This window comes from Amycolatopsis acididurans, assembly GCF_012328925.1.
Lineage (GTDB): Bacteria > Actinomycetota > Actinomycetes > Mycobacteriales > Pseudonocardiaceae > Amycolatopsis_E > Amycolatopsis_E acididurans.
On sequence record NZ_JAAXLS010000011.1, the window covers coordinates 1 to 183179 of the forward strand.

The following is a 183179-nucleotide window of genomic DNA, read 5'->3' on the forward strand; positions in this document are numbered from 1 at the left end:
ACCCTCGTCCGGGCGCCCGGACGAGGGTCCCCCGGTCCGGGACTACGGGCGGCCCACGATGTGGATCGCCGAGGCGCGGGTGCCCTTGCCGTTGTGGTGCTCCAGCGCGAGCAGGCCCAGCGACTTCTCCGCCGACGCGGGATCGCGGTTGACCACCAGCGCCGTGCCCGGCTTCGCCGCGTACACCAGCGCCGGGTCGCCACCGCCCTGCGTGAAGTAGCCGGGCGCGAGCGCGTCGAACGTCAGGGGCGTGCTGACGCTGTCGATCAAGCCGTCCTCGCTGCTCGGCGCGGTGTAGTAGCCGGCGACGCCGACCATGTAGCTGATCTTGTGCGACGCGGCCGCCGGGTCGATGCCCAGCGCCTTGATGCTCACCGGCAGCAGGATGACGTCGGTGTCGAAGACGTTCGTGTCCACGTCGCCGAGCTGCCCGTTCACGGCTTGCACGTCGACCGCCGGCAACGAGGCGTCGCGCAGGTCGACCGTGTTCACCAGCAGCACGTCGGTGCCCGTCGCCTTGGTCACGTAGGACTCGAAGTCCGGTGTGCCGTCGCCGGTGGTGTCGATGTCGACGAACGGGATCGTGTTGCTGCCGATGTCGGCCCAGTCGCCCCAGGTGGACAGCCCGAACGCGAGCAGCGCGTCCTGCGCGTGCCCCTGCTGCCTGGCCAGCGGCGCCGTCGAGGCCGCACCCACGTAGTGCAGGTCTCCGCCCTTCGCGGTGTCGTTGATCGCGCATCCGCCGGTCAGCCTGCCCCGGCACGCCGGCAGCCGCGGCGAGGTGGCCTGCAGTTCCAGGACGCTGAGGAAGGACTGGTACCGCTGACTGCCGCTGCCCTGGTCCACGCCGCGGCCGCCGAAGTTCAGCACGGCCTGGTTCCCGCGGAAGGACAGCGTGTTCGGGGTGGTGATCGCCGAAACGGGCTTCGGCGCCGCGTAGACCGGCACCCGCAGCGCGACGCCGCCACCCGAGGGCGCGAACACCACGCGGCCGGACGCGTCGGCGAGGAACTGCCGCGCGAGCCCCGCCTGGGTGGCCGCCACCGTCGGGTCCGCGATCTTGCGCAGCGCGGCCGGGTCGGGGATCTTCAGGGTCACCCGCACGTCGGCCGCCCCGCGCGGCGGCACCCGCACCGAGTTCGACGACACCTCGTAGGCCACGCCGGGCAGCGATGTGACCGCCTCGTAGGCGACGTTGTACCGGGCCGGTTCGCCGCCCTTGTTCTCGACCTTGATGGTCTTGGACAGCGTCACCGGGCCACCGGCCTCGACGGTGCCGAAGCTGACGCTCACCGCGCCGCGGTCGTCCTGCACGTAGGCGAGCACCGCGTTGTCCAGCGCCGCCTTCGCGTCGACCCGCCCGGCGCCGACCCGTTGCGGCGCATAGGTTCTGCCGTCCGCGACGACGTCGTGGCCCGCGCTGTTCACGACCGCGGCCTTGATCTGCTCGACCGTCCAATCCGGATGCGCCTGGCGGACCAGCGCGGTGATGCCCGAGGTGTGCGGGGCCGCCATGGACGTACCCGAAAGGACGGTCCTGCCGTCGCCGCTGCCGCGGAACGCCGAGGAGATCGTGTCACCGGGCGCGGCCACGTCCGGTTTCACCGCGGGAGCGCGCACACCGCGCGAGGTGAACGAGCTCGGTGTATCCACAATGGACGAATCGAAGGTCGGCAGCGCGGCCCGGCCGGCGCCGTAGAGCCGCACGGACAGGGTGCCCGCGTCCAGCGCCGGGCGCAGCCGCGCGGTGGCCGACGCGGTGAGCTGGAACATCGGCACGGCCGCGTTGCCCGCGATGCCCGCCGCGAAATGCTCCAGCGCCGAGGACAGCAGCACGCCCTTCGCCCCGGCCGCCTGGGCGTTGTCGGCCCTGGCGACCGAACCGCAGGCGCGGGTGGAGTCGTTGTCGTCCCATTCGAGCCACACGTACCTGCCCGCCGCGAGCGCCTTGTCGGCGGCGCCGTAGGCCGCGCAGCCGTCGGCGTTGGCGGCGGACGGCTTCACGACCGGGTTCGTCGCGTCGAGCGTGTCGTAGCCGGTGTAGTTCTGGCTGTACTGGCCGCCCTGGCGGCCCGCGCTGTCCGAGGGAGCGGTCACATCCGCCGCGTCGCGCAGCACCGACGCGTCGCGGATGCTGGCGACGGTCAGCGCCTCCGGGGTGTTGCCGGGCGAGCCGCCCACGTCGTAGAGGTCCCCGCCGTTGCCCTCGGAGATCACCGAGAGCACGCCGTTGTCGGCGAGCTTGCGCACGAACAGCGAGTCCGGGTCGTCGGGCGCGCCGTAGTCGCTGCCCAGCGACATGTTGACGATGTCGAGGTGGTCGGTGAAGTCGCCGTCACCGTTGGGGTCCAGGGCCCAGTCCATGGCCTGCGCGGTGGCGTTCGTCGAACCCGTGCAGCCGAAGACCTTGATCGCGTACAGCGAGGCCTTCGGAGCGGTGCCGGGACCGATGCGCATCGCGTTGAGCGCGTCGGCGCTGAGCGTCGAGTAGTCGCCGGTGAAGGTGCCGCCGTCGGCGTCGAGCCCGTAGCCGCCGATGGTGCCTGCGACGTGCGTGCCGTGCTCACCGCACGCGAGCGGGTTGGGGTCCGGCACGGGTTGCGGGTCGCCGCTGGTGCCCGCGGAGTCGTAGTCGTCGCCGACGAGGTCGGTGCCGCCGACGACCTTGGCGGTCGGGAACAGCGGTGTGGCCTTCGACCGGTCGATCGCTTCGTAGGCCGCCTTGGTGCCGGGGCCGCCGAAATCGGCGTGCGTGTAGTCGATGCCGTCGTCGATGACGCCGACCTTGACGCCGTCGCCGTAGCGGCCGGTCTGCTGCCACGCGGCGAGCGTGCTGGTCAGCTGCGCGGCGCTCGAATTGCCGCGGGTCTTGGGCACGACGGTGCGGATCGCCACGACGTCCGGCCGCTGGGCCAGTTCGCGGATCTTCGCCGCGTCGGCCGTGACCACGATGCCGGAAACGGCGTTGGCGGTCTGGTACAGCACCTTGGTGCCCGCGTCGAGCGAGCGGAGCTGGCCGAGCACCGAGCCGGCCAGGTTGGCCACGTTCGCCTTCGCGGCGTTGGCCGCGTCCCTCGCCCTCGCCGGGCCGGCCCCCTTGGCCTGTTCGGCGTTGTAGGCGTCCACGGCGGGCTGCTGCGCCAGTTCGACGAACGCGGTGATCCTGCCCGCGGACGCACCGAGCCGCGGCGAAAGCTTGCCGGCGAGGCCGGTCACCTTCGCGGTGGGCACGCCCTCGGCGAGCGGATCGGGTTCGGCGGCGCTGGAGGTGCCGGGGAAGGTTGTCGTCACGGCGACGGCGAAGACGGCCGCGAAGGACCGCCGGGCCCAAGGTCTCATCGAGTCCACTCCTGATCAAGGCGAGGATGTGAACCTAACCGACCATCCGGCGACAGCCCAGGGCAAACCGGAGTAACCCGACTTTCGTCGGGAATGGACACGAAAAAGGCCCCGGGCGGGCCCGGGGCCATCTTCCGTTGAACGACCTATTCGAACGTGATGGCGCGGATCGTGCGCGCCCCCACGGTCGCCGCGATCGGGTCCAGCAGGTGCGCGTCGACCTCGCGGTCCACGCGCAGCAGCATGATCGCGTCGGCGCCGTCGGTGGTCTGGCTGATCTGCGCCGCCTCGATGTTCACCGACGCCTCGCCGAGCACCGTGCCGACGCGGCCCATCACACCCGGCCGGTCCGGGTACTCGAGCAGCAGCACGTGCCCCTCGGCGCGGATGTCGAAGTGCCGGCCGTTGACCTCGACGACCTTCTGCACCTCGTCCTTGCCGGTGACCGCACCGGAGACCGTGACCGTGCTGCCGTCGGGGTGCACCGCGCGAACGGTGACCAGGCTGCGCCAGTTCGGGCTTTCCGACTCGGTGACCAGCTCGACCCGCACGCCCAGCTCCTCGGCGAGCCGCGGCGCGTTCACGAACGTCACCTGGTCCTCGACGACGCTGGAGAACACTCCGCGCAGCGCCGCGAGTTGCAGCACCTTGACGTCCTCGCTGGAGAGCTCACCGCTGACCGTTACGGTGACCGACGAGGGCGCCTGCTGGCTCAGCGCCGACACGACCGTGCCGAGCTTCTGCGTGAGCGGCAGGTACGGGCGCACCTCCTCGCCGACGACGCCACCACCGGCGACGTTCACCGCGTCCGGCACGAAGTCACCGCGCAGCGCGAGCAGCACCGAGTGCGCCACGTCGGTGCCCGCCCGGTCCTGCGCCTCGTTGGTGGAGGCGCCGAGGTGCGGGGTGACCACGACGTTGGGCAGCTCGAACAGCGGGCTGGCGGTGGTGGGCTCCTTGACGAACACGTCGATGCCCGCGCCGCCGACGTGGCCGCTGCGCAGGGCATCGGCGAGCGCGCCCTCGTCGATGAGGCCACCGCGCGCGGCGTTGACGATGATCACGCCCTGCTTGGTCTTCTTGAGCGCCTCGGCGTCGATCAGGCCGACGGTCTCCGGCGTCTTGGGCAGGTGGATGGAGATCGCGTCGGCGCGCGAGAGCAGCTCGTCGAGGCTGACCAGCTCGGCGCCCAGCTGCGCGGCACGCGCGGCCGAGACGTACGGGTCGTAGGCGACGATCGTGGTGTCGAACGCGGCGAGCCGCTGCGCGAACAGCTGGCCGATCTTGCCGAAGCCCACCACGCCGACGGTCTTGCCGCTCAGCTCGACGCCGGTGTAGGAGCTGCGTTTCCACTCGCCGCCGCGCAGGCTCTGGTCGGCGGCGGGCACGCGGCGGGCCACGGCCAGCAGCAGCGCGATGGCGTGCTCGCAGGCGGAGACGATGTTCGAGGTCGGCGCGTTGACGACCAGCACGCCGCGCTCCGTGGCGGCGGGCACCTCCACGTTGTCCAGGCCGACGCCGGCGCGCGCCACGACCTTCAGCCGCGTGGTGGCGCTGAGCACCTCGGAATCGACCTTCGTGGCGGACCGGACAAGCAGCGCGTCGGCCCCCTTCACCGCCTCGATCAGCGCGGGACGGTCGGTGCCGTCCACATGCTGGACCTCCACCTCGTCGCCGAAGACGCTCAGCACGGAAGGTGCGAGCTTCTCGGCGATGAGGACTACGGGCTTGCTGGGGTTCGTCACGATCAGGCTCCCGGTAATGCAGCTCGCGGTCGGATGCTCAGGAGTCTAGTCGCGCAGTTCAGCGCACTGTTAACGGGAGCGCAACCCCGGCGCGAACAAGATCTGCCGAACCGCTCACCGTGAGATGCGTGCCTCGATCCCGTCGAGGAGGCAGTCGAGGCCGGTCCGGAAGGTCTCGTCGGCGTCCAGGTGGGCGGCGTCGCGGACGACGGTGGCGAGCGCGGGAAACCGTCCGGTCGCGAAGGTCCGCTCCAGATAGGGGCCGAAGGCGTGCTGCCACTGCTTGGTGTCCATTCCGGTGGCCCGCTCGGCGCGCCGCTCGGCGATTTCCCGGCGCACCGTGCCGATCACGTACGCGTCGACCGCGGCGACCACCGGCATGACGAGGTCGACGCCGACGCCGCCCAGCGCGGAGACCACCGCCTCTCCCCTGGCCAGCGCGTGCGGCCCGAGCTGGGGCCGCCCGCCGATCAGGTCGGCGAGCCATTCGTGCTCGTGGACCGCCTGCCGGGTGGTTTCGGCCAGGGAGCGCAGCACCGCCCGCCAACCGTCTCCGGCCGGCCGGATCTCGGCGTAGACCGCGTCGATCATCAGGTCGAGCAGCTCGTCCTTGGTGGCGATGTAGCCGTACAGCCGCATCGGCCCGGCCTTCAGCGCGGCGGCGACCTTGCGCAGGGACACCGCTTCCAGGCCGTCGGCATCGGCCAGCCGGATCGCCGCTCGCACGATCCGCTCCCGGCTCAGCTGGGCCGGCGCCGGTCGTCGCGGCGGTTCCGGCCGTTCCCACACCACCATGCCTCGTGACGATACAGTGTATTGAGAAATACAGCGTATCGGAGGGGGAGCCATGACCATCGCGATCGTCGGAGCCGGGCTGGGTGGCCTGGCCCTCGCGCGGGTGCTGCACGTCAACGGCATCGACAGCGTCGTGTACGAGCGTGAAACCTCGCGGGACGCGCGCGGTCAGGGCGGCATGCTCGACATCCACTCCGGTCAGCGGGCGCTGCGGGAGGCCGGTCTGATCGAGCGGTTCTTCGAGATCGCCCGCGGTGAAGGCCAGGACATGCGTCTTCTCCAGCCGGACGGCACCCTGCTGCTCCAGGAGGACACGCCCGAGGACGCCCCGCTCGACCGGCCCGAGGTCGACCGCGCCGATCTGCGGAACCTGCTGCTGGATTCCCTTCCCGCGGGCGTGGTGCGCTGGGGCCGGGCGTTCGAATCCGCCGGCGACGGCGTGCTGCGCCTGGCCGACGGCAGCAGTGCGCCGTATGACCTGCTGGTCGGCGCGGACGGCGCGCATTCCCGGGTGCGCGCGCTGCTGACCGACGCCCGCCCGGAGCACATCGGCCAGAACGTCGTCGAGGTCGGCATTCCCGATGTCGACCGCACGCACCCCGGCCTCGCGACGATGGTCGGGCGCGGCAACTACTGGGTGCTCGGCGACGGGATGTCCCTGGCGGCGCAGCGCAACGGCGACGGCCGCATGCGCATCGGCGTCAGCTTCTACCACACCGGCGAGGACTGGTTCGCCACCAGCGCGATCCCGTTCGACGACCCGGCGGCCGCCCGGGCGCGGCTGATCGAGCTGCTGTCCGGCTGGGACTCGCGGTTCACCGCGCTGATCGAGGCCTGCGACGACACGGTCGTGCCGCGCTCGATCTTCACCCTCCCGATCGGCCTGACCTGGGCGTCCAAGCCGGACGTCACGCTGGTCGGGGATGCCGCGCACCTGATGCCGCCGGTCGGCGAGGGCGCCAACATGGCGCTGCTCGACGGAGCGCTACTCGGCCTCGCACTGGCCGCCCGCCCTGGCGACTTTCCCGCCGCCATCGAGGAATACGAACGCGAGATGTTCGACCGCACCGGTGCCGCCGCCCGGATGTCGGCGGACATGCAGGAATTGCTGATGTCGCCGGACGCCGCCCAGAAATTGCTCGCGTTCTTCCAGCCGGGCTGAACCCGAGCAGATCGCCGCTAGGCGACGGGGAGATCGAACTCGCCGTCGCGGGCGCCCGCGACGAAGGCGTCCCATTCGGACGGAGTGAACACGAGCACGGTGCCCTCGGGTTCGGTGGACTGACGCAACACCGTGTAGGTCACGCCGTCGCTGTGCGGGACGAAAGCGAACTCGATCGCGTCCTCAATGGTCTCGCCGGGCGGCTCTGCTCGTTGCCACTGTGCGGTTTCCAGATTCAGCACATCGCGGACGTCGGCTTTGTCGTCCCCGGGCAGACCCCGCTCTCCACTCATGCGCACACGGTAAACCGTGCCCCGGAAAGCCGAGAAGGCCACCATCATGGGGGATGGTGGCCTCCGCAGCCGTCACGAAGTGCGAACGATCAGGCGGTTTCGGTGATCGGGCGGTCCACCCAGGACATCAGCCCACGCAGCTTGCGACCGGTCTCCTCGATCGGGTGCTGCTCGCCGGCTTCCTGCAGCTTGTGGAAGTTCGGCCGGCCGTTCTCGTCCTCGGCGACCCATTCGCGGGCGAACGTGCCGTCCTGGATCTCGCCCAGGATCTTGCGCATGTTCTCCTTCACCTCGGGGGTGATCACGCGCGGGCCGCGGGTGAGGTCGCCGTACTCGGCGGTGTCCGAAATGGAGTACCTCATCCGGGCGATGCCGCCCTCGTACATGAGGTCGACGATGAGCTTGAGCTCGTGCAGCACCTCGAAGTAGGCGATCTCCGGCGCGTACCCGGCCTCGGTCAGCACCTCGAAGCCAGTCTGGACCAGCGCGGAGGCACCACCGCAGAGCACCGACTGCTCACCGAAGAGGTCGGTCTCGGTCTCTTCCTTGAAGGTGGTCTTGATGACTCCGGCGCGGGCGCCACCGATGGCGGCCGCGTAGGAGAGCGCGAGCGCCTGCGCGTTGCCCGAGGGGTCCTGCTCGACCGCGATCAGGCAGGGCACGCCCTTGCCGTCGACGAACTGGCGGCGCACCAGGTGGCCCGGCCCCTTCGGCGCGACCATGGCGACGTCCACGTTGGCAGGCGGCTTGATCAGCTCGTAGCGGATGTTGAAGCCGTGGCCGAAGAAGATCGCGTCGCCGTCCTTGAGGTTCGGCTCGACGTCCTCGGCGTAGATGAAGCGCTGCTTGGTGTCGGGCGCCAGGATCATGATCACGTCGGCCTCCTTGGAGGCCTCCGCCGGGGTGAGTACCCGCAGGCCCTCCTCCTCGGCCTTGGCACGCGACTTCGACCCCTCCGGCAGACCGATGCGCACATCGACCCCGGAGTCCCGCAGGCTCAGCGCGTGCGCGTGGCCCTGGCTGCCGTACCCGATCACGGCGACCTTGCGACCCTGGATGATGGCCAGATCGGCGTCGTCGTCGTAGAAGATTTCGACTGACATGAGGGGAACTGATTCCTTCCTGACTTATCTGTAACGCTTAGCGGGGTGAGGTCGCCGTGATGGAGCGTGCACCGCGGCCGACCGCGACCATGCCGGACTGCACGATCTCACGGACGCCGTAGGGCTCCAGCATCCGCAGCAGCGCGCTCAGCTTGTCGCCGGTGCCGGTGGCCTCGATGGTCAGCGCCTCCGGTGACACGTCGACCACCTTGGCACGGAAGAGCTGCACCGTCTCCAGCACCTGGCTGCGCACCGTCGAGTCGGCGCGCACCTTCACCAGCAACAGCTCGCGCTGCACGGACGTGGACTGCTCGAGCTCCACGATCTTGATGACGTTGATCAGCTTGTTGAGCTGCTTGGTCACCTGTTCGAGCGGTAGCTCCTCAACGGCGACCACGATCGTCATCCGGGACACCTCCGGGTTCTCCGTGGGCCCGACTGCGAGGGACTCGATGTTGAAGCCGCGGCGGGAGAACAGTCCGGCGACCCGTGCGAGCACCCCGGGCACATTCTCCACCAGCACACTGAGCGTATGCGTACTCACTGGGGCGTCACCTCGTCCTCGTCGAAAAGCGGCCGGATGCCGCGGGCGGCCATGACCTCGTCGTTACTGGCGCCGGGGCCGACCATCGGCCACACCTGTGCATCCTTGCCCACCACGAAGTCGATCACGACAGGGCGGTCGTTGATGTCCATCGCGCGGCGGATGACGTCGTCGACCTCCTCCTTCGTCTCACAGCGCAGACCGGCGCAGCCGAGCGCCTCCGCAAGCAGGGTGAAGTCGGGGATGCGGTGCTTGTGCGTGCCGAGGTCGGTGTTGGAGTACCGCTCGGCGTAGAACAGGTTCTGCCACTGGCGGACCATGCCCAGGTTGCCGTTGTTGATCACGGCGACCTTGATCGGCGCACCCTCGATCGCGCAGGTGGCCAGCTCCTGGTTGGTCATCTGGAAGCAGCCGTCGCCGTCGATGGCCCACACCTGCTTGTCCGGCATGCCGAACTGGGCCCCCATCGCGGCAGGCACCGCGAAGCCCATCGTGCCCAGCCCGCCGGAGTTGATCCAGGTGCGCGGGTTCTCGTACTTGATGAACTGCGCGGCCCACATCTGGTGCTGCCCGACGCCGGCGGCGTAGACCGCGTCCGGGCCGACCAGCTCGCCGATCCGCTCGATGACGTACTGCGGGGACAGCGTGCCGTCCGAGGGCCACTCGTAGCCCGCCGGGAACGTGTCGCGCCACGCGCCGATCTGGGTCCACCACGCCGCGAGGTCCGGCTCGCCGGTGCGCTCGGTCTCGGCCTTCACCGCGTCGATCAGCTCGGTGATGATCTCCGCGCAGTCCCCCACGATCGGCACGTCGGCCTTGCGGTTCTTGGAGATCTCGGCCGGGTCGATGTCGGCGTGCACGACGGTGGCGTCCGGTGCGAACGAGTCCAGCCGGCCGGTGACCCGGTCGTCGAACCGCGCGCCCAGTGCGATCAGCAGGTCCGCCCGCTGCATCGCGGCGACCGCGGCCACCGAACCGTGCATGCCGGGCATGCCGAGGTGCTGCGGGTGCGAGTCGGGAAACGCGCCGCGGGCCATCAACGTGGTCACCACGGGGATGCCGGTCAGCTCCGCCAGGCGCAGCAGCTCGGCGTGCGCCTGCGACTTGATCACGCCGCCGCCGACGTAGAGCACCGGGCGCCGCGATTCGGCGATCAGCCGCGCGGCCTCGCGGACCTGCTTGCCGTGCGGGCGCAGCGTGGGCCGGTAGCCGGGCAGCCGCATCTCCGGCGGCCACGAGAACGACGTCTGCTCCTGCAGCACGTCCTTCGGGATGTCGACCAGCACCGGGCCGGGACGGCCGGTGCTGGCGAGGTGGAACGCCTCGGCGATGACCCTCGGGATGTCCACGGGGTCGGTGACCAGGAAGTTGTGCTTCGTGATCGGCATGGTGATGCCGCAGATGTCGGCTTCCTGGAACGCGTCGGTACCGATCAGGGCCCTGGTCTGCTGGCCGGTGATGGCCACGACCGGGACCGAGTCCATGTTCGCGTCGGCCAGCGGGGTCACCAGGTTGGTCGCCCCGGGACCGGAGGTGGCCATGCACACGCCGACCTTGCCGGTCGCCTGCGCGTACCCGGTCGCGGCGTGGCCCGCGCCCTGTTCGTGGCGGACGAGGACGTGCCGCACCTTCGTCGAGTCCAGGAGCGGGTCGTAGGCGGGAAGGATGGTGCCACCCGGAATACCGAACACGACCTCCGCGCCGACCGCCTCGAGCGACCGCACCAGCGACTGCGCACCCGTGACCCGTACCGGCGTGCCGGCGGGCGGGGTTGGCTTGGGGCGGGCCCCGAGCTGGGCGGGCGACGCGGCAGCCGGGGTGGATCCGGCCTTGTTTTCCGATCGCGAGGTGGCGCTTGTCATCAGTTCTGCCTCGTGGGTCTCGTGGGTGCTGTCACTCGTTCGGGTGTGGTCGGTCTGGGCAACAAAAAACCCCCGCCGACCATGAGGTCGCACGAGGGTCGCGCGTCGACGCAGAATTACTTCCTAAGCGTCGACGCGCTTGGGAAGTACGATGCCGATCTGCGGTGTCACGGCCACGACGTTAACGGGTCGTCACGAGAGGTGTCAACTCTGCGGGATCGTGATCCCGGATACTGGGCGTTCCCATAGTTGGACTACCCGCTTTGTCCGCCATCGCGCCACCGGTGCACCATCTGGGGGTGACCGAGCAAAAGCTGCGCAAGGCGGTCTTCCGGATCCCCGCGATTTCCTACCTCGCGATCGTGTTCCTCATGGTCTGCCTTATTCCGGTGTCCTTCAACGGGGTGCCCGGACTGTGGGCGCTTTATGTCGTGCCGCTCGTGTTGATCGTGTTCGTGGCGCGCACGCGGACCATCGCCACTCCGCAGGGCCTGGACATCAGAACGCTGTTCGGTCACCGCGACGTGCCCTGGGAGGCGCTGAAGGGACTGGCCATCACACGCCGCTCGAAAGTGCGCGCGGTCCTGACCGACGACAGCCAGCTGCCCCTGCCCACCGTGCGCACCCGTCACATCCCGGTGCTGTCCCTGGTGAGCGACGGCCGGGTCGCCGACCCCACCGGCCTGACCGACGAGCTGACGAAGAAGTCCCCGGCCGAGGCGACCGGGGACTCTCCTGAGGAAACGGCCTAGCTCGCCCAGTCCTGGATGCGGGCCGTCGCGCGGAAGCGCAGCGCCGGATCCACGTACCGGGCCTCGGCCACCTCGTAGAGCGCGTCCACCGACGCGCGCTGGACGGCGTAGGCCGCGGTGTAGGACCCGATCTCGGCGTCGGAGGCGGGCAGTTTCGCCTCCGACAGCAGCATCTTCATGATCTCGTTCACGCGACCGCTCCTTCCACGACGGTTTCCGGCACGCGCAGGTGCCAGTCGGTGCTCTGCTGGAACGCGTCCCCGGCCCGAAGGATCGTGGCCTCCCCGAAGGCCGGTCCCGCCAGTTGCAACGACAACGGCAGCCCGCCGGCGGTGAAGCCCATCGGCACCACCAGCACCGGATTGCCCAGCGTGTCCCAGTAAGGCGTGTGGATCATCGAGAACAGCGCCCCGACGTCGGCCTGCCCGTCCGGCCCGGTGAGCGAGTCGTAGCTCGGCGCGCCGACCGAGGTCGTGGGGGAGGCGATGACGTCCACGGTCTCGAACAGCCGCCCGATCGCGTCCTGCGCGACCCGCCGCACCCGCTGCGCCTGCACGTAGTCCGCGCCCGAGACCTGCGCGCCGGTGGCCAGGATCGCGCGGGTGGCGAGGAAGTAGTCGTTCCACCGGCCGGTCAGGTCCGTGCGGTGATAGGCCAGCGCCTCACAGCCCATGGTGATCATGTCCACGGTGATCATCTCCTGCCAGAACGGCAGCGTGATCTCCACGACGGTCGCGCCCTGTTCGGCGAGCACGGCCACGGCGGCGTCGAAGGCGCCGTCCAGCGCGGGATCCCGGTTGTCCGGGAAGTGGTTCTCCCGCACCACGCCCACCCGCAGCCCGGTCAGATCGCCGGTCGGTTCGGGTGCGCTGAACGGCGCGTCCACGCAGTCCGGGTCGCTGCCGTGCCCTCCGGCGATCACCTCCAGCACCGCCGCGCAGTCCCGCGCGCTGCGGGCCAGCGGGCCGATGTGGTCGAGCGTGTAGCCCAGCGGCACGCAACCGGACTTCGGCACCCGGCCGAACGTCGGCATGAGCCCGCTGACGCCGCAGAACGCGGCCGGGATGCGGATGCTGCCCGCGGTGTCGGTGCCGAGGCCGGCGAGGAACATGCCCGCCGCGACGCCGCTTCCGGTGCCGGAGCTGGAGCCGCCCGGCCAGGTGTCGGGATTCCACGGGTTGCGCGGGATCGGGAACGGTTTTTCCGGATCCGGCATCCCGCACGCGAACTCCATCGTCGTGCTCTTGCCCGTGATCACCGCGCCCGCGGCCTTGAGCCGGGCGACGACGGGCGCGTCCTTGCCCGCGCCCCACGCGGGGTCGAGGACGAGGCTCTGCGCGGTCGTCGGACCCTCGGCCATCGCGAGGATGTCCTTGACGCCGAAGGGAATTCCGTGCAGCGGGCCGCGGTCCTCGCCGCGCGCCAGCTCCGCGTCGGCCCGCTCGGCGCGTTCCAGGGCGTAGGAGTCGAAACGGGCGAGGTAGGTGCCGATCGTGGCGTCCAGGCGGTCGGCGGTGTCGATCGCGGCCTGCGTCAGCTCGATGGAGGTGACAGTGCCGTCGCGCAGCGCGGCGGCCGCGTCGGTGAGGGTTTTGGGGAGAGTCATGCCTGCTCCTGTCGAATTCCCCGCGACACGAACCGGAACCGTTCGCCGCGGGTGTGGATGAAGGCCAGGTCGAAGGGGCGACCGTCGAGGTCGTAGATGAGCTGTTCCATCGCGATCAGCGGCGCGCCCTCGCGGATGCCGAGCGCGGCGGCCAGCGGCGCGTCGGCCAGTTCGCAGTCGAAGATGAACTCCGAGTCCGACAGTTCGACCCCGGCGTCTTCGAGCAGCCGGTACCAGTCGGAGACGAACGGCGTGTCCCGGAGTTTCCCGGCCTCGGGGAACAGCACGTAGTTCGTGGCGATCGCGATCGGCTCCTCGTCGTGCAGCGCCACGTACTCCAGCCGCAGGCACGGCGTGTCCGGCGCGACTTCCAGCCGCGCCGCGACCGTCGTGGGAGCGGGCACCACCGAGCGGTCGATCTCGCGCGGCCGCATCCGCCGGTTCCACAGGCTTTCCCTGGACGGCTTGATCACGCCGTGCGCCTCGGGCAGCGACGTCTTCACCGGCTTGACGACGACGTGCGTGCCGATCCCCTGGGTGCGCTCGATCAGCCCCTCGGCACGCAGCAGCGTCAACGCCGCCCGCACCGTGGCGCGCGACGCGTTGTGCGTCGCCATCAGCTCCGCCTCGCTGGGCAGCTGGCCGTCGGGGTACCAGCCGCCTTGTACCGCCCCGCGCAGCATGTCCCGCAGCCTGCGGACGTCGTGGACCCGTTGCTGCTGAGAAACCGGCCTCATCTTGCGAGACGCTAGGTACGAGCCATTGCCTGCCGGTCTCCGCTGAATGACCCCGGTGTTACTTGCCGATGCGATCATCAGGCCGCCACCGGAGTCCTGGCGAACTCGGCCACCGGCACGACGGTCGCGAAACCGCAGTCCCGCATGACCTCGATGCCGATCTCGTGCAGCCGCGAAGTCTGTGCGGCACAACAGTCTTCGAGCAACGTGACCTCGAAGTCCCGCATGATCGCCGACCGCACGGTGGTCTCGACACAGAAGTTCGTGACGACCCCGCACGCCACGAGCTCCGTCACGCCGAGCCCGCGCAGCAGCGGTTCGAGCGAGGTCCACTGGAACGCGTCCAGCCGGCACTTGTCGACCACGAGGTCCTCGGGCCCGCGGCCGAGTTCGTCCACCACGTCGCCGTCCCAGCTGCCCGCGAGCAGGCCGCCGACCGCGGCGAGGTCGGGCGTGCGGTTGCCCAGCCACGGGCCCTCGTCGTGGTAGCCCGGCCGGTACACGTGCCGGGTGAACACCACCGGCATCCCCGTCTCGCGAGCGTGCGCCACGGCGATCGCTGCGTTGGCCACGGCCTCCTGCGCGCCCGCCAGCCCCATGCCGAGCTTGGGCAGCGAGCCATCGGGGTGACAGAAACCGTTCTGCATGTCGACGACGACCATCGCCTTCATCACGCGACCTCCAGTTCTTTCTCAGGGGTGAAACCGGGCATGCCGAGCGGCACCGCGCCCTTGGGCGGGCGCCACGCGCTGGGTTTGCAGGCGTCCTTGCACGCGCCTTCGGTCGAGCAGCACAGCGAGCAGACGGTGCCGCCGTGGAACGGGCAGGTCGCCATGTCGGCCACGTCGTAGTCGCCGCCGCAGGCCGAGCACGGCAGTTCGCCGTCGTTGGCGGGCAGCTCCGAGGTCCGCGCGATGTACCAGCGGCCCTTCGTGGCGAACGCGACCACCGGGGGCAGCACCACGGCCACGACCAGCGCGATGAACGGGGACAGCGCGGCGGCGGTCGGCCCGAAGGCGCCGTAGTAGGCGATCATCGAGACCGCACCGGCGACGATCATCGAGCCGAAGCCGACCGGGTTGACGTTGTAGAGATGCGCGCGGTGGAACACCAGGTTCGGCGGCGCGAGCTTGAGCCACCGCTTGTTGATCACCAGGTCGGACACCATCGCGGCGATCCAGGCGACGCCGACGTTGGAGTACCAGGCGAGCACTTCCACGATGTGGCTGAAGATGTCGATCTCCATGAGCACCAGCGACAGTCCCACCTGCAGGAACACCCATGCGGCGCGGCCGGGGTGGCGGTGCAGCAGCCGGGAGAAGAAGTTCGACCAGGACAGCGACCCCGAGTAGGTGTTCATGATGTTGATCTTGATCTGGGACAGCAGCACAAGGAGCCCGGCGAGGATGAGCGCGACCGTGTGGTTGCCGGTCAGCCGCTCGTAGACGACGGTGAACAGGTCCACCGGCACCCCGACGTGATCGGCGCCCGTCTTCGTCGACGCGTAGCCCACCAGCAGCGTCGAGGCGAAGAAGATGCCCACCGCGAACAGTGCGAACCCGGGGCCGCCCATGATCACCGCGAGCCGCCACCGGCCGCGGTTGCCGCCGTGCGGATCGGGCATCAGGCGCAGGTAGTCGCCCTGCTCCCCCACCTGCGTGGCCAGCGAGAGCTGCGCGGCGGCGATGGTGAACACCGCGAGCACGGTCAGCCCGGCCAGCCCGGTCGGCGAGACCGTCGCGGGGTGCACCATGTTCTGCCCCGCGTCCGGCGCGGTCGCCGCGGTGCCCAGCGCGAGCCCGATCAGCGCGACCCAGATCGGCCAGGTCCACGCCTGGAACTTGGCGCTGAACGACATCCCGTACAGCGTCAGCGGGATCATCACCGCGGACACCACGACGTAGGAGATGTGGATGTCCACATGCGTCAGCGCGGTGACCGCCTGCGCCATGATCGCGCCCTCGTAGGCGAGGAAGATCAACGTGTAGGTCGCGTACACCAGCGACGTCAGCGTCGAGCCGAGGTAGCCGAAACCGGATCCGCGCGTCAGCAGGTCGATGTCGACGTGCTTACGGGCGATGGCGAACGCGATCACCAGTGTCAGCGGCAGGGTCACCGCGGCGGCGACCCCGAATCCGATGAGCGAGTTGGCGAAGCCGAACTCGTCCACGAACGCCGCGTCCAGCGCGTAGCCCGCCATCGCGGAAATACCGACGAGGCAGGACAGGAACACCATCCACGGCGACCACTTGCGAAACGCCGCGGGCGTGTACCGCAGCGAGTAGTCCTCCATTTGCGGGTTGTCAGCGAGGCCCATTCCCGATCCCTTCGCTCGAGTGAAGGCGAAGGTCCCAGCGGCGTATTTCCCCCGGATGTCGGGACGCGTTGCGCCCGGTTACGCCGCTCGACGCGGGCCGCACGGGCCGTTGAGCTGCGGATTCCCACGATCCGGTCGCGGTTCCGCCGGTCCTGCCGCCCGATGGGCCGCCGCCTGATCACGCCTGATCAAGGCGGGCGTAACCTCAAGGTCATGCCTCAGCTGCGTTCCCGAACCACTACCCACGGCCGCAACGCCGCGGGTGCCCGTTCCCTGTGGCGGGCCACCGGCATGACCGACAGCGACTTCGGCAAGCCGATCGTGGCGATCGCCAACTCCTACACCCAGTTCGTGCCCGGTCACGTACACCTCAAGGACCTCGGCGAGATCGTGGCCGAGGCGGTCAAGGAGGCCGGCGGGGTAGCACGGGAGTTCCACACGATCGCGGTGGACGACGGGATCGCGATGGGGCACTCGGGCATGCTGTACTCGCTGCCCTCGCGCGAGATCATCGCGGACTCGGTGGAGTACATGGTCAACGCGCACCAGGCCGACGCGCTGGTGTGCATCTCCAACTGCGACAAGATCACCCCGGGCATGCTCAACGCCGCGATGCGGCTGAACATCCCGACGGTGTTCGTCTCGGGCGGGCCGATGGAGGCCGGGAAGGCCGTCGTGGTCGGCGGTGTCGCGCAGGCGCCCACCGACCTGATCACCGCGATCTCGGCCTCGGCCAGCTCCGAGGTCGACGAGGACGGGCTGTCCATTGTGGAGCGCTCGGCGTGCCCCACGTGCGGGTCGTGCTCGGGTATGTTCACCGCGAACTCGATGAACTGCCTCACCGAGGCGCTCGGGCTTTCCTTGCCGGGCAACGGTTCCACCCTCGCGACGCACGCCGCGCGGCGCGCGCTGTTCGAGAACGCGGGCCGCACCGTCGTCGAGCTGGCCAAGCGCTGGTACGAGCAGGACGACGAGAGCGCGCTGCCGCGGTCGATCGCGACCAAGAAGGCGTTCGAGAACGCGATGGCGCTCGACATGGCCATGGGCGGTTCGACGAACACCGTGCTGCACATCCTCGCCGCCGCGCAGGAGGGCGAGGTCGACTTCACGATCGACGACATCGACGCGATCGGCCGCCGCGTGCCGTGCCTGTCGAAGGTCGCGCCGAACTCGGACTACCACATGGAGGACGTGCACCGCGCCGGTGGCATCCCCGCGATCCTCGGCGAGCTGTACCGGGCCGGGCTGCTCAACACCGACGTGCATTCGGTGCACTCGCCCTCGCTCGAGCAGTGGCTGTCCACTTGGGACATTCGCGCCGCGTCGCCGTCCGAGGCCGCGGTCGAGCTGTTCCACGCTGCTCCGGGCGGGGTCCGCACCACGGAGGCGTTCTCGACCGAGAATCGCTGGTCCTCTTTGGACACCGACGCCGCCGGTGGGTGCATTCGCGACATCGAGCACGCCTACACCAAGGACGGCGGGCTGGCGATCCTGCGCGGCAACCTCGCCGAGGACGGCGCGGTGATCAAGGCCGCGGGCGTCGAGGAGTCGCTGTGGCGCTTCCAGGGTCCCGCGCGCGTGCTGGAAAGCCAGGAGGAAGCCGTGTCGGCGATCCTCGGCAAGCAGGTGCAGCCCGGTGACGTCCTGGTGATCCGCTACGAGGGTCCCGCGGGCGGGCCGGGTATGCAGGAGATGCTGCACCCGACGGCGTTCCTCAAGGGCGCCGGCCTTGGCAAGAAGTGCGCGCTGATCACCGACGGCCGGTTCTCCGGTGGCTCGTCGGGTATCTCGGTCGGGCACATCTCGCCGGAGGCCGCCTCGGGTGGCGTGATCGGGCTCGTCGCCGACGGCGACCAGGTGCTGATCGACGTGCACGAGCGGAAGCTGGAGCTGCTGGTCGACGACGCGGTGCTCGCCGAGCGCCGCGCGAAGATGGAGGCCAGCGAGCGGCCGTGGCAGCCCGCGGAGCGGCAACGTCCGGTCACCGCGGCGTTGCGCGCCTACGCGAGAATGGCCACCTCGGCCGACCGTGGCGCCGTCCGCGACGTCAACCGCTGATGGACACCGCACACCGCGACGCGCTCGCGCGAGAACTGCGGCGTGCACTGACGTCGGCGTGCCCCGGCTCGCGAACCGACCTGAGCGGTTCGCTGGCCCGGGGCACCGCCGACGTCTTCAGCGATGTCGACCTGAGATGGACCGTCCCCGACGACGAGTTCGCCGACGCGGTCGCCGGGTTGACCGGGGTGCTGGAGCAGGTGTGGCCGGTCGCGACGGTGCGCACGCAGGAGTCCGCCCAGCGGTGGCGGGTGCTCGCGTCGTTCCGGGACCTGCCGCTGTTCTGGCAGCTGGACCTCGACGTCCGCGCCGAGTCCTGCCCGGACGATGCGGCGGTGGACGAGCCCCCGGCGGCGAGCGCACTGGCGGACGGGATCGCGACGGTCAGGGCCGTGCTGCGGGGGCAGCCGGCCACCGCCGTGAGCCTGCTGGACCGGGCGCTGATCAACGTCAAGTCCGAAGCCACGGCGACGGGCCAATGGCGCGAAGACATCGCCCGCCTGGCCGCGGCGGCGGCCGAACTGGACCCGGAGGCGCGGGAGCCGGCCGATGAGCTCGTGACGCTGGCGACCGAGTACCTGCACTAGGGGCGATGGTTCGCCGCACGTCGCCGCTGGGCGACGCACGCCTTCGCTGCGGCAATGCCGCTGAGCACTAGAGCGCAGCGGCGCAGCCTCTCGCCCTTGGTCAGCTGGTCGTCGCGCAACTGCCAGCTCCCAGCGGGCGGAGCGATCAGCTCTTTCTCAGCCAGCCATGACCGTTGTTGCCAGCGGCCAGCGGGAGAATCCCTGCAACCGGGCCAACTCGGTGATCATCGCCTCCGACAACGGATGTGCGGCCCAGATCGGCACCTCGGACGGTTCCCCCGGCGGCCGCACCCTCGCCAGCTCGCGCAGGACGAACCGCCGCGCCGCGTCGGCGTTCTGCGTCCAGGGGCGGATCCGGTCGGCCAGAATCCACAGCGCGACCAGTGCGATCAGCCCGGCCCCGACAACATTCACCACGCCGTGAACGTTATCGAGTCCGGCGCGTGTCCTCCTACCGGAATGCCGTGATCAGCACCGCGACGGCGCCCGCGGCCAGGATGAGGAACGCGATGCCGAACGGCCATGGCTTGCGCCGCCACGGGGTGTGCACGTCGATGGCGATCCGGCCGGGGCCGGTGAACAGCAGCGCGAGTGCGACACCGGCGAGCACCGCGTGGTACTCGAAGCCGCCTTCGCCGTGCTGGAAGAAACCTTGGTGATACGTCAGGTAAACGGCGTTCGCCGTGACGGCGAGCAAAGCGCCGGCGGCGACCGGGGTGAAAAGGCCGAGAATGAGCAGCCCGCTGCCCGCGATCTCGGTTACCCCGCCCACCCAGGCCAGCACCGTTGTCTGCGACGTATAGCCCTGTTCGGCGAGCGTCCGTGCGAACTCGGCGATGCCGGGCCCGCCGAAAAGACCGAACACCTTCTGCAAACCGTGTGCCCCCAATGCGACGCCGAGCACGATCCGCAGCACCAGCAGGCCGAAGTCCAGCCCGCCGTGCCACCGGCTGACCGGCGCATCGTCGTAGGCCAAACGGTCCTCTGGTTCGGCGATCTCGGAATCCGGGCGCTGCGCTTCGTAATAGCCCGAATCCTCGAAGACGTTGTGGCGGCCGTACTCATCGCTTTGGGTTGTCACGCGCGCAGAGTAGGCCATGAACGGGTTTCAACGCAGCACTTTCTTTCGTCAATATTCTCCGTGCACGAGATTGTGCGGAAGTTCGCCGCTGACATACCGTTCGATTTCCGCCGCGGCCACAGCGTAGGAACGCCGCTGCGATCCCTTCACCGAACCGGCGACGTGCGGTGTCAGCAGGAGGTTCGGCGCCGTCCACAATGGATGACCCGCGGGCAGTGGTTCCGGATCGGTGACGTCGAGTGCCGCACGCAGCCGCCCGGACTCCAGTTCGGTCAGCAACGCGGCCGTGTCCACGACGGGCCCGCGCGCGGCGTTGACCAGCACGGCGCCATCCCCCATGGCGGCCAGGAAATCCGCGCCGGCCATGCCCCGCGTACGCGAGGTCAGCGGCACCATCAGCACGACCACGTCCTGCGTGCCCAGCAACTCCGGCAGCTCGTCCACGGACCGCACGCCGTCGCGCGAGGTGGAGCCCACCAGCGTCACGGCCGCGTCGAACGGTTCGAGCCTGCGGCGCAGCTGGTCACCGAGATCGCCGGCGCCGATAATGAGAACACGCTTGTCCTGCAACGTATCCGTCGTGTGCTGGTCCCAGCGCTGCGCACGCCGCGCGGCCGCGAATTCGGTCGTCTCGCGGTACATCGCCAGCAGAGCGGCCACGACCCACTCGGCGGTGCTGCCGCCGTGCGCGCCACGGCAGGTCGACAGCAGTACCCCGTCGGGCAGCACGTCGAGCCATTCGTCGGCGCCGGCGGACAGCAGCTGGACGAGCTTCAGGTTCGGCATCCGGTCCAGCAACGCCGCGCAGTCCCCGGCCGGGCGGACGCCGGGAATCAGCACCTCGGCGTCTTCGGCCTCGGGCGGCAGTGGCTCGTCCCAGGAGTAGCGGACGGCCTTGACGCCCGGCACCTTCTCCAGCGCTTGAACACCGTCCTCGTCGGGTACCAGCACAGTCAGAGTCACGGTGGCCACCGTAGCCAGGGCGCTTACCGGTTGCTCACGTATGGGGTTTTAGGCTGGTGATCTATGCATATCCGGTTGGGGAGGACACCGTGGCTGCTCGCGGCCGCGGGACTCGTGCTGTCCGGCTGCGCCAAGTTCGACGACCGCGCGGCGGGCCAGACGTTCGCGCCCGCGCCGCAGCTGAGCGCCCCCGCCGGGCCTCAGCCACAACTTCCGGAGATCGACGGCAACTCGAGCGGCAACTCGGCCCGGCCGAATCCGGCCCCGACCCCGGTACCCCCGCCGCAGGGCTGCACGGACTACGACAAGGCGGTCATCGCGACCTGCCTGGACACGGTGTCGGCGGTGGCCGCGCTGCCCGGTGACGGCTCGACCCCGAGCGCACTGGCCGGCGAGCGCAAGAGCGGCCGCGTCATGCTGGTCACGGCCGGGAAGGCCGCCACCGAGCTGACGAGCCTGCAGGTCGACGCGTCGGGCGACGGCGGTCTCACCGGGCTCGCGCTGTCCCCGACCTATGCCGAGGACCAGCTGGTTTTCGCCTACATCACCACGGCCACGGACAACCGGGTCGTGCGCTTCACCAAGGGCCAGGCGCCGAAGCCGGTGCTCACCGGCATTCCGAAGGGTGCGACGGGCAACCGCGGCGCGATCACCTCGGACGGCAAGGGTGCGCTGCTCGTGGCCACCGGCGACGCGGGCAACGCGTCGGCGGCCGCCGACCCGGCTTCGCTGGCGGGCAAGATCCTGCGTATCGACACGGCCGGCGCGGCCGCGAAGGGCAACCCGGCGGACGGTTCGCGCACCTATGCGACCGGCGTGCACTCCCCCGGTGGGCTCTGCAAGGCCGCCGACGGTTCGCGGGTGTGGCTCACCGACAGGTCCTCCACGCAGGACGTGCTCTTCCGGGTGCAGGCGGGCGCGTCACTGGCGGTGCCCGCCTGGACGTGGCCGGACAAGCCGGGCCTCGCGGGCTGTGCCGACGGCGGCGATTCGGTCATGATCGGCACGTCGACGGCGGGCAACGTCCAGCAGGTCCCGATCACGCTCGACGGTGCGGTCGGCGGCCGGCCCAAGGCGATCATGGACGGCAAGAACGGCACGGGCTACGGCCGGTACGGCGGCATGGACCCGATCAGCAGCCAGTTCGCGCTGGTGGGGACGGTCAACAAGGACGGCGGCAAGCCGGTGAGCAGCGACGACCGCGTCGTGGTCATCCAGCTGCAGCCGAGCCCCAACGGCGGCACCGGCAAGGACTAGCGGCAGCGCCCGCACTCTCACCGCCGGTTGGCAGGCGTCCCCCGCCGCCGCGCCAGCCGCACGTCCCACGTCGCCGCGAACAGCGACACCAGACAGCACACCAGCGCCAGGTACCGCCCGAACCCGCCGTAGATCCCCACGCCACCCTGTTCCAGCAGCAGCCGCGCGTCCTCGTCGAACTGGCGGTCGATGACCACCCAGCCCAGCACCATGAGCACCAGCGCCACCAGTGACGCGATCAGCCACAGGTGCGGCAGCCCGCTGACCCTGGCCTTCCGGTTCTGACCGAGAACCGCCACCGCGATTCCGGCCAGCAGCAACAGCAACGGCCCCGCGTACGCCAGGAAGCCCGTGGTGAAGGCGTTCCGCGCGACCTCACCCGCGGGCGACTCCCGCAGTGCCTCCTCCGCGTCCTGGTTGGTCGCGGTCAGGTTCGTCCACGGCAGGAACAACGTCCCCACCGCGACGAGCCCCGACCCCAGTGCGACCCACTCGCGCCACGAGACCTCGCGCGCCGAGAAAGCCATCGGTTCAGGCGCCGACCCGCTCGATGATCAGCTCACGCACGCGCTTCGCGTCGGCCTGGCCCTTCGTCGCCTTCATCACGGCACCGACGATCGCACCGGCCGCGGCGACCTTGCCGCCCCGGATCTTCTCCGCGACGTCCGGCTGCGCCGCCAATGCCTCGTCCACGGCCGCGAGCAGCGCCGAGTCGTCCGAGACGACCTTCAGGCCGCGCTTGTCCACGACCTCGTCCGGCTCGCCCTCGCCCTCGAGCACGCCCTTGACGACCTCACGCGCGAGCTTGTTGGTCAGCTCCCCGGAGGCGACCAGCTCGATCACCCGCGCGACCTGCGCCGGGGTGATCGCCAGCGCGGCCAGCTCGACCTCGCGCGCGTTGGCCTCCTGCGTCAGGAAGTTGACCCACCAGCCACGCGCGTCGCCCGGCTTCGCCCCGGCCGCGACCGTGGCCTCGACCAGCTCCACGGCACCCGAGTTGAACAGGTCCCGCAGCTCCTCGGCCGTCAGCTCCCACTCGGTCTGGATCCGCTTGCGCCGCGCCGCCGGCATCTCGGGCAGCGTGCCGCGCAGCTGCTCGATCCACTCCTTCGTCGGCGCCATCGGCACCAGGTCGGGCTCCGGGAAGTACCGGTAGTCCTCCGCGGTCTCCTTGGTGCGCCCGGACGAGGTGGTGCCGTCGGCCTCCTGGAAGTGGCGCGTCTCCTGCGTCACCGTGCCGCCGCCGGCCAGCACCGCGGCCTGCCGCGTCATCTCGTACCGCACGGCACGCTCGACGCTGCGCAGCGAGTTGACGTTCTTCGTCTCGGTGCGCGTGCCGAACTCGCTCGCGTCCTTGGCCATGAGCGACACGTTCGCGTCGCACCGCAGCGATCCCTGGTCCATCCGCACGTCGGAAACACCCAGCGCCCGCAACAGATCCCGCAGCGCGGTGACGTACGCGCGCGCCACCTCGGGCGCCCGCTCCCCCGTGCCGGCGATCGGCTTCGTGACGATCTCGATCAGCGGCACGCCGGCGCGGTTGTAGTCCAGCAGCGAGTGCTCGGCACCATGGATCCGGCCGGTCGCGCCGCCGATGTGCAGCGACTTGCCGGTGTCCTCCTCCATGTGCGCGCGCTCGATCTCGACCCGCACGACCTCACCGTCGTCCAGCGTCACGTCGAGGTAGCCGTTGAACGCGATCGGCTCGTCGTACTGCGAGGTCTGGAAGTTCTTCGGCATGTCCGGATAGAAGTAGTTCTTCCGGGCGAAGCGGCACCACGGCGCGATCTCGCAGTTGAGCGCGAGCCCGATGCGGATCGCGGACTCGACCGCCTTGCCGTTGACGACCGGCAGCGAGCCGGGCAGGCCGAGGCAGGTCGGGCAGACGTGCGTGTTGGGCTCGCCGCCGAAGGTGTTCTCGCAGCCGCAGAACATCTTCGTGTTCGTGTTGAGCTCGACGTGCACCTCGAGTCCGAGCACCGGGTCGAACCGCTCGATGACCTCGGCGTAGTCCATCAGGTCGGCGACCGCGGTCACGCCGACACCCCCTTCAGCTCCGGAATCCGGTCCAGGATCGGGCCTCGCGCCACCTCGTACGCCGCGCCGACGCGGTAGAGCCGCTCGTCGGCCAGCGCGGGCGCCATGATCTGCAGCCCTACCGGCAGGTTGTCCTCTTCGGACAGTCCACTCGGGACGCTCATCGCGGCGTTGCCCGCCAGGTTCGCGGGAATCGAGCAGATGTCGGACAGGTACATGGCCAGCGGGTCGTCCACGCGCTCGCCGATCTTGAACGCCGTGGTGGGCGTGGTCGGCGACACGAGCACGTCCACCTTCTCGAAGGCGGCGGCAAAGTCCCGTGTGATCAAGGTGCGGACCTTCTGGGCCGAGCCGTAGTAGGCGTCGTAGTAGCCCGAGGACAGCGCGTACGTGCCGAGCATGATGCGCCGCTTGACCTCCGCGCCGAACCCGGCCTCGCGGGTCAGCGCCATGACTTCCTCGGCGCTGTGCTCGCCGTCGTCGGCAACCCGCAGGCCGTAACGCATGGCGTCGAAGCGGGCGAGGTTGGAGGAGGCCTCGCTCGGCGCGATCAGGTAGTAGGCGGGCAGCGCGTAGGTGAAGTTCGGGCACGAGACCTCGACGACCTCGGCGCCGAGCGCGCGCAACTGCTCGACAGCGGCCTCGAAGGACCGCGACACGCCGGCCTGGTAACCCTCGCCGGAGAACTCGCTGACCACGCCGACCTTGATGCCCTTGAGATCACCCTTGAGGCCCTCGCGCGCCGCGGCGACGACCGGCGGCACCGGCGCGTCGATCGAGGTGGAGTCGAGCGGGTCGTGACCGGCGATGACCTCGTGCAGCAGCGCGGCGTCGAGCACCGTGCGCGCGCACGGGCCGGCCTGGTCCAGTGACGAGGAGAACGCGACAAGTCCGTACCGGGAAACCCCGCCGTAGGTGGGCTTCACGCCGACGGTGCCGGTCACCGCGCCGGGCTGGCGGATCGAGCCGCCGGTGTCGGTGCCGATGGCCAGCGGCGCCTCGAACGCGGCCAGCGACGCCGACGAGCCACCGCCCGAACCGCCGGGGATGCGCTCCCGGTCCCACGGGTTGCGCGTCGCGCCGAACGCCGAGTTCTCGGTGGAGGAGCCCATCGCGAACTCGTCCATGTTGGTCTTGCCGAGGATCGGCACACCCGCTTCCCGGAGCTTGCGCGTCACGGTCGCGTCGTAGGGCGGGATCCAGCCTTCGAGGGTCTTCGACCCGCATGTGGTGGGGATGCCCTTGGTGGTCAGCACGTCCTTGAGCGCCAGCGGCACGCCCGCCAGCGGCGACGCCGGCGTGGCGGCCTCGTCCACCGCCTTCGCGGCGGCCAGCGCACCCTCGGCGTCGACATGCAGGAACGCGTGCACGGCGCCGTCGACCTGCGCGATCCGGTCCAGGTGGGCCTGGGTCACCTCGACCGAGGACACCTCCCGGCCGTGGATTTTCTCCGCGAGATCGGCCGCCGTGAGCCTTGTTAAGTCGGTCACTGTTCCTCCCCCAGAATCCGCGGCACCCGGAAACGCCCCTCCTCGGCGGCCGGCGCGCCGGCCAGCGCCTGCTGCTGCGACAGACTCGGGCGGACGGTGTCCTCCCGGAAGATGTTGGTCAGCGGCACGGCATGCGACGTCGGCGGGATGTCGTTCTGCGCGACTTCCCCGACCTTCGCGACGGCATCAAGGATCTGGTCGAGCTGACCTGCGAAAACGTCGAGCTCGTCCTCGGTGACCGCCAGCCTGGCGAGTTTGGCGAGGTGCGCGACCTCGTCACGCGAAATGTTGGGCACGCGGGTTACTCCCGGGGTGTGCTGTGCATGGGTTCGGTAAGCAGCAAGTCTATGGCGGACGCCCTCGGCGGCTCGACTGGGTTATGCACAGCTTGTGTGCGGAACGGTCTCGGTACGCGGACAGTCACTCCCGGCAGCAGGCTCCGTCTGTCACAATCAGCGGCCGGCGTGCGCTTCACGGCAAGGCTGGGGCGCCCATTCCCGAGAGGGGTTCGCGTGTCCTTCCTGATCCGGGTGCAGCTCCCGGACTCGCCAGGCACCCTGGGTGCTGTCGCGACGGCGCTCGGCACGATCGGGGCGGACATTCTCAGCGTGGACGTGGTGGAGCGCACGGGCGGCGTCGCGATCGACGACCTCGTGATCGAACTGCCCTCGGGCCGCCTGCCCGACGCGTTGATCACGGCGGCGGAAAGCGTGCCGGGCGTCGAGGTCGACGCGGTCCGCCCCTACGCCGGCGTGCTGGACACGCATCGCGAACTCGAACTCGTCGAGGAGATCGCCGCGGCACCGGCGTCCGGGCTGGCGACCCTGGTCGAGGGCGTGCCGCGGATCATCCGGGCCGGCTGGTCCATCGTGGTCACTCAGGCGGGCGACGGGATTCAGCGGCTCGCGTCGTCCAGCGCCGCGCCGGAGGTGCCCATCACCGAGCTGCCGTGGCTGCCGCTGGAACGCGCCACCGTGCTGGACGGCGAGGAATCCTGGGTGCCCGAGACGTGGCAGGAACTGGGCACCGAACTCGCCGCGACCCCGCTCGGCAAACCGGGCAAGGCGCTGCTGGTCGGCAGGCCAGGCGGGCCACTGTTCCGGGCCGCCGAGGTCGCCAGGCTGGCACATTTCGCCGGGATCGTGGCGGTCGTCCTCGACGGCTGAGCGGTCCTCGGCGTCAGTGCGTCAGGGGTCGTGCCGCCAACACGGGGGATGTGGCGTGTTCGCGGACGGTGAGGCCAGCAGGCCGTTGAGGTCCCTCCTCCGCTCCGCCGGCGACGGCTACATGTCGTGCTCCCAGCTGCCGCGCGTGTCGACGTCCGCGGCATCCGCCAGCGCCTCCAGCTCCGCGATCTCCTCATCGGCGAGCTCGATGCCGTGAGCTCGGACCAACCCGTCGATGTGACCCGCCTTCGTGACCCCGACGATCGGGGTGGTCCCCTTGGCGATGGCCCAGGCGGTGGCGACGTCGGCGGCGGACGCGCCCCGGCCCTCGCCGATCGCCCCCAGCCTGTCCGTCAGCGCCTGCAGCTGGGGCAGGATGCCGTTGTACACGGCCGCCCGGCCGCTGCCCTCCGGCAACGGATGGGCCGGGCTGTACCTGCCGGTCAGCGCCCCTTGCTCGAGGACCATGTAGGAAAAGAACCGCACGTCGTGCTCGCGGCAGTGATCGAGAATGCCCGCGCGCTCAGAGCTCCGGTACAGGAGACTGTGGTGGTTCTGCACCGCCTCCACACGGAAGCCGGCCTCGCCGAGGATCTGATCGGCAAGAGCGATCTCCTTCAGGTTGTGGTTCGAGACGCCGACATGCCTGATCCTGCCGCTCTGCAGCAGCGGAATCAGAAGCGGCGTCCAACGGGCCACGTCGGCAGGGTTGTGGATCCAGTACAGATCCACATAGTCCGTACCCATTCGCTCGAGGCTCTGCTCCAGCATGTCCGCGACCGGATCGTCGCCGTCGCCCGCGACCTGCGGGGTGAACTTCGTCGACAGCTGGTACTCGCCGCGGGCGTAGCCCTTCAGCGCCTGAGCGAGGACCGTCTCCGAGTGGCCCATGCCGTACACCACCGCGGTGTCCCAGAGGGTGAACCCGTTCGATTGCGCCTTCTCGACGACCTTTCGCAGGCCGGACGCGGTCAGCTGACTGCCGAAATAGCCGTCGCCCACCTCGCCGCTGTCTCCCCAGGCCCACGTGCCCAACGCCACCGCCGGCGCTGTCAGCGTCTCGCTCGTCATGTCCCCTGCCTCCAGTGCTTGTTCTTCCGCCGTGGCAACTCGTGGTGAACGCCCCGACCGGCCTCGACGGGTATCTCGCCAGGGCCGTTCGATCCCCAGCAGACCGCGATCTCCGCCACCGGAGAAGGTCGCGTTTATGGGGGGTATGACCTCAACCCCCCTCGCGCCGTGACCAGCGGCTACCGTGAATGACATGGACCAGCAGTCCGGAAACCGCGGCGAAATCCGGCACTTCCTTACCAGCCGGCGCGCCAAGATCACCCCGGCGCAGGCCGGACTGCCGACCAGCACCCGTCGCCGGGTCCCCGGGCTGCGGCGCGAGGAGGTCGCCGTCCTGGCCGGCGTGAGCACGGAGTGGTACACGCGGCTGGAGAAGGGTCACATCGGCGGTGTGTCCGAAGACGTCCTTGACGCGGTCGCTCGCGCCCTGCAACTGGACGACGACGAACGCACCTACCTGTTCGACCTGGCCCGGTCATCGCGGTCCGAGAGTCGCACGCCATCGCGTCGCAGGGACGTCGAGGTCCCGCCCCAGGTCCAGTGGCTACTCGACTCGATGACGATGTCCTCGGCGTTCGTACGCAACGGCCGCACGGACGTCATCGCCAGCAATCCCCTGGCCCGAGCCCTGTACGCGCCGATGTTCGACAGCGCCACGATCGACAAGCGCGGCCGCCCCAACATCGCCCGCTACGTCTTCCTCGACCTCGGCGCACAGGACTTCTTCGTCGACTGGGACGCCGCCGGCGATGCCACCGCCGCCCTGCTGCGCGCCGAGGCCGGGCGCGAGCCCCACGACCGGGCACTGCGTGAACTCATCGGCGAGCTGTGGACCCTCAGCCCCGAGTTCCGCGGCCTCTGGGCCGCGCACGACGTCCTGATCCGCCACGACGGCATCAAACGGCTCCAGCACCCCGAGGTCGGCCACCTGGAACTGACCTTCCAGTCCCTCGACCTGCCCCTGCCTGGCCGAGCGGTGCACAACCTGATCACATACACCGCCGAACCCGGCACCGCATCCGAAGACCGGCTCAAACTCCTCGCCAGCTGGGCAGCTACGCGATCTCGGGCGGCAGAGCCCACGGGCCACTCTCCTCAGCCCGGGTCGTAACTGCGCTACCACGGCGTATTCGCCCGGCGAACCAACGCCGACGACGCCTAAGCCCGGGCGGCCGCACCGGTGATGTTGCGGGCCATGCCGCCGAAGACCACGTCGTGGAACGGCGCGATCGATTTCCAGTACAGGTGCCCGGCGAGCCCGTGCGGTTCGAAGATCGCGTGCTGCCGGTAGACCGAGCCGCCCTCGCCGTCGGGCGTCGCGGACAACTCCAGCCAGGCGCGCCCCGGCAGCCGCATCTCCGCGCGCAGCCGCAACAGCTTCGGCCGCTCCAGCCGTTCCACGCGCCACCAGTCCAGTGCCTCGCCGACGTGCAGGTACCGCGGATCGCGGCGGCCCCGGCGCAGCCCGGCCCCGCCCGCGAGCCGGTCGATCCAGCCGCGCACCGACCAGGCCAGCGGGAACGAGTACCAGCCGTGCTCGCCGCCGATGGACTCGATGACCTGCCACAACTTCTCCGCGTCGGCATCGGCGTGCCGTTCGCGCACGTCCTCATACACCGAACCGCCCGACCAGTCCGGGTCGGTGGGCAGCGGATCGGAGGGCGCGCTGGCGTCGGACCATCTGGTCGGCACGTCGGAGCGGCGGATACGGGCCAGTGCCAGCTCGATCGCGCGCTCGTAGTGGGTCAGGCCACCCTCGGGATCGGGGATGTAGGCGGCGATGTCGTGGTCATGGCAGAACACCTCGTGCACCAGCGATTCGATCAACGGCACGGCGATCGCGCGCGGCACCGGCGTCACCAGGTTCACCCACTGCGCGGACAGCCACGGCGTGAGCACCGGGACGGGCACGACGGCGCGTCGCGGCAGCCCGGTGACCACGGCGTAGCGGCGCATCATGTCGAGGTAGGTCAGCACATCGGGGCCGCCGATGTCGAAGCCGCGGCTGACCTGCGCCGGAAGCGTGGCCGCGCGCACCAGGTAGTGCAGCACGTCGCGGACGGCGATCGGCTGGATCCGGTTGTGCACCCAGCGCGGCGTGATCATCGCGGGCAGGCGTTCGGTGAGGTAGCGCAGCATCTCGAAACTGGCCGAACCCGAGCCGAGGATGATCGCGGCGCGCAGGACGACCGTCGGCACGCCCGAGCCGAGCAGGATCTCGCCGACCTCGGTGCGCGAGGCCAGATGTTCCGACAGTTCGTCGCCGTCGGGCGTGATGCCGCCAAGGTAGACGATCCTGGTGATCCCGGCGCGTTTCGCGTGTGCGGCGACGTTGCGCGCCGCGTCGCGATCGACCTGCCCGAAGTTCTTCTGCTGCAACGAATGCACCAGGTAGTAGACGACGTCCTGACCGTCCACGGCGGACGCGACCGAGTTCGGGTCGAGCACGTCGCCGCGCACGATCTCCACCCGGTCGCGCCAGGGCACGTCGGCGAGCTTGCCGGGGTCGCGCGCGACCGCACGCACCTGGTGCCCCTCGCGGAGCAGTTCGGGCACAAGCCGGCCGCCGATGTATCCCGTCGCGCCGAAGACCACGCATCGCATGGTCCTCATCGTCACTCACCCCAGCCGGGACGGCCACCAGACGCGTCGGCCGATGTCCAGCGACAACGCCGGGACCAGCAGTGATCGCACGATGAGGGTGTCGAGCAGCACTCCGAAGGCGACGATGAACGCGATCTGCGCGAGGAACAGGATCGGGATGACGGCCAGTGCGGCGAAGGTCGCCGCGAGCACCACCCCGGCGGAGGTGATCACGCCGCCGGTGAGGGTGAGCCCGCGCAGCACCCCCTCACGGGTGCCGCTGCGCACGGTCTCCTCGCGTACGCGGGTCATCAGGAAGATGTTGTAGTCCACGCCGAGCGCCACGAGGAAGACGAATCCGAACAGCGGCACCGCCGGATCGGCGCCGGGAAAGCCGAGCAGGTGGTTGAACACGAGCGCGGAGACACCGAGCGTCGCGGCGAAGGAGAGGACCACCGTCGCGATCAGCAGCAGTGGCGCCACCAGCGCACGCAGGAGCAACGCCAGGACGAGGAAGATCACGACGAGCACGATCGGGATGATCACGGCGCGGTCGCGTTCGGACGTTCGCTGCGTGTCGAGCTGGATCGCGCTCTGCCCGCCCACGATCGCGTCCGCGCCCGCGACGGGGTGCACGGCGTCGCGGATGCGGCCGACGGTGGCCAGCGCGTTCTCGGAGTCGGCGGGATCGGTGAGTACCGCGAGCACCTGGGTGCGGCCGTTGGCGGTCGCGGTCACCGCGGTCTGCGCGACACCGTCCACTTTGGCCTTCTGCGCGATTTCCCCGGCGTGGTCGGTGTTGGTGATGATGATCGCGGGTGAGCCGGTGCCGCCGGGGAAGTGCTTGACGAGGATGTCCTGGCCGGTCTTGGAGTCCACAGTGGTCAAGAAGAGGTCGGACTGGGCGACGCCACCCGCCTTGAGCTGCGGCAGGAAGGCCGCGGCGGCGAGGAGCAGGACTGTCGTGCCGATCCAGATGGCACGCGGTTTCGCGGCGACCCGCCTGGCGATCCGGGCCCAGATGCCATTGTTCTCGGGATGTGCCGAGCCGAACTTCGGGCGCAGCGGCCAGAACGCGGCCCGTCCGGCGACCGCCAGCGCGGCGGGCAGGAACGTCAGCGAGGCGAGCAGGGCCGCGAAGATGCCGATCGCGGCGACCGGGCCGAGGCCGCGGTTGGACTGCAGGTCGGAGAACAGCAGGCACAGCACGCCGAGGATGACCGTGCCGCCGGAGGCCACGATCGGTGCGAACACCGCTTTCAGCGCGGTGCGCACGGCTTCGACGCGGTCCTCGGTGTCACGGAGTTGTTCGCGGAAGCGGGAGACGAGCAGCAGCGCGTAGTCGGTCGCGGCGCCGAAGACGAGGATGAACAGGATGCCCTGGCTCTGGCCGTTGAGGGTCAGGATGTCGTGGTCGGCCAGGACGTAGACCGACAGCGCCGCCAGTCCGAGCGCGAAGACGGCGGAGAGCAGGACGATGAGCGGGAGCAGGACGCTGCGGTAGACGAGGACGAGGATCACGGCGACGACCAGGCCCGCGACCAGCAGGAGGATGCCGTCGATGCCGCCGAAGGCGGTGACGAGGTCGGCGATCTGCGCGGCCGGGCCGGTGACCAGCACGGTCAGGCCGTCCGGTGGTTGCTTCAGTTCCTGGCGGACCTGCTCGACGACGTCGCCGGGTTTGCCGCCGGTCTTGATCTGCAGGACGAGCTGGAGCGCCTGACCGTCCTTGGGGGACAGTTCGGGTCTGGCGGCGGTGACCCCGGGGATGGCGCTCACCCGCGCGGCGGCCTCGGTGAGGAAGGCGGTGTCCCGTGCGGTGATGCCCGAGGTGCGTTCGGCGACGACGATCGCGGGCAGCACCTTGGCGGCGGAGAAGGCGCGCTGCTCGTCCTGGACCCGGGTCGACTCGGCCGACGCGGGGAGGAAGGCGCTGTTGTCGTTGGTGGAGACTTCGCTGAGCTTGCCGGTGTAGGGGCCGCCGAACCCGCCGACGGCGAGCCAGACGATGAGCAGGAGCGCGGGTAACAGCCAACGGCTCGCGGACTTCCGCATCGGTTATACAGTCCTTCGGGTCGGGCAGCGCCTTCGATCGGCGGGGATTTGTTCAGCAGGCTGAGCAATTTGTACCATGCCGGGGCCGGTCGGGGCAGCGTTGAGTGCCACGAGCTGGCCGGATGGCTCGTGGCCTGGGGTTATCGGGGTAAGCCGGATCGGCTGACGGAGGCAGCGAGGTGACACAGGGCGGCGAGCGTGAGCACACGTCTGGTGGGCGTGCGGGTGGTGTGCGCGCGGGTGGCGGGCGCGCGGCTGGTGCGGAGGGCTCGGTGAGGGGGCGCGTGGCTCGCGGAACCGCGGCAGGCGAGCGTGGTGCCGGAGAAAGCGCAAGCGGGAAGGACCCGGTGGACGAGCGCAGGACCGAACGGGGCGCAGCCGGAGCGACCCCGCCCGCCCGGCGAGCGGCGAGTGGTCAGGCCGGGGCAGGCCCGGACGAAGGACTCGGCACGTGGCCGACCGGGCGCCTGCTGTCAGCGGCGGCGCGGTTGGTGGAGCAGCGCTGGACCGACCGGCTCGACACCCTCGGACTCTCCCACGCAGGGCTGATCGTGCTGCACAACCTGCGCGCCGGGCCTCGCTCGCAACGGGAGCTCGCTCGTAGCTGCCAGGTCACCGATCAGACGATGAGCCGCACGCTCGACCGCCTCCAGCGCGAGGGCTATGTGGACCGCGTGCCCGACCCCGCCGACGGGCGCCGCTCGCTCGCACGCCTCACCACCCGCGGCCGCCAGGCCTGCGATCGCGCCGAACGGGTCGCGCGCGAGGACACCTCCGTCATCGGCGCCCTTGGCGACGACGACGCCTTCCGCCGCGAGTTGATCACGCTCATCGAGCACCTCGGCGGACCGGGGTGAGACCCATCGGCCGAAACGCCCCGGCCGCCACGAAGCCATCCCCGCGAAGTGACCACCTCATCGGGCGCGGCACGGGCCGCGTGAGAAAGCACCGGCCGGAACGCCCCGGCCGCCGCGACACCATCCCACGAACCGACCACGCTCGCCGTGCACCTCGGCGGACCGGGTTGGAAACCCACTGGCCGAAGCCGCACCGAAACCGCGCGCGCGAACTGGCCGAAGCCGCACCGAGCACCTCGACGAGCCGGGTCAAAGCCGCCGGCTGAAACGCCCGGCCACCACGAACCCACCCCGCGCTCAATGCGCGCCCCGCGGGCCGGAGCCGGGATGGCGGCAGGACAGACCTCAGAGATCGAGGCCGAACGCGCGCAGCCAGAAGCCGGGGCCGGGCTGCCAGTCCCGCTCGGGCAGGCGCGTGAAGCCCAGCCGCGCATACAGCCGGTGCGCGGCGGTCATCGAATCGAGGCTGCACAGGACCACTCGCCGAGCACCCAGCGCGCGGGCGCGGTCCACGACCGCTCTGGTCAGCGCTTCGCCGACACCGCGGCCACGTGCCGCCGGCGCGGTGGACAGCATGCGGAACTCGAGTTCGTCCGGCCGCGAGATTTCCGCGAAGGCGCTGCCCGGTGGGGTCACCGTCACCGAACCGAGCAGTTCACCGTCACCGGTCACCGCGACCAGCAGTTCGGCGTGCTCGGCCCGGCGCGCCGCGTCGGACAGCTCGTGCGCGTATTCCGCGTTCGCGACGAGCAGACCGTCCGCCTCGTACGCGGCCACGGTGAGCGCACCCACCGCCGTCAGCTCGTCCTGGCGCGCGGGACGCACCAGGACACCCGCCGACACGACATCACTCACCCGCATCCCCCTCCCCCGCGGGCAGCGCCACCTCCGCCGCCGCCTCGGGACCGCGTTCGAGCAGCACCTCGAAACCACTCTCGTCGAGGACGGGGACCTTCAGCTGCACTGCCTTGTCGTACTTCGAACCCGGCGCGTCGCCGACGACGACGAACGCCGTCTTCTTCGACACCGATCCCGCCGCCTTGCCGCCGCGCGCCATGATCGCTTCCTTGGCCTCGTCCCGGGAGAACGTGTTCAGCGATCCGGTGACCACAATGGACAGACCTTCGAGGTTGCGCGGGATCGAGGTGTCCCGTTCCTCCTCCATGCGCACCCCGGCGCGCCGCCACTTGTCGACCACCTCGCGATGCCAGTCGACCGAGAACCACTCCTGCACGGCCGCCGCGATCGTCGGACCGACACCGTCCACATCGGCCAGTGCCTCCTCGCTCGCCGCCTCGATCGCCTCCAGCGAGCCGAATTCCCTGGCCAGCGCCTGCGCCGCGGTCGGCCCGACGTGCCGTATCGACAAACCGACCAGGACCTTCCACAACGGACGGTCCTTGGCCGTTTCCAGGTTGTCCAGCAGTTTGCGCCCGTTGGCCGAGAGCTGACCCGCCTTGGTGCGGAACAGCTCGACCTGCTCCAGCTTCTCCTCGTCCAGGTCGAAGATGTCGCCCTCGTCGACGACCACCCCGGACTGCAGCAGCGCGGTGGCGGCCTCGTACCCGAGGACCTCGATGTCGAACGCGCCCCGGCCGGCGAGGTGGAACAGCCGCTCCCGCAACTGCGCGGGGCAGGATCGCGCGTTGGGGCAACGGATGTCGACGTCGCCCTCCTTCTGGTGCGCCAGCGTCGTGCCGCACTCCGGGCAGCGCGTGGGCATGACGAACTCGCGCTCGTCACCGGTGCGCACGTCGACCACGGGCCCGAGCACCTCGGGAATGACGTCGCCCGCCTTGCGGATGACCACGCGGTCGCCGATCAGCACGCCCTTGCGCTTGACCTCCTCGGCGTTGTGCAGTGTGGCCATCCCGACCGTGGACCCGGCGACCTTGACCGGCTCCATCACCGCGAACGGGGTGACGCGGCCGGTGCGCCCCACGTTGACCTGGATGTCGATCAGCTTGGTGGTGGCCTCTTCCGGCGGGTACTTGTACGCGATCGCCCACCGCGGCGCGCGCGAGGTGGTGCCGAGCCTGCGCTGCAGCGAAACCTGGTCGACCTTGACCACGACGCCGTCGATCTCGTGCTCGGCGTCGTGGCGGTGCTCGCCCCAGTACTCGATGTGGGTCAGCACCTGCTTGGCCGAGTCGAAAACCTTGGTATGGGTGGAAACCGGCAGCCCCCACGCCGTCAGTGCGTCGTAGGCGTGCGACTGCCGGTCCGGCTCGAATCCGTCCCGCCTGCCCAGCCCGTGGCAGATCAGCCGCAGCCGCCTGCTGCGGGTGACCCGGGGATCCTTCTGCCGCAACGATCCCGCAGCTGTGTTGCGTGGATTGGCGAACGGCGGTTTGCCCGCCTCGACGAGCTTCGCGTTGAGCTCCAGGAAGTCCTCGACGCGGAAGAACACCTCGCCACGCACCTCGACCACCGCCGGCACGGGATACTCCTCGGTGCCGGTCAGCGTCTCCGGCACCTGCTCGAGGGTGCGGACGTTGAGCGTCACGTCCTCGCCCGTGCGCCCGTCACCGCGGGTGAGCGCGCGGGTGAGCCGTCCGTTCTCGTACAGCAGGTTGATGGCCAGCCCGTCGATCTTCAGCTCGCACAGGTACTGCGTGGAACCGCCGACCTCGCGTTCGACACGCTCGATCCAGCCCATCATCTCCTCGGTGTCGAAGACGTTGTCCAGGCTGAGCATCCGCTCGAGGTGGTCGTACGCGGCGAACTCGGTGGAGAAGCTGCCGCCGACGTTCTGCGTCGGCGAATCGGGCGTGGCCAGGCCCGGGTACTCGGACTCCAGCGCCTCGAGCTGGTGCAGCAGCTCGTCGAACTCGCCGTCGGAGATGACGGGCGAGTCCAGCACGTAGTAGCGGAACTGGTGGCCGCGGACCTCTTCCGCGAGCGCGCCATGCCGCTCCCGCGCTCCGGCGGGGACCTCGGTGACGTCCTGGGCTTCACTCACAGTGCGTCAGCTTAGTCAGGCCCACCGACATTTCCGTCGAGCCCGCGCACGAGGTCACGGAGTTCCAGCAGGGACATGGAATCGGCGGGTTCGTCCTCCGCGGTTTCCACTCTGCGTAACCGCTCACCGGCGAGCCGCTCCCCCAGGGCCGCGTCCAGCGGGAGGAACGTCATGGCCGACCGCGCCTCTGGGCCCAGCTCGGCGAACTTCGGGTGGTGCACGGCCACATCCACCATGCCGTCGTTCACCTGGACGGCGACACGCACGTCGGCGAGTGCGACGCGGTGTTCACCGAGGTTCACCGTGACCTCACTCGGATCGGGCACCGGAGGCACCGAATCATGGAACTCCCAGATCGCGTCGTCCTCGGGTGCTTCGGCCTTCCACGCGTCGGTGAAGGGCCTCAGCCCCGGATCCTCCTGGCCGGTCACGACCAGCGCGTAAATCGCCTTCTGCCCACGTTCGAGGGAAAAATGCAGCTCCGGATGCAGCGCGGCGACGGCCGCGGCGAGTTCGTTCTCCACACGCTGCGGTTCACGGTCGCCGAGCGCGGCGTTGGTTTCCGGCAGCAGCTCGAACCAGCGCTCCCAGAACCGCCGCGCCGCGGCCGCCGGATCGTCGGGCACCTCCTGGTGCGGCCACGGGGTGCGCGGATCGGGCGGCACGTCCTCCTGTTGCCTGCGGCGGAACCATCGCATCGGTTCTTATTACCAGCCTTCCGGCGGCTCCACGAACGCTTTGCCCAGATCCCTGGTCAGCGACAGCGCACGCCGCAGCCACTCCGGCGTCGCACCGGCGAACCCGCAGGCCGGCGTGGGCACCGCGCGTTCGGCGAGTATCGAGCGGTTGAATCCGAGCCGGTCCACCAGATCCAGCGCGGGCTTGGCGAGCCCGAGCAGCGTCGGCGGTGTCGCGGGCGAGAGCGCGGGCACCAGGCCGAGGAACATCGCCACCCCCGAGTCCCACGCCTCGCCGAGCTCGTCGAGCAGCCTCGCGGGCGCGCCCTCGAACGAGGTCGCGTCGAACGCGAGCGCGCCGGCCCCGGCCGAACGCAGCAACGCGACCGGCGGCCGCGGCGCGCAGCAGTGCACCACGACCGGCTGCCCGGTCACGGCGCCGGCCCGTTCGATGACGGTGGCCAGCAGGTCGCGTGCTTCCGGTTCGGGCACGGCGTCGACCGTGCCGTACCCGGACGGGGTGGGCAGGGAGCCGGCGAGCACCTCGGGCAGCGTGGGTTCGTCGAACTGGACCACGACCTGCGCGCCGGTACGCGTACGCAATTCGGCGACGTGCGCGGCGAGTCCTTCGAGCATCGATTCGGTGAATTCGCGCACCGCGCCACGGTCGGTCAGCACCCGGTGCCCTCGGGGCAGTTCGATTCCGGCCGCCAGCGTCCACGGACCGGCGACCTGCGTCTTGACGACGGGCGGCGGGGAGGCAGCGGCCTCGTCCACCGCGTCGAGGTCCCAGCGCAGCAGGTCCACGGCGCGCCGCTGATCGCGGCCGGGCCGGGCCGTCACGCGGTAGCCGCTCGGCACGACCTCCACGGCGAGGTCGACGAGCATCGCGGCGCCGCGTCCGATGATGTCGGCGCCGACCCCGCGCGCGGGAAGCTCGGGTACGTGGGGGAATTCGGGCAGTTCCCCGAAGACGATCGCCGCCGCCTCGGCGGCGTCGGTACCCGGCATCGAGCCGATGCCGGTCGCCGCGCCGGGGGGCCAGGGGTTGTCGCTCACATCGGCCATTGTGGCCGGTGTGACGAGGCCGTAAACGATGGGTTCCACCATCTCGCGCGAGTGCCCGGCGATCCCGTACCTTGCAGGAAAATCCAAGCGTGAAAAGGGAGGTGACAAGCATGAGGGTGGCACTGGCACAGACGGACTGCCGGCTCGGCGACGTGGAGGGCAACCTCGCGACCACCGAACGGCTGATCAAGGAGGCCGCCGCCGACGGCGCGGACCTCGTCGTGTTCCCGGAGCTGAGCCTGACCGGCTACGCGCTCGGGCAGCTGGCCGACGACATCTCCCTGTGGCCCGACGACCCGCGGCTGGTCGAGCTGTCGCGGCACGGGCCGGACGTCGTCATCGGGTTGCTCGAAGACGGCCGCATCCGGCGCCACAACTCGGCTCTGTACCTCTCCGAGGGCGAGGTGGTGCACAACCACCGCAAGCTGTATCTGCCGAACTACCTGATCTGGGAGGAACGCAAGCACGCCAGCCCGGGCCAGCACATGCGGGCGTTCGAGACGCGGTTCGCGCGCATGGCCACGCTCATCTGCAACGACGCCTGGCAACCGATGCTGCCCTGGCTCGCCGCGCAGGACGGGGCCGAGATCCTGATCGTGCCGACGAACTCCGCGGCGAAGCTGACGGGCGGCTCGTTCGACCCCGCCGAGTACTGGCACGACCTGCTCACCTTCACCGCGCGGATGCAGCAGTGCTGGGTGATCTTCTGCAACCGCGTCGGTGACGAGGCGGGCGTCCGGTTCTGGGGCGGTTCACGCGTGGTGGATCCGTGGGGTTCGGTGGTGGCCACGGCACCGACGTGGGAGGAGGCGTTGATCGTGCTGGACATCGACCCGGCCGCGGTCCGGCGGCGGCGCCGGGAAATCCCGTTGCTCGCCGACGCCCGGCTCGGCCTGCTGCGCCGGGAACTGGAAAGGCTCATCAACGAAAGCGGCTCGGATTAACGCAGGCGGGCGATAATTAACGAAAAGGACATATCTCCGCAATTCGCCGGGGTGCTCCCGTGTCGTGATTCGGCTGGCTACGATTTGTGCGTATGACGAGCGATTCACGGCGTGCTGGTGGAGGCACGCTGTTCACCGAGCCGGTGCTGGTGGTCAACCAGAAGGCCAAGCTGGTGGAGACGACGAATGAATTCGGCGTTTTCGACCAGCACGGCAGGCCGCTCGGTTCGGTCGTGCAGGTTGGGCAGAGCCTGTTCCGGAAAGCCGTCCGGTTGTTCACGAATTTCGACCATCACCTTTCGCACACGTTCGAAGTGCGGGACATGGACGGCAGCGTCGTACTGAAAGTGACACGTCCGGCCAAAATGCTCAGATCGCGCTTTATCGTCACCCGCGCGGACGGCACGCCGATCGGCGAGATCGCGCAGGAGAACGTGTTCGGCAAGGTGCGGTTCTCCTTCACCGCGGGCGGTGCCGAGATCGGCGAACTGCGCGCGGAGAACTGGCGCGCCTGGGACTTCTCGCTCAGCGACGGCACCGGCACCGAGGTCGCCCGCGTCACCAAGACCTACGCCGGTTTCCTCGCCGAGGCGTTCACCACAGCCGACAACTACGTCGTCGAGGTCTACCGGCACCTCGCCGATCCGCTCGCCAGCATGGTTCTGGCCTCCGCCCTCACTGTCGACACCGCCCTCAAGCAGGCCGAACACGATACGTGACGGGCGTCTCAGCGCGGCCGTGTAGACAATCCATCCCTGAGCGTTTCAAAGTAAATGATCGGGGACGGAAGGGACGATGAGGTCGCGTGGAACCATTGGCTGAGGACGACACCCGCTCGTGGACCGAGCCGGGCATCTACACCGTCGCGCCCGGTGTGTACCGGATTCCCCTGCCGTTGCCCAACGACGGCCTGCGCTCGGTGAACGTCTACGCCATCACCAACGGCACCGAACTGGTCATGATCGACTCCGGCTGGGCGCTGACCGAGGCGCGCGAGCAGCTCGCCGCGAGCCTCAAGGGCATCGGGGCCGAACTCGGCGACGTCAGCCAGTTCCTGGTCACCCACGTGCACCGCGACCATTACACGCTCGCCGTCGCGCTGCGGCGCGAGTTCGGCAACCGGATCGGGCTCGGCGAGCACGAGGAGACCTCGCTGCGGCTGACCGCGCAGCCCGATGCCGCCGGCGTGAACACCCAGCTGACACTCCTGCGCGCCTCGGGCGCCGAAGCGCTCGTGGACGAGCTGCGCAAGCTCTTCGGCGACCGCCCGCCGCAGACCGAGCTCGACATGTGGGAGATGCCCGACGAGTGGCTGAAGCCGGGCAGGCGCACGGTCATGGCCGACCGGTCGCTGGACATCGTGCACACGCCCGGCCACACCACCGGGCACGTCGTGTTCGACGACGCCGCCGCGGGCCTGATGTTCACCGGTGACCACGTGCTGCCGCACATCACGCCGTCGATCGGTTTCCAGCCCGGCGCCTCCGAGCTGCCGTTGAAGGACTTCCTCGGTTCGCTGCACCTCGTGCGCGGGATGCCGGACCGCAAGATGCTGCCCGCGCACGGCGCCGTGTCGCCGAGTGTGCACCAGCGCATCGACGAACTGCTCGAGCACCACGAGCAGCGGCTCGCCCGCACCGCGGAGACGATCGTCGCGGGCGCCACGACGGCCTACGAGGCCGCAGACAAGCTGGGTTGGACTCGGCGACAGCGCAAGCTCGCCGAGCTCGACCCTTTCAACCGGATGCTCGCGGTGACCGAGACCATGGCCCACCTGGACCTGCTCGCGTACCAGGGCAGGCTCGCGGTGTCCACTGTGGACGGCACAAAGCACTACACCCTGCCGTAACCCCCAACTCGCGCACCCAGAACCCTCGACTCGCGGAACCGGAACCCCCGACTCGCGCGGGAGACAACCGCGCGAGTTCAGGGTTCTGACAGGGCGAGTCGAGGGTTCTGAGCCGGTGAGTTGAAGGTTCTGGGCCGGTGAGTTGAAGGTTCTGAGCCGGTGGGTTTAGGGTTCGAAGCGGGTGCGCAGTTCTCGTTTGAGGATCTTGCCGGAGGCGTTGCGCGGCAGTTCGTCGACGAAATGCAGCGCCTTGGGCACCTTGAACGACGACAGCCGCTGCCGCGCGTGCGCGACCAGCACGTCGGCCGAGACGTCCTCTTTGGACACCACGACGGCGGTGATCGCCTCGATCCACTTCTCGTCCGGCACCCCGATCACCGCGACCTCCCCCACCGCGGGGTGGGTGTAGAGCGCGTCCTCCACCTCGCGCGAGGCGACCAGCACCCCGCCGGTGTTGATCACGTCCTTGATCCGGTCCACGACGTAGATGTAGCCCTCTTCGTCCATCCGCACGAGGTCACCGGAGTGGAACCAGCCTCCGCGGAAGGCCTCCTCGGTCTCTTCCGGCTTGTCCCAGTAGCCGGTGCACAACTGCGGCGAGCGGTACACGACTTCGCCCAGCTCCCCCGGCGGCACGTCGTTGCCCTCGTCGTCGACGACCCGCAGCTCCACGAACAGCGCGGGCCGCCCGGCCGAATCGGGCCGGGCCTCGTGCTCGTCCGGGCCCAGGATCGTGGCGAGCGGCGCGATCTCCGACTGCCCGAAACAGTTGTAGAAACCCAGCTCCGGCATGGCTTCCCGGAGCCGGCCCAGCACGGGGCCGGGCATGATCGACGCGCCGTAGTAGGCCTTGCGCAGCGCACTGAGGTCCCGCTTGTCGAAGTCCGGGTGGTTGGCCAGCGCGACCCACAGCGTCGGCGCGGCGAAGAACGCGCCGTGCCGGTCGGACTCCAGGCGCCGCAGGATCTCCGCCGGATCGGGCGTCTCCAGGATCGTGTTGACCGCGCCGACCGCGAGCCACGGCAGGAGGAACACGTGCATCTGCGCGCTGTGGTAGAGCGGCATGACGTGCAGCGGCTCGTCGTCGGCGGTCATGTCCAGGCCCACCAGGCACGACACGTACTCGTGGATCAGCGCGCGGTGCGTCATCATCGCACCCTTGGGCTGGGACGTCGTACCGGAGGTGTAGAGCAACTGGGCGAGATCGGTGTCCTCGACGGCGACCTCGATGTCCGGGACGTCACCGGTGGAGGCCAGCGCGAGCAGCGAGTCCGGCGCGTCCCGCAGCGCGACCACGTTCTCGAGCCCGGACAGGTTGGGCCGCAACGCCGGATCGGCCAGCGCGATCCTGCTGCCCGACTGGTTGACCAGGTAGCCCAGTTCCTCGCCGGTGAGGTTGTAGTTGATCGGCACGTGCACGAGGCCGGCGCGGGCGCACGCGAGGAACCCGATCAGGTAGGCGTCGGAGTTCTTGCCGTAGGCCGCGACCCGGTCGCCCTTGGCCAGGCCCAGCCGGAGCAGGTGCGCGGCCGCACGGGTGACCGCCGCGTCCAGTTCGGCGTAGGTCCATTGCCGGTCGGCGAAACGCAGCGCGACGCGACGCGGGACCCTGGCCGCGCTGCGCCGCAGGATGTCGGCGACGGTACTGGAACGAAGCAGGGTCATGGGACCTCCTGGCGCCGGTGCCATACTCGGGTGCGTGAGCGAGATCCACATTAGAGGAGCACGCGCGGGGGATGTCGAACCGATCGTCGCGATGCTCGCCGACGACCCGCTGGGTCGCTCCCGTGAGTCACCGGGCGATCTCGCACCGTATCGGGCGGCGTTCGAAAGGATCGCCGCCGACCCCGGCCAACTGCTCGTGGTCGCCGAGGCGGGCGGGGAGATCGTCGGCACCATGCAGCTGTCGTTCATTCCCGGGCTCTCACATCGGGGCGCCGTCCGGGCACAGATCGAAGCGGTACGCGTGCGCGCCGACCGGCGTGGCGGCGGGTTCGGTGCCACCATGATCAAATGGGCGATCGAGGAGGCACGCAACCGTGGATGCGCGGTGGTGCAGTTGACCTCCAACGTGTCACGCGAGCGTGCGCACGCCTTTTACCAGCGGCTCGGATTCGAACAGAGTCACAAGGGTTTCAAGATCGTGCTGTAGGAAATTCGCATCGAAAAGTTCACACAAGGGCGAGTAGAGACGCCATCATGGGGGTACGTCTACGGAACGGCGTATCAGAAGGACGATGCCGATGTCCCTCATGAACGGTGTGGATCGATGACGGACGCGGACCAAATCGACATCGCACACTCGGAACGAGCAGGCTGCCTGATCGCGAAGATCAGCGGGACGCTTGATTCTCGCAGCTACCGCGCGGTGCGGGACGGCTTGATCAAGCTCGCCGTCGAAGGGCCACGGGCGCTGATCACCGACATCGACGACCTGGAAGTCGACAACGACTCGGCATTGACCGTGTTCTCGTCGGCATGGTCACGCGTGAACGTGTGGCCCGAAGTGCCCATCCTGCTGGTGGCAACCGGCGCTGCGATGCAAAGACGGCTCAAACACGGTCTCGTCGCGCACTTCGTGCCTGTGTTCCAGGGCGTGGACGAGGCGATCGCATCGGTCAGGATGCCACCGCCACGCCGTCGTAGAACCGCCCAGTACAACCCGGTGATCGGCAGTTCGGCGCTGGCCCGCACCTTCGTCCGCGAGACGTGCGAGGACTGGGACTGCAAGGACTGGGTGCAGGACGCGTTGTGCGTGGCCTCCGAACTGGTGGAGAACGCCGTCAAACACGCACGGACGGAACTCCAGCTGCGGCTGGAGTATCGCGCCGGGTTGCTCACCATCGCGGTCCGTGACGACGATCCCCATATGGCGGTGCTGCGGCAGACCTCGGCGGGCCAGCCCGACGGCTATGGCCTGCAGATCGTGGCCGACCTCGCCCGGGCCTGGGGTTCCGCGCCCGATCTCGGCGGCGGCAAGGTGGTGTGGGCGACGCTCACCGCCGGCCCGGACTGGTTCCGGAAGTATCCGGCCTGGCAGCCTCACCGTTCGCCACTTCCATGACCAGGATCGCGCCGGTGGACTCGCCCCGGCGGTTGCGCAGCGCCCCGCACGAAATCCGCACCGTCACCGCCCGGCCCTTGCGGTTGACCGCATCGAGCGTGATGTCCTTGGTGTAGTCGGCCTCGGCCAGCGCCGGGCGCACTATCGGCCGCAGCTCCCCCACGGGCAGGCCGATGTCGAGGTTAAGCAGGTGCTCGCCCTCGGCCTCGTCGCGGCGCAGCCCCCACAGGTCCTCCGCCCCGGCGTTCCACGCGACGACCCGCATCTCCTGATCGACCACCACGACCCCGGACCGCAGCGACGTCAGTATCGACTCGAGGAACTCGTTGACGTCGTCCAGCTCGCTGGTCCGGTCGCGCAGCGTGTTGTTGATCGTCTGCAGCTCGTCATTGGTGGACTGGAGTTCCTCGTTGGTCGTCTCCAGCTCCTCGTTGGTGGACTGCAGTTCCTCGTTGGTCGTCTCCAGCTCCTCGACCGTCGACTGCAGCTCCTCGTTGGTCGTTTCGAGCTCCTCGGTGGTCGACTGGAGCTCCTCGTAGGCGTTCTCGCGCTCACGGTTCGCGGTGGCGAGATCGGCCATCAGCCGGTGGCTCGTGGTGACGTCGTGGAAGACGATGGACACCCCCAGCGGCTGATCGTCGGTGGCCATGAGCGGGCTGACGTGCAACTCGAGTGCGACGATCTCACCGGGGCCACGCTGCCACTCGACGTCCTTGACCCGCACCGCGCGGCGATCCTCGCGCGCCTGCTGGATGTAGCCGCGCAGCTCGACCGGCCGGTAGGAGATCTCCAGATCCCGCAGTAGCCTGCCGACATCGCGGTCGGTCAGGCCGAACAGGCGCTGCGCCCGCTGATTGGCCAGCGCCAGCACGTCGTCGGAGTTGACCACGATCTGTGCCACCGGGGACGCGGTGAAGGCGAGCGCCTGCAGCTCGTCGGCCGCCGCGACGGAGCGCTGCCGGTCCAGCGTCGTCGTGTGGGCGAACGGCGTGCCGGCGGGCAGGGCGGCGGGAACCTTGCGGAAGATCCGGTGCCGCAGGTCGACCGGATCGAACATGCGGGCGTGTGAGAGCAGCATCTCGGCCTTGCCCATGAACAGCACGCCCCGTGGCACCAGCGCGAAGTGCAGTTTGCGCAGGACACTCGCCTGGGTTTCGGCGTTGAAGTACATGAGCGTATTGCGGCAGACCAGCAGGTCGATCCGCGAGATCGGGGCGTCCTGCACCAGGTCGTTGCGGCCGAAGATCACCGAACGCCGCAGATCCTTGTGGAAGACGTACTCCTCGCCCTGCTGCTCGAAGTAGCGCTCCACGTACTCCGCGGGCAGGCCCTCGATGGCCTGCGCGCTGTAGGTGGCGTGCCGGGCCTGGACAAGAGCGTCCTCGTCCACGTCGGTGGCGTAGATCTTGACGCGCTGGCGGAACTGCTCCACGCCCAGCGCCTCGGCGAACACGATCGCCAGGCTGTAGGCCTCCTCGCCGGAGGAACAGCCCGCGCTCCAGATCCGGATCAGGTCGTCCGGGCCGCGCTCGGCGAGCAGCATCGGCACCACCTCGGACTGCACGTAGTCCCACGCGTCGGCATCCCGGTAGAACGCGGTCACGTTGATCAGGATCGTGTTGAACAACAGGGCGAACTCGTCAGTGTTGACCTGCAGGTAGTCGAGGTAGTCGGGGTAGCTGTCGATACCGACCTGGGTCATGCGCCTGCCGACCCGGCGCATCAGGGTGGTCCGCTTGTAGCCGGTGAAGTCGAAACCCCGGGCCTCTTTGAGGTAGCCGAGGATCTGCTCGAAGCCCTCGTCAGGTGCGGCTGCGAGATCGTTGGTCACAGCGCGGACCTTACGCGGAGGTGTCCTGGACGCCGGCGCCCGCCACGCCTACGCCGGAGTAAAGGAAGCGCCGGAGCACGCTGACGGCGTGCGCGCTCTCCTCGCGGTGCCGCTGGTAGCGGTCGGCGACCAGTGGAAAGCCGCGATCAGTGGCGTCCCTGGCCATGCGCGCGGCGAGGTCGCGCTGTTCCTCGAGTGCGCGCAGAGCGGCCCACAGGGCGTGCTCGATGTCAAGGGTCTGGCGCTCGAACAGGGCCTGCGCGGTCCACGCGTGTCCCACCCGGCAGCGGTAGCGGTTGCCCCGATCGTCGAGCGAGAACAGCACCCCGTCGCAGTCCGGGCAGGCCAGGCCGGAGGGCTCGGACACGTCAACCACCTCCGGTATACCGGCTTCGGCCCCGTCGCCGGAACGGGCGACGTGCAATTCGACCTCGTCGATGATCGGCATCGGATCCGCCTCGGCCGGGTCGACGTGCTCCCGTACGTAGTCCGCGAGCACCCCGCCCATTTCTTTGGCCGGCAGCACGAAATCGGCCTCGACCCTCGCGAGCGCGTTCTCCGGCATGCTCGGGAACACTGCCTCCCCCGGATCCTGGACGACCGCCCGTCCGCCCCTGGTCTTGATCAGTTCGAGGCCGTTCACCCCGTCGTCCAACGAGCCCGACAACACCACGCCGGTCACCGCCGAGCCGAACGCCCTGGCGGCGGAGCGGAACAGGGCGTCGATCGCCGGCCGGTGGCCGTTCTCGGTCGGTCCACGGGACAGGCGCATGACACCGTCCTCCACCAGCAGGTGCCGGTCGGGCGGCGCGGTGTAGATACAGGAGCGCTCCATCGGCTCGCCGTCTTCGGCCTCGCGGACCGGCAGCGGGCCCGAACGGGCCAGGATCGCCGGCAGCGCGCTCACCGCGCCGGGAGGTAGGTGCAGCACCACCAGCACCGACGCGGGCAGGTCGCCGGGCAGCCCCCCGGCGAACGCGCTCAGCGCTTCGACACCACCCGCCGAAGCTCCGACGACGACCAGATCCCGCGGCCTGAGCACTGGGCCTCCTCGCTAGTCCTGACTTCGACCGTAGTCCTCGGACTACCCAGTTAGCGAGCTTCGTGCACGGAAAGTATGCGATCGGAATCGATCACCGCGCGTGGTCAGGCCGTCGCGCTGATCCTCGCGCTGCCCAGGACGACGTCACCAGCGTGGTCGGGACGGTAGAGCACCACGACCTGTCCCGGCGCGACACCGCGCAGCGGCTCCCGCAACTGGACCCGCATGGCACCGTCGACGACTTCGGCGACCGCCTCCGCCGTGCCGCCGTGCGCGCGCACCTGCACGACGCATTCGGTCGGGCCCTCCAGCGGCCGTTCGCTGGGCCAGATGGGACGGTCCGCGGTGATCTCGCGAACCGCGAGCCGGTCGGCGGAGCCGACCTTCACGGTGCCCGACACGGGTTCGAGCGCGAGCACGTACCGCGGTTTGCCGTCCGGCGCGGGCTGCTCCAGGCCGAGGCCCTTGCGCTGGCCGATGGTGAACCCGTGCACGCCGGTGTGCCTGCCCAGCACGGCGCCGGTCTCGGCGTCGACCAGATCGCCCGGCCGCTCACCGAGCTTGTTCTCCAGGAACTTCTTGGTGTCGCCGTCCGGGATGAAGCAGATGTCGTGGCTGTCGGGCTTGCGCGCGACCGCGAGCCCCCGGCGCTCGGCCTCGGCCCGCACGTCGCTCTTGTGCGAGTCGCCGAGCGGGAACAGCGAATGCCGCAGCTGCTCGGGCGTCAACGACGCCAGCACGTACGACTGGTCCTTACCGCCGTCCGCACTGCGCCGCAGCTCCGGCGCACCGTCGACAACGGACAACCGCGCGTAGTGCCCGGTGGCGACCGCGTCGAAGCCCAGCCCCATCGCCTTGTCCAGCAGCGCCTCGAACTTGATCTTCTCGTTGCAGGTCACGCACGGGTTCGGGGTGCGGCCGGCGGCGTACTCGCCGACGAAGCTCTCGATCACCTCTTCGGTGAACCGCTCGGCGAAATCCCAGACGTAGAACGGAATTCCGAGCATGTCGGCGGCGCGGCGCGCGTCGTGCGAGTCCTCGATCGTGCAGCAGCCACGCGAACCGGTGCGCAGTGTGCCCGGCTTCGCGGACAGCGCGAGGTGCACACCGACGACGTCGTGCCCGGCGTCCACGGCACGCGCCGCGGCCACCGCCGAGTCCACTCCCCCGCTCATCGCGGCCAGTACCCGCATCACACCTCCTTCTTGCGCATGCCGGTCAGTCCCGCCTGGCGCGCCCTGGCCACCACCGCGCCGAGCTCGCGGGCCAGCGCGTCCACATCGTCGTGTGTGGACGTGTGCCCGAGCGAGAACCGCAGCGAGCACCGCGCGGACGTGGCGTCGGCGCCCATCGCCAGCAGCACGTGGCTCGGCTGCGCGACACCCGCCGTGCAGGCCGAACCCGTCGAGCATTCGATGCCCTTGGCGTCCAGCAGCATCAGCAGGCTGTCGCCCGCGCAGCCGGGGAAGGTGAAGTGCGCGTTGCCCGGCAGCCGCTCCGGGCCCGGCTTGGGCCCGTTGAGCACCGCGTCGGGCACCTCGGCCGCTACGGCATCGATCAGCTTGTCGCGCAGGGCGGCGACGGTCTTCGCGCGCTCGTCCAGTTCGGCGACGGTGGCGCGGACCGCGGTGGCGAAGGCCTGGATCGCCGGCACGTCGAGCGTGCCGGACCGCACGTCGCGTTCCTGCCCGCCGCCGTGCAGCAGCGGCACGCACGGCGTGTCCCTGGCCAGCACCAGGGCGCCGACACCGTAGGGGCCGCCGAGTTTGTGCCCGGTCAGGGTCAGCGCGCTGGCCCCGCTCGCGGCGAAGTCGATGGGCACGCCGCCGACCGCCTGCACCGCGTCGGTGTGCAGCGGGATCTCGTGCTCGGCGCAGATCGCGGCCAGCTCCGCCATCGGGTTGACGGTGCCGACCTCGTTGTTGGCCCACATCACCGTGACGAGCGCCACGTCCGAAGGATCGGCCTCGATCGCCTTGCGCAGCGTCTCCGGCAGCACGCGGCCCTGCTCGTCCACGTCGAGCCACGTGACGCTCGCCTCGGTGTGGTCTTCGAGCCACTGCACCGCGTCCAGCACCGCATGATGCTCGACCACGCTGGCGATGATGCGCGTGCGCGCCGGATCGGCGGCCTGACGGCCCCAGAAAATGCCCTTGACCGCGAGGTTGTCGCTCTCCGTGCCACCGGCGGTGAAAATGATCTCCGACGGGCGGGCGCCGATCGCCTCGGCGATCACCTCGCGGCTCTCCTCGACCATCCGCCGCGCCCGCCTGCCCGAAGAGTGCAGCGACGAGGCGTTGCCCACCGTGGACAGCGCCTCGCTCATGGCCGCAATGGCTTCCGGCAACATGGGTGTCGTCGCCGCGTGGTCGAGATAGGTCATCGCCTTACCAGGGTAGACCTTCTCTGACACGCCAGAGTGACTAGGCGGCGGGTTGTGGCAGCTTGCGGCGGCGGCGCGGCGCCCGGACGGTGCCCAGCGCCGAGTGCACCGCGGACTCGGCCAGCGCCGCCAGCTCACGACGGTCCCGCGCACGGCCGGGGGCGATTTCCTCGCACACGTACACCTCCAGCACGAGCCCGCGCAGCCGCGCGACGCGCCGCAGGGAGTCGATCAGCGATTCGGGCCCGATGAAGGCCGGGCGGCTGGTCTCGCGGCCGTCGGCGAGCCGGTAGCGCAACGCGAGCGGGCGCACCGGCACGCCGCCGTCGATCGCGGCCTGGAAGGAGGCCGTGGTGAAGCGGCCGGACGCCAGCCCGCACCACGTCGTGCCCTCGGGTGTGACACTCACCAGCGAACCGCCCCGCAGCGCGTCGGCGAGCGCGGCCATCGTGCCGGGCAGCGTGGAAAGCCGTTCCCGGTCGAGGAAGATGCTGCCGCCCTTGGCCACCAGCGCACCCAGCACGGGCCAGTCCGCGATCTCCCGCTTGGCCAGCGCGCGCATCGGCCGGATCGCGTTGACCGCGACGATGTCCAGCCACGAGATGTGGTTGTTCACCACGAGGGCACCGCGGCCGGCCTCGGCGGTACGGAACTCCGTTCCGCCGTGCACCACCAGGCGCACGCCGAACGCGCGCAGCATGGACGAGAAGATGAACCGCACCAACCGTTCCCGCACGCGCGGCACCATCAGCAGCGGGCTCGCGGCGAACGCGACGAGCACCACCCCGCACGCGGAAGCGATCCGCAGCGCGCGGCGCGGGAACGCGACCGTGGGCTCGCCCTCGGTCAGGCAGCCGTCGCCGCACGGCGAGGCCGGCATCCACGCGTGGCTCATCCCTGCGCCCCGAGGAAGTACTTGAGATAGCGCTCGTCCACGTTGTGCAGGTCCAGCAGGGTGAAGAAGTCCGCGACGCCGAAGTCCACGTCGTGCGCCGGTGGGCCGCACACCTTCGCGCCCAGCCGGGTGTAGCCCTTGAGCAGCGGCGGCAGCACCGAGCGCGTCGGCCGCGGCAGGTCCTCGTCCTCCCACGGGTGCAGCGGCGTGACCCGCTGCTCCTCGGGCGCGTAGTACTTGGTCCTGATCACGTCCCACACGCCGGCGGCGTAGCTCCCGCCGTCGGTCAGCGGCACGGAGGCACAGCCCGCGAGGTAGCGGTGCCCGGCCAGCAGCATGTACCGGGCGATGCCCGCCCACACGAGGCTCACCACCGCACCGGCGCGGTGGTCGGCGTGCACGCAGGAACGGCCGGTCTCGACCAATGAGCCGCGCAGCGCGGCGAGGTTCGTCAAATCGAATTCGGTGTCGGCATAAAGCATGCCCGCTTCGGTCGCGCGCTCCGGCGGAAGCATCCGGTAGGTGCCGACGATTTCCCCGGTGTTGTCGTCACGCACGACGAGGTGATCGCAGAACTCGTCGAATCTGTCGACGTCGAGTCCCGGCACGAGGGTGTCGAGTCCGGCACCCATCTCCTCGGCGAAAACCTGATAGCGAAGTCGTTGCGCGGCAACGACTTCCTCGGTTCCCGAGGTGACGAGCAGAGAATAGCGGGCGGCGCCTTCCGGCGCTTCGGCGTCGGTGCTGACGAGTAGCTGTGACCGCGTCATGAGTGAAGGTTTACCGGCTTTGACGCAACCCCCGGCAGTCCTTACCGGTGACCACTCAATGCACGTCAAGTAAACGGAAAAAGGCGGCCCCGTCCGGGACCGCCTTTTTCCGTTCTTGCGGGTCTCAGCCCTTGCGCTTGGCGACCTCGTCGGTCAGCTGCGGGGCGACGTTGAACAGGTCACCCACGACACCGAAGTCGGCGATCTCGAAGATCGGCGCCTCGGGGTCCTTGTTGACCGCGACGATCGTCTTCGAGGTCTGCATCCCGGCCCGGTGCTGGATCGCGCCGGAGATGCCCAGGGCGACGTACAGCTGCGGCGAGACGGTCTTACCGGTCTGGCCGACCTGGAACTGCGCCGGGTAGTAGCCGGAGTCGACCGCGGCACGTGAGGCGCCGACGGCGGCGCCGAGCGAGTCGGCCAGCTTCTCCACGACCTCGAACTTCTCCGCCGAACCCACACCACGGCCACCGGAGACCACGATGGAGGCCTCGGTGAGCTCGGGGCGGTCGCCGCCGACGACCGGCTCCACGCCGGTGATCTTGGCGGACTTCGCCGGGTCGGTCGCCGGCAGTTCGACGGTCTCCTCCGCCGCCGCGCCCTCGGCCTCGACGGCCTCGACCGCGCCGGGGCGCACCGAGATGACCGGAAGGCCCTTGGCGGCCTTGGACTTCACCGAGTACGCACCACCGAAGATGGACTGCTCGATGCTGCCGTCGGAGTTCACGCCCACGGCGTCGTACAGCAGCGTGCCACCGAGCCGGGCGGCGAGCCTGCCCGCCACCTCCTTGCCCTCGGCGGACGCGGACACGACGACCGCGGCGGGAGAGGCCGAACCGGCCACCGCGGCCAGCGCGTCGACCTTCGGGGTCACCAGGTAGTTGCCGGCGTCCTCGGACTCGGCCACGTAGACCTTCGCCGCGCCGTAGGAGGCCAGCGCCTCCTTGAACTTGCCCGCGGTACCCGGGGTGCCGACGACGACGGCGGACGGCTCGCCCAGTTCGCGGGCGGCGGTCAGGGCCTCGAAGGTGGTCTTCTTGAGCTCGCCGTTCAGGTGGTCGACGAGAACCAGAACCTCAGCCATTGTTATAAGTCTCCTTGCCTCAGACGAGCTTCTGGCCGACCAGGTACTCGATGATCTTGGTGCCGCCGTCGCCCTCGTCCTCGACGCGCTGCCCGGCCTGGCGCGGCGGCTTCGGCGCCGCCTCGACCACAGTGGACAAAGCGTTGGCAAGACCGACCTCGCCCGCGTCGACGCCGAGGTCGGCGACGGTGAGCGTCTCGACCGGCTTCTTCTTCGCGGCCATGATGCCCTTGAAGGAGGGGTAGCGCGGCTCGTTGATCTTCTCGGTCACGCTCACCAGCGCGGGCAGGCTCGCCTCGAGGTGGGTCAGGCCGTCGTCGGTCTCGCGGCTGGCCTTGATGGTGCCGCCTTCGACGGTCAGCTCACGCACGTAGGTCAGCTGCGGCAGGCCCAGCGTCTCGGCCAGGATCGCGGGCACCGCACCGGCGCGGCCGTCGGAGGCCTCGTTGCCGGTGATGATCAGGTCGTAGCCCTCGACCTTGCCGATCGCGGCCGCGAGCACCTTCGAGGTGGCGATCACGTCGGAGCCGTGCAGCGCCTCGTCGGAGACGTGGATGGCCTTGTCCGCGCCCATCGACAGGGCCTTGCGGATGGCGTCGGTCGCGCGGTCCGGGCCGACCGAGACGACGGTGACCTCACCCTCGCCGGCCTCCTTGATCTTCAGCGCTTCCTCGACGGCCTTCTCGTTGATCTCGTCGAGCACCGCGTCCGCGGACTCACGGTCCAGCGTGTGGTCAGCGTCGGAGAGTTTCCGCTCCGAATAGGTGTCTGGCACCTGCTTGACCAGGACAACAATCTTCGTCATGGGTCCCCTTCGACCTTCGGATATTCGAGCCCTACTGAGCGGTACGTTAGGCAACTTTCGCGTCGCTGGCGCCCCGAGGTGACGCCATTCACCCGGATTCGCAATCTACTAGGACTATAGTCCCATTTTCTCCCATCAGCCGATTCAGCTACTCCCCGTGGCATTCTCGGCGGACGGACTACACGTCATAGACCTTTCGGGTTAACCTCACACACCGTGTCCACTTCCGTAGCGGTAGTCACTGACAGCACCGCCTCGCTTCCGGACCAGCTCGTCCGGCAGTGGGGCATTCAGGTCATCCAGCTTCAGCTCCAGCTCGACGACCGGCTCGACGACGAAAACCGCTTCGACAGAGCCGAGCTGGTGTCGGCACTGAGACAAGGACGCTCGGTGGTCACCGCACCCCCCGATCCGGGCGCCTTCTTCTGGGCATACCAGGACGCGGTCAGCGCCGGCGCGCACGCGATCGTCAGCCTGCACATCTCCGAACGGATGTCGGCGACCGTGCACGCGGCCAGGCAGGCCGCCGAAGGCGTGCGGATCCCGGTGTACGCGCTGGACAGCAGCACGACCGGGATGAGCCTGGGTTTCTCCGTGCTTTCCGCCGCTCGCGCCGCCGGGGCGGGGGCCAATGTGGACCGGGTCATCGAGGCCGCCGAGCGCCGCTTCACCAGCAGCTCGGAACTGATCTACGTGGACACCCTCGAATACCTGCGCCGCGGCGGCCGGATCGGCGCGGCGCAGGCGATGCTCGGCACCGCGCTCTCGATCAAGCCGCTACTCACCGTCAAGCACGGCGAAGTCGCTCCGCTGGCCCGCGTGCCGGGATCGCGCCGCGCGCTGAACAAGCTCGCCGATCTGGCGGCCAAGCGCGCCGGGAACCATCCCAGCGAGGTCGCCATCTCGTGCTTCCGGCCCAGCGACCGCGAGCTGATGCTGGCTCATCACCTCCGCGAACGCGTCGCCAACCTGCGGGAACTGCTCGTGGTCGAGGCCAGCACGGTGATAGGAGCACACGTCGGGCCGGGCGCGCTGTCCATCACGGTCTCGCCGGCCTGAGCGCGGTGATACGCAGAGTTTTTTCGACAGACCTGTAACATTTCCCAACCATCACCCGATAGGGTGCGCCCAGTCGCACTAGCCGAAGGAGCCGCTGGGTGCAAACGCTGCCGACGACCAACGACGAGATCAGTGCTGAGCAGCGGTTGGAGACCGAGCTGAGACGCTTTTCGACCGCACCGTTCGACGCGAGACCGATCGCGACGGCGACGGAGCGTGACCTCGACCTGCGACTCTTCCGGACCACCTATCTGCCCTCCTTCGTGGCCACCGAAGCACTGGAGGACAACCAGCGCCCGGTCGAGGCGGATCTGGCCTGGCTCCGGCTGACCACCGCCGGCGGCACGCCCACGGCACTGGGCGTGCTCGCCGTGGGCACCGATCCCACCGCGCACGTGCCCGGCGCGTACGTCCAGTTCGTGCGCTACCAGGGCACCGACCCCGACTCTCCCGTCATCGATCAGCACGAGCTGCGGACCAATCTGGTCGGCGTCGCCACCCGGTTGAGCGCGCTGCTCAGCAGCCATCTGCGCACCCGGCTCGCCGAGGGTGAGGGCCTGTTCCGCGAGGAGCAGCTGCCCGACTATCCGCTGGAGGCGCTGCGCGAGACCTGCATGAACGCGCTCATGCACCGCGACTACGAGCGGTCGCACGCGCCGGTGCGCATCTCCTGGTTCGACGACCGCATCGAGGTGATCAACCCCGGCGGCCCGTTCGGCCAGGTGCGGGTGGACAACTTCGACCGCGTCAACGACTACCGCAATCCCGGCCTCGCCAGGACGATGAAGGCCCTGGGCTATGTCAACCGCTTCGGCCGCGGCATCTGGCGCATCCACGCGGCGATGGCGCGGGCCGGGTCGCCGGTGCCCGAGTTCCGTGTCGACGGCACCTCCTGGTCCGTCATCCTCCGCAAGTGGCCCTCGTAGGCGCCGCTACCCACTAGTAGGGTCGCGGGCGTGACGACCTCATCGGCGCGGGCCGAAGCGCTGCATCTCACCGGGGAGCGGACCGTTCCCGGCATCCCGGAGGAGAACTACTGGTTCCGGCGGCACGAGGCGGCCTATCGCGCGATGCTGCCCTACTGCGCGGGCGCGACCGTACTGGAGGCCGGATGCGGCGAGGGTTACGGCGCCGCCCTGATCGCGGAACGAGCCGCGCGGGTGCTCGCGCTCGACTACGACGAGCCGACCACGGCGCACGTCGCGCGGAGTTATCCACAGCTGGGGACAGTGCGGGGAAACCTGGCCTTCCTGCCACTGCGGGAGTCCACAGTGGACGTCGTGGCCAACTTCCAGGTGATCGAGCACCTGTGGGACCAGGCCGGGTTTCTCGCCGAATGCCGTCGCGTACTGCGACCCGGCGGACGGCTGCTGGTCACCACGCCGAACAGGCTGACCTTCACCCCGGACAGTGACACCCCGCTGAATCCCTACCACACCAGGGAACTGTCACCGTCCGAACTGGACGAACTGCTGCGCGAGGCGGGCTTCGAGGTCGAGCTGCTGCACGGGCTGCACCACGGCCCCGCGGTGCGCGCGCTGGACCAGCGGTACGGCGGTTCGATCATCGACGCCCAGCTCGACGTCGTGCTGGGCTCGCTGCCGGGCCAGGCGCGGTGGCCGGAAGCGCTGCTGGGCGATGTCGCGGCGATCCGCGCGGACGGCTTCGAGATCAGTGCCGACCGGCTCGACGAGAGCCTCGACCTGATCGCGGTGGCCCGGTGAGCACGCGCGAAGAGGGCACGTTCTGCCTCGTCCTGCACAGTCATCTGCCGTGGCTGGCCCACCACGGTTCGTGGCCCGTCGGCGAGGAATGGCTTTACCAGGCGTGGGCGCATTCGTACCTGCCGGTCGTGAACCTGTTGCGCCGCTTCGCCGAGGAGGGCCGCCGCGACGTGCTCACGCTCGGCGTGACGCCTGTACTGGCCGCGCAGCTCGACGATCCGTACTGCCTGCGCACGTTCCACGAGTGGCTCGGGCACTGGCAGCTGCGGGCACTGCAGGCGAGCACCCTGCCGGGTCTTCGCGATCTCGGCGCGGCCGAGCACCTCGCCGCGACCCGCGCCACCGACGCCTTCGAAACGCAGTGGCGGCACGGTTTCTCGCCGATGCTGCGGTCCCTTGTGGACTCCGACGTGATCGAGCTGCTCGGCGGTCCGCTGACCCATCCGTTCCAGCCGCTGCTGGAGCCCCGGGTGCGGGAGTTCGCGCTGCGGACCGGGCTGGACGACACCGCGCTGCGCATCGGCCGCCGCCCGGCGGGCATCTGGGCACCGGAATGCGGCTACGCGCCCGGCATGGAGGAGGGGTACGCGGCCGCCGGGGTCGAACGGTTCCTCGTCGACGGCCCCTCCCTGCGCGGCGACACCTTCGCCGCGCACACGGTGGGCTCGTCGGACGTCGTGTGCTTCGGGCGCGATCTGGAGGTCACCTACCGGGTCTGGTCGCCCAAGGCGGGCTATCCCGGCCACGCGAACTACCGGGATTTCCACACCTGGGCGCACGAGGTCGGGCTGAAGCCGTCACGGGTCACGGGCAAACAGGTCGCCCCGCAGGACAAGGCGCCCTACGAACCCGAGCTGGCCGAGGAGACGCTTCGGGTGCACGTCAAGGACTTCGTGGACACGGTCGTGACCCGGCTGCGGTCACTGCGGGAGGAGCACGGGCGGCAGGCGCTCGTCGTGGCGGCGTACGACACGGAGCTGTTCGGGCACTGGTGGCACGAGGGACCGGCGTGGCTGGAGGGCATCCTGCGTGCGCTGCCCGAGGCGGGCGTGCGCGTGACGACGCTGGGGGGCGCGCTGGAGGCCGGACACCTCGGTGACCCGGTGGACCTGCCGGCCTCGTCGTGGGGTTCGGGCAAGGACTGGCGGGTCTGGGACGGCGAGCAGGTCGCGGACATGGTCGAGACGAACACCGCGCTGCAGCGGCGTTTGCTGGCCCTGCCGCGCACCCGGTTCCGCGATCCGGTGCGCGACCTGGCCGTGACCGAGGCGATGCTCGCGCTCTCCAGCGACTGGGCGTTCATGGTGACGAAGGACTCCGCCGCCGACTACGCCCGCCGCCGCGCGACCGTCCACACCGGACGTTTTGACGCCATCGCGGCCGGGACGGCCGATTTGCCATGGGAGGACAGGGTTTTCGGTCACCTGGACGCGCGGCTGCTGTAGCCGGGGTGGCTGACCAGCGAAACCCCGTTTCTCTGCCCGCACGGCAACCTAGCCCAGGGTCACCGACAGAATCGGCCGCGACGGCCACGTCACCTACGCAGGTGGTCGTGCCCTCCCGTTCGGGCGGATTCCGGCGCTTTCCGGCCGCCACGGTGGTCCACTTCACTCATGAACGGATCACTGCTTCGCCGGACGCTGGTCGCGCTGCTGGTCGGCTGTGCGATGCTGATCGCCGTGCCGGCCGCGAACGCCGCACCGGCGGCCCCGAAGGCCAAGGTCGCCGTGCACGCCAAGGCGGAGAAGGACCGCGTGCGGGTCGGCGAGAAACTCAAGATCGACGGCAGCCTGGACCTCGCCCGCGAGTCGCGCATCGACGGCGGCACCGAGCCCGTCGTCGTGCAGAGCCTGCAGGGCGGGATGTGGGTGGACCTCGACAGCGATTCGTGCCACCCCGACGGCACGTTCGGCATCAGCGTGAGCTTCGACTTTTCCGCACAGCTGACCCTGCGCGTGTTCCATCCCGAGACCGATCTGTACGCCTCGGCCTACTCGGATGTGTTCGGCGTGCTGGTGCTGTGACGTGACCCGCGTCACGATCAAGGAAAGCGGACGCTCAGAAGGTTCTGGTCTTAGTTGACCAGTGAGTAACCTCGCCTCATGCGCGTGCTGATGCTCTCCTGGGAGTACCCCCCGGTCGTCGTCGGCGGGCTCGCCCGCCATGTGCACGCCCTGGCCACGCATCTCGTGCGTGACGGGCACGAGGTCGTCGTGCTGTGCCGGCACGTCGCGGGCACCGACGCGCACACGCACCCGACCACCGACCGCCTGGTCGAGGGTGTGCGGATCATCCGGGTCGCGGAGGATCCGCTGCACGTGACGTTCGAGCGCGATCTCGTCGCGTGGACCCTGTCGATGGGCCACGCGATGATCCGCGCCGGGCTGGAGCTGCTGCGCACGTGGAAACCGGACGTGGTGCACGCGCACGACTGGCTGGTCACGCATCCGGCGATCGCACTGGCCGACGCCGTGCGCGCACCGCTGGTCGGCACCATCCACGCGACCGAGGCGGGCCGGCATTCGGGCTGGCTGTCGCATCCGCTCAACCAGCAGGTGCACTCGGTGGAATGGTGGCTGGCCAACCGTTCCGACGAGCTGATCACCTGCTCGCAGGCGATGCGCGCGGAGGTCGCGGGCCTGTTCGACCTCGCGGGCGAGGACATCACGGTCATCCACAACGGCATCGAGGAACACGGCTGGCGGGTGCAGCCGGACGAGATCGCCGAGGCACGGCACAGATACGCGCCCGCCGGTGAACCTCTGCTGCTGTACTTCGGGCGCCTGGAATGGGAGAAGGGCGTACAGGACCTGCTGGCCGCGCTGCCCGAGATCCGGCGGAACCACCCCGGCACGCGGCTGGTCGTCGCCGGACGCGGGCGGCATCTCGACGAGCTGATCGAGCAGTCGCGGAAGCTGCGGATCCGGCGTGCCGTGGACTTCGCGGGGCACCTGCCCGACCGTGAACTGCGGGCCGCGCTCGCGGCGGCGGACGCCGTCGTGCTGCCCAGCCGGTACGAACCGTTCGGAATCGTGGCGCTGGAGGCCGCGGCGGCGCAGGCGCCGCTGGTGGCCTCGACCGCGGGTGGCCTCGGCGAGGTCGTGATCAACGGGGTGACCGGGCTGGCCTTCGCCCCCGGAGACGTGACCGCCCTCGGCACGGCCGTGGACACCGTGCTGCGGGACCGCGCCGCCGCCGAACACCGTGCGCGCACCGCGAAGGCGCGCCTGTCCGCCGACTTCGACTGGGGCCGCATCGCCGAGGCGACGGCGGAGGTGTACCGCAGGGCGCGCCCCACCGGGGTCACCGAACTGCCGCGGCCCAAGATCCCCACCGGAAACGCCTTCCAGGACTGAGATCCGGTTCGATCGCACTTGCCCCCCGAAGCCCGGCGCTCCTATCCTCGCCGGAGAACCAACGTTCTCCGAAGGGATCGCCCATGTCACGCCCGCCGTTTCCACCGTTCGACGAGCAGACCGCCGCGCAGAAGGTGCAGGCCGCGGAGGACGCGTGGAACACGCGTGATCCGGAGAAGGTCGCACTGGCCTACACGGAGGACTCGGTGTGGCGCAACCGCGACCGGCACGTCACCGGGCGCGCGGAGATCGTGCGGTTCCTGACCGAGAAATGGGAGCGCGAGCTGGACTACGCGCTGCGCAAGGAGCTGTGGGGGTTCCGGGGGAACCGGATCGCCGTGCGCTTCCAGTACGAATGCCACAACGCCGAGGGCCAGTGGTTTCGCAGCTATGGCAACGAACTGTGGGAGTTCAGTGAGGACGGCCTGATGCGCCGCCGCGAGGCGAGCATCAACGACCTGCCCATCGACGAGAGCGAGCGCCGGATCTTCGGGCCGCGCCCCGAGTCGGAACGCGGCCGGAGCATCCCGGTGTTCTGAGGACACGAAAAGGACCCGATAGGAAGTTGGGGTTCCTATCGGGCCTTCCGCGCGCTGTCCGGCCAGAGATCAGCGCTAACCGTGTTCCCCGTCAGGAGGAGGGAACCCGGACTTCCTAGGTGAGATCGGTGAGGTAGCGGGCGTAGGCGCCGGTGGTCAGAAAGCTCGGCAGCTTATCCCCGAGTGCGGTCTCGGTGAAGATCTCCCTCGCATCGTCCAGCCGGGCAGCGTCACCCAGGTCGGCCCGCACCGACGCGAGTTCCTCGTCCAGCCACCGCGACACCAGCTCGGGCGTCACCGCGGTGCCGTCGTCGAGCTTCGTGCCGTTGCGAACCCACTGCCACACCTGGCACCGCGCGATCTCGGCCGTCGCGGCGTCCTCCATGAGGTTGAAGATCGCCGCGGCACCCGTACCACGCAGCCACGAGTCGATGTAGCGCAGCGCGACGTTGATGTTCCCCCGCACGCCCTGCTCGGTGACCTCGCCACCGGCGCTCGCGACGTTGAGCAGATCCTCTTCGGTGACCGAGACGTCCTCACGCAGGCGGCCGAGCTGGTTCGGCCAGCCGCCGAGCACCTTGTCGAAGACCTCCCCGCACACGGGCACCAGGCCGGGATGTGCGACCCAGGACCCGTCGAAACCGTCGCCGGCCTCGCGTTCCTTGTCCTGCCGCACCTTCTCGATCGCGACCGCGTTGATCTCCGGGTCCTTGCTCGGGATGAACGCCGCCATCCCGCCGATCGCGTGCGCGCCGCGCTTGTGGCAGGTGCTGACCAGCAGTTCGGTGTAGGCGCGCATGAACGGCACGGTCATGGTGACCTGCGCCCGGTCCGGCAGCACGAAGTCCGCGCCGTGGTCGGCGAAGTTCTTGATCATCGAGAAGATGTAGTCCCAGCGCCCGGCGTTCAGCCCGGCCGAGTGCTCCCGCAGCTCGTAGAGGATCTCGTCCATCTCGAACGCGGCGGTGATCGTCTCGATCAGCACCGTGGCGCGGATCGTGCCGCGCGGGATGCCGAGTTCGTCCTGCGCCAGCTTGAACACGTCGTTCCACAGCCGGGCCTCGAGGTGGTTCTCCAGCTTCGGCAGGTAGAAGTACGGGCCGCTGCCGCGCGCGATCAGCTGCCGCGCGTTGTGGAAGAAGTACAGCCCGAAGTCCACCAGGCTCGCCGAAACCGGCCGCCCGTCGATGCGGATGTGCTTTTCCACCAGGTGCCAGCCACGCGGCCGCGCGACGATCGTCGCCGGGGAGTCGCCGATGGTGTAGCGCTTGCCGTTGGATTCGAAGTCGGTGTTGCGGCGGATCGCGTCGTAAAGGTTGAGCTGGCCGCCGATGATGTTGTGCCAGGTCGGCGAGGTCGCGTCCTCGAAGTCGGCCAGCCACACCCGCGCGCCCGAGTTCAGCGCGTTGACCGTCATCTTCTTCTCGGTCGGGCCGGTGATCTCGACGCGACGGTCCTCGAGGCCGGGCGCGGGCTGCGCCACGTGCCACGAATTGTCGTTGCGGATCCAGCGGGTCTCCGGCAGGAAGCCGAGCGGCCGCTCGCCCGAGGCCAGCTGCTCGCGGCGGCGGCGCCGCTCGTCGAGCAGTTCGCGCCTGTGGCCGGCGAAGGCGTTGTCCAGCTTGGCGATGAAGTCCACCGCGGCCGGGGTGAGAATCTGGTCGAACCGCTCCCCCGCGGGACCGGCGACGTCGATCCGGGACGTGAACCTAGCTGACATGACGGCCTCTCCTCGGGCACTGGGAAAAGGGACGGGGCGGGTGCTTTCGTGGAAGCACCCGCCCCGGTCTGCGGGTCAGTGGAACTGGGCTTCCTCGGTCGAGCCGGTGAGCGCGGTGGTGCTGCTCTCCGGGTTCAGCGCGGTCGAAACCAGGTCGAACCAGCCGGTGCCGACCTCACGCTGGTGCTTGGTCGCGGTGTAGCCGCGCTCCTCCGAGCCGAACTCGCGCTCCTGCAGGTCGACGTAGGCGGTCATGCCCTCGCGGGCGTAGCCGTGCGCCAGGTCGAACATCGAGTAGTTCAGCGCGTGGAAACCGGCCAGCGTGATGAACTGGAACTTGTAGCCCATGGCACCGAGCTCGCGCTGGAAGCGGGCGATGGTGTCGTCGTCGAGGTGCTTCTTCCAGTTGAACGACGGCGAGCAGTTGTAGGCCAGCATCTGGTCCGGGTACTTGGCCTTGATCGCCTCGGCGTACTTGCGCGCGACCTCGAGGTCCGGAGTGGACGTTTCCATCCACAGCAGGTCGGCGTACTCGGCGTAGGCCAGGCCGCGGTCGATGCACGGCTCGATGCCGTTGGTGACCTTGTAGAAGCCCTCCGAGGTGCGCTCACCGGTGATGTACTTCCGGTCGCGCTCGTCGGCGTCGCTCGTGATGAGCGTCGCGGCCTGCGCGTCGGTGCGGGCGACGACCAGCGACGGCACGTTCAGCACGTCCGCGGCGAGGCGGGCGGCGTTGAGCGTGCGCTCGTGCTGCTTGGTCGGGATGAGCACCTTGCCACCGAGGTGACCGCACTTCTTCTCGGACGCGAGCTGGTCCTCCCAGTGCACGCCCGCGGCGCCCGCGGCGATCATGCCCTTCATCAGCTCGAACGCGTTGAGCGGGCCACCGAAGCCGGCCTCGGCGTCGGCGACGATCGGCGCGAACCAGTCGATGTCGGTGTTGCCCTCGGCCCAGTTGATCTGGTCGGCGCGGCCGAGCGCGTTGTTGATGCGGCGCACCACGGCCGGAACCGAGTTGGCCGGGTACAGGCTCTGGTCCGGGTAGGTCTGGCCGGCCAGGTTGGCGTCGGCCGCGACCTGCCAGCCCGACAGGTAGATCGCCTTCAGGCCCGCGCGGACCTGCTGGACGGCCTGGTTACCGGTGAGCGCGCCGAGCGCGTGGATGTAGTCCTCGGTGTGCAGCAGGTCCCACAGCTTCTCGGCACCGCGCCGGGCCAGGGTGTGCTCCTCGACCACGCTGCCCCGCAACTTGATCACGTCTGCCGCGCTGTAGGACCGCTTGACACCCTTCCACCGGGGGTCGGTCTCCCACTGCTTGGCGAGCTCCGCGGCCGCCTGTTCGAAGTTCTGCGTCATTGGACGTCTCCACCTTTGCAAACTTTGCGATTGACTCGCTGTCTGCCATGACCATGACATGAGCTGGAGAAACAGCGCCACCGCTCCAATTTGCCAATTTCTGCGAATCTTCCCTAGCATGTTGCAAAGGTTGCGAACCGTTCGTTGGCAATCACGGCAAAACTTGGTGACTGAACCGGTTTCTTGATCGGTAAGGTCCGGAAGATCTCCTCGGAGGAGCCCTGTGGTGGACAAGACTTTCGCCGGCGGGAAGCTGCGGCATCTGCGCGAGAGCCGCTCGATGAGCCAGGCGGACCTGGCCAGGTTGCTGGAAATCAGCCCCAGCTACCTCAACCAGATCGAGCACAACTCGCGTCCCTTGACCGTTCCAGTGCTCCTGCGGATCACCGAAGCGTTCGGTGTGGACACCGAGTTCTTCGCCAACAACGACACCGCGCGGCTGGTCGCCGACGTGAAGGAAGCGCTGCTCGACGAGGCGGTCGGCGTCGAGGCGACCATGAGCGAGCTGAACGATCTCGCGGCGAACCTGCCGACCGTGGCGCAGGCACTGGTCAAACTGCACCGCAGCTACCGCAACGCGGTCGAGACGACGGCCGCGCTGGTCACCGAGAACGGCATGGGCCTGCACGGCAGCGCCGCCGCGCCGCTGCCGCACGAGGAGGTCCGCGACTTCTTCTACGAGCGCGAGAACTATGTGGCCGAACTGGACGAGCGCGCCGAGAAGATGGCCGCGGAGATGGACCTCCGGCCCGGCAACGTGCACCGGGTGCTGCAGGACCGGCTCACCGACCACTACGGGGTGCAGATCACGACCGAGGGCATCGACGAGGCGCGAGGCCAGCAGCACCGCTACGAACCGGACGCGCGGGTGCTGCGGATGGCGCCCAGCCTGCGCATCGGGCAGCGTGCGTTCCGGATGGCTTCGCAGATCGCGCTGCTGGAGTACGACGACCTGATCACCGAGCTGGCCGACTCGTGGGCGTTCTCCGGACCGGCCGCGCGGTCACTGGCGCGGGTCGGGCTCGCGAACTACTTCGCCGGGGCGCTGATCCTGCCGTACGGGCCGTTCCTGTCCATGGCCGAGCGGTACCGGTACGACATCGAGCGGCTGTGCGACCACTTCGGCGTCGGGTTCGAGACGGTGTGCCACCGGCTGTCCACGATGCAGCGGCCGAAGGCGCGCGGGGTGCCGTTCTCGTTCGTGCGGGTCGACCGGGCGGGCAACATGTCCAAACGCCAGTCCGCGGCGGGTTTCCACTTCTCCAGGGTCGGCGGCGCGTGTCCACTGTGGAACATCTACGAGGCGTTCACCGCGCCGGGCAAGATCTTCACCCAGATCGCCACGCTGCCCGACGGCAAGAGCTATTTCTGGGTCGCGCGCACGATCCAGCGCAACATCGGCGGGTACGGCAGCCCGGGCAAGATGTTCAGCGTCGGCCTCGGCTGCGAACTGCGGCACGCGCGGCGGCTGGTGTACTCGACCGGCCTCGACCTGGACGACCGCGCGGCCGCGACGCCGATCGGCATGGGCTGCAAGGTGTGCGACCGGCCCGCGTGCCCGCAGCGCGCGTTCCCGACGATCGGCAAGCAGCTCACCGTCGACGAGAACACCTCGACCTTCGTGCCGTACCCGGCGGTGCCGAAGAGCTAGGTTGGCGGGATGCGGATTCTGACGGTGTGCGGCAGCCTGCGCGACGGTTCGACCAACGCGGCGGTGCTGCGCACCGTCACCGCGATCGCGCCCGCCGAGGTGGACATCGACGAGTTCGACGGCCTCGCCGTGCTGCCGCATTTCAACCCCGACGAGGACACCGAGCCGCTGCACCCGGCCGTCGCGGACTACCGCGCCCGGCTCGGCGCGGCGGACGCGGTGTTGTTCTGCACGCCGGAGTACGCGGGCGCGCTGCCGGGCTCGTTCAAGAACCTGCTCGACTGGAGCGTGGGCGCGGAAACGATGTACGGCAAACCGGTCGCGTGGATCAACGCGTCGTGGGCACCGACCGGGGCGGCCGACGCACATGCCTCGCTGCGGATCGTGCTCGGCTATCTCAGTGTGAACCTGGTCGAGGCGGCGTGCGTGCAGGTGCCGGTCGGCCGCACGTCGGTCGGCGCGGACGGTCTGGTGCACGACGAGACAGCCCGCGCCCGCCTGCGGGACGCGCTCGAAGCCCTGGTCAAAGCCAGTTGACCCACGTGCCGTGCGGGTCGGTCCAGGCCAGCGGGCCGCCGTCGCGCGCGAGCACGAAATCGCCCTCGCCGCGCAGCGTCACGCCGGGGATCGCGGCCGGGTTCTCGTTCGCGAGCCAGACCGCGCCCATCTCGCGGACGGACTCGCCGAATGCCTGGCGTTCGGCCTTGTCCCGGACGTAGGCCAGGACGGCGGTGTGGAACACGACGAGCGTCGCCCCGGCGGGGGCCTGCGCGGCCAGCGCCGGAAGATCCACCCGCAGGTCGCCGCGGTGGATCCCGGGACGCTCCTGCCGCGCGATCTCCAGCGCGGCACGCAGGCGGGGCAGGCGTTCCTCCTCACCGGGCCAGATCAGGGCTTCCAGCCAGGCACGGTCGTCGGCGGAGGCGGCGTCGAGCGGATTCAGGTCGAGACCCGCTCGCCACACCACGTCGGGCACCCGCGAGGGCAGCGGCGTCGCGGCGTTGGCGCGGCACGGCAGGACCAGCGGGCCGGGAATCCGGACGCGGCCGTAGTCGTAGCCGTACCGGTCCGGCAGCAGGCAGAGCCCGGCGGAAGCCCCGACCTCCAGCAGCGCAAGCGGTTGCGGGAGCGCGGCGAGCGCGGGCAGCAGGGTCGCGCAGCGGGCGGGTTCGTTGGTCTGGGTGCTGCGGGCGAGCATCACCGCGCGGATGTCGTCCGAGCGCTCGGCGAAGCGGGCCCGGAACCACGGCCAGTCCCGCGCCGGGCCGCAGAGGTACTGCACCGCGCCGAGGAACAGGTTCGGCTGCCACTTGGTCTTCGGCAACTCGCCGAGAAAGGCCAGCATCCCCTCGTCCTCGGCGATGCGCGCCGAGATCTCCGCGTAGACCGGCGACCGGTGCCGCGCCTCCCGCTCGGCGAAGCCCCGGTACAGGTCGGGAATCCTCCACACATATTTCATGAGCGGCGGAGCCGTCTAGTTTTGTTCCAGCGTCTTCTGCAGGGCTTTGTCGGCTTTGCGGGCCATGTCGCGCACGGCTTCGCGGCGTTCGGCGTCGGCTTCGTAGTCGGCGCGGCGGTCGCGCACGACGCGGGCCGGGGAGCCGACCGCGATCCCGTAGTCCTGGATGTCCCCGCGCACCACGGCGTGCGCGCCGAGCACGCAGCCCCGGCCCACACGGGTGCCCTTGAGCACCGAGACCTTCGTGCCGATCCAGGTGTCCGGCCCGATCCGCACCGGCGACTTGACGATGCCCTGGTCCTTGATCGGCAGGTTGATATCGCTGGTCACGTGGTCGAAATCGCAGATGTAGACCCAGTCGGCGACCAGCGTCGCCGAGCCGATCTCGATGTCGAGGTAGCCGTTGACCACGTTCTGCCGCCCGAACACGGCCTTGTCCCCGATCCGCAGTGAACCCTCGTGGCACCGGATCGCGTTGCCGTCGCCGATGTGCACCCAGCGGCCGATCTCCAGCCGCCCGTAGCCGGGCCTGCAGTGGATCTCGACGTCCTTGCCGAGGAACACCATGCCCCGCAGGATGATGTGCGGGTTGACGAGCCGGAACTTCAGCAGCCGCCAGTACCGGACCAGGTACCACGGCGTGTAGGCACGGTTGCGCAACACCCAGCGCAGCGAGTCCCCGGTCAGAAACCGCGCCTGACGCGGGTCCCGCCGCGCTCGGCGCCAGGCCCCCAGCCGGGAAACCACGGGCGATCCCCACATCGATGTCATAGGTTTGAGACTATGGGCTCGAAACTGATCATCGACACAGACCCCGGGGTGGACGACGCCTTCGCGATCTCGCTGGCCGCGCGTTCCGAGGACGTCGATCTGCTCGGCGTGACGTCGGTGTTCGGCAACGTCTCACTGGAGTCCACGACGCGCAACGCGCTGCGGCTGCTGGCGCTCAACGGCCGGTCCGACGTGCCAGTGGCCGCCGGGGCAGCACGTCCGCTGGTGCATCCGCAGCAGGCGCGGGCGGGCCACATCCACGGCGACGACGGGCTCTCCGGCCGTTCGGCCACGCTGCCCGAACCGGTCCGCGACGTCGAACCGGGCGGCGCGATCAAGCTGCTCGTTTCGCTGCTGGAGGCCGCCGACGAGCCGGTGACGATCGCGCCGATCGGCCCGCTGACCAACATCGCGCTGCTGCTGGCCGCGTATCCGCACCTGCGCGAGAAGATCGCGCGGCTGGTCGTGATGGGTGGCGCACTGGCGCACGGCAACACCACCGCGGCCGCCGAGTTCAACGTCTGGGCCGACCCCGAAGCCGCCCGCCGGGTGCTGGTCGAGGAGAGCGTGCCCTGTGTGCTGGTGCCGCTGGATCTCACCCACCGCTGCGCCGTGGACACCGGCTGGCTGGGCAAGCTCGCCGCGTCCGGTCCGGTCGGCGCGGCGCTGGAGAGGCTGACCCCGGACTATCTCGCGTCCTACCGCAAATCGCTGGGAATCGACGGGATCGCGGTGCACGACGCGGTCGCGGTCGCCGAGGCGATCAGCCCCGGCATCCTGCGCGTCGAGGACTACCCGATCGAAGTGGACACCACGTTCGGGCCCGGCCGCGGCAGCACGCTGGTCGATCGCCGTTCGCTCGGCGCGCGCGGCGAGGGCGAAGGCGGCGTGGCGAAGAGCTCCGTCCAGGTCGCGGTGGACACCGACCTGGACGGGCTGCGGGAGTTCCTGCTCACTCGCCTCGCACGGTGAGCGCGGCGATGGCCTGGGCGACGGCGTGAGAGGGCCGGCCTGCGCACGACGCTGCGCGATCTGACCGCTTCGGTGCGCGACTACCGCGTCAGGGCTGAGGAATCCGCAGCGCGGCCAGACGCCGGTTGACCGCGTCCTGGTCGAAGCGGTCACCCTCCCCCGCCACACAGCGCGGATAGGTGAGCTCAGCCGAGGGCGCGAGCACCTTCTCGCACGCGATCCGGTATTCCCACGGCGCGGCGAGATCGTATCGGTACGTCAGGCCGCCGCCCGCACCCCGGAACACTGTGGACAGCCGAACCTCGTGCTCGTCGCGACGGTCGGCCAAGCCGTAGAACGGGTCCGAGTACCGCAGACCGTCCACATCGAACTCGTGCAGCTCGTCACCGGAGTGTCCGTGCAGCAGCGCGACGATCTCGTGCAGGCGGGCGAGCGTGAGCGAGTCCGGCACGAGCACCCGGCGCCACACCGCGGCTTCGCGGCTGATCTTCAGCTGCCGCACGCGAATCCGGATGTTCGCCGTGGTGAGCACGCGATGCAGGTCCGCAGCACCGGGGTGCCCGGCCTCGGCCAGCACCTCCAGGCCACCGCTGTCGCGCACGTAGTGGAACGCGTCCTCGACGCCGCCCTTCGCGCGGGCCGCGAGCGCGTACTCCACGACGAGCCACCGTCGCTGCGCCTCGTCGACGCCCCCGCCCTCGCCCCAGTCGGCGAGCGCGGCGGCCGCGTGCGCCCGCAAGTTCTTGTACCGCAAGGCATTCCGCCATGCGGCGAGCACCTCGTCGCCGAACCCGGCGACGACCACGACGGCCGCGACCCGTTCCACCGGCGAGGCGAATTCGGCGGCGTGCAGCAGCTGGGAGGCACCGAACACCGGCGGGCGCTCGCCGAACCAGCGCAGCGCCAGCCGCCACGCCTCGTCCTCGGGCAGCGGGGCGACCCGGGCGAGCAGCTCCGCGACCGGCAAGGCGGGCGTGACCGATTCGGGTGCGCGCTCCTCGAACCGTTCGCGTGCCCACTCCCCCAGTGCCGTCGGCTCGCCGGAGGAGTCCAGCGCGCCGAAGCTCTGCAGCAGCGCGATCGCGTCGTCGACCGGCAGCCCTTCGCTCTGCCGGAAGCACAGCTCGGCGGTGTCGCCGTCCTCGTAGCCGCCCAGCACGTGCTCGACGGACCGGTCCTCGATCCGCGCGGTGAGCACCGCGCGACACAACGTGAACGCGCCGCGACGCCCGATGTCGTGGGACTCCGCGCGCAGCACGGCGTCCAACCCCGTCAGCCACAGCTCCGCCGGATCACCGTCCACTTCGCACGCGACGGCTTTCGCGGTGCCGACCTCGATCAGCCCGGCCGCCTCCGCGGCCACCCACGGCCAGTGGATGGGCGCGACGTCGGCCGCCGTGCGCACCTTGGCGGGCACCTTCACCCCGAGCGCGGCCGCTGCCCCCGGCAGCTCGGAGGGACGCAGAACCCCTTTGGCCGTAACGGGTTTGCCCTTGCCCACCCAACCGGTGAGCTGCACGGCGTGCGACAACCCCCGGCCGGCCAGCGTCGAGATCTGGGAAGTCACGCCCAGGACCTTAGCGAAATAGACTGCCGCTGTGACGACGTGGCAGCACACACCGGGCGTTCTGCGGCTTCCGTCCGGGCGGCTGATCCGGGGCCGCGGCCTGCGGCGCCCGCTGCCCGGCGGCCCGGCGCCCGCCTTCGCGCTGTATCTGCTCGGCCACCGGCCGCCCGCCACCGAATGGGATCAGGTGTGGCTGCGCTGGCCCGATTTCCGGCTGCCGTCCGACGGCGCCGCGGCGGCCGCCGCGTTCCGCGAAGCGTGGCGGCGCGCCGAGCAAGAACGGGTCGAGATCGCCTGCGCCGGCGGCAAGGGCCGCACCGGTACCGCGATGGCGTGTATCGCGGTACTCGACGGCGTGCCCGCCGCCGAGGCGGTGGCCTACGTGCGCGAGCACTACCACCCGCACGCCGTGGAAACGCCCTGGCAGCGGCGGTTCGTCAGAAAATTCTCCTAGCGCTGTCGAGTTCGCCGCGCGCCGTTCGTCCTCGGGTGGCAAGCACACCTCGACGGAAGGAATGGCGATGGAGACGCTGGAGCTCTACCGGCTGGCGCAGGACCGGTTCGACACCGTGCTGACGGCGGTCGATCCGGACCGGTGGGAGGCGCGGTCGGCGTGCGAACAGTGGTCGGTACGGGACGTCGCGGGCCACGTCATCTGGGGTCAGCACCAGGTGCGCGCCTGGGCGACCGGCACCGACTACGACGATCGCAGGGGCGCGCCCGGCTCGCCGCATCCGGCCGTGCTGACCGGCCCGGACCCGGTCGCGACCTGGCGTGCGGCGCGCGCGGACGCGGTCGCGACGCTCACGCCGGAGGCATTGGCCAGGACGACGTCGATTCCGGGGATGGGCGAGGTCCCGGTCGCCGCGCTGATCGCGCTGCTGACCGTGGACCACGTCGCGCACGGGTGGGACATCGCGTATCCGCTCGGCATGCAGCCCAGGATCGAGCCGGAACTGGTGGCGATGGCGTTCGACTGGGCGCGGGCACACGTGCTGCGCCGCCCGGGATTCTTCGGCGCGGAACTGACCGCGCCGGACGGCGCCGACGAGCAGACCCGGATGCTGGCGTTCCTGGGGCGCAACGCCTGGCAGCGGGTACCCGCGTGAGCGCCGTGCCGGGGAGGCGGCCACCTCCCCGGCACCATCTCATGTGGACAGTTCGGCGAGGCGCCGCGCGAGATAGGAGCGGTCGGCGTCGTTCCCGGCCAGCTCCCGCGCCCTGCGGTAGGCATCGGCCGCCTCGCCCGTCTTTCCCATGCGCCGCAACAGATCCGCTCGCGCGGCGTGCCACAGGTGATACCGCTCCAGGCCGTCGATCCGGTCGATCAGCGCGAGCCCCTCGGCGGGCGTGGCGGCCATCGCGACGGCGACGCCGTGGTTGAGTGCCACGACCGGCGAAGGGGCGAGCACGAGCAGCTCCCCGTAGAGCGAGGCGATCCGCGGCCAGTCGACCGGGGTCTGGGTGTGCAGCGCGGCGATCGCGGCCTGCAACTGATACGGGCCGGGCTTGCCGTGCCGCAACGCCCGGTCCAGCAGCCGCAGCGCTTCCGCGATCTCGTCGTGGTTCCAGCGGGACCGGTCCTGGTCGTCGAGCAGCACGATTTCGCCCGACTCGCTGTAGCGGGCCGCGGCGCGCGAATCGTGCAGCAGCATCAGCGCGAGAAGTCCCAGCGTCTCGGGTTCGCCGGGCAGGAGGGTCGCGAGCAGCTTGCCGAGCCGGATCGCCTCCCGCCGCGGCTCACGGTGGCCGGGGCCGCTCGTGTAGCCCTGGGTGAAGATCAGATACACCACGGCGAGCACGCCGGCCAGCCGCTCGGGCAGCAGGTGGTCCTCGGGCACCTCGAGGCTGATCCCGGCGTCGCGGATCTTGCGTTTCGCCCGCACCAGGCGCTGCGCCAGCGTCGCCTCGCTGACCAGGAACATCCGTGCGATCTGCCCGGCGGTCAGCCCGGCCACCGCCTGCAGGGTGAGCGCCACGCGCGCCTCCTCCGCCAGCGCGGGGTGGCAGCAGGTGAAGATCAGGCTCAGCCGCTCGTCGCCGACGTCGTGCAGAAGCTGCTCACCGAAACCGGCGCCGGGCACCGCGTCCGCCGCGGTCCCGGCCTCCTTGACCGCGCCGATCTTCGCCCGCCGCAGCCTGTCGAGCGCCCGGTTGCGGGCGGCGGTCAGCAGCCACGCGACCGGGTCCTCGGGTACCTGTTCGCGCCAGTGACTCAGCGCCAGCGCGCACGCGTCCTGCAGCGCGTCCTCGGCCAGTTCGAAGTCGCCGAAGAGCCGCACCAGCGCGGCGAGCATCCGGGCGCGGTGGTCGCGGTAGACCCGCTCCACCACGGTCATCCGGCGTCGGCCACCTGCTGTGCGGTGCGGTGGTCGACGCCGGGCACCTCGGCGACCGGCCGCACCTCGATCGAGCCCGTCTCGGCCATCGGGCACAACGCCGCCAGCTCCAGTGCCTCGTCCAGGCTCGGGCAGTCGAGGACGTAGTAGCCGCCGAGATGCTCGTGTGTCTCGGCGAACGGCCCGTCGGTGATCAGCGTCCTGCCCTCGCGCACGCTGACGGTGGTCGCGGTGCGCTCCGCTTTCAGCGGATGCCCCGTCACCAGCGCGTTCCGCCTCCTGCACTCGTCGGCGAACGCGTTGACCCTGGCCAGTTCCTGCCCGAACCCGGGATCTCCCGGCTCGGGCCGTTCGCAGTTGTAGATGAGCAGCATGTACAGCACGAAAACGACGATAGCCCGCCTCGGTGCCGCGGAACCGGATCAATCGCCCAGCGGAACGCTGAGCCTTGCTAATAGCTCTGATTAAGAGCTATCTTCGAGCCATGAGTACCACCGCCGACGATCTGCTCACCACCGTCTTCGGCGTACGACGGCTGATCCGCCGCCGCCTCCGCGCCCGGCTGCCCGGGCTGGTTCCGTTGCGTGGCGCGCAGATCGAGCTGTTGCGCGTCGTCGAGGTCAAGCCGGGCATCGGTGTCGCGGCCGCGGCCCGCGCACTGCACCTGGCAGGCAATTCGGTGAGCACGCTGGTCAACCAGCTCGTCGAGGCGGGGATGCTGACCCGCTCGGTCGACGCGGCCGACCGCCGCGCGGCACGGTTGGAACTCACCGAGGCCGCGCGAGACCGCCTGGCCACCTGGCGCACCGCGCGCAGCGAACTGATGGCGGACACGCTGGCCACCTTGTCCGAAGAGGACACGAAAACGATCGAGGAAGCACTGCCCGCATTGCGGCGGCTGATGGCCGCACTCGAGGAGGAGACATGACGAGTCCACCGGCCGTGCGCTGCACCGGATTGCGGCACACCTTCGGCGAAACCGTGGCGGTCGACGGGCTGGACCTGGAGATTCCGGCGGGCGAGGTGTTCGGCCTGCTCGGCCCGAACGGCGCGGGAAAGACCACGACCATCCGGATGATCACCACGTTGCTGCCGGCGCGCACCGGGTCCATCGAGGTGTTCGGGCTCGACGTGACGCGGCGCAAGATGGCCGTCCGCCGCCTGATCGGCTATGTGCCACAACAGCTTTCGGCCGACGGGACGCTCAGCGGCCGCGAGAACGTGGCGCTGTTCGCGCGCCTGTTCGACGTGCCCCGCCGCCGGCGCGGCGCACAGGTCGAGTCCGCGCTGGAGGCCGTCGGCCTGCTCGCCGACGCCGACCGCGAGGCGAAGGGCTACTCCGGCGGCATGATCCGGCGGCTGGAGCTCGCGCAGGCGCTGGTCAGCTCGCCGCGGCTGCTGATACTCGACGAGCCGACGATCGGCCTGGACCCGGTCGCCCGCACCAGCGTGTGGGAGCGCATCGAACAGATCCGCGCCGACACGGGCATGACCGTGCTCGTCACCACGCACTACATGGAAGAGGCCGAGCAGTACTGCGAGCGCATCGCGCTGATGCACCGCGGCCGCATCCGGGCCCTCGGCACCCCCGCCGAACTCGAGGCCGAGCACGGCGAGGGGTCCACTTTGGACGACGTATTCCGGTCGGTGACCGGCGACCAGCTCGATGGAGGAGGTATCCGCGATGTCCGTGCCGCTCGCCGCACCGCCCGTCGCCTCGGCTGACCCGAGCCCGCCACGGCTGCTGCTCTCCCGCGTGGGCACGATGTGCCTGATGGAGCTGCAGAAGCTCCGCCGGGACCGCACCGAACTGGTGACCAGGGCCATCCAGCCCGCACTGTGGTTGCTGATCTTCGGTGAGACCTTCACCCGGCTGCGTGCGATCCCCACCGGCTCGACGCCGTATCTGGACTATCTCGCGCCCGGCATCCTCGCCCAGTCCGCGTTGTTCATCGCGATCTTCTACGGCATCCAGATCATCTGGGAACGCGACGCGGGTGTGCTGGCCAAGCTGCTCGTCACGCCGACCCCGCGTGCCGCGCTCGTGGCCGGGAAGTCCTTCGCCGCCGGGATCCGGGCGCTCGTGCAGGCGCTGATCGTGCTGATACTGGCCGCGATACTCGGGGTCGGGCTGACGGCGAACCCGCTGAAACTGCTCGGCACCGCGGTCGTGCTGGTGCTCGGGTCGGCGTTCTTCTGCTGCCTGTCGATCGTGATCGCCGGCCTCGTGCTCTCGCGCGATCGGCTGATGGGTATCGGCCAGGCGATCACCATGCCGTTGTTCTTCGGCTCGAACGCGCTGTATCCGGTGGACCTCATGCCCGGGTGGCTGAAGGTCATCAACCACGTAAACCCGCTCAGTTACGAAGTGGACGCCCTGCGCGGCCTGCTCATCGGCACTCCGGCGCGGCTCGCGCTGGACTTCGGCGTGCTCGTCGGCGCGACCGCCGTGGCCATCGCCGTCGCATCCGCCCTGCTCGGACGCCTCGCGCGCTGAGTTTGTCCCGATTACCGAAGGGGTAACCGACGAAACGTCACACCACGGAAACCGTGGTACTCATCCGGTGAAAGGGACGAGAAATGGCTCGTTCAGAAGATGCGGAAATCCGGAAAAAGGGAGTTCAGCCTGTTCAGGTGCTCGCCGGCATCGTCGGCCTGGTGTACCTGGCGGTCGGCGTCGTCGGATTCGCCCGCACCGGCTTCTCCGATTTCACCGGCAACCAGCAGCAGGTGCTGCTCGGGTTCATGATCAACCCGCTGCACAACCTGGTGCACGTGGTGGTCGGCGCGATCGGTCTGCTGGCGGCGGCCTCGTCGGGACTGTCCCGTACGTTCGGCTGGGTGCTGTTCCTGGCCTACGGGGTGGTGGCGATCTGGGGCCTGATGATCACCGGCGTCATCTCCACCAACCCGGTGTCCGGCCTCGGTAACCCGCTCAACCTCAACGCGGCGGACAACTGGCTGCACATCGGCAGCGCGCTGGTCGGCCTGATCATCGCGATCATGCCCGCCCGCAAGCGCGTGCACGTGCCCGGAGTCGCCGAGGCTCCGGTGGCCGCGGACACCGAGACGACCGAGACGGCACGGCACCGCCGCGGCCCGTGGTACCGCCGCGGCAGGCGCACCACCACGGCGCACTGACCGTCCGGCACACTGCTCCGCGTGAGCGAAACGGTTCTCGTACTCGGTGGACGCAGTGAAATCGGCGTCGCGGTCGCACAGCGGCTGGCGAAGTCGGCGAAAGTGGTACTCGCGGCCCGGCGCAGCGATGATCTCGACCAGCAGGAAGAGACGCTGCGCCGGGCCGGTGCGTCCGAGGTCGCGCGCGCCGAGTTCGACGCCGACGACCTGTCCGGGCACCGGCGCGTGCTGGACGGGATCGTCGCCGAGCACGGGCCGCTCGACGTGGTGGTCGTGGCGTTCGGCATTCTCGGCGACCAGCAGCGGGCGGAGAAGGACGCCGCGCACGCGGTCTCGATCGTGCACACCGACTACGTCGCGCACGTGAACATCCTGACCGAACTCGCGAACCTGCTTCGCGAACAGGGCCACGGCAAGCTCGTGGTGTTCTCTTCGGTGGCCGGTATCCGCGTGCGGCGCGCGAACTACGTCTACGGCTCGGCCAAGGCCGGTCTCGACGGTTTCGCGAGCGGTCTCGCCGATGCCCTGCACGGGACCGGCGTCCGGCTGCTGCTGGTCCGGCCCGGTTTCGTCATCGGCAGGATGACCGAAGGCATGTCCCCGGCGCCGTTCTCCAGCACCCCGGATCAGGTGGCCGACGCGACCGTCAAGGCGCTGCGGCGGGGCCGGGGTGAGGTCTGGGTGCCGGGAGTCCTGCGCCCTGTGTTCGTCGTGATGCGCCTGCTGCCGCGCGCCGTCTGGCGGCGGATGCCGCGCTGAGGCCTACCGGCCGCCGCCCAGCAGCCCGCCGAGCAGGCCACCGACGGCGCCGAGCAGCCCACCGCCGGGCTGCGACGTGCTCGTGGGCGAGGTCGTACCGGACTGGTTGTTGGTCGTGCTGCTTGATCCGGTGCTGCTCGGCGCGGGCGCGGCGGCGGGAGCCGGCGGCTGGTTCGTGGTCGTCGTCGTGACGTCCGACCTGGAACTTTGCGAGGACGTACCCGAAGCCGAGGAACTGCTCGACGACGAGGTGAGCGCGTTCGGCACCGGAATCTGCACATGCTGCTGGGCTTGCTGGGCGGCGCTGGAGCCCGCCCCGGTGCCGCTGCTGCCGGCGCTGGTGGACGCGGTCGAGGAGGAGCCCGCGGACGTCACGGGTGGGGTGGCGATCTGCGAGGAGGTGCTGCTCTCGCCCGCGGCGTGGCCGGCGTCGATGGGCCCGCCACCGGCGCCGCCCGGTGCGGGCGCCGCCGTGTCGTGCAGCTGGCCGGTGCTCAGCGCGGTCGCCGCGATCCCGGCGACGGCGGCGACACCGGCCGCCAGCGCGCCGACCTTGCTCGCCCGGCGCCGGTCCCACCGGCCCTCGCGGCGCAGCAGTTCGGCCACCGGGATGCGTTCGGTCGGCTCGTCGTCGACGACGGGTTCTTCGACGGGGTCCTTCACGGCGGGGAACTCCTGCGTCAGCCCTTCGCGGCGCAGCAGTTCGGCGACGGTCAACCGCTCACCGTCGTCACCCGCTCGAGAATTCACCTCGTTGCTCGGCACACTCACAGCCCTTCCGTTCGTCACCGACAGCGACATCCTTAACTACCGTTACCAGTTTGTTGCCAGGTTAGTGACTACGATCACAGCCAGTTGGGACGATTTTCGACGGAGCGTGATTGATGGGTAGCGCACATGGACGCATAGGCCGGGCCTGGGCACCTGCGCCGTCCGGCCTCGGGAGCGTTACCCGGTGCATACGGCCGGACGGCGTAGTGTGACCTGCATGCGTTTCCTGCGCCGCGCGCTTCGCTGGGCCGACTGGTTCGAGCAGCGCGGTGTATATGTGCCGGGGGAAGACAGCCACACCGTCGATCCGTGGCGCGACTTCGGCTGGCTGATCGTCGCGTGGCTCATCGGCGTCGGCGCGTTCATCCTGTTCTTCGCGCTCGCCACGTGACGGCCCTCACCTCGCGTGCCGCTCCGATCACGGATCGGCTACGGCCCTACACCAGGTGCGACTCAACCGCGTGCCGTCACTCGCCCGTACGGCCGCGGCCCGCCAGAGTGGACCAGGGCTTCCGGCAGAAGTACCTACCCCGAACGGACCAGCCGGTTGCCGACATGGTGAGTAAAGGATGTTGTCGCTGTGCGTGCCTTCAGGCGCATTGTGCCCGCGGTTGCCCTGGTGATCGGGCTCGCGGCATGCGGTGCGCAGGCGCAGGACAACGCGGGTAGTGCGGGCGGAAGCCGCGCACTGCAGGCGGCGGCACCCACCCCGGAGATGGTCGGTTTCGGCGGGCAGTACCGCTTCTCCGACGGCATCACGGTTTCGGTGACCACGCCGAAGTCGTTCCAGCCGAGCGCGAGCGCCTATCCGCGCAGTGATCGCGGGGTCGCGTTCGACATCGTGATCCGCAACGACGGGGACCAGTCCTACCAGCTGTCCGGGCTGTCGGTGACCGCGACGGTCGGCGGGGTCACGGCCAAGCAGCTGGTCGATTCGACGCAGGGGTACAGCGGGATCATCGACGCGGGCAAGGACGTGCCCCCGCAACGCGATGTGCGCGTGACGCTCGCTTTCGCCGTGCCGTCTCAGCCGTCCGAGATGCGGCTGTCGCTGCGCCCGGCGCCGACGACGCCGGTGGTCGCGGTGTACTCCGGTTCGGCGTGAGACCGCTAGTCTCTGCCGTATGACCGAGCGACTCTCCCCTGGCGACACCGCGCCCGACTTCACCCTCACCGACAGCGAGGGCAAGAAGGTTTCGCTGTCGGACTACCGCGGGCAGCGCGTCATCGTGTACTTCTACCCGGCCGCGGGCACGCCGGGCTGCACGAAGCAGGCCTGCGATTTCCGGGACAACCTCGGCGAGCTGAACGGCGCGGGCTACCAGGTGCTCGGGATTTCGCCGGACAAGCCGGAGAAGCTGGCGAAGTTCGCCGCGGCGGAGGAGCTAACGTTCCCGCTGCTGTCCGATCCGGACAAGCAGGTACTGGACGAATGGGCCGCCTTCGGCGAGAAGAAGAACTACGGCCGGGTCTACCAGGGCGTGATCCGCTCGACGTTCGTCGTGGACCCGGACGGCAAGATCGAGAAGGCGCTGTACAACGTCCGCGCCAGCGGCCACGTCGCGAAGCTGATCAAGGATCTCTCGATCGGCGCCTGAGTCGATCGGGCCCGAGTCGGCGCCCGGCCCCGGTCGGGTCTGAGCCTGTCGGGGTCTGGGCCCGGTCAGGACTGAGCCTGTCGGGGCCTGGCCCGGGTCGGAACTGAGCCTGTCGGGGTCGGGACTCGGCGCAGGCCCGGCCTCCCGCTCCGCGGCGGTCGCCTGAGGCGGCGCAGGTCAGAGCGAGCTGTCGCGGTAGGCCGCGAGCAGCTGCCGCTCGGCGTCCTTGAGGTAGCTGCCCAGCAGCGTCTCCGCGCGCAGACCGTGACCGTTCTCCAGCGCGGTGAGGATCTGCCGGTTCCGGGTCAGGTAGGGCTCGTGGAACGGCTGCGGGTCGACCATCACGTGGAACACCAGCCGCAGCTCCGCCAGCACGCCGCGCATCAGCTCATCCACCCGCGGGCTGCCGGCGAGCGTGCCCAGTGCCTGGTGGAAGTGGATGTCGGCCGTGCCCAGCTCTCGCCACGCACCCCGCTTCGCCGCGTCCTCGCCCGCCTCGACGGCCGCTCGCGCCGGCGCGAGCGCCTCCCCGAGCGGGCTCGTGATCGCCCGCACGATCGAGCATTCGACGAGCCTGCGGACCCGGTAGAGATCGGCGACGTCCTCGGCGGTCAGGGCGCGCACGAAAACGCCCCGGTTCAGCTCGTGCACCAACAGGCGCTCATGCGTGAGCAGCCGGAAAGCCTCACGCAGCGTGTTGCGCGAGACTCCGAGCGCCCCGCCGATCGCCTCCTCCGAAAGCCGCGTGCCGGGCGCGAAGTACCCCTCGGTGATACGGCTCCGCAGCACGTCGGCGAGCCGGTCGGCGGTGCTGGTACGGCCGAGTAGCGAACGATCCGCCTCCAGCCCGGCGACGGCATCGGTGCTCAAGGTGGCCTCCTGGGGTCGAGCAGGGATCGAGCGGGGCTTCAGCGGGTACCCGTAACGCCAAGTTAATCAGCGTCCGCGTGACCAGTTCAACGTACCCCTGAGTCACATGGAGCATTGTCAGACAGAAGTATTGACGGATCGTTGAACAATCCTTACCGTCGAGACTCACCTCACAAGGCCCCTGGAGAGATCGGAACCCACCATGACCGAACCCAGCAAGGCCACAACCGCGGGCGACAAGCGGTCGCTCAAGCGCGCGTTCGTGGCGAGCCTGTCCGGTACCACCCTCGAGTACTACGACTTCGCCGCTTATTCGGTCGCGTCGGCGACCATCCTCGGCAAGCTGTTCTTCCCGTCCTCCGACGAGCTGGCCAGCACGATGCTGGCGTTCTCGACCTACGCCGTCGGGTACGTGTCGCGCCCGCTGGGCGGGTTCCTCTTCGGCAGGCTGGGCGACATCCTCGGCCGCAAGCAGGTGCTGGTGGCCACGCTGCTGCTCACCGGCATCGCGACCTGCCTGATCGGTGTGCTGCCCACGCACTCGGCGGTCGGCGGTTTCGCGCCGGTGCTGCTCGTCGTCCTGCGGTTCGCGCAGGGCGTCGGCGTCGGCGGCGAATGGGGCGGGGCCGTGCTGCTGTCCAGCGAGTTCGGCGACCCCAAGAAACGCGGCTTCTGGGCCTCGGCCGCCCAGATCGGCCCGCCCGCGGGCACGCTGCTCGCCAACGGCGTGCTGACCCTGCTCGCCGTGGTGCTGACGACCGCCCAGTTCGAGTCCTGGGGCTGGCGGCTGGCCTTCCTGCTGTCGGGCGTGCTGGTGATCTTCGGCCTGTGGCTGCGGCTCAAGCTCGAAGAAACCCCGGTGTTCCGGGAGATCGTCAAGCGCGACGAGAAACCGAAGGCCCCGGTCGGCGAGGTGCTGCGGCAGGAGCCGCGTGCGCTGATCACCGGGATCCTCGTGCGCATCTGCCCGGACGTGCTGTACTCGATGTTCACCGTGTTCGTGCTGACGTACATGACCAAGCAGCTCCACCTGCCCAAGAGCCAGGGCACCATCGCCGTGATGATCGGCTCCGGCTTCCAGCTGTTCCTGATGCCCGCGTTCGGCGCGCTGTCCGACCGGATCAGCAGGCGCACGATGTATCTGGCCGGCACGATTCTCGCGGCCGCGTGGCCGTTCCTGTTCTTCCCGCTGGCGGCCACGAAATCGTTCTTCGCGATCATCGTCGGCGTCGTCGTGGCGCTCGCGATCCACGCGCTGCTCTACGGCCCGCAGGCCGCGCTGATCACCGAGCAGTTCTCGCCACGCCTGCGCTACACCGGCAGTTCGCTGGCCTACACGCTCGCCGGGGTCGTCGGTGGCGCCGTCGCGCCGCTGATCTTCACCGCGCTGCTGGCCGAGTACGGCACCTGGACCGTGGTCGCGGCCTATCTCGCCTTCACCGGGGTGCTCACGCTCGTCGGCGTGCTGCTGGCGCGCAAGCCGTACACGGCGGCGGAGGAGGCGGCCCTGATCGGCGCGGCGGCGAGGGCGTAACCATGACGACGAGCCTGGCCACGACCATCGACCTGAACTGCGACCTCGGGGAGGGCTTCGGCGCCTGGCGCGTCGCCGACGACGAGGCCCTGCTCGACACCGTGACCGCCGCGAACATCGCCTGCGGTTTCCACGCCGGGGATCCGCGCACGATGCGGCGGGCGTGCGAGGCGGCCGTCCGACGCGGGGTGTCGATCGGGGCGCACGTCGGGTACCGGGACCTGGCCGGGTTCGGGCGGCGCTTCCTCGACGTGGACCCCGACGAGCTGGTCGACGACCTGCTCTACCAGCTCGGCGCGCTGGACGCGATCGCGGGCACCGCGGGCGGCGAGGTCCGCTACGTCAAGGCGCACGGCGCCCTCTACAACGCGATCGCCACGCACGACGGGCACGCCTGGGCGGTGGTCGAGGCGGTGTGGCGCTACGACCCGCAGATGCCGGTGCTGGGTCAGCCGGGGTCACGGCTGTTCGCGCACGCGCGCGAGGCGGGCCTGGTCGCGGTGCCGGAAGCGTTCCCCGACCGCGGTTACCTCCCCGACGGCCTGCTCGCGCCCAGACAGCATCCGGGCGCCGTGCTGACCGATCCGGCGGAGGTGGCGCACCGGTGCGTTCGGCTGGTGACCGAGGGCCGCATCGAGGCCGTGGACGGTTCGGCGCTCGAACTCCGGCCCGGTTCGCTGTGCCTGCATGGCGACACCCCGGGCGCGGTCGCGATCGCCACCGCCGTGCGGTCCGCGCTGGTGCTGGCCGGGGTGCAGCCGCGGAGTTTCGTGTGAAGGTCCGCGCGTGCGGGGACCGGGCGGTGCTCGCCGAGGTCGACGACATCGGCGCCGTGCTCGGGCTGTATGCCGCGCTCCGGCAGTCGCGGCCCGACGGCATCGTGGACCTCGTCCCCGCGGCGCGGACGCTGCTGGTGCGCTTCGAACCGCGCGTCATTTCCGCGCAGGAGGTCACCGTGCTGCTCGAACACACCGCACCCGCACCCGTGACGGCGAGCCAGGCGGACACGGTGACGATCCCGGTGCGCTACGACGGCGAGGATCTCGCCGAGGTCGCCGAGCGCACCGGTCTCGACGTCCCCGGCGTGATCGACCTGCACAGCGCGGCCGACTACGTGGTCGCGTTCGGCGGGTTCGCGCCCGGATTCGGCTATCTCACCGGACTCGACCCGAAGCTGCACCTGCCGCGCCGGGCGGTGCCACGGACCCGGGTTCCGATCGGCTCGGTCGCGATCGCGGGCGAGTACGCGGGTGTCTATCCTCGCTCCTCCCCCGGTGGCTGGCATCTGCTCGGCCGCACCGAAATCCCCTTGTGGGACACCGGAAGAACGCCACCGGCACTGCTCGCGCCCGGTACCCGCGTGCGTTTCGAGGCGACATGATCGAGGTCCTGCGCCCGGGTCCGCTCACCACGATCCAGGATCTCGGCCGTCCAGGGCTCGCCGCGCTGGGCGTCGGCCCTTCGGGCGCGGCGGACCGGCGCTCGGCCGCGCTCGCAAACCGTCTCGTCGGCAACCTCGACACCGCGGCCTGCCTGGAAACCACCTACGGCGGCCTGTCCGTCCGCTTCGCCGCACGGGCCCGCGTCGCCGTGACCGGTGCGCCGTGCCCCATCACGCGCGGCACCCGGGGCGAGGCGATGAACGCGCCTTTCACCGTCGTGGCCGGCGAAACCGTCACACTCGGCCCACCCTCGGCCGGGGTGCGCAGCTACCTCGCGGTGCGCGGCGGGATCGGCGTCGAACCGATACTCGGTTCGCGCTCCACCGATGTGCTCTCCGGGGTCGGCCCGACCGCACCCGCCGCGGGAACGCGCCTTCCGATCGGCACCGACCTCGGGTCATGGTCCACAGTGGACGTCGCACCCGTGGCCGGGCCGCCGCGCGGCGAACTGGAGCTGCGCATCCTGCCGGGACCGCGCGACGACTGGTTCGCACCGGAAGCGCTGACACGTCTGGTCAGTGAGCGGTACACCGTCTCCGCCGAGAGCAACCGCGTCGGCGCACGGCTGGACGGGCCCGCACTGACCTGGGCGCGCGAGGAGGAGCTGCCCAGCGAGGGCACCGTCGTCGGCGCGATCCAGGTGCCGCCGTCCGGCCTGCCGGTGATCTTCCTCGCCGACCACCCCGTCACGGGCGGCTATCCGGTGATCGGGGTGCTGGTCACCGCCGACGTTCCCGTTGCCGCGCAAGCGGTTCCCGGACAGCGGATCCGGTTCCGGCGCTACAGCTCGCGCAGGTAGGGCAGCAGCAGCCGCAGGGCCCGCCCGCGGTGGCTGGACTCGTCCTTCTCGGCCGGGTCCAGCTCGGCCGAGGTACGGGTCTCGCCCTCGGGCCGGAAGATCGGGTCGTAGCCGAAACCGTTGGTGCCACTGGCTTTGCGGGTCAGCTCGCCACGCCACTCGCCACGCACGACCTGCTCCTGGCCATCCGGTACGACGAGTGCGGCGGCACACACGAACGCCGCACCCCGGCGCTCGTCGGGCACGTCGGCGGTCTGCGCCAGCACGAGTTCGAGGTTGGCCTGGTCGTCGCCGTGCCGCCCGGCCCAGCGCGCGGACAGCACACCCGGCATGCCGTTCAGCGCGTCCACGCTGATCCCGGAGTCGTCGGCGATCGAGGGCAGCCCGGTCGCGGCCGCCGCGTCGCGGGCCTTGGCCAGTGCGTTCTCCTCGAACGTCGCGGCGGTTTCGGGCGTCTCGTCGAACTCCTCGACGTCGGCGAGCCCGTCCAACTCGATGCCGGAAACGCCCTCGGCGTCCAGGATCCGGCGCAGCTCGCGCAGTTTCTTCGCGTTGCGCGTGGCCAGCAGGACCCGGGTCACTTCGAGCCCTTCTTCTTGCCGGTGCGCGGTTCGGGCAGCTCGCCGGGGTAGGGCGCCTCCAACGCCGCCGTCTGCTTGCGGGTCAACTCCTCGCAGCCCGCGAGCGCCATGTCCAGCATCTGGTCCAAAGTGGACCGGGTGAAGGTGGCGCCCTCGCCGGTGCCCTGCACCTCGATGAGCGTGCCGGCGTCGGTGGCGACCACGTTGAGGTCCACCTCCGCGCGCGAGTCCTCCTCGTAGGGCAGGTCGAGACGGACCCGGCCGTCCACGACGCCGACGCTGATCGCCGACACCATCGCCGACAGCGGCTTGGGATCGGCGAGCCTGCCCGCCGCGGCCAGCCACGTGACGGCGTCGTGCAGCGCCACATAGCCGCCGGTGATCGCGGCCGTGCGGGTGCCGCCGTCGGCCTGGATCACGTCGCAGTCGAGGTGGACCGTGTTCTCGCCGAGCGCGGACAGGTCGATGCACGCCCGCAGCGACCGCCCGATCAGGCGGCTGATCTCGTGCGTGCGGCCGCCGATGCGGCCCTTGACCGATTCGCGGTCGCCGCGGTCGTGGGTGGCCGAGGGAAGCATCGCGTATTCCGCGGTCACCCAGCCCAGCCCCGAACCGACACGCCAGCGCGGCACGCCCTCGGTGACGCTGGCCGCGCACAGGACACGGGTCTTGCCGAACTCGACCAGGACCGAACCCGCGGGCCAGTCCTGGAAGCCGCGGGTGATCTTGACCTCGCGGAGCTGGTCGTCGTTCCTGCCATCTTTTCGAGCCACGTGGGGAGGGTACTGCGAGGCACCGGCGGGCCCGCGCCAGGCTAATTCAACACACGTTGACAACCACCTTCCCGCGCGGATAATTCATCAGTAGGTGAAAAGGGGGTGGTGCGATGAAGCGAACGGCACAGCTCGTAGGCGCGCTCGCCGTGCTGGCGCTGGTGGTGTTCACCCTGCGCGACAAGCTGCCCGCCCCGGCCGACGTCGGGCACGCGCTGGCCGATGCCGACCCGCGCTGGCTGCTCGCGGCCGCCGTCGCCGAAATCGTCTCCATGGGCATGTTCGCCCGCCAGCAGCGCCGCCTGCTCACCGCGTTCGGCGTACGGCTCCCCCTGCGACGCGCCATCGCGCTGTCCTACAGCCGGTCGGCCATCTCGATCAGCCTTCCCGCCGGTTCCGCGGTCTCCGCGGCCTACGCGTTCCGCCAGTTCCGCGCCGGAGGAGCCAGCCGCGCCGCCGCGACCGCCGTCATGGTGTTGTCCGGGCTGCTCTCCGCGCTCGGGCTGGCGCTGTTGTACGCGACGTCCGCGGTCACCGCCGTGTGGCACGCCAGCCCGCTGCTGTTCGGCACGGGCACGGTCGTGGTGCTGGTGATCGCGGCGTGGCTCGTGCGCGCCCAACGGCATCCGCACCCCGGACGCCACCTGCCGCGCTGGCGGCTGCTCCGGCCGGTCACCGAAGCCATCGACACGTCCCGGTCGGTCGCGCCCCGGCACTGGGCGCTCGCCCTGGCCGCGGCCGTCGCGAACTGGCTCACCGACCTGCTGTGCCTCGCCGCCGCCGCGCGGGCGTTCGGCATCGGCACCGGCCTGCTCGAAATCGCCACGATCTACCTCACCGTGCAGCTCGTGCGGCAGATTCCGCTGACCCCGGGCGGGATCGGCGTGATCGAGGTGAGCCTGCTCGCCGGGCTCGTCTCCACCGGTGCCGGCGATTCCGCGAGCGCGGCCGCCGTGCTCGCCTACCGGCTGCTGTCCTGCTGGCTCATCATTCCGGTCGGCCTGCTGTGCTGGCTGCTGCTGCGCGGCTCAAAGGTCGTAGGTGGCGCCCTGCTCGACCAGGACGGCACCGGGGAACTCGGCACCGGCCTCGGCGAGGATCGCGCCGGCATCGCTCCACGGCGCGACATGGGTGATCAGCAGCCTGCCCACACCCGCGCGGCGCGCCAGCTCGCCCGCCTGCTTGCCGGACAGGTGCACACCGGCCGGCCGTTCCGGGGCGTCGGTCCAGCTCGCTTCCGACAGCAGGACGTCGACGCCCGCGACCAGCTCGTCGAGGGTGTCGCAGGGGCCGGTGTCACCGGTGTAGGCGAACGTCCGGCCGCCATGGCTGATCCGTAGCCCGAACGCCGCCGTCGGGTGCTCGACCGGTACCGCCGTCACCTCGAACGGCCCGACCCGCACCGGGTGTCCCGCCAGCTCGCTGAACTCGAACACGTCGGACAGATCGGTCTCGGCCAGCTCCACGTCGTTGGGCGCGTACAGGCTCGCCAGCCGTCCCGGCGCGTTGTCCGGCGCGTACACGGGAAGTCTCTTCGCGCGCGGGTCGTAGGGCGGCTCTGGGTGATACCGCCGCAGCACGGTCAGCGCGCCGAAATCGGCGCAGTGGTCCGGGTGCAGGTGGGTCAGCAGCAACGCGCCGAGGTCGAACGGGTCGTGCCGCGTCTGCAGTTCGGCGAAGGTGCCGTTGCCGAAGTCCACGCCGAGCAGGAAGCCCTCCGCCTCGAGGACGTACCCCGAAGCGGCCTTGCCCGGACCGGGAACACTGCCCGAGCAGCCGAGGATCGTCAGTCGCACGAGCGCCACCCTGCCATGTCAGCGGGTGACGGGCATCAGGACACCTGGTGCGAAGCCCATGAACCGCTGCGCGAGCCTGGCGAACGGCTCGGGCGAACCGGTCGCGACGAACTCGTGGGCGGGCTCCGTGTCGCGTTCGGCGAGCAGATCGCGTTCGGTCAGCACCCGCACCACGTCCTTGGCGGTCTCCTCGGCGCTGGACACGAGCGTCACCTCCGGGCCCATCACGATCTGCAGCACGCCGGTGAGCAGTGGGTAGTGCGTGCAGCCGAGCACCAGCGTGTCCACCTCGGCGCGCAACAGCGGTTCCAGATAGCCCTGCGCGAGGCCGAGGATCTGGCGGCCCGAGGTGATGCCCCGCTCGACGAAATCGACGAACCGCGGGCACGCGACGGTGGTGAGCCGGACGTCGCGGGCGGCGGCGAACGCGTCCTCGTAGGCGCGGGAGCGGATCGTGCCGGTCGTGCCGATCACGCCGATCCGGCCGGTGTGCGTGGCCACGACCGCGCGCCGCGCCGCGGGCAGGATGACCTCGAAAACCGGCACGTCGTAGCGTTCCCGCGCGTCACGCAGGCAGGCCGCCGACGCCGTGTTGCAGGCGATCACCAGCGCCTTCACGCCGTCGGCGACGAGGTTGTCCAGCGCGTCCAGTGCGAGTTCGCGGGCGCGGGCGATGGGCAGCGGGCCGTAGGGGTTGTGCGCGGTGTCGCCGACGTAGCGGAGCTGTTCCCGCGGCAGCTGGTCGAGCAGGGCACGGGCGACGGTCAGACCGCCGACACCGGAATCGAACACGCCAATCGGAGCCTCGCGGGAGATCACCCTTTGGAGGTTACTGCGGCGCTACGCGTCTCCGTCGGGGGCGGTGCCGGGGCGGCGGCCCGGATTACCGGCCGCCTTCTTCGCCTTGGCCCGGTCCGAACGAGCCGCGAGCCATGCCGCCAGGATGCCGCCCAGTGCCCCGAACACGTGTGCCTGCCAGGAGATCCCCGGATTGCCCGGCAGCAGCCCCCACAGTGTGCCGCCCCACAGCAGCAACAGCACCGCGGCCACGACGAGCTGGCCGAACGCGCGGTTGAACACGCCGCGGACGAGCAGGTACGCCAGCCAGCCGAACGCGAGCCCCGACGCGCCGATCGTCGAGGTGCCCGTGTCCCCCGTGAGCCACACACCGAGCCCGCTGACCACCCAGATCAGCCCGGTCACGGCGAACCAGCGGGCGAGCCCGGTCGCCATCGCGAGGAACCCGAACACCAGCACCGGGATCGTGTTGCCGAACAGGTGCGCCCAGCTGCCGTGCAGCATCGGTGCCCAGATGATGCCGTCGAGCCCGGACAGCGTGCGCGGCACCACGCCCTCGCTGTTGAGCCGTCCGTGCAACGCCGAGTCGACCAGCTCCACGAGGTAGAGCAGGACGGTGAACGACAGCACGACGACGGCGGCCGCCTTGGGCTGCGCGGGAAGTATTCGCTTCGACTGATCCGGGTGCGTCGCCGGGGGCGTCGGCAAGCTGCTCATAGCTTCCAAACTAAGCGAACCCCATGGTCACAGCCTCGGGAGAAAACCCTGATTTTCCAAGCCGTGGCTCAAGCAAATAACTCCCAGTGAGGTTTAGCTTCCACGGCGTTGACGCTCCGCTTACATACGGGAAACACCGCGGCGGTTTTCTGGACGGGTATCCCACCACGAGCTGGAGGAATCCGTGGCGAGCATCTACGAGCAGATCGGCGGTCAGGAAGCTCTGATCGCCGTCGTCGACGACTTCTACGTCCGCGTCCTCGCGGACCCGGAGCTGGCGCCGTTCTTCAAGGGCACCAACATGCCGCGGCTGAAGGGCATGCAGGTCGAGTTCTTCGCCGGCGCGCTGGGCGGTCCCGACGCCTACAGCGGCCGGTCGATGAAGGACGTGCACCGGGGTCGCGGCATCGAGCAGCACCACTTCGACCTCGTGGCCAAGCACCTGACCGAGGCGCTGCTGGCCGCGGGCGTGCCGCAGGAACTCGTCGACACCATCATCGGCGCGATCGCGCCGCTGTCCGGCGACATCGTGGCGTCCTCGGCGGCGTGACACGTCCCGTGCGGGACCCCCTCCACGGCCGGGTCCCGCACGGCAACGACGTCAGGCCCAGAGTTGTCCGTCCAGGCGGGCGGCGGCCTCGTCGAGGGTGCCGCTGTAGGCGCCCGTGGACAGGTACTTCCAGCCGGCGTCGGCGACGATGAACGCGATGTCGGCCTTCTCGCCCTTGGCGGCGACCTTCTCGGCCGTGCCCAGCGCCGCGTGCAGCACCGCGCCGGTGGAGATCCCGGCGAAAATCCCCTCGTGCTCCAGCAGCTCACGGGTGCGGCGCAACGCGTCGTACGCGCCGACGGAGTAGCGGCCGTTGAGCACCTCGGGTTCGTACAGTTCCGGCACGAACCCCTCGTCGAGGTTGCGCAGGCCGTACACAAGCTCCCCGTAGCGCGGCTCGGCCGCGATGATCTGCACATCCGGCTTCTGTTCGTGCAGGTACCGGCCGACACCGACGAGCGTGCCGGTGGTGCCGAGACCACCCACGAAGTGCGTGATCGTCGGCAGGTCCTTGAGCAGCTCGGGGCCGGTGCCGCGGTAGTGCGCGTCCGGATTGGCCGGATTGCCGTACTGGTAGAGCATGACCCAGTCCGGGTTCTGCTCGGCCAGTTCCTTCGCCCGGCGCACGGCCTCGTTGGAGCCGCCCGCGGCGGGCGAGAAGACGATCCGCGCGCCGTAGGCCTGCAGCAGCTGCCTGCGCTCGTCAGAGGTGTTCTCCGGCATCACGCAGATCAGGCCGTAGCCCTTGAGCTTGGCGGCCATGGCGAGCGAGATACCGGTGTTACCCGAGGTCGGTTCCAGGATCGTCGAACCCCGGCGCAGCCTGCCCTCACGCTCGGCGGTCTCGATCATGGCCAGCGCGGGCCGGTCCTTGATCGAACCGGTGGGGTTGCGGTCCTCGAGCTTGGCCCACAGGCGCACGTCGTGCGTCGGGGACAGCCTCGGCAGCCCCACCAGCGGGGTACCGCCGAGGCTGTCGAGCAGCGATTCGTAGCGAGCCATCAGCTCAGCGTGCGCCGCCGGCGACCGCGGGCAGGATCGTCACGGTGTCGCCGTCCTTGACCTCGGCGTCCAGGCCACCGGCGAAGCGCACGTCCTCGTCGTTGACGTAAACGTTCACGAAGCGGTGCAGCTTGTCCTCCTTGACCAGGCGTGCCTTGAGTCCCGCGTGCCGGGACTCGATGTCGTCGAGCACTTCGAGCACCGTCTTACCGGACGCCTCGACGGCCTTCTCGCCACTGGTGTGGGTGCGCAGAATGGTCGGGATGGACACGGTCACGGCCATAGTGGGTTACCTCCGCTTGGTTTCTTAATGGCAGACGTTCTGGCAGGTCGCGTTTATTCCGCACTGTCGACGATCTCGACCGGCTCCTCGGTGATTTCGCCGTCGACGATCCGGAAGGAGCGGAACTCGTGCTGCTCGGGGTCTCTGGTGGAGACCAGCACGTAGTGCGCATCGGGTTCGGAGGCGTAGGACACGTCGGTGCGCGACGGGTAGGCCTCGGTCGCCGTGTGCGAGTGGTAGATCACGACCGGTACCTCGTCGTTCGCGTCCATCTCGCGGTACAGCTTGAGCAGGTCGGCGGAGTCGAACTCGTAGAAGGTGGGCGAGCGCGCCGCGTTGAGCATCGGGATGTAGCGCTCGGGCCGGTCGGAGCCCTCGGGCCCGGCGATGACCCCGCACGCCTCGTCGGGATGGTCCCGGCGGGCGTGCGAGACGATCTCGTCTACGAGTTCACGGCGGATCCGAAGCACGCCGACCATCTTACGTGCCGGACATTGAGCGTTCACAGAGTGAGACTCAGCACGTCGCAACGCCCAACTCGCCCGCACAGAACCCCCAACTCGCGACCTCCCACCCCGCGCGAGTCCGGGGTTGCCGGTGCGCGAGTTGAGGGTTGCGCGTGCGCGAGTCCGGGGTTGCGTGTGCGCGTGGGCGGGCAGGCGGGGACGCCTTCGGCGGCCAGCACGCCTCGGACCGTCGCGCGGGCGAACACCCGCGCCGCGGCGGAGCCACCGTTGCAGTCCGGGCACGGGCCTGTCGAACGCGGCGACCGCGAGGTGGTGCTGGACGTAGCGAAACCACTCACCACGAACCAGTCGGCGACCGCCTGCCGGTCGAGAAGCAACGAGTCCACCCGGGCGCATCGCGCGATTTCACGGCGGGTGGTCACTGTCAGTCGAGCGCGCATCTCGTCGCCGTGCGGTTCCCCGAAGTGGGTGTTCAGCTGGTCGTCATGCACGACAAGTCCGTGCACGACCGCCCGCCGTTACGGCTTGAAGGCCTCTGGCCAGACGTTCCGGTACGCGGGCAGGCCCGGGACGCCTTCGGCGGCCAGCACGCCGCGAACCATCGCGCGGGCGAACACCCGCGCCGCGGCCGAGCACAGGGTGTCCAGTGCCGCCGCGCGGGTCGCGGTGCCGAACGGGCCCTGGTCGGCAGGCAGCTCCCGCGCCCCGGTGGCCAGCGCGAAGACCGTGTCCCCGTCGAACATCGTGTGCGCCGGCCGCACCGCGCGGGCCAGGCCGTCCTGCGCGCCGACGGCCAGCCGCCGGCATTCGGCCTTCGACAGGTCCGCGTCGACCGCCACCACGCCGATCGTCGTGTTCAGGTCCGTCCGCGCCGCGGGCACCTCACCCGGACGCCCCGGCCAGCTGACCCCGAAGTCCCCATGGTCCGCGGCGTACGGCTCGCCCGTCGCCAACCGCACCGCTTCGCCCGCCGCGTTGACCACCGCCAGCGCTCCCACGGTGAACCCGTCGACGACCTCGCTCGCGCTGCCGACCCCGCCCTTGAGCGAGCCGACCTTCGCGCCCGCGCCGGCGCCCACCGTGCCCTCCGCGACCGGCCCGCCGCCCGCCGCGGCACAAGCGGCGTACCCGAAGGACGCGTCCGGCCGGTTGCCCCACTCGCTGCGCGGCAGGTCGAAGATCACCGCCGCGGGCACGATCGGCACCACCTCGTGCGGCTTCACACCGACCCGGTATCCGAGGTCCCGCTCCCCCAGCCACCTCATGACACCGTCGGCGGCCGCGAGCCCGTAGGCGCTGCCGCCGGAAAGACACACCGCGTTGACCCGCCGCACCAGGTTCTCCGGTTCGAGCAGGTTCGTCTCCCGAGTGCCGGGCGCGCCGCCACGCTGGTCGACCGCGCCCGTCGCACCGTCCGGTACGAGCACGACCGTGGTACCCGTCGCCCAGCCCGGCTCGACCCGCTGGTGGTGCCCGACGAGCACCCCCGGCACGTCGGTGATCATCCGGTCAGCGCCTCGACGAGGCTCTCCTGCACCCAGGTCAGCCAGTGGTAGACGCCCAGATGCGGCGAGCGCGGATCGTCCTCGGGCAGCTCGTCCGGCATGTCCTCGCTGACATCCAGCGCCGTGCCCAGCGCCAGCCGCACGTCGTTGAGCGCCGAGAGCCACGCGTCGGCCTCCTCGAACGTCAGCCGCACATCGCCGCCGTCCCTCGGCAGCGTCTGCATGACCACCTGCGCGACACCGACCTTCGCGTCGAGGACTTCCGGCTCGTGCAGCGACCGCAACGCGCTCGCCGAGTCCAGGTCCTCTTGGCTGGGACTGTCCGGGTCCAGCTTGTGGTAGTCCGGCAGCAGCCGCGAGAGCACCGGATCGTTCGGCGACTCCGACGGGCCCGTGCGGATCCCGGTCAGCTCGGCCAGCGGATCCTGCGGCGCCTCCTCGGCGCGCGCCTTGAGCATGTCCTCGAGCTGGCTCACCAGCCCGCGCAGCACCGCGGCCTCCTGCTGTTCGAATCCGGCGGTGACCCGGCCGCCCCTGCGGCGCCACGATTTCACGAGGGCTGCTCCATCGTCGCCCAGAGCCCGGCCGCGTGCAGCCTCGTCACGTCCGCCTCGACTTTCTCCTTGGAACCGGACGACACGATCGCCCTGCCCTTGTGGTGCACGTCCAGCATCAGCTTGGTGGCGTGATCCCGGCTGTACCCGAACAGCTTCTGAAACACATACGTCACGTAGGACATGAGGTTGACAGGGTCGTTCCAGACGACGGTCTGCCACGGACTGTCCTCGGCACCGAGGTCGGCCCCGGCTGGTTCGGCCTGCGTCTGTTCAGCTTCGACAGGCGTGGTCATACCGACATGTTGTCACGGAACCGGCACGCCGTGGGCCACCGGCCGGTCCGTTCGGGTGAGCATGGCCGTCACCTCATAGTCTGATCGCATGGCTTCGCCCGAGACACAGAGCAGCACGGCGCTGCTGACCGACCACTACGAGCTCACCATGCTCGCCAGCGCCCTCGCCGACGGCACCGGCGACCGCCCGTGTGTGTTCGAGGTGTTCGCTCGCCGGCTGCCGGACGGGCGGCGCTACGGCGTGGTCGCGGGCACCGCGCGGGTCCTGGACGCGATCGCCGACTTCCGTTTCACCGACGCCGAGATCACCCAGCTCGCCACGACCGCGGTGGTGGACGACGCGACGCTGGCGTGGCTGGCCGACTACGAGTTCTCCGGTGACATCGACGGCTACCCCGAAGGCGAGCTGTACTTCCCCGGTTCGCCGATCATGACGGTGCGCGCAACCTTCTCCGAAGCCGTGATGCTGGAGACGCTGGTGCTGTCGATCCTCAACCACGACAGCGCGATCGCGTCCGCGGCGGCGCGGATGTCCGCCGCCGCGCACGGCAGGCCGATCATCGAGATGGGCGGCCGCCGCACGCACGAATGGGCCGCCGTGGCCGCCGCCCGCTCCGCCTACCTCGCCGGGTTCGCGACCACGTCGAACCTGGAGGCCGGGCGCCGCTACGGGATTCCGACGCGCGGCACGGTCGCGCACGCGTTCATGCTGTTGCACGACACCGAAGAGGACGCGTTCCGCGCGCAGGTGGAGAAGATGGGCGCGGACACCACACTGCTGGTGGACACCTACGACATCACCCAGGGCATCGAGACCGCGGTGCGCGTCGCCGGTACCGAGCTGGGCGCCATCCGCATCGACTCCGGTGACGTCGGCGTGCTCGCCCGCAAGGCCCGTGAGCAGCTGGACTCCCTCGGCGCGAAGGACACCCGCATCGTCGTCTCCGGCGATCTCGACGAGCACGCCATCGCGGCGCTGCGGGCCGAGCCCGTCGACGCGTACGGTGTGGGCACGTCCGTGGTCACCGGTTCCGGCGCGCCGACCGCGAGCATGGTCTACAAACTGGTCGAGGTGGACGGCAAACCGGTCGCCAAGCGCAGCGAGAACAAGGCTTCGCGCGGTGGCCGCAAGAGCGCGCTGCGGCGGCACAAGCCGACCGGCACCGCGCTGGAGGAGCTCGTGTTCGGCGCCGACGCGCCGCCGGCGGCGCAGCCGCACGACCGCGAACTGCCGATCGAGCTGATGCGCGGAGGTCAGCCGGTGGAGGGTCTGCCCACGCTGGACGACGCGCGGCAGCGGCTGCGGCAGGGTCTGGTGAGCCTGCCGTGGGAGGGCCTGAAACTCTCGCACGGCGAGCCCGCGATCCCCACGGTCTTTCCCGAGGAGCAGCGATGAGCAACGCACTGATCGTGGTCGACGTGCAGAACGACTTCTGCGAAGGCGGTTCGCTAGCGGTGACCGGCGGCGCCGACACGGCCGCGAAGATCACCTCGCGGCTCGCCGAGGGCGGTTACACGCACGTCGTCGCCACCCGCGACTACCACATCGATCCGGGCGCGCACTTCAGCGACGAACCGGATTTCGTGCGCTCCTGGCCCCGGCACTGCGAGGCGGGCACCGCGGGCGCGTCGTTTCATCCCGCGCTCGACGTCGGCCCGATCTCGGCGGTGTTCTCCAAGGGCCAGTACAGCGACGGTTATTCGGGCTTCGAGGGCCACACCGAAGCGGGCGAGGACCTGGCGAGCTGGCTGCGCGAGCGCGACGTCACCGACGTCGACGTGGCCGGCATCGCGACCGACCACTGCGTGCGCGCGACGTCGCTGGACGCGGCGCGCGCCGGGTTCCGGGTGCGGGTGCTGCTGGAGCTGACCGCCGGGGTCGCGCAACCGACCGTGGACAAGGCATTGGACGAGCTGCGCGCGGCGGGCGTGGCGCTCACCGGCACCCCGCGGGTCGGCTGATGCGGGCCGCGTTGAAGAAGCACAACATCGCCTTCCGCGAACGCCTGGCGGCGACCAGGCTCATCGCGATCCTGCGGGCCGAGGACACCGAGTACTTCGCCGATGTCGCGCAGGTGCTCTACGACTGCGGTGTCCGCGCGATCGAGGCGACGCTGACGACGCCGGGCGCGCTGGACGCGATCGCCGCGATGCAGGTGGAACTCGGGCCGGACACGATGGTCGGCGCGGGCAGCGTCCGCACGGTGTCCGATGTGGACAGTTGCGCCGCGGTCGGCGCGGACTTCCTCGTCACGCCGACGTTCTCGGCCGAGGTGCTGGAGCGCGCACAGCGGTACGCGATCCCGGTGGTGTGCGGGGCGCTGACGCCGACCGAGATCGACGGCGCGTGGCGGCACGGCGCGGCCGTGGTCAAGGTGTTCCCCGCCGCGCAGGCGGGTGGCCCGGCCTACGTCCAGGCCGTGCACGCACCGCTGCCGGAGATCCCGCTCGTGCCTACGGGCGGGGTGACGCTCGACGACGTGGACGCCTACCTCGGCGCGGGCGCGTTCGCCGTCGCGGCGGCGTCCCCGCTGATCGGGAACGCCACCTGCGGCGGACGCCTCGACGAACTGAGCGAGCGCGCCTCCCGGTTCGTGACCACGGCGGGCAAGTTCGCCTAGGGCGTTGTCGCGAGCGGCGGAGCCGGCACGGTCAATTCCCGTGCGGGTCGGCGGCGTTGAGGGTGGCCACGACCCGGTCGTAGTCGCCGCGGGCTTCGCCGTAGCGCAGGAACTTCACGTTCTCGACCTGGATCTCCTTGACGCCCGGCTGCGATTCCAGCAGCGACACGACCTCGGTGACGAACGCGTCGAGCGGCATCGCCCATTCGCTGGACTCCTGCCCCGGCAGCAGCGACGTGCGCACCGCGGGCGGCTCCAGCTCGACGATCTTCACGCTCGTGTCGGCCAGCTGGAGGCGGATCGACTCGCTGAGCATGTGGATCGCGGCCTTCGACGCGTTGTAGCTCGGGGTGGCCTTCAGCGGCGCGAACGCCAGTCCCGAGGACACCGTGACGATCGTGGCGTCCGGCTGCGCCTGCAGGTGCTCGATGAACGCGGCGATGAGCCGGACCGGGCCGAGCACGTTGGTCATGATCACCGATTCGGCCGAGGCGAGGAACTGCTCCGGCTTGTGCCAGTCCTCGATCTTCATGATGCCGGCCATCGCGACCAGCACGTTGAGCCGCGGGTGCTTGGCCAGCACCTCCTTGGCCGCGGCCTCGATGCTCGCCGCGTCGGTGGTGTCGATCCGCACGGTGTCGATGCCGGAGTGCTCGGCGGCGATCCGGTCGAGCAACTCGGTGCGCCGCCCGCCGACGATGATCTTGTTGCCCTTGGCCTGGAGTTCGACGGCGAGGGCGAGGCCGATACCGCTGGTGGCGCCGGGGATGAAGATCGTGTTGCCTGAAATGTTCATGCCTTGATCGTCGCGCGGAACGCGGGGGAGGTGCAGAGAGCACTCATCGGGGGATCCGCGATCCCTGTTCGCGTGCGGGGCGGGCACGGATACTGGTGGCATGGATCGTGCGGCACTGGCGGCCTTTCTGCGCCGCCGCCGGGAGGAACTGCGGCCGGAGGACGTCGGGCTCGCCCCCGGCGCGCGGCGCAGGACCGCGGGGCTCCGGCGGGAAGAGGTCGCGGCGCTGGCCGCGATGTCGACCGACTACTACACGCGGCTGGAACAGCAGCGCGGCCCGCAGCCCAGCGAGCAGATGCTGACCTCGCTGGCCCGCACGCTCCGGTTGAGCACGCACGAACGCGACTACCTGTTCCGGGTGGCCGGACGGAACGCGCCCTCACCCGCGTCCGCGTCCACACACGTCGCGCCCGCGCTGCTGCGGGTGCTGGACCGGCTCTCCGACACCCCGGCGCTGATCCTGTCGAACCTCGGCGAAACCCTGGTCCAGAACCGGATGGCCGAGGCGCTTTTCGGCGACCGGTCCGGCTACACCGGGCTCGCGCGCAGCGAGATCTACCGCTGGTTCACCGATCCCGCCGAGCGGCTGCGTTATCCCGAGCACGATCGCGACCGGCAGAGCAGGGCCCAGGTGGCGAACCTGCGTGCCGCCTACGGCTCGCTCGGCCCGGATTCGCGTGCCGGGGAGATCGTCCGTGCGCTGCAGAAGGAGAGCGCCGAGTTCGCCGGCCTGTGGGAGCGGCACGAGGTGGCCAAACGCTTCGAGGACCACAAGACGCTCGTGCATCCCGAACTCGGCCCGATCGAGGTGGACTGCCAGGTGCTGTTCACCGAGGACCAGTCGCAGGCGCTGCTCGTGCTCACCGCCGACCCGCGCTCCGAGGACGCCGAGAAGCTCAAGCTGCTCGGCGTCCTCGGGCACGAGCGGTTCACCGGCGCGCGGCCGGGCTGAGCTACAGCCCGGCGAACGGGGCGCAGGTCGCCGAGCCGACCAGGATGTCGCCCGAGGCGGGCCCGCCCTGGGGGAACAGCTTGATGTGCAGCGCGTTGGTGACCAGGCTGCCGTCGGCCGGGGTGGGCACGATCAGCTCGTTGAGCACGATCTCGGCCATCGGCGGCGCGTCCGCCGTCTTGCCGGGGATGGTCGTGGTGTAGTTCGCCGGGATGTTCTGGGGCACCGTGAACCCGCTGACGGCGCCCAGTTCCATGTAGCCGCTGCTGCCGTTCTGCGTGGTGTCGCAGCCGGCCTTGAACGTGCGGACCGTGATCACCGGGCCGCCGAACTGCCGCAGCACCGAGGTCTCGAACCGCTGGCCCTCGACCTTGACGCTCGCGGTGCCGTTGGGGTTGCGGGTGCACGTGGTGGTACCCAGCCCGTACTTGGTCTTGGTGCCCACCGTGACCGGGTCGGTGCGGTTGTCCGGCTTGGTGTCCACCGTGCACGGCGCGATCGGGTCCGAGTGCGCCGAGGCCTGGCCGACGGTGATGTCGACGGCCCCGATGGAGCCCGCGCCGCCGGCGGTGTTCTGGTCCGCTCGCGCCGTGGCGGGCACCACCGCCAGGCACATCGCCGCCGCCACGATTCGCATGGCTCGCGCCATGGCCTCTCCTCTCGCCGGGTAAGAACTCCCTTCTCGACATCGGCCGGGCACCCGCACACCCTGACCCGGAGCTGCCGATACCACTCGGTCGTGTGGATCTTCACGGCGTGACGAACACGACTTGTGCCACCGCGGCGGGCCGGGCCGAACTAGCGTGCGAAACAGGTTTCTCGTGATCTGTGGAGGTTTCCGTGTCTTCGCTGTCCATCGCCGGCCGTCGTGCCGTGCTCGCCGATCTCGTTCCCGGTGCGCTCGTCCGCGACATCCTGCTCGTCGCCGGCGGTGCCGGGCTGACGGGTCTCGCCGCGCAGATCGCGGTGCCGGTGCCGGGCAGCCCGGTGCCCATGACCGGGCAGACGTTCGCCGCGCTGCTGGTGGGCGCCGCGCTCGGCTGGCGGCGCGGGGCCGCGTCGATGCTGCTGTACCTGCTCGTGGGGGCCGCCGGTGTGCCGTGGTTCCAGCACGGCACCGCGGGCATGGCCGGTGCGAGCGCCGGTTACATCGTCGGGTTCGTCCTCGCCGGGGCGCTCGTCGGCGCGCTCGCCGGACGCGGCGGGGACCGGACGCCACTGCGCACGGCGGGCACGATGGTGCTCGGCAACCTCGCGATCTACGTGGTCGGCGTGTCCTGGCTGATGGCCGCGACCGGGATGGGGCTGGGCACGGCCCTGGACAAGGGCGTCGCACCGTTCCTGATCGGTGACGCGGTCAAGATCGTGCTGGCGGCCGCGCTGCTGCCCGCCGCGTGGGCGCTGGCGAACCGCCGCGAGCACTGAGCGAATTCTGACGGAGGGGGCCGGTAACGTTGGGTCCCGTGCCCGCCCCCTCCGATATCCCCGGTGTCAACGAACTCCTCAGCCATGCCGTGGAGGCGCTCGGCGGCGCCGAGCGTGCGGGCCAGGTCGAGATGGCCGAGGCCGTCGGGCGTGCGCTGCGCACCGGGGAACACCTGGCCGTGCAGGCGGGCACCGGCACCGGGAAGTCGCTGGCGTATCTGGTGCCCGCGATCCGGCACGCGATCGTCAAGGACACCACGGTCGTCGTGTCCACCGCGACCATCGCGTTGCAGCGCCAGCTCGTCGACCGGGATCTGCCGCGCCTGGCCAAGGCGCTGAAGAAACCGCTGGGCCACGAGCCCTCGTTCGCGATTCTCAAGGGCCGCCGCAACTACCTGTGCCTGCACCGGCTCGACTCGGGCGCGCCGGAGGAACCCGAGGATCCCGGCCTGTTCGACCCGTTCGCGGTGTCGCGGCTGGGCAAGGAGGTCGGGCGCCTGCGCGACTGGGCCTCCGACACCGAGACCGGCGACCGTGACGAGCTCGTACCGGGCGTCTCGGACCAGGCATGGCGGCAGGTTTCGGTGACCGCGCGGGAATGTCTCGGCGTCTCGCGCTGCCCGATCGGCACCGACTGCTTCGCGGAGCGGGCCCGCGCCGAGGCCGGGCGCGCCGACGTGGTCGTCACCAACCACGCACTGCTCGCGATCGACGCGTTGCAGGGCTACCAGGTGCTGCCGGAGCACGACCTGGTGATCGTGGACGAGGCGCACGAGCTGGTCGACCGGGTCACGTCGGTGGCCACCGGTGAGCTGACCGCGTCGATGGTCGCGATCGCCGTGCGCCGCTGCGGCAAGCTGATCGACGCCGACATCGCCGACCGGCTGCAGGAGTCCAGCGAGGGCCTCGGGATCATCATCGAGGACCTCGCGCCAGGGCGGATGGACACGCTGCCCAAACCACTGTCCGGCGCGGTCACCGCGGTGCGGGACGCGGCCCGCGCGTGCATCACCGCGCTCGGCGGCGACCGCAAGGAGGACGTCGAGGAGGCCACGGCGCGCAAGCTCGCCCGGTCGCAGCTGGAGGAAGTACACGACACGGCCGCCAGGCTGCTGGAGGCTTTCGACGACGACACGGCCCACCAGCGGGACGTGGTGTGGCTCTCGGCCGACCGGTTCGGGATGAGCAACCGGCCCCCGTCGCTGCACGTGGCGCCGCTGTCGGTGGCGGGCCTGTTGCGGGAGCGGGTGTTCGGCCAGACCACGACGGTGCTGACCTCGGCCACCCTGACGCTCGGCGGCGAGTTCGACACGCTCGCCCGGCAGTGGGGGCTGCCGTCGGCCCAGGCGAAGGCGGAGAAGGCGCCGGGCACCGCCACGGACAAGGAGGCCCCCTCCGACGACGCGACGCTCAAATGGACGGGCATCGACGTCGGCTCCCCGTTCGACCACCGCAAGAACGGGATTCTGTACATCGCCAAGCATCTGCCCGCTCCCGGCCGCGACGGGCTCGCACCGTCCACTTTGGACGAGATCGCGGAGCTGATCGACGCTGCGGGCGGGCGCACGCTGGGCCTGTTCTCGTCCATGCGGGCGGCGAAACAGGCCACCGAGGAACTGCGGGACCGGGTGAAATACCCGATCCTGTGCCAGGGCGATGACTCCACCTCGCTACTGGTCGCGAAGTTCGCCGAGGACGCCAGGACGTGCTTGTTCGGCACGTTGTCGTTGTGGCAGGGCGTCGATGTGCCGGGGCCTTCGCTGCAACTGGTGATCGTGGACCGGATCCCGTTCCCCCGGCCCGACGATCCGGTGCAGTCGGCGCGGCAACGGGCCGTGGAAGCACGTGGCGGCAACGGATTCCTGACCGTCGCGGCGACGCACGCGGCGCTGCTGCTGGCGCAGGGCACCGGCCGTTTGCACCGGTCGGTCGGCGACCGCGGTGTGGTCGCGGTGCTGGATTCGCGGCTGGCCACGGCGCGCTACGGGGGTTTTCTGAAGGCCTCGCTGCCGCCGTTCTGGCCCACGACGGATCCGGAAGTGGCACGTGGGGCGCTGCGCAGGCTGGACGCCGCGGCCCCGGCATAAGACGCGAATCGGCACGGCGCTACGGTGGCACGAACGGCCACATCGAAGGAGCACCGTGTCCCAGGACTCGCCTCACGCGAAATCGCGTTCGGTCAGTGTCGACGACATCGGGGTGCGCCGTCAGCTCGCCGACGGGAGCGAGGAGTCGGTCACCTGGGCGGAGCTCTCCGCCGTGGTAATCAGAGTGATCCCCGAAGGCCCGTGGAAAGAGGACGTCTTCCTGATGCTCGCGGGCCCCGACGGCACCGGCACGGCCGTGCCCAGCGGCGACCCGGCGGCCGACGCCCTGATCGAGCGCCTGCAGAGCCTGCCCGGCTTCGACAACGACAAGTTCGTCGAGGCGATGACCACCGACGCCGACGAGGCCTACGTCGTCTGGAAAGCCGAAGCCGCGAAGTAACCCCGCCGCTTCGCCGTGCGGGAGTACCTCACGGTCTCGGCGTCCTCAGTTCTTCCTGGGTTCGGTGAGGCGGGCCAGTTCGCGCTGGACGGCGTCGAGCCGGGCCTGCAGCAACGCGACCTCGGCGGTCAGCAGCGGCACCAGGGTCGCCTCGTCGGTGTCGGCGAGTTCGGCGTCCGGCACGATTCCGGGCTCGTCGGCCACGACCGGCGTGCCGGCGAGCAACCGGCTGAAGGCCTCGAACGACACGATGCGCCTGCGGCCGGCGCAGCTCGTGCACACCGGGAGCAGCCGCCGCCAGCCCACCAGGCCCTCGCCCATGTCGGCGAGAAGCTGCGCCTGCTGCCCACAGCCGCAGCGGCCGACGCGCACCTTCGTCACGCGCTGCCGCTCGTAGCGCAGCCCGCGCTCGTACCGGATGTAGCGGCCCGACGCGACGATCTCCAGCAGTACCGCGTACCGGTAGTCCGGATCGCAGGTCAGAGCGCGCGCGTCGGCGATCGCGTGCAGGCAGTAGAAGCCGCAGTCGCACCACCGGGCGGGACTGCGGTGCGACGCGCCCTGGGCGCATTCGGCGTCCGCGATCACCCGGTACGCCCGGGTGCGGCCCAGGCTCACCCCGCTGAAACCACCGCTCGTGCCATCGACGGAGATCATCGGATGCGCCAGCTTGAACCCCGGCAACGGCTCCGCCGACCGCTCCTTGGGGGCGCGGAAGCGAGGCATCCGATCAGCGGTCGGCCGGTACGGTCACCACTGGTTCCGGGATCTCGGTCTCGACGGCGGGCGTCTCCGGTTCCGCCTGGACCGGCGTCACGTCGGCGACCGAATCGACGGCTTCGCCCGTGGACAACAGCTTTCCGAGTCTCATCAGAGCCTCCCCGCGTGTGTGCCTTACTCCAGCTTGATCGGCCACCTGGGGTTTTGTCCAGCCCTGGAACCAGTTCCGCCCCGAAAAGCGTCAGCCGAGGGGAAGTTCCTCGGTCACCGGGATGGCTTTCTTGAGCGTGCGGCTCACGGTGCACAGCCGCTCGATCGCCCTGTCCACGGCGACCGCGAGGTCCGCGCGCTCACGCTCGCCGATCGCGGAGAGGTCCACGTCGAACCGCACGTGCACGGCATCCAGCTCCGACGCGCCTTCCCGCCGGTCGGCGGAGACCTCGACCCGGAACTTCGAATCCTCTCCCACCCGACGCGTGATCAGGTTTTCCGCGGTCACCGCCGCGCACCCGGCCGCCGCGATCTGCAACAGCTCCGCCGGCGAGAACACGCCCGGCGCGCCCTTGCGGCCGATCCGCACCTGGCCGCCACGCTCGTTGCGCCCGACGAACTCGTGCTCGCCTTCACGCCGAACGTCCAGTCCCATCCCGGCTCCCTCCATCGCGTCCGCATCCGCTGCAACCGCGTGCGCAATGGTGATGTTCCCTCAGCGCCACTGCGCGAGCACGGTCACCGTTCCCGGGTCCACCTCGGTGAATCCCGCGTCGCGCACGGCGACCACCCGCCGCGACCGCCACGCGCCGGCGGGATCGTCGCCGGGGTGCAGGGCCTTCCACTGCCCGACTGTCGGGGTGCGAACGGCACAGGCGTAGCCGCGCTCCCCCCACGCCGCCAGTTGCTCGTCCGACAGGAGCGAGGCGAGGATCATCGTGCCGTGGCCGACCTGCGCGGCCGCCTTGCCGACGGTCATAGTGACCTCGGGGTTGAGCAGCAACAGCGGCAGGTCCCCGGCGGGCGCGCCGGGCTCGTCGGCGGGCAGATCGCTGCCGGATATCTGCAGACGCGCGATCTCCTTGGGCACATCGATCACGCGTCCCGGCACGAGCGCCCGGACTTCGGCGCCACCGACGGTCACCGTGACCCCGGGGAACTCCTGGGCGGCGATCCAGTGCGCACCACGTGCGCGCCGCGAGACCTTGCGGATGTGCCCCGACACCCAGGCGTGCACCTCGTCGTGCCACTCCCCGCCCGGCTGGGCACGCTCGTCGAGACACACCGCGAGCGCGGCCGTGGCCGCCGCCTCGAGCAGCGGGGTGCGTTCCGGTGGGGCCGCCTTCTCCATGCGCAGGATGACCGGCATCGCCCGCACCTGCTCGGGCGAGGCCTCCGGCAGTGCCGTCTCCTCCGCGGGCAGACCGAGCCAGTACGCGTAGCGGGCGGCCAGCGGCGCCAGCACGTTCATGGCCGGACGAGTTCGAGGCCGTCGGCCGCGTCGGCGGCCTCGACCTCGGCCCTGGTCACGCCGAGCACGAACAGCACGGCGTCCAGGTACGGATGCGACAACGCGGTGTCGGCGACCTCGCGTAGCGCGGGTTTGGCGTTGAAGGCGACGCCCATGCCCGCGGCCCGCAGCATGTCGATGTCGTTGGCGCCGTCGCCGACCGCCACGCACTGGGCGAGCGGGATGCCGTAGGAGTCGGCGAAGCGGCGCAACGCGACCGCCTTGCCCGCGCGGTCCACGACCTCCCCGACCACGCGGCCGGTGAGCGTGCCGTCCACGATCTCCAGTTCGTTCGCGGCGGCGAAGTCGAGGCCGAGGTCGTCCACGATCTTGTCGATGATCTTGCGGAACCCGCCGGACACGACGCCACAGCGGAACCCGAGCCGCTTCAGCGTCCGCACCGTGGTGCGCGCGCCGGGCGTGAGTGTGATGGTCTCGGCGACCTCGTCCAGCACCGAGGCGGGCAGCCCTTCGAGCAGCGCGACGCGGCGTTCGAGGGATTCGGTGAAGTTCAGCTCGCCGCGCATGGCGGCCTCGGTGATCTCGCGGACCCGCGGTTCGACGCCGGCGTGCGCCGCCAGCATCTCGATGACCTCGCCCTGGATGAGCGTCGAATCGACGTCGAACACGATGAGCCGCTTGGCCCGCCGCGCGAGCCCGGCCCGTTCCACGGCGATGTCCAGGCCGCCGGTCGAGGCGATGTCGGCCAGCGCGGCACGCAGCTGGTCGTCGGCCTGCTCGGTGTCGTGCGGCATGGACAGGTGGATCTCCAGGCCGGTGACCGGGTAGTCGGCGATCCGCCGGATCGCGTCGATGTTGGCACCCAGCCCCGCCAGGCCGCGGGCGACGTCGGTGAACGCGCGGGCGGTCAGCGGGCGGCCCAGGATCACCGCGATGTGGGTGGAACCCTGCCGGGCCGGGGCGAACGGGTCTTCGCCGATCTCGTCACCGACGCGGACCTCGACACGCATCGAAACGGTGGCCATCGCTTGTTCGACGGCCTCCTGCAGGCCCTCCGGGTCCTCGTCGACACCGACGAGGACCCCCAGCGTGAGCTGCCCGCGGATGACGACCTGCTCGACATCGAGCAGGTCGACTCCGTGCCGGGTGAGGGCGGCGAACAGAACGGAGGTGACGCCAGGTTTGTCCGGGCCAGTGGTTGTGATCAGGACAGGCGTCAAATCACTCACTGTTCGCTCGCGTTGTCCTTGTCGTGGTCGCCGGGGATGACCGCCTCGGTGAGCACCTGCGACGGGGCCTTGGCCTCGCCCTCGACCTTCGGCTTGCCGAAGAAACCGATCTCACCCTCGGTGTGCAGCCGTTCGACCATGTGCGGGTAGTGCAGTTCGAACGCGGGCCGCTCGGACCGGATCCTCGGCAGCTCGAGGAAGTTGTGCCGCGGCGGCGGGGACGTGGTCGCCCACTCCAGCGAGTTGCCGTAGCCCCACGGGTCGTCGGCGGTGATGACCTCGCCGTACCGGTAGGACTTGAACACGTTGTAGATGAACGGCAGCGTCGACGCGCCCAGGATGTAGGCGCCGATCGTGGAGATCGTGTTCAGCGTGGTGAACCCGTCGCTGGCCAGGTAGTCGGCGTACCGGCGCGGCATGCCCTCCGCACCCAGCCAGTGCTGCACGAGGAAGGTCGTGTGGAAGCCGATGAAGGTGGTCCAGAAGTGGAGCTTGCCCAGCTTCTCGTCCATCATCCGGCCGGTGATCTTCGGGAACCAGAAGTAGATCCCGGCGAAGGTCGCGAACACGATCGTGCCGTAGAGCACGTAGTGGAAGTGCGCCACCACGAAGTAGCTGTCCGACACGTGGAAGTCGATCGCGGGCGCCGCCAGCAGGATGCCGGTCAGACCACCGAAGAGGAACGTGACCAGGAAGCCGATCGAGAAGATCATCGGCGTCTCGAAGGTCAGCTGCCCCTTCCACATGGTGCCGATCCAGTTGAAGAACTTGACACCGGTCGGGACCGCGATCAGGAAGGTCATGAAGGAGAAGAACGGCAGCAGCACGGCGCCGGTGGCGTACATGTGGTGCGCCCACACCGCGACCGACAGCGCCGCGATGGACAGCGTCGCGAAGACCAGGCCCTTGTAGCCGAACACCGGCTTGCGCGAGAACACCGGGATGATCTCGGAGACGATGCCGAAGAACGGCAGCGCCACGATGTAGACCTCGGGGTGGCCGAAGAACCAGAACAGGTGCTGCCACAGGATCACGCCGCCGTTGGCGGGGTCGAAGATGTGGGCACCGATGTGCCGGTCGGCCAGCAGGCCCATCAGCGCGGCGGTCAGGATCGGGAACGCCAGCAGCACCAGGATCGACGTGATCAGGATGTTCCAGGTGAAGATCGGCATCCGGAACATGGTCATACCGGGCGCGCGCAGGCAGACGATCGTGGTGATCATGTTGACCGCGCCGAGGATGGTCCCGAGACCACCGACCGCCAGGCCCGCGATCCACATGTCGGCACCGACACCGGGCGAGTGGATGGCGTCCGAGAGCGGGGTGTAGGCGAACCAGCCGAAGTCGGCGGCGCCGCCGGGAGTGAGGAAGCCGCCGACCGCGATCAGGCCACCGAAGAGGTAGAGCCAGTAGGAGAACGCGTTGAGCCGGGGGAACGCCACGTCCGGCGAACCGATCTGCAGCGGCATGACGAAGTTCGCGAACCCGAACAGGATCGGGGTCGCGTACAGCAGCAGCATGATCGTGCCGTGCATGGTGAACAGCTGGTTGTACTGCTCTTGCGAAAGGAACTGCTGCCCCGGACGAGCGAGCTCGGTGCGGATCAGCATCGCCATCGCGCCGCCCACCATGAAGAAGGCGAACGACGTGATCAGGTACATGATGCCGATCTGCTTGTGGTCCGTCGTGCGGAACAACCGCAGCAGGAACGAACCCTTCGCCGCCTCACGCGCCGGATAGGGACGCGTTGCGATCGGCTGGGGGGCTACGGCTGTCACTCCTGCCTCCAAGACTTCAAACCTCGGTGTTGGTCATGGCCGCTACACACAGCCGATCGGATCGTATCCCCAGGCGCCGACAGGCCTGCGCACCGGATCGGAAGATCACGCGATGGAAGCCGTCCGCAGTGGCCGGCGGGCCATCCCCGAAGGCGATCTTGAGCTGCTCGAACGCGCTGGTGAGGCGGGGTTCACCGGCGTCGCGGGCGGGTCGCGAGGGTCGGCGACCGGCTGGCACGCCAGCCTGCCCGAGCGCTACTTCCGGTGTCACTGTGGCGTTTCCCACGCCGCGGGCTAGCTTGAGTTCGTGGAACGTGCTGCCTATATGACCGCTTTGCGGCGAGATGGTGCCCGTCTCGCCGATGCCGCGACCGACCTGGCCCGGCCGGTCCCGAGCTGTCCCGGCTGGAATGTCGGGGAACTGCTGTGGCACACCGGCGAGGTGCTCAACCGCTGGAGCCTGATCGCCGTCGGCGAGGCGCACCCGGAGCACTACGAGCTCCCGCCGCGGCCGCCCGCGGCGGAGCTGGTCGCCTGGTTTCGCGCGATCGTGGAGGCGGCCGCGTCCCGGCTGGAGCGCGTCGATCCGCAGCGGCCCGCGTGGACCTGGTCGTCCCAGCACGACGCCGGGTTCATCCAGCGGCGGATGGCGCACGAGGTCGCCGTGCACTGCTGGGACGCACTCGCCGCGGCCGGCCGGGACGAACCGGTCGAACGGGAGCTCGCCGCCGACGGGATCGACGAGTTCCTGGCGTTCTTCCTGCCCGAGGCGCCACCGCCCGCGTTGACGGCCGACGTTCACCTGCACACGACGGACGGCGACGGCGAATGGCTGGTCACCCCGGCGGACGGCGGGTGGCGGATCACCCGCGAGCACAGGAAGGCGGCGGTCGCGATCCGCGCAACGGCGTCGGACCTGCTGCTGTTGCTGTGGGGCCGTAAGCACGCCGGCGTCGCCCAGACCTTCGGCGACGCCGCCGCCCTGCCGTTGTTTCTCACCGGACCGGCGGTGGACTGAACCGGGCGTCCCACCAGCGCAGGATGACCTCGGTGAGCGCGTGCGGCTCCTCCAGTGGCGACATGTGGCCGACGCCGGACAGGACGGCCAGCTCGGCATCGGGCAGCACGTCGGCCATCGCGCGGGCGGCCTCGGGTGGGGTCAGGACATCCTCCTCCCCGACCACGACGAGCGCCGGGATCCGTGCCTCGGCCAGTACGTCGGCGGAATCGGGACGGGTGGCCATGGCGCGTGCGGCCCAGGCGACCCCGGACGGCGGCTGGTTGTCGATCAGGTCGCGCAGGGTGTGCACGACGTCCGGGCGCGAGGTGCGCGTCCGCTCCGCGAGCAGGTTCGGCAGCATCGATTCGGCGAGCCAGCCGGACACGCCCTCCTCGGTGGCGCGGGTCGCGATCTTGTGCCGGTTCTCGACGGCTTCGGGCGCGTCGGCGGTCATCTTGGTGTCCACGAGCACCAGCCCGGCCACGCGCTCGGGCGCCAGTCGCAGCACGGCCATGGTCAGATAGCCGCCCATCGAGCAGCCGCCGAGCACGACGCGGTCCAGTTCGAGCTTGTCCAGCAGCGCCAGCACGTCCCTGGCGGCGTCCTCGAGGCTCGGCTCGCGCTCGCTCTCGGGAAGCGGGCTGCGGCCGAGACCACGTTGATCCGGCGTGATCAGGCGTAACCGCGCCGAAAGCGGTTCACGCACCGGATTCCACATCCGGGCGTCGACGGGGAACGCGTGCAGCAGGAGCAGCGGAAGATCGGCCATGCCCGGCATTGTGCCGGGCACACGCGCTAGCGTCTCGGCGTGACCATCTTCGGCGAGATCAGGACCGCCCGGCTGTTGCTGCGCCCGCTCGTGGAGGCGGACCGGGAGACGGTCGTCGCGATCCAGACCGACCCGCGCACCAACCGGCACCATCCCGAGCGGCCGGACGCCGCCGAGAGCGAGGTCAAGTTCGACTCGTGGCTGGAGGACTGGGCCGAGCTGGGGTTCGGGTACGTCGCGGTGATCGAGGCGGCCACGCAGGCGTTCGCCGGTGTCGGCGGCGTGCAATTGCGGGAGTGGAGCGGGGAGAAGATCCTCAACCTGTACTACCGCTTCGTGCCGGAGGTGTGGGGCCGCGGGTACGCCACCGAGATGGCGCGGGCGGTGGTCTCCTGGGCGGACCGGACGCTGCCGCAGTATCCGGTACAGATCAGCGTGAACGTCGACAACGAGCCGTCACTGCGGGTCGCGAAGCGGCTGGGCTTCGACACCTACGCCGAGGCCCCCTTCGACGGCGCGCTGACCCGGCACTTCCGGCGCGGCTAGCGGCGCCGGGTCGGGCGGCGGCGTTCGCGGGCCTGCCAGCACGCGCGGTGCCAGTGCCGGCGGTCCTCGACCGAGCCCGTCTCGTCGGCGGGCCAGGCCACCACGTGCGGGACGCCCGGCTGGATCTCGTGATCGCAGCCGGGACAGCGGTAGACCTTCGTGGCCTGCGAACCGGGGACGGCCCGCACCAGCCACTCCCCGTCCGCACCGGATTCCGCTCGCGCCCAGCCCATGGCCGCCCCGACGTTCGAGGGGCGGCCACGGTCATGGCGGTTGCGGCGGGGCATGTCCCCCAAGTTATCGCGTGCGCCGGAACGTCAGTGCGACCACGAACGTGAGCGTGGCGATGATCGCCGACGCGACGAACGCCGTCGTCATTCCGGACACCATGATCTCCTCCGGTGTCCCGGTCGCCGACCTGGTCGCCGAGCCGAACACGGTCACCAGGATCGCGAGCCCGAGCGTGGCGCCGGTCTGCTGCATCGTCTGCAGCACTCCCCCGGCGGCCCCCGCGTCCGCCGGCGGCACCGTCGCCATGATGATCACGTTCAGCGGCGAGAACGCCAGCCCCATGCCCAGCCCCATGAGGATCATCGGCACGAACAGCAGCGGGAAGTAGCCGCTGCCCGCGGACAGCTGGGTCAGCAGCACGACCCCGGCGATCATGCACGCCGTTCCCACCAGCGCGGTCGGTTTCGGACCGAACCTCGGCAGCACCCGCGGGATGAAGCGGCTCGTCGCGAACACCAGCAGCGCCATCGGCAGGAAGGCGAAACCGGTGCCCAGCGCGCTCATTCCGCGCACGTCCTGCAGGTACTGCGTCAGGAAGAAGAACATCGACATGCCGGCCATCGGCCCGAGGAAGAAGTTGACGTAGGCCGCGGCCCGGTTTCGGTCGGCGAACAGGCGCAGTGGCAACAGCGGCTGCGGTGCCCGCGTCTCGATCGCGAGGAACACGGCGACGAGCACGGCGCCCACCGCGAGCGAGACCAGGGTGGCCGGCTCGCCCCAGCCGTCGGCGGCGGCCCGGATGAAGCCGTACACGATCGCCGCGACCCCGGCCGTCGCGGTGAAGGCGCCCGGCAGGTCCAGGCGCGCCGGGCGGCGTTCGGGTTCGCGCAGGAAACGCGTGGCCAACACCACGACGGCGACGCCGAACGGCACGTTGATGAACAGCACCCACCGCCAGGAAAGCCATTCGGTGAGCAGGCCGCCGAGGATGAGGCCGACGGCGAAACCGGCGCTGGACATGCCGGAGAACCAGGCCAGCGCGCGCAGCCGCGCCTTCTGTTCGGTGAACGTGGTGGTCAGCAACGCGAGGGTGCTGGGACCGGCCATGGCCGAGCCGAGTCCTTGCGCGATGCGGGCGGCGATGAGCCAGGCGGACGATTCGGCGAGCCCGCCGGCCAGCGAGGCCGTGGTGAACAGCGCCGTACCCGCGATGAACAGGCGGCGCCTGCCGAACAGGTCCCCGGCTCGGCCACCGAGCAGCAGCAGGCCGCCGAAGACGAGCGTGTAGGCGTTGATCACCCAGGACAGTGCCGTCGCGTCGAACCCGAGGTCGGCCTGGATCCTCGGCAGCGCCACGTTCATCACGGTGATGTCGAGAACGATCATCAACTGACAGGCCAGCAACGTGGCCAGGACTATGCCGGAGCGCGCTGGCCGGACGTGCTGACCGGCCGCTGTGGCGTTCGCGGGCAGGGTTGTCTCAGACAAGAAGTCTCCATGGATGCGACAAGTTAAGCGGACAGAGTCTCCGCTTCCATGGAGCTATCATATGGACAACGTCTCCGGTTATGCAACACTATCCGGAGAATCCGTCCGTTTCCAGTGGAGGGGCCTGTGGGATCACCGTCGACGCCGCGGCCGCTGCGGGCCGACGCCCGCCGCAACTACGAGCGGATCCTGGCCGTCGCCCGCGAGGCCTTCGCCGAAGACGGGCCGGACACGCCCCTGGACGACATCGCGCGCAGGGCGGGCGTCGGCGCCGGCACCCTCTACCGGCGCTTCCCGAGCCGCGAGGCGCTGATCGAGGCCGTCTACCGGGCCGACATCGAGGAACTCAGCGCCGAGGCACACGACCTGGTCGAGAAGCTCCCGCCCGAGGAGGCGCTCGCCGCGTGGCTGCGCGCACAGGTCGCGTTCGTCACCCGCAAACGCGGCCTCGCGACGACACTGAAAGCCGCGATAGACAAGGACTCGGAGACCTTCACCCTGTGCCGGACGCTGATCACCGACGCGGCCGCCGCGGTGCTGAAGCCGGCTCAGGAGGCGGGCAAGGTGCGCGCCGACGTCGAGCCGAGGGATGTACTGCGGATGGGACACGCGATCGGGCTCGCGTGCGAGGCCTCGCCGGACGCGGTCGAGCGTCTGCTGGCCGTCATGCTCGACGGGCTGCGGCGGCCGGACGGCGATCAGCGACCGTAGGCCAGCGCCAGCGGAACGAGCTGTTCGGCCGTCGTGAGCGAGCCGTGCTGACCGATGAGCCCGGACTCGATCGGCTCGGCGGTCCGGCGCACCATCCCGAAGCCGCCCCGGGCGGCGGCGACCACGTCGCCGATGCGCGGGCGCACGGTGTCGCTGACCTTCGGCCCGAACCAGCCCGCCGCGATCGCCTCCTCGCGCGTGGCCACCCACGCCCGGTCGCCCATCTCGGCCCGCCACGCCGCGAGCACGTCGCCAGTCGCACCGTCCTCGGCGTACACGTGCCGGGCGCGGGCTTCGCCGGCGAGCGTGCGCACCCCGTCGAGCAGCCCGGGTGTGGCGTCGAGGTCGAGCGTGTCCTCGATGGTGACCATGCCGTGATCGGCCACGACGGCGAGCAGCCGGCCCGGCGGCAGAGCGTCCACAATGGACTCAACGAGCCGGTCGACCTGGCGCAGCTGCATACGCCACGCGGTCGTGCCCGGCCCGTACAGGTGGCCGACCTGGTCGAGCTGGCTGTGGTAGGCGTAGCAGAAGCCCGGCGTTTCGGTGAGCACGTCGAGCACGGACGCGGCCAGGTCGCCGAGCGCGTACACCCCGACGTAACGCCCGCCGCGCTGTACGGCGCGGGTCAGTGCGGACCTGCGGAACTGCGCCTCCGACACGACGGTCGCCGTGATCCCGGCTTCGGTGGCCCGCTCGAACGTCGTCGGCAGCGGCTGGACGTCCTCCGGCCGGGCTCGCTCCCGCAGGTCGGGCCCGCCGGGATGGGCGCACCAGCGCAGCGCGTTGAGCACGCCCGCGCCGGGCACCTCGAAGGTGTAGCCCGCCATGCCGTGCTCCCCGGAGGCCACGCCGGTGCCGATCGCGGCGAGGCCCGCCACCGTGGTGGCCGGGTAGCCGACCTGCAGCGGGGAGCGGGACAGCCCGGCCAGGACCGGGGCGTCGGCGGCGTAGGTGTCGAGCAGTTCCCAGCCGAGCCCGTCGACGAGCAGGACGCACGCGCCGGCGACGGGCTGGATGCCGAGCGTTTCGGGGAACTCGCGCGCGCCGAGCGCCGCGAGCACGGAGGGGACGACCTGGGCCAGATGCGGGCGGTTCAACGGCGTTGGCAGATCCACGCCCCCAGCTTGGCAGGGACCACACCGGATCCGCGATTCCTGAGCGATAATCGGAACATGCCGACCTACGCATACCGCTGCCGCGAGTGCACCGGCACCTTCGAGGTGAACCGGCCGATGAGCGAGTCCAGCACGCCCGCGCCCTGCCCCGAGGGCCACACCGACACGGTCAAGCTGCTCACCACCGTCTCGCTCACCGGTTCCGCCTCCGCCCCGATGCCCCAGGGCGGCGGATGCTGCGGCGGCGCCTGCGGCTGCGGGAACTGACCCCGGCACCGCAGGCGAAGCCGGGCGTTACGTGTAGTCCTTGAAGCCCTTGCCGGTCTTGCGGCCCAGCCTGCCCGCGGTGACCAGGTGTTCCAGCAGCGGGGCGGGAGCGAAACCCTCTTCGCGGAACTCGTTGAACAGGGTCCGTTCGATGGCCAGCGACACGTCCAGTCCGACGACGTCCAGCAGCTCGAACGGGCCCATCGGCAGGCCACAGCCCACCTTCATGGCGGTGTCGATGTCGTTCGCCTGCGCGTAGTGGGCCTCCAGCATCTTCACCGCGTCGTTGAGGTACGGGAACAGCAACGCGTTGACGATGAAACCCGCCCGGTCGCCACAGTGCACGGGGTGCTTGCCCAGCGCCGCGCACAACGAGTGCGCGGTGGCGACGACGTCCGGCGCGGTGGCGATCGTGTGCACGACCTCGACGAGTTTCATCACCGGCGCGGGGTTGAAGAAGTGCAGGCCCAGCACGTCCGACGGGCGGCCGGTCGCGGCGGCGCATTCGATCACCGGTAGCGACGAGGTGGTGGTCGCCAGGATCGCGCCCGGCCGGACCACGGCGTCCAGAGCGGCGAAGACCTCCTGTTTGACACCGAGTTCCTCCGCGACGGCCTCGACCACGAGGTCCACATCGGACAGGTCCGCGAACTCCGTCACCGGGCGCACACGGGCCAGTGCCGAGGCGGCGTCGGCTTCGCTCAACCGTCCCTTCGACACCGCCCTGCCCAGCGATTTGCCCACCTTCGCCACCGCGGCCTCGGCCTTCTCCGCGGTCCGGGCACGCAGGACGACCTCGTAACCCTTCTTGGCGAACACCTCCACGATCCCGGTCGCCATCGTGCCCGTGCCGACGACGCCGACCTTGCGGATCTCACGTTCCCCGGCCTCCCCCGCCGGCGACGTGGACGGCACGGCGTCGACCACCACCGGCGAGTCGGGACCGTCGTAGGTGTAGAAGCCCCGGCCGCTCTTCCGGCCGAGCAGCCCCGCTGTGATCATCTGCTTCAGCAGCGGTGCCGGAGCATGCAGCCGGTTGCGCGACTGGTGATACATCGAGTCGAGGATCTCGTAGGCGGTGTCCAGCCCGATCAGGTCGAGCAGCGCGAGCGGCCCCATCGGGTAACCGCAGCCGAACCGCATCGCCGCGTCGAGGTCCTCGCGGGTGGCGTAGCGCTGCTCGAACATGCGCACCGCGTGGTTGAGGTACCCGAACAGCAGCGCGTTGGCGATGAACCCGGCACGGTCACCGATCACGACCGGCGTTTTGCCCAGCCGCTCCGCGAAGGCCACGACCTCGGTGATCACGTCGGGTTCGGTGACGACGGTGCGCACGATCTCGACGAGTTTGAGCACCGGCGCCGGATTGAAGAAATGCATCCCGACGACCTTGCCGGGGCGGGCGGTGTGCACGCCGATCTCGGTGACCGACAGCGAGGACGTGTTGGACGCGAACACGGCCTCCGGCTTGACGATCTTGTCCAGCTGCGCGAAGACCTCGGCCTTCAGCTCGAGGCTTTCCGGCACCGCCTCGATGACGAGATCGACTTCGGCGAGATCGGAGAGCGCGGTCGTGTACGTGACGCGCCCGAGCAGTTCGGCACGTCCCTCCGCGTCGAGTTTGCCTCCGGAAAGCGCCCGTTCGGTGGAACGTTCGAGGTGCTCGCGACCGCGTGCGACGCCCGCCGCGTCCAGTTCGACGCCCACCACGCGCAGGCCGCTGCGCGCCAGGACTTCGGCGATGCCGGAGCCCATCGTGCCGAGCCCGACCACTCCCACACTCACGATGCCACGTGTCATGACCCGGCCCTCCGTTGGGTTACCCGGCGGTAATGTCCATAGATGGTGACATGCCGGAGGGCCGAGGGCACGACGGAATCGAGTCAGTGCGAATCGGGGACGGCGTTACTCGTCGAAATTCCGCTCGACCAGGTCCGTGACCTTCCGCAGCGCCTGCGCCGCCTGCGCACCCCGGGCCCGCACCTCGATCCGGTCGCCCTTGCGCGCGCCGAGCGACATCAGGGCGAGCACGCTGTGCGCGTCGGCCTCCTGCTCGCCGAGTGCCACGCTGACGTCGGCGTCGAACCCGGCGAGGCTGCGGGCGAGCAGCGCGGCCGGCCGCGCGTGCAGTCCGACGTCGTTGCTCAGCACCAGTTCCACGCTGTCGGCACCCTCGCCGACCGAGGGCTCCTCCCCCAGATCCGGCGCTCCCGCGGAGGCGGCCGCCGCGACGACCGCGGCCCGGTCCGCCCCGCCCTGCGCGGCCACGGCCGCGGCGACCGCGCCCTCGACGAACGGCGCGTCCGCGACCACCGCAGCCTCGGGATCGGCCAGGGATTCCACGGCGAGTTCGGCGGTCATCCGTGCGCTGCCGAGGTCGTAGAGCAGCACCACGCCCTGGCCGGATTCGGCGCGCTGGACGGCCGCGACCACCGAGTCGTAGTCGGTGCCGATGCCACCCTCGGCGAGCCCGCCCGCCGGAACGATCCGCACGTCCGGCGCCATCTGCTCGGCCACTTCGGCGAGCCCCTGCGCGAGCTTCGCGCTGTGCGACACCAGGACGAGGCCGACACTCATCGGGCGGCCTCCGCGAGCGCGCGCAGGATCAACGCCGTGGAACGGGCCCCTGGATCCATGTGCCCGGCACTGCGCTCGCCGAGATAGGACGCCCTGCCCTTGCGCGCCACCAGGTCCACAGTGGACTCCGCGCCGCTCGCGGCCGCGTCGGCGGCCGCGGTCAGGACCGCCGCGATGTCGGCGCCTTCGGTCTCGGCCGCCTTCTCCGCCGCCGCGACCGCGGGAAGCAGCGCGTCCACCATGGTCTTGTCCTGTTCGACGGCCTTCCCGCGCGCCTGCACGCCTTCCAGTGCCGCCTTGAGCGCGGCGACCACGTCCGGCACCTCGGCGGCGCCGATCTTCGCGGACGCACGCAGGAATCCCGTACCGTACAAGGGACCTGCCGCGCCGCCGACCTTCGAGATCAGCGTGGTCGCGGCGAGCTTCAGCACGGCGGCGGGCTCCGCGGGCACCTGTGAGTCCAAACTGGACACCACAGCGGTGAAGCCGCGCTTCATGTTCTCGCCGTGGTCGGCGTCGCCGATGGCCCGGTCCAGCTCGACCAGTTCGTCGCGGTGCTCGCTGATCACGTCCGCCACGGCACGCAGCGCCTCCGCGACCCCGTTCGCGGTGCAGCCCATGGTTCAGACCCTCCAGCGCAGTGCCGCGGTGTTGACCGGCGCGTCCCACAGCTCGGTCAGCTCGTCGTCCAGTTTCAGCAAGGTGATGCTGATGCCCTGCATCTCCAGGCTCGTGATGTACGGGCCCACCAGCCTGCGCTCGACCGTGATCCCGCGCTCGGCGAGCAGCCGCTCGGCGATGCCGTGTGCGAGATACAGCTCGATCTGCGGGGTGCCGCCCATAGAGTTCGTGAACAGCAGCACCCGGTCCCCGCTGGTGAACGGCAGATCCTCGGTCACCGCGCCGATCATCCGCGCTACGAGCGCGTCGGCGGGTTCGGCCGGGATCCGCTCACGCCCGGGTTCGCCGTGGATGCCGATGCCGAACTCGATCTCGTCGTCGGCCAGCTCGAAACTCGGCGATCCGACGTGCGGCACGGTGGGCGCGGTGAGCGCGACACCGATCGAGCGCACCTGCCCGATCACCTTGCGCGCCAGTGCTTCCACCGCGTCGAGCGAGTCGCCACGCTCGGCGGCCGCACCGGTGATCTTCTCCAGCAGCACCGTGCCACCGACGCCGCGACGGCCGGCGGTGAACGTCGAGTCGGCGACCGCGACGTCGTCGTCGATCACGACGCTGCGCACGTCGAGCCCGTCGGCGGCGGCCAGCTCACCGGCGGTCTCGAAGTTGAGCACGTCGCCGGTGTAGTTCTTGACGATCAGCAACGCACCCGCGTCGCCGGTGGTCGCCTTGACCGCGGCCTCGACGGCATCGGGGGTCGGTGACGTGAACACCGCGCCCGGAACGGCCGCGTCGAGCATCCCGGCGCCGACGAATCCGCCGTGCAGCGGCTCGTGCCCGGATCCACCGCCGGAGACGACGGCGACCTTTCCGGCGACGGGCGCGTCCGCGCGGATGACGACGTGCGGGTCGTACTCGACGCGCACCAGATCGGCGTGCGCCGCGGCCAGCCCCCGCAGGGACTCGGTGACCACGTCAGCCGGATCATTGATGATCTTCTTCATTCGGCCCGCCTTTCCACTACGCGCGCGGCAGCTTCGGTAGCAACGACTTCACCACGGTTTGCGTCTTGCCGCACGCGTCGTCGTTGCCGGCATCGTCGTGATAGTTGTTGTACTGGAAGGAGACGACCTCGCCCCGACCGTCCCGGGCCGGCAGGTGCAGCCATGTGATGGTGCACCGTTTGCCCGCGTTGGTCTCCAGCTTCTGATACCCCGTCAGCCCGCCACCGAGATCGATCTGATCGCCGTCTTGAGTGGACGGTGCCAAGGCCGTGTCGTACTCCAGATATCCGGAAGCCAGGCCGCCGGACCAGGAACATCCGTGCAGCCCGTACACCGACTTCTTCGAGCCGCGGCCCAGCGCGCCGGTGATCGTCGAGTCCTCGACGACGGTACAGAAATCGACCGCGACCAGCGACCCCGCCGGCTGCGCGACCCTCGGCGGGTTGGTGTGCAGGCGCTGCAGCACCTCCTGCAGCGCGGTCCGGCCCGCGCCGCAGGCGTCACCGCCCGGGTAGTTCACGTGCACGGTCATCGCGAGACTGTCGCTCTTGTCGGTGATCGCGGCGGCGTCACAGCCGCCGTTGTCGTCGTTGACCTCCAGCGGAAGACCCTCGATCGTGCCGGTGACCTGGGCGTTGATCGCGAGGTCCGCGAGCTGCAGGTCGAGCGAGATCTTCTTGCCGCCCGCGTCGACGACGTCGACGCCGCATTCGCCGAGTTTGAACACGTCCGCGCTGTGCGGATCGACCTTGCCCAGCCCGGCCAGGGTGTTCGCGTCGAGCAGGGCGCAGGTGTCGATCGTGCGCAGGTTGGCCACCGACACCGCTTCGTCGTTCACCGGGCCGGCCGCCGGCGACGCGGAGATCGTCGTGCGGGGAAAGTTCTGCTTGGCGAGGTCTGGACCGCACGCCGCCGTGAGCGCAACGGCGAGGCCGATCACGGCGACACGAGCAGGAGAAGGCACGCCTGCACGGTAGCCGGACCGGCCTCGCCGTATGAGCTGAACCTGGCTATTCGCTCGCGGGGGGCTCGTCGGGCACCCGGATCGGGCGAACGAGCGCCCACAGCACGAACAGTGCCGTGAACACCAGCATTCCGATACCCGCCCACAGGTTGATGTTGACGCCGCCGGCCCGGTCGATCTCGGCCTTCGGGGTGACGGCCGCGCCCATGATGGTGAGCACGAGACCGTAGACGCCGGTGAGCAGAGCGATGATGTAGCGGATATCGAACGCGCCCGCCTTGTGCGTGCGAGTGGATTCGCTTGCCATGACGTCTCCTAGAAGGCGATGTTCAGCAGGATGGTGATGATCAGTGCGATACCGGCGAGCAGACCGGGCCTGCGGTACCAGCCGGCGTCTTCACCGATCGTCGAGGCCTTCAGCGACTCGCGCGGGGTGAGCGAGTAGACCAGACCCACCAGCTCCTCCTTCGGCTTCGGCTTGGTCGCGTAGGTGACCAGGACGCTGACCACGATGTCGACCACGAAGGCCGCGATCGCCGCGACGAAGCTGGCACCCTGACCGGGCAGGCTGATCACGCCACCCTTGTTGAGCCCGAACACCGTGATCGCCGACGCGGTACCGAGCACCAGGCCCGACCAGCCGGCGTGCGGCGTCATCCGCTTCCAGAACATGCCGAGGATGAACGTGGCGAACAGCGGCGCGTTGAAGAAGGAGAACAGCGTCTGCAGGTAGTCCATCAGGTTCGAGTACGTCGAAGCGATGAACGCGGTGCCGATCGCGAGGATGGTGGCGATCGCCGTGACCACCCTGCCCAGGCCGAGGTAGTAGCCGTCCGGCTCGTCCTTCTTGACGTAGGCCTGCCAGATGTCGTACGTGAACACGGTGTTGAAGGCGGACAGGTTCGCCGCCATACCGGCCATGAACGAGGCGAGCAGGCCCGCGATCGCGATGCCGAGCATGCCGTTGGGCAGCAGGTCGCGCATGAGCAGCAGGAGCGCGTCGTTGAACGTCGCACCGCTGGGCGCGCCGTTGCCCGCCATGAGCGCTTCCTTGTTCTGGCCCATCAGCTCGGTGACGGTGACCGCGGCGATCATGCCGGGGATGATCACGATGAAGGGCACGAACATCTTCGGGAACGCGCCGATGATCGGGGTGCGCTGCGCGGCCGACATGCTCTTGGACGCCATCGCGCGCTGGACCTCCACGAAGTTGGTGGTCCAGTAACCGAAGGAGAGCACGAAGCCGAGGCCGAAGACCAGGCCGAGCACCGACAGGAAGTTGCTGCCGAAGCCGGTGAGCTGGTTACCCGGCCAGGAGTGCAGCTGCTCGGCGCCGCCGGGGCCGCCGCTGATCTTGTCGACCAGGCCCTGCCAGCCGCCGACCTTGTACAGCCCGACGATCGTGAGCGGCAGCAGCGCGGCGACGATGACGAAGAACTGCAGCACCTCGTTGTAGATCGCCGCGGACAGGCCACCGAGCGCGGTGTAGGTCAGCACGATCACGGCCGCGACGATGATCGAGACCCACAGCGGCCAGCCCAGCAGCAGGTTCACCACGTTGGCCAGCAGGTACAGGTTCGCGCCCGCGATGAGGATCTGCGCCAGCGCGAAGCTGAGGCCGTTGACCAGGTGGGCGGGTTTGCCGAAGCGGCGGAGCATGAACTCCGGGACGCTGCGGACCTTGGAGCCGTAGTAGAACGGCATCATCACGACGCCGAGGAACAGCATCGCGGGGATCGCGCCGATCCAGAAGTAGTGCGCGGTCGGCAGGCCGTACTGGGCGCCGTTGGCGGACATACCCATGACCTCGACCGCGCCGAGGTTCGCCGAGATGAAGGCCAGACCGGTCACCCACGCGGGAAGCGAGCGGCCGGAGAGGAAGAAGTCGAGACTGGTCGACACCTGCCTTCTGGCGAGATAGCCGATGCCGAGCACCAGCACGAAGTAGAACGCGAGCAACACGTAGTCGATCGCATTCGCATCAAGTCGCAGGTTCGCTGCGGCTAGGACATGCACCGGTGCACCTCCACGAGTCAACACCATTCAACAAGAAACACCACGATCAAGGTGACGAGCGCACATTACTACCTGGTATTCGACAGGGGAATGTCACCTGGGGCGCCTTGTCCATCTTGAGATGAAGTCAGTGACAAGCCAACCGCGCCGCGTGACCGGCGGCAACTCGAGGGCGCACGGCACGGCGGCCGCGCCTGGCGAGGACGTGCCATGCGATGCCGCGAGAGGGCCCCTCGCGGCGGGTGCGCAAACCGGGCGGCGGCTCGGCCGGGCGGGCCCGTCCGACGGGGGAAAGCGCTTTCAGAACAGCCTGAGGTCGTCGCTCTCGGTGCCGCGCAGTGCGTCGTAGTCCAAGGTCAGACAGCGGATGCCGCGGTCCTCGGCCAGGGTCCGGGCCTGCGGTTTGATCAGCTGTGCGGCGAACACGCCCTGCACGGGTGACAGCAGCGGATCGCGGTTGAGCAGCTCCAGGTAGCGGGTCAGCTGCTCGACGCCGTCGATCTCGCCGCGGCGTTTGATCTCCACCGCCACCGTGGCGCCGCCGCCGTCGCGGCACAGGATGTCGACCGGGCCGATCGCGGTCGGGTACTCCCGCCGGATCAGCGAGTAGCCCTCGCCCAATGTGGTGATGTGCTCGGCCAGCAGCTCCTGCAGGTGCGCTTCGACGCCGTCCTTCTGCAGGCCCGGCTCCACACCGAGCTCTTGCTTGACCTCCTCGAAGCGCTCCTCGATCGTGATGACGAGCTTCTCGCCCGCCTTGTTCTGCACGGTCCAGATGTCGCCGTCCTCGATCAGCCAGCACGGCGGGCTCATCCAGTTCAGCGGCTTGTAGGCACGGTCGTCGGAATGCACGGACACCGATCCGTCCGCCTTGATGAGCAGCAGCCGCGTGGCCATCGGCAGGTGGGCGGTCAGGCGGCCGGCGTAGTCGACCTGGCAGCGAGCGAGTACGAGGCGCACCCAGCGAGGGTAGAAGATGCGCGGGCACACTGTCCGGGTGGATCCCATTCGACAGGTCAGCTCGCGTGAGGTGTACCGGAACAACTGGATGACCGTGCGCGAGGACGGCATCCGCCGCCCCGACGGCTCGGCCGGCATCTACGGCGTCATCGACAAACCCGACTACGCACTGGTGATCCCGCTCGACGGCGACCGGCTGCAGCTGGTCGAGCAGTTCCGTTACCCGCTCGGCCTGCGCCGGTGGGAGTTCCCGCAGGGCACCGCGCCGGATCTGGCCCACCAGGACCCGCTCGACCTCGCCGCCCGCGAACTGCGCGAGGAGACCGGGCTCGTCGCCGGGAAGATGACCGACCTCGGCCTGCTCGACGTCGCGCCCGGCATGTCGAGCCAGCGCGGCCGGGTGTTCCTCGCGACGGAGCTGACCGAGGGCCCGCACGACCGCGAGCACGAGGAACAGGACATGCGCACCGGCTGGTTCACCCGCGAGGAGTTCGAGAAGTCGGTGCTGCGCGGCGAGATCACCGACGCCCAGTCGATCGCCGCCTACACGCTCCTACTGTTCCACGAACGCTAATCGGTCCACTCCGGCTTGCGCTTCTCCAGGAACGCGGCCATGCCTTCGCGGGCGCCGGGGATCTGGGAGGCCGCCGCCATCACCTCGACGGCGATCGCGTACGCGTCGGCTTCGGGGCGGTCGAGCTGGGCGTAGAGGGTCTGCTTGCCCAGCGCCTTGCTCGCCCGGCTGCCCTTGGTGGCGCGGCCGAGCAGTTCGGTGACCGCCTCGTCCAGCCGCTCGTCCGGCACGACGCGGTTCACCAGGCCCCAGTCCAGCGCCGTGACGGCGTCGATCACGTCACCGGTCAGCGCCATCTCCATCAGCCGCTTGCGCCCGACCGCCCGGGCGACGGGCACGGCCGGGGTGTGGCAGAACCAGCCGCCCTTGCCGCCGGGCAAGGCGAACCCGGCCGATTCGGCAGCGACCGCCAGGTCGCAGGATGCCACGAGCTGGCAGCCGGCGGCCGTGGCGAGCCCGTGCACCCTGGCGATGACGACCTGCGGCACGGACTCGATCGTGCGCATCAGCTCGGTGCACAGCCGCAGCAGCTCACGCACCCCGGTCAGGTCACGGGCGGCGACGTCGCCGAAGTCGTGCCCGGCGGAGAACACCGGTCCGGCCCCGGCCAGCACGATCCCGGTCGCGTCGGTCCGTCCCGCCTCGCGGAACGCCGCGAGCAGTTCGGCGAGGTGCTCCTCGGACAACGAGTTGCGCCGCGCGGCGCGGTTCATCGTGATCGTGACCGTGGCGCCGTCGCGCTTGACCAGGATGTGCTCGTATTCGCCCATGCCCCGACGCTAACTCACCCGCACGGTGTTGTGATACCCGAAGACACGCCGCTCACGAGCGGTCACTTCGCGCATCACGCGCTCGCGGCGCGCGGTACTGGTGGCCTCGCGGTAGAGGGGCTGTGCGAACAGGTCCACACTGTCGATCTCGTGGAATGCCAGCAGATCCGGGCCGCTGCCGCCGGTTCGCCGGTAGCGCCGGGTGCGGCGCCAGCCGGGCATCGCGTGCAGCAGCGGGACGTGCTCCTCGCGGTACCAGGCGTCCAGCCCGTCCGGATCCCGTGTCGACAAAGCGACCGAGACGACGACGGGAGGCGCGACGGTGACCTCGCCACGGTCGTCGATCTGCTCGTACACCCGCCGGTCGAGCACGTCGAGCCGCTCGACCACCGACCGCTCGCGCGGGCTGCGCACGCGCACCGCCTCGTACTCCGGCGACTCCAGCGCCGCCAGGTCGAGTTCGTACCACGCGAGCCAGCCCGGCCGCTGCCCGTCGAGCGCGCGGTAGCGGTACCCGCTGCGAATACCGGGCACGGACAGGCGCGCCGGCGCGTGCTCGTTGTCGTACCAGTCGTGGAACTCCGCGTCGCCGGCCCGCCCTGGCTCGGCGAACACGAAAAGCAGGCCTTCGCTCATCGGGTACCGTTCTTTCCGTGTCGCGTGAGGATCCGGACGTCATCGATTCGGTGGAGAAGGCTTTCCGCCTGCTGCAGAGCTTCTCCGCCGAACGGTCCGCGATGACGGTGAGCGAGGCGGCCGCCGCCACCGGGCTCACCAGGGCCACCGCGCGCCGGATCCTGCTGACCCTGGAGCGGCTCGGGTTCGCCGAAACCGACGGCCGCAGTTTCCGGCTCACCGCCGGCGTGCTGCGGCTCGGCTACGGCTACCTGGCCGCACTGCCGTTCTGGGAGCACGCCCAGCCGCACATGCGCGCGCTGTCCGACGAACTGCGCGAGTCCAGCTCGATGGCCACATTGGACGGTGGCGAGATCGTCTACGTGGCCCGCGTGCCGGCATCCCGGTCGATGACGATCACGCTCAACGTCGGCTCCCGCCTGCCCGCCTATCCCACGTCGATGGGCCGGGTGCTGCTGGCCGCGCTGCCCGAACCCGAGCTGCGCTCCTATTTGGACTCCACGACGCTGGAACGCCTGACCCCCAACACGATCACCGATCCCGACGAGCTGCGGGCCGAGCTGCGCCGCGTCGCCGAGCAGGGTTTCGCAGTGGTCGACGGGGAACGCGAGGAGGGCATCCGCTCGGCGGCGGCCCCGGTTCGCGGCTCCACCGGACGCGTGCTGGCCGCGCTGAACGTGTCCGCCAACGCGGGCCGCGTGTCGCTGGAGGAGCTGCGCGGGCGGTTCGTGCCGCGCCTGCTGGAGACCGCCGAGGCGATCACCAAGGACATCGCCGGGCTGCATTAGAAGCCGAAGCACCGCGCCGGATTGGTGACCAGCAGCCGCCGCAGGGCCGCCTCGCCGGGCGCGATCTCGGCGAGGGCGTTGACCAGGTCCCCGTCGTTGGGCATGAAGCCGTGCGTGTTCGGGTGCGGGAAGTCGGTACCCCACACGACACGATCCGGCGCCTCGGTAGCGAGCAGCCTGGCCAGCGCGACCGCATCACCCAGCTCCGGCGGCCGGGTGGCGATCCGGTCGGCGCCGGAAAGCTTCACCCACACGTCACCGGAATCCAGCAACCGCAACAGCGCCGCGACCGCCTTGCTGTCCGAACCGGACCGCGGATCGACACGGGCCATGTGGTCGATCACGACGGGCAGCGGCAAGGAGCGTACGAGATCCTCGTGCTCGGCGATCCCGTCCCCGGCCACATGCAGTGCGATGTGCCAGCCATGGGCCTCGATCCTGCCGACGATGGCGCGGATCGTCTCCGTCGACGGCGCGGGCCCGAGATGCGGCGTGAAGTGCAGGCGCGCGCCGCGCACCCCGGCCTCGTGCAGCCGGGCGATCTCCTCGTCCGGCGTCGCGGGTGTCACCAGCGCGACGCCCCGGTAGCGGCCACCGCCCTGCTCCAGCGCGTCGAGCAGCGCGGAGTGGTCGGTGCCGTGACACGCCGACTGCACGATGACCGAACGCTCGAAGCCGAGGAAGTCGTGCAGCCGCCGCAGATCCGCCAGCGGCGCCTCGGGCGGGGTGAACGTGCGGTCTTCGGCGTAGGGGAACCTGGACACCGGTCCGAAGATGTGGCAATGCGCGTCGCACGCGCCGGCGGGCAGCGAGATCACCGGCGCCTTCGGGTTCGGGTCGGGGCCGGGGCAGGTCGGTTCGGTCATCAGTCACACCTCGCGGTCATTCCGCCGTCCACAACGATTTCCGTGCCCGTGACGAACCGGGCCTCGTCGGAGGCCAGGAACAGCGCGGCGTACGCGGTGTCCCTGCCGTCTCCCATGAAGCCCAGCGGGATCCGGGCCTGGCGCTGGGCCAGTAACGCCTCGACATCACCGCCCGCGCGCTGCCCGGCCAGCCGTGACTCGACCATCGGCGTGTGCAACTGGCCCGGCACCACGGTGTTCACGCGAATGCCGTCTGCCGCATGCTGCACGGCGGTGACGCGGGAGAACTGGATCACCGCCGCCTTCGCGGACGCGTATCCGACCTGCGCCGATCCGGTCCAGCGCAGGCCCGAGGTGGACGCTGTGTTCACGATCGCGCCACCACCCTGCTCGCGCATCACCGGGATGGCATGCTTGCAGGTCAAGAACACGCTGGTCAGGTTGTAGTCGAGCTGCGCCTGCCAGTCCTGCTCGGTCAGTTCGACCGGGCCGCCGTGCCGCGACCCGCCGACGTTGTTGACCAGGATGTCGATCCGGCCGAACTCGCCGCGGCACGCCTCGATCATCGCCGCGACGGCGGTGTCGTCGGTGACGTCGCAGGTGTGCGTGGCGATCGTGCCCTCGACGCGCTGGACTGTTTCGGTGAGCGCGCCGGGTTCGAGGTCCACGGCGAACACCTTGGCACCTTCGCGGGCGAACGCCACCGCGGCGGCGCGCCCGTTGCCCCAGCCGGGACCGACGCTGCCGGCACCCGTGATGACGGCGACCTTGCCGTCGAGCCTGCCCGTCACTCCTTACCGACCTCCAGCGCGACCAGGAACCGCGACACCATGTTGTAGGCGGCGACGGTCACGGTGAGCTCGACCAGCTGCTGATCGTCGAAATGCTTGCCCAGCAGGCGGAACAGCTCGTCCTCCACGGCGATGTCGTTGGTCATCGCGTCGGTGTAGGCCAGTGTGGCGCGCTGGCGGTCGTCGAGCGCGCCGGTGTCCGCGCCGACGCGCAGTGCGGCCAACTGCTCGCCGCTCATGCCGGCCTCGCGGGCGACCGGCTCGTGCGCGGCCCATTCGTAGGCCGCGCCGTTGAGTTCCGCGACGCGAAGCACGGCGAGCTCGCGGATGTCCCCCGGCAGGGTCGAAGCCCCCCGGATGGCGCCGAGCAGGCTGTTCCAGCCGTCCGCGAACCGCGGGCTGTGCAGCAGCATGCCGTCCAGCGGGGTGAGGCGACCGCCCCGGCGCTGCCGGATGCGGTCGGCCACGTCGCCGCCCTCGACCACGTAGTCGAGCCTTGCCATCTGACTCCTTTCTCAGGCCGCCGGAACGGTTTCCGCGTTGCCGGTGACGGGTTTGCCGGACAGCACGACGCGCGCCCGGTCGAGGTCGAGCACGCCTTCCCAGCGGCTCACGACGATGCTGCCGAGCATCTGGCCGCACAGGCTCACCAGACCACGCATCGTGGACAGGAACCGGTCGATGCCCAGCACCAGCATGATGCCCGCGACCGGGACGGCACCCGTGGTGGACAACGTCGCGGCGAGGATCACGAACCCCGCTCCCGCCACGCCCGCGCTGCCCTTCGAGGTGATCATGAAGACCGCGAGCAGGCCGATCTGCTGCCACAGTGAGAGGTTCACATCGAAGGCCTGTGCGATGTAGAGCGAGGCGAACCCGAGGTAGAGGCACACGCCGTCACCGTTGAACGCGTAGCCCGAGGGCACCACGAGACCGACGATCCGCTTCGGACAGCCGAGGTTCTCGAGCTTGCGCATCAGTTGCGGCATCACGGCTTCGTAGTTGGCGGTGCCGAGCGTGATGAGCAGTTCGTCCTTGAAGTAGCGGTACACGCGCAGGATCCGCAGGCCGCAGAGCCGGGCCACGACGCCGAACACCACGAGGCAGAACATGATGCCGGTCGCCCAGAACAGCACGACGATCCCGCCGAGACTGGCCAAAGTGGACGCGCCGAACTTGCCGGTCGTGTAGGCCATCGCCCCGAACGCCCCGATCGGCGCGAGATACATGATGATCTTGACGATGCCGAACAGCGCCTCGCTGACCCGCTCCACGCCTCGCACGATCGGCGCCGCGCGCTCCCCCATGGCCTTCAGCGCGATGGCGAACAGGATCGCGATCAGCAGCACCTGCAGGACGTTGCCCTCGGTGAAGGCGCTGACCACGGTTTTCGGGATGATGTTGACCAGGAAGTCGTACCAGTGCTGCGATTCGCCGGCCTGCGCGTACTGTTGCGCGCTGCCGGAGAGCTTGAGCGAGTCCGGTTTGGCGTGGATTCCCGAGCCCGGGTTGAACAGGTCCATCACGATCAGGCCGATGATCAGCGCGATCGTGGTGAGCACCTCGAAGTAGACCAGCGCCTTGACGCCGACGCGCCCCACGCTGGTGAGCTCGCCCGCGGACGCGATCCCGGTGACGATCGTGCAGAACACGACCGGGGCGATGAGCATCTGGATCAGGGAGATGAACCCGGTACCGACGGGTTGCAGCGAGGCGCCGACCCCGGGCGCGACGAACCCCAGCACCGCCCCCAGCACGATCGCCACCAGCACGGTGACGTAGAGCTTCGTCGTGAAAGCACTTCGCAAGACTGTTCCGGCCGACATCTTCGTCTCCGCATGTTCGACTGACGTACATCTGCTCGTCTGACGAACACACTATGCGCGCACGAGCCGACCGGGTCAAGAGGGTTGACCCCGTGGCAGGCACACGGCCAAGGCGCGGCGCCGATCACGCCGCGCCGCTCAGCCTCCTACCGGGCTCAGGCCCGGTCCAGAACCGCGTGCAGGAACTCCCGTGTCCTGGGCTGTTCCGGCGCGGTGAACAGCTTCTCGGGCACGGCGTCCTCGATGACCTGCCCCTGGTCGAACATCATCACCCGGTCCGAGACGTCGCGCGCGAACTGCATCTCGTGCGTGACGCACAGGAACGTGATGTCCGTGGTGGTCGCGATCTCCTTGAGCACCCGCAGCACACCCGCCACCAGTTCGGGGTCGAGCGCGGAGGTCACCTCGTCCAGCAACAGCACTCGTGGCCGCATCGCCAGCGCCCGTGCGATCGCGACACGTTGCTGCTGACCGCCGGAAAGCTGGCTCGGGTGCGCCCTGGCCTTGTCGCTGAGGCCGACCATGTCGAGCAGGTCCACGGCCCGCGCCTCGGCCTCCCCTTTGGACAGTCCGAGCGCGCGTATCGGCGCCTCGGTGACGTTCTGCAGCACGTTCATGTTCGGGAACAGGTTGAACTGCTGGAAGACCATCCCGATCCGCTTGCGCATCTGCCGCAGGTGCTTCTCGTTGGCGGGCACCATGTTGTCGCCCCTGGGGGTATGCGTCAGGCATTCGCCGCCCACGTAGATCCGGCCTTCGTTGACGCGCTCCAGCGTCATCAGCAGGCGCAGGATCGTCGTCTTGCCCGAACCACTCGGCCCGATCAGCGTCACGAACTCACCGGGCGAAACCGTGAAGTCCAGCTCCCGCAGCACCACGTGATCGCCGAACTTCTTGACCACACCGTCGAAACGGATCATCTCAGAGGTGTCCGACACGACGCTCCAACCTTCTCACCAGAATCGACGACGGATAACTGACGAGCAGGAACAACAGGCCCGCCAGCGTGTAGGGCTCGATAACCCGGAACGTCTCCGCCCCCTGCTCCTTGGCGCGGTTGAGCACGTCGAGCACACCGATCGCGAGCAGCAGCGGCGTTTCCTTGAACATCGAGATCGTGTAGTTGCCCAGCGCCGGCAGCACCCGCGGCACCGCTTGCGGCAGGATGACGCCGAGCCACACCCGCGAGCGCGGCAGGCTGAGCGCGGTCGCGGCCTCCCACTGTCCTTTCGGGACGGCGTCGATACCCGCCCGGTAGACCTCGGAGGTGTAAGTGGCGTAATGGATCCCGATCGCCACCACACCGGTCAAGAACGCCGAGGGCTTGATGCCCAGCGCGGGCCATAGCAGGTAGAAGATGATGAACACCTGGATCAGCAGCGGAGTGCTGCGCACCAGCTCCACGAACAGGAACACGGCCTGGCTCAGCACCGGTACCCGAGCCCGCCGGATCAGCGCGAACACGAGACCGACCACGTAGGCCAGGATCGAACCCAGGACCGTCAGCTCGACGGTGACCACCAGACCTTGGAGCAGCAGGGGAATCGAGTCGCGTGCGTTCTGCCAGTCCCAGTTCATCTAGCCGCTCACCCCGCTCTGGGAGTACTTCTCGGCGAGGCGCTGCCGCTTCGACGGTGGTCGCCGCCCGAGCCGCCGCGCGCCGACCCGTTCCAGGAACCGCATGATGATGGTGATCACGATCGCGATGACCAGGTAGCACACGAGTTCGACGCCATAGATGAACACCAGGTTGGTGCCGAACACGGGCCGGAGCAGCTCGCCCTTCTCGGTGATCTCCCCGGCCGAGATGAAGAACAGCAGCGCCGTGCTCTTCATCAGCTGGATGAAGAGATTGTTGAACGGCGGGAGCATCTCCACCACGGCCTGCGGCAGGATCACCCGGAACATCCGTTGCGCGGGCGAGAACGACAGTGCGGTGGCGCCCTCCCGCTGCGCGCGCGGCACCGACTGCACAGCACCCCGCACGATCTCCGCACCGTAGGCCCCGTGGTTGAGGCCCAGCACGAGAATACCGGCGAACAGCGGAATCAGCTTGAATCCGACGAGCGCGGGCAACACGAAGTACAGCCAGAACAGCTGCACGACTTCCGACGTCCCGCGGAAGCCCTCGACGTACACGCGACTGATGAAGCGGATCGTGCGCGACGGCGACAACATCGCGAGACCCGCGACGAAGGACAGCACGATGGTGATGGCGATCCCGCCGACCGTCGCGTAGATCGTCGCACTCAGTCCACTGAGGATTGATGACAGTATTGTGGAATGTGCCTCGGACACAATGGTTCGCCTCGATCAGGCGGCACACAACTTGGCGGTCGTGAGGTCCGGCGCGGGCAGGTTGTTCGCCGCGAATCCGAACGGCGTCACGATCTGCAGCCATTGCCCGCTGCCGTGCAATGTCTGCAGCTGCTGGTTGAACGCGTCACGCAAGGATCCGTCGCTCTGCCGGAACACGAACCCACCGGCGGAGACCACAGGCTGACCGTTCTGCGTCGGGGTGAAGCCCGCAGTGACCTCCACGCCCGCACCCGGGTTCTGCTTGACCAGCCACTTCAGCGAGATGTCGGTCAGTGCCGCGGCGTACACGCGGCCCGACGTGACGGCACGCAGCATGTTGTCCTGCGTGTCCAGCGTCTGGATCTGGCTGTCGGATACCCCGGCACCCGTCGCATAGCCCTTCTCGACCGCCCCCGACAGCACCGCGAGCGGCACCTTCTTCGAAGCGACATCGGCCAGCGTGTTCACGCCCTGCGGATTTCCTTTAGGTACCAACAAGGCCGTAAGGGCCGAATAGTCCGGATTGGAGAACGACGCGGCCTTGCAGCGCGTCGGCGTGATGTTCATACCGGCCGCGACGACGTCGAACTGCTTGGCGTTCAAGGCCGGGATGAGCTGGTCGAAGGGCACGACACTGGCCTGAACGGTGTCGATGCCCAGCCCCTTGAACACGGCTCGCGCGACCTCTGGCGCCTCACCGGTGGTGTTACCGGAGGAGTCGGCGAACCCGTAGGGCGCCTCGTTGGCGATACCGATCTTGATCGTCTTGGCATTCTTGGCGGCCGTGAGCGTGTCCTGACCGCCACCGCCTGTGCTCTGGCAGGCGGCGAGCACCGCCGGCCCTCCGATCACAGCAGCCCCGAGGACCGCTGAGCGCCTGAAGAAATCCCGTCGCGTCCAATCACCCTGCGCCATCGCAGCACCCCTTTGTCGCTTCGGCTGGTTTACCGAACGTAGGCGCCCCACCCTTTCGGGTCAAAAGATGACCACACAATAGCGGTATTCCCGTTATCAACCCGAGATCAACGCTCGGTATCGGTAGGTCGTACGGTGCGTGACAGCCGACGCTCAGTCCTGCGACAACCCGTTTTTCTCGCGAACCAGATCCACGATGCCGTCCATGATCTCGGTCAGCTCGTAATCCTTCGGGGTGAACACGCGGGCGATCCCGCGGTCGGCGAGCAGCTTGGCGTCGTCGGCGGGGATGATGCCGCCGACGATCACCGGAATGTCACCGGCACCGGCGGCACGCAGGCCGTCGACCACCTCGGGCACGACCTCCAGATGCGAACCGGACAGCACCGAGAGCCCGACCACGTGCACGCCCTCCTGGACGGCGGCCGCGACGATCTGCTCCGGGGTGAGCCGGATGCCCTGGTAGATCACCTCGAACCCGACGTCACGCGCGCGCACGGCGACCTGCTCCGCGCCGTTGGAATGCCCGTCGAGCCCGGGCTTGCCGACGAGAATCCGCAGCCGCTCGCCCAGCTCCTCGCTCGTCTTCCGCACGCGCGCTCGCACCCGCGACAGCTCCTGCGCGTCACCCGACATGGAGGCGGCCGAAACCCCGGTGGGCGCCCGGTACTCACCGAACACCTCGCGCAGCGCGGCGGACCACTCCCCGGTCGTGACACCGGCGCGAGCACACTGAAGCGTTGCCTCGAACAGGTTTTCCGACGTGCCGGCGACTTCGCGCAGCTTCATGAGAGCGCTGTCCACCGCCGCGCCGTCCCGCTGTTCGCGCCACTTCTCCAGCGCCGCGATGGCCTGTTTCTCGACGGCGGAGTCGACCGTTTCGACGGCCTTGGCGCCCTCGGCCTGCAGCGGGCTCGGTTCGGTGGTGTCGAACTTGTTGACACCGACGATGATCCGCTCACCGGACTCCACCCCGCGCCGGTACTCGGCGAGCGAGGAAACCAGCTGGGACTTCATGTAACCGCTTTCCACCGCGGCCACCGCGTCACCGAGTTCGGCGATCCGGTCGATCTCCTCCTTCGCCCCGGACGCGATCTCCTCCACTTTGGACTCGACCACGTGCGAACCGGCGAAAATGTCCTCGTACTCCAGCAAATCCGTCTCGAACGCGAGCACCTGCTGCATGCGCAGCGCCCACTGCTGGTCCCACGGACGCGGCAGCCCGAGCGCCTCGTTCCACGCGGGCAGCTGGATCGCGCGGGCGCGCGCGTCACGCGAGAGCGACACCGCGAGCATCTCCAGCACGATGCGTTGCACGTTGTTCTCCGGCTGCGCCTCGGTCAGCCCGAGCGAGTTGACCTGCACGCCGTAGCGCAGGCGGCGGGCCTTGGGATCGGTGACGCCGTAGCGGTCGCGGGTGATCTCGTCCCACAGCCGCGTGAACGCGCGCATCTTGCACATCTCTTCGACGAAGCGCACGCCGGCGTTGACGAAGAACGAGATGCGGCCGACGACCTTGCCCATGTCGGCCTCGTCGATCTGACCCGAATCGCGGATCGCGTCGAGCACCGCGATCGCGGTGGACAGCGCGTAGGCGACCTCCTGCGTCGGCGTCGCGCCCGCCTCCTGCAGGTGGTAGCTGCAGATGTTGATCGGGTTCCACTTCGGCACGTGGTGCACCGTCCACGCGATCACGTCGGTGATCAGCCGGAGGCTCGGCGCGGGCGGGAAGATGTAGGTGCCGCGGGAGAGGTACTCCTTGATGATGTCGTTCTGCGTGGTGCCGGTGAGCTTCGCGAGCACCTCGTCCACGTCGCGACCCTGTTCACGGGCCTGCTCCTCGGCGACGGTGACGTATAGCGCGAGCAGCCACATCGCCGGGGCGTTGATCGTCATCGACGTGTTCGCCTCGGCCAGCGGGATGCCGTCGAAGAGCCTGCGCATGTCGCCGATGTGCGCGATCGGCACGCCTACCTTGCCGACCTCGCCCTTGGCCAGCGGATGGTCGGCGTCGTAGCCGGTCTGCGTGGGCAGGTCGAACGCGACGGACAGGCCGGTCTGCCCCTTGGCCAGGTTGCGGCGGTACAGCTCGTTGGACGCCGCGGCCGACGAGTGGCCCGCATAGGTCCGCATGACCCAGGGCCGGTCTCGCTCACGATCCGTGGGGTAGGGCACGGTGCACCTCCAGCGACGTCCGGGTCCGTCGATTCTACTCATCGGTAACTTGTCCCGCACGCGGCGAGTTGTAGCTAGTGTGGCTTGTTGTGACCTGGAATTCTTATGGCACTTACCTCATTTTCGTGATCCTGGTGGTGCTGGCGCCCGGTCCGGACACGCTCGTCACGCTGAAAAACGCCCTCTCGGGTGGTACCCGGGGCGGGCTGCTCTCCACCTGGGGCATCCTGATCGGCAATCTGCTGCAGGGCACCGCCGTCGGGCTGGGCCTCGGGGCGCTCATCGTCCGGTCGCAGCCGCTGTTCCTGGCCGTGCGCTGGGCCGGCGTGGTGTACCTGTGTTACCTGGGCTTCCAGGCGCTGCGCGGGGCGTGGCGGGGCGACTACCGCAAGCTCGACGAGTTCGGCGCGCGGTCGACGAGCTTCCGGCGCTGGCGCGAGGGGTTCCTGTCCAACGTCACGAACCCGAAGGTGCTCGCGCTGTACCTGTCGGTGCTCCCCCAGTTCCTCGACCCCGGCAAGACCAGCGCCTGGGACGCGCTGGTGCTGGCCTACACGGTCGCGATCCTGGGCGCGGTGTGGCTGCTGGTGCTGGTGATGCTGGTGCACCGGGTCCGGGCCTGGCTGCAGCGCCGCCGGGTGCGGCGCTCGCTGGACGCCGTCACGGGCACGGCCCTGGTCGGCTTCGGCGTCGCGCTCGCGCTGGAGGGCTGATCAGAGCAGGCCGGCCAGGTCGAGCCGGAGTGCGACCGGCGTCGGCACGGTCATCTTGCCCTTGTGCGCCTCCAGCAGGACGTAGCCTCCGCCCTCCCGGTCGAGGCGGTAGCGGAACAACGCCAGGTCCGCGGGCTCGTCGGTGAGGTTCTCGACTCGCCAGAAATGCTCGATTCCGGCACGCGCGTACTCGGCGGGCTTGTCGACCTGGTCGGTCGTGACAGATCCGGGCGAGGTGACCTCGACGAGCAGGACACAGCGTTCCAAAGTGCGTCGTAGTCGGTGACGGTCAATCCATCGGCGGGCATGTCCACCCGGTTCGGCGGTGCGGTCATCGGCCACCCAACCCGTGAGCTCGTCGTCGCGAGCATACCTTCGCAACAGCCGCCACCAAGGCTGTCGCGCGGACGCGATCAGGCGCGCTCGGGATTCCCCGTGACGCGGTCGATCCGGGCGCCCAGCCGGTTCAGGTTCTCCACGAAGTGCGGGTAACCACGGTCGATGTGGAAGACGTCCCAGATCTCGGTGATCCCGTCCGCGCACAGGCCGGCCAGCACCAGGCCAGCGCCCGCGCGGATGTCCGACGCCCAGACCGGGGCGCTCGACAGCCGCTCCACACCCCGCACCACCGCGTGGTGCCCGTCCGTCCGCGCGTCCGCGCCGAGCCGCACCATCTCCTCGATGAACCGGAACCGCGCCTCGTACACGTTCTCGGTGATCATCGACGTGCCCTCCGACACCGTCGACAACGCGACCGCGAACGGCTGCAGGTCCGTCGCGAAACCCGGGTAGGGCAGGGTGACGAAGTCCACCGCCTTCGGCCGGTCCGCCTGCACGATCCGGAAACCCTGCCCGTCGAAGGGCGTCACCTCGGCACCGGCCAGCCGCAGCTTCTCCAGCACCAGGTCCAGGTGATGCGGATTCACGCCGTTCACCGTCAGATCGCCGCGCGTCATGGCCGCCGCGAACGCCCAGGTGGCGCCCACGATCCGGTCGCCGATCACCCGGTGTTCGGTCGGGCGCAAGGAATCCACGCCGTGCACGGTCAGCGTCGACGTGCCCGCACCCTCGATTTTCGCGCCCATCTCGGTGAGCATCGTGCAGATGTCGGCGATCTCCGGCTCGCGCGCGGCGTTGTCGATCACCGTGGTGCCCTCGGCGAGCACCGCGGCCATCAGGATGTTCTCCGTCGCGCCGACGCTCGGGAAGTCCAGCCAGATCTGCGCACCCCGCAGCTCGCCGGCCTTCGCGACGACGCATCCGTGCTCGATCGTGCTCGTCGCACCGAGTGCGCGCAGCCCGGTCTGGTGCATGTCCAGCGGCCGCGAACCGATCGCGTCGCCGCCGGGCAGCGCCACGACCGCCCGCTTCAGCCTGCCGACCAGTGGCCCCAGCACGCAGACCGACGCGCGCAGCTTGCCCATCGCGGGCGAGTCGGCGCGGTGCGACAGCTCCGAGGGCGTCGTGATCCGTGCCGTGTCGCCGTCGAGTTCGACCTCACAGCCGACACTGCGCAGCACGTCCGCCATCAGCGGAACGTCCAGGATCTGCGGGCAGTTGGTGATGGTCGTCGTGCCCTCGGCGAGCAGCGCAGCGGCCATCAGCTTGAGGACGCTGTTCTTGGCTCCCACCACATCGACCTCGCCCACCAACCGGGCGCCGCCGTGCACATCGAAGTGCTCGCTCATGGCCGTCATCATGCCTGCCGGTGTCTCCACCCAATCGGTGGGGCACTCATTAACGGACCGCGACGCTTCTAACTCGAAAGTGTGAAACACTACGCGCCTCCGAGACGATAATTAGCCCTGCTGGGGGACCTTTGAGCGAAATTGTCGCGCCGCCGCCGGTGCATCGCGGGGAAATCGACGGCGTGCCGGTGTTCTGGAACGAACAACCCGGGCGGGTGAGCGCGAGTCTCATCTTCGGCGTCGGTGTCGCGCACGAGACGTTCCTGGGGAGCGGCATCACACATCTCGTGGAACACCTGGCGATGCGGCCGCTGCGCACCGGGCGGTACGACAACAACGCGACGACCGAAATGCTGCACACGAGTTTCGACGTGACGAGCGGCCCGGAAACCGTTGTCGACCATCTCAGGCGTATTTGTGAATCACTGTCCGAACTGGACACCGGTCCACTGGAAGTCGAACGCGCCGTGCTGCAGGCGGAGGAACGCGTCAGCGACGGACCCGGTGTCACAGCGTGGCTTCCGCCGTCGATCTGGTTCGGCAACCAGGCGTACGGCCTCGCGGGAAACGTGCAGATCGCCACAGTGCGCGCGACGGCAGGCGAGGTGCGCGCGTGGGCGGCACGCTGGTTCCACCGCGGCAACGCGGCACTCGTGCTGTCCGCTCCCCCGCCGCCGAACCTGCGGCTACCGCTGCCGGACGGGCCGCGGCAGGCGCCGCCCGTGCTCAAGCCGTTCGACCTCGCCACGCCGGCGAGCACCGCGATTCCCAACGGCGTCGTGGCCTGCGCGCTGGTCGGCTGGACGCCCGCGATGGCCTGCGCCGCCGGGATTCTCACGATGCGGCTCACCGACCGGCTGCGGCACTCCGAAGGCCTCGTCTACGACGTCGCCTTCGACCACCAGCCCATCGGCGCACATCGCGCGTTGCTCGGCTTCGGCGCCGACGTGGGAGACAAACACACACGCCGCGTGCTCGACGCGATCGGCGACGAGATCGACAGCCTCGGTGCCAACGGACCCAAACCCGAGGAGATCGCCGCGGACCGGGCCGCGCTCGTCGAGGACATCGGGGAGCCGGCGTTCGCGACCTATCGCGCCTTCGACGCCGCGATGGCCGAACTGACCGGCTGGCCGTCCGCCGTCGCACACCAGGACGCCGTGCTCGCGGGCATCGCCGTGGAGGACGTGGCGGCCGCGGCACGCGAACTCGCGGCGAACCTCGTGCTCGCGGCACCACCGCGGCACGTGCCCGCCGATCTGCCCGAGCTGCCGGGCAGCCCGCTGGCGCCGGTGGCCGGCCGCGAGCTGAAGCGTGTGCTCGTCGGATGCACGGCCCCGCGCGGCTACCGCCTCGTCGCGGGAGACGACGGGCTGAGCGCGTTCTACGGCCCCAGCCAGGTGCCCGTCGCCGTCGTCCGCTTCGACGACCTCGCGGGCGTGGCCGTGGAGAACACCGACGGCCGGCGGCCGATCCTGCACCTGTCCGGCCTGCACGGCGGGATGATCACGGTGCGCCCGGGCGACTGGCGCGGCGGCCGGGCGCTCGTCGACGAGCTGCTGCGGCGGGTCGGCCCGGAGATGTGTTTCGAAGCGCCGGAAAGCATGAGACTGTTCGAACAATCGTAGGATCGGGCCATGTCGGTAAGGATCAATCGCGTCTACACCAAGGTCGGCGACTCCGGGACCACCGCGCTCGGCGACGGGTCGCGGGTGCCCAAGACCGATCCGCGGCTGGCGGCCTACGCCGACGTCGACGAGACCAACTCGGTCATCGGCATCGCGCTGGCCGTCGGTGGCCTGAGCGAGGAGATCGCGACCGTCCTGCGGCGCGTCCAGAACGACCTGTTCGACGTGGGCGCGGATCTGTGCGCCCCGGTCGTGCCCGATCCGCCGTATCCGCCGCTACGGATCACCGAGGACTACGTGTCGCGGCTGGAGGGCTGGTGCGACCAGTTCAACGAGCGGCTGCCGAAGCTGACCTCGTTCATCCTGCCCGGCGGCACCCCCGGCGCCGCCTTCCTGCACCAGGCGCGCACGGTGGCGCGGCGGGCGGAACGCGCCGGCTGGGCGCTCGTGGAGGCCGATGCGGACCGCACGAACGCGCTCGCCGTGAAGTACCTGAACCGGCTCTCGGACCTGCTGTTCATCCTCGCCCGGCTGGCCAACCCCGACGGCGACATCCTGTGGAAGCCCGGCGGGCAGGACTAGCGGTCGCCGCCGTACATCAGGACCGACTTCCACAGCTGGGGCGAGACCTCCTCGCCCCTGCTCGCCGCCCGCGTGAGGCCGTAGGCCATGCAGACGCCCAGCAAGGCCAGCGCCGCCGCGTACGCGATGACGCCCACTCCGAGTACCCAGAGGACGGCGTCCACCGGTCCCACGACGGCCAGCGCGACCGCCGCGGCGAGTGCGACGACGATGAACAGTGCCGAACCGGCTTGGTCCAGCCGGAGCACCACACGGAGAAAAAGCTTGTGTTGTCTGGTCATGACCAGAACGCTAATGACGGTTTCCCCGCCACGCGATTACCTCGCGGGTAATGGTCACGCTCAACTGGCGCGGCGCAGGCCGCGACCGGGTGGGGCGGATTCGAGCCAGGAGAGAAATCCCGTCAACGCGCCAGGGCCCATCGCGATCTCGATCGGCGCCCCACCGTCGGACACACAGCGCAGCACAGACGCGTCGGCGGGTACCGCATAGGCTTCGGTACCCGCCGGGTCACGACGATCCGCGATCTCCAAGGCTTCCCGCTCGAACACGCGATCCGGACCGGTCCTCAGGCTCCACACCCGGTACCAAGCGAACACCTCGCCCTCGTACCGGCCGATCCCCAGATGCCACCCCGCACGGGCGTTGTCGGGATTCCAGCGAAGCGCGACGCTCACGCCGCCGGCACGCCGCATGCGCGCCCACCTGAGCACATACCAGATCGCCAGCACCGCCAGTACGAGCAGAAGAGCCAAAACAACCACGGCTATCTCCACGGCTGTCTCCTGCTCGCCATCGCTACCTGAGCGGGTTGCCGGACGCGGCAAGTCGTACTGAACTCCAAGCCACGTCGGCCTCCTTCGCGAACGGCGGGTCGTACCTCAGCTTAGGTTACGTGGCCCTCAGGCCTCGTGACCGGCCGCCCGCAGCCGCGCACGGCCGCGCAGGCGGGTCTCCTCGTCGTCGGATTGGGCATCGACCCGCGCCTGATCGACGTCGATCTCGTGGCGCAGCTCGGCCGATTCCGCGAGGATGCTGACGCCATCCTCGGTGACGGAGATGAAGCCACCGTCGACGGCGGCGAAGACCTCGTCTCCACCGACCGAGTCGATGCGCACCATCTCGCCCTGCGTCAGCTCGGCCAGCAGTGGCACGTGATGCGGCAGCACACCGATCTCACCCACGGTGGTACGAGCGAACACGAAGGTGGCCTGGCCCGACCACACCTCACGCTCGACCGCCACCAGGCGGACGGACATCTCAGCAGCCACTGTCAGCTCCTTGTCTCTGGCTCACCATGTCCGAAACACCCGGCCGGATCACGAGGATCCGGCCGGGTGTCTGCGAATCAGCGGCTGAGCTCGTCGGCCTTCTTCTCAACGTCGTCCAGACCACCCACGAGGTGGAACGCCTGCTCGGGCAGGTGGTCGAACTCACCCTTGGTGATCTTGTCGAAGGCTTCGATGGTGTCCTTCAGCGGCACGTTCGAACCAGGCTGGCCGGTGAACTGCTCGGCAGCCATCATGTTCTGCGACAGGAACCGCTCGATCCGGCGGGCCCGGCCGACCAGCTGCTTGTCCTCTTCGGACAGTTCGTCGATACCGAGGATCGCGATGATGTCCTGCAGGTCCTGGTAGCGCTGGAGGATCCGGATGACCTCCTGCGCGACCCGGTAGTGCTCCTCGCCGACGATCTGCGGGTCGAGAATCGTCGAGCTCGAGGCCAGCGGGTCCACCGCCGGGAAGATGCCCTTGGAGAACACCGTCCGCGACAGCTCGGTCGTGGCGTCGAGGTGCGCGAACGTGGTCGCCGGAGCCGGGTCGGTGTAGTCGTCCGCGGGCACGTAGATCGCCTGCATCGAGGTGATCGACCGGCCACGGGTCGAGGTGATCCGCTCCTGCAGCTCACCCATCTCGTCGGCCAGCGTCGGCTGGTAACCCACCGCGGAAGGCATCCGGCCCAGCAGGGTCGACACCTCCGAGCCCGCCTGGGTGAACCGGAAGATGTTGTCGATGAACAGCAGCACGTCCTGGTTGCGGACATCGCGGAAGTACTCCGCCATGGTCAGCGCGGACAGCGCGACCCGCATACGAGTGCCGGGCGGCTCGTCCATCTGGCCGTAGACGAGCGCGGTGTTCTTGATGACGTCCGCGTCGCGAAGCTCCAGGATCAGGTCCGTGCCCTCACGGGTGCGCTCACCGACACCGGCGAACACCGACGTACCACCGAAGTTGCGGGCGATACGGTTGATCATCTCCTGGATGAGCACCGTCTTGCCGACGCCGGCACCGCCGAAGAGGCCGATCTTGCCACCACGCACGTACGGGGTGAGCAGGTCGACGACCTTCAGGCCGGTCTCCAGCATCTCCGTACGACCCTCGAGCTGGTCGAAGGCCGGCGCCTGCCGGTGGATGCTCCAGTGTTCGAGGTCGCGGCCGAAGCCCGGCTCGTCGAGGCATTCGCCGAGCGTGTTGAACACGTGGCCCTTGACCTCGTCGCCGACCGGCACCGAGATGGCCGAACCGGTGTCGAAGACCTCGACGCCACGGACCAGACCGTCGGTGGGCTGCATGGAGACGGCCCGCACCAGGTTGTCACCGAGGTGCTGGGCGACCTCGAGCGTCAGCGTCTTGGCCAGGTCGCTGAAGGTGACCTCCACCTTCAGCGCGTTGAACAGAGCGGGGACCGCGTCCCGCGGGAACTCGACGTCGACCACCGGGCCGGTGACGCGGACAACGCGACCGGTTCCCTTGCCCGTCGTGGGGATGTCCGAAGTAGCTGTGGGTGCACTCATGTCTCAGTCTTCACTTCCTGCGGCGGCGAGCGCGTCGACACCACCGACGATTTCGCTGATCTCCTGGGTGATCTGGGCTTGGCGGGCCCGGTTGGCCTCGAGCGTGAGGTCACGGATGAGGTCGTTGGCGTTGTCCGTCGCGGCCTTCATCGCCCGGCGCCGCGACGCCGACTCCGAAGCTGCCGACTCCAGCAACGCCGCGAAGATCCGCGTGCCGAGGTACTTCGGACCGAGCGAACGGAACAACTCGTCCGCGTCCGGCTCGAATTCGTACAGCGTCTTGACCGCGTCCTCGGCCCCGTACTCGACCTCCAGCGGCGCCAGCCGCTTGGCGACCGCCGTCTGGCTGAGCATGTTCTTGAACTCGGTGTAGACGATGTGCAACTCGTCCACCCCGGTCAACTGAACCGCCTCTTCCTCGCCCTCGGGCAGGTAAGAGGTCCGCGCTTCCTCGTTCTCCTCCGAGCCGGCGCGGAAGGCGCGCATCAGCGGGCCTGCCGCGGCCGCCGCGTCGGTATAGGCGGGCTGCTCGGAGAAGCCGGTCCAGGAAGCCTCGACCTCACGCTGCCGGAAGCTGTAGTAATTGAGGCCCTTGCGCCCGATGACGTAGAGGTGCGGCTCCTTGCCCTGCTCACGCAGCAGAGCCTGGAGTTCCTCGGCCCGGCGCAGGACGTTGGCGTTGTACCCGCCGCAGAGCCCACGGTCCGAGGTCACCACCAGCACACCGGCCCGCCTGGGGGCCTCGCGCTCGACGAGCAGCGGGTGCGGGTATCCCGCGGCGTCGGCCAGCGCACACAGGACGCTGGTGATCTCCTCCGCGTAGGGGCGCGCCGCTTCCACCCGGGCCTGTGCCTTGGTGATCCGGGACGTGGCGATGAGTTCCTGCGCCTTCGTGATCTTCCGCATCGACTGCGTCGAGCGGATCCGTCGGCGGAGTACCCGTATCTGTGCTGGCATCCTCGGCTATCCGATCACTTCTTGGTCGGAGCGGGACGGCTCACCTTGACCGACTCGCGCTGCTCTTCGGACTCGTCCATCGCTTCGGCGGGAGCCTCGTTGACGACCGAGCCGCCACCGGTGGCGGTGAAGCCCTTCTTGAACTCGCCCACCACGTCGATCAGCCGCTGCTCGTTGTCGTCCGAGAGCTTCTTGGAGTCGCGGATGTCAGCGAGGATGCCCTCGTGGTGGTGGCGCACGTTGTCGAGGAACTCCGCCTCGAACCGGCCGATGTCCTCCACCGGCACCGAGTCCAGGTGACCGTTGGTGCCGAGATAGATCGACACGACCTGCTCCTCGACCGGGAACGGCGTGTACTGCGGCTGCTTGAGCAGCTCGACCAGGCGGCTACCCCGCTCCAGCTGAGCCTTCGACGCGGCGTCGAGGTCGGACGCGAACGCGGCGAACGCCTCCAGCTCGCGGTACTGCGACAGGTCCAGCCGCAGCGACCCGGCAACCTGCTTCATCGCCTTGATCTGCGCGTCACCACCGACACGGGAGACCGAGATACCGACGTTGATCGCCGGGCGCACGCCCTGGTTGAACAGGTCGGTCTCGAGGAAGCACTGGCCGTCGGTGATCGAGATGACGTTGGTCGGGATGTAGGCCGACACGTCGTTGGCCTTGGTCTCGATGATCGGCAGACCGGTCATCGAACCGGCGCCGAGCTCGTCGGACAGCTTCGCGCACCGCTCGAGCAGCCGCGAGTGCAAGTAGAAGACGTCACCGGGGTAGGCCTCGCGACCCGGCGGGCGGCGCAGCAGCAGCGAGATCGCGCGGTACGCCTCGGCCTGCTTGGACAGGTCGTCGAACACGATCAGGACGTGCTTGCCCTGGTACATCCAGTGCTGGCCGATCGCGGAACCGGTGTAGGGCGCGATGTACTTGAAGCCGGCCGAGTCGGAGGCGGGAGCGGCCACGATCGTGGTGTACTCCAGCGCCCCGCCGTCCTCGAGCGCCTGCCGCACGGAGGCGATCGTGGAGCCCTTCTGGCCGATGGCGACGTAGATGCAACGGACCTGCTGCGACGGGTCGCCGGATTCCCAGTTGGCCTTCTGGTTCAGGATCGTGTCCACGCAGACCGCGGTCTTACCGGTCTTGCGGTCACCGATGATGAGCTGACGCTGACCACGGCCGATGGGCGTCTGCGAGTCGATCGCCTTGATACCGGTCTGCAGCGGCTCCGACACCGGCTGACGCTGCATCACCGACGGCGCCTGCAGTTCCAGCACGCGGTTGCCCTCGGCGACGATGTCACCGAGACCGTCGATCGGCGCCCCGAGCGGGTCGACGACCCGGCCGAGGAAGGCGTCGCCGACCGGCACCGACAGAACGCGGCCGGTGCGCTTGACCTCCTGGCCTTCTTCGATGCCTTCGTAGTCACCGAGGATGACGGCGCCGATCTCGCGCTCGTCGAGGTTCTGGGCGACGCCCAGGACGCCGCCAGGGAACTCCAGCAGTTCCTGAGTCATCACCGAGGGAAGTCCCTCGACGATCGCAATGCCGTCGTAAGTCTCGACGACGGTCCCGACCTCTTCGCGCGAAGTCTCGGTCGAGAAGGTCGAGACGTAGTTCTCGATCGCGCTCCGGATCTCGTCCGAGGAGATCGTCAGCTCCGCCATGGTCTTATCGTCCCTGCTCTCAATGGGTCAAATCTTGGGTGTTGGCCTTACGACGGCAAGCCGCGTCCGGCATTGGCCAGCCTGCTCGCGACGCTGCCGTCGATCACCTCGTCGCCGACCCGCACCACGAGTCCGCCGAGGACTTCCGGGTCCACCTCGACCTGGATCGAGATCGTCCTGGAGTAGATCTGCGACAGCGCACGTGCCAGCCGCTCCTCCTGCTCGGGAGTCAGGGCTGCCGCGGCCGTCACAAGGGCGACGACACGCTGACGACGCTGCGCCGCCTGCTCGGCCAGCTGACCGACGAGCACGTCCAGGCTCTGCCCGCGCGGCGCTCGTACCGCCTGCTCGAGCAGGTCCATCGTGTCGCGGCCCACCTTGCCGTCCAGTACTCGGTGCAGCAGGGTCAGGCGCCGGTCTGCGGGCGCCGTCGTGTCGGACAACAGGGCCCGCAGGCTGTTCTCCGAACCGAGCACCCGGCTGAACCGGAACAGTTCGTCCTCGGTCTCGTCGAGTGTGTTCTCCCGCTCGGCGGCCGTCAGGACCGCCTGCCTTCCGAGCAGTTCCAGCGCGCCGATCAGGTCACGGGCGGACGACCAGCGCTGACGTGCGACCTCGCGCACGACATCCACCGCGGTGGCGCCCACCTTCCCGTCGAAGACCCCGCCGGCCAGACCCGACCGGGTGCGCTCGTCCACAGCCGGGTCCGCGAGGTGCCGCAGCAGCACGCGTTCCCTGGACAGCACACCCACGACCGCGGAGAGCTCGCCTCCGAGCTGCCGCAGGTCGTCGACACCGGACTGGGCCGTCATCTCGTCGAGGCGGTCGCGCACGAGCGCCAGCGCCTCCCGGCTGCTCGCCTGCATCATGACGCCCCCTCACCGGCACCTGCGGGCACCGCTTCGCCCGTCCGCGCCGATGTCCGCTCGAGCTCGTCCAGGAAACCGTTCACGCTGGCACTGCGGTTGGACTCGCCCGCGAGGTGCGCCCGGACGATCCGCTCGGCGAGCTCGGTCGCGGCCTGGCCGATCTCGGCCCGCAGTTCACGGATGATCTGCTGATGCTGCTGCGCGAGATGCTCCTCGCCGCGCTGCTTGATCCGCTCGACCTCCTGCGCGGCGCGGGTCCGCATCTCCTCGACCATGCGCTGCGCGTCGGCACGTGCGGCGTCGCGGATCAACGCGGCCTCCGTCTTGGCCTCGGCGACCGCGTCCGCGTACTTGCGCTCGGCCTCCGCCAGCCGCTCGTCGGCGCGCTTGGCCTCCTCGAGCTGCTGACGGATGGACTCCTGCTTCTCCCGCATCATCTTGCGGATCGGGGGAACGACCTTCCACCAGATCAGCCCGATGATGAGGAAAAACGCGACCAGCGTGCCGACGTACCTTGCGGCGTCCATCACTCTTCCTTTCCGGACTTACCGGAACCGAGCCCGGCCAGGAACTCCTGGACCGTCTCCTGATGCGTGGCCGCGGTGACGTCCTGCCCGACGACTCGGCTCGCGAGTGTCGTGGACAGCTGCGGGATCGAGGACCGCAGTTCGGCGAGGACGCGTTCGCGCTGCGTGGCGAGCTCGTCCTCACCGCGCTGGAGCACGGCCGAGATCTCGCTCTGGGCCTGACCCCGGTACTCGTCGATGATCGCCTGTCCTTCGACACGCGCCTCATCGCGAATACGAGCCGACTCGGCGCGGGCCTCGGCCAGCTCCTCCGCGTACTTCGCCTTGGCTGCTTCGAACTTCTCCGCGGCTTGGTGGTTCCCGTCGAGCTGCTTCTGGAGCATGTCGTGCCGGTCCTTCAGTGCCTTCTGCACCGGCGGCAGCACGAAGCGCCAGATCACCAGCAGCACAATGCCGAAGATGATCAGCTCGGCGAAAAAGGTGCCGTTGGGGAGCAGGAAGTTGTCCCCCGCGGCGAGAACCTCGCCCGACATGATCAGCCCTTGCCCAGCGAGAACACGAACAGGGCCATGAACGCCAGGTTGATGAAGTAGGCCGCTTCGACCAGACCGACGGTGATGAAGAACGGCGTGAACAGGCGGCCCTGGGCCTCCGGCTGACGCGCGATACCGGCGATGAACTGGCTACCCGCGAGACCGTCACCGATACCGGCGCCGATCGCACCACCACCGAGGATGAGACCGCCACCGACCATGGCGCCGGCCATCGTGATCGCGGTGTTGAGGTCTGCCATGACTCTCCCTAACTGATATTCGTTGGAACGCGTGTGTGAAACGGCCTCGTCGGCCCTGGAGACAAATTCCTACGACTCAATGCTCTTCATGCGTCTCCATCGTCTGGCTGAAGTACAGGATCGTGAGCAACGCGAAGATGAAGGCCTGGATGAACCCGACGAACAGGTCGAAGGACTTCCAGATCGCGTTCGGCGCCCAGAGGATGTATGCGGGGAACATCGCGATCAGCGAGACCAGGATCGTGCCCGCGAAGACGTTTCCGAAAAGCCGGAGCGAGAGCGAGACAGGCTTGGCGATCTCTTCGATGATGTTGATCGGCGCGAGGAAGGCCACGTGGCCCTTCACCAGCTGCTTGGCGTGCTTGCCGACGCCACGCCGGCGCATACCGGCCACGTGCGTCCACACGAACACCAGCAGCGCGAGCGCGTAGGTGAAGTTCGTGTCCGACGCGGGCGGCGGGATGAAGTCCGTGCCCGCCTGCGCCGGCAGCACCGAAAGCCAGTTGGCGATGAGGATGAAGACGAACAGGGTGACCGCGAGCGGCACGACGAACGGCGCGACCCGCACGCCGATGCTCGCGTCCACCTGACCCCGGATCCAGGTCGTGACGCTCTCCCAGGCGAGCTGGATTCCGCTCGGCACCCCTGAGGTGATCTTGGCCCGAAGCACGAACGCCGCCGCGATCACGATCACCGCGGCTATCGCGGTGGCCAGGATCGTGTCGGTGTTGAACGTCATGCCAAGGAAGTCGGCGGTCGAGTGGTGGCCGACCTCGACGTCAGCGGCGAGAACATGGGTCATTGGTGGCGAAGCTCCTTCACTACCGTTCCAGCCGTACTGGCGGTGATGATGAACTGGAACACGGCGAGTCCCGCGAACACGCCGAGGCCGTCAGGATGGACGATCAAAGCGATTCCGACGGCGAGCACCGTGATGACCGCGAGCCTGCCCAGCGCGGCGAAGGCCAGCAGGCGCTTGCTCGGGTTCTCGGTGATCGTCGCACGGGAAACCGAGCGCTGGACGAGCCGGGTGTTCAGCAGGCCGAGTGCGAGACCGACGCAACCGAACACACCCATCCAGATGTGCCCGAGCAGCCCCGTCGCGACCAGGCCGAGAACGCCCATCGCGCCTGCCATGAGAAGCGGGCGGCGTAGGTTGAGCATCTTGCCCGCCGGAATGGCGGAAACGGCGTTTGTCGCTGACACGGCTGAACCCTCGATTTCGATCTCTACAAAAACTTCCGGAACTGTGAATAGGCGAAAATGCAGGCTGTCACGATGCCGACCGCCAGTCCGGTGAACACGAAAGCGGGCGCGGTGTGCGCACGCCCGTCGATGAACCAGCCGAGTACGGTGAACCCGACGACCATGACGACGATCGAAGAACCGAGACCAATGAGTTCCGCCGGCCTGGGCTGCCTGCCTGACACCGGGGACCTACTGCTGTGCCGGAACGAGAGGTGAACAGGCCATCATGGGCTCCCTGGCCGGACGCGGCGAACACTGACGAGACCGAGTTTGGCCGCCTCTTCGTCGGCGAGCTGGACACCGACACCTGGGCCGGAGGGGGATCGCGGCGCGGTCCCTCGGCGACTACCAGCGCGCCCAACCTGGACTCCTTCCGGTTCTCCCGGTCGGCGTTCACTCCGCCGGGGGAATCGTAATGATCTGGACTTAACGTACCTGACACACTTACGGCTCTTGCAGGGGGGGGACCCGATCCCGGCGCGTAGGTGGCACTCGATCACGATCGCCACTTTGCGAACCAGGGGGCCGGTCCTACACGCTGGACGATACCAGCCGGAAGGCACAAGCCGTACAGGCGTACTCCTTAACCGCGCGGACGACTTCAAGACATCGGACCGGACGGCTTCCGTAACCGCGGGATCACCGAAACCAGCGCCGCGAGCAGCAGGCCGACGCCGACGATCGGCAGCGCGGCCGCGGCATCGAACAAGGTCAGCGAAACGGCACCGAAACCGAGCAGTCCGGCCCACAGGTAAATGAGCAATACCGCACGGCGTTGTGAATGGCCGATTTCCAGCAGGCGGTGATGCAGGTGCATTTTGTCCGCCGCGAACGGGCTTTCCCCGCGCCGCGTCCTGCGGATGACCGCCATCAACAGGTCGAGCAGCGGCAGGAACAGCACGGCGACCACGACGAGTAACGGCGACAGCAGCGCGAGCGCGTCCGAGCCACCGAACCGGGTGTAGTTGATCTTGCCGGAGGCCGAGGTGGTGGCGCCGGCCAGCATCAGCCCGATCATCATCGAGCCGGAATCGCCCATGAAGATCTTCGCGGGCTGGAAGTTGTGTGGCAGGAAACCGAGACAGGCACCGGCCAGCGTCGCGGCGATCAGCGCCGGCGGGTACGTGCCGACATCGCCACCGGCGGAGTTCAGCAGGCCGAGGGAGAACGCGCAGGTCGCGCTGGCCGCGATGAAGCCGAGCCCGGCCGCGAGCCCGTCCAGCCCGTCGACGAAGTTCATCGCGTTGACCAGCACCACGACGAGCAACAGCACCAGCAGACCGCCCTGGTTGCGGTCGAGGGTGACCACCGAGCCCAGCGCGTCGCCGTTGCCGCCCCACGGCACCCAGAACACGTTCCACTGCACGCCGAAGATGACCAGCAGCCCCGCGCACAGCACCTGACCTGCCAGCTTGGTCCACGCGTCGATCTCGAACCGGTCGTCGACCGCGCCGATCAGCACGATCACGCCACCGCCGACCAGCACGCCGACCGGATCGAGCGAGTACTCGAACGCGCGGCGCAGCACCGGCAGCTGGTGGGCCAGCGCCATGCCGCCCGCCACGCCGAGGTACATCGCCAGCCCGCCCATCCGCGGGATCGGGATGACGTGCACGTCGCGGGCGCGCGGGTTGGCGATCGCGCCCGCCCGGATCGCGAAGCGGCGGACGAGGCCGGTGAGCAGGAAGGTCAGGGTCGCCGAGATGAGCCCGACGAGGATGTACTCCCGGATGGGAAGCCCGGCGGTGGCGATCGGAGTCATCAGGACGGCGTCGTCACCGGTACGCCGAGCACCTCGGAGATGGCCTCGGCGCTCACCGCGCCGGCGCGCAGCAGCTTGGGCTCACTGCCGGTGAGGTCCACGATGCTGGACGGCCGGGCGTCTTCGATCGGGCCGCCGTCGAGGTAGACGTCCACCGACGTGCCGAGCTGGTCCTGCGCCTCCTGCGCGGTCGACGCGGGCGGCTGACCCGAGACGTTCGCGCTGGAGACCGCCATCGGGCCGACCTCGCGCAGCAGTTCGAGCGCGACCGGGTGCAACGGCATCCGCAGCATCACCGTGCCGCGCGTGGTGCCGAGGTCCCACTGCAGGCTCGGCGCGTGCGGAAGCACCAGCGAAAGGTCACCGGGCCAGAACGCTTCCATCAAAGACCTTGCCTGGGGCGGCATTCCGAGCACCAGGCCGTCCACTGTGGACCACGAGCCGACCAGAACGCCGACCGGCATGTCCGGCCCGCGGTTCTTCGCGTGCAACAGCGCGCGCACGGCTCCGGCGTCGAACGCGTCCGCGCCGATGCCGTACACGGTGTCCGTGGGCATCACGACGAGACGGCTCGAACGCACCGCGTTCGCGGCCGCCGCGAGTCCATCCGTCCGGGCTTCCGGCAGGCTGCAGTCATACACCGCGCTCATGGCCTGAAGACTATTCCCGCGCCGCGAAGCGGCTCCGTCGAGGGTGGCGGGTGGGGTTCGGGGGAGTATTCCCGCGCCGCGAAGCGGCTCCGTCAAGGGTGGCCGAGCGGATCGTTTTCGACACGTGGTTCGGCGTCCCAGATCCGCGTGCGGCGGTGTGTGAGGTCGAACGCGGGCCAGCCGGGATCGCCGGTCGCCGCGAAATCCGTCCACGAGCGCCGGATCGCCTCGGAAAGCGCGGGGAACCCGGCGTCGGGTGGATCGCCGAGGAAACGCCTCGCGTAGCCACTCTCCGCGTCGCCGAACACGAACGGCACGTCCACGCCGTGCGCGGCACCGGCGCCGGGGCTGCTCCAGGCGAAGTCGTACATCCACGTGCGCCCGCCCGCGCGCGTGTGCGCCTCCGCCAGCCGCAGTGCCGGGATCCGGTACACCACATCGGACATGAGAGTCACGAACAGACCGGAGTCGTCGAAACCGGGATAGGCCGCCCGGTAGGCGGCCGCGTCATGTCCCATCGCGGTCGCCACGGCGTCGAAGCCGACGCCCTGCGGCAACGCACCCTGGCCGCGGAACTCCTCATGGGTGAACCCGCACACGAGGTCCACATCCGGGGCGGCGGCCGTCCACAACGGCCCGGTGACCAGTTCGCCGTCGGCCACCGGCCCGAACGCCGTGGGCCCGTCCCGCCCGGTCAGCGGCGCGTCCTGGACGGCGAGAAGCGCCTCGGGCGGCAGCGTCTCGAATGCCTCGAGCGTCGCCGGCACGCCCGCGGCGGCCGCGATCTTCTCCGTGACGGCCCGTGCCGCTTCCGGCTCGTGAACCCCCGACGGCGGGCTCTGCGCGATGGCTCGCCGGAACAGACCCGTGCCCAGCAGGTACCCGACCGAGGCCGCACCGGCCGACTGCCCGAACGCGGTCACCGCATCGGGGTCACCACCGAACGCGGCGATGTTGCGCCGCACCCACTCGAACGCGGCGATCTGGTCGTGCAGACCCCGGTTGGCGGGGACCCCGGGCAAGTGGCCGAATCCCTCGAAGCCGAGCCGGTACCCGACGCTCACCACCACGACGCCGGACCGGGCCAGCGTGGCTCCGTCGTACTGCGGCATGCGCGGGGAACCGTACTTCCACAGTCCACCGTGGACCCACACCATCACCGGCAGGCCCGCGCCAGCAGGGTCCGGCGTCCACACGTTGAGGTTCAGGCAGTCCAGACCGTCGTCGGCGCGCCAGACCCCCGGCGCTCGCGGCGTCGGCGGAAGCTGCGGTGCGGCCGTCCCGGCAACCGTGCAGTCGCGCACTCCCGCCCACGGCTCGCGGGGTGCGGGTGGGCGGAAGCGCAAGGCGCCCTCGGGTGCGGCGGCGTAGGGAATCCCCTCGAACGACACGACACCGCCGAGGTCGCGACCACGGACCTTCCCCAGCTGGGTCCCGACGACGACCACAGGCTCCTCCGTCAGACTCTGCGCGCGGTCACGAAACGAGGGCGGCCCGCGAGGTCGGCGTGATCGGCGACCTCGGTGAGCACCTTACGCGACGAGACGATCGTGGGCGCGGCCGCGGCATGGGTGTCGTCGTGTTCGATGGCGACCCCGCCGCCCGGTTTGAGCAGACGCGCGGCGGTGGCCACGACCTGCCGGATCACCGCGAGCCCGCCGTCCGCGGCGAACACCGCCTGCGCCGGGTCGTAGTCGATCACCTCGGGCGGCAGCTCACCGCCCGGCGGAACGTAGGGCGGGTTGCACAGGACCAGGTCCACCAGCCCGTCGAGCTCGGCGAAGATCGTGCTGTCCCCGACGTCACCGGAGTACAGCCGGATCGGGGTGTCACCGGCCTCGGCGCGGGCGTCGGCGTTGTGCCGGGCCCAGGCGAGCGCGTTGGGGTCGTTGTCCACGGCGTAGACGACGGCGTCCGGCCTGGCGTGCGCCACCGCCAGCGCGAGCGCGCCCGATCCGGTGCACAGGTCGACGACCACCGGGTACTGGCGGTCTCTGAGCAGGGTGAGTCCCCATTCCAGGAGCAGTTCGGTCTCCGGGCGCGGGATGAACACGCCGGGCCCGACGCTCACGGTCATCTCGCCCAGCGCGGCCCAGCCCGTCAGATGCTGGAGCGGGACGCGTTTCGCGCGCTGCGCGACGAGCTGCCCGATGGCCTCGATGACCGGCGGGTCGACCAGCGGGATCAGCGGCAGCCGCCCCCGCTCGACGCCGAGCACGTGCGCGGCGAGCAGCTCGGCGTCGGTCCTTGGTGACTCGACGCCGGCTGCCTCGAGAATCCTGATCGCCTCGAGGATCGCCAGGCGCAACGGTTGCCGCTTCACCTTTCCCACTCTGCCTCATCCAGCTGGGACGGTTGCGGCACGGTGCCGCGTGTTCGGTTACTTTCCCGCCTCGGCAAGGCGTTCCTCGCGATCGGCGTTGCCCAGCGCGTCCAGCACGGCGTCCAGATCACCGTCGAGGACCTGGTCGAGGTTGTAGGCCTTGTAGTTCACCCGGTGGTCGGAGATCCGATTCTCCGGGAAGTTGTACGTGCGCACGCGTTCGGAACGGTCCACGGTGCGCACCTGCGAGCGCCGCGCGTCGGCCGCCTTGCTCGCGGCCTCCTCCTCGGCCATGGCCTGCAGGCGCGCCTGCAGCACCTGGATCGCCCGGGCCCGGTTCTGGATCTGCGACTTCTCGTTCTGGCAGGACACCACGATCCCGGTCGGCAGGTGCGTGACGCGGACCGCGGAGTCGGTGGTGTTCACGCTCTGCCCTCCCGGGCCCGAGGACCGGAACACGTCGATACGCAGGTCGTTCGGATCGATTTCGACCTCGACCTCTTCGGGCTCCGGGTAGATCAGCACACCCGCCGCGGAGGTGTGGATACGTCCCTGCGATTCGGTCGCGGGCACGCGCTGCACCCGGTGCACGCCGCCCTCGAACTTCAGGCGCGCCCACACACCGTCGGCCTCGGCGCCCTTGCTCTTGACCGAGAGGGTGACGTCCTTGTAGCCGCCGAGGTCGGAGTCCACGGCGTCGAGTACCTCGGCCTTCCAGCCGTGGCGCTCGGCGTAGCGCAGGTACATGCGCAGCAGGTCGCCCGCGAACAGGGCCGACTCCTCGCCGCCCTCCCCCGACTTGATCTCCATCACGACGTCGGAGCCGTCGTAGGGGTCGCGCGGCAGCAGGAGTTCGGTCAGCCGGGACTCCAGCGCCGGGATCCGCTCGGCGATCTCCTGCGCCTCGGCCGCGAAGGCGGGGTCCTCGTCGGCCAGCTCCTGCGCGGCGGTGAGGTCCTCGCGGGCGCGATCCAGCTCACCGATGGTTTTGACCACCGGGGTCAGCTCGGCGTAGCGGCGCCCCAGCTTGCGCGCCCGAGCCTGATCGGCGTGCACCGCCGGATCGGCGAGCTGCTGCTCCAGCTCGGCGTACTCGTCGAGCAGTCCCCGCAGCGAAGACGAATCCACCTTGAGACCTCACATCATTTCTGTATACAAAAAGCGGCGCCCGCCCCCGGGACCGGGTGGCGGGCGCCGTCGAGCAAGCTACTTGGCGTCGGCCTTCTTCTGACGCTTGCCGTACCGCGCCTCGAAGCGCGCGACCCGGCCACCGGTGTCCAGAATCTTCTGCTTGCCGGTGTAGAACGGGTGGCAGTTCGAGCAGACTTCGACCGTGATCTGGCCGGAGCTCTTCGTGCTACGCGTTTCGAAGGTGTTGCCGCAACCACACACGACGGTGGTCGGCACGTACTCGGGGTGGATACCGCTCTTCATGGGGTCCTCTCATCGTGGCCGCCGGGTCCTCATTGCGAGGTGAACCGGAGCCGGACTGCAGCGGATTGATTCTGCCAGATCGCCTGGCACCGCTATCAACACACCCCGCGCAGCGGCTATTCCCCGCGCGAACGCCGTGAGGGACCCCCTCACGGCGTCCGGCGCCGTGAAAGAGTCCCTCACGGGAACGGGGCTATTCCTCGTCGCTGCCAAGCGCGGTCTTCGAGACCTGCATGAGGAACTCGATGTTCGTCTTGGTCTTGCGCAGCCGGGACAGCAGCAGGTCGATCGCCTGCTGCGAGTCCAGGGCGTGCAGCACGCGGTGCAGCCGGTGGTGGATCGCGAGCTCGTCCGGCGAGAGCAGCAGCTCTTCCTTACGGGTACCGGACGGGTTGACGTCGACCGCCGGGAACACGCGGCGCTCGGCGATCTTGCGGTCCAGCTTGAGCTCGGCGTTACCGGTGCCCTTGAACTCCTCGAAGATGACCGTGTCACCGGTGGACCCGGTCTCCACCATCGCCGTGGCGAAGATGGTCAGCGAGCCGCCGTTCTCGATGTTGCGCGCCGCGCCGAGGAAACGCTTCGGCGGGAACAGCGCGGTCGAGTCGACACCACCGGAGAGGATCCGGCCGGACGCCGGGGCCGCGAGGTTGTACGCACGGCCCAGACGGGTGATCGAGTCCAGCAGGACCACCACGTCCATGCCCATCTCCACCAGCCGCTTGGCCCGCTCGATGGACAGCTCGGCGACCGAGGTGTGGTCTGACGGCGGGCGGTCGAAGGTCGAGGCGATGACCTCACCCTTCACCGACCGCTGCATGTCGGTGACCTCTTCCGGACGCTCGTCCACGAGCACGACCATCAGGTGGCACTCGGGGTTGTTCGTCGTGATCGCGTTCGCGATGTCCTGCATGATCGTGGTCTTACCGGCCTTCGGCGGCGACACGATCAGCGCGCGCTGCCCCTTGCCGACCGGCATCACCAGATCGATCACGCGGGTGGTCAGCTTGTGCGACTCGGTCTCCAGGCGCAGCCGCTCGTTGGGGTAGAGCGGGGTCAGCTTGGTGAACTCGGGCCGCTTCTTGGCCGCGTCCGGCTCGAGGCCGTTGATGGTGTCCACCCGCACCAGCGGGTTGAACTTCTGACGCTGCTGCTCGCCCTCACGCGGCTGCTTGACGACACCGGTGATCGCGTCGCCGCGGCGCAGGTTGTACTTGCGCACCAACGACAGCGACACGTACACGTCGTTCGGCCCGGGCAGGTAACCCGAGGTGCGCACGAACGCGTAGTTGTCGAGCACGTCGAGGATGCCCGCGACGGGCAGCAGGACGTCGTCCTCGCGGATCTCGGTGTCCGTACCGCCCTCGCCGCGGCCACCGCGACGGCGACGGTCGCGGAACCGGCGCCCGCGCCGGCCGCCGTCCTCGTCGTCGGCGTTGTTGTTGCTGTTGTTGTTGCGCGCGGCGTTGTTCTGCTGGCGCCGGTCACCGCCGCCCTGCTGCTGGTCGCGCTGCTGCTGCGGCTGGTCGCCGCCACGCTGCTGGCCGGAGTCCTTCTGACCGCCCTCGCCACGCTGCTGCTGCGGCGCGGACCCGGCATCCGGGCTGCCCGCGGCGCGGTTGGAGCTGCGACGGCGACGGCCGCCGCCCTCACGGCGCGCGCCGTCCTCCCCCTGCTGGGGGGTGTCCTCGGCAGGCTTCACGGCCTTGTCGGCCTTCTCGGCCTGCGGCCCCTTCTCGGCAGGCTTCTCCGCCGGCTTGTCCTGCTTCTTCGCAGGCGCGGCCTGCTCGGCAGAGGAGATGCCGTCGAAGGGAAGCGTGCCGTCGTCGGCCTGGGCAGCGCGCTTGCGCGGCGTCTTGCCCTGACGCTCGCGGATCGCGGCGATCAGATCGCCCTTCCGCATGCCCTTGGTGTCCCCAATGCCCAGTTCCGCCGCGAGTTCCCGCAGGTCAGCGATCACCATGCCGGACAGGCCACCGGTGCGGCGCTTGGGCGTGGTGCCGTTGGAAGCTGACTCTGACGCGACCGGAGCGGTCTGGGTGTCCAGGTCACCGCTCAAAAGATCGGTGTTGCTCACACATGTCCTTCCTGACCGATCCACGCCTCCAGGTGGATCAGCGGACTGCCGCTCGCGTCGGATCGCGAAGCGGAGTTCTGCTCCCCGGTGCCGCTGCCAAGACCGCAGGTCACAGCGGCAAAGCCGCCACACGGGGGTTGCCTGCCCCAAACGGGGCAAGCGGAATTCGCCACCATGACTACCGGAAACCCGCCTGAGGTCAATCCCTGCACCAGCTATGCGGAATTATCAGCTCAACGAAAGACAGATCCGGGAGGATCTCCCGGGACCGTCACCGGGTGCGGACTGCGCACGGTGATCGAACGCCCCCGAGGGTAGACCGCGTGCGGTCCAGGTGCAACAACCACCCCCGGAGTGGCGCGAATCGCCGCACCCCCGCTATCCGGCCGTGACCTGTACTCCGGCCGAATCCACCGGTAGTTCGGTGACTTCGAAGCCTTCAACGTCGACCGATGCCGGAATTATTCCGTCCGTGGTCAGCGCCAGCACGGTCGGCCCGGCCCCGGACACGGTGGCGGCGACCCCGGCTGCGCGCAGGTCGGCGACGAGGCGGGCGGTCGCGGGATAGGCGGGCGCGCGGTAGTGCTGGTGCAACCGGTCCTCGGTCGCGGCCAGCAGCAGGTCCGGGTTGGTGGTCAGGGCGTGCACGGCCAGCGCGGCGCGGCTCGCCGTGAACGCCGCGTCGGAATGGGACACCTGTTCGGGCAGCAGCCCGCGGGTGGCCTCGGTGGAGGACCGCAGCGCGGGCACCGCGACCAGCGGCCGGATGGAGGCGTGCGGCGTGAGCCGTTCGGCGTGGAAACGGCCGCCGGAAGACCACGCCACTACCAGCCCGCCGAGCAGACTCGCGGCAGCGTTGTCGGCGTGTCCCTCGAATTCCGCGGCGATGTGCACCGCCTCGGCGTCCAGGGGCCTGCCCGCGAGCGAATACGCCGCCGCCACACCGGAAACGATCGCCGAAGCCGAGGAGCCGAGCCCCCGCGCGTGCGGAATCGCGTTGAAACACCGCAGATGCAGCCCCGGCAGCGACACGCCGAGCCGCTCGCACGCCGCGCGCAGCACGCGCGCCACGAGGTGGGTCTCGTCGGTCGGCACGTCGGTGACATCGCCCGCGCCGGCGTCGAAAACCTCGATCTTCAGGCCGGAATCGGTGACCAGGACCTCGACCACGTCGTGCAGCGCGAGCGCCAGGCCGAGCGTGTCGAAGCCGGGGCCGAGGTTGGCCGACGACGCCGGCACGGTCACCTTCAACCGGGTCACGACAGCTCCAGCGCCGCCGCCACGGCCCGCGGGTCCACCGCGAGCGGTTCGACCTCGACGTTGTTCTCCAGCGCGGTGGCCGGGTCCTTGAGCCCGTGCCCGGTGACCGTACAGACCACAGTGGACCCCTTGGGGAGGCGGCCGTCGGCGGCGGTCAGTAGCAGGCCGGCGACGCTCGTGGCCGACGAGGGCTCCACGAACACGCCTTCCTTGCTGGCCAGCAACCGGTACGCGGCAAGGATCTGCTCGTCGCTGGCCTTCTCGAACAGGCCACCCGAGGCGTTCTTCGCCTTCACCGCGCCCTGCCACGAGGCCGGGCTGCCGACCCGGATCGCGGTGGCCACGGTCTCCGGTTCCTTGACCGGCTCGCCGTGCACCAGCGGCGCCGCACCGGCGGCCTGGAACCCGAACATCCGCGGGGTGTTCTTCACCACACCGTCCGCGGCGTATTCGGTGTATCCGGCCCAGTAAGCCGTGATGTTGCCCGCGTTCCCGACCGGCAGGCAGTGAATGTCCGGTGCCTCGCCGAGCACGTCGCAGATCTCCCACGCGGCGGTCTTCTGGCCGACCAGACGCACCGGGTTGACCGAGTTCACCAGCGTGACCGGGTGGTCGATCGCGGTCTTGCGGGCGAGTTCGAGGCAGTCGTCGAAGTTGCCGTCGATCTGCAGGATCCGCGCGCCGTGCAGGATCGCCTGCGCGAGCTTGCCCATCGCGATCTTGCCCTGCGGGATGAGCACGGCGCAGGTCAGGCCGGCGCGGGCGGCGTAGGCGGCGGCCGAGGCCGAGGTGTTGCCGGTGGACGCGCAGATCACCGCTCGCAGCCCGCTCGCGAGCGCGTGCGTGATCGCGACGGTCATGCCACGGTCCTTGAACGAACCGGTCGGGTTGGCGCCCTCCACCTTGAGATAGACCGTGCTCCCGGTCAGCTCCGACAGATGCGGGGCCGGGACCAGCGGGGTGTTGCCCTCTCCGAGCGTGACGATCTTCGCGCCCGACGGGATCGGCACCCGGTCGGCATAGGCCTCGATGATCCCCGGCCAACCAGGTTTGGCGTTCATCAGTCCTCGCCTTCCACCCGCATCACGCTGACTACTTCGTGCACGACGTCCATTTTCCCGATCTCCTCGACCGTGGCGCGCAAGGCCGCGTCCGGTGCGAGGTGGGTCACGATGACCAGGCTCGCGGTGGAGAGCCGGTCGCGCTGCCGCACCGCGGCGATGCTCACCTCGTGCGCGGCGAAAACCTGCGCGACCTGGGCCAGCACACCGGGTTTGTCCGCGACGTCGAGGCTGATGTGGTACCGCGTCGGGGTCTGCCCCATCGGCCGCACCGGCAGCGCCGCGTGCGCCGACTCGCGCGGGCCGCGCCCGCCGAGCACCCGGTTGCGGGCCACCGCGACGAGATCGCCGAGCACCGCGCTCGCGGTCGGCGCCCCGCCTGCACCCTGGCCGTAGAACATCAGCTCGCCCGCCGCGTCTGCTTCGACGAACACCGCGTTGAACGCGCCGCCGACCCCCGCGAGCGGGTGGCTGCGCGGGATCATCACCGGATGCACGCGCGCCGAGACCGATTCGGTGCCGTCGTCGGCGGTCACCCGCTCGCAGATGGAGAGCAGCTTTACCGTGCGCCCCAACGCTTTCGCGGCCGCGATGTCGGACGAGGTGACGTTCGCGATGCCCTCGCGGTACACGTCGGAGGCCGTGACCCGGCTGTGGAAGGCGAGCGAGGCGAGGATCGCCGCCTTGGAGGCGGCGTCGTAGCCGTCGACGTCGGCAGTCGGGTCCGCTTCGGCGTATCCCAGCCGGCTGGCCTCGTCCAGCGTCTCCGCGTATCCGGCGCCTGAGGAGTCCATTGCGGACAGAATGAAGTTGGTGGTGCCGTTGACGATTCCCATCACCTTGGTGATGCGGTCACCCGCGAGCGATTCGCGCAGCGGGCGCAGCAACGGGATCGCGCCCGCGACCGAGGCCTCGAAGTAGAGGTCGGCGCCCGCGGAGTCGGCGGCCTCGGACAGTTCGGCGGAGTACTCGGCCAGCAGCGCCTTGTTCGCCGTGACGACCGACTTTCCCTTGCGCAGCGCGGTGAGCAGCCAGGTGCGGACCGGCTCGATGCCACCGATCAGCTCGACGATGACGTCCACATCGGACTCGACGAGTGCCGCGGCGTCGGAGGTGAGCAGATGCTGCGGAAGCTCCGGGTGCTTGTCCGGCCTGCGCACCGCGATCCCGGCCAGCTCCACGGGAGCACCCGCACGAGCTGCCAGTTCGTCGGCCTGCTCGGTGAGCAGTCGCGCGACCTCGCTGCCCACGGTGCCGCACCCGAGCAGCGCGACACGTACTGTCTTACCATCCACAGTGGACGTCACGACACCTCCAGATGCAACATGTCGTCGATGGTCTCCCGGCGCAGCAGCAGGCGGGCGCTTCCGTTGCGCACCGCCACCACGGCCGGGCGGGGCTGCCGGTTGTAGTTGCTGGCCATCGAGTAGCAGTAGGCACCCGTGGCCGCGATACCGAGCAGGTCACCCGCGGCGAGCGTGTCCGGCAGCCAGCAGTCGCGGACGACGATGTCGCCGGACTCGCAGTGCTTGCCGACCACGCGGGACAGCGCGGCGCCCACCGAACCGTCGCCGTCATCGGCGGACCGGGACATCAGGCGGCAGTCGTAGACCGCGTCGTAGAGGGCGGTGCGGATGTTGTCGCTCATCCCGCCGTCCACGCTGACGTAACGACGGCTTTCGTTGTCGCCCAGCGAAACGTCCTTGATCGTGCCGACCTCGTACAGCGTCACCGTGCCGGGACCGGCGATCGCGCGGCCCGGCTCGCCGGCGATGCGCGGCACCGGAAGGCCCGCGAACTCGCACTCCTTGCGCACGATCTCGCGGATCTGCGTGATCATCTGGGCGGGCGGCGGCGGATTGTCCTTGTCGGTGTAGGCGATGCCGAAACCGCCGCCGAGGTCCACAAGGGACAGTTGCTCGAGCAGCGCTTCACCGTGTTCCTTGACCAGATCCGCGATCAGCCCGACGACGCGGCGCGCCGCGACCTCGAACCCGTCGGAGTCGAAGATCTGCGAGCCGATGTGGCTGTGCAGGCCGACCAGCTTGAGCGAGGGGGCGTTGAGCACCCGGCGCACCGCCTCCGCCGCGTCACCGGCGGCCAGCGAGAACCCGAACTTCTGGTCCTCGTGCGCGGTCGCGATGAACTCGTGCGTGTGCGCCTCGACGCCGACGGTGACCCGGACCAGCACGTTCTGCACGACCTCGCGGCGCGCCGCGACATCGGCGAGCCGGGCGATCTCGTGGAACGAGTCGAGCACCACGGTGCCGACCCCGGCGTCCAAAGCGGACTCCAGCTCGGCGACCGACTTGTTGTTGCCGTGGAAGGTGATCCGCTCGGCGGGGAAGCCCGCGCGCAGCGCGACCGCCAGCTCTCCCCCGCTGGCGACGTCCATGCTCAGGCCCTGCGCGCCGACCCAGCGCGCGACCTCGGTGCACAGGAACGCCTTGGCCGCGTAATGCACCAGCGCCGGATCGTCGAACGCCTCGGCGTACTCGGCGCAGCGGGACTTGAAGTCGGCCTCGTCCACGACGAACAGCGGCGTGCCGTAGGTGGCGGCCAGCTCGCGCACGTCCACGCCCGCGATCCGGACGACGCCGTCCGGCGCGCGGAACGAGTTGCGCGGCCACACCTTCGGGTAGAGCCGGTCCAGTTCGTCCGCTGTGGACGGTGGGAAGCCTGCCGTGTCGACGTGTGGGTAGACCTCGGCGTGACGGGGTCCTGCGGGGTGAGCCATGTCTTACATCCGTTCCGGGGCGGAGACACCGAGCAGCGACAGGCCGTTGGCGAGCACCTGGCGGGCCGCCTCGCACAGCGCGAGCCGTGCGAAGGTCAGCGGGGTGGCCTCTTCATCGCCCTGCGGGAGCACACGGGCCACGTCGTAGAACTTGTGGTAGGCGCTGGCCAGGCTCTCCAGGTACCGCGCGACGCGGTGCGGCTCGCGCAGCTCGGCGGCGCGGCGCAGCACCTTGCCGAACTCGCCGATCGTGCGGATCAGGTCGCCCTCGCGCTCGTGCGTGAGCAGGCTCAGGTCGGCCTCGGCGTCGAGTTTGAGGCCGAGGTCGGCGGCGTTGCGCTGCAGCGAGGACAGCCGGGCGTGCGCGTACTGCACGTAGTACACCGGGTTTTCGTTGCTGTGCTTACGAAGCAGGTCCAGGTCGATGTCGATGCCGGAGTCGACGGAGTAGCGGGCCAGCTCGTAGCGCGCCGCGTCCACGCCGACGGCCTCGACGAGGTCCTCCATCGTGATCACGGTGCCCGCCCGCTTGCTCATCCGCACCGGCTTGCCGTCCTTGACCAGGTTCACCAGCTGGCCGATCAGCACCTCGACGACGGCGGGGTCGTGCCCCAGGGCCGCCGCGGCCGCCTTCAGCCGGGCGATGTAGCCGTGGTGGTCCGCGCCGAGCATGTAGATGCACAGGTCGAAGCCGCGGCCGATCTTGTCCTGCAGGTAGGCGATGTCACCGGCGATGTAGGCGGGCGCCCCGTCGCTCTTGATGACCACGCGGTCCTTGTCGTCGCCGAACTCCTTCGAGCGCAGCCACCACGCGCCGTCGGCCTCGTAGAGGTTCCCGGACTGCTTCAGCCCCTCGACGGCACTCGCCACGGCCCCGCTCTGGTGCAGCGAGTCCTCCTGGAAGTACACGTCGAAGTCGGTGCCGAACTCGTGCAGGCTCTGCTTGATCTCGGCGAACATCAGCTCGATGCCGATGCGGCGGAACGTCTCGTGCCGCTCGGCCTCCTCCTGCGACAGCGCGCTCGGCTCCTGGCGCAGCACCTCGGCGGCGATGTCGGTGATGTAGCCGCCCGCGTAGCCGTCCTCCGGCGCGGGCTCGCCCTTGGCCGCGGCGATCAGCGAGTTCACGAACCGGTCGATCTGCGCACCGGCGTCGTTGAAGTAGTACTCGCGGGTGACCTCGGCACCCTGCGCGGCGAGGATCCGGCCCAGCGCGTCGCCGACGGCGGCCCAGCGGGTGCCGCCGAGGTGGACCGGCCCGGTCGGGTTCGCCGAGACGAACTCCAAGTTGATCTTGCGCCCGGCCAGCGCGTCGCCGAGGCCGTAGCGCTCACCGGCCGCGAGCACCTGGCGGACCTGCTCGCCCTGCGCCCCGGCGGCGAGCCGGAAGTTGAGGAAGCCGGGGCCCGCGACCTCGGCACTGGCGACACCCTCGTCCTGGGCGACCTGATCGGCCAGCGCCTGCGCGAACTCACGCGGCTGCAGCCCGACCTTCTTCGCCACCTGCAACGCCAGGTTGGTCGCGTAGTCACCGTGCTCGGGGTTGCGGGGTCGCTCGATCGTGACGGTATCGGGCAGGACGGCCTGATCGAGACCACGGGCGGTCAGCACCTGCACGGCGGACGAGCGAACCAGGTCGGCGAGAACGGCGGGAGTCACCAGGCGAGTGTATGTGGCCGTTGACAGTGGCCAGACACGCAGTCCCTAGACTCCCTTCCAGGGTAAATCGATCCTGACTGGGACGTGGGAGCACATGGCCAGCGGCACAAAGAAGCAGGGCGCCTCCAAGAGGGCGGTCAAGTCGGCGCGCGGGTCGGTGGTGTCCGGCAAGGGCACCCCGTGGGGCACGATCATCGCGGTCGTCGCGATCGTGGCTCTGGCGGCGGCCGTGGTCACCTACTACCTGGTCCAGTCGGCGCCCAAGCGTGCGCTGGCCAGCTGGACGCCCAGTGCGGGCAACCCGGACCCGTCGCTGCAGCTTCCCGGGATCGTGACGGGCAACTACAAGGGCAGCGTGCACATCCTGCCCACCGAGCGGGTGGCCTACGACCACTACCCGCCCATCGGCGGCCCGCACGACGGCTACTGGGCCACCTGCACCGGCACCGTCTACAAGACGGCCGTGCGCAACGAGAACATGGTGCACGCGCTGGAGCACGGCTCGGTGTGGATCGCCTACAACCCGGACCAGATCAAGGGTGACGCGCTGACCAAGCTCGTCGCCAAGGTGCAGGGCAAGCCGTACTCGATGATCTCCCCGTACCCGGGTCTCGACAAGCCGATCTCGCTGCAGTCCTGGGGCCACCAGCTCAAGCTGGACAGCGCCGACGACCAGCGGATCGACGAGTTCATCACCGCGCTGCGCGCCAACAACAACACCACGCCCGAGATCGGCGCCTCGTGCGACGCGCTCGGCCCCGGCGCGTTCGACCCGGACAACCCGCCCGCGTTCGACCCGAACCCGCCGGGCCCGGACGCCAAGCCGATGAACTACCAGGGCACGCAGAACGCGCAGCAAGAGGGCGGCGCGCCGGCGACCATGCCGTCGAAGTGACGCCGATGACTACCGACGAAGAGCAGCTGCCGGCCGAGGACGTGCAGCCGCGCCGCTCGACCAGTCGTCCGTTCGTGGTCGCCGCCGCGGTCGTCGCGGTGCTGCTCGTGGGGGCCGTGCTCGGCATGTTCCTCACCCAGCGGGCGATCAACTCCGGCCAGCAGGCGACCCCGGGCGAGGGTTCGGTCGAGGTCGGGTTCGCGCAGGACATGTCGGTGCACCACCTGCAGGCCGTGACCATGGCGAACTGGGAACGCGACCACACCACGGACCCGGAGCTCAAGCAGCTCGCGTTCGACATCCAGAGCACCCAGCTGGAGCAGGTCGGCCGGATGAAGGGCTGGCTCATGCTGTGGGGCCAGCCCGAGCAGGCGACCGGCGCGTACATGACGTGGATGTCCGGGCCGTCCGCGCACGGCATGGCGATGGCGCCCAGCACGGCGTCCTCGGGCGGTGCGCCGATGCCCGGCATGGCGACCGACGCGGAGCTGGCGAAGCTGCGGTCGCTGTCGGGCAAGGACCTGGACGTGTACTTCCTGCAGTTGATGCTGCGGCATCACCAGGGCGGTACCGACATGGCCCAGTACGCGCACGACCACACGTCGGCCGACGCGGTGAAGACGCTCACCAAGAGCATCCTCGACTCGCAGGGTGCCGAGATGGTGCTGATGAAGCAGATGCTGAGCGCGCGGGGCGCTCAGCCGCTGTAGCTCACCAGGACAGTTCTTCGCAGCGCCGGGTGGATTCGCAGGGTTCGACCTGCAGTGTGGCGTGCTTGATGTCGTAGGTCTCGGCGAGCAGGTTCTGCGCCGCGGCGAGGACCTTGGCGGGTTCGGCGTGCGGCTCGACGGCCAGGTGCGCCGAGGCCACCTCCATGCCCGAGGTGAGGGTCCAGACGTGCAGGTCGTGCACGTCGCGCACGCCCGCGAGGCCGCCGAGCTCGCTCGCGATGCGTTCCACGTCGACGTCGGCGGGGGCATGCTGGAACAGGATGCGCAGCGCCCGGCCCGCGAGCGTGAAGGTGCGGGGCAGGACCCACACGCCGATCGCGACACCGATGATCGGGTCGGCGTAGCGCCAGCCGGTGGTCAGTGTGATCACGCCGCTGAGCAGGACGCCGACGGAGCCGATGAGGTCGGCGAGGACTTCGAGGTAGGCGCCGCGGATGTTGAGGCTTTCCTTGGAGCCCTCCTTGAGCAGCGCGAACGCGACCAGGTTCGCGATCAGGCCCGCGACGGCCGTGAGCAGGACGGGCAGGCCGGGCACCGCGGGCGGGTCGACGATGCGGGAGATCGCCTCGACGAGCACGTACGCGGCGACGCCGAAGAGCAGCACGGCGTTGCCCAGCGCGGCGAGGACCTCGGAGCGGTAGAGCCCGTAGGTGCGGCGGTAGGTCGGGCCGCTCCGGCCGGCCAGGAGGATCGCCGTGAACGCCATCCCGAGGCCGAAGACGTCGGTCAGCATGTGCGCCGCGTCGGAAACGAGGGCGAGGGAGTGGGTGAGGACGCCGACCGTGATCTCCAGGGCCAGGAACACACAGCCGATCAGGAGCGCCGCCACGAGCCGGGGCAGCTGGCGGCCGGAAGCGCTCACGGCCTGATGGCCGTGGCCGTGCCCATGTCCCATCACTGGCCTCCTCGTCCGCTCACCGGCCTCAACATATAGCCACATGCGCATGTATGCAATACAGGTGAGCCTTACCTACTGCGGATCATAACGCCGGCGGGCTCCTTCTTGGGGGTGGCCACTCACCGCGAGGTTCAACCGATGCGCTAGGCTTTCCGAGTCGCCCAGCGATGGGCCCTCGTAGCTCAGGGGATAGAGCACTGCCCTCCGGAGGCAGGTGTCGCAGGTTCGAATCCTGCCGGGGGCACTCCAAGGATGGGAACGGGAGAGGTGCTAGCCATGGCACCCTCCTTGTTCTCGTTGTCGTGTTTGCGCTGGTTGAGTCGCCGCTCTCGGTCGAACGGCAGGATGACGGCCTCGTCGGCGGCCTGACGGGTGGCTGGCAATGTCGTTCCGGCCAGGGTGACCGTGCACTTGATCTGGTTGGTGTCCTTGTGATAACGGAGTTCGAGTCGGAGGGCTTCGAACAGTCGCCGAGCGGTGTCTTCGGGTAGTTCCTCGATCCGGACCTCGCCCATGGGCAAGGTGCCGAGCAGGTCGGGATTGGGTGCCTGCTGGTTGGCCTCCTCGGCTTCGGCGAGCTGGGCTTCAAGTTGGGTCTTGCGCTGGTGAAGTTCGGCGCGTTCCTCGTTGATGTCGCGCACGAAGTCCTCGGTCGGTGTGTCAATACGGGAGAAGTTGCGGACGAGGTTCTTGATCATCCGAGTGGTGTCGTCGATCTCGCGGCGCAGGGCGGCGAGGCGTTGTTCTCCTTCCCGTTGGGCGGCTGCGCCGAGATCTCGGACCGTGCTGTCGAGCAGGTTGCGGCGGTAGGCGCCGAAGACGTGGGTGGACAGGAACTCGTTGAGCTTGTCGACAATCGCGTCCTCGCGAATCCAGAAGCTCCCAGCGGTGGGATGGCCGTCGGGGACGTATCCCTTCTTCGGTTCGCACACGTAGTAGGCGTGGCCACGGCGGGTCTTGCCGTTCATCCGCCGGCCGCAGTCACCGTGGAACAGGTAGGTGCGCAGCAAGTACGAGCGTTTGGTCTGGGGATGCTTGACGTTGGTGTTGCTGGTGCTGCGGGAACCGAAGCGGTGTCCGCTGATGTCCTGGGCTTTGAGCCAGTCCTCCAAACTGACCAGCGGTTCGTGAACGGGTTGCGCGGACCAGATCCATTCCTCGATGGGGTTGGCGCGGTTGCCGCGGGACTTGCGGCCCTTGCGGTTCCAGACCATGTGCCCGGTGTACTTGGGGTTGGTGAGGATGTCGCGCACGTTCGAATAGGTCCAACGGCCGACGGAGCGCTTCGGGTCGACGGGTACCGGCGGTGGATAGGTCGCGGGATCGAGGTTGAGCCGGTCCGCGATGGCCTGGTAGCCGAGGCGTTCGGTGATGCGCCAGTGGTATGCCATGCGGACGGCGGGTGCCTGCGCGGGGTCGACGTCGAGGAACGTCTTCTTGACTCCCTTGGCGCGCTTGGCGGGGACCGGGTGCGGGACGTGGCGGGCGCAGTAGCCGTAGCACGGTTTCCCGACGTTGTATCCCGCCTCGGTGTGGATCGCGAAGCCGTCCCAGGACTTCTCCAGCATGTCGACGACGTAGAACTCGGAAATGCTCTGCTTGACCCGGCGGGTCAGCAACGAGGTGGCGACCTTCGGCTTGCGACCGTCCACTGTGGCCAGTTGAAAGGGCTCATCGGCCGCGAGCAGACGCACCCCGGCACGCTCCAGGCGGTGCTCGATGGTGGTGCCGTAGTACATGTGCCGGGCGGTCCGTTCGATGGACTCGCAGATGACATAGTCAAACCGCCGATCGGGACGTTCGGCCTCGGCGAGCAGGTCTTGGATACCGCCGTCACGCGTGATCGGAATGTCGAACTGTTCATGCGCGTGCCCACCGCCGCGGGCGTCGAGGTCCATGCGCCCGGATTCGACGTCGTAGAAGTGCGCGACGATCAGTCCGTCCTCGGGCAGCGCGCGCTGCGATGAACCGAGCTGGCGCGGCAAAGACAGTGTGGGGTCTTGCATGTCGCGAGTGGACACTCGGCCCAGCCACGCGAACCGCAGCAGAGTGGGCTGCGCGGCGGCGATCGGCTCGCCGCCCGCTGCCGCTGCGCTGTAGGGGCTTCGCGCGCGCCCTACGCTGCGTCGTCCAGCCCACGCGCGGACCTGTTCCGGGCCTGCCATTGTGTCACCTCCCACAACACTCGTGCTTGTTCCGCGGCCAGTCGCTGAGCCTCGATTCCTTCCACCGTGCGGATTTCGGCGACCAGTTCCGGTGGTTCGTCAGGAGCCAGACGTCCGGTGGCGTCGTCGCGGCGTTCGTATTCGCCTGCCAACGCTCACACCCCTTGTCCGCTCATGTAGAGGTTTCCGATCGTGAAATAGCTGGCGCCCAGGACGCGGCGGCGGAGGAGCGCAGTGAGTGCACGCGCCTGCGGCAGCATCTCCAAGACCGGGTTCCAGGGCTCGGTCGCGTAGGCGATCGGGACGCAATGCTGCGCGGCGAGGCGTTCGCGATCCAGAATCTCGAACGGATCGCGCGACAGCCGCTCCGCCTTCTCGGAGACGATCAGGTCGTAGCCCGGTTCCGGGGTGGACAGAGACGCGGCCAGCTCGCGCCACCCGCCTGCGCGTCGGGGCAGTCCCGCATCGTGCAGCGTCGCCGGGTCCACGTCGGCGGGCAGGTCGTAGAAGCAGTGGGTGATCACCACGCGAGGACGGAACACCCGCTCGCACAGCGAGTACTGCTGGCGCAGGAGGCGCAGGGCGATCGTGTCGGTCCTGTTCTTGCGTCCGTAGAACACCGCCCTGATCGGCTCGGACGCGGCGGTGATCCCGTCGGTGGCCGTAGTCGCTGCTGGGGCGGACATGGGAATCGTGCCTCCTGGTCTCCTCGTCCCGCGCCACGTGCAAGCACCTGTCGTTCAGCGCAAAACCAGCTGGTCAGAGTGTCCTGCTGGGTGGTGCGGGCCTGGGATCGTAGCGTCGATCGGCGAGAAACGGAGGCCCCGAACGAGTGGGCCCCGCCTGTCGTCCACGTCACACCGGCGCGGGTGTCACGCGGCGTGTGGAACCGCTTCCGGGGCCTGGTGGGTGCCGCGGGCTCGTGCTTGCTGGCGGGGGTCGTGGACGCGCCAGGTGGCGAGGCGGCAGTAGTCGCGGCTGGCATCCAGCGAAATGGCGCGCCGGCCGTGCACGGCGGCGGCCAAGGCGGTGGTTCCGGTGCCACCAAAGGGATCGAGCACCACACCGGGAACGCTGGCAGCGCTCGGGTCGGCGCAGTCGCAGGCGTCGGCGAACTCGGTGGCCCGCGACAACAGGAACTCGCGGGCGTAGCCGCCCAGCGCGGCCCGCGCCTCGACCACAAGCTCCCTACCAGGATGCTCGTGCACGGCCGTACGGCCCTGGGTGTCGATGGCACGGGGCGTGTCGCTGAGTCCCGCGGCTCGCAGCGCGGCCAGGTGGGCCTCGGTCAGGCCGTGCTCGCGCACCAGTTCCAGCGCCCGCCGCGTCTGCGGCCTGGAGGTGTCCAGGCCGAAGGCGACCGGGACTCGGCGGCGGCCCTGCCCGCAGGCGGTGCACACGCTCTGCGGCGACCACCCGAGGACGAGTCGCCGAGGCCACTCCACAGGAAACGACGCGAAGTGCGCGATACCCAAGTGCGGAGGCACCCGCAGTGGTTGAGGTGCGATCTCCCATACCGATCCGGGCAGGCGGCCTTGCGGGTGCAACATCTGCCGTCGTTTCAGAGTTTGTTGTTCCGCACCCGGGTAGTACCGGCCGTCGCGTGCTGCGCGGCCAGGATCGGATCGGTGCGGCGCCACACGAGCGAGACTCGACGCGGAGTGCGGAAGCCTGATGGTGTCGATGGCGCTGTAGTAGTGCGGGTTGAGCGTGAAATGGAACCAGGTTTCGTGGCTGCGGCGGACCCGGTCGCTCACGGACTCGGGCAGTCCGTGCGGTTTGGACCAGATGATCTCGGAGCGCAGGATCAACCCGAGTTCGTCGACGCAGCGCAGGGCGTAGCGCCAGGGCAGGCCGATCAGCGACTTCTTCGGCACGCCGTAACAGTGTGGGCCGTCGCCACAGCAGGTTCCGTTCAGGGAGCGGCCTTTGCCGCTGCCGTTGTTGTAGCTGGAGTACTTGTCACCGAGGTTGACGAAGATTGACCCGGACGGTTTGAGGACGCGGATCATCTCGCGGGTGCAGGCGATCAGGTTCTCGAGATAGGCGCCCGGGGTGTCTTCGGCACCGAGCTGTCCGCGGTAGGCGGTGTCGCCATCGCGGTAGGTCCGCAGCCCGAAGTAGGGCGGGCTGGTGATCACCAGATCGACACTGGCGTCCGGGACTGGAAGGTCACGGGCGTCGCCGTGAACGATCTCCGGTTCGACAAAGGCGATGTCGTCGTCGGTCATCGCGGCCCTCCTGTGTCCGGGCCGGCCGCAGCGATGCGCCGGAGTGCGAGGTCGTGGTAGGCGGCGTTGGTGTCGATGCCGGTGAAACGCCGGCCGAGCGCGCGAGCGGCGACGCCGGTGGTCCCGCCGCCGCTGAACGGGTCGAGGACGTGGCCCCCGGCCGGGCATCCGGCCGCGATGCACCGGCGCGGAATCTCCACTGGAGACGGTGCTGGATGCCCGGCGCGGGTGCGGTCGGGCGGGATGGTCCACACGTTGCCGGGATTGCGGCCCCGCTGCCCCTCGGCGGGTGTGCGGGGCCAGGTTCCGCGGGCGGTGTTCGGCTTGGTGCCGCCGTAGTGGGCGCGGCGGGACAGGGCACGGTCGCCGGTGTAGGGCTGCCGGATCACCTCGAGGTCGAAGTAGTAGTCCGGCTGCGTGACAAACAGGAAGAGCATCTCGTGCCGGGTCGCGAGCCGATCGGAGATCGGGGTGGGCGTGGCGTGGGGCTTGTGCCAGACGATCGCCGACCGCAAGATCCACCCGTCGTCCTGCAGCGCGAAGGCCAGCCGCCAGGGCATGCCGAGCAGATTCTTGTGCGGCACGTCCGCCCGTGGCCGGTAGTGCGGCTGCCCTGCTTGCCCTGGGGTCGTGCACCAGTAGCCGTCGGAGTTGGTGGAGTAGCTGTCACCCAGGTTGACCCACACCGTGGCCCGCGGAGTGAGCACCCGCCGGGCCACAGAGAACGTCGCGCGCAGAGTCTCGATGTAGTCGTCCGCGGTCGGTTCCAGCCCGATCTGTGGGTGCTCACGCCGGGCCCCGCAGTCTCGGCACCGCCACCGCCCGGCACCCGCGTCGCGGAGGCCGGCGGGCCGGTGGCGGCAGCCGGGCCGACCGCCGGTCCAGGTGTCGGGGGCATAGTCACGCAGCCGCCAGTAGGGCGGGCTGGTGACCAGACAGTCCACCGAATCCTCGGCCAGATTTCGGATTCCGGCTTCCGCGTCGGCGGTCACCAGCGTGACGGCGTCGTCCTCACGGGAGCGTGCAGCGAAGGTGGTCACGCGGCCCTCCCGGGGTCCTGTGCGGACAGGCCGAGGCGGCGCAGACCGATGTCGTGAAACTCCGGGTTGAGGTCGATACCGAGGTAGGAGCGGCCGAGCCGGCGCGCGGCCAGGCCGGTGGTGGCGGCGCCGCTGAACGGGTCGAGCACCACCCCGCCGTCGGGGCATCCGGCGGCGATACAGCGCAGCGGGATGTCGACCGGGAACGCGGCGAAGTGCGCCTCTCGCAAGGGGCGGGTGGTGATCGACCAGACGTCCCCGGGATTCTTGCCCCGAGCGTGCGCGGCGGTGTGCCGCGCCCCGGTCGGGCGCATCGCGTCCCCCGGTGCTTTCCCGGCGAACGGGTCGACATCCCGGTATTTGCCGTACACGCTGTGCCCGCGGCGGCGCGCGGTCGCATCGATCCCGCCGAGGTGGCCCTTGTGCGCGCCGCCGATCACGATGCCCTCCCCGACCGCTTCGGGTCGGGTGAGTGGTTCGCGGATCGGGTCGAGGTCGAAGAAATACCGTTGCTGTTTGGTCAGCAGGAACAGCATCTCGTACCGGTTCGAGACCCGGTCGCGCACGGATTCGGGCATGGCGTTGGGTTTGTGCCACACGATCGCGTTACGCAGAATCCAGCCATCGGCCTGCAACGCGAACGCGACCCGCCACGGCATGCCAACCAGGTTCTTCCGCGGCAGTGACCGCGTGCGGGCCACCCCGGCCTGGCGCACCGATTCCCGCAGCGGCGCTGCCGCACCACGGCCGGACAAGGTGCTCGCCCGCATCGCGTCACCGGTGCGACCGGGCGGTTCGGCGGAGTACGAATCGCCCAGGTTCAGCCACACCGTGCCGGTGTCGGCCAGGACACGGTGCAGCTGCGCGAAGACCTCCCGCAGCCGGTCGACGTAGTCCTGCGGGGTCGCCTCCAGGCCGTGCTGGTCATCCTCGCGGCGGGCACCGCACCGACGGCAGCGTTGCGGCACGCCACCGCGATGCGCCGCCGACGCGGGATAGGAAAGACCGGGGTGTTTGGACTGGGGAATGTTGCCGCCGCGTCCGACCGCGGCCAGGTGCGCGCAACCGGGATCGCCGCCGACCCAGGTACCGGTCCCGTAGTCGCGCAGCCCCCAATAGGGCGGGCTGGTGACCACGCAGTCCACCGACTTCTCCGCCAGGCCGGCGAGGGTGGCGGTGGCGTCGCCGGTGTAGAGCGTGACCGTCTCGTCGCGGTAGTGGACGGTGCTCTTCGGATGCTGGGTCACGCTGCCTCCCGGCCCTGGTCGGCGAGTCCAGTGGTGTCGGTGTCCGGGGTCGGCGAGACCCAGGGGGCTCGACGGTTGTGGACCGTCCAGAACAGGGCGGGTTCGACCAGCGCCCGGTGGCTGCGCTGCCGTGACCACGTCCAGTTTTCCGGCGGTTGGTCCACTCCGCGCAGCGTGCGATCACGCACGACGTAACCGAGGTAGACGGGGTTGGCCAGGATGGTGCGCACTACCGCCCGGCTCCACGCGCGTGCCCGGCCGGACACGGGATCGAGCGGGCGGGGATGCTGCTGTTCGGTCAGGCGCCGGGCGACGGCGCGGTCGCTGAGGTTCTCGTGTGCCGACCAGGCGAAGATCAGCGACACGACCGGCGCGCGCAGCGCATCAACGACCAGCCGGTGCCGCCACCCCGCACGAGCGGACTCCGGCTCCACCCAGTGATGTTCCAGGGCGTAGCCGTACGGTGCGGGCCCGAGCCACCAGCCGTCGCGGGTGCGCTGCCACAGCGTCAACCGCGACCGCCGGGCCAGCTCCACCTGATACAGGTAGACGCCCAGATCGGCAGACTCGCGCCGATCATCGTCGTCATACAGAGCCAGCGGGTATCCGGTGAGGGCTTCGCGCAGCCGCCGCCATCCGGTGGGTGACTCCGGCCTGCGCGTGCGATAGCTGACGAACCGATAGAACAGAGGATTGATCCGGGGCGAGACCCGACGCGGGCGACGATCCGGTTGCGGGGTGAGGTCCATGAGATTCGCTCCTTCGGCAAGGTGGGTTTGAGGTCGCGAGCCGCGGGACGTCGGCTCCCGTCGCTGCGCCACGGGCAAGGCGCCGACGGCTGCTGGGTGAAGCGGCGCGCACTCAGGCGGCGGCCAAATCGGGCCGTGTCCCGCGCCCGGGGCGGGGTGGTCGCGGCGGTGCGGGCACCGCGGGGAGGGGCTGGTTCAGGGCCGGATCGGCGGCGTCGGGATCGGCCCGGAGCACCAGCGCGGTGTGGTGCGCGGGCAGCGCGACCGGATGCCCGAGCGCGCGTTCGGCGCGGGTGGCGGCGCGCCGCTGGGCCAACGACGCGCGGGTGTAGGTGCGGCCTCGTCGCACCGTCGCGGTCAGCGCCACACACCGCGCAACCGGTGCCAGCCCGGCCGCGGTGGCGACCGCCGCGATCCGGCTGGGAACGTCGAGCAGGTCGTGCCGCACGGGGTGGCGCTGCGGGGCACTGGTGATGACCACGTGCCCGCCCGGACGCAGCAGCGGCCGGTATTGCGCGAGCAGCCCGTGCAACCGCTCCAGCGCACCATCCAGGTCGCCGGCCGGACCGGGTCGCAAGGTTGTCAGGAGGAGATCGATCCGCCCGGTCAGTCCGGCCGTGGCCGCGGCGACGGCCGTGCCGGGGCGTCGGTCGAGGATGAGGACCATGCCGTCGACGAACACCCCGCGTGCCTTCGTGGCGGTCACGTTGGCGCGGGCCAAGCGCCACCACCGGCGCTGCCCGGTCAAGCCGATCGCGTGCCGCCCGGCCCGGAGCGCTTCGACGATCGTGGTGCCCGCTCCGCAGTCGGGATCGAGCACGACGCCACCAGGCCGGGTCAGCGCCGCGATGGCGTAGTGGGCGATCGCCGGGGCCATCAGGGCAGGGTCGGCACCGGTGGCGTCGTGGTAGCCGCCCTCGTTCAGCTGGGCCGTCAGGCTGTCGGTCCCGGTCGGCCACACCGACGACACAACGGGACCTTCGGACCGCTCCCCCGCCGGGCGGGGGAGCTGCGTGCCGGTGCGCTTAGACATCCGAGGTCTCCTTCTGGTCGAGGGCACCGTCGTCCGTCGCGTCCGACGCCATCCGCCCGAGCAGAACGAGGTCGTGGTGCACCGTGCGCAGCGGTGGCGCTGTGGCGTCGACCGCGCGCGGCGAGAAGTCCGGCACAGCTACTGCGGTGCCCATCCGGTCGGCGGTTGTGAGGCAGTCCGGCGTGTCCGGTACGGGCGCGGTGAGCACGGCGATGTGATCGAGACATCGCAACCCCTGACTACCCAGGGTGTTCAGCAAAGTCGCGTGCGGATCACGCAGCCAACCATCGCGGCTATCACTGTGTGTGACTATTGCGAGGAGGCCGCGCGGGGTGAGCAGGGCGTCCCAGTCGGTGCGTGCGAGCCAGTCGGTGGCGTGCGGATCGAGCGCGGTGATGATCAGGTTGAAGCCACCGCGCGGTCCGTCTCCGTCGCGATGCCGAGGGCGTGCGGAGTCGGGGTGCGGTCCGGGTATCGGGTGCAGCCCGAGCCGACCGAGTCGGGGTCGCGACGCCGACTCGGATGCGGCGCGGCGGGATGAGTCGGTGTGCTCGGCCGGATCGTCGGGGGCGGGTGCCGTGGTCGCGGTGTCGGCGCCACGGCCGAGCCGAGCGACGGTCCAGACTGCCTCGGCGAGACCGGCGTACGCCTCGGCGCTGCGGGCGTTGCCGGCCGCGTGCTGAAGAGCGCGCGGGGATGGCGGCGGCGTGAGCAGAAGGACGCGGTCGCCGGGGCGGGTGTAGGTCGTCACGAGGGTGACGATCGTGCGTCCGAGCCAGCCGGGAAGCAGTGCGGTACCGGACAGCATCTCCGCGTCGGCGAACGACCAGAACGTCGCCGGACGTGGACGCCGGGCAGCTGCGGTAGCAGGTGTGGTTCGTGGCGCGCGGTGCCGGCCACGGCGGGGGCTCGCCGTGTCGCGATGTGGCAAGCGGCGGTGACGGCGTCCGGGCTCGGGATGCGGTGTTGAAGTCATCGGTGGCCTTCCTCGCGGTGTGATCGGCGTGGTCTGCCAAGTCACCCCAAGAAGCCGGTTTTGAGGCCGTTTTTCGACACCGCTCGCCCAAGTTTTTTGCGAACTCCCGAAGCCCACCGCCCCACGCATCTTGACGCGAACCCGAATACATCGACGCTTTCCCAGCGTCCGGAGGTATTCGAGCACGACACTGTGTGGATTGACTTGCCGTCGAATAACCCACGCTCGGGTCAAGAAGAATTTCTGACCCGATTCAAAAGCGCTCGGCCGGAGTCGCCACGAGTCCACCACGGCGGACCGCCGACTGCCTACTAAGAAGCACTTAAAAGACCAGCTCACACGCTACTAAGGCGATCCTGGATGCCGCCGGGGCAGGCTGTCCCGAGCGGAGGTTTCTGAATCCTTCAAGGTGGCGGCTTTAGTAGCCGCGTCCACCTACTAAGAAGATCATCATTGTTCTTTTCTTGTCCTTTTCTTGTCGCCGCCCTGGCGTCCTGACGGAGCTGATTCACCAACTCCAGTCAGGAGCAACTCAATGACGAACGACGAGATTGTGTCCGCACCTATCCGGCCCGATCACGAGGGGCACGAATGGTTGCCGCTGGACACCGCGCGCGACGCCTTCGGGTGGCTGGTCACCGGGCCGAAGCCGATGGCCGTGGACGGGGCTCGGTTCGCCGGATTGCCGCGGCGGCCGGTGCCGCTGGACGAGCTGCGGGACCGGGTGATGAGCAAGCAGTGCCCGCATCGCACCCAAGACGACGTGTGGGCGCATTTGGTTCTGCGTTCCCGCGCTCACGGGGGCGCGTGGACAGTCGCGTGCGTCGGGATGGCACTGCCGTCGCTGGCCTCGAGTTCCCGGTGGCTGGCGGCGCGGTATCCGCTCGATCGCGCAGATGTCCACGCGGCCGTCCTCGCCGGATTCGTCCAAGCGTTGGCGACGGTGGATCTGACCGATCCCGGGATCATCGCCAGGCTGCACTTCGCCGCTCGCCGTGCCGGGCAAGCGGCGCTGGAAGCGTCTCTGGACGCCCCGCTGCCGGCGGGCTCGGGCTATCACTCCGCGGCGCCGCGCCCGCCGTACGGGCACCCCGACTTGGTGCTCGCGCGGGCGGTCGGTGAGCAGATTCTCACCCCCGCCGAAGCGGACCTGATCTCGGCGACCCGGCTCGGCGAAACATCGGTGACCGACTGGGCGCAAGCCCACGGCACCGCGCTCAAGACCGCGTTCAAGGCGCGTGATCGAGCCGAAGACCGACTCGTTACGTGGCTGCGCGATCAGCTCGCCGACACCGACTCCGAAGACCCCGTCGCCGACGCAGCGGTCGCCGCTCTGGTCGCCGACTCGTCGGACGCTCCCGCCGAGGAAAACCCGCACTTGTCACGCGCTGTAAGCGGTCGTCTGCGCAACGGCTGGCCGACCGATTCCAAAAAATCGTCACGGGCGGTGTCGAAAAACGACCCGAAATCCGGCTTCTTGGGGTGCGGGGAGATCCCACCCAGCTCTCCGCGTACCGCCGAGCACGAGCCGACTTCGGAGGTGCGCCGATGCGCGTGACACCCCATCCCCAAACCCAGCACACCACCGCGCCGCCGCGCTCCCTCGCGTCGAGCGCATCCGAGCAGAACCGGCCCCGCACGGGCGTCGCCGGCCACTCGCGACCGCCAGCACACGCGGATGCCGCACGTCCACGTCATCGGACCTCTCCGGCGCGACCGGTGCGCCGCGCGGTGACGCGCTCGGTTGCCTTCGCGGTACTCGGCGCGGTCCTGCTCAGCTCGCTCACCGCGGATGCGGCGCAGGCTTCCACACAGGTGCTCGCGATCGCGAGCAGCGTCGGGCAGGTCTTCGACAACATCAGGAATTGGTTGGTCGGGATCCTCGCCGGGCTGGCGACGGTGTTCCTCACCGTCGGCGGCGTCCGGTACCTGATGGCTGCGGGTGATCCCGGGGAAGTAGAGAAGGCCAAGCAGTCGTTCAAATCGGCGGGCTGGGGCTACGGGCTGGCGGCGCTGGCGCCGCTCGTGGTGGAAATCCTGCGCGGGATTGTCGGGGCCTGAGGCCATGGCTGCGACCCGACACCCCCGCGTGCCCGAGCCCGATCGCGGCGAGCCCGGCACCGGCGCACGCCCGGCGGACCCGGCGCGCCGGGAGCGGGTCCTGCTCGCCCCGCCAACCTCGCAGCTCACCGGACGCGGTTCCCGGCGGCGGCTGGTCTGGCTGCTGGCTCTGGGGCTGACCGTGGTGCTCGGCGGTGCGCTGGCTGTCAGTGCGTGGGCCTCGCCCGGCGCACCCCGGCAGCCGGGCACGCAGCAGGCGGCGCTGGTGCAGCCCGCGGCGCAGCAACCGCCACCCCCGTTGCCGCTGCCGCCCAACCCCAGCGACACGTGTGCCCCGAACTCGCCGGACCCGACGTGTCACTTTCCGACCGGCACGCCGCGCCCGTCGGTCCCGGCGACGCCGCTGCCGCCGATCACCGAGCTGCCGCCGCCGACAAGTTGCTTCCCCGGCCAGATCGGGTGCACGCCCGGTGGCCCGACCACGGCGCCGAGCACGACTGCGAACCCGCCGTGCGCGGGTGAGGACTGCATCCCGCAGCCCACCCCGCCGCCGAGCACGAGTACGCAGCCGGGTGGCCCCAGCACGGGAAACGGCGATCCGGACTGCGGGCTGACCAACATCACCGGCTGCATCGCCAAGGCGATCAACGGGGTGTTCAAGGATCTGGTCAATGCCGCGCTGTCGCCGATCCTGGAGTTGCTCGGCCACACCGCGCTGACCACGCCGACACTGGATCAGCTTCCCGGTATCGGCGAGCTGTGGAACAACTCGTGGCAGATCGTGCTGGCCTGCTACGGGATGCTGATCCTCGTCGCCGGGATCGTGGTGATGTCCCACGAGACGGTGCAGAGCCGGTACTCGATCAAGGAGATCGGCCCGCGGATTCCGATCGGGTTCCTCGCCTCCGCGCTGTCGTTGTTCTTCGCGGAGAAGTTCATCCGGCTGGCCAACGCGCTGTCCGCCGCCGTGCTCGGCGACGGGGTGAATCCGCCGTCGCTCGGATCGACCCTCAAGGACGCGGTCGAGGGCGCGGTGTCCGGCGGGTTCTTCATGATCCTGCTGGCGCTGGTGCTCGTGGTCGTCGGGATCGCCCTGCTGATCGTCTACGTCGTCCGCGTGGTCATCACGTTGATCTTGATCGTCACCGGGCCGCTGTTTCTGATGTGTCACTGCCTGCCCCACACCGACGGCATCGCCCGGTGGTGGTGGAAGGCGCTCGGGGCGACGCTGGCGATCCAGGTTGCCCAGTCGCTGGTGCTGATCACCGCTGTGCGGACCTTCCTGGCCGGCGGAGTGCATCTGTTCGGCTCGACGCTGTCCGCGCTCGGCATGCTCATCGCCGCGATCGCGCTGTTCTACATCTTGTTCAAGATTCCGTTCTGGTTCCTCTCGGCCACCAAGATCGGCAACGGCCGGTCCTTCCTCGGCGGGCTCGCGAAGGCGTACATCGCGGCGAAGACGTTCGGGATGGTCGCCGGGAAGTCCGGCGGGCTGGGCAAAGCCGGCGCGGTCGCCGGTGGCGGAAAAGGCGGTAAGGGCGGTGGGGGCCGCGGCGGTGCTGCTGCCGATCCGCCGTGGCCTGCTCAGCCGCGGATCGCGCCGACCCCGGAGGCGGTCAACAAGCGGTTGCAGGCGGCCTACGACGCCGACCGCGCCCGTGCTGCCCAGCAGCCGCGCCCGCCCTCGCAGCGACCGGAGTTTCTGCAGCCCGGTCCGCAGGAGACCACCCACGACCCGGCCGTCACCCCGGCCACCCAAGGACCCGTCATGCCCGAATTCAGTTCCGTATCCAAGCCCGCTACGGCGGTCCCGCCGCCCGCCGGGCGGCGCAGGCAGGCCGCGACGGCGCCCCGGTTCCAAGCTCCCGGTGCGCCGCGCCGCGCCGGTGGTGCCGCGCCCCCGGCTCGACCAGTGGCGGTGGCCGCGGTTCCGCCGCACTTGCGGTTCCAACCGCCGACGCCGGAACCGCCCCACGTGTCCCAGCCGGTCAAACCAGCGGCCGTGCGACCCGCTGCCCCGGTGTTCCGGACCGCGCACCCGGAGCCGCGCATCGGAGACGCCCGCCCACGCACGCCGTCCGTGCCGCCGGTGACGTTCCGGGCGCCGACCACGCCACCGAAGTCCGTGCCGAAAGCCCCACCCCGTGGAGGTGAGAAGTCATGACCCAGCCCGTACGCATACCGTCCGACGTCGATCGCGAGGATCGCGTCCTGGCCAACCTCACCGCTCGCCAGCTGGCGATCCTCACGGTGACCGGGATCGTGCTCTACGGCGCCTGGACGCTGGCCCGCGGTGTGGTGCCGCTGCCGGTCTTCCTGATCGTCGCTGTTCCTATCGGGGTCAGTGCCGCGGTCCTGGCATTGGGGCAGCGCGATGGCATGAGCCTGGACCGGCTGGTGCTCGCCGCGGTCCGCCAGCGGCTGCAACCTCGGCACCGGGTCGCCGCTCCCGAAGGGGTGCGGGCCGCACCCGAGTGGCTGACCAGCAGTATTACCGCGACTGATGCCACCGGTACTGCGCGCACGTCGGAGGTGTCGCCTGCTGCGCTGCGGCTGCCCGCGGAAGGGGTCACCGAGGCCGGTGTCGTCGACCTCGGTCCGGACGGCGTCGCGATGGTCGCGGTGGCCAGCACCGTCAACTTCGCGCTCCGCACGCCCGGTGAGCAGGAGGCCCTGGTCGCGTCCTTCGGCCGGTATCTGCATTCGATCTCTGCGCCGGTGCAGGTGCTCATTCGGGCCGAACGGCTGGACCTGAGCCGCCAGATCAGCGACTTGCGTGAGGCCGCCCCCGGTCTGCCACATCCGATGCTCGAAGCCGCCGCGCGGGAGCATGCGACGTATCTCGACCAGTTGCGCCGCTCCACCGATCTGCTGCGCCGCCAGGTGCTGCTGGTGCTGCGCGAGCCGATCCGCGCTACGGGGCCGACCGACGGGCTCGGCGGCGCGTCCCCGCTCGCCGCACTGCGGGCACGACGCGCCCGAAGTCGGGACGGCGAGGTTACCGAGACCGCGCGGCGCTCGGCGGAAACCCGGCTCGTGCGGAGGCTGGGCGAAGCCACTGAACTGCTCTCCCCGGCCGGGATCACGATAACGCCGCTGGACGCTGGGCAGGCCACTGCCGTGCTGGCCACCGCGTGCAACCCGGACAGCCTGATCCCGCCCTCGGCGGGTCTGGCCGGCGCGGACGAGGTGATCACCACCGCCGCTGCAGACCCCGACGACGAGCCACCAGTCCATCACCGAAGCACGGCCAGCCGGGGCGGGCACGACAGCGCCTCGCCGGAGCCGACGGCCCTGGACGAATGGGAAGGCGGGGACCTATGAGCAGGAAGTTCGGCCGTATTCGAGGCTGCGGAGCGCCGCACACGAATGCACCGTTGGGCAGGGCCAGTGCGTTCACGCCGGATTCGCTGTCGGTCGCACCCCGGCATCTGGAGATCGGCGGCGAATGGGTCTCCTCCTTCGCGATCACCGGCTACCCGCGCGAGGTGCATGCGGGGTGGCTGCAGCCGCTGCTGTCCTACCCCGGCCGCGTTGACGTGTCACTGCACATCGAGCCGATCGACCCGGTTACCGCCGCCAACCGGCTCAAGCGCCAGCTGTCCAAGCTGGAATCGGGACGGCGACACACCAGCGAGAAGGGGCGGTTGCTGGACCCGATGGTCGAGGCCGCCACCGAGGACGCCTACGACCTCTCGGCCCGCGTCGCCCGCGGCGAAGGCAAGCTGTATCGGCTCGGGCTGTATCTGACCGTGCACGCCACCAACGAAGCCGATCTCGCCGAACAGGTCGCCGCGGTGCGGGCGCTCGCCGCGTCGCTGCTGATGAACGCGCAGCCGACCACCTACCGATCGCTGCAAGGCTGGGTGTCCACCCTGCCGCTGGCGCTCGATCTCATCGGGATGCGCCGCACGTTCGACACCAGTGCGCTGGCCGCAGCGTTTCCCTTCACCAGCCCCGATTTGCCGCCCGCTGACCCGACCAGTGTTGCCGCACCGGCCGGTGTGCTGTACGGGTTCAACGTCGGATCGCAGGGTTTGGTGCATTGGGATCGTTTTTCTGCGGACAACTACAACGCGGTGGTGCTCGGGCGCTCCGGCGCGGGCAAGTCCTACCTGGTGAAGCTGGAAACCCTGCGCAGTCTCTACCGCGGGGTCGAGGTCTCGATCATCGACCCGGAGGACGAGTACCGGCGGCTGTGCGAGGCCATCGGCGGTACCTACATCCACCTCGGCGACGCCGATGTCCGCATCAACCCGTTTGACCTGCCGATCGCGATACGCCCGGACGGTCGCCGCACCGCCCCCAAGGACGCCTTGACGCGCCGGGCGCTGTTCCTGCACACCGTCATCGGGGTGCTGCTCGGCACCGAACTGTCCGCGCAGCAACGAGCCGTGCTCGACCGGGCGATCATGGCCACCTACCAGCAAGCCGGGATCACCAGCGACCCGCGGACCTGGGGCCGGCAGGCGCCGCTGCTGGCGGATCTCGCCGCAATCCTCACCGCCACGGGCGATCCGGTCGCCACGGATCTCGGCTCCAGGTTGCACCCGTTCGTCGAGGGCGCGTTCTCCACGATGTTCTCCGGGCCGACCACCACGCGGCCCGAGGGCCACATGACCGTGTTCAGCCTGCGTGACCTGCCCGACGAACTCCGGCCGATCGGCACCCTGTTGACGCTGGACACGGTGTGGCGGCGGGTGTCCAACCCGGCCATCCGGCGGCCGAGGCTGATCACCGTCGACGAAGCGTGGCTGCTCATGCAGGACCCTGCCGGGGCGCGTTTTCTGCACCGGATGGCCAAAGCAGCCCGGAAACACTGGGCGGGCTTGACGATCGCGACCCAAGATGTCGGCGATGTCCTCGGGACTGAGCTGGGTAAGGCGATCATCGCGAACGCGGCTACGCAGATCCTTCTACGTCAAGCGCCGCAAGCGATCGACGAGATCGTGGCGACCTTCAACCTGTCCGAGGGCGAGAAGCAGTTCCTGATTTCCGCGGACAAGGGACAAGGTCTGCTGTCGACCGGGACGCAGAGAGTCGCGTTCCAGTCGCTGGCTTCGCCGCAGGAAAACTCGCTCATCACAACAGATCCGGCCGAGTTGGCGCAGTACGCGGAACACGAATCTAGCACGGACGACGGTGGCGCGTTTGTAGATCTCGGTGTCGACGACACCGAGCTGACGCTTGATGCGGACGCTGACGGTCACGTCGACCTCGGCAGCGCTGCGTAACCCGCCCCACCGCTGCGGATCGCTTCAAACACAACGTTTCTGCTCGTTTCATGCACCATGACTGACTGCCTTTGCGAGGTGTCGTATGTCTTCTTCCGCCCACGTAACTACGATCCCGGCGCGGCCAGCCCGGTTGCTGACGCAGAACCGGGAGATGCGCGCAATCGGTGTCTGGAACTGGACTCTGCCTGCGCTGGCCGCCCGGTTGCCCGACGGACGGACGCAGGTGACCTGCCCGGCGGCAAGCGCGTGTACTCGAATCTGCTATGCGCGCAACGGAACTTATCTTTTCCCTGCGGTCAAAGCCAAGCATACCGCCAATCTCGCGTACGTTCTGGACGACCTTCCCGGTTGGACAGAGGCGATGATCCGCGAACTGTCGGCTCCGCGCCTGGCCGGGAAATTTGTCAGGGTGCACGATGCGGGCGATTTTTTCAGCGATGCCTACACTTTGGCGTGGTGTCGCGTGATGCGAGCCTGCCCACAGGTGACTTTTTATTGCTATACCAAGGAAGTTCGCCGATTCAAAAGGCTGATCGAACCTGACCCGCCAGAGAACTTCCTGTGGGTGTACAGCTACGGCGGTCGCGAAGACTCCTTCATCGATCCCGACCGTGACCGGGTCGCCGACGTGTTTCCTGACGAGGACGCCATCACCGAGGCCGGGTGGTCGTCGCAGGAAGCCACGGATCTGCTGGCCGTGCTGGGCCCGCGATTGGTCGGGGTGCCCGCAAACCGCATCCCGCAGTTCCTCAAGCGCATGGGCGGGCGGCGGCTGTCGGAGTGGCAGGCCGAGATCGACGCCGAACGAACACGCAAGCGGCGCCGTCATCTGCGACTCGTGCCCAACGACCCGTCCGCACCTACCTCGATGCCGGAAGTCCAATCGAGCGCGGACGACGCCGAGCGACACGCGGCCTGAATCCGCGTCCTGTCGACTTTTCCTTGCGAGAGAGGGGATTTCTGATGTCACCCACTCAGTCTGTTGTCGCTTCATCGAGGACGCTTGCCTCACCGTTGCAGGACTACCTCCGCGATCCCGGTGCTGCAATGCGCGCTGTCGTCACGGCACTGCGGGAATTCGCACTGACCTGGGGGCCACTGGTCGGGCCGGCCGTTGCGCTTGCGGTGGCTGGCGTCGTGGTCGGGCGACGGTGCTGGGCGCGCCGGTGCCATGACCGAATGGCCGCCGACGCCCGGGTGGTCACAGTGCTGGCTCCGCCCACGGTCGATCCGGACGGAGCGGCGGCCTTGTACTCCAACTTGGTTGGGCTGTTGCGGTCCGGCTGGAAACGGCGGATGCACGGCCAGCCGCACATCGTGTGGGAGTACGTGTTTTCCCATGCCGGGGTCGCCTTGCGGCTGTGGCTGCCGGGCGTCGTGCCGCCCGGCATGGCCGAACGCGCCATCGAGGCTGCCTGGCCAGGCGCGCACACCCGGACCGCCCCGGCCAAGCCTCCGATCCCCTTGTCCAACCCGCCGGGCAAGGCGGTCGAGGCCGTGGGCGGCGAACTCCGCCTGGCCCGCAGCGAGGCACTGCCCATCCGGTCGGACTTCCCCACTGATCCAGTCCGGGCCTTGCTGGGCGCTCCGGTCGGCATGGCCACTCATGAACGGGCCGTGGTGCAGATCCTTGCGCGCCCGGTCACCGGCGCTCGTGTCCGCAAAGCCCGCCGAGCCGCCCGCCGGGTCCGCACGGGCAGCTCGGTCCGGCTGGCCGGTCGCCTCCTGGACCTGATCACCCCGCACACCGGATCGCGCAAGCCCGGCACGACCGCGAAGCGGCCGGTCGTCGATCACCAGACCTCTCTGGAGAACTCCGCGCAGGACCGGGTCATCGTGGCCAAGCAGCGCAGCTCCCAGTACGAGACCCGCATCCGGTACGCCGTGGCCACCTTGGTCAACGAGCACGCGACCGGCGCGGAGCGGGTTCCGGTGCGGGAGCACCTGCGCGGACGCGGGCATGCCATCGCCAGCGCGTTTGCGGCTTACAGCGAACATAACTACTACCGTCGCGTCCGGCTCGCGCACCCGGTCCGGTCCGTGGCCGAGCGGCGTCTGGCCGCCGGTGATCTGCTCTCGATCGCCGAGCTGGCCGCGCTCGCGCACGTCCCGACCGACGAGGCCGTGCCCGGCTTGCAGCGCGCCGGAGCGAAGGCGGTGCCGCCGCCACCGGGAATCGCCACCGAGGGTGCCGGAGTGAAACCGATCGGGATCACCGACTCCGGCCACTCCCGGCCGGTGGGGCTGCGCGTCGCCGACGCGCGTCATCACCTGCACATTCTGGGTGCGACCGGGTCAGGCAAGTCCGAGCTGATGGCGCGGATGATCCTCGACGACGCCGACGCCGGCCGCGGCCTGGTCGTGATCGATCCCAAGGGAGACCTGGTCGCGGACACCCTGATGCGGCTGCCCTCGCGGCTCGGGGAGAAGGTGGTGCTCTTCGACGCCGACAGCCGCTCCCGCCCGCCCGTGCTCAATCCGCTCGAAGGCGACGACACCGCCCGCACCGTGGACAACCTGGTGTCGATCTTCTCCCACGTCTACGCCTCCAGCTGGGGACCGCGGACCGAGGACATCTTGCGCTCAGGGCTGCTGACCCTGCGCGAACTGCCCGGCACACCCACGCTGACCGATCTGCCGAAACTGTTGACAGTGCCCGCTTTCCGGCAGCGTGCACTCGAACAGATCTCCGACGATGTCCTGACCGGCTTTTGGCACTGGTACGACGATCTGTCCGACGCCAGCCGGGCACAGGTCGTCGCGCCGCTGATGAACAAGCTCCGCGGCCTGCTGCTGCGCCCGTTCGTGCGGGCATCCCTCGCCGGTGGCGAATCCACAGTGGACATGGACGCGGTGCTCGACGGCGGAATCTGCCTGGTGCGTTTGGGCAAGGACGCGCTCGGGATGGACACCGCACGCCTGATCGGCTCGATCGTCGTGGCCCGCACCTGGCAGGCCGCCACCCGGCGAGCCCGGATACCGCAGCGCGACCGGCACGATGCCTCGCTCTACATCGACGAGTGCCACAACTTCCTCAATCTGGCGTACCCGATGGAAGACATGCTCGCCGAAGCCCGGGGCTACCGGATGTCGATGACGCTCGCGCACCAGTACCTGCGGCAGCTACCGCGCGAACTGGAGGAAGGCATCAGCACCAACGCCCGCTCGAAGATCATTTTCTCGGCGTCGCCCGAAGACGCCAGAGACTTGGCCCGGCATACCGCGCCCCGGCTCTCCGAGCACGACCTCGCCAATCTGGGCCGATTCCACATCGCCGCGCGGCTGGTGCTCGACAGCGAGGAAGCTCCCCCGTTCACCGCGGTCACCGAGAAGCTTCAGCCCGCGATTCCCGGTCGGGCCAAGGAGATCCGTCGGCTCGCGCTCGTGAACACCGAGCCTCGAAGCACGCCCGATCCGGCCGAGCACGTCCAGCCGGTGGCGTTCGATCCGCGCCGCGCGGCCTGACCCTTCAGCTTTTTCCGTTTGCCCGCAGGGCGTTCTCGCGTCCTGCCGTCCTTGGAGGTGCACGGCACGATGGTGAGCAATCCCACCCAGCAACGACAATTGCGTGCACATCGGCCGGAACGACCTGTTGCGCGGGTGCTCAACTCGGCCGAGCATCACGCGTGGCTGGCCCGGCATCTCACCGATCGCGACCGGTGGCTGTGCCGGATGCTGTTCGAGCACCACGTGCTCACCAGCACCCAAATCATCGATATCGCCTTCACCGGTCGCCGCGGGGCGAACCTGCGCCTGCGCAACCTCTACCAGTGGGGCGTACTGCACCGGTTCCAGCCGCACCGCGACCGCGGATCGCACCCGATGTACTACGTCCTCGACACCGCCGGAGCTGTCGCCCTCGCTCGCGAAGACGGCATCGACCCCAAGGAACTGGGCTACAGCCGCGAGCGCGAGATCGGACGCGCATTCTCGCTACAGCTGGCGCACACCGTGGGCTGCAACGGACTGTTCACCACCCTGATCCGCCGAGCGCGTCAACCCGGTGCCGCTGGTGTGCTCGCGGCGTGGTGGTCGGCCGCCCGGTGCGGCCGGCACTGGGGCGACATCGTCACCCCGGACGGCTACGGACGCTGGAGTGAGACTGGCCGGGACGTCGAGTGGTTCATCGAGTTCGACTTCGGCACCGAGCAACTGTCCCGCCTGGCGGGCAAGCTCGCCCGCTACGAACGGCTGGCCGAGGTCACGGGCATCACCACACCCGTGCTGGTGTGGCTGCCCAGTGCCAGGCGCGAGGTCAACGCACGCAGGGTGATGACCGAGGCGCTGCGCGGTCTCGACCGGCCTGCACGCGTACCCGTGGCGACCAGCAGCGGCGAGGCCGCGGCGGACCCGCTCGATATGGCCGCGCCGCGCTGGCGACGGCTCGACGAGTCCGGCACCGCCGGTCGAGTGGCGCTGGCTGACCTGCCCACCCTCTGGCCGAACTTGCGCGCCTCGGCCCCCAGCGGTGGGCAGCGTCCGACGGCCGCCGCCAAGCCCGCCACCGCACGTCCGGAGGTGGCCCCGCC

Annotated in this window: 187 protein-coding genes, 1 tRNA gene and 2 pseudogenes; 68 read left to right on the forward strand and 122 right to left on the reverse strand. The window is 69.7% G+C overall.

Annotation, left to right across the window (positions count from 1 at the left end):
- Positions 1-42 precede the first annotated feature (42 nt).
- The 3 genes from HFP15_RS17815 to HFP15_RS17825 form a co-directional block, all read right to left on the reverse strand.
- The gene (locus HFP15_RS17815; RefSeq protein WP_168516988.1) at positions 43-3339 is read right to left on the reverse strand and encodes a S8 family serine peptidase; all 3297 of its coding nucleotides are present in this window, start codon (positions 3337-3339) and stop codon (positions 43-45) included.
- Positions 3340-3485: 146 nt separating this feature from the next.
- Entirely contained in the window at positions 3486-5084 is a 1599-nt protein-coding gene (gene serA / locus HFP15_RS17820; protein ID WP_168516990.1) for a phosphoglycerate dehydrogenase, read from the reverse strand.
- A 114-nt stretch (positions 5085-5198) separates the two neighbouring features.
- Entirely contained in the window at positions 5199-5879 is a 681-nt protein-coding gene (locus HFP15_RS17825; RefSeq protein ID WP_168516992.1) for a TetR/AcrR family transcriptional regulator, read from the reverse strand.
- A gap of 52 nt (positions 5880-5931) precedes the next feature.
- On the opposite strand from HFP15_RS17825, the gene HFP15_RS17830 reads away from it, so the two are divergent.
- Positions 5932-7041, forward strand: coding sequence for an FAD-dependent oxidoreductase (locus HFP15_RS17830; RefSeq protein WP_168516994.1), 1110 nt, complete (start codon positions 5932-5934; stop codon positions 7039-7041).
- A 17-nt stretch (positions 7042-7058) separates the two neighbouring features.
- On the opposite strand, the gene HFP15_RS17835 is transcribed toward HFP15_RS17830, so the two are convergent.
- From HFP15_RS17835 to HFP15_RS17850, 4 genes are all read right to left on the reverse strand, one after another.
- Positions 7059-7334, reverse strand: a complete 276-nt coding sequence (locus HFP15_RS17835) for a DUF397 domain-containing protein (protein WP_168516996.1) — start codon at positions 7332-7334, stop codon at positions 7059-7061.
- An 89-nt stretch (positions 7335-7423) separates the two neighbouring features.
- Positions 7424-8437 carry a ketol-acid reductoisomerase gene (gene ilvC / locus HFP15_RS17840; RefSeq protein ID WP_168516998.1) on the reverse strand — a complete coding sequence of 338 codons (1014 nt, stop codon included), beginning with the start codon at positions 8435-8437 and terminating at the stop codon, positions 7424-7426.
- 37 nt (positions 8438-8474) lie between these two features.
- Positions 8475-8981: an acetolactate synthase small subunit gene (gene ilvN / locus HFP15_RS17845; protein WP_168517000.1), complete on the reverse strand. Its 507-nt coding sequence runs from the start codon at positions 8979-8981 to the stop codon at positions 8475-8477.
- On the reverse strand, positions 8978-10843 hold the full coding sequence (locus HFP15_RS17850) for an acetolactate synthase large subunit (RefSeq protein ID WP_168517002.1): 1866 nt from the start codon (positions 10841-10843) through the stop codon (positions 8978-8980). Before HFP15_RS17850 ends, ilvN begins: the two co-directional genes overlap by 4 nt.
- A gap of 299 nt (positions 10844-11142) precedes the next feature.
- Here HFP15_RS17850 and HFP15_RS17855 point away from each other — a divergent pair, with 299 nt between their 5' ends.
- Positions 11143-11595, forward strand: a complete 453-nt coding sequence (locus HFP15_RS17855; RefSeq protein WP_312871633.1) for a PH domain-containing protein — start codon at positions 11143-11145, stop codon at positions 11593-11595.
- On the opposite strand, the gene HFP15_RS17860 is transcribed toward HFP15_RS17855, so the two are convergent.
- From HFP15_RS17860 to HFP15_RS17880, 5 genes are all read right to left on the reverse strand, one after another.
- Positions 11592-11786 carry a hypothetical protein gene (locus HFP15_RS17860; protein WP_168517005.1) on the reverse strand — a complete coding sequence of 65 codons (195 nt, stop codon included), beginning with the start codon at positions 11784-11786 and terminating at the stop codon, positions 11592-11594. The two genes, HFP15_RS17855 and HFP15_RS17860, sit on opposite strands and share 4 nt — an antisense overlap.
- Complete coding sequence (locus tag HFP15_RS17865) at positions 11783-13201, reverse strand: amidase (protein ID WP_168517007.1); 1419 nt, start codon at positions 13199-13201, stop codon at positions 11783-11785. Before HFP15_RS17865 ends, HFP15_RS17860 begins: the two co-directional genes overlap by 4 nt.
- Entirely contained in the window at positions 13198-13938 is a 741-nt protein-coding gene (locus HFP15_RS17870) for a GntR family transcriptional regulator (protein WP_246271820.1), read from the reverse strand. The genes HFP15_RS17865 and HFP15_RS17870 overlap by 4 nt, the downstream gene beginning before the upstream one ends.
- 77 nt (positions 13939-14015) lie before the next feature.
- Positions 14016-14609 carry a cysteine hydrolase family protein gene (locus HFP15_RS17875; RefSeq protein WP_168517009.1) on the reverse strand — a complete coding sequence of 198 codons (594 nt, stop codon included), beginning with the start codon at positions 14607-14609 and terminating at the stop codon, positions 14016-14018.
- Positions 14609-16255 carry a purine-cytosine permease family protein gene (locus HFP15_RS17880; protein WP_168517011.1) on the reverse strand — a complete coding sequence of 549 codons (1647 nt, stop codon included), beginning with the start codon at positions 16253-16255 and terminating at the stop codon, positions 14609-14611. Before HFP15_RS17880 ends, HFP15_RS17875 begins: the two co-directional genes overlap by 1 nt.
- A gap of 213 nt (positions 16256-16468) precedes the next feature.
- Between HFP15_RS17880 and ilvD the strand changes: the two genes are divergently transcribed.
- Both ilvD and HFP15_RS17890 read left to right on the forward strand, forming a co-directional pair.
- A complete protein-coding gene (ilvD, locus tag HFP15_RS17885) occupies positions 16469-18313 on the forward strand; it encodes a dihydroxy-acid dehydratase (protein ID WP_168517014.1) in 1845 nt (614 codons plus the stop codon).
- A complete protein-coding gene (locus HFP15_RS17890; protein ID WP_168517016.1) occupies positions 18313-18900 on the forward strand; it encodes a hypothetical protein in 588 nt (195 codons plus the stop codon). Before ilvD ends, HFP15_RS17890 begins: the two co-directional genes overlap by 1 nt.
- Positions 18901-19056: 156 nt before the next feature.
- On the opposite strand, the gene HFP15_RS17895 is transcribed toward HFP15_RS17890, so the two are convergent.
- Genes HFP15_RS17895 through HFP15_RS17905 form a run of 3 tightly spaced genes read right to left on the reverse strand, consistent with a single transcriptional unit; the run spans position 19057 to position 20944 of the window.
- Positions 19057-19317, reverse strand: a complete 261-nt coding sequence (locus tag HFP15_RS17895; RefSeq protein WP_168517018.1) for a hypothetical protein — start codon at positions 19315-19317, stop codon at positions 19057-19059.
- A 34-nt stretch (positions 19318-19351) separates the two neighbouring features.
- Positions 19352-19981: a DoxX family protein gene (locus tag HFP15_RS17900; protein WP_312871634.1), complete on the reverse strand. Its 630-nt coding sequence runs from the start codon at positions 19979-19981 to the stop codon at positions 19352-19354.
- A 48-nt stretch (positions 19982-20029) separates the two neighbouring features.
- A complete protein-coding gene (locus HFP15_RS17905; RefSeq protein WP_168517022.1) occupies positions 20030-20944 on the reverse strand; it encodes a 2-hydroxyacid dehydrogenase in 915 nt (304 codons plus the stop codon).
- Between the two features lie 63 nt (positions 20945-21007).
- On the opposite strand from HFP15_RS17905, the gene HFP15_RS17910 reads away from it, so the two are divergent.
- Positions 21008-22201 carry a PQQ-dependent sugar dehydrogenase gene (locus HFP15_RS17910; protein ID WP_168517024.1) on the forward strand — a complete coding sequence of 398 codons (1194 nt, stop codon included), beginning with the start codon at positions 21008-21010 and terminating at the stop codon, positions 22199-22201.
- Positions 22202-22218: 17 nt separating this feature from the next.
- On the opposite strand, the gene HFP15_RS17915 is transcribed toward HFP15_RS17910, so the two are convergent.
- From HFP15_RS17915 to gatC, 4 genes are read right to left on the reverse strand one after another with little or no spacing between them, the layout of a single operon-like run.
- Positions 22219-22728: a hypothetical protein gene (locus HFP15_RS17915; protein WP_168517026.1), complete on the reverse strand. Its 510-nt coding sequence runs from the start codon at positions 22726-22728 to the stop codon at positions 22219-22221.
- 4 nt (positions 22729-22732) lie between these two features.
- On the reverse strand, positions 22733-24238 hold the full coding sequence (gatB, locus tag HFP15_RS17920; protein WP_168517028.1) for an Asp-tRNA(Asn)/Glu-tRNA(Gln) amidotransferase subunit GatB: 1506 nt from the start codon (positions 24236-24238) through the stop codon (positions 22733-22735).
- Positions 24235-25728 (reverse strand): Asp-tRNA(Asn)/Glu-tRNA(Gln) amidotransferase subunit GatA, encoded by a 1494-nt coding sequence (gene gatA / locus HFP15_RS17925; RefSeq protein ID WP_168517030.1) that lies wholly within the window; start codon positions 25726-25728, stop codon positions 24235-24237. The genes gatB and gatA overlap by 4 nt, the downstream gene beginning before the upstream one ends.
- Positions 25725-26024, reverse strand: a complete 300-nt coding sequence (gatC, locus tag HFP15_RS17930) for an Asp-tRNA(Asn)/Glu-tRNA(Gln) amidotransferase subunit GatC (RefSeq protein WP_168517032.1) — start codon at positions 26022-26024, stop codon at positions 25725-25727. Before gatC ends, gatA begins: the two co-directional genes overlap by 4 nt.
- A gap of 216 nt (positions 26025-26240) precedes the next feature.
- On the opposite strand from gatC, the gene HFP15_RS17935 reads away from it, so the two are divergent.
- Positions 26241-26894: an ACT domain-containing protein gene (locus tag HFP15_RS17935; RefSeq protein WP_168517034.1), complete on the forward strand. Its 654-nt coding sequence runs from the start codon at positions 26241-26243 to the stop codon at positions 26892-26894.
- Between the two features lie 117 nt (positions 26895-27011).
- On the opposite strand, the gene HFP15_RS17940 is transcribed toward HFP15_RS17935, so the two are convergent.
- On the reverse strand, positions 27012-27965 hold the full coding sequence (locus HFP15_RS17940) for an aldo/keto reductase (RefSeq protein WP_168517036.1): 954 nt from the start codon (positions 27963-27965) through the stop codon (positions 27012-27014).
- Between the two features lie 193 nt (positions 27966-28158).
- Here HFP15_RS17940 and HFP15_RS17945 point away from each other — a divergent pair, with 193 nt between their 5' ends.
- Positions 28159-29076 (forward strand): helix-turn-helix transcriptional regulator, encoded by a 918-nt coding sequence (locus HFP15_RS17945; protein WP_168517038.1) that lies wholly within the window; start codon positions 28159-28161, stop codon positions 29074-29076.
- 47 nt (positions 29077-29123) lie between these two features.
- Here HFP15_RS17945 and HFP15_RS17950 read toward each other — a convergent pair whose 3' ends face one another.
- Both HFP15_RS17950 and HFP15_RS17955 read right to left on the reverse strand, forming a co-directional pair.
- Positions 29124-30569, reverse strand: a complete 1446-nt coding sequence (locus HFP15_RS17950) for an SDR family oxidoreductase (protein ID WP_168517342.1) — start codon at positions 30567-30569, stop codon at positions 29124-29126.
- Positions 30570-30584: 15 nt separating this feature from the next.
- Complete coding sequence (locus HFP15_RS17955; protein WP_168517040.1) at positions 30585-32603, reverse strand: MMPL family transporter; 2019 nt, start codon at positions 32601-32603, stop codon at positions 30585-30587.
- Positions 32604-32950: 347 nt separating this feature from the next.
- On the opposite strand from HFP15_RS17955, the gene HFP15_RS17960 reads away from it, so the two are divergent.
- Positions 32951-33460: a MarR family winged helix-turn-helix transcriptional regulator gene (locus HFP15_RS17960; RefSeq protein ID WP_168517042.1), complete on the forward strand. Its 510-nt coding sequence runs from the start codon at positions 32951-32953 to the stop codon at positions 33458-33460.
- Between the two features lie 345 nt (positions 33461-33805).
- On the opposite strand, the gene HFP15_RS17965 is transcribed toward HFP15_RS17960, so the two are convergent.
- From HFP15_RS17965 to HFP15_RS17980, 4 genes are read right to left on the reverse strand one after another with little or no spacing between them, the layout of a single operon-like run.
- Positions 33806-34315, reverse strand: coding sequence for a GNAT family N-acetyltransferase (locus tag HFP15_RS17965; protein ID WP_312871635.1), 510 nt, complete (start codon positions 34313-34315; stop codon positions 33806-33808).
- Positions 34308-36422 carry an NAD-dependent DNA ligase LigA gene (ligA, locus tag HFP15_RS17970; protein WP_168517046.1) on the reverse strand — a complete coding sequence of 705 codons (2115 nt, stop codon included), beginning with the start codon at positions 36420-36422 and terminating at the stop codon, positions 34308-34310. The genes HFP15_RS17965 and ligA overlap by 8 nt, the downstream gene beginning before the upstream one ends.
- A gap of 11 nt (positions 36423-36433) precedes the next feature.
- Positions 36434-37120, reverse strand: coding sequence for a hypothetical protein (locus HFP15_RS17975; protein WP_168517048.1), 687 nt, complete (start codon positions 37118-37120; stop codon positions 36434-36436).
- Between the two features lie 9 nt (positions 37121-37129).
- Positions 37130-38158 carry a methionine synthase gene (locus HFP15_RS17980; protein WP_168517050.1) on the reverse strand — a complete coding sequence of 343 codons (1029 nt, stop codon included), beginning with the start codon at positions 38156-38158 and terminating at the stop codon, positions 37130-37132.
- Between the two features lie 119 nt (positions 38159-38277).
- On the opposite strand from HFP15_RS17980, the gene HFP15_RS17985 reads away from it, so the two are divergent.
- The 3 genes from HFP15_RS17985 to HFP15_RS17995 all read left to right on the forward strand — a co-directional run bounded on the left by HFP15_RS17985 (position 38278) and on the right by HFP15_RS17995 (position 40960).
- Positions 38278-39111 (forward strand): nitrilase-related carbon-nitrogen hydrolase, encoded by an 834-nt coding sequence (locus HFP15_RS17985; protein ID WP_168517052.1) that lies wholly within the window; start codon positions 38278-38280, stop codon positions 39109-39111.
- Between the two features lie 92 nt (positions 39112-39203).
- A complete protein-coding gene (locus HFP15_RS17990; protein ID WP_168517055.1) occupies positions 39204-39830 on the forward strand; it encodes an LURP-one-related/scramblase family protein in 627 nt (208 codons plus the stop codon).
- Between the two features lie 86 nt (positions 39831-39916).
- On the forward strand, positions 39917-40960 hold the full coding sequence (locus HFP15_RS17995) for an MBL fold metallo-hydrolase (protein WP_168517057.1): 1044 nt from the start codon (positions 39917-39919) through the stop codon (positions 40958-40960).
- Between the two features lie 165 nt (positions 40961-41125).
- On the opposite strand, the gene HFP15_RS18000 is transcribed toward HFP15_RS17995, so the two are convergent.
- A complete protein-coding gene (locus HFP15_RS18000) occupies positions 41126-42625 on the reverse strand; it encodes an acyl-CoA synthetase (protein WP_168517059.1) in 1500 nt (499 codons plus the stop codon).
- Positions 42626-42716: 91 nt separating this feature from the next.
- Here HFP15_RS18000 and HFP15_RS18005 point away from each other — a divergent pair, with 91 nt between their 5' ends.
- The gene (locus HFP15_RS18005) at positions 42717-43112 is read left to right on the forward strand and encodes a GNAT family N-acetyltransferase (protein ID WP_246271831.1); all 396 of its coding nucleotides are present in this window, start codon (positions 42717-42719) and stop codon (positions 43110-43112) included.
- A 117-nt stretch (positions 43113-43229) separates the two neighbouring features.
- Positions 43230-44024 carry an ATP-binding protein gene (locus tag HFP15_RS18010; protein ID WP_168517063.1) on the forward strand — a complete coding sequence of 265 codons (795 nt, stop codon included), beginning with the start codon at positions 43230-43232 and terminating at the stop codon, positions 44022-44024.
- Here the strand turns inward: HFP15_RS18010 and HFP15_RS18015 are convergent.
- From HFP15_RS18015 to HFP15_RS18050, 8 genes are all read right to left on the reverse strand, one after another.
- A complete protein-coding gene (locus HFP15_RS18015; RefSeq protein WP_168517065.1) occupies positions 43957-45855 on the reverse strand; it encodes a CheR family methyltransferase in 1899 nt (632 codons plus the stop codon). The genes HFP15_RS18010 and HFP15_RS18015 overlap by 68 nt on opposite strands.
- Positions 45856-45865: 10 nt before the next feature.
- A complete protein-coding gene (locus HFP15_RS18020) occupies positions 45866-46897 on the reverse strand; it encodes a chemotaxis protein CheB (protein ID WP_168517067.1) in 1032 nt (343 codons plus the stop codon).
- Positions 46898-47001: 104 nt separating this feature from the next.
- Positions 47002-48090 (reverse strand): tRNA 2-thiouridine(34) synthase MnmA, encoded by a 1089-nt coding sequence (gene mnmA / locus HFP15_RS18025; RefSeq protein WP_168517069.1) that lies wholly within the window; start codon positions 48088-48090, stop codon positions 47002-47004.
- Positions 48090-49280, reverse strand: coding sequence for a cysteine desulfurase family protein (locus HFP15_RS18030; protein ID WP_168517344.1), 1191 nt, complete (start codon positions 49278-49280; stop codon positions 48090-48092). The genes mnmA and HFP15_RS18030 overlap by 1 nt, the downstream gene beginning before the upstream one ends.
- Before the next feature lie 40 nt (positions 49281-49320).
- Positions 49321-50175, reverse strand: coding sequence for a lysophospholipid acyltransferase family protein (locus HFP15_RS18035; protein WP_168517071.1), 855 nt, complete (start codon positions 50173-50175; stop codon positions 49321-49323).
- The gene (locus tag HFP15_RS18040) at positions 50172-50945 is read right to left on the reverse strand and encodes a GNAT family N-acetyltransferase (protein ID WP_168517073.1); all 774 of its coding nucleotides are present in this window, start codon (positions 50943-50945) and stop codon (positions 50172-50174) included. Before HFP15_RS18040 ends, HFP15_RS18035 begins: the two co-directional genes overlap by 4 nt.
- A 124-nt stretch (positions 50946-51069) precedes the next feature.
- Positions 51070-52029, reverse strand: a complete 960-nt coding sequence (locus HFP15_RS18045) for an electron transfer flavoprotein subunit alpha/FixB family protein (RefSeq protein WP_168517075.1) — start codon at positions 52027-52029, stop codon at positions 51070-51072.
- A 19-nt stretch (positions 52030-52048) separates the two neighbouring features.
- Positions 52049-52834 (reverse strand): electron transfer flavoprotein subunit beta/FixA family protein, encoded by a 786-nt coding sequence (locus HFP15_RS18050; protein WP_168517077.1) that lies wholly within the window; start codon positions 52832-52834, stop codon positions 52049-52051.
- Between the two features lie 216 nt (positions 52835-53050).
- Between HFP15_RS18050 and HFP15_RS18055 the strand changes: the two genes are divergently transcribed.
- The 7 genes from HFP15_RS18055 (at position 53051) to HFP15_RS18085 (ending at position 59512) form a co-directional block, all read left to right on the forward strand.
- The gene (locus HFP15_RS18055; protein ID WP_168517079.1) at positions 53051-53893 is read left to right on the forward strand and encodes a DegV family protein; all 843 of its coding nucleotides are present in this window, start codon (positions 53051-53053) and stop codon (positions 53891-53893) included.
- Positions 53894-53991: 98 nt separating this feature from the next.
- A complete protein-coding gene (locus HFP15_RS18060; protein ID WP_312871636.1) occupies positions 53992-54819 on the forward strand; it encodes an ATP-binding protein in 828 nt (275 codons plus the stop codon).
- 30 nt (positions 54820-54849) lie between these two features.
- Positions 54850-55617 carry a class I SAM-dependent methyltransferase gene (locus HFP15_RS18065; protein WP_168517081.1) on the forward strand — a complete coding sequence of 256 codons (768 nt, stop codon included), beginning with the start codon at positions 54850-54852 and terminating at the stop codon, positions 55615-55617.
- Positions 55614-57062, forward strand: coding sequence for a 1,4-alpha-glucan branching protein domain-containing protein (locus tag HFP15_RS18070; RefSeq protein WP_168517083.1), 1449 nt, complete (start codon positions 55614-55616; stop codon positions 57060-57062). The genes HFP15_RS18065 and HFP15_RS18070 overlap by 4 nt, the downstream gene beginning before the upstream one ends.
- Positions 57063-57230: 168 nt before the next feature.
- Entirely contained in the window at positions 57231-57641 is a 411-nt protein-coding gene (locus HFP15_RS18075; protein ID WP_168517085.1) for a hypothetical protein, read from the forward strand.
- 78 nt (positions 57642-57719) lie between these two features.
- Complete coding sequence (locus tag HFP15_RS18080; RefSeq protein WP_168517087.1) at positions 57720-58973, forward strand: glycosyltransferase family 4 protein; 1254 nt, start codon at positions 57720-57722, stop codon at positions 58971-58973.
- An 83-nt stretch (positions 58974-59056) separates the two neighbouring features.
- A complete protein-coding gene (locus HFP15_RS18085) occupies positions 59057-59512 on the forward strand; it encodes a nuclear transport factor 2 family protein (protein WP_168517089.1) in 456 nt (151 codons plus the stop codon).
- A gap of 115 nt (positions 59513-59627) precedes the next feature.
- Here HFP15_RS18085 and aceB read toward each other — a convergent pair whose 3' ends face one another.
- Positions 59628-61232 (reverse strand): malate synthase A, encoded by a 1605-nt coding sequence (gene aceB / locus HFP15_RS18090; RefSeq protein ID WP_168517091.1) that lies wholly within the window; start codon positions 61230-61232, stop codon positions 59628-59630.
- Positions 61233-61307: 75 nt separating this feature from the next.
- Positions 61308-62588 carry an isocitrate lyase gene (gene aceA, locus HFP15_RS18095; RefSeq protein ID WP_168517093.1) on the reverse strand — a complete coding sequence of 427 codons (1281 nt, stop codon included), beginning with the start codon at positions 62586-62588 and terminating at the stop codon, positions 61308-61310.
- A 226-nt stretch (positions 62589-62814) separates the two neighbouring features.
- On the opposite strand from aceA, the gene HFP15_RS18100 reads away from it, so the two are divergent.
- On the forward strand, positions 62815-64239 hold the full coding sequence (locus tag HFP15_RS18100) for a short-chain fatty acyl-CoA regulator family protein (RefSeq protein ID WP_168517095.1): 1425 nt from the start codon (positions 62815-62817) through the stop codon (positions 64237-64239).
- 9 nt (positions 64240-64248) lie between these two features.
- Positions 64249-64776 (forward strand): NADPH-dependent FMN reductase, encoded by a 528-nt coding sequence (locus HFP15_RS18105; protein ID WP_168517097.1) that lies wholly within the window; start codon positions 64249-64251, stop codon positions 64774-64776.
- Here HFP15_RS18105 and HFP15_RS18110 read toward each other — a convergent pair.
- The gene (locus HFP15_RS18110; RefSeq protein WP_168517099.1) at positions 64763-65698 is read right to left on the reverse strand and encodes a DUF2332 domain-containing protein; all 936 of its coding nucleotides are present in this window, start codon (positions 65696-65698) and stop codon (positions 64763-64765) included. The two genes, HFP15_RS18105 and HFP15_RS18110, sit on opposite strands and share 14 nt — an antisense overlap.
- Before the next feature lie 15 nt (positions 65699-65713).
- Entirely contained in the window at positions 65714-66469 is a 756-nt protein-coding gene (locus HFP15_RS18115) for an acyltransferase (RefSeq protein ID WP_168517101.1), read from the reverse strand.
- A gap of 12 nt (positions 66470-66481) precedes the next feature.
- Between HFP15_RS18115 and HFP15_RS18120 the strand changes: the two genes are divergently transcribed.
- Positions 66482-67441: a nucleoside hydrolase gene (locus tag HFP15_RS18120; protein ID WP_168517103.1), complete on the forward strand. Its 960-nt coding sequence runs from the start codon at positions 66482-66484 to the stop codon at positions 67439-67441.
- 88 nt (positions 67442-67529) lie between these two features.
- On the opposite strand, the gene HFP15_RS18125 is transcribed toward HFP15_RS18120, so the two are convergent.
- Positions 67530-69008: a plasmid pRiA4b ORF-3 family protein gene (locus tag HFP15_RS18125; protein WP_312871637.1), complete on the reverse strand. Its 1479-nt coding sequence runs from the start codon at positions 69006-69008 to the stop codon at positions 67530-67532.
- A 31-nt stretch (positions 69009-69039) separates the two neighbouring features.
- Here HFP15_RS18125 and HFP15_RS18130 point away from each other — a divergent pair, with 31 nt between their 5' ends.
- Positions 69040-69462, forward strand: a complete 423-nt coding sequence (locus HFP15_RS18130) for a protein-tyrosine phosphatase family protein (RefSeq protein ID WP_168517105.1) — start codon at positions 69040-69042, stop codon at positions 69460-69462.
- Between the two features lie 67 nt (positions 69463-69529).
- Positions 69530-70117 (forward strand): TIGR03086 family metal-binding protein, encoded by a 588-nt coding sequence (locus HFP15_RS18135; protein WP_168517108.1) that lies wholly within the window; start codon positions 69530-69532, stop codon positions 70115-70117.
- A gap of 39 nt (positions 70118-70156) precedes the next feature.
- Here the strand turns inward: HFP15_RS18135 and HFP15_RS18140 are convergent, their stop codons facing one another.
- Positions 70157-71347 carry an RNA polymerase sigma factor gene (locus HFP15_RS18140; protein ID WP_168517110.1) on the reverse strand — a complete coding sequence of 397 codons (1191 nt, stop codon included), beginning with the start codon at positions 71345-71347 and terminating at the stop codon, positions 70157-70159.
- Positions 71344-71721: a YciI family protein gene (locus tag HFP15_RS18145; RefSeq protein ID WP_210717476.1), complete on the reverse strand. Its 378-nt coding sequence runs from the start codon at positions 71719-71721 to the stop codon at positions 71344-71346. The genes HFP15_RS18140 and HFP15_RS18145 overlap by 4 nt, the downstream gene beginning before the upstream one ends.
- 110 nt (positions 71722-71831) lie before the next feature.
- Here HFP15_RS18145 and HFP15_RS18150 point away from each other — a divergent pair, with 110 nt between their 5' ends.
- From HFP15_RS18150 to dprE2, 5 genes are all read left to right on the forward strand, one after another.
- Positions 71832-72275 (forward strand): MarR family winged helix-turn-helix transcriptional regulator, encoded by a 444-nt coding sequence (locus HFP15_RS18150; RefSeq protein ID WP_168517114.1) that lies wholly within the window; start codon positions 71832-71834, stop codon positions 72273-72275.
- A complete protein-coding gene (locus tag HFP15_RS18155; protein WP_168517116.1) occupies positions 72272-73072 on the forward strand; it encodes an ABC transporter ATP-binding protein in 801 nt (266 codons plus the stop codon). The genes HFP15_RS18150 and HFP15_RS18155 overlap by 4 nt, the downstream gene beginning before the upstream one ends.
- A complete protein-coding gene (locus tag HFP15_RS18160) occupies positions 73032-73844 on the forward strand; it encodes an ABC transporter permease (protein ID WP_168517118.1) in 813 nt (270 codons plus the stop codon). The genes HFP15_RS18155 and HFP15_RS18160 overlap by 41 nt, the downstream gene beginning before the upstream one ends.
- 83 nt (positions 73845-73927) lie before the next feature.
- Complete coding sequence (locus tag HFP15_RS18165; RefSeq protein ID WP_168517121.1) at positions 73928-74488, forward strand: DUF4383 domain-containing protein; 561 nt, start codon at positions 73928-73930, stop codon at positions 74486-74488.
- Between the two features lie 21 nt (positions 74489-74509).
- Positions 74510-75247, forward strand: a complete 738-nt coding sequence (gene dprE2, locus HFP15_RS18170) for a decaprenylphospho-beta-D-erythro-pentofuranosid-2-ulose 2-reductase (protein WP_168517123.1) — start codon at positions 74510-74512, stop codon at positions 75245-75247.
- Positions 75248-75250: 3 nt separating this feature from the next.
- Here dprE2 and HFP15_RS18175 read toward each other — a convergent pair whose 3' ends face one another.
- Positions 75251-76018 carry a hypothetical protein gene (locus tag HFP15_RS18175; RefSeq protein ID WP_312871638.1) on the reverse strand — a complete coding sequence of 256 codons (768 nt, stop codon included), beginning with the start codon at positions 76016-76018 and terminating at the stop codon, positions 75251-75253.
- Positions 76019-76235: 217 nt separating this feature from the next.
- Here HFP15_RS18175 and HFP15_RS18180 point away from each other — a divergent pair, with 217 nt between their 5' ends.
- From HFP15_RS18180 to bcp, 3 genes are all read left to right on the forward strand, one after another.
- The gene (locus HFP15_RS18180; RefSeq protein WP_168517125.1) at positions 76236-76409 is read left to right on the forward strand and encodes a hypothetical protein; all 174 of its coding nucleotides are present in this window, start codon (positions 76236-76238) and stop codon (positions 76407-76409) included.
- A 189-nt stretch (positions 76410-76598) separates the two neighbouring features.
- A complete protein-coding gene (locus HFP15_RS18185; RefSeq protein ID WP_168517127.1) occupies positions 76599-77123 on the forward strand; it encodes a hypothetical protein in 525 nt (174 codons plus the stop codon).
- 19 nt (positions 77124-77142) lie between these two features.
- A complete protein-coding gene (bcp, locus tag HFP15_RS18190) occupies positions 77143-77616 on the forward strand; it encodes a thioredoxin-dependent thiol peroxidase (RefSeq protein WP_168517129.1) in 474 nt (157 codons plus the stop codon).
- A gap of 177 nt (positions 77617-77793) precedes the next feature.
- Here bcp and HFP15_RS18195 read toward each other — a convergent pair whose 3' ends face one another.
- Positions 77794-78486 (reverse strand): GntR family transcriptional regulator, encoded by a 693-nt coding sequence (locus tag HFP15_RS18195; protein WP_168517132.1) that lies wholly within the window; start codon positions 78484-78486, stop codon positions 77794-77796.
- A gap of 202 nt (positions 78487-78688) precedes the next feature.
- Here HFP15_RS18195 and HFP15_RS18200 point away from each other — a divergent pair, with 202 nt between their 5' ends.
- The 4 genes from HFP15_RS18200 to HFP15_RS18215 are packed head-to-tail and all read left to right on the forward strand — an operon-like array spanning position 78689 to position 82261.
- On the forward strand, positions 78689-80020 hold the full coding sequence (locus tag HFP15_RS18200) for an MFS transporter (protein WP_168517134.1): 1332 nt from the start codon (positions 78689-78691) through the stop codon (positions 80018-80020).
- 2 nt (positions 80021-80022) lie between these two features.
- A complete protein-coding gene (locus tag HFP15_RS18205) occupies positions 80023-80796 on the forward strand; it encodes a LamB/YcsF family protein (protein WP_210717424.1) in 774 nt (257 codons plus the stop codon).
- The gene (locus HFP15_RS18210; RefSeq protein WP_168517136.1) at positions 80793-81401 is read left to right on the forward strand and encodes a 5-oxoprolinase subunit B family protein; all 609 of its coding nucleotides are present in this window, start codon (positions 80793-80795) and stop codon (positions 81399-81401) included. Before HFP15_RS18205 ends, HFP15_RS18210 begins: the two co-directional genes overlap by 4 nt.
- Positions 81398-82261, forward strand: coding sequence for a 5-oxoprolinase subunit C family protein (locus HFP15_RS18215; RefSeq protein ID WP_168517138.1), 864 nt, complete (start codon positions 81398-81400; stop codon positions 82259-82261). The genes HFP15_RS18210 and HFP15_RS18215 overlap by 4 nt, the downstream gene beginning before the upstream one ends.
- Here HFP15_RS18215 and rdgB read toward each other — a convergent pair.
- Entirely contained in the window at positions 82243-82842 is a 600-nt protein-coding gene (gene rdgB, locus HFP15_RS18220) for an RdgB/HAM1 family non-canonical purine NTP pyrophosphatase (protein WP_168517140.1), read from the reverse strand. The two genes, HFP15_RS18215 and rdgB, sit on opposite strands and share 19 nt — an antisense overlap.
- The gene (rph, locus tag HFP15_RS18225) at positions 82839-83615 is read right to left on the reverse strand and encodes a ribonuclease PH (protein WP_168517142.1); all 777 of its coding nucleotides are present in this window, start codon (positions 83613-83615) and stop codon (positions 82839-82841) included. Before rph ends, rdgB begins: the two co-directional genes overlap by 4 nt.
- 113 nt (positions 83616-83728) lie before the next feature.
- Here rph and HFP15_RS18230 point away from each other — a divergent pair.
- A pseudogene (locus HFP15_RS18230) lies at positions 83729-84604 on the forward strand (lysylphosphatidylglycerol synthase transmembrane domain-containing protein); the annotation flags it as partial.
- Between the two features lie 39 nt (positions 84605-84643).
- Here the strand turns inward: HFP15_RS18230 and HFP15_RS18235 are convergent.
- Genes HFP15_RS18235 through HFP15_RS18245 form a run of 3 tightly spaced genes read right to left on the reverse strand, consistent with a single transcriptional unit; the run spans position 84644 to position 86926 of the window.
- On the reverse strand, positions 84644-85411 hold the full coding sequence (locus HFP15_RS18235) for an MBL fold metallo-hydrolase (protein WP_168517144.1): 768 nt from the start codon (positions 85409-85411) through the stop codon (positions 84644-84646).
- Between the two features lie 18 nt (positions 85412-85429).
- Positions 85430-86230, reverse strand: a complete 801-nt coding sequence (gene murI / locus HFP15_RS18240) for a glutamate racemase (RefSeq protein WP_168517146.1) — start codon at positions 86228-86230, stop codon at positions 85430-85432.
- 21 nt (positions 86231-86251) lie between these two features.
- Positions 86252-86926 carry a rhomboid family intramembrane serine protease gene (locus HFP15_RS18245; RefSeq protein ID WP_168517148.1) on the reverse strand — a complete coding sequence of 225 codons (675 nt, stop codon included), beginning with the start codon at positions 86924-86926 and terminating at the stop codon, positions 86252-86254.
- Between the two features lie 184 nt (positions 86927-87110).
- On the opposite strand from HFP15_RS18245, the gene HFP15_RS18250 reads away from it, so the two are divergent.
- Entirely contained in the window at positions 87111-87476 is a 366-nt protein-coding gene (locus tag HFP15_RS18250; protein ID WP_168517150.1) for a group I truncated hemoglobin, read from the forward strand.
- A gap of 51 nt (positions 87477-87527) precedes the next feature.
- On the opposite strand, the gene HFP15_RS18255 is transcribed toward HFP15_RS18250, so the two are convergent.
- From HFP15_RS18255 to clpS, 6 genes are all read right to left on the reverse strand, one after another.
- Positions 87528-88478, reverse strand: coding sequence for a PLP-dependent cysteine synthase family protein (locus HFP15_RS18255; RefSeq protein ID WP_168517152.1), 951 nt, complete (start codon positions 88476-88478; stop codon positions 87528-87530).
- Positions 88479-88482: 4 nt separating this feature from the next.
- On the reverse strand, positions 88483-88761 hold the full coding sequence (locus HFP15_RS18260; protein WP_168517154.1) for a MoaD/ThiS family protein: 279 nt from the start codon (positions 88759-88761) through the stop codon (positions 88483-88485).
- A 53-nt stretch (positions 88762-88814) separates the two neighbouring features.
- On the reverse strand, positions 88815-89231 hold the full coding sequence (locus HFP15_RS18265) for a M67 family metallopeptidase (RefSeq protein WP_312871639.1): 417 nt from the start codon (positions 89229-89231) through the stop codon (positions 88815-88817).
- Positions 89232-89746: 515 nt separating this feature from the next.
- Positions 89747-90733: a P1 family peptidase gene (locus tag HFP15_RS18270; protein ID WP_168517158.1), complete on the reverse strand. Its 987-nt coding sequence runs from the start codon at positions 90731-90733 to the stop codon at positions 89747-89749.
- Positions 90730-91287, reverse strand: coding sequence for a DUF2017 domain-containing protein (locus HFP15_RS18275; protein WP_168517160.1), 558 nt, complete (start codon positions 91285-91287; stop codon positions 90730-90732). The genes HFP15_RS18270 and HFP15_RS18275 overlap by 4 nt, the downstream gene beginning before the upstream one ends.
- Positions 91284-91583, reverse strand: a complete 300-nt coding sequence (gene clpS, locus HFP15_RS18280; protein WP_168517162.1) for an ATP-dependent Clp protease adapter ClpS — start codon at positions 91581-91583, stop codon at positions 91284-91286. Before clpS ends, HFP15_RS18275 begins: the two co-directional genes overlap by 4 nt.
- An 88-nt stretch (positions 91584-91671) precedes the next feature.
- Here clpS and HFP15_RS18285 point away from each other — a divergent pair, with 88 nt between their 5' ends.
- The 3 genes from HFP15_RS18285 to HFP15_RS18295 are packed head-to-tail and all read left to right on the forward strand — an operon-like array spanning position 91672 to position 94204.
- Positions 91672-92979: a nicotinate phosphoribosyltransferase gene (locus tag HFP15_RS18285; RefSeq protein ID WP_168517164.1), complete on the forward strand. Its 1308-nt coding sequence runs from the start codon at positions 91672-91674 to the stop codon at positions 92977-92979.
- The gene (locus tag HFP15_RS18290; RefSeq protein ID WP_168517166.1) at positions 92976-93545 is read left to right on the forward strand and encodes a nicotinamidase; all 570 of its coding nucleotides are present in this window, start codon (positions 92976-92978) and stop codon (positions 93543-93545) included. The genes HFP15_RS18285 and HFP15_RS18290 overlap by 4 nt, the downstream gene beginning before the upstream one ends.
- Positions 93545-94204 carry a bifunctional 4-hydroxy-2-oxoglutarate aldolase/2-dehydro-3-deoxy-phosphogluconate aldolase gene (locus tag HFP15_RS18295; protein WP_168517168.1) on the forward strand — a complete coding sequence of 220 codons (660 nt, stop codon included), beginning with the start codon at positions 93545-93547 and terminating at the stop codon, positions 94202-94204. Before HFP15_RS18290 ends, HFP15_RS18295 begins: the two co-directional genes overlap by 1 nt.
- Before the next feature lie 31 nt (positions 94205-94235).
- On the opposite strand, the gene HFP15_RS18300 is transcribed toward HFP15_RS18295, so the two are convergent.
- Positions 94236-95000: an SDR family oxidoreductase gene (locus HFP15_RS18300; protein ID WP_168517170.1), complete on the reverse strand. Its 765-nt coding sequence runs from the start codon at positions 94998-95000 to the stop codon at positions 94236-94238.
- Positions 95001-95100: 100 nt separating this feature from the next.
- On the opposite strand from HFP15_RS18300, the gene HFP15_RS18305 reads away from it, so the two are divergent.
- Positions 95101-95952 (forward strand): helix-turn-helix transcriptional regulator, encoded by an 852-nt coding sequence (locus HFP15_RS18305; protein WP_168517172.1) that lies wholly within the window; start codon positions 95101-95103, stop codon positions 95950-95952.
- A gap of 1 nt (position 95953) precedes the next feature.
- Here the strand turns inward: HFP15_RS18305 and HFP15_RS18310 are convergent, their stop codons facing one another.
- Positions 95954-96601: a hypothetical protein gene (locus HFP15_RS18310; protein ID WP_168517174.1), complete on the reverse strand. Its 648-nt coding sequence runs from the start codon at positions 96599-96601 to the stop codon at positions 95954-95956.
- Between the two features lie 191 nt (positions 96602-96792).
- Between HFP15_RS18310 and HFP15_RS18315 the strand changes: the two genes are divergently transcribed.
- From HFP15_RS18315 to HFP15_RS18325, 3 genes are read left to right on the forward strand one after another with little or no spacing between them, the layout of a single operon-like run.
- Positions 96793-97377 carry a biotin transporter BioY gene (locus tag HFP15_RS18315; RefSeq protein ID WP_168517177.1) on the forward strand — a complete coding sequence of 195 codons (585 nt, stop codon included), beginning with the start codon at positions 96793-96795 and terminating at the stop codon, positions 97375-97377.
- A 38-nt stretch (positions 97378-97415) separates the two neighbouring features.
- Entirely contained in the window at positions 97416-99464 is a 2049-nt protein-coding gene (locus tag HFP15_RS18320) for an ATP-dependent DNA helicase (RefSeq protein WP_168517179.1), read from the forward strand.
- 55 nt (positions 99465-99519) lie between these two features.
- Positions 99520-99864: a hypothetical protein gene (locus HFP15_RS18325; RefSeq protein WP_168517181.1), complete on the forward strand. Its 345-nt coding sequence runs from the start codon at positions 99520-99522 to the stop codon at positions 99862-99864.
- A gap of 45 nt (positions 99865-99909) precedes the next feature.
- Here the strand turns inward: HFP15_RS18325 and HFP15_RS18330 are convergent, their stop codons facing one another.
- The 6 genes from HFP15_RS18330 to ctaD form a co-directional block, all read right to left on the reverse strand.
- On the reverse strand, positions 99910-100590 hold the full coding sequence (locus HFP15_RS18330; protein WP_168517183.1) for a hypothetical protein: 681 nt from the start codon (positions 100588-100590) through the stop codon (positions 99910-99912).
- 4 nt (positions 100591-100594) lie between these two features.
- Positions 100595-100735 carry a hypothetical protein gene (locus tag HFP15_RS18335; protein WP_168517185.1) on the reverse strand — a complete coding sequence of 47 codons (141 nt, stop codon included), beginning with the start codon at positions 100733-100735 and terminating at the stop codon, positions 100595-100597.
- Between the two features lie 90 nt (positions 100736-100825).
- Positions 100826-101230, reverse strand: coding sequence for an OsmC family protein (locus HFP15_RS18340; RefSeq protein ID WP_168517187.1), 405 nt, complete (start codon positions 101228-101230; stop codon positions 100826-100828).
- A gap of 60 nt (positions 101231-101290) precedes the next feature.
- Entirely contained in the window at positions 101291-102046 is a 756-nt protein-coding gene (locus HFP15_RS18345; protein ID WP_168517189.1) for a peptidyl-tRNA hydrolase, read from the reverse strand.
- Positions 102043-103266 carry a phosphoserine phosphatase SerB gene (gene serB / locus HFP15_RS18350; protein ID WP_168517354.1) on the reverse strand — a complete coding sequence of 408 codons (1224 nt, stop codon included), beginning with the start codon at positions 103264-103266 and terminating at the stop codon, positions 102043-102045. Before serB ends, HFP15_RS18345 begins: the two co-directional genes overlap by 4 nt.
- 5 nt (positions 103267-103271) lie before the next feature.
- Positions 103272-105053 carry an aa3-type cytochrome oxidase subunit I gene (gene ctaD, locus HFP15_RS18355; protein WP_168517191.1) on the reverse strand — a complete coding sequence of 594 codons (1782 nt, stop codon included), beginning with the start codon at positions 105051-105053 and terminating at the stop codon, positions 103272-103274.
- A 112-nt stretch (positions 105054-105165) separates the two neighbouring features.
- On the opposite strand from ctaD, the gene HFP15_RS18360 reads away from it, so the two are divergent.
- On the forward strand, positions 105166-105351 hold the full coding sequence (locus HFP15_RS18360; RefSeq protein ID WP_168517193.1) for a hypothetical protein: 186 nt from the start codon (positions 105166-105168) through the stop codon (positions 105349-105351).
- Positions 105352-105378: 27 nt separating this feature from the next.
- Positions 105379-106071 (forward strand): maleylpyruvate isomerase family mycothiol-dependent enzyme, encoded by a 693-nt coding sequence (locus HFP15_RS18365; protein WP_210717430.1) that lies wholly within the window; start codon positions 105379-105381, stop codon positions 106069-106071.
- Here the strand turns inward: HFP15_RS18365 and HFP15_RS18370 are convergent.
- Positions 106049-106822 carry an alpha/beta fold hydrolase gene (locus tag HFP15_RS18370; RefSeq protein ID WP_168517197.1) on the reverse strand — a complete coding sequence of 258 codons (774 nt, stop codon included), beginning with the start codon at positions 106820-106822 and terminating at the stop codon, positions 106049-106051. The genes HFP15_RS18365 and HFP15_RS18370 overlap by 23 nt on opposite strands.
- Positions 106823-106861: 39 nt before the next feature.
- On the opposite strand from HFP15_RS18370, the gene HFP15_RS18375 reads away from it, so the two are divergent.
- Positions 106862-107368, forward strand: a complete 507-nt coding sequence (locus HFP15_RS18375; RefSeq protein ID WP_168517200.1) for a GNAT family N-acetyltransferase — start codon at positions 106862-106864, stop codon at positions 107366-107368.
- On the opposite strand, the gene HFP15_RS18380 is transcribed toward HFP15_RS18375, so the two are convergent.
- Complete coding sequence (locus HFP15_RS18380) at positions 107365-107655, reverse strand: Rv1322 family protein (protein WP_168517202.1); 291 nt, start codon at positions 107653-107655, stop codon at positions 107365-107367. The genes HFP15_RS18375 and HFP15_RS18380 overlap by 4 nt on opposite strands.
- 10 nt (positions 107656-107665) lie before the next feature.
- Positions 107666-109087: an MFS transporter gene (locus tag HFP15_RS18385; protein WP_246271821.1), complete on the reverse strand. Its 1422-nt coding sequence runs from the start codon at positions 109085-109087 to the stop codon at positions 107666-107668.
- A 126-nt stretch (positions 109088-109213) separates the two neighbouring features.
- On the opposite strand from HFP15_RS18385, the gene HFP15_RS18390 reads away from it, so the two are divergent.
- Positions 109214-109798 (forward strand): TetR/AcrR family transcriptional regulator, encoded by a 585-nt coding sequence (locus HFP15_RS18390; protein WP_312871640.1) that lies wholly within the window; start codon positions 109214-109216, stop codon positions 109796-109798.
- Here the strand turns inward: HFP15_RS18390 and HFP15_RS18395 are convergent.
- Positions 109786-110916: an alkaline phosphatase family protein gene (locus HFP15_RS18395; protein WP_168517206.1), complete on the reverse strand. Its 1131-nt coding sequence runs from the start codon at positions 110914-110916 to the stop codon at positions 109786-109788. The two genes, HFP15_RS18390 and HFP15_RS18395, sit on opposite strands and share 13 nt — an antisense overlap.
- 57 nt (positions 110917-110973) lie before the next feature.
- Here HFP15_RS18395 and HFP15_RS18400 point away from each other — a divergent pair, with 57 nt between their 5' ends.
- Positions 110974-111183, forward strand: coding sequence for an FmdB family zinc ribbon protein (locus HFP15_RS18400; RefSeq protein ID WP_168517208.1), 210 nt, complete (start codon positions 110974-110976; stop codon positions 111181-111183).
- 27 nt (positions 111184-111210) lie between these two features.
- Here the strand turns inward: HFP15_RS18400 and HFP15_RS18405 are convergent, their stop codons facing one another.
- The 8 genes from HFP15_RS18405 to nucS form a co-directional block, all read right to left on the reverse strand.
- On the reverse strand, positions 111211-112983 hold the full coding sequence (locus HFP15_RS18405; protein ID WP_168517210.1) for a 3-hydroxyacyl-CoA dehydrogenase family protein: 1773 nt from the start codon (positions 112981-112983) through the stop codon (positions 111211-111213).
- Between the two features lie 105 nt (positions 112984-113088).
- Entirely contained in the window at positions 113089-113760 is a 672-nt protein-coding gene (dhaM, locus tag HFP15_RS18410) for a dihydroxyacetone kinase phosphoryl donor subunit DhaM (RefSeq protein ID WP_168517212.1), read from the reverse strand.
- On the reverse strand, positions 113757-114380 hold the full coding sequence (dhaL, locus tag HFP15_RS18415; protein WP_168517214.1) for a dihydroxyacetone kinase subunit DhaL: 624 nt from the start codon (positions 114378-114380) through the stop codon (positions 113757-113759). Before dhaL ends, dhaM begins: the two co-directional genes overlap by 4 nt.
- 3 nt (positions 114381-114383) lie before the next feature.
- Positions 114384-115385, reverse strand: a complete 1002-nt coding sequence (gene dhaK, locus HFP15_RS18420; protein ID WP_168517216.1) for a dihydroxyacetone kinase subunit DhaK — start codon at positions 115383-115385, stop codon at positions 114384-114386.
- A gap of 16 nt (positions 115386-115401) precedes the next feature.
- Positions 115402-116349, reverse strand: coding sequence for a DUF3558 domain-containing protein (locus HFP15_RS18425; protein ID WP_168517218.1), 948 nt, complete (start codon positions 116347-116349; stop codon positions 115402-115404).
- Between the two features lie 46 nt (positions 116350-116395).
- A complete protein-coding gene (locus HFP15_RS18430) occupies positions 116396-116656 on the reverse strand; it encodes a hypothetical protein (RefSeq protein WP_168517220.1) in 261 nt (86 codons plus the stop codon).
- An 8-nt stretch (positions 116657-116664) separates the two neighbouring features.
- A complete protein-coding gene (locus tag HFP15_RS18435) occupies positions 116665-118365 on the reverse strand; it encodes a sodium:solute symporter family protein (RefSeq protein WP_168517222.1) in 1701 nt (566 codons plus the stop codon).
- A 300-nt stretch (positions 118366-118665) separates the two neighbouring features.
- Positions 118666-119325 (reverse strand): endonuclease NucS, encoded by a 660-nt coding sequence (gene nucS, locus HFP15_RS18440; protein ID WP_168517224.1) that lies wholly within the window; start codon positions 119323-119325, stop codon positions 118666-118668.
- Between the two features lie 16 nt (positions 119326-119341).
- On the opposite strand from nucS, the gene HFP15_RS18445 reads away from it, so the two are divergent.
- Positions 119342-119899 carry an NUDIX domain-containing protein gene (locus tag HFP15_RS18445; RefSeq protein ID WP_210717436.1) on the forward strand — a complete coding sequence of 186 codons (558 nt, stop codon included), beginning with the start codon at positions 119342-119344 and terminating at the stop codon, positions 119897-119899.
- Here HFP15_RS18445 and HFP15_RS18450 read toward each other — a convergent pair.
- Together HFP15_RS18450 and HFP15_RS18455 are read right to left on the reverse strand one after the other, a co-directional pair.
- Positions 119896-120669 (reverse strand): enoyl-CoA hydratase-related protein, encoded by a 774-nt coding sequence (locus HFP15_RS18450; RefSeq protein WP_168517228.1) that lies wholly within the window; start codon positions 120667-120669, stop codon positions 119896-119898. The two genes, HFP15_RS18445 and HFP15_RS18450, sit on opposite strands and share 4 nt — an antisense overlap.
- A 9-nt stretch (positions 120670-120678) precedes the next feature.
- Positions 120679-121305: a hypothetical protein gene (locus HFP15_RS18455; protein ID WP_168517230.1), complete on the reverse strand. Its 627-nt coding sequence runs from the start codon at positions 121303-121305 to the stop codon at positions 120679-120681.
- A gap of 17 nt (positions 121306-121322) precedes the next feature.
- Between HFP15_RS18455 and HFP15_RS18460 the strand changes: the two genes are divergently transcribed.
- Positions 121323-122093: an IclR family transcriptional regulator domain-containing protein gene (locus HFP15_RS18460; protein WP_168517232.1), complete on the forward strand. Its 771-nt coding sequence runs from the start codon at positions 121323-121325 to the stop codon at positions 122091-122093.
- Here the strand turns inward: HFP15_RS18460 and HFP15_RS18465 are convergent.
- The 9 genes from HFP15_RS18465 to HFP15_RS18505 all read right to left on the reverse strand — a co-directional run bounded on the left by HFP15_RS18465 (position 122090) and on the right by HFP15_RS18505 (position 130964).
- Positions 122090-122959, reverse strand: a complete 870-nt coding sequence (locus HFP15_RS18465) for an amidohydrolase family protein (protein ID WP_168517234.1) — start codon at positions 122957-122959, stop codon at positions 122090-122092. The genes HFP15_RS18460 and HFP15_RS18465 overlap by 4 nt on opposite strands.
- Positions 122959-123750: an SDR family NAD(P)-dependent oxidoreductase gene (locus HFP15_RS18470; protein ID WP_168517236.1), complete on the reverse strand. Its 792-nt coding sequence runs from the start codon at positions 123748-123750 to the stop codon at positions 122959-122961. The genes HFP15_RS18465 and HFP15_RS18470 overlap by 1 nt, the downstream gene beginning before the upstream one ends.
- Complete coding sequence (locus HFP15_RS18475; RefSeq protein ID WP_168517238.1) at positions 123747-124253, reverse strand: carboxymuconolactone decarboxylase family protein; 507 nt, start codon at positions 124251-124253, stop codon at positions 123747-123749. The genes HFP15_RS18470 and HFP15_RS18475 overlap by 4 nt, the downstream gene beginning before the upstream one ends.
- A 12-nt stretch (positions 124254-124265) precedes the next feature.
- Complete coding sequence (dctA, locus tag HFP15_RS18480; RefSeq protein WP_246271822.1) at positions 124266-125558, reverse strand: C4-dicarboxylate transporter DctA; 1293 nt, start codon at positions 125556-125558, stop codon at positions 124266-124268.
- Positions 125559-125731: 173 nt separating this feature from the next.
- Entirely contained in the window at positions 125732-126496 is a 765-nt protein-coding gene (gene ehuA / locus HFP15_RS18485) for an ectoine/hydroxyectoine ABC transporter ATP-binding protein EhuA (RefSeq protein WP_168517358.1), read from the reverse strand.
- Position 126497: 1 nt separating this feature from the next.
- Entirely contained in the window at positions 126498-127154 is a 657-nt protein-coding gene (gene ehuD, locus HFP15_RS18490; protein ID WP_168517243.1) for an ectoine/hydroxyectoine ABC transporter permease subunit EhuD, read from the reverse strand.
- The gene (ehuC, locus tag HFP15_RS18495) at positions 127155-127874 is read right to left on the reverse strand and encodes an ectoine/hydroxyectoine ABC transporter permease subunit EhuC (protein ID WP_168517245.1); all 720 of its coding nucleotides are present in this window, start codon (positions 127872-127874) and stop codon (positions 127155-127157) included.
- 15 nt (positions 127875-127889) lie between these two features.
- The gene (gene ehuB, locus HFP15_RS18500) at positions 127890-128789 is read right to left on the reverse strand and encodes an ectoine/hydroxyectoine ABC transporter substrate-binding protein EhuB (protein WP_168517360.1); all 900 of its coding nucleotides are present in this window, start codon (positions 128787-128789) and stop codon (positions 127890-127892) included.
- A 153-nt stretch (positions 128790-128942) separates the two neighbouring features.
- Complete coding sequence (locus HFP15_RS18505; protein WP_312871641.1) at positions 128943-130964, reverse strand: ethylmalonyl-CoA mutase; 2022 nt, start codon at positions 130962-130964, stop codon at positions 128943-128945.
- Between the two features lie 89 nt (positions 130965-131053).
- Here HFP15_RS18505 and HFP15_RS18510 point away from each other — a divergent pair, with 89 nt between their 5' ends.
- Entirely contained in the window at positions 131054-131677 is a 624-nt protein-coding gene (locus HFP15_RS18510; RefSeq protein WP_168517249.1) for a LysE family translocator, read from the forward strand.
- On the opposite strand, the gene HFP15_RS18515 is transcribed toward HFP15_RS18510, so the two are convergent.
- Together HFP15_RS18515 and murA are read right to left on the reverse strand one after the other, a co-directional pair.
- Positions 131678-132196: a Uma2 family endonuclease gene (locus HFP15_RS18515; RefSeq protein WP_168517362.1), complete on the reverse strand. Its 519-nt coding sequence runs from the start codon at positions 132194-132196 to the stop codon at positions 131678-131680.
- Entirely contained in the window at positions 132091-133365 is a 1275-nt protein-coding gene (gene murA, locus HFP15_RS18520) for a UDP-N-acetylglucosamine 1-carboxyvinyltransferase (protein WP_168517251.1), read from the reverse strand. The genes HFP15_RS18515 and murA overlap by 106 nt, the downstream gene beginning before the upstream one ends.
- A gap of 131 nt (positions 133366-133496) precedes the next feature.
- Here murA and HFP15_RS18525 point away from each other — a divergent pair, with 131 nt between their 5' ends.
- Complete coding sequence (locus HFP15_RS18525; RefSeq protein WP_168517253.1) at positions 133497-134993, forward strand: M16 family metallopeptidase; 1497 nt, start codon at positions 133497-133499, stop codon at positions 134991-134993.
- A gap of 9 nt (positions 134994-135002) precedes the next feature.
- Positions 135003-135575 carry a cob(I)yrinic acid a,c-diamide adenosyltransferase gene (locus HFP15_RS18530; protein WP_168517256.1) on the forward strand — a complete coding sequence of 191 codons (573 nt, stop codon included), beginning with the start codon at positions 135003-135005 and terminating at the stop codon, positions 135573-135575.
- Here the strand turns inward: HFP15_RS18530 and HFP15_RS18535 are convergent.
- From HFP15_RS18535 to argS, 25 genes are all read right to left on the reverse strand, one after another.
- Positions 135572-135856 carry a hypothetical protein gene (locus HFP15_RS18535; protein ID WP_168517258.1) on the reverse strand — a complete coding sequence of 95 codons (285 nt, stop codon included), beginning with the start codon at positions 135854-135856 and terminating at the stop codon, positions 135572-135574. The two genes, HFP15_RS18530 and HFP15_RS18535, sit on opposite strands and share 4 nt — an antisense overlap.
- 60 nt (positions 135857-135916) lie before the next feature.
- Positions 135917-136351, reverse strand: coding sequence for a DUF2550 domain-containing protein (locus HFP15_RS18540; RefSeq protein WP_168517260.1), 435 nt, complete (start codon positions 136349-136351; stop codon positions 135917-135919).
- Positions 136352-136477: 126 nt separating this feature from the next.
- Positions 136478-136834 carry a F0F1 ATP synthase subunit epsilon gene (locus HFP15_RS18545; RefSeq protein WP_168517364.1) on the reverse strand — a complete coding sequence of 119 codons (357 nt, stop codon included), beginning with the start codon at positions 136832-136834 and terminating at the stop codon, positions 136478-136480.
- A gap of 89 nt (positions 136835-136923) precedes the next feature.
- Positions 136924-138369, reverse strand: a complete 1446-nt coding sequence (atpD, locus tag HFP15_RS18550; RefSeq protein ID WP_168517262.1) for a F0F1 ATP synthase subunit beta — start codon at positions 138367-138369, stop codon at positions 136924-136926.
- Positions 138370-138372: 3 nt separating this feature from the next.
- A complete protein-coding gene (locus HFP15_RS18555; RefSeq protein WP_168517264.1) occupies positions 138373-139326 on the reverse strand; it encodes a F0F1 ATP synthase subunit gamma in 954 nt (317 codons plus the stop codon).
- 14 nt (positions 139327-139340) lie between these two features.
- On the reverse strand, positions 139341-140987 hold the full coding sequence (gene atpA / locus HFP15_RS18560; protein ID WP_168517266.1) for a F0F1 ATP synthase subunit alpha: 1647 nt from the start codon (positions 140985-140987) through the stop codon (positions 139341-139343).
- Between the two features lie 47 nt (positions 140988-141034).
- Positions 141035-141856 (reverse strand): F0F1 ATP synthase subunit delta, encoded by an 822-nt coding sequence (locus tag HFP15_RS18565; RefSeq protein ID WP_168517268.1) that lies wholly within the window; start codon positions 141854-141856, stop codon positions 141035-141037.
- The gene (atpF, locus tag HFP15_RS18570; protein WP_168517270.1) at positions 141853-142383 is read right to left on the reverse strand and encodes a F0F1 ATP synthase subunit B; all 531 of its coding nucleotides are present in this window, start codon (positions 142381-142383) and stop codon (positions 141853-141855) included. Before atpF ends, HFP15_RS18565 begins: the two co-directional genes overlap by 4 nt.
- Positions 142383-142916 (reverse strand): F0F1 ATP synthase subunit B, encoded by a 534-nt coding sequence (locus HFP15_RS18575; RefSeq protein ID WP_168517272.1) that lies wholly within the window; start codon positions 142914-142916, stop codon positions 142383-142385. Before HFP15_RS18575 ends, atpF begins: the two co-directional genes overlap by 1 nt.
- A gap of 2 nt (positions 142917-142918) precedes the next feature.
- Complete coding sequence (locus HFP15_RS18580) at positions 142919-143176, reverse strand: F0F1 ATP synthase subunit C (RefSeq protein WP_168517275.1); 258 nt, start codon at positions 143174-143176, stop codon at positions 142919-142921.
- 76 nt (positions 143177-143252) lie between these two features.
- Positions 143253-143978, reverse strand: a complete 726-nt coding sequence (gene atpB / locus HFP15_RS18585) for a F0F1 ATP synthase subunit A (RefSeq protein ID WP_168517277.1) — start codon at positions 143976-143978, stop codon at positions 143253-143255.
- On the reverse strand, positions 143975-144382 hold the full coding sequence (locus HFP15_RS18590) for a hypothetical protein (protein WP_168517279.1): 408 nt from the start codon (positions 144380-144382) through the stop codon (positions 143975-143977). Before HFP15_RS18590 ends, atpB begins: the two co-directional genes overlap by 4 nt.
- Before the next feature lie 23 nt (positions 144383-144405).
- Complete coding sequence (locus HFP15_RS18595) at positions 144406-144606, reverse strand: AtpZ/AtpI family protein (RefSeq protein ID WP_312871642.1); 201 nt, start codon at positions 144604-144606, stop codon at positions 144406-144408.
- Between the two features lie 419 nt (positions 144607-145025).
- The gene (locus HFP15_RS18600) at positions 145026-146186 is read right to left on the reverse strand and encodes a glycosyltransferase family 4 protein (RefSeq protein WP_168517283.1); all 1161 of its coding nucleotides are present in this window, start codon (positions 146184-146186) and stop codon (positions 145026-145028) included.
- Entirely contained in the window at positions 146186-146836 is a 651-nt protein-coding gene (locus HFP15_RS18605) for an L-threonylcarbamoyladenylate synthase (protein WP_168517285.1), read from the reverse strand. The genes HFP15_RS18600 and HFP15_RS18605 overlap by 1 nt, the downstream gene beginning before the upstream one ends.
- 92 nt (positions 146837-146928) lie before the next feature.
- Positions 146929-148284 carry a carboxylesterase/lipase family protein gene (locus HFP15_RS18610; RefSeq protein WP_210717439.1) on the reverse strand — a complete coding sequence of 452 codons (1356 nt, stop codon included), beginning with the start codon at positions 148282-148284 and terminating at the stop codon, positions 146929-146931.
- Between the two features lie 11 nt (positions 148285-148295).
- Positions 148296-149159: a peptide chain release factor N(5)-glutamine methyltransferase gene (gene prmC, locus HFP15_RS18615; RefSeq protein WP_168517287.1), complete on the reverse strand. Its 864-nt coding sequence runs from the start codon at positions 149157-149159 to the stop codon at positions 148296-148298.
- 57 nt (positions 149160-149216) lie between these two features.
- A complete protein-coding gene (prfA, locus tag HFP15_RS18620; RefSeq protein ID WP_168517289.1) occupies positions 149217-150287 on the reverse strand; it encodes a peptide chain release factor 1 in 1071 nt (356 codons plus the stop codon).
- A gap of 78 nt (positions 150288-150365) precedes the next feature.
- Complete coding sequence (gene rpmE, locus HFP15_RS18625) at positions 150366-150593, reverse strand: 50S ribosomal protein L31 (protein ID WP_168517291.1); 228 nt, start codon at positions 150591-150593, stop codon at positions 150366-150368.
- A gap of 193 nt (positions 150594-150786) precedes the next feature.
- Positions 150787-152670 carry a transcription termination factor Rho gene (gene rho / locus HFP15_RS18630; protein WP_168517293.1) on the reverse strand — a complete coding sequence of 628 codons (1884 nt, stop codon included), beginning with the start codon at positions 152668-152670 and terminating at the stop codon, positions 150787-150789.
- Between the two features lie 378 nt (positions 152671-153048).
- Positions 153049-153930 carry a homoserine kinase gene (gene thrB / locus HFP15_RS18635; protein ID WP_168517295.1) on the reverse strand — a complete coding sequence of 294 codons (882 nt, stop codon included), beginning with the start codon at positions 153928-153930 and terminating at the stop codon, positions 153049-153051.
- On the reverse strand, positions 153927-154991 hold the full coding sequence (thrC, locus tag HFP15_RS18640) for a threonine synthase (protein WP_168517297.1): 1065 nt from the start codon (positions 154989-154991) through the stop codon (positions 153927-153929). The genes thrB and thrC overlap by 4 nt, the downstream gene beginning before the upstream one ends.
- Positions 154991-156298 carry a homoserine dehydrogenase gene (locus HFP15_RS18645; protein WP_376768876.1) on the reverse strand — a complete coding sequence of 436 codons (1308 nt, stop codon included), beginning with the start codon at positions 156296-156298 and terminating at the stop codon, positions 154991-154993. Before HFP15_RS18645 ends, thrC begins: the two co-directional genes overlap by 1 nt.
- Positions 156295-157728, reverse strand: coding sequence for a diaminopimelate decarboxylase (lysA, locus tag HFP15_RS18650; RefSeq protein ID WP_168517299.1), 1434 nt, complete (start codon positions 157726-157728; stop codon positions 156295-156297). The genes HFP15_RS18645 and lysA overlap by 4 nt, the downstream gene beginning before the upstream one ends.
- 3 nt (positions 157729-157731) lie before the next feature.
- On the reverse strand, positions 157732-159387 hold the full coding sequence (gene argS / locus HFP15_RS18655; RefSeq protein WP_168517302.1) for an arginine--tRNA ligase: 1656 nt from the start codon (positions 159385-159387) through the stop codon (positions 157732-157734).
- Between the two features lie 94 nt (positions 159388-159481).
- On the opposite strand from argS, the gene HFP15_RS18660 reads away from it, so the two are divergent.
- Together HFP15_RS18660 and HFP15_RS18665 are read left to right on the forward strand one after the other, a co-directional pair.
- Complete coding sequence (locus HFP15_RS18660) at positions 159482-160282, forward strand: thioredoxin-like domain-containing protein (protein WP_168517303.1); 801 nt, start codon at positions 159482-159484, stop codon at positions 160280-160282.
- Between the two features lie 5 nt (positions 160283-160287).
- Complete coding sequence (locus tag HFP15_RS18665; RefSeq protein ID WP_168517305.1) at positions 160288-160992, forward strand: DUF305 domain-containing protein; 705 nt, start codon at positions 160288-160290, stop codon at positions 160990-160992.
- Position 160993: 1 nt separating this feature from the next.
- Here HFP15_RS18665 and HFP15_RS18670 read toward each other — a convergent pair whose 3' ends face one another.
- Positions 160994-161908, reverse strand: coding sequence for a cation diffusion facilitator family transporter (locus tag HFP15_RS18670; RefSeq protein ID WP_168517307.1), 915 nt, complete (start codon positions 161906-161908; stop codon positions 160994-160996).
- A gap of 174 nt (positions 161909-162082) precedes the next feature.
- Here HFP15_RS18670 and HFP15_RS18675 point away from each other — a divergent pair.
- Positions 162083-162155 (forward strand) — tRNA-Arg (locus HFP15_RS18675).
- A gap of 58 nt (positions 162156-162213) precedes the next feature.
- On the forward strand, positions 162214-162402 hold the full coding sequence (locus HFP15_RS42200; RefSeq protein ID WP_210717441.1) for a hypothetical protein: 189 nt from the start codon (positions 162214-162216) through the stop codon (positions 162400-162402).
- 651 nt (positions 162403-163053) lie between these two features.
- Here HFP15_RS42200 and HFP15_RS44155 read toward each other — a convergent pair.
- The 8 genes and pseudogenes from HFP15_RS44155 to HFP15_RS18720 all read right to left on the reverse strand — a co-directional run.
- Positions 163054-164076 (reverse strand): annotated as a pseudogene (locus HFP15_RS44155) (recombinase family protein); the annotation flags it as partial.
- A 155-nt stretch (positions 164077-164231) separates the two neighbouring features.
- On the reverse strand, positions 164232-164762 hold the full coding sequence (locus HFP15_RS18690; RefSeq protein WP_168517309.1) for a hypothetical protein: 531 nt from the start codon (positions 164760-164762) through the stop codon (positions 164232-164234).
- Positions 164763-164948: 186 nt separating this feature from the next.
- Positions 164949-166307 (reverse strand): DNA-methyltransferase, encoded by a 1359-nt coding sequence (locus tag HFP15_RS42855; RefSeq protein WP_246271824.1) that lies wholly within the window; start codon positions 166305-166307, stop codon positions 164949-164951.
- Positions 166304-167347, reverse strand: a complete 1044-nt coding sequence (locus tag HFP15_RS18700) for a DNA-methyltransferase (protein ID WP_168517311.1) — start codon at positions 167345-167347, stop codon at positions 166304-166306. The genes HFP15_RS42855 and HFP15_RS18700 overlap by 4 nt, the downstream gene beginning before the upstream one ends.
- Positions 167344-168594: a DNA-methyltransferase gene (locus tag HFP15_RS18705; RefSeq protein WP_168517313.1), complete on the reverse strand. Its 1251-nt coding sequence runs from the start codon at positions 168592-168594 to the stop codon at positions 167344-167346. The genes HFP15_RS18700 and HFP15_RS18705 overlap by 4 nt, the downstream gene beginning before the upstream one ends.
- Positions 168591-169343, reverse strand: a complete 753-nt coding sequence (locus tag HFP15_RS18710; RefSeq protein WP_168517315.1) for a recombinase family protein — start codon at positions 169341-169343, stop codon at positions 168591-168593. Before HFP15_RS18710 ends, HFP15_RS18705 begins: the two co-directional genes overlap by 4 nt.
- 112 nt (positions 169344-169455) lie before the next feature.
- Positions 169456-170376, reverse strand: coding sequence for a DNA methyltransferase (locus HFP15_RS18715; protein ID WP_168517317.1), 921 nt, complete (start codon positions 170374-170376; stop codon positions 169456-169458).
- Positions 170369-171352: a hypothetical protein gene (locus HFP15_RS18720; RefSeq protein ID WP_168517319.1), complete on the reverse strand. Its 984-nt coding sequence runs from the start codon at positions 171350-171352 to the stop codon at positions 170369-170371. Before HFP15_RS18720 ends, HFP15_RS18715 begins: the two co-directional genes overlap by 8 nt.
- A gap of 535 nt (positions 171353-171887) precedes the next feature.
- Here HFP15_RS18720 and HFP15_RS18725 point away from each other — a divergent pair.
- From HFP15_RS18725 to HFP15_RS18760, 8 genes are all read left to right on the forward strand, one after another.
- Positions 171888-172910 (forward strand): hypothetical protein, encoded by a 1023-nt coding sequence (locus HFP15_RS18725; RefSeq protein ID WP_168517322.1) that lies wholly within the window; start codon positions 171888-171890, stop codon positions 172908-172910.
- A gap of 173 nt (positions 172911-173083) precedes the next feature.
- Entirely contained in the window at positions 173084-173413 is a 330-nt protein-coding gene (locus tag HFP15_RS42860; RefSeq protein ID WP_168517324.1) for a pilin, read from the forward strand.
- Between the two features lie 4 nt (positions 173414-173417).
- Entirely contained in the window at positions 173418-175577 is a 2160-nt protein-coding gene (locus HFP15_RS18735) for a TrbL/VirB6 family protein (RefSeq protein ID WP_168517326.1), read from the forward strand.
- Positions 175574-176737: a PrgI family protein gene (locus HFP15_RS18740; protein WP_168517328.1), complete on the forward strand. Its 1164-nt coding sequence runs from the start codon at positions 175574-175576 to the stop codon at positions 176735-176737. The genes HFP15_RS18735 and HFP15_RS18740 overlap by 4 nt, the downstream gene beginning before the upstream one ends.
- The gene (locus HFP15_RS18745) at positions 176734-178647 is read left to right on the forward strand and encodes a VirB4 family type IV secretion system protein (RefSeq protein ID WP_168517330.1); all 1914 of its coding nucleotides are present in this window, start codon (positions 176734-176736) and stop codon (positions 178645-178647) included. Before HFP15_RS18740 ends, HFP15_RS18745 begins: the two co-directional genes overlap by 4 nt.
- Before the next feature lie 85 nt (positions 178648-178732).
- A complete protein-coding gene (locus tag HFP15_RS18750) occupies positions 178733-179569 on the forward strand; it encodes a GP88 family protein (RefSeq protein ID WP_168517332.1) in 837 nt (278 codons plus the stop codon).
- A 44-nt stretch (positions 179570-179613) separates the two neighbouring features.
- Positions 179614-182115: a type IV secretory system conjugative DNA transfer family protein gene (locus HFP15_RS18755; RefSeq protein ID WP_168517334.1), complete on the forward strand. Its 2502-nt coding sequence runs from the start codon at positions 179614-179616 to the stop codon at positions 182113-182115.
- A gap of 69 nt (positions 182116-182184) precedes the next feature.
- Positions 182185-183179: replication-relaxation family protein (locus tag HFP15_RS18760; RefSeq protein WP_168517336.1), on the forward strand; the 995-nt coding region annotated here is incomplete at its 3' end.

What these genes read in the sequence shown, in the direction of transcription:
- HFP15_RS17815 (WP_168516988.1), bottom strand. Translation starts at nt 3,339, where the DNA reads ATGAGACCTTGGGCCCGGCGGTCCTTCGCGGCCGTCTTCGCCGTCGCC.
- HFP15_RS17825 (WP_168516992.1), bottom strand. Translation starts at nt 5,879, where the DNA reads ATGGTGGTGTGGGAACGGCCGGAACCGCCGCGACGACCGGCGCCGGCC.
- HFP15_RS17830 (WP_168516994.1), top strand. Translation starts at nt 5,932, where the DNA reads ATGACCATCGCGATCGTCGGAGCCGGGCTGGGTGGCCTGGCCCTCGCG.
- HFP15_RS17835 (WP_168516996.1), bottom strand. Translation starts at nt 7,334, where the DNA reads ATGAGTGGAGAGCGGGGTCTGCCCGGGGACGACAAAGCCGACGTCCGC.
- ilvC (WP_168516998.1), bottom strand. Translation starts at nt 8,437, where the DNA reads ATGTCAGTCGAAATCTTCTACGACGACGACGCCGATCTGGCCATCATC.
- HFP15_RS17850 (WP_168517002.1), bottom strand. Translation starts at nt 10,843, where the DNA reads ATGACAAGCGCCACCTCGCGATCGGAAAACAAGGCCGGATCCACCCCG.
- HFP15_RS17865 (WP_168517007.1), bottom strand. Translation starts at nt 13,201, where the DNA reads ATGACTCTCCCCAAAACCCTCACCGACGCGGCCGCCGCGCTGCGCGAC.
- HFP15_RS17870 (WP_246271820.1), bottom strand. Translation starts at nt 13,938, where the DNA reads ATGAGGCCGGTTTCTCAGCAGCAACGGGTCCACGACGTCCGCAGGCTG.
- HFP15_RS17875 (WP_168517009.1), bottom strand. Translation starts at nt 14,609, where the DNA reads ATGAAGGCGATGGTCGTCGTCGACATGCAGAACGGTTTCTGTCACCCC.
- HFP15_RS17880 (WP_168517011.1), bottom strand. Translation starts at nt 16,255, where the DNA reads ATGGGCCTCGCTGACAACCCGCAAATGGAGGACTACTCGCTGCGGTAC.
- ilvD (WP_168517014.1), top strand. Translation starts at nt 16,469, where the DNA reads ATGCCTCAGCTGCGTTCCCGAACCACTACCCACGGCCGCAACGCCGCG.
- HFP15_RS17890 (WP_168517016.1), top strand. Translation starts at nt 18,313, where the DNA reads ATGGACACCGCACACCGCGACGCGCTCGCGCGAGAACTGCGGCGTGCA.
- HFP15_RS17910 (WP_168517024.1), top strand. Translation starts at nt 21,008, where the DNA reads ATGCATATCCGGTTGGGGAGGACACCGTGGCTGCTCGCGGCCGCGGGA.
- HFP15_RS17915 (WP_168517026.1), bottom strand. Translation starts at nt 22,728, where the DNA reads ATGGCTTTCTCGGCGCGCGAGGTCTCGTGGCGCGAGTGGGTCGCACTG.
- HFP15_RS17940 (WP_168517036.1), bottom strand. Translation starts at nt 27,965, where the DNA reads ATGACGAGCGAGACGCTGACAGCGCCGGCGGTGGCGTTGGGCACGTGG.
- HFP15_RS17945 (WP_168517038.1), top strand. Translation starts at nt 28,159, where the DNA reads ATGGACCAGCAGTCCGGAAACCGCGGCGAAATCCGGCACTTCCTTACC.
- HFP15_RS17950 (WP_168517342.1), bottom strand. Translation starts at nt 30,569, where the DNA reads ATGCGATGCGTGGTCTTCGGCGCGACGGGATACATCGGCGGCCGGCTT.
- HFP15_RS17955 (WP_168517040.1), bottom strand. Translation starts at nt 32,603, where the DNA reads ATGCGGAAGTCCGCGAGCCGTTGGCTGTTACCCGCGCTCCTGCTCATC.
- HFP15_RS17975 (WP_168517048.1), bottom strand. Translation starts at nt 37,120, where the DNA reads ATGCGATGGTTCCGCCGCAGGCAACAGGAGGACGTGCCGCCCGATCCG.
- HFP15_RS17985 (WP_168517052.1), top strand. Translation starts at nt 38,278, where the DNA reads ATGAGGGTGGCACTGGCACAGACGGACTGCCGGCTCGGCGACGTGGAG.
- HFP15_RS17990 (WP_168517055.1), top strand. Translation starts at nt 39,204, where the DNA reads ATGACGAGCGATTCACGGCGTGCTGGTGGAGGCACGCTGTTCACCGAG.
- HFP15_RS18000 (WP_168517059.1), bottom strand. Translation starts at nt 42,625, where the DNA reads ATGACCCTGCTTCGTTCCAGTACCGTCGCCGACATCCTGCGGCGCAGC.
- HFP15_RS18005 (WP_246271831.1), top strand. Translation starts at nt 42,717, where the DNA reads ATGCTCGCCGACGACCCGCTGGGTCGCTCCCGTGAGTCACCGGGCGAT.
- HFP15_RS18010 (WP_168517063.1), top strand. Translation starts at nt 43,230, where the DNA reads ATGACGGACGCGGACCAAATCGACATCGCACACTCGGAACGAGCAGGC.
- mnmA (WP_168517069.1), bottom strand. Translation starts at nt 48,090, where the DNA reads ATGCGGGTACTGGCCGCGATGAGCGGGGGAGTGGACTCGGCGGTGGCC.
- HFP15_RS18030 (WP_168517344.1), bottom strand. Translation starts at nt 49,280, where the DNA reads ATGACCTATCTCGACCACGCGGCGACGACACCCATGTTGCCGGAAGCC.
- HFP15_RS18035 (WP_168517071.1), bottom strand. Translation starts at nt 50,175, where the DNA reads ATGAGCCACGCGTGGATGCCGGCCTCGCCGTGCGGCGACGGCTGCCTG.
- HFP15_RS18040 (WP_168517073.1), bottom strand. Translation starts at nt 50,945, where the DNA reads ATGACGCGGTCACAGCTACTCGTCAGCACCGACGCCGAAGCGCCGGAA.
- HFP15_RS18045 (WP_168517075.1), bottom strand. Translation starts at nt 52,029, where the DNA reads ATGGCTGAGGTTCTGGTTCTCGTCGACCACCTGAACGGCGAGCTCAAG.
- HFP15_RS18050 (WP_168517077.1), bottom strand. Translation starts at nt 52,834, where the DNA reads ATGACGAAGATTGTTGTCCTGGTCAAGCAGGTGCCAGACACCTATTCG.
- HFP15_RS18075 (WP_168517085.1), top strand. Translation starts at nt 57,231, where the DNA reads ATGAACGGATCACTGCTTCGCCGGACGCTGGTCGCGCTGCTGGTCGGC.
- HFP15_RS18080 (WP_168517087.1), top strand. Translation starts at nt 57,720, where the DNA reads ATGCGCGTGCTGATGCTCTCCTGGGAGTACCCCCCGGTCGTCGTCGGC.
- HFP15_RS18085 (WP_168517089.1), top strand. Translation starts at nt 59,057, where the DNA reads ATGTCACGCCCGCCGTTTCCACCGTTCGACGAGCAGACCGCCGCGCAG.
- aceB (WP_168517091.1), bottom strand. Translation starts at nt 61,232, where the DNA reads ATGTCAGCTAGGTTCACGTCCCGGATCGACGTCGCCGGTCCCGCGGGG.
- aceA (WP_168517093.1), bottom strand. Translation starts at nt 62,588, where the DNA reads ATGACGCAGAACTTCGAACAGGCGGCCGCGGAGCTCGCCAAGCAGTGG.
- HFP15_RS18105 (WP_168517097.1), top strand. Translation starts at nt 64,249, where the DNA reads ATGCGGATTCTGACGGTGTGCGGCAGCCTGCGCGACGGTTCGACCAAC.
- HFP15_RS18110 (WP_168517099.1), bottom strand. Translation starts at nt 65,698, where the DNA reads ATGAAATATGTGTGGAGGATTCCCGACCTGTACCGGGGCTTCGCCGAG.
- HFP15_RS18115 (WP_168517101.1), bottom strand. Translation starts at nt 66,469, where the DNA reads ATGACATCGATGTGGGGATCGCCCGTGGTTTCCCGGCTGGGGGCCTGG.
- HFP15_RS18120 (WP_168517103.1), top strand. Translation starts at nt 66,482, where the DNA reads ATGGGCTCGAAACTGATCATCGACACAGACCCCGGGGTGGACGACGCC.
- HFP15_RS18135 (WP_168517108.1), top strand. Translation starts at nt 69,530, where the DNA reads ATGGAGACGCTGGAGCTCTACCGGCTGGCGCAGGACCGGTTCGACACC.
- HFP15_RS18140 (WP_168517110.1), bottom strand. Translation starts at nt 71,347, where the DNA reads ATGACCGTGGTGGAGCGGGTCTACCGCGACCACCGCGCCCGGATGCTC.
- HFP15_RS18145 (WP_210717476.1), bottom strand. Translation starts at nt 71,721, where the DNA reads ATGCTGCTCATCTACAACTGCGAACGGCCCGAGCCGGGAGATCCCGGG.
- HFP15_RS18150 (WP_168517114.1), top strand. Translation starts at nt 71,832, where the DNA reads ATGAGTACCACCGCCGACGATCTGCTCACCACCGTCTTCGGCGTACGA.
- HFP15_RS18155 (WP_168517116.1), top strand. Translation starts at nt 72,272, where the DNA reads ATGACGAGTCCACCGGCCGTGCGCTGCACCGGATTGCGGCACACCTTC.
- HFP15_RS18160 (WP_168517118.1), top strand. Translation starts at nt 73,032, where the DNA reads ATGTCCGTGCCGCTCGCCGCACCGCCCGTCGCCTCGGCTGACCCGAGC.
- HFP15_RS18165 (WP_168517121.1), top strand. Translation starts at nt 73,928, where the DNA reads ATGGCTCGTTCAGAAGATGCGGAAATCCGGAAAAAGGGAGTTCAGCCT.
- HFP15_RS18180 (WP_168517125.1), top strand. Translation starts at nt 76,236, where the DNA reads ATGCGTTTCCTGCGCCGCGCGCTTCGCTGGGCCGACTGGTTCGAGCAG.
- bcp (WP_168517129.1), top strand. Translation starts at nt 77,143, where the DNA reads ATGACCGAGCGACTCTCCCCTGGCGACACCGCGCCCGACTTCACCCTC.
- HFP15_RS18200 (WP_168517134.1), top strand. Translation starts at nt 78,689, where the DNA reads ATGACCGAACCCAGCAAGGCCACAACCGCGGGCGACAAGCGGTCGCTC.
- HFP15_RS18205 (WP_210717424.1), top strand. Translation starts at nt 80,023, where the DNA reads ATGACGACGAGCCTGGCCACGACCATCGACCTGAACTGCGACCTCGGG.
- HFP15_RS18215 (WP_168517138.1), top strand. Translation starts at nt 81,398, where the DNA reads ATGATCGAGGTCCTGCGCCCGGGTCCGCTCACCACGATCCAGGATCTC.
- HFP15_RS18245 (WP_168517148.1), bottom strand. Translation starts at nt 86,926, where the DNA reads ATGAGCAGCTTGCCGACGCCCCCGGCGACGCACCCGGATCAGTCGAAG.
- HFP15_RS18255 (WP_168517152.1), bottom strand. Translation starts at nt 88,478, where the DNA reads ATGGCTCGCTACGAATCGCTGCTCGACAGCCTCGGCGGTACCCCGCTG.
- HFP15_RS18260 (WP_168517154.1), bottom strand. Translation starts at nt 88,761, where the DNA reads ATGGCCGTGACCGTGTCCATCCCGACCATTCTGCGCACCCACACCAGT.
- HFP15_RS18270 (WP_168517158.1), bottom strand. Translation starts at nt 90,733, where the DNA reads ATGATCACCGACGTGCCGGGGGTGCTCGTCGGGCACCACCAGCGGGTC.
- clpS (WP_168517162.1), bottom strand. Translation starts at nt 91,583, where the DNA reads ATGACCACGCCTGTCGAAGCTGAACAGACGCAGGCCGAACCAGCCGGG.
- HFP15_RS18285 (WP_168517164.1), top strand. Translation starts at nt 91,672, where the DNA reads ATGGCTTCGCCCGAGACACAGAGCAGCACGGCGCTGCTGACCGACCAC.
- HFP15_RS18290 (WP_168517166.1), top strand. Translation starts at nt 92,976, where the DNA reads ATGAGCAACGCACTGATCGTGGTCGACGTGCAGAACGACTTCTGCGAA.
- HFP15_RS18295 (WP_168517168.1), top strand. Translation starts at nt 93,545, where the DNA reads ATGCGGGCCGCGTTGAAGAAGCACAACATCGCCTTCCGCGAACGCCTG.
- HFP15_RS18300 (WP_168517170.1), bottom strand. Translation starts at nt 95,000, where the DNA reads ATGAACATTTCAGGCAACACGATCTTCATCCCCGGCGCCACCAGCGGT.
- HFP15_RS18305 (WP_168517172.1), top strand. Translation starts at nt 95,101, where the DNA reads ATGGATCGTGCGGCACTGGCGGCCTTTCTGCGCCGCCGCCGGGAGGAA.
- HFP15_RS18310 (WP_168517174.1), bottom strand. Translation starts at nt 96,601, where the DNA reads ATGGCGCGAGCCATGCGAATCGTGGCGGCGGCGATGTGCCTGGCGGTG.
- HFP15_RS18330 (WP_168517183.1), bottom strand. Translation starts at nt 100,590, where the DNA reads ATGCCTCGCTTCCGCGCCCCCAAGGAGCGGTCGGCGGAGCCGTTGCCG.
- HFP15_RS18335 (WP_168517185.1), bottom strand. Translation starts at nt 100,735, where the DNA reads ATGAGACTCGGAAAGCTGTTGTCCACGGGCGAAGCCGTCGATTCGGTC.
- HFP15_RS18340 (WP_168517187.1), bottom strand. Translation starts at nt 101,230, where the DNA reads ATGGGACTGGACGTTCGGCGTGAAGGCGAGCACGAGTTCGTCGGGCGC.
- HFP15_RS18345 (WP_168517189.1), bottom strand. Translation starts at nt 102,046, where the DNA reads ATGAACGTGCTGGCGCCGCTGGCCGCCCGCTACGCGTACTGGCTCGGT.
- HFP15_RS18360 (WP_168517193.1), top strand. Translation starts at nt 105,166, where the DNA reads ATGGAAGCCGTCCGCAGTGGCCGGCGGGCCATCCCCGAAGGCGATCTT.
- HFP15_RS18365 (WP_210717430.1), top strand. Translation starts at nt 105,379, where the DNA reads ATGACCGCTTTGCGGCGAGATGGTGCCCGTCTCGCCGATGCCGCGACC.
- HFP15_RS18370 (WP_168517197.1), bottom strand. Translation starts at nt 106,822, where the DNA reads ATGGCCGATCTTCCGCTGCTCCTGCTGCACGCGTTCCCCGTCGACGCC.
- HFP15_RS18380 (WP_168517202.1), bottom strand. Translation starts at nt 107,655, where the DNA reads ATGCCCCGCCGCAACCGCCATGACCGTGGCCGCCCCTCGAACGTCGGG.
- HFP15_RS18400 (WP_168517208.1), top strand. Translation starts at nt 110,974, where the DNA reads ATGCCGACCTACGCATACCGCTGCCGCGAGTGCACCGGCACCTTCGAG.
- HFP15_RS18405 (WP_168517210.1), bottom strand. Translation starts at nt 112,983, where the DNA reads ATGACACGTGGCATCGTGAGTGTGGGAGTGGTCGGGCTCGGCACGATG.
- dhaM (WP_168517212.1), bottom strand. Translation starts at nt 113,760, where the DNA reads ATGAGTGTCGGCCTCGTCCTGGTGTCGCACAGCGCGAAGCTCGCGCAG.
- dhaL (WP_168517214.1), bottom strand. Translation starts at nt 114,380, where the DNA reads ATGGGCTGCACCGCGAACGGGGTCGCGGAGGCGCTGCGTGCCGTGGCG.
- dhaK (WP_168517216.1), bottom strand. Translation starts at nt 115,385, where the DNA reads ATGAAGAAGATCATCAATGATCCGGCTGACGTGGTCACCGAGTCCCTG.
- HFP15_RS18430 (WP_168517220.1), bottom strand. Translation starts at nt 116,656, where the DNA reads ATGGCAAGCGAATCCACTCGCACGCACAAGGCGGGCGCGTTCGATATC.
- HFP15_RS18445 (WP_210717436.1), top strand. Translation starts at nt 119,342, where the DNA reads ATGCGCGGGCACACTGTCCGGGTGGATCCCATTCGACAGGTCAGCTCG.
- HFP15_RS18450 (WP_168517228.1), bottom strand. Translation starts at nt 120,669, where the DNA reads ATGGGCGAATACGAGCACATCCTGGTCAAGCGCGACGGCGCCACGGTC.
- HFP15_RS18455 (WP_168517230.1), bottom strand. Translation starts at nt 121,305, where the DNA reads ATGAGCGAAGGCCTGCTTTTCGTGTTCGCCGAGCCAGGGCGGGCCGGC.
- HFP15_RS18465 (WP_168517234.1), bottom strand. Translation starts at nt 122,959, where the DNA reads ATGACCGAACCGACCTGCCCCGGCCCCGACCCGAACCCGAAGGCGCCG.
- HFP15_RS18475 (WP_168517238.1), bottom strand. Translation starts at nt 124,253, where the DNA reads ATGGCAAGGCTCGACTACGTGGTCGAGGGCGGCGACGTGGCCGACCGC.
- ehuA (WP_168517358.1), bottom strand. Translation starts at nt 126,496, where the DNA reads ATGATCCGTTTCGACGGTGTGGTCAAGAAGTTCGGCGATCACGTGGTG.
- ehuD (WP_168517243.1), bottom strand. Translation starts at nt 127,154, where the DNA reads ATGAACTGGGACTGGCAGAACGCACGCGACTCGATTCCCCTGCTGCTC.
- ehuB (WP_168517360.1), bottom strand. Translation starts at nt 128,789, where the DNA reads ATGGCGCAGGGTGATTGGACGCGACGGGATTTCTTCAGGCGCTCAGCG.
- murA (WP_168517251.1), bottom strand. Translation starts at nt 133,365, where the DNA reads ATGAGCGAGCACTTCGATGTGCACGGCGGCGCCCGGTTGGTGGGCGAG.
- HFP15_RS18530 (WP_168517256.1), top strand. Translation starts at nt 135,003, where the DNA reads ATGTCGGTAAGGATCAATCGCGTCTACACCAAGGTCGGCGACTCCGGG.
- HFP15_RS18535 (WP_168517258.1), bottom strand. Translation starts at nt 135,856, where the DNA reads ATGACCAGACAACACAAGCTTTTTCTCCGTGTGGTGCTCCGGCTGGAC.
- HFP15_RS18545 (WP_168517364.1), bottom strand. Translation starts at nt 136,834, where the DNA reads ATGTCCGTCCGCCTGGTGGCGGTCGAGCGTGAGGTGTGGTCGGGCCAG.
- atpD (WP_168517262.1), bottom strand. Translation starts at nt 138,369, where the DNA reads ATGAGTGCACCCACAGCTACTTCGGACATCCCCACGACGGGCAAGGGA.
- HFP15_RS18555 (WP_168517264.1), bottom strand. Translation starts at nt 139,326, where the DNA reads ATGCCAGCACAGATACGGGTACTCCGCCGACGGATCCGCTCGACGCAG.
- atpA (WP_168517266.1), bottom strand. Translation starts at nt 140,987, where the DNA reads ATGGCGGAGCTGACGATCTCCTCGGACGAGATCCGGAGCGCGATCGAG.
- HFP15_RS18565 (WP_168517268.1), bottom strand. Translation starts at nt 141,856, where the DNA reads ATGATGCAGGCGAGCAGCCGGGAGGCGCTGGCGCTCGTGCGCGACCGC.
- atpF (WP_168517270.1), bottom strand. Translation starts at nt 142,383, where the DNA reads ATGGACGCCGCAAGGTACGTCGGCACGCTGGTCGCGTTTTTCCTCATC.
- HFP15_RS18575 (WP_168517272.1), bottom strand. Translation starts at nt 142,916, where the DNA reads ATGTCGGGCGAGGTTCTCGCCGCGGGGGACAACTTCCTGCTCCCCAAC.
- HFP15_RS18580 (WP_168517275.1), bottom strand. Translation starts at nt 143,176, where the DNA reads ATGGCAGACCTCAACACCGCGATCACGATGGCCGGCGCCATGGTCGGT.
- atpB (WP_168517277.1), bottom strand. Translation starts at nt 143,978, where the DNA reads ATGACCCATGTTCTCGCCGCTGACGTCGAGGTCGGCCACCACTCGACC.
- HFP15_RS18600 (WP_168517283.1), bottom strand. Translation starts at nt 146,186, where the DNA reads ATGACTCCGATCGCCACCGCCGGGCTTCCCATCCGGGAGTACATCCTC.
- HFP15_RS18605 (WP_168517285.1), bottom strand. Translation starts at nt 146,836, where the DNA reads ATGAGCGCGGTGTATGACTGCAGCCTGCCGGAAGCCCGGACGGATGGA.
- rpmE (WP_168517291.1), bottom strand. Translation starts at nt 150,593, where the DNA reads ATGAAGAGCGGTATCCACCCCGAGTACGTGCCGACCACCGTCGTGTGT.
- thrC (WP_168517297.1), bottom strand. Translation starts at nt 154,991, where the DNA reads ATGAACGCCAAACCTGGTTGGCCGGGGATCATCGAGGCCTATGCCGAC.
- lysA (WP_168517299.1), bottom strand. Translation starts at nt 157,728, where the DNA reads ATGGCTCACCCCGCAGGACCCCGTCACGCCGAGGTCTACCCACACGTC.
- HFP15_RS18660 (WP_168517303.1), top strand. Translation starts at nt 159,482, where the DNA reads ATGGCCAGCGGCACAAAGAAGCAGGGCGCCTCCAAGAGGGCGGTCAAG.
- HFP15_RS18665 (WP_168517305.1), top strand. Translation starts at nt 160,288, where the DNA reads ATGACTACCGACGAAGAGCAGCTGCCGGCCGAGGACGTGCAGCCGCGC.
- HFP15_RS18670 (WP_168517307.1), bottom strand. Translation starts at nt 161,908, where the DNA reads ATGGGACATGGGCACGGCCACGGCCATCAGGCCGTGAGCGCTTCCGGC.
- HFP15_RS18690 (WP_168517309.1), bottom strand. Translation starts at nt 164,762, where the DNA reads ATGTCCGCCCCAGCAGCGACTACGGCCACCGACGGGATCACCGCCGCG.
- HFP15_RS42855 (WP_246271824.1), bottom strand. Translation starts at nt 166,307, where the DNA reads ATGACCGACGACGACATCGCCTTTGTCGAACCGGAGATCGTTCACGGC.
- HFP15_RS18710 (WP_168517315.1), bottom strand. Translation starts at nt 169,343, where the DNA reads ATGGACCTCACCCCGCAACCGGATCGTCGCCCGCGTCGGGTCTCGCCC.
- HFP15_RS18715 (WP_168517317.1), bottom strand. Translation starts at nt 170,376, where the DNA reads ATGTCTAAGCGCACCGGCACGCAGCTCCCCCGCCCGGCGGGGGAGCGG.
- HFP15_RS18720 (WP_168517319.1), bottom strand. Translation starts at nt 171,352, where the DNA reads ATGACTTCAACACCGCATCCCGAGCCCGGACGCCGTCACCGCCGCTTG.
- HFP15_RS18725 (WP_168517322.1), top strand. Translation starts at nt 171,888, where the DNA reads ATGACGAACGACGAGATTGTGTCCGCACCTATCCGGCCCGATCACGAG.
- HFP15_RS18735 (WP_168517326.1), top strand. Translation starts at nt 173,418, where the DNA reads ATGGCTGCGACCCGACACCCCCGCGTGCCCGAGCCCGATCGCGGCGAG.
- HFP15_RS18740 (WP_168517328.1), top strand. Translation starts at nt 175,574, where the DNA reads ATGACCCAGCCCGTACGCATACCGTCCGACGTCGATCGCGAGGATCGC.
- HFP15_RS18745 (WP_168517330.1), top strand. Translation starts at nt 176,734, where the DNA reads ATGAGCAGGAAGTTCGGCCGTATTCGAGGCTGCGGAGCGCCGCACACG.
- HFP15_RS18750 (WP_168517332.1), top strand. Translation starts at nt 178,733, where the DNA reads ATGTCTTCTTCCGCCCACGTAACTACGATCCCGGCGCGGCCAGCCCGG.
- HFP15_RS18755 (WP_168517334.1), top strand. Translation starts at nt 179,614, where the DNA reads ATGTCACCCACTCAGTCTGTTGTCGCTTCATCGAGGACGCTTGCCTCA.